The 180,716-nt window shown below is 59.0% G+C and carries 159 protein-coding genes, 9 tRNA genes, 1 other RNA gene and 2 riboswitches; of the genes, 66 read left to right on the top strand and 103 right to left on the bottom strand.

Going from position 1 to position 180,716, the window contains the following annotated elements; genetic code table 11:
- Positions 1-346: 346 nt before the first annotated feature.
- An RNA gene (gene ffs, locus HNR62_RS04790) (signal recognition particle sRNA small type) lies at positions 347-444 on the bottom strand.
- An 80-nt stretch (positions 445-524) separates the two neighbouring features.
- Positions 525-2,252, bottom strand: coding sequence for an SLC13 family permease (locus HNR62_RS04785; RefSeq protein WP_204794933.1), 1,728 nt, complete (start codon positions 2,250-2,252; stop codon positions 525-527).
- 121 nt (positions 2,253-2,373) lie between these two features.
- On the opposite strand from HNR62_RS04785, the gene cysD reads away from it, so the two are divergent.
- Both cysD and cysN read left to right on the top strand, forming a co-directional pair.
- Entirely contained in the window at positions 2,374-3,273 is a 900-nt protein-coding gene (cysD, locus tag HNR62_RS04780) for a sulfate adenylyltransferase subunit CysD (RefSeq protein WP_204794932.1), read from the top strand.
- Positions 3,273-5,195 (top strand): sulfate adenylyltransferase subunit CysN, encoded by a 1,923-nt coding sequence (cysN, locus tag HNR62_RS04775; protein ID WP_204794931.1) that lies wholly within the window; start codon positions 3,273-3,275, stop codon positions 5,193-5,195. Before cysD ends, cysN begins: the two co-directional genes overlap by 1 nt.
- A gap of 241 nt (positions 5,196-5,436) precedes the next feature.
- Here cysN and HNR62_RS04770 read toward each other — a convergent pair whose 3' ends face one another.
- The 5 genes from HNR62_RS04770 to prmB form a co-directional block, all read right to left on the bottom strand.
- Positions 5,437-5,733 carry a YfcL family protein gene (locus HNR62_RS04770; RefSeq protein ID WP_204794930.1) on the bottom strand — a complete coding sequence of 99 codons (297 nt, stop codon included), beginning with the start codon at positions 5,731-5,733 and terminating at the stop codon, positions 5,437-5,439.
- Between the two features lie 3 nt (positions 5,734-5,736).
- Positions 5,737-6,867 (bottom strand): ATP-NAD kinase family protein, encoded by a 1,131-nt coding sequence (locus HNR62_RS04765; RefSeq protein WP_204794929.1) that lies wholly within the window; start codon positions 6,865-6,867, stop codon positions 5,737-5,739.
- A gap of 15 nt (positions 6,868-6,882) precedes the next feature.
- The gene (locus HNR62_RS04760) at positions 6,883-7,407 is read right to left on the bottom strand and encodes an elongation factor P hydroxylase (RefSeq protein ID WP_204794928.1); all 525 of its coding nucleotides are present in this window, start codon (positions 7,405-7,407) and stop codon (positions 6,883-6,885) included.
- Between the two features lie 120 nt (positions 7,408-7,527).
- Positions 7,528-8,613, bottom strand: a complete 1,086-nt coding sequence (aroC, locus tag HNR62_RS04755) for a chorismate synthase (protein ID WP_204794927.1) — start codon at positions 8,611-8,613, stop codon at positions 7,528-7,530.
- A gap of 22 nt (positions 8,614-8,635) precedes the next feature.
- On the bottom strand, positions 8,636-9,556 hold the full coding sequence (prmB, locus tag HNR62_RS04750; RefSeq protein ID WP_204794926.1) for a 50S ribosomal protein L3 N(5)-glutamine methyltransferase: 921 nt from the start codon (positions 9,554-9,556) through the stop codon (positions 8,636-8,638).
- A 49-nt stretch (positions 9,557-9,605) separates the two neighbouring features.
- Here prmB and smrB point away from each other — a divergent pair, with 49 nt between their 5' ends.
- Positions 9,606-10,130: an endonuclease SmrB gene (gene smrB / locus HNR62_RS04745; RefSeq protein WP_204794925.1), complete on the top strand. Its 525-nt coding sequence runs from the start codon at positions 9,606-9,608 to the stop codon at positions 10,128-10,130.
- Between the two features lie 226 nt (positions 10,131-10,356).
- Here smrB and HNR62_RS04740 read toward each other — a convergent pair whose 3' ends face one another.
- The 4 genes from HNR62_RS04740 to HNR62_RS04725 all read right to left on the bottom strand — a co-directional run bounded on the left by HNR62_RS04740 (position 10,357) and on the right by HNR62_RS04725 (position 11,916).
- Positions 10,357-10,569 carry a DUF1107 domain-containing protein gene (locus tag HNR62_RS04740; protein ID WP_204794924.1) on the bottom strand — a complete coding sequence of 71 codons (213 nt, stop codon included), beginning with the start codon at positions 10,567-10,569 and terminating at the stop codon, positions 10,357-10,359.
- Between the two features lie 62 nt (positions 10,570-10,631).
- The gene (gene sixA / locus HNR62_RS04735) at positions 10,632-11,144 is read right to left on the bottom strand and encodes a phosphohistidine phosphatase SixA (protein WP_204794923.1); all 513 of its coding nucleotides are present in this window, start codon (positions 11,142-11,144) and stop codon (positions 10,632-10,634) included.
- A gap of 366 nt (positions 11,145-11,510) precedes the next feature.
- On the bottom strand, positions 11,511-11,645 hold the full coding sequence (locus HNR62_RS04730; protein WP_204794922.1) for a TIGR02808 family protein: 135 nt from the start codon (positions 11,643-11,645) through the stop codon (positions 11,511-11,513).
- Positions 11,646-11,715: 70 nt separating this feature from the next.
- A complete protein-coding gene (locus HNR62_RS04725) occupies positions 11,716-11,916 on the bottom strand; it encodes a hypothetical protein (RefSeq protein ID WP_204794921.1) in 201 nt (66 codons plus the stop codon).
- Positions 11,917-12,122: 206 nt separating this feature from the next.
- Here HNR62_RS04725 and HNR62_RS04720 point away from each other — a divergent pair, with 206 nt between their 5' ends.
- A complete protein-coding gene (locus HNR62_RS04720) occupies positions 12,123-12,560 on the top strand; it encodes a universal stress protein (protein ID WP_204794920.1) in 438 nt (145 codons plus the stop codon).
- 79 nt (positions 12,561-12,639) lie between these two features.
- On the opposite strand, the gene nfsA is transcribed toward HNR62_RS04720, so the two are convergent.
- Positions 12,640-13,365, bottom strand: coding sequence for an oxygen-insensitive NADPH nitroreductase (nfsA, locus tag HNR62_RS04715; protein WP_204794919.1), 726 nt, complete (start codon positions 13,363-13,365; stop codon positions 12,640-12,642).
- Between the two features lie 69 nt (positions 13,366-13,434).
- Here nfsA and HNR62_RS04710 point away from each other — a divergent pair, with 69 nt between their 5' ends.
- Both HNR62_RS04710 and HNR62_RS04705 read left to right on the top strand, forming a co-directional pair.
- The gene (locus tag HNR62_RS04710) at positions 13,435-14,103 is read left to right on the top strand and encodes a DUF2982 domain-containing protein (protein WP_338044072.1); all 669 of its coding nucleotides are present in this window, start codon (positions 13,435-13,437) and stop codon (positions 14,101-14,103) included.
- Positions 14,104-14,255: 152 nt separating this feature from the next.
- Positions 14,256-15,185, top strand: coding sequence for a LysR family transcriptional regulator (locus HNR62_RS04705; protein WP_204794917.1), 930 nt, complete (start codon positions 14,256-14,258; stop codon positions 15,183-15,185).
- A gap of 184 nt (positions 15,186-15,369) precedes the next feature.
- Here HNR62_RS04705 and HNR62_RS04700 read toward each other — a convergent pair whose 3' ends face one another.
- From HNR62_RS04700 to HNR62_RS04685, 4 genes are all read right to left on the bottom strand, one after another.
- A complete protein-coding gene (locus tag HNR62_RS04700) occupies positions 15,370-17,034 on the bottom strand; it encodes an AMP-binding protein (RefSeq protein WP_239552594.1) in 1,665 nt (554 codons plus the stop codon).
- Positions 17,035-17,168: 134 nt separating this feature from the next.
- On the bottom strand, positions 17,169-18,134 hold the full coding sequence (locus HNR62_RS04695) for a diguanylate cyclase domain-containing protein (protein WP_204794916.1): 966 nt from the start codon (positions 18,132-18,134) through the stop codon (positions 17,169-17,171).
- Complete coding sequence (locus tag HNR62_RS04690; protein ID WP_204794915.1) at positions 18,131-21,808, bottom strand: CHASE domain-containing protein; 3,678 nt, start codon at positions 21,806-21,808, stop codon at positions 18,131-18,133. The genes HNR62_RS04695 and HNR62_RS04690 overlap by 4 nt, the downstream gene beginning before the upstream one ends.
- Positions 21,809-22,030: 222 nt before the next feature.
- A tRNA-Ser gene (locus HNR62_RS04685) sits at positions 22,031-22,118 on the bottom strand.
- Between the two features lie 216 nt (positions 22,119-22,334).
- Between HNR62_RS04685 and rnt the strand changes: the two genes are divergently transcribed.
- Positions 22,335-23,072 (top strand): ribonuclease T, encoded by a 738-nt coding sequence (gene rnt / locus HNR62_RS04680; protein WP_204794914.1) that lies wholly within the window; start codon positions 22,335-22,337, stop codon positions 23,070-23,072.
- A gap of 74 nt (positions 23,073-23,146) precedes the next feature.
- Here rnt and HNR62_RS04675 read toward each other — a convergent pair whose 3' ends face one another.
- The gene (locus HNR62_RS04675; RefSeq protein WP_204794913.1) at positions 23,147-23,899 is read right to left on the bottom strand and encodes a cupin domain-containing protein; all 753 of its coding nucleotides are present in this window, start codon (positions 23,897-23,899) and stop codon (positions 23,147-23,149) included.
- A 354-nt stretch (positions 23,900-24,253) separates the two neighbouring features.
- Entirely contained in the window at positions 24,254-25,732 is a 1,479-nt protein-coding gene (gene modF / locus HNR62_RS04670) for a molybdate ABC transporter ATP-binding protein ModF (protein ID WP_204794912.1), read from the bottom strand.
- A 169-nt stretch (positions 25,733-25,901) separates the two neighbouring features.
- Here modF and HNR62_RS04665 point away from each other — a divergent pair, with 169 nt between their 5' ends.
- Positions 25,902-26,147 carry a TIGR02647 family protein gene (locus tag HNR62_RS04665; RefSeq protein WP_204794911.1) on the top strand — a complete coding sequence of 82 codons (246 nt, stop codon included), beginning with the start codon at positions 25,902-25,904 and terminating at the stop codon, positions 26,145-26,147.
- A 144-nt stretch (positions 26,148-26,291) separates the two neighbouring features.
- On the opposite strand, the gene HNR62_RS04660 is transcribed toward HNR62_RS04665, so the two are convergent.
- Positions 26,292-26,897 (bottom strand): peroxiredoxin C, encoded by a 606-nt coding sequence (locus tag HNR62_RS04660; protein WP_204794910.1) that lies wholly within the window; start codon positions 26,895-26,897, stop codon positions 26,292-26,294.
- Positions 26,898-27,152: 255 nt separating this feature from the next.
- Here HNR62_RS04660 and HNR62_RS04655 point away from each other — a divergent pair, with 255 nt between their 5' ends.
- Entirely contained in the window at positions 27,153-28,475 is a 1,323-nt protein-coding gene (locus tag HNR62_RS04655; RefSeq protein ID WP_204794909.1) for a Na+/H+ antiporter family protein, read from the top strand.
- A 224-nt stretch (positions 28,476-28,699) separates the two neighbouring features.
- Here HNR62_RS04655 and HNR62_RS04650 read toward each other — a convergent pair whose 3' ends face one another.
- Positions 28,700-29,602 carry a LysR family transcriptional regulator gene (locus HNR62_RS04650; protein WP_204794908.1) on the bottom strand — a complete coding sequence of 301 codons (903 nt, stop codon included), beginning with the start codon at positions 29,600-29,602 and terminating at the stop codon, positions 28,700-28,702.
- A 304-nt stretch (positions 29,603-29,906) separates the two neighbouring features.
- Between HNR62_RS04650 and aguB the strand changes: the two genes are divergently transcribed.
- Positions 29,907-30,797 (top strand): N-carbamoylputrescine amidase, encoded by an 891-nt coding sequence (aguB, locus tag HNR62_RS04645; protein ID WP_239552593.1) that lies wholly within the window; start codon positions 29,907-29,909, stop codon positions 30,795-30,797.
- Positions 30,797-31,867, top strand: coding sequence for an agmatine deiminase (gene aguA, locus HNR62_RS04640; RefSeq protein ID WP_204794907.1), 1,071 nt, complete (start codon positions 30,797-30,799; stop codon positions 31,865-31,867). Before aguB ends, aguA begins: the two co-directional genes overlap by 1 nt.
- 257 nt (positions 31,868-32,124) lie before the next feature.
- Here aguA and dedD read toward each other — a convergent pair whose 3' ends face one another.
- From dedD to HNR62_RS04610, 6 genes are all read right to left on the bottom strand, one after another.
- Entirely contained in the window at positions 32,125-32,772 is a 648-nt protein-coding gene (dedD, locus tag HNR62_RS04635; protein ID WP_204794906.1) for a cell division protein DedD, read from the bottom strand.
- A 25-nt stretch (positions 32,773-32,797) separates the two neighbouring features.
- Positions 32,798-34,048 (bottom strand): bifunctional tetrahydrofolate synthase/dihydrofolate synthase, encoded by a 1,251-nt coding sequence (gene folC, locus HNR62_RS04630; RefSeq protein ID WP_204794946.1) that lies wholly within the window; start codon positions 34,046-34,048, stop codon positions 32,798-32,800.
- Complete coding sequence (accD, locus tag HNR62_RS04625; RefSeq protein ID WP_204794905.1) at positions 34,045-34,908, bottom strand: acetyl-CoA carboxylase, carboxyltransferase subunit beta; 864 nt, start codon at positions 34,906-34,908, stop codon at positions 34,045-34,047. Before accD ends, folC begins: the two co-directional genes overlap by 4 nt.
- 272 nt (positions 34,909-35,180) lie before the next feature.
- Entirely contained in the window at positions 35,181-35,975 is a 795-nt protein-coding gene (gene truA / locus HNR62_RS04620) for a tRNA pseudouridine(38-40) synthase TruA (protein WP_204794904.1), read from the bottom strand.
- Between the two features lie 92 nt (positions 35,976-36,067).
- A complete protein-coding gene (locus HNR62_RS04615) occupies positions 36,068-38,008 on the bottom strand; it encodes a FimV/HubP family polar landmark protein (RefSeq protein ID WP_204794903.1) in 1,941 nt (646 codons plus the stop codon).
- A gap of 177 nt (positions 38,009-38,185) precedes the next feature.
- Positions 38,186-39,304 carry a 4-phosphoerythronate dehydrogenase gene (locus HNR62_RS04610; protein ID WP_204794902.1) on the bottom strand — a complete coding sequence of 373 codons (1,119 nt, stop codon included), beginning with the start codon at positions 39,302-39,304 and terminating at the stop codon, positions 38,186-38,188.
- Between the two features lie 145 nt (positions 39,305-39,449).
- On the opposite strand from HNR62_RS04610, the gene HNR62_RS04605 reads away from it, so the two are divergent.
- Positions 39,450-40,181: a phosphatase PAP2 family protein gene (locus tag HNR62_RS04605; protein ID WP_204794901.1), complete on the top strand. Its 732-nt coding sequence runs from the start codon at positions 39,450-39,452 to the stop codon at positions 40,179-40,181.
- Positions 40,182-40,273: 92 nt separating this feature from the next.
- Here HNR62_RS04605 and fabB read toward each other — a convergent pair whose 3' ends face one another.
- On the bottom strand, positions 40,274-41,488 hold the full coding sequence (fabB, locus tag HNR62_RS04600) for a beta-ketoacyl-ACP synthase I (RefSeq protein ID WP_204794900.1): 1,215 nt from the start codon (positions 41,486-41,488) through the stop codon (positions 40,274-40,276).
- 105 nt (positions 41,489-41,593) lie between these two features.
- Here fabB and mnmC point away from each other — a divergent pair, with 105 nt between their 5' ends.
- On the top strand, positions 41,594-43,585 hold the full coding sequence (gene mnmC / locus HNR62_RS04595; RefSeq protein WP_204794899.1) for a bifunctional tRNA (5-methylaminomethyl-2-thiouridine)(34)-methyltransferase MnmC2/FAD-dependent 5-carboxymethylaminomethyl-2-thiouridine(34) oxidoreductase MnmC1: 1,992 nt from the start codon (positions 41,594-41,596) through the stop codon (positions 43,583-43,585).
- A gap of 3 nt (positions 43,586-43,588) precedes the next feature.
- Here mnmC and HNR62_RS04590 read toward each other — a convergent pair whose 3' ends face one another.
- Positions 43,589-44,083: a DUF922 domain-containing protein gene (locus HNR62_RS04590; protein ID WP_338044071.1), complete on the bottom strand. Its 495-nt coding sequence runs from the start codon at positions 44,081-44,083 to the stop codon at positions 43,589-43,591.
- A gap of 193 nt (positions 44,084-44,276) precedes the next feature.
- On the opposite strand from HNR62_RS04590, the gene corA reads away from it, so the two are divergent.
- On the top strand, positions 44,277-45,224 hold the full coding sequence (corA, locus tag HNR62_RS04585) for a magnesium/cobalt transporter CorA (protein WP_204794898.1): 948 nt from the start codon (positions 44,277-44,279) through the stop codon (positions 45,222-45,224).
- A 50-nt stretch (positions 45,225-45,274) separates the two neighbouring features.
- On the opposite strand, the gene nrdD is transcribed toward corA, so the two are convergent.
- Both nrdD and nrdG read right to left on the bottom strand, forming a co-directional pair.
- Positions 45,275-47,050: an anaerobic ribonucleoside-triphosphate reductase gene (gene nrdD / locus HNR62_RS04580; protein ID WP_204794897.1), complete on the bottom strand. Its 1,776-nt coding sequence runs from the start codon at positions 47,048-47,050 to the stop codon at positions 45,275-45,277.
- Positions 47,047-47,502, bottom strand: a complete 456-nt coding sequence (nrdG, locus tag HNR62_RS04575) for an anaerobic ribonucleoside-triphosphate reductase activating protein (protein ID WP_204794896.1) — start codon at positions 47,500-47,502, stop codon at positions 47,047-47,049. The genes nrdD and nrdG overlap by 4 nt, the downstream gene beginning before the upstream one ends.
- A 297-nt stretch (positions 47,503-47,799) precedes the next feature.
- Here nrdG and HNR62_RS04570 point away from each other — a divergent pair, with 297 nt between their 5' ends.
- Positions 47,800-48,267 carry a CreA family protein gene (locus HNR62_RS04570; RefSeq protein WP_204794895.1) on the top strand — a complete coding sequence of 156 codons (468 nt, stop codon included), beginning with the start codon at positions 47,800-47,802 and terminating at the stop codon, positions 48,265-48,267.
- Between the two features lie 108 nt (positions 48,268-48,375).
- Here HNR62_RS04570 and uvrB read toward each other — a convergent pair whose 3' ends face one another.
- On the bottom strand, positions 48,376-50,376 hold the full coding sequence (gene uvrB / locus HNR62_RS04565) for an excinuclease ABC subunit UvrB (protein WP_204794894.1): 2,001 nt from the start codon (positions 50,374-50,376) through the stop codon (positions 48,376-48,378).
- Positions 50,377-50,531: 155 nt separating this feature from the next.
- Between uvrB and HNR62_RS04560 the strand changes: the two genes are divergently transcribed.
- Positions 50,532-50,607: transfer RNA gene (locus tag HNR62_RS04560), tRNA-Asn, on the top strand.
- A gap of 604 nt (positions 50,608-51,211) precedes the next feature.
- On the opposite strand, the gene nagE is transcribed toward HNR62_RS04560, so the two are convergent.
- Positions 51,212-52,714, bottom strand: a complete 1,503-nt coding sequence (nagE, locus tag HNR62_RS04555) for an N-acetylglucosamine-specific PTS transporter subunit IIBC (RefSeq protein ID WP_204794893.1) — start codon at positions 52,712-52,714, stop codon at positions 51,212-51,214.
- A 226-nt stretch (positions 52,715-52,940) separates the two neighbouring features.
- On the opposite strand from nagE, the gene nagA reads away from it, so the two are divergent.
- The 6 genes from nagA to HNR62_RS04525 all read left to right on the top strand — a co-directional run bounded on the left by nagA (position 52,941) and on the right by HNR62_RS04525 (position 60,589).
- Positions 52,941-54,083, top strand: a complete 1,143-nt coding sequence (gene nagA / locus HNR62_RS04550; RefSeq protein ID WP_204794892.1) for an N-acetylglucosamine-6-phosphate deacetylase — start codon at positions 52,941-52,943, stop codon at positions 54,081-54,083.
- Between the two features lie 28 nt (positions 54,084-54,111).
- Complete coding sequence (locus HNR62_RS04545; RefSeq protein WP_204794891.1) at positions 54,112-54,432, top strand: translation initiation factor; 321 nt, start codon at positions 54,112-54,114, stop codon at positions 54,430-54,432.
- Between the two features lie 345 nt (positions 54,433-54,777).
- Entirely contained in the window at positions 54,778-55,335 is a 558-nt protein-coding gene (locus tag HNR62_RS04540) for a TMEM165/GDT1 family protein (RefSeq protein WP_204794890.1), read from the top strand.
- Positions 55,336-55,385: 50 nt separating this feature from the next.
- A complete protein-coding gene (locus HNR62_RS04535) occupies positions 55,386-56,633 on the top strand; it encodes a D-amino acid dehydrogenase (RefSeq protein ID WP_204794889.1) in 1,248 nt (415 codons plus the stop codon).
- A gap of 274 nt (positions 56,634-56,907) precedes the next feature.
- On the top strand, positions 56,908-57,876 hold the full coding sequence (locus HNR62_RS04530) for a TAXI family TRAP transporter solute-binding subunit (RefSeq protein ID WP_204794944.1): 969 nt from the start codon (positions 56,908-56,910) through the stop codon (positions 57,874-57,876).
- Between the two features lie 145 nt (positions 57,877-58,021).
- Complete coding sequence (locus HNR62_RS04525) at positions 58,022-60,589, top strand: TRAP transporter permease (RefSeq protein WP_204794888.1); 2,568 nt, start codon at positions 58,022-58,024, stop codon at positions 60,587-60,589.
- Between the two features lie 290 nt (positions 60,590-60,879).
- Here the strand turns inward: HNR62_RS04525 and nhaD are convergent, their stop codons facing one another.
- On the bottom strand, positions 60,880-62,325 hold the full coding sequence (nhaD, locus tag HNR62_RS04520; RefSeq protein WP_204794887.1) for a sodium:proton antiporter NhaD: 1,446 nt from the start codon (positions 62,323-62,325) through the stop codon (positions 60,880-60,882).
- Positions 62,326-62,578: 253 nt separating this feature from the next.
- Between nhaD and argA the strand changes: the two genes are divergently transcribed.
- Positions 62,579-63,907 carry an amino-acid N-acetyltransferase gene (argA, locus tag HNR62_RS04515; protein WP_204794886.1) on the top strand — a complete coding sequence of 443 codons (1,329 nt, stop codon included), beginning with the start codon at positions 62,579-62,581 and terminating at the stop codon, positions 63,905-63,907.
- A 79-nt stretch (positions 63,908-63,986) separates the two neighbouring features.
- Positions 63,987-64,157, top strand: a riboswitch (Lysine riboswitch).
- Between the two features lie 63 nt (positions 64,158-64,220).
- A complete protein-coding gene (gene lysC / locus HNR62_RS04510) occupies positions 64,221-65,558 on the top strand; it encodes a lysine-sensitive aspartokinase 3 (RefSeq protein ID WP_204794885.1) in 1,338 nt (445 codons plus the stop codon).
- A 62-nt stretch (positions 65,559-65,620) separates the two neighbouring features.
- On the opposite strand, the gene HNR62_RS04505 is transcribed toward lysC, so the two are convergent.
- From HNR62_RS04505 to HNR62_RS04460, 10 genes are all read right to left on the bottom strand, one after another.
- The gene (locus tag HNR62_RS04505) at positions 65,621-66,904 is read right to left on the bottom strand and encodes an MgtC/SapB family protein (protein ID WP_204794884.1); all 1,284 of its coding nucleotides are present in this window, start codon (positions 66,902-66,904) and stop codon (positions 65,621-65,623) included.
- Positions 66,897-67,316 carry a YkvA family protein gene (locus HNR62_RS04500; protein WP_204794883.1) on the bottom strand — a complete coding sequence of 140 codons (420 nt, stop codon included), beginning with the start codon at positions 67,314-67,316 and terminating at the stop codon, positions 66,897-66,899. Before HNR62_RS04500 ends, HNR62_RS04505 begins: the two co-directional genes overlap by 8 nt.
- Before the next feature lie 45 nt (positions 67,317-67,361).
- Positions 67,362-68,483 carry an alanine dehydrogenase gene (gene ald, locus HNR62_RS04495; protein ID WP_204794882.1) on the bottom strand — a complete coding sequence of 374 codons (1,122 nt, stop codon included), beginning with the start codon at positions 68,481-68,483 and terminating at the stop codon, positions 67,362-67,364.
- A 162-nt stretch (positions 68,484-68,645) separates the two neighbouring features.
- The gene (locus tag HNR62_RS04490; RefSeq protein ID WP_239552591.1) at positions 68,646-69,191 is read right to left on the bottom strand and encodes a cupin domain-containing protein; all 546 of its coding nucleotides are present in this window, start codon (positions 69,189-69,191) and stop codon (positions 68,646-68,648) included.
- Positions 69,192-69,201: 10 nt separating this feature from the next.
- Entirely contained in the window at positions 69,202-70,053 is an 852-nt protein-coding gene (gene potI, locus HNR62_RS04485; RefSeq protein WP_204794881.1) for a putrescine ABC transporter permease PotI, read from the bottom strand.
- Positions 70,054-70,056: 3 nt separating this feature from the next.
- The gene (gene potH / locus HNR62_RS04480) at positions 70,057-70,944 is read right to left on the bottom strand and encodes a putrescine ABC transporter permease PotH (RefSeq protein WP_204794880.1); all 888 of its coding nucleotides are present in this window, start codon (positions 70,942-70,944) and stop codon (positions 70,057-70,059) included.
- Between the two features lie 10 nt (positions 70,945-70,954).
- Entirely contained in the window at positions 70,955-72,076 is a 1,122-nt protein-coding gene (potG, locus tag HNR62_RS04475; protein ID WP_204794879.1) for a putrescine ABC transporter ATP-binding subunit PotG, read from the bottom strand.
- Positions 72,077-72,120: 44 nt separating this feature from the next.
- Complete coding sequence (locus HNR62_RS04470; RefSeq protein WP_239552590.1) at positions 72,121-73,227, bottom strand: extracellular solute-binding protein; 1,107 nt, start codon at positions 73,225-73,227, stop codon at positions 72,121-72,123.
- Between the two features lie 33 nt (positions 73,228-73,260).
- A complete protein-coding gene (locus HNR62_RS04465; protein ID WP_204794878.1) occupies positions 73,261-74,622 on the bottom strand; it encodes an aspartate aminotransferase family protein in 1,362 nt (453 codons plus the stop codon).
- Positions 74,623-74,665: 43 nt separating this feature from the next.
- Positions 74,666-75,994: a glutamine synthetase family protein gene (locus HNR62_RS04460; RefSeq protein WP_204794877.1), complete on the bottom strand. Its 1,329-nt coding sequence runs from the start codon at positions 75,992-75,994 to the stop codon at positions 74,666-74,668.
- 287 nt (positions 75,995-76,281) lie between these two features.
- Here HNR62_RS04460 and HNR62_RS04455 point away from each other — a divergent pair, with 287 nt between their 5' ends.
- The 4 genes from HNR62_RS04455 to HNR62_RS04440 all read left to right on the top strand — a co-directional run bounded on the left by HNR62_RS04455 (position 76,282) and on the right by HNR62_RS04440 (position 79,765).
- Positions 76,282-77,640 carry a glutamine synthetase family protein gene (locus HNR62_RS04455; protein ID WP_204794876.1) on the top strand — a complete coding sequence of 453 codons (1,359 nt, stop codon included), beginning with the start codon at positions 76,282-76,284 and terminating at the stop codon, positions 77,638-77,640.
- Positions 77,641-77,659: 19 nt separating this feature from the next.
- Positions 77,660-78,934 carry an NAD(P)/FAD-dependent oxidoreductase gene (locus tag HNR62_RS04450; RefSeq protein WP_204794875.1) on the top strand — a complete coding sequence of 425 codons (1,275 nt, stop codon included), beginning with the start codon at positions 77,660-77,662 and terminating at the stop codon, positions 78,932-78,934.
- 191 nt (positions 78,935-79,125) lie between these two features.
- Positions 79,126-79,392, top strand: a complete 267-nt coding sequence (locus HNR62_RS04445) for a PilZ domain-containing protein (RefSeq protein ID WP_204794874.1) — start codon at positions 79,126-79,128, stop codon at positions 79,390-79,392.
- A 109-nt stretch (positions 79,393-79,501) separates the two neighbouring features.
- Positions 79,502-79,765: a DUF1289 domain-containing protein gene (locus HNR62_RS04440; RefSeq protein ID WP_204794873.1), complete on the top strand. Its 264-nt coding sequence runs from the start codon at positions 79,502-79,504 to the stop codon at positions 79,763-79,765.
- On the opposite strand, the gene HNR62_RS04435 is transcribed toward HNR62_RS04440, so the two are convergent.
- The 10 genes from HNR62_RS04435 to HNR62_RS04390 all read right to left on the bottom strand — a co-directional run bounded on the left by HNR62_RS04435 (position 79,762) and on the right by HNR62_RS04390 (position 87,860).
- Positions 79,762-80,604 carry an alpha/beta fold hydrolase gene (locus tag HNR62_RS04435; RefSeq protein ID WP_204794872.1) on the bottom strand — a complete coding sequence of 281 codons (843 nt, stop codon included), beginning with the start codon at positions 80,602-80,604 and terminating at the stop codon, positions 79,762-79,764. The two genes, HNR62_RS04440 and HNR62_RS04435, sit on opposite strands and share 4 nt — an antisense overlap.
- Before the next feature lie 15 nt (positions 80,605-80,619).
- The gene (locus HNR62_RS04430) at positions 80,620-81,426 is read right to left on the bottom strand and encodes a MetQ/NlpA family ABC transporter substrate-binding protein (protein ID WP_204794871.1); all 807 of its coding nucleotides are present in this window, start codon (positions 81,424-81,426) and stop codon (positions 80,620-80,622) included.
- 173 nt (positions 81,427-81,599) lie between these two features.
- Positions 81,600-82,046: a molybdopterin synthase catalytic subunit MoaE gene (moaE, locus tag HNR62_RS04425; protein ID WP_204794870.1), complete on the bottom strand. Its 447-nt coding sequence runs from the start codon at positions 82,044-82,046 to the stop codon at positions 81,600-81,602.
- 1 nt (position 82,047) lies between these two features.
- Positions 82,048-82,296, bottom strand: a complete 249-nt coding sequence (gene moaD, locus HNR62_RS04420) for a molybdopterin synthase sulfur carrier subunit (protein ID WP_204794869.1) — start codon at positions 82,294-82,296, stop codon at positions 82,048-82,050.
- The gene (gene moaC, locus HNR62_RS04415; protein ID WP_204794868.1) at positions 82,293-82,766 is read right to left on the bottom strand and encodes a cyclic pyranopterin monophosphate synthase MoaC; all 474 of its coding nucleotides are present in this window, start codon (positions 82,764-82,766) and stop codon (positions 82,293-82,295) included. The genes moaD and moaC overlap by 4 nt, the downstream gene beginning before the upstream one ends.
- Positions 82,763-83,278 carry a molybdenum cofactor biosynthesis protein B gene (gene moaB, locus HNR62_RS04410; protein WP_204794867.1) on the bottom strand — a complete coding sequence of 172 codons (516 nt, stop codon included), beginning with the start codon at positions 83,276-83,278 and terminating at the stop codon, positions 82,763-82,765. The genes moaC and moaB overlap by 4 nt, the downstream gene beginning before the upstream one ends.
- A gap of 243 nt (positions 83,279-83,521) precedes the next feature.
- On the bottom strand, positions 83,522-84,502 hold the full coding sequence (gene moaA / locus HNR62_RS04405; protein WP_204794866.1) for a GTP 3',8-cyclase MoaA: 981 nt from the start codon (positions 84,500-84,502) through the stop codon (positions 83,522-83,524).
- Positions 84,490-84,631, bottom strand: a riboswitch (molybdenum cofactor riboswitch). Its footprint overlaps the gene before it by 13 nt.
- 366 nt (positions 84,632-84,997) lie before the next feature.
- Entirely contained in the window at positions 84,998-85,387 is a 390-nt protein-coding gene (locus tag HNR62_RS04400; protein ID WP_239552589.1) for an Hpt domain-containing protein, read from the bottom strand.
- Positions 85,372-86,745 (bottom strand): sigma-54-dependent transcriptional regulator, encoded by a 1,374-nt coding sequence (locus HNR62_RS04395; RefSeq protein ID WP_204794865.1) that lies wholly within the window; start codon positions 86,743-86,745, stop codon positions 85,372-85,374. Before HNR62_RS04395 ends, HNR62_RS04400 begins: the two co-directional genes overlap by 16 nt.
- A gap of 356 nt (positions 86,746-87,101) precedes the next feature.
- Complete coding sequence (locus tag HNR62_RS04390) at positions 87,102-87,860, bottom strand: Nif3-like dinuclear metal center hexameric protein (RefSeq protein WP_204794864.1); 759 nt, start codon at positions 87,858-87,860, stop codon at positions 87,102-87,104.
- A gap of 64 nt (positions 87,861-87,924) precedes the next feature.
- On the opposite strand from HNR62_RS04390, the gene HNR62_RS04385 reads away from it, so the two are divergent.
- A complete protein-coding gene (locus tag HNR62_RS04385; protein WP_204794863.1) occupies positions 87,925-88,728 on the top strand; it encodes a DUF1853 family protein in 804 nt (267 codons plus the stop codon).
- A gap of 24 nt (positions 88,729-88,752) precedes the next feature.
- Here the strand turns inward: HNR62_RS04385 and HNR62_RS04380 are convergent.
- Both HNR62_RS04380 and HNR62_RS04375 read right to left on the bottom strand, forming a co-directional pair.
- Positions 88,753-88,826, bottom strand: a tRNA-Cys gene (locus HNR62_RS04380).
- A 10-nt stretch (positions 88,827-88,836) separates the two neighbouring features.
- Positions 88,837-88,912, bottom strand: a tRNA-Gly gene (locus HNR62_RS04375).
- A 209-nt stretch (positions 88,913-89,121) separates the two neighbouring features.
- Between HNR62_RS04375 and ggt the strand changes: the two genes are divergently transcribed.
- From ggt to HNR62_RS04360, 3 genes are all read left to right on the top strand, one after another.
- Entirely contained in the window at positions 89,122-90,894 is a 1,773-nt protein-coding gene (gene ggt, locus HNR62_RS04370) for a gamma-glutamyltransferase (RefSeq protein ID WP_239552588.1), read from the top strand.
- Positions 90,895-91,064: 170 nt separating this feature from the next.
- On the top strand, positions 91,065-92,618 hold the full coding sequence (locus HNR62_RS04365; protein WP_204794862.1) for a methyl-accepting chemotaxis protein: 1,554 nt from the start codon (positions 91,065-91,067) through the stop codon (positions 92,616-92,618).
- Between the two features lie 4 nt (positions 92,619-92,622).
- The gene (locus HNR62_RS04360) at positions 92,623-92,976 is read left to right on the top strand and encodes an MGMT family protein (RefSeq protein ID WP_204794861.1); all 354 of its coding nucleotides are present in this window, start codon (positions 92,623-92,625) and stop codon (positions 92,974-92,976) included.
- Between the two features lie 21 nt (positions 92,977-92,997).
- Here the strand turns inward: HNR62_RS04360 and HNR62_RS04355 are convergent, their stop codons facing one another.
- Positions 92,998-93,162 (bottom strand): hypothetical protein, encoded by a 165-nt coding sequence (locus HNR62_RS04355; protein ID WP_204794860.1) that lies wholly within the window; start codon positions 93,160-93,162, stop codon positions 92,998-93,000.
- Between the two features lie 182 nt (positions 93,163-93,344).
- The gene (topA, locus tag HNR62_RS04350) at positions 93,345-95,993 is read right to left on the bottom strand and encodes a type I DNA topoisomerase (RefSeq protein WP_204794859.1); all 2,649 of its coding nucleotides are present in this window, start codon (positions 95,991-95,993) and stop codon (positions 93,345-93,347) included.
- Positions 95,994-96,328: 335 nt separating this feature from the next.
- On the opposite strand from topA, the gene astB reads away from it, so the two are divergent.
- Positions 96,329-97,666, top strand: a complete 1,338-nt coding sequence (gene astB / locus HNR62_RS04345; protein WP_204794858.1) for an N-succinylarginine dihydrolase — start codon at positions 96,329-96,331, stop codon at positions 97,664-97,666.
- 257 nt (positions 97,667-97,923) lie between these two features.
- Here astB and sohB read toward each other — a convergent pair whose 3' ends face one another.
- A complete protein-coding gene (gene sohB / locus HNR62_RS04340) occupies positions 97,924-98,943 on the bottom strand; it encodes a protease SohB (RefSeq protein ID WP_204794939.1) in 1,020 nt (339 codons plus the stop codon).
- Positions 98,944-99,107: 164 nt separating this feature from the next.
- On the opposite strand from sohB, the gene HNR62_RS04335 reads away from it, so the two are divergent.
- The 3 genes from HNR62_RS04335 (at position 99,108) to HNR62_RS04325 (ending at position 102,131) form a co-directional block, all read left to right on the top strand.
- Positions 99,108-99,875 (top strand): YciK family oxidoreductase, encoded by a 768-nt coding sequence (locus HNR62_RS04335; protein WP_204794857.1) that lies wholly within the window; start codon positions 99,108-99,110, stop codon positions 99,873-99,875.
- A gap of 102 nt (positions 99,876-99,977) precedes the next feature.
- Positions 99,978-100,934 (top strand): LysR family transcriptional regulator, encoded by a 957-nt coding sequence (locus tag HNR62_RS04330; protein ID WP_204794856.1) that lies wholly within the window; start codon positions 99,978-99,980, stop codon positions 100,932-100,934.
- 60 nt (positions 100,935-100,994) lie between these two features.
- Positions 100,995-102,131, top strand: a complete 1,137-nt coding sequence (locus HNR62_RS04325) for a MalY/PatB family protein (protein WP_204794855.1) — start codon at positions 100,995-100,997, stop codon at positions 102,129-102,131.
- A gap of 151 nt (positions 102,132-102,282) precedes the next feature.
- On the opposite strand, the gene HNR62_RS04320 is transcribed toward HNR62_RS04325, so the two are convergent.
- Together HNR62_RS04320 and HNR62_RS04315 are read right to left on the bottom strand one after the other, a co-directional pair.
- Positions 102,283-102,373, bottom strand: a tRNA-Ser gene (locus tag HNR62_RS04320).
- 51 nt (positions 102,374-102,424) lie between these two features.
- Positions 102,425-102,634, bottom strand: a complete 210-nt coding sequence (locus tag HNR62_RS04315) for a hypothetical protein (protein WP_204794854.1) — start codon at positions 102,632-102,634, stop codon at positions 102,425-102,427.
- Positions 102,635-102,797: 163 nt separating this feature from the next.
- Here HNR62_RS04315 and HNR62_RS04310 point away from each other — a divergent pair, with 163 nt between their 5' ends.
- The gene (locus tag HNR62_RS04310; RefSeq protein ID WP_204794853.1) at positions 102,798-103,352 is read left to right on the top strand and encodes an HPP family protein; all 555 of its coding nucleotides are present in this window, start codon (positions 102,798-102,800) and stop codon (positions 103,350-103,352) included.
- A 50-nt stretch (positions 103,353-103,402) separates the two neighbouring features.
- Here the strand turns inward: HNR62_RS04310 and astE are convergent, their stop codons facing one another.
- From astE to seqA, 3 genes are all read right to left on the bottom strand, one after another.
- Positions 103,403-104,428 carry a succinylglutamate desuccinylase gene (gene astE, locus HNR62_RS04305; RefSeq protein ID WP_204794852.1) on the bottom strand — a complete coding sequence of 342 codons (1,026 nt, stop codon included), beginning with the start codon at positions 104,426-104,428 and terminating at the stop codon, positions 103,403-103,405.
- 431 nt (positions 104,429-104,859) lie between these two features.
- Entirely contained in the window at positions 104,860-106,503 is a 1,644-nt protein-coding gene (gene pgm / locus HNR62_RS04300; protein WP_204794851.1) for a phosphoglucomutase (alpha-D-glucose-1,6-bisphosphate-dependent), read from the bottom strand.
- Between the two features lie 81 nt (positions 106,504-106,584).
- Positions 106,585-107,094, bottom strand: a complete 510-nt coding sequence (seqA, locus tag HNR62_RS04295) for a replication initiation negative regulator SeqA (RefSeq protein WP_204794938.1) — start codon at positions 107,092-107,094, stop codon at positions 106,585-106,587.
- Positions 107,095-107,227: 133 nt separating this feature from the next.
- On the opposite strand from seqA, the gene HNR62_RS04290 reads away from it, so the two are divergent.
- From HNR62_RS04290 to HNR62_RS04270, 5 genes are all read left to right on the top strand, one after another.
- Entirely contained in the window at positions 107,228-107,995 is a 768-nt protein-coding gene (locus tag HNR62_RS04290) for an alpha/beta fold hydrolase (RefSeq protein WP_204794850.1), read from the top strand.
- A gap of 56 nt (positions 107,996-108,051) precedes the next feature.
- Positions 108,052-108,273, top strand: coding sequence for a DUF2788 domain-containing protein (locus HNR62_RS04285; RefSeq protein ID WP_204794937.1), 222 nt, complete (start codon positions 108,052-108,054; stop codon positions 108,271-108,273).
- A 3-nt stretch (positions 108,274-108,276) separates the two neighbouring features.
- On the top strand, positions 108,277-108,561 hold the full coding sequence (ybfE, locus tag HNR62_RS04280) for a LexA regulated protein (protein WP_204794849.1): 285 nt from the start codon (positions 108,277-108,279) through the stop codon (positions 108,559-108,561).
- A 46-nt stretch (positions 108,562-108,607) separates the two neighbouring features.
- Entirely contained in the window at positions 108,608-109,135 is a 528-nt protein-coding gene (gene fldA, locus HNR62_RS04275) for a flavodoxin FldA (RefSeq protein ID WP_204794848.1), read from the top strand.
- Positions 109,136-109,241: 106 nt separating this feature from the next.
- Positions 109,242-110,147, top strand: coding sequence for a L,D-transpeptidase family protein (locus HNR62_RS04270; protein WP_204794847.1), 906 nt, complete (start codon positions 109,242-109,244; stop codon positions 110,145-110,147).
- Positions 110,148-110,213: 66 nt separating this feature from the next.
- Here the strand turns inward: HNR62_RS04270 and HNR62_RS04265 are convergent, their stop codons facing one another.
- Positions 110,214-110,456, bottom strand: a complete 243-nt coding sequence (locus HNR62_RS04265) for an LPP leucine zipper domain-containing protein (protein ID WP_104485520.1) — start codon at positions 110,454-110,456, stop codon at positions 110,214-110,216.
- 275 nt (positions 110,457-110,731) lie between these two features.
- Complete coding sequence (locus HNR62_RS04260; RefSeq protein WP_204794846.1) at positions 110,732-111,004, bottom strand: hypothetical protein; 273 nt, start codon at positions 111,002-111,004, stop codon at positions 110,732-110,734.
- Positions 111,005-111,129: 125 nt separating this feature from the next.
- Here HNR62_RS04260 and fur point away from each other — a divergent pair, with 125 nt between their 5' ends.
- Positions 111,130-111,567 carry a ferric iron uptake transcriptional regulator gene (fur, locus tag HNR62_RS04255; protein WP_204794845.1) on the top strand — a complete coding sequence of 146 codons (438 nt, stop codon included), beginning with the start codon at positions 111,130-111,132 and terminating at the stop codon, positions 111,565-111,567.
- A 69-nt stretch (positions 111,568-111,636) separates the two neighbouring features.
- On the opposite strand, the gene glnS is transcribed toward fur, so the two are convergent.
- The 5 genes from glnS to phbB form a co-directional block, all read right to left on the bottom strand.
- Positions 111,637-113,298: a glutamine--tRNA ligase gene (glnS, locus tag HNR62_RS04250; protein WP_204794844.1), complete on the bottom strand. Its 1,662-nt coding sequence runs from the start codon at positions 113,296-113,298 to the stop codon at positions 111,637-111,639.
- 223 nt (positions 113,299-113,521) lie between these two features.
- Entirely contained in the window at positions 113,522-115,243 is a 1,722-nt protein-coding gene (gene phaC, locus HNR62_RS04245; protein ID WP_239552584.1) for a class I poly(R)-hydroxyalkanoic acid synthase, read from the bottom strand.
- 189 nt (positions 115,244-115,432) lie between these two features.
- Positions 115,433-115,768: a phasin family protein gene (locus HNR62_RS04240; protein ID WP_204794842.1), complete on the bottom strand. Its 336-nt coding sequence runs from the start codon at positions 115,766-115,768 to the stop codon at positions 115,433-115,435.
- A gap of 41 nt (positions 115,769-115,809) precedes the next feature.
- Positions 115,810-117,021, bottom strand: coding sequence for an acetyl-CoA C-acetyltransferase (locus HNR62_RS04235; protein WP_204794841.1), 1,212 nt, complete (start codon positions 117,019-117,021; stop codon positions 115,810-115,812).
- A gap of 67 nt (positions 117,022-117,088) precedes the next feature.
- Positions 117,089-117,841 (bottom strand): acetoacetyl-CoA reductase, encoded by a 753-nt coding sequence (gene phbB, locus HNR62_RS04230; RefSeq protein ID WP_204794840.1) that lies wholly within the window; start codon positions 117,839-117,841, stop codon positions 117,089-117,091.
- Between the two features lie 1,203 nt (positions 117,842-119,044).
- Between phbB and HNR62_RS04225 the strand changes: the two genes are divergently transcribed.
- From HNR62_RS04225 to HNR62_RS04205, 5 genes are all read left to right on the top strand, one after another.
- Positions 119,045-119,120, top strand: a tRNA-Asn gene (locus tag HNR62_RS04225).
- A 27-nt stretch (positions 119,121-119,147) separates the two neighbouring features.
- Positions 119,148-119,223: transfer RNA gene (locus HNR62_RS04220), tRNA-Asn, on the top strand.
- Positions 119,224-119,249: 26 nt separating this feature from the next.
- Positions 119,250-119,325, top strand: a tRNA-Asn gene (locus HNR62_RS04215).
- A gap of 28 nt (positions 119,326-119,353) precedes the next feature.
- A tRNA-Asn gene (locus HNR62_RS04210) sits at positions 119,354-119,429 on the top strand.
- A 109-nt stretch (positions 119,430-119,538) separates the two neighbouring features.
- A complete protein-coding gene (locus HNR62_RS04205) occupies positions 119,539-121,359 on the top strand; it encodes an EAL domain-containing protein (RefSeq protein WP_204794839.1) in 1,821 nt (606 codons plus the stop codon).
- Here HNR62_RS04205 and HNR62_RS04200 read toward each other — a convergent pair.
- Positions 121,337-121,834: a hypothetical protein gene (locus HNR62_RS04200; RefSeq protein WP_204794838.1), complete on the bottom strand. Its 498-nt coding sequence runs from the start codon at positions 121,832-121,834 to the stop codon at positions 121,337-121,339. The two genes, HNR62_RS04205 and HNR62_RS04200, sit on opposite strands and share 23 nt — an antisense overlap.
- A 144-nt stretch (positions 121,835-121,978) precedes the next feature.
- Here HNR62_RS04200 and HNR62_RS04195 point away from each other — a divergent pair, with 144 nt between their 5' ends.
- Entirely contained in the window at positions 121,979-122,371 is a 393-nt protein-coding gene (locus HNR62_RS04195) for a MerR family transcriptional regulator (protein WP_204794837.1), read from the top strand.
- 37 nt (positions 122,372-122,408) lie between these two features.
- On the opposite strand, the gene aroA is transcribed toward HNR62_RS04195, so the two are convergent.
- From aroA to gyrA, 4 genes are all read right to left on the bottom strand, one after another.
- On the bottom strand, positions 122,409-123,695 hold the full coding sequence (aroA, locus tag HNR62_RS04190) for a 3-phosphoshikimate 1-carboxyvinyltransferase (RefSeq protein WP_204794836.1): 1,287 nt from the start codon (positions 123,693-123,695) through the stop codon (positions 122,409-122,411).
- Positions 123,696-123,803: 108 nt separating this feature from the next.
- Positions 123,804-124,904: a histidinol-phosphate transaminase gene (gene hisC, locus HNR62_RS04185; protein ID WP_204794835.1), complete on the bottom strand. Its 1,101-nt coding sequence runs from the start codon at positions 124,902-124,904 to the stop codon at positions 123,804-123,806.
- Between the two features lie 402 nt (positions 124,905-125,306).
- On the bottom strand, positions 125,307-126,392 hold the full coding sequence (serC, locus tag HNR62_RS04180) for a 3-phosphoserine/phosphohydroxythreonine transaminase (protein WP_204794834.1): 1,086 nt from the start codon (positions 126,390-126,392) through the stop codon (positions 125,307-125,309).
- 181 nt (positions 126,393-126,573) lie between these two features.
- A complete protein-coding gene (gene gyrA, locus HNR62_RS04175) occupies positions 126,574-129,315 on the bottom strand; it encodes a DNA topoisomerase (ATP-hydrolyzing) subunit A (protein WP_204794833.1) in 2,742 nt (913 codons plus the stop codon).
- A 159-nt stretch (positions 129,316-129,474) separates the two neighbouring features.
- On the opposite strand from gyrA, the gene ubiG reads away from it, so the two are divergent.
- The 5 genes from ubiG to yfaE all read left to right on the top strand — a co-directional run bounded on the left by ubiG (position 129,475) and on the right by yfaE (position 135,083).
- Positions 129,475-130,173 carry a bifunctional 2-polyprenyl-6-hydroxyphenol methylase/3-demethylubiquinol 3-O-methyltransferase UbiG gene (gene ubiG, locus HNR62_RS04170; protein ID WP_204794832.1) on the top strand — a complete coding sequence of 233 codons (699 nt, stop codon included), beginning with the start codon at positions 129,475-129,477 and terminating at the stop codon, positions 130,171-130,173.
- Positions 130,174-130,176: 3 nt separating this feature from the next.
- Positions 130,177-130,854, top strand: coding sequence for an HAD family hydrolase (locus HNR62_RS04165; protein WP_204794831.1), 678 nt, complete (start codon positions 130,177-130,179; stop codon positions 130,852-130,854).
- A gap of 344 nt (positions 130,855-131,198) precedes the next feature.
- Positions 131,199-133,475: a class 1a ribonucleoside-diphosphate reductase subunit alpha gene (nrdA, locus tag HNR62_RS04160; protein WP_204794830.1), complete on the top strand. Its 2,277-nt coding sequence runs from the start codon at positions 131,199-131,201 to the stop codon at positions 133,473-133,475.
- A 205-nt stretch (positions 133,476-133,680) separates the two neighbouring features.
- Entirely contained in the window at positions 133,681-134,814 is a 1,134-nt protein-coding gene (nrdB, locus tag HNR62_RS04155) for a class Ia ribonucleoside-diphosphate reductase subunit beta (RefSeq protein ID WP_204794829.1), read from the top strand.
- Positions 134,811-135,083 carry a class I ribonucleotide reductase maintenance protein YfaE gene (gene yfaE, locus HNR62_RS04150; protein ID WP_204794828.1) on the top strand — a complete coding sequence of 91 codons (273 nt, stop codon included), beginning with the start codon at positions 134,811-134,813 and terminating at the stop codon, positions 135,081-135,083. Before nrdB ends, yfaE begins: the two co-directional genes overlap by 4 nt.
- A 48-nt stretch (positions 135,084-135,131) precedes the next feature.
- Here yfaE and HNR62_RS04145 read toward each other — a convergent pair whose 3' ends face one another.
- From HNR62_RS04145 to HNR62_RS04125, 5 genes are all read right to left on the bottom strand, one after another.
- Entirely contained in the window at positions 135,132-135,485 is a 354-nt protein-coding gene (locus tag HNR62_RS04145) for a DUF4112 domain-containing protein (protein WP_204794827.1), read from the bottom strand.
- On the bottom strand, positions 135,482-135,640 hold the full coding sequence (locus HNR62_RS04140; protein ID WP_104487697.1) for a YqaE/Pmp3 family membrane protein: 159 nt from the start codon (positions 135,638-135,640) through the stop codon (positions 135,482-135,484). Before HNR62_RS04140 ends, HNR62_RS04145 begins: the two co-directional genes overlap by 4 nt.
- 78 nt (positions 135,641-135,718) lie before the next feature.
- On the bottom strand, positions 135,719-135,979 hold the full coding sequence (locus HNR62_RS04135; protein WP_204794826.1) for a DUF1496 domain-containing protein: 261 nt from the start codon (positions 135,977-135,979) through the stop codon (positions 135,719-135,721).
- A gap of 849 nt (positions 135,980-136,828) precedes the next feature.
- Positions 136,829-137,725, bottom strand: coding sequence for an aspartoacylase (locus HNR62_RS04130; protein WP_204794825.1), 897 nt, complete (start codon positions 137,723-137,725; stop codon positions 136,829-136,831).
- 69 nt (positions 137,726-137,794) lie between these two features.
- Positions 137,795-139,261: a YfcC family protein gene (locus tag HNR62_RS04125; RefSeq protein WP_204794824.1), complete on the bottom strand. Its 1,467-nt coding sequence runs from the start codon at positions 139,259-139,261 to the stop codon at positions 137,795-137,797.
- Positions 139,262-139,389: 128 nt separating this feature from the next.
- Between HNR62_RS04125 and HNR62_RS04120 the strand changes: the two genes are divergently transcribed.
- Positions 139,390-140,301 carry a LysR family transcriptional regulator gene (locus HNR62_RS04120; protein WP_204794823.1) on the top strand — a complete coding sequence of 304 codons (912 nt, stop codon included), beginning with the start codon at positions 139,390-139,392 and terminating at the stop codon, positions 140,299-140,301.
- A gap of 109 nt (positions 140,302-140,410) precedes the next feature.
- On the opposite strand, the gene guaA is transcribed toward HNR62_RS04120, so the two are convergent.
- Both guaA and guaB read right to left on the bottom strand, forming a co-directional pair.
- The gene (gene guaA, locus HNR62_RS04115; RefSeq protein WP_204794822.1) at positions 140,411-141,988 is read right to left on the bottom strand and encodes a glutamine-hydrolyzing GMP synthase; all 1,578 of its coding nucleotides are present in this window, start codon (positions 141,986-141,988) and stop codon (positions 140,411-140,413) included.
- A 93-nt stretch (positions 141,989-142,081) separates the two neighbouring features.
- Complete coding sequence (guaB, locus tag HNR62_RS04110; RefSeq protein ID WP_204794821.1) at positions 142,082-143,545, bottom strand: IMP dehydrogenase; 1,464 nt, start codon at positions 143,543-143,545, stop codon at positions 142,082-142,084.
- A 157-nt stretch (positions 143,546-143,702) separates the two neighbouring features.
- Between guaB and xseA the strand changes: the two genes are divergently transcribed.
- Both xseA and HNR62_RS04100 read left to right on the top strand, forming a co-directional pair.
- Positions 143,703-145,055: an exodeoxyribonuclease VII large subunit gene (gene xseA / locus HNR62_RS04105; protein ID WP_204794820.1), complete on the top strand. Its 1,353-nt coding sequence runs from the start codon at positions 143,703-143,705 to the stop codon at positions 145,053-145,055.
- Between the two features lie 114 nt (positions 145,056-145,169).
- Positions 145,170-145,664 (top strand): aminoacyl-tRNA deacylase, encoded by a 495-nt coding sequence (locus HNR62_RS04100; RefSeq protein WP_239552583.1) that lies wholly within the window; start codon positions 145,170-145,172, stop codon positions 145,662-145,664.
- 106 nt (positions 145,665-145,770) lie between these two features.
- Here HNR62_RS04100 and sucD read toward each other — a convergent pair whose 3' ends face one another.
- From sucD to sdhC, 8 genes are all read right to left on the bottom strand, one after another.
- Positions 145,771-146,643: a succinate--CoA ligase subunit alpha gene (gene sucD / locus HNR62_RS04095; protein WP_204794818.1), complete on the bottom strand. Its 873-nt coding sequence runs from the start codon at positions 146,641-146,643 to the stop codon at positions 145,771-145,773.
- Between the two features lie 4 nt (positions 146,644-146,647).
- Positions 146,648-147,814 (bottom strand): ADP-forming succinate--CoA ligase subunit beta, encoded by a 1,167-nt coding sequence (gene sucC, locus HNR62_RS04090; protein ID WP_204794817.1) that lies wholly within the window; start codon positions 147,812-147,814, stop codon positions 146,648-146,650.
- Positions 147,815-147,931: 117 nt separating this feature from the next.
- Positions 147,932-149,146, bottom strand: coding sequence for a 2-oxoglutarate dehydrogenase complex dihydrolipoyllysine-residue succinyltransferase (odhB, locus tag HNR62_RS04085; RefSeq protein ID WP_204794816.1), 1,215 nt, complete (start codon positions 149,144-149,146; stop codon positions 147,932-147,934).
- Between the two features lie 18 nt (positions 149,147-149,164).
- Positions 149,165-151,978, bottom strand: a complete 2,814-nt coding sequence (gene sucA / locus HNR62_RS04080) for a 2-oxoglutarate dehydrogenase E1 component (protein WP_204794815.1) — start codon at positions 151,976-151,978, stop codon at positions 149,165-149,167.
- Between the two features lie 95 nt (positions 151,979-152,073).
- The gene (locus HNR62_RS04075; protein WP_204794936.1) at positions 152,074-152,790 is read right to left on the bottom strand and encodes a succinate dehydrogenase iron-sulfur subunit; all 717 of its coding nucleotides are present in this window, start codon (positions 152,788-152,790) and stop codon (positions 152,074-152,076) included.
- Between the two features lie 12 nt (positions 152,791-152,802).
- Positions 152,803-154,569 (bottom strand): succinate dehydrogenase flavoprotein subunit, encoded by a 1,767-nt coding sequence (sdhA, locus tag HNR62_RS04070; protein ID WP_204794814.1) that lies wholly within the window; start codon positions 154,567-154,569, stop codon positions 152,803-152,805.
- Position 154,570: 1 nt separating this feature from the next.
- Positions 154,571-154,915 (bottom strand): succinate dehydrogenase, hydrophobic membrane anchor protein, encoded by a 345-nt coding sequence (sdhD, locus tag HNR62_RS04065; protein ID WP_204794813.1) that lies wholly within the window; start codon positions 154,913-154,915, stop codon positions 154,571-154,573.
- Positions 154,909-155,298, bottom strand: coding sequence for a succinate dehydrogenase cytochrome b556 subunit (gene sdhC / locus HNR62_RS04060; RefSeq protein WP_420827136.1), 390 nt, complete (start codon positions 155,296-155,298; stop codon positions 154,909-154,911). The genes sdhD and sdhC overlap by 7 nt, the downstream gene beginning before the upstream one ends.
- Before the next feature lie 408 nt (positions 155,299-155,706).
- On the opposite strand from sdhC, the gene HNR62_RS04055 reads away from it, so the two are divergent.
- Positions 155,707-156,993, top strand: coding sequence for a citrate synthase (locus tag HNR62_RS04055; RefSeq protein WP_204794811.1), 1,287 nt, complete (start codon positions 155,707-155,709; stop codon positions 156,991-156,993).
- Positions 156,994-157,428: 435 nt separating this feature from the next.
- Here the strand turns inward: HNR62_RS04055 and fbp are convergent, their stop codons facing one another.
- The 6 genes from fbp to HNR62_RS04025 form a co-directional block, all read right to left on the bottom strand.
- Positions 157,429-158,439: a class 1 fructose-bisphosphatase gene (fbp, locus tag HNR62_RS04050; RefSeq protein ID WP_204794810.1), complete on the bottom strand. Its 1,011-nt coding sequence runs from the start codon at positions 158,437-158,439 to the stop codon at positions 157,429-157,431.
- A 119-nt stretch (positions 158,440-158,558) separates the two neighbouring features.
- The gene (kdsB, locus tag HNR62_RS04045; protein WP_204794809.1) at positions 158,559-159,308 is read right to left on the bottom strand and encodes a 3-deoxy-manno-octulosonate cytidylyltransferase; all 750 of its coding nucleotides are present in this window, start codon (positions 159,306-159,308) and stop codon (positions 158,559-158,561) included.
- On the bottom strand, positions 159,305-159,493 hold the full coding sequence (locus HNR62_RS04040) for a Trm112 family protein (protein WP_204794808.1): 189 nt from the start codon (positions 159,491-159,493) through the stop codon (positions 159,305-159,307). The genes kdsB and HNR62_RS04040 overlap by 4 nt, the downstream gene beginning before the upstream one ends.
- Positions 159,483-160,448: a tetraacyldisaccharide 4'-kinase gene (lpxK, locus tag HNR62_RS04035; RefSeq protein ID WP_204794807.1), complete on the bottom strand. Its 966-nt coding sequence runs from the start codon at positions 160,446-160,448 to the stop codon at positions 159,483-159,485. The genes HNR62_RS04040 and lpxK overlap by 11 nt, the downstream gene beginning before the upstream one ends.
- Complete coding sequence (msbA, locus tag HNR62_RS04030; RefSeq protein ID WP_204794806.1) at positions 160,448-162,199, bottom strand: lipid A ABC transporter ATP-binding protein/permease MsbA; 1,752 nt, start codon at positions 162,197-162,199, stop codon at positions 160,448-160,450. The genes lpxK and msbA overlap by 1 nt, the downstream gene beginning before the upstream one ends.
- Before the next feature lie 27 nt (positions 162,200-162,226).
- Positions 162,227-164,491, bottom strand: a complete 2,265-nt coding sequence (locus HNR62_RS04025; RefSeq protein ID WP_239552597.1) for a DNA internalization-related competence protein ComEC/Rec2 — start codon at positions 164,489-164,491, stop codon at positions 162,227-162,229.
- Between the two features lie 72 nt (positions 164,492-164,563).
- Here HNR62_RS04025 and HNR62_RS04020 point away from each other — a divergent pair, with 72 nt between their 5' ends.
- Positions 164,564-165,076 carry a DUF2062 domain-containing protein gene (locus HNR62_RS04020; RefSeq protein WP_204794804.1) on the top strand — a complete coding sequence of 171 codons (513 nt, stop codon included), beginning with the start codon at positions 164,564-164,566 and terminating at the stop codon, positions 165,074-165,076.
- Positions 165,076-165,582, top strand: coding sequence for a DUF2062 domain-containing protein (locus tag HNR62_RS04015; protein ID WP_239552582.1), 507 nt, complete (start codon positions 165,076-165,078; stop codon positions 165,580-165,582). Before HNR62_RS04020 ends, HNR62_RS04015 begins: the two co-directional genes overlap by 1 nt.
- A gap of 236 nt (positions 165,583-165,818) precedes the next feature.
- Here the strand turns inward: HNR62_RS04015 and lolE are convergent, their stop codons facing one another.
- Genes lolE through HNR62_RS04000 form a run of 3 tightly spaced genes read right to left on the bottom strand, consistent with a single transcriptional unit; the run spans position 165,819 to position 169,037 of the window.
- Positions 165,819-167,060: a lipoprotein-releasing ABC transporter permease subunit LolE gene (lolE, locus tag HNR62_RS04010; RefSeq protein WP_204794803.1), complete on the bottom strand. Its 1,242-nt coding sequence runs from the start codon at positions 167,058-167,060 to the stop codon at positions 165,819-165,821.
- Positions 167,060-167,833 (bottom strand): lipoprotein-releasing ABC transporter ATP-binding protein LolD, encoded by a 774-nt coding sequence (lolD, locus tag HNR62_RS04005; RefSeq protein WP_204794802.1) that lies wholly within the window; start codon positions 167,831-167,833, stop codon positions 167,060-167,062. Before lolD ends, lolE begins: the two co-directional genes overlap by 1 nt.
- Entirely contained in the window at positions 167,826-169,037 is a 1,212-nt protein-coding gene (locus HNR62_RS04000; RefSeq protein ID WP_204794801.1) for a lipoprotein-releasing ABC transporter permease subunit, read from the bottom strand. The genes lolD and HNR62_RS04000 overlap by 8 nt, the downstream gene beginning before the upstream one ends.
- A 68-nt stretch (positions 169,038-169,105) precedes the next feature.
- Between HNR62_RS04000 and HNR62_RS03995 the strand changes: the two genes are divergently transcribed.
- From HNR62_RS03995 to HNR62_RS03985, 3 genes are all read left to right on the top strand, one after another.
- On the top strand, positions 169,106-169,702 hold the full coding sequence (locus HNR62_RS03995) for a PilZ domain-containing protein (RefSeq protein WP_239552581.1): 597 nt from the start codon (positions 169,106-169,108) through the stop codon (positions 169,700-169,702).
- Positions 169,699-173,166 (top strand): transcription-repair coupling factor, encoded by a 3,468-nt coding sequence (gene mfd / locus HNR62_RS03990; protein ID WP_204794800.1) that lies wholly within the window; start codon positions 169,699-169,701, stop codon positions 173,164-173,166. The genes HNR62_RS03995 and mfd overlap by 4 nt, the downstream gene beginning before the upstream one ends.
- Positions 173,167-173,290: 124 nt before the next feature.
- Complete coding sequence (locus HNR62_RS03985) at positions 173,291-174,742, top strand: FAD-dependent oxidoreductase (protein ID WP_204794799.1); 1,452 nt, start codon at positions 173,291-173,293, stop codon at positions 174,740-174,742.
- A 339-nt stretch (positions 174,743-175,081) separates the two neighbouring features.
- On the opposite strand, the gene HNR62_RS03980 is transcribed toward HNR62_RS03985, so the two are convergent.
- The 4 genes from HNR62_RS03980 to HNR62_RS03965 all read right to left on the bottom strand — a co-directional run bounded on the left by HNR62_RS03980 (position 175,082) and on the right by HNR62_RS03965 (position 178,409).
- Positions 175,082-176,008, bottom strand: coding sequence for a polysaccharide lyase (locus HNR62_RS03980; RefSeq protein ID WP_204794798.1), 927 nt, complete (start codon positions 176,006-176,008; stop codon positions 175,082-175,084).
- A 210-nt stretch (positions 176,009-176,218) separates the two neighbouring features.
- Complete coding sequence (locus HNR62_RS03975; protein WP_204794797.1) at positions 176,219-177,079, bottom strand: MBL fold metallo-hydrolase; 861 nt, start codon at positions 177,077-177,079, stop codon at positions 176,219-176,221.
- A gap of 431 nt (positions 177,080-177,510) precedes the next feature.
- Complete coding sequence (locus tag HNR62_RS03970; RefSeq protein ID WP_338044069.1) at positions 177,511-177,774, bottom strand: DUF2798 domain-containing protein; 264 nt, start codon at positions 177,772-177,774, stop codon at positions 177,511-177,513.
- Positions 177,775-177,908: 134 nt separating this feature from the next.
- A complete protein-coding gene (locus HNR62_RS03965) occupies positions 177,909-178,409 on the bottom strand; it encodes a lactoylglutathione lyase family protein (protein ID WP_204794795.1) in 501 nt (166 codons plus the stop codon).
- A gap of 95 nt (positions 178,410-178,504) precedes the next feature.
- Here HNR62_RS03965 and HNR62_RS03960 point away from each other — a divergent pair, with 95 nt between their 5' ends.
- The 3 genes from HNR62_RS03960 to HNR62_RS03950 all read left to right on the top strand — a co-directional run bounded on the left by HNR62_RS03960 (position 178,505) and on the right by HNR62_RS03950 (position 180,625).
- Entirely contained in the window at positions 178,505-179,383 is an 879-nt protein-coding gene (locus HNR62_RS03960) for a LysR family transcriptional regulator (RefSeq protein ID WP_204794794.1), read from the top strand.
- A 188-nt stretch (positions 179,384-179,571) separates the two neighbouring features.
- Positions 179,572-179,964, top strand: a complete 393-nt coding sequence (locus tag HNR62_RS03955; protein WP_204794793.1) for a VOC family protein — start codon at positions 179,572-179,574, stop codon at positions 179,962-179,964.
- Positions 179,965-180,376: 412 nt separating this feature from the next.
- Positions 180,377-180,625: an aspartate-alanine antiporter-like transporter gene (locus HNR62_RS03950; RefSeq protein WP_204794792.1), complete on the top strand. Its 249-nt coding sequence runs from the start codon at positions 180,377-180,379 to the stop codon at positions 180,623-180,625.
- Positions 180,626-180,716 lie beyond the last annotated feature (91 nt).

Here is a 180,716-nt window from a genome sequence, read left to right as displayed (position 1 = left end):
ATGGCGCGGTTCCATGGTGTTGCCACCAAGTACCTAGATAACTATCTGGCTTGGCGGCGATTCTTTGAAACTCACACTAACCCGAATGAAAACAGTATCTTATTGGCACAGACACAGTTAACTCATACATAGCCAATGTAATTGGTATAATCCGATAAACGTCTGATAATTAATATTTTTTAGCAAAGGTGCAGGCGGTTCGCCAGGGTGTTTTGGTGTTCGTCAGGCAGGTGGAGGCTCGTCGGCAATACGCACGAGTCGTCAATCTCAGTCAGAGATAGCAAAGCAGCTAAAAATACTACTGGGGAGGTATTCGAGGAAAAATCTGGAATAAATTGGAGGTGACCGCCGCCAGCCACATCCCGGCACTCAGAGGTTCCTGCCTTGGTTGCTCCCTTCCGGGCCTGGCCTGGTAAACAAGATTCTGATGCGAGAGGACCAACGGGGTCACCATCGAAGAAAAGCCAGTGTAGCAAAGATTTGTTTGATTGCAATAAGTCACTGACTGTTTGCGGGTTTATTGCTCAAAACGGATGCATCAGCGGCACCAGGGTGATGACTCCGGCCGAATACAGCAGGCTGATCGGCAACCCCGTCTTCAGGTAATCCACCATGCGGTAGCGCCCGGGCGAATACACCATCAGGTGGGTCTGGTAGCCGAACGGTATGAGAAAACAGGCACTGGCGCCAAAGGCCACCGCCATGATAAAGGGCATGGGATCGGCACCAAAGGCGCCGGCGGTCGAGAGCCCGATGGGAAACACCAGGGCGGCGGCGGCGTTGTTGGTCACGACTTCGGTCAGGATCAGCGTAATCACAAATACCCCGATAAAGGCGCCGTATACGCCATAACCACTGGACACACTGCGTACCGCATCGGCCACCAGCTGGGCCCCGCCCGAGCTTTCCAGCGCCTTGGCCACGGTGAGCGCCGAGCCGATGATCAGCCACAGCTCGAACGGAAAACGCCGGCGCAGCTCGCTCAGGGTGAGAATACGGGTCACCAGCAGTGCCGCCAGCAATACCAGCAGGCCGTTCAGCAGGGGCACCATGTCCACGGCCGCCAGGGCAAGCACCACACCAAAGCCGCAAAAGGCCAGCAGGCTCTGGCTCTTGCGCAACTTGGGCCGCTGCAGGGTGCCGTTGATCACATGAAAGTTGCGGTCTATGTTGCGTTGATCGGTAAAGTCCGGCCCCACCGCCAGCAACAGGCTGTCGCCCACCCGCAGCGGTATCAGCCCAAGCTTGCCGGTTAAGCGGCGCCGGCCACGGCGAATCCCTACCACACCGGCATTGAACAGGGTTCTGAAGTCCACCTCGCGCAGGGTGCGATTGGCCAGCTCCGACTCATGGCCAATCACCACCTCGACCAGGTTGGAGGCCAGCAGCCTGTCCACACCATTACCGAACAGCTGCAGACCGGGAAAACGCTGCAACGCCTGCACTTTTTCCACTTCACCGGTAAACACCAGCACATCACCCTGTTGCAACACTTCATCCGGCGATACCGGGCTCAGCAGCCGGTCGTGGCGCAATATTTCCAGCAGAAACAGCCCGTTCAGGTTACGCAACTGGTTGTCTTCGATGCTTTTGCCGATCAATGGCGAGTCGGCCATGACCTGGGCTTCGAGAAAATAGGACTGGGGGGCTTCCTGATCCTGCACCCGGTTTTGCGGCAGCAGGCGGGCGCTGAACATCAGCGCCAGAATGCAGAGCAGTGCCACCGGCACACCGACCAGGGTGAACTGAAACATACCCAGCGGCGGCAGGCCGGCGTTGATAACGAAGGAGTTCACCACCAGGTTGGTGGAGGTGCCCACCAGGGTGGTGACGCCGCCCAGAATGGAGGCGTAAGACAACGGGATCAGCAGGCGCGAGGCCGGAATATAGCGCTGGCGGGAAATGACCCCCAGCAGGGAGCCCACCACGGCGGTGTTGTTGAGAAAGGCGGAAAGAAAGGCGGTCAGTCCCATCAGCCGCAGGCTGGCCATCGACTCGCGCCCCCTGAGCAGGGTGTCCGATACCCGGTCGAGCAGCGGCGAACGTTCCAGCGCCAGCGACACCAACATCAGCACCAGCAGGGTGATCAAGGCCGGGTTGGAAAAACTGGTGAGCAGCGCCTGTTGTTCGGTCACTCCCAACAGCACATAACCCACCGCCCAGCTGGTGAACAACACCGCCGGTGGCACTCGCCCCTGGATCAGCAGCGCCAGCAAGGCGCCAATTGATGCTAATACCAAATATGCCGACATATATAACCACTCGCTCTTTAGCAGGGCTATCATTGTAACCATATATCAAATAAACTGAATACATAGATCATCTATAACATTTGGTTATTAGCATAATCCATAATCGAGAGCGGTATCACCTATGAATCTGACGCATCTGCAACGGCTGGAAGCCGAAAGTATCCACATCATGCGGGAAGTAGTGGCAGAGGCCGACAATCCGGTCATGCTCTACTCCATCGGTAAAGACAGCGCCGTGATGCTGCATCTGGCCATGAAAGCCTTTTACCCTTCCCTTCCGCCTTTTCCGCTGCTGCATGTGGACACCCGCTGGAAGTTTCGCGAGATGTACGAATTCCGCGACCAGATGGTAGAAAAACTGGGCATGGACTTGCTGGTACATGTGAACCCCGAGGCCATCGAGAAGGACATCAACCCCTTCACCCATGGCTCGGCCGTGCATACCGACATTACCAAGACCGAGGGCCTGAAACAGGCGCTGGACCAGTACGGTTTCGATGCCGCCTTCGGGGGTGCCCGTCGCGATGAGGAAAAGTCCCGCGCCAAGGAGCGTATTTTCTCGTTCCGTACCGCGCAGCACCGCTGGGATCCCAAAAACCAGCGCCCAGAGCTGTGGAAACTGTATAACGCCCGCAAGCAAAAGGGCGAGTCGATTCGGGTGTTCCCGCTGTCCAACTGGACCGAGCTGGATATCTGGCAGTACATTCACCTGGAAAACATTCCCATCGTGCCGCTGTATTACGCGGCCCAGCGCCCGGTAGTGGAGCGTGACGGCACCCTGATCATGGTGGATGACGAGCGCATGCCGCTGAAAGAAGGCGAAGTGCCGATGATGAAAAACGTGCGCTTCCGTACTCTTGGCTGTTATCCGCTGACCGGTGCGGTGGAGTCGGAGGCCGACACCCTGCCCGCCATTATTCAGGAAATGCTGCTGACCAAGACCTCCGAACGTCAGGGCCGCATGATCGACCACGACTCCGCCGCTTCCATGGAAAAGAAAAAACAAGAGGGCTACTTCTAATGGCGCACGTATCCGACCTCATCTCCTCCGATATCGAGCAATATCTGCAGGCCCACGAGCACAAGAGCCTGCTGCGGTTTATTACCTGCGGCAGCGTGGATGACGGCAAAAGCACCCTGATTGGTCGTTTGTTGTTCGAGTCCAAGATGCTGTTTGAAGATCAGCTGGCCGCCATGGAGGCCGACTCCAAAAAGTGGGGTACCCAGGGCGAAGATATCGACTTTGCGCTGCTGGTCGACGGCCTGGCCGCCGAGCGCGAGCAGGGCATTACCATCGACGTGGCCTACCGCTTCTTCTCCACCGACAAGCGCAAGTTCATCGTGGCCGACACCCCGGGGCACGAGCAGTACACCCGCAACATGGTCACCGGCGCCTCAACCGCCGACGCCGCCATTCTGATGGTCGATGCCCGTAAAGGCATTCTGACCCAGACCCGTCGTCACAGTTACCTGATGTCGCTGCTGGGCATTCGCCAGATTGTGGTGGCCATCAACAAGATGGATCTGGTCGACTATTCCGAGCAGCGTTTCAACGAGATCGTGGAAGAATACAGCCGGTTTGCCGAGCAGCTGGGCCTGACCAACATCACCTACATTCCGATGTCGGCGTTCAAGGGCGACAACATCATCGCCCACAGCGATAAAATGCCCTGGTACCAGACGTCCAACTACAGGGGCACCACCCTGATGGGCTTTCTGGAAACGGTGGAGGTGGACGACACCCGCATGCAACGCGCGCCCTTCCGTCTGCCGGTGCAGTGGGTCAACCGCCCCAACCTGGACTTCCGTGGCTTCTCCGGCTCCATCACCAGCGGTGTGATCAAGCCCGGTGACCGCATTCGCGTGCAGCCCTCGGGCAAGGAAAGCACGGTTGATCGTATCGTCACCTACAGCGGCGATCTGGAGCAGGCGGTGGCCGGCCAGTCGGTCACCCTGACCCTGGCGGATGAAATCGATATCTCCCGCGGTGATGTGATTTCCATCGCCGAGGCCCCGGCCGAAACCGCCGATCAGTTTGAAAGCACCCTGGTGTGGATGCACGACGACGCCCTGCTGCCCGGTCGCCCCTATCTGCTGAAGATCGGCACCCAGACCGTGACCGCCAGCGTCACCGACATCAAGTATCAGGTCAACGTCAACACCCTGGAGCACACCGCCGCCAAGCAGCTGGAGCTGAACGGCATCGGCGTCTGCAACCTGAGTCTGGACCGCGCCATCGCCTTCGATGACTACCAGACCAACAAGGACACCGGCGGCTTTATTCTGATCGACCGCCTCAGCAACACTACGGTGGCGGCCGGCATGCTGCACTTTGCCCTGCGCCGCAGCCAGAACATTCACATGCAGCATGTGGACGTGAACAAGGAAGCCCGCGCCCTGACCAAGGGCCAGCAACCGAGCGTGCTGTGGTTTACCGGCCTGTCCGGTGCCGGCAAGTCGACCATCGCCAACCTGGTGGAGAAGAAGCTGCACGCCCAGGGCCGCCACACCTACCTGCTGGACGGCGACAACGTGCGCCACGGCCTGAACAAGGATCTGGGCTTTACCGACGCCGACCGGGTCGAAAACATTCGCCGGGTAGCGGAAGTGTCGAAGCTGATGGTGGATGCGGGGCTTATCGTGCTCACCGCCTTCATCTCGCCGTTCCGTGCCGAGCGCCGCATGGCGCGTGAATCGCTGGCCGAGGGCGAGTTCATCGAGGTGTTTGTCGATACCCCGCTGGAAATCGCCGAAGAGCGCGATGTGAAGGGGCTGTACAAGAAGGCCCGTCGCGGCGAGCTGAAGAACTTCACCGGCATCGACTCCGCCTACGAGCAGCCGGAAGCGGCAGAAATCCATCTGGATACCACCGCCCTGAGTGCCGACGAGGCCGCCGATGCGGTCATCGCCGAACTGCGCAAGCGCGGCATCATCACCGCCTGAAGGCAGAGCATTACACAATAAGCAAAAAGGAGCCGTGAGGCTCCTTTTTTACACCTACAGCAGCCCCTCCCCGTTGAAATGAGGCCTGTAACAAACCTGTTTTCGTAGGGTCGATTTCAATCGACCAAGGGCCTGCCTCGATAATCCTTCTGGTCCAATAAATTGGACCACGGCATGGTATAACGCGCAAAAAGGCCGGATTGCTCCGGCCTTTGCTATGGAATGTTTGGTTCCACCGTGCTTATTCTGCAGTTGCGGTCGCCTGTTCTACTTTTTTCACCAAATCTGCCCAGAACGACTGCACCAGTTTCTGATCATCATCGTTCAGCTCACCGCTCAAAATGGCCTGGTTGAGGCTGGTGTTGACCCGGGCCTTTACATCTCGCACATGGTTGCGACCGGCGATTTCGCTCTGAGCCACCGACAGGGTGATGTGCCCGCGCAGGTAACCGCCGGCAAACAGCTGGTCGTCGGTGGCGGTGGCGATATTGCCGTCGATTTCTGCCAGCAGCAGCCGTTCAAACTCAAAAATATTCATCAGTTATTGCGCCTCGTCTTCCGGGTTTGCCACCCGCACCAGAACTTCATCATGATAGCCAGTGATCACTCGTATCAGGCCGCCAAGCGCTCGGTCCAGTTCGAAATCATTGGTGTCCACTCGCAACGGGCGGCCTTGCAGCGAATTAAGCTTGGTCTTGGTCGCCAGTAGCCAGATATTGTCGCGCCCCACGGCCTTGATCACCTCGGGGCTCAGCTGTTGATTGCCACGGCCGAAAATATGGCCCTGGCCCCCGATAAGGGTGATCACCAGCTTGCATTTCCTGTCCCTGATTTGTTGATACAGGCCTCTGGCGTCCAGATCCGAAGCCACCAGACGTTTCTGATAAACCAGATCCACGCCCAGCAAGGTATTCTGTAGCCCCAGCCGCTCCATCACCGCCGCCACTGTGCCGCCGGAACCCATGATGAAATAGCTGTCGTCGTCCTCTTCCATCCGCTCTATGATGTCGTCGGCCATGTCGGTCAGCACCAGCTCGTCCGACTCCACGCCGGACACCTTGACCGCCTGCACATAGCTGAGATCACCGGGGATCAGCATTTCGCCGTAACGGCGGGCATGTACCCGTCCTTCACGGAAGGCCGCTTCGTCGATGTCCATCACGTCCGCCGCCAGCAGACTGACCGGCTCGCCGCGCACCAGCCTGGCCAGCAGGCGGCCGGTGCCGGCGGGGGTGACGCCATAGACGCCGGAATGAATTTTCACCCCGGCGGGAATACCCAGCACACAAAGGGTGTCGGGAGCGGCGGCGCACACATCCCGGGCGGTGCCGTCACCACCGGCGAACAGCAGCAGGTCGATACCCTGCTCCACCAGGGCGATCACCGCGTTGCGGGTATCGACGGCGGTGGTGGGGCTGGCGGGCTGATAACAGATCTCGAAGGGCAATGCCTGCTCACGGCACACGGTTTCACCCATGTCGCCGGCTACCGTGTAGAAGGTTAACCTGTCGCTGAGGTCAGCCAGCTCGGCCAGCGCCAGATGAGTACGCTTGAGCGCCCTGGGTTCGGCCCCCAGCGCCAGCGCCTGTTCGGCCATGCCGTCGCTGCCCTTGAGTGCCACGCTACCGCCCAATCCCGCCAGGGGGTTGATAATCAAGCCAATCTTAAACATCTGTGCCCTCTTGTCTCAGCTAAAGTCGGCCGCCGTGAGTGCCGGGCGCCGGTAGTGTCGCCGCAACGCCGCCATCAGCATCTGGGCCCGGGGCGGAAAGCCCTGCTCCAGGTAACGCAGCGCCTGCTCCCTCACCTTCGCCTTGAAGGCGTGCCGGTCCGGTTCTACGCTGCCGTTGAGATTGTCGCAGCTCACATTGAAGTGAAAACCACAGCACAACGACAGTGCCCATTCGATGGCCTGGGGTTTGATTTCCACCGCTTCGAACGCTTGCTGCTGTTCACCATCACGACCATCCGGGCAATACCAGTAGCCGTAGTCTACCTGGGTGCGCCGACCCTCGCCCGCCAGCAGCCAGTGCGCTATTTCATGCAGGGCGCTGGCAAAAAAGCCATGCGCGAAAATAATGCGATGATGGTCTACCTCGGCGTTGGCCGGCAGATAGACGGGTTCGTCATCCCCCCGTTCGAGACGGGTATTGTACGTGGCGGCGAAGCATTGGTTAAACAGGGAAATCAGATCTCGATAGCAAAATGACATAATAAAAAAGCGGCCCTTACCAGGGTGTATCCCCAAGGGCCGCTATTCTACCCGCTGGCAGCAGGCAAGCAAGGGGTCAGCAGATCTACAGCTTACTCCTTACATTTCACACCTCACATTTCAACTCAGCTTCGGCGTTCCGGTATGTACCTCGGCGTTTTGGCCGCGATTGAGCAGCAGATGGTCGAGCAGCACTATGGCCAGCATCGCCTCGGCAATGGGCACGGCCCGTATGCCCACGCACGGGTCGTGACGACCACGGGTCACCAGCTCGGCGGCGTCACCGGTGGTGTCTATGGTGTTGCCCGGCACCATGATGCTGGAGGTCGGCTTGAGCGCTATGCTGGCTACTATGTCCTGACCGCTGGAAATACCGCCCAGAATGCCGCCCGCATGGTTGCTGGTAAAGCCGTCCGGGGTCAGTTCGTCTCTGTGCTCGGAGCCTTTTTGCTCTACCACCGCAAAGCCGTCGCCGATTTCCACACCCTTGACCGCATTGATGCTCATCAGCGCGTGGGCAATGTCGGCGTCCAGACGGTCGAATACCGGCTCGCCCAACCCGACCGGTACGCCCTGAGCAATCACCTGAATTTTGGCGCCGATGGAGTTGCCTTCTTTTTTCAGGTCGCGCATGTATTCATCCAGCGCGTCCAGCTTGCCCGCATCGGCAAAGAAGAAGGGATTGGTTTCAATCAGGCTCTTGTCGAACGCCTCGGCCTTGATGGGGCCCAGCTGGGTCAGGTGGCCAAAGATGGACACGCCGTATTTGGCCAGCACCTTCTTGGCGATGGCGCCCGCCGCCACCCGCATCGCGGTTTCCCGCGCCGAAGAACGGCCGCCACCGCGATAGTCGCGAATGCCGTACTTCTGGTGATAGGTGTAATCCGCATGACCCGGACGAAACAGATCCTTGATGGCGGAATAATCCTTGGATCGCTGATCGGTGTTTTCGATCAGCAGGCCGATGGAGGTGCCTGTGGTCTTGCCTTCAAACACGCCGCTCAGGATCTTGACCTGATCCGCTTCCCGCCGCTGGGTGGTAAAGCGGGAGGTCCCCGGCTTGCGCCGGTCCAGATCCTGCTGCAGGTCTTCTTCGTTCAGTTCTATGCCCGGCGGTACGCCATCGACCACGGCGCCCAGGGCCAGGCCATGGCTCTCACCGAAGGTTGAAACGCGAAAAAGGGTGCCGATACTGTTCCCTGCCATGAGTGATTTCCTTTATTGATATTTAAAACTGGTCCCGAAAGGGTTCAAGATCGCGACGGCCGATCACGAAGACGCCGTGGCCACCCTGTTCGAATTCAACCCACAACAGCGGCAGCTGGGGGTAGGCCTCTTCCATGTGGATCTGGCTGTTGCCCACTTCGACGACCAGCAAGCCGTCTTCGGTCAAAAAGTCGCAGGCCTGGGTCAGCAGACGACGGGTGAAGTCGAGGCCATCGCAGCCAGAGGCCAGCGCCAGCTCGGGCTCGTGCTGAAATTCTTCCGGCAGATCGCTCATGTCTTCGGCGTCTACGTAGGGCGGGTTGGCCACGATCAGATCGTATTTATCACCTTCCGGCAGCGCCGAGAAAAGGTCCGATTCTATCGGGATCACCTGCTGCTCCAGGCCATGGTTCTGGATGTTGATTTCCGCCACGTCGAGCGCGTCACGGCAAATATCCAGGGCGTCCACTTCGGCATCCGGGAAGGCGTGGGCCAGGGCGATGGCGATGCAACCGGAGCCGGTGCACAGGTCCATGATGCGGCGGGGTTCCAGGCTCAGCCAGGGGGCAAAGCGGCCTTCGATCAGCTCGGCGATGGGCGAGCGCGGGATCAAGACCCGCTCGTCCACATGAAACTCGTAACCGGCAAACCAGGCGGTGTGGGTAATATAAGGCGTGGGAATGCGCTGCTCGACCCGCATCTTGAGGGCGTCCAGCAGCACTTGCCGCTCGCTGGTCAGCAAGCGGGCATCCCGCACCTGAGGTGGGCAGTCCTGGGGAAGATGGAGCAACGGCAGTATCAGCTGCACCGCTTCGTCCCAGGCGTTGTCGGTACCGTGGCCATAAAACAGGCCGGCCTGCTGAAAACGGCTGACGGCAAAACGCAACCAATCACCTACAGTGTGCAGCTCGATGAGTGCTTCATCATTAAAAAGCGTGTCCAAAACCCCTCCGCCTCGATAAAATGGCTATTTTTAATAATCGGATACAGACATGTCCCCCACCTCTAACCCCGAAGACGATGAAAAAGCGCTCTTTAAGGCAGCGGTGCAGGGTGTCCGCAAATTGAAGCAGGATACCATAAGTCCGCACCGGGCGCCGGTCAAGGTGAAAGCACAGCGGCAAATGGTACGCAAAGACAAGGCCGAGGCGCATCCTTTTTCCGATGTGTACGAGCCTTATCTGGATCAGGAAGGGCCCACCCGCTATCGTGCGCCCGACACCTCGGCCTATGAGCTGAAAAAGCTGCGCCGGGGAGATTATGTGCCGGAGTTGTTTCTGGACCTGCATGGTCTGACCCAGGAACAGGCAAAAGAAGAATTATCGGCGCTGCTGATAGCGGCCCGGCGCCAGCATGTTAACTGTGTGTCCATCATGCACGGTCACGGCAAGCATATTCTGAAACAACGGCTGCCGATGTGGCTGGTGCAGCACCCTCAGGTACTGGCCTTTCATCAGGCTACCCGCAGCTGGGGTGGCAACGCCGCCCTGCTGGTGTTGTTGAGAATCGAGATTTAGCGGGAAAACCAAGCTGTAATAAGCCGTAAGCTTTAAGGCATAAGCAGCCCGAGTGGTTTGATGAACTATTGAAACGGGAAGATTCCGGAGCTCATGCTGATATTGCCTGAAGGACCGGAGACAATCGTAAGAAAGATCTGAAACGCCACTTGGGTGACTGGGCCAATGCGGTCCCGCAAGCGGCGCTGTTTACTGACAGCTTGTGGCTGAAAGCTGACGGCTGTATTTACATGGCCTCGGCCGGCGCCTGCATCTTGCCGATAAGCCGGTTGACTTCCTGCACCGTGCGCCGGTGGCGGTCATCGGCGTTTTCCGGCATGACCAGGATCCCTCTGGCGTAACTGAAAGCCCCGCGGCCATGAATGTATAACCGTCCACTGAAAAAGGTTTTTACATACTTGGCAATCAACAAAGGCTGATATTTGTTAAATATGCGCATGTTGCACCTCTGCTTTTTTTTATCTGGTAACAGTTTTCTTGTTATCACTCAATTCAAGGTCTTTATCCCAAAGACCCCAGTGCCTGGCAGTGCTGCTGATAATGAGGACGCACGTTATGAGGTCCTTCCAGCCAGTCGAACACCGCCCCCTGCCCTTTTCCGAAGGACACCTTGGCAATACCCGCCGTCACGAAAATCGGCGCCATGGTGGCCGGGCAAAGGCTCTCGACCAGAAAGCCGACCACGGGCATGTGGCTGACCACCAGCAAGTTGCCCCCGGGATGCAGATCGCCGTAGGCCAGCAGCAAGCTGGCCGCAATATCCGCATCGGCATTAGGGGTAAGCTCCTCACAGCTTTCCACCTGGGTGCCGGAAATATATTTGGAGAGCAGCTGCCAGGTTTGTTTGGCACGCAGATAAGGACTCACCAGCACACGATCAAACACCGGTACTTGCGGTGCCAACCACTGCGCCATTAAACAGGTTTCATCTTTCCCCTGTACGGTCAACGGCCGTAATGCATCGCTTGATGCTTCCGGTGCCGCCTGCCCGTGGCGCATGATAAAGATATTCATCTCCACCTCACTTTCAGGCGAACCCGCCTTTTTAAACGGCGGGCATCATACCCCTGCATAATGTTGTGCTCAAGGATCCGGCTCACTCTTTGCTCTCTTTGCGCAAGTGGCTCAAGTGGCTCAAGTGGCAGGAACTCTGTTTTTATTCTTATCCTTACTATAACTAAAGAACACAGTTACACCGGAAATCGTTCGTTTTTTACGCCCCAGGGAAGATTAAGGCGCTTTTTTCGGGCTGAAAACGGAGGAGACTCTAGTGCGGCCGGATGACAATATAATGAAAACAAAGAGAAAAAAACCGGCTTTGAGGCCAGTCTGAAAAATCAGCTACTCACTAACGGCTAACGAGTGACCGGAAAACGGGGGTTAACGCCGACGCTTGTCCAGCCACCTCAGGATCAGACAGGCCCCCACCGAGACGCCGATAAAGCCCAGCAGAAACATCAGCGGCATGGCGCTATAGTCAAGAACACCCCAGATTAGCTGTTCCAACGCACTCATAAATACTCCCCAAAAATCCCCATCGCGATCACCCGACAGACAGCGAAAAACGGCACCTCACCGGCTCGGATCAGGCCCGTAACACACAGTACGCCATGCCTCGGGCACACACCAGCGACCAACGTCGTTTGGCCATAAACAAGGGAAACACCGCCGGCCCGAACAGGCAGCCCAGCAAGGCCCAGCGACGCGGCGGCAAGGCACTTTGCAGTGCGGCAACGTAAAACAGCCCGCCAAACAAGGGAGCTGCGAGTGTAAGAATAAGGATCATAAACCAACCTCCTGAGGGCCAAAGATTAACACAGCTTTTGCCGGCTTGTCAGGCTGGGTGGTGATGAAGCCAGAGGGCTGACAGCCGCAGCGCTGGCCGCGAGACTGTGCTTGCATTTGGTGATGACAAGACCAATAGTGACGAATAAAGCAATATCCTGGTTGTAAGACGGTGGCATTGATGCCGCCGGCTCCAAGGAGGGAACTATGCCTTATCGTAATATTCTGGTTGCTCTGGAGCTGAACCACAGGGAAAAACCCCTGTTGAAACGAGCGGTAGAACTGGCCGAGTGTCATCAGGCTGGGCTGCATATCATTCATGTCGAGCCCGATCTGAGCGGGGTGTATATGGGGAGTCTGAGCCTGGATTTACGCCAGCTCAAAAACAAGCTGCGCCTCGAAAGCGGTCATGAAATCATGCAGATGCTGAAGGAGGAGCAACGCCATGCCAGTAGTGTGTCTTTGCCGCACGGCGATGTTCGCCAGGCAGTCCAGCTGGCGGTAAAAGAAAAACAGGCGGATTTGCTGATTTGCGGTCGCCAGCTTGAACGTCCCTTTCTTGGCCACCTGTTTTCTCATTCGACCGGTTTTCTCGATATCGACGGCTGCGATTTGCTGGTGATCAAGCTACCGGACAGGACATGACGTGTAGATGGTGAGGGGGAATGGTCACCTTTATCTTCACCCCTCGCCCCTCGCCCCTCGCCCCTCGCCCACAAGAGTATCAACGCAGGCAAAAACCCTGCTCACGCAAAAACTCCAGCATGAAAGGACGTGCCTCTTTGGCCAGGGTCTCCCCTATCTGTCCGGTCCAGCTCATGTCCTTGTTACCACCGGTCCGGGTGCGGTAATAGTGCTGAATCTGCTGGTCATAGCTCTGCATCTGCTCCTCGTCGAAACGCGCCGGATACCGGTTTTCACAAAACATCAGGCTGGCCGGCAGCCGGGGCTTGGACTCGGGATCCTGCGCCGGATACCCGAGGCAAAGTCCGAACAGCGGTATCACCCCCTTGGGCAGCGCCAGCAGATCGCAGAGCTCAAAGGGCTGGTTGCGCACCGCGCCGATAAAGACACCGCCCAGCCCCAGTGACTCCGCCGCCGTCAGGGCATTCTGCCCCATCAGTGCGGTGTCGATGGCCCCGATCAGCAACTGCTCGGCAAAGCCGGTTCTGGCCTCGGGCACCCACTGCAAGTGACGGTGAAAATCGGCACAGAATACCCAGAACTCGGCGGCGCTGCCGATGTAAGGCTGGTTACCGCACAGGGGCATCACCCTTGCTCTCAACTCGGGATCCGTTACCCGGATCACCATGGATGCCTGCAAAAAGCTCGAGCTGGACGCCGCCTGGGCCGACGCCATGATCGCCTCAAGCTGTTCGGCATTCAGAGATTGTTCGGTAAATTGACGAATAGAACGGTGATGACGCATCACCTCGATGGCCGCTGACATTGTTACCCCTTGCTGTTGGACTATGTGTATCATCACCTTAAAGGAATCACGCACTAAATGGGAGGCCGGGTGCGGGAAACACAACACATAGAGCCCATGTCGCGCCGCAACGGGCTGGCGCTGACTCTGGCGGGCCTGACCCTGATGCTGACCCTGCTGCTGGTCGGCTACTGGCTGGACGAACGTGGCAGGCTGATGGTGATTTTTCTGTTTATGGCCGGCCTGGTAATGACGGTGCTCGGTATTCTCAAGCTGCGCGAGCCGGTGTACAGTTTTTCGCTGAGTGCCGACAACCTGCACTTTCATCACAAGATTGGTGGCTGGAGCCTGCACTGGAGCAATATCATACGGGTCGATCAGCCCCGGCTGCAGAGCGGGCTGAATCTGGTCGATTTGCCCTACATCGGCATCAAGATCCGCGATTACGACGAGTTTCTGCCACTGATAAGCCCACGGCTGGTGGTGCACCTGCTGACCGAACAAAGGCCCTTGCTGGCCATGGCCCTGCGTCATGGCGCCATCAGCCGCCATCATCTGCAAGACTGGCTGGTGGAGAACAGCCACTATCGCTCGGCCGGCGGTCACGACTACCAGGGGCTGGCCGCCATGCTGGGTAACCGCATGACCCATCTGCGCGAGCTCTATGGCTATGATCTGCTGATACACGAGTCCTGTCTGGACCGGGAAGCGCCCGAGTTTATCACCCTGCTGCGCCGCTATCTGCAGCCCGTTATCTGACCGGCCACCCCGGAAAAAACACAACTATCAGCTATTAACTATTAACTATTAACTATTAACTATTAACTATTAACCAGCAATATCAACCATCTATATCAACCATTTATATCAACCATTTATATCAACCACAGTGACCAACATAGACAAGACCGATGAAACATCTGGATTCCTTTTACCTGTTTATCAAGGTGGTACAGCAAGGTGGCTTTTCCCATGCGGCCAGCCAGCTGGCCATGCCCACCGCCACCCTCAGTCGCCGTATTTCGGCTCTGGAGCAGTCGCTGGGCTGCAAGTTGCTGAGCCGCACCACCCGCAAACTGCAACTGACCGAAGAAGGCCGGCGCTACTATGAACGACTCAACCCGCTGCTGACCGAAATGGAGCAGGTGACAGGCGATATTCAGGGGCAGCGCCAGCGCATGAGCGGGCTTATCAAGGTGGCCGCCCCCATCGCCATTTCCAACACCTTCCTGATCGATGGCATTACCGATTTTTGCCTTGAATATCCGGAAATACGCATCGATTTGCTGCAAAGTAACGACTATACCAGCTTGCTGGATACGGACTTGGACGTGGTATTTTTCAGCGGTGAGCTGCCCGACTCCAGCCTGCGGGCCCGGCGATTGGGCGAGGTACATTACGGCCTTTTCGCCTCGCCCCGCTATCTGGAACTCGAGGGCATGCCGCAGGAACCGGAGGCGCTGGATCAACACCATATCATCCAGTGCTGGCCACACCGCAACTGGCAGCTGACCCATGAAGACGGTCGCCGCTTTCACCTGAAGCCGGTGCCCCGACTGTCGGTCAACCAGATGCAGTCGGCGGTCAAGGTCGCCATTCAGGGGTTGGGTATCGTCAACGTGCCCAAGCATTATGTGGCGCACCATGTGGATGCCGGACTGCTGTACCCTGTGCTGCCCGGCTGGCTGGGCGGCAAGCGACCCTTTCATATGGTGTATCACAACCGGGAACTGGCGCCGGTTCGGCTCAATACCTTTATCGAGTTTATCGATCGGCATATGCGGCGGCGACTGGCGTCAACCTGGGTCAGACATCGGCAGAAGAACAACGAAGAAGAATAAACGAAAAGGTATAAACGAAGAGGTATAAACGGCAGGCAAAAAAAATGGGCAGCTTCCTTCTGCCCGATTCCACTAACAAAAGATATCAATCTGTATTCTGTAAATAACGGTAACACAGCTTTTGCAGGCAAATTAGCCGTTATTACGCAAAACGAAAAACAAGATTATTCCATTTTTGCAATAATCACTTGGCTTCAGACAGATACTGCTCCCATAGAATGACGCGTCCCTTCGGCCAGCGTTGCTCCAGATCCGCATATTGCTGCTCCAGCTGGTGGCGTTTGATCTTGAGCGTGGGGGTCATGATGTTGTTTGCTATGGTCCAGGGTGACGCCATCACCATGATGCCGCCCAGCCGCTGATGCGACTCCAGCCGCTGATTGATCTGGTCGAGCATGACATTCAATTGCTCGGCAATAGGCCCTTTATGCTGCTGATCGGTGCCTTCGGCCAACTGCACCAGGGCTAACGGCTGTGCCTGACCGCTGCCAATGACGCAGGCCTGCTCGATCAGGGCATTCTCGGTCAACATCGTTTCTATCGGTACCGGCAGTACGTATTTTCCCTTGGCGGTCTTGAAAGCATCTTTTATCCGCCCCGTGATGGTGAGATAACCATCATCGTCGAGCCGGCCCTGATCGCCGGTATGCAGCCAGCTATCCTGCAGAGCCTGTCGGGTCGCCTCTTCCTGCTTGTAATAACCGCGCATCATACCCGGACAGCGACAGAGTATTTCGCCATTGTCGGCGATACGAATGTCGACATGAACGCCGGGTTTACCCACGGACCCCACCTTGTCGGAACGATAGGGATAATTCAGGGTGGAATAGGCCAGGTTTTCGGTCATGCCCCAGGCTTCGGTGATGGGCATGTCCAGTCGCTCGTACCAGCGCAGCAGCGACGGCGATACCGGGGCCGAGCCACAACCCAGAATGCGGGCACCGCTCAGGCCCAGGCCGGCCCGAATCCTCTTTTTGACCAGTCCGGAGATAAACGGAATCTTCAGCAGAATATTCAGTTTTTGCTGGGGCAACCTGGCCAGGATGCCACTGCGAAAGTTGCTCCACAGCCGGGGCACCGAGATAAATACCGTGGGCGAGATGGTTTTCACATTATCGATGAAGGTGTCCCGACTCTGGGCGAAGCCGACCTTCCCCCCGCCATAGAGGCTGGCACCCAGCACATAGACGCGCTCGGTAATGTGCGACAGCGGCAGATAGGAAAAGGCGCGATCCCGACTGTTCAGCCCCACGGTTTCCACTATGGCCTGACAGGCCGCCGCATAGGCGCCAAAGTCGATCATCACGCCCTTGGGATGGCCGGTACTGCCCGAGGTATAAACCAGCGTCATCAGCCGATCCGGCGCCGGCGCCGGCGGCCGCGCTATGGGCTCGTGTGCCAGCAGGCTGTCCCAGTGATGCTGGGTGTGCAGGGTGGACGGATACGGCATGGCAATACGGAGCATGCCTTCGGGGATGCCCGGCTCCTGCACCTCGGGCTCGTCCAGCTTGCCGGTAATAATGGCCCGGCTCTCGCTGTGCTCCAGCACATAGCGCACCGTGTCGGCACCGGCAGTGGGATAGATGGGCACACTGACAAAGCCGCCCATCTGCAGGGCAAAGTCGCAGATAAACCACTCGGCACAATTTTTGGACAGCAAGGCCACCTTGTCGCCGGACGCCAGCCCCAGGGCATTCAACCCCGCCACCAGGCGAGAAGCCTGATCCAGTACCCGCGACCAGCTGTAATGATGCCAGTGGCCATCTTTCGGTTGATGCAGATAGACCTCTTCGGGCTGACGTTCGGCCCAGTGATACAGCATTTCCAGCGGAAGCTTGTCGGTATCCATGCGTATAACCATCCTTGTCTGTGGGCACTGTTCTTCACAGTATTGCAAAAAGCGTCGAAAGCACCAGAGGACTCAAAGACAGGTTATTGATATTTCTGGCTTCTGACTCCAGCACCTTCACCGCCGGCGTATCCTCACTTGCCGGCGTCGCGCCCAGCGGCAAGATCGATAAAACAGGCCCTGTTTCGCCCCTTGCGTTTCGCCTGATATAACTGCCGATCGGCCTGCGCCAGCAAGGCTTCGGGGCTGGTATCTGCGCCGGGTATTTGAGTGGCTATACCGAGGCTGATGGAAACGAAGGGACCGGCGGCCGAGTCCTGGTGTTCTATCTGCAGCGCCTTGACCGCTTCTCTCATTACCTCCGCGCATTGGATAGCCCCCTGACTGTCGGTACCGGGAAGGATACAAACAAACTCCTCGCCACCATAACGGGCCAGCAAATCATGGGGCCGTCGCAGGCCGTGACCGAGTGCGCCGGCCACCGCCATCAGACAGTGGTCTCCTTTCTGGTGTCCATATCGGTCGTTGTATTGCTTGAAATAGTCCAGATCGAGCAGTACCAGCGACAACGGTCGTCCTTCTCGCTGGCAGGCGCGCCAGCTGAGTGCCAGCGTTTCGTCAAATTTTCTCCGGTTGGCCACCTTGGTCAGGCCGTCGATCATGGCAAAGGAGCGCAACAGATCGCTTTGCAGCTTCAATGCCAGATGGGTACGTACTCGGGCCAGAACGATCACCGGGTTGATGGGCTTGGTAATAAAGTCCACGGCGCCGATTTCAAAGCCCAGGGCTTCTTCCGCTTCCTCGTTCTGGGAGGTCACGAAAATAACCGGAATGTCCCGGGTGCCCGGGGAGGCCTTCAGCCGGCGACACACCTCATGGCCGCTGAGCCCGGGCATGACGACGTCCAGCAGGATAATATCCGGGCGTTGCTCCCGGCATAGGCTTATCGCCTGCTCCCCGCTCGTGGCCATCAGTACCTCGAACCGGCCCCGGAACACCTCGTACAGCGCCCGAATATTCACCGGTTGGTCGTCTACTACCAGGATCCGCAGCGGACCGACCGGGTGTGGGAAGGCCTCCTGCAACTGCTCCAAATTCATAACGTCTCCAACAGGTCGCGAACCGTATTGCTCGCGACGGTAAAATCAAGATTCTGGATCTCGGTCGCCAGGGTGTCCCGCCGTTCGCTCAATGACGCCAGCACTGCGCCCGGCAGTTGCTCGAAGCAGTCGATGGCGTCCATATTGCCCGCCTCCAGCAGCATCAGCAGGGGTTCGAGTTGTGCTTTGATGCGCTCGCCCGTCGCTTCCCCGGGATCAGGCGTCGCCTCGCGGTTCACCACCGGTTCTGTGGTCACCTCCGGCAGGGGCACGGCGTCCAGCAATGCCGCCCGCTCCTGCGCCAGCCCGGCTTTCAGGACGTCGAAACCGGCGTTATCCAGCAACGCGAATACCGATTCCCCGCTCTGCTCCCCAATCTGCTGCTCCAGCCCCGACAGTCGGGAGGCAAAGGTCGCTGCCCCCATGGTGCCCGCCGCCCCCCTGAAGGTATGCAGCGTCGCCGCCGTCGCCACCCGATTCTGCTTCCGGACATGATGTTCCAGCTCGTCAAACAGCGCCGCGGCTTCTTGCTCGAACCCCGTCAGCAATCGTCGATACAGCCGTGCGTCCCCACCAAAACGGCGAACAATCGCATCGATGGGCTCGGCCGTTCCGGTGTGACGCTCAGGCGGCTTTACCCTCTGTCCCCCCTTGTTGGCGCTAAACGACAACAGCACCGCCACCAGTTGCTCTATCTCCACCGGCTTGGCCATGTGTGCATTCATGCCCGCGGCCAGACAGGCAAGCTGATCCGCCGTGGTCACGTTGGCCGTCATCGCCAGAATCGGCAGATCCCGGCAGGCGTCATGAGCCCGGATACGTCGGGTCGCTTCCAGACCGTCGATGTCGGGCATCTGCATGTCCATCAGCACCATATCGAAGGCCGTCGGCGCCGCCACCACCTTGCCGACCCCTTCCAGCCCGCCTTCGGCCAGTTCGACGCTGGCTCCTTCCCCGCGCAGCAGTTCGGCGGCAACCTCACGGTTGAGGGCATTGTCCTCCACCACCAGCAGACGCAACCCGATAAGCCGTTGCCGTGAGGGGGCCGCGATTGTCTTGTGCTGCGGTGCCACCGTCTCTCCGGCCAGTGCGCGTTTGACCGAGGTGATCAACTGCTGTGGCGTCACGGGTTTGGTGAGGAAGTCGACAAAGGCCGGGCACGACCCTTGCTGGGCCTGGGCCAGTTGCTCGCGACCATAGGCGGTGACCATGATCACGGTCGGCAGTTGCTCCTGCGCCAGCGTCCGGATCTTCGCCGCCGCCTCCAGGCCATTCATGTCCGGCATGGACCAGTCCATCAGCACCATGTCATAACCAGGATTTTGCTCCACTTCCCGCAAGGCTTGTTGCCCGCTGTTGGCGATATTCACCTGCCAGCCCTGCTGACGAGCCACCCGGGCCAGAATGTCGGCCGACACCCTATGGTCGTCCACCACCAGCACCCGCAGTGGCTGTTCGCCCTCCTCGACCGGCACCAATGGCGGTGACGCTTCGTCCAGTTCCAGGGTAAGGTCGAACCAGAAGCAGCTGCCCTCTCCCGGGGTGCTGCGCACGCCGAGCTCGGCCCCCATCAGGCCGAGCAGCCGCTTGCTGATCACCAGGCCAAGGCCGGTCCCGCCGAAGCGCCGGGCGGTTGAGGCTTCAGCCTGATTGAAGCCCTCCAGAATAGATTCGAGCTTGTCTTCGGCAATACCGATGCCGGTATCTATGACCTCTATCCGCAGCCGTATTTTCCCCTGGCCCCGGCTCAGCTCACCGATGCGAATGACCACCTCCCCCTGTTCGGTGAACTTGACGCCATTGCCCGCCAGGTTGATCAGCACCTGCTGCAGTCGCAGGCGATCCCCCACCAGGCTGCCGGGCAGCGAGGGCGAAAAATCGAACATCAGCTCGACCGGCTTGCTGCCCAGGTTGCCGGACAGCACCACCGCCAGCTCCTGCATCAGATCTTCCAGCTCGAATGGATGCGGCTCCAGCTGCAGCTTGCCAGCCTCGATCTTGGCATAGTCGAGAATATCGTTGAGCAGGCCGAGCAGGGAGCGAGCCGCCCTGTGTGCCTTGCCGATATAGTCGCTTTGTCGCGGTTCCAGCGCCGTCTGCTGTACCAGCTGCAACATGCCCAGCACGGCGTTCAGGGGGGTGCGGATTTCATGACTCATGTTGTTGAGAAAGGTCGACTTGGCCGCACTGGCGTCGTCGGCCTCAACCTTGGCCTGACGCAGTTCGGTTTCGAGTTCACGCTGCTTGGTAATATCGACGTTGATCCCCGTGACGCGGATCACCTGCCCACCGGCATCACGCTCGACCCGCGCCCCCGCCTGTATGTAGCGTATGTGGCCATCGGGCAGCAGCAGCCGGAACACCGGATCATAGGTACCGGTTCCCAGTGCTATTTCCTCCATACAAGAGACAGCGTCCTCCGCATCGTCCGGATGCAGGCGGGCGGACCAGTGTTTGTAGCCGAGTCCCTGATCGCGCAAGCTGACCGGATAGCCGTAGAGCTCGAACATCTTGTCATTCCAGTCCAGCGAACAATCCGCCAATGTCCAGGTCCAGATGCCCAGCTCGGCCACGCCCGCCGCCATCAACAGCTGGTCGCGAACCGATGCCAGTTCACCAGTACGCTGATCGATCCGGTCTTCCAGTTCACGCTGGTGCTGCCGCTCTCGCTGCCGGTTATTGCTGATGACCCCAATGAAGGCGGCCAGCAGCAGGCTGAACAGGCCCCCCACCAGAAAAATGGCCAGCGGTGAGTCCAGATTCATCTGTTCCACAAAAGCCGGATGGACACTGAGCCTGGACTCCCAGCGCCGGCCGTTCACCTCGAATTGAAGGGTCTTGGGATGGGCGCCGAGGGCCGCGTCGGTCTCCGGGGCATGACTGTAGAATCTGTGCTTCTCGCCGGGTTCGGTCACATCGAACAGCTCCAGGTGCACGGTATCGGCATCCAGGCGCAGGGTGGACAAGACTTCTTCCATCAACAGGGGCGCATAACTCAGGCCAAGCGCCTCTTGCTCGCGCTTGGCCTCGGTAGCCGGCGTCACTCCGCCACGATAGACCGGCATCAGTATCAGAAAGGATTGCAACGGCTTGCCGCTGGCCTGTACCAGGGTAATAGGCCCGGTCAACCGGATCTCTCCTGTGCGTATTGCCGCCTCTGCCGCGTCACGCCGGGTTTTCTCCGAGCCTATATCGAGGCCGACCGACTCGATATTGCGCTTGACGGGTTCAATATACTGGATGACATAGCGCTCACCCTCATGAACGGCCAGCTCTTTGATTCGAAAATCGGGCCAACCGTCGGCCCGGGCCAGTTCGACAAAAGTCTCGGTCATGAAGCGTGGCACGCGACGGATAAAACCAAACCCGCGGGCGCCGGGAAACTCTTTATCGATATTCCGTGTGAGGCTGTAGCGGTGAAACTGAACACGGCTGATACCATGTTTACCCGCGGCCAACACGGCGCCACGAGCACCATGCAAACCATACTCATAGCGCTTGAGGCGATTCTGGATCGCCAACCTGGTTTCTGTTGCGGTTTCGGCTACCGCCTTCTGCACCCGCTGTTCATTGTTCAGATGCAGTTGCCAGGCCAGCAACGTACTCACCGCCAGTCCGATAACCAGGGCGAGTAGAGACCAGCGATTCCTGATAAAACCCAAATGTAGCTTCAATGTATCAATTCCTTTCTCGGCAGAGCGGGTGAGTAGAACCATGGGTTACAGCGATAGCTCAACCGACAGACTCATAGGAACGGAGTGCTACTGTAGAAAAAAAAGGTTCTAGATGAAACCTTTCATGGTCGAAACTGACGGCATGACAAGTTTGAAACCAGATAGGCTGAGGCGCTGAAACGAAAAAACCCGCTGATTGCTCAGCGGGTTTTTTCTTGAATATGGCGGTGAGGGAGGGATTCGAACCCTCGATACGTTGCCGTATACACACTTTCCAGGCGTGCTCCTTCAGCCACTCGGACACCTCACCATATTGTTGCTGATAACAACGCGCCTTGGCTTGTTCAGCGGGGCGTATAGTAGGCAAGCCGTTGCCGGGGTGCAATCTTTTTTTGCCGATAACACACCGTTCGAGCAATCTTGCATCAGTTCGGGCAAGTCGCGCGCAGCCAGGCCGAGACAGGCGACGACGTCGGGGGATTCTGGCATAATGGCGACCCGGTTTTTCAGGTAAATTAGGACAATAATGACGGCAACAGCAGCTTTAACTCAGCTTAACGAACGCTTTCGGGGCTATTATCCGGTGGTGATCGACGTGGAAACCGGCGGTTTCAATGCCAGAACCGACGCCCTGCTGGAAATTGCCGCCATTACCCTGAAGATGGACAAGAATGGTTGGCTGATGCCGGATCAGACCTTTCATTTTCATGTCTCTCCCTTCGAAGGCGCCAACCTGGAGCCCGCCGCCCTGGCCTTTACCGGTATCGACCCTCACAGCGCCCTGCGCGGGGCCGTGAGCGAGCAGGAAGCCCTAGAGCAGATCTTCAAGGGTATTCGTAAGGGACTCAAGGCCAACAAGTGTCAGCGTGCCATTGTGGTGGCCCACAATGCCTCTTTCGATCACGGCTTTGTGATGGCGGCGGCAGAGCGGGCAGGCATCAAGCGTAACCCCTTTCACCCCTTCGCCACCTTCGACACCGCCACCCTGGCGGGCCTGGCATTAGGGCAAACGGTGCTGGCCAAGGCCTGCAAGGCCGCCGGTATGGACTTCGACAACAAAGAGGCGCACAGCGCCCTCTACGACACCCAGAAAACCACGGATCTGTTCTGCCGCATCGTCAACCGCTGGAAAGAACTGGGCGGCTGGCCCCTGGCTCCCCGGGTCAGCGATACCGATACCGATACCGATACCGACAGCATGCATCAAAGCGACAGCATTGAAGACGAAGGCGATGGCCAGAGCGAGTCTATCCCGCTGGCATAACGCCACCTTTGCCTTTGCCATCGTCATGTCTGCTCCCGGCCCGGGCCGCCATATCGAACCTGGGCCGGGAGTGCCTACTCGGCGCGGTTTGCTCCAAGATGCCCGGTTCTGACCCACAAGCGAGTGCCGGGGCCGGCCTGCAGCCTGGGTCGGCTGCCGGGAGGAAAACGCAGCCAGCTTAGTCCCGGATAATGCGCGGCCTCCCGGCTTGCCTCCCCTGCCTGCTCTTGTGTGACAGGCTCCTGTTTTACCGGCTCTTGTATTACAGAGAGCTCTCTTTCCAGTAGTTCACCTTCCAGCAGCTCACCTTCCAAAACAAGAATCTCCAGGCCCTGTCGATAGCAGCAGAGCGGAAAGGCGCCACCGTCGGGAAAATGCAGCACACTGGTATGCACACCGCCATGGTGATGCAACGGCAGCCGGCGATATCCCTGGCCACCAGTTATCCATAATCTCTGCTCGGGCAGTACCTTCAGCCACACATCATCATCTTCATCAAACTGATTCAATTTGACGAAAATCACGCAGCCCTCGCGGGTAAAGGAGCCGTGGCGGCTACCGGGCGGATTGCGCACATAGCTGCCGGCGGGGTAATCGCCGTGTTCATCGGAAAAAGTGCCTTCCAGTACCCAGAATTCTTCACCCATGGGGTGCAGGTGTTCGGGAAAGTGAGCGTCCGGTTCAAATCGCACCAGGCTGGTGACATGGCCGCTCTCGGCCTGCTGTCGTTCCAGCGGATAGCGCCATACGCCCGCCGCCGGAGACGGCTGCCAGCGGCTGGCGTCGTAGTTAAGCGAAAGGGATTGGGAGAAATTCATGTTCAGCATCGGTTCATGTCCCGACAGACGAGGGTAGGCTCATCCTCGCCTGCCCTCGCGTTCGGGTCAAGCCTGAAAAGCAGCGCCCGGCGTGAGGCGTGAGGCGTGAGGCGTGAGGCGTGAGGCGTGAGGCGTGAGGCAATATTGTAGGCACCTATTTATGCGTTATGCGGCGCAAGCCTGCAAACGACTCGACGCTTGCAGGCGTGCCGTTATCACCTGAATGTCTCGCGTGCTCTGATCTGAACATCGTCATGCCGGGCTTGCCCCGTTATCTTCCTGCAAACTACGCCAAAATTGGGACATTGACACAGCAGTCCGAAAAACAAGATCCTGACGTTCGTCAGGATGACGGCTTATGGCTTATGGCTTATGGCTTACGGCTGTAGTGACATACCGATACCCCTCGCCGTCGGCCACAAAGGTCAGGCGGTGGCTGATGCAAGATGGCGCATCCAGCTGATGATGCGACACAAACAGCAGCTGGGTGCTGCCTTCGGCCACCAGCAGATCGATCCAGCGTTTGACCCAGTGTCGGTTGAAGCTGTCCAGCCCCTGCAGCGGCTCGTCCAGGATCAGAATGGGCGGATGCTTGACCATGGCGCGGGCAATCAGCAGCAGCCGTTGCTGACCATAGGACAGATGGCGGAAGGGCTCGTTGGCAAGCGCCTGCATGCCAAGCAGACTCAGCCATTGATCGACCAGCGCCAGCTGGGCGTCGCCGGGCTGTTGATAGACGCCGATGGAGTCGAAGAAGCCGGACAGGATCACCGCCTTGGGGGTGGCGGTAACACGGTAGTCCTGCTGCATGCTGGTGCTGACATAGCCGATGTGCTGCTTGATGTCCCAGATGGTCTCGCCGCTGCCCCTTCGGTGCCCGAACAGGGTCAGATCATTGCTGTACCCCTGAGGATGATCACCGGTGACCAGGCTCAGCAGGGTCGACTTGCCGGCGCCGTTGGGGCCGATGATCTGCCAGTGCTGGCCCGGATCTACCTGCCAGCTCAGGCCGGTGAGAATACGCTTGTCGCCGTAGCTGATGTTGATGTCACGCATCATGATACGCGGCGTATCGGCATCCAGTGCCCGACGCTGGCCGTCCGGGTCTGCCGGTGGCAGCGCCCGAGTGGCGTTTTCCATCGCCGCCAGGTGGCTCAGCTGCATCAGCTCGGCCGAGGCCGCCACCTCGGCACGCGGACCGGCCAGGCTCAGTTCACACTCGGCCAGAATGCCGAGCCGGTCGGAAAAGTCGGGAATTTCCTCGAAGCGGTTGAGGATCAGCACCAGGGTCTGCCCCGCCGCCACCAGCTCCTGCAACAGCTTCATCAGGCCTTGGTGCGACGCCAGGTCCAGGCCGTCGAAGGGCTCGTCCAGGATCAGCAGTTCCGGCTGTTGCAACAGGGCCCGGCACAGCAGCACCTTGCGGGTTTCACCGGTGGACAGAAAACGAAAGCCCCGATCCAGCAGGGCGGTAATGCCGAAGCGGTCGGCCAGCCATTCCAGCTCGCCCGCATCACCGCCGGCTTCCAGCATGATCTGGCGCGCGCTGTGCCCCTCGTCCTGATAATCGAGCAGGTCGCTTTCGTCTTCTTCCCGCTCCCGGTCGGCCAGCTGCTGCAACTGCTCGAACGACACCCATTCGATACGCTCGAAATCATTGCCGACCTCCCCGCTCAGCAGTGTCAGCTCGCCGGCCAAGGCGCGGGCCAGGGCGGTTTTGCCGCTGCCATTGGCGCCGACAAAACTCCAGCACTGCCCGGCGTCCAGCGCAAGTGCCTGGATGGACAGGCGGTGATGCTCGCTGATGGCGAAGTCGGCGTGGCGGATACGAATGGCAGTCATGGGATCAAAATTCCTTCTCGATGAATGACAAAAAATCACATCATCGACAACCCGGCTCTGTGATGCAAGTAACAATATGCACGACGAAACCCTTAATTGTGAGCCAGCGCGCAACCGAAGACGAGCGAACAGGCTAACGTTTAAGGGTCTCTTTCATCGAGGAATTCCTATGCGCTATCACCCGGACCTGCTCAACGAACTGAATCTGCTGCTGCATTTCAATCTCGATACCACCCAGCAAGGCATCAAGGTCCATCACGATGCCGAGCCGTCGTTGATTGTCGCCGCCAGGCGTCTGCATGAGAAAGGGCTCAGCACCCAGCCGGACGGGGGCTATCTGACCGATCTGGGCCGTGAAGCGAGCGAACACGCCCAGGCCCTGCTGATGCTGTTACGCGAGCCCGCCACCGCCTGATATTGTCTGTCGGCGCTGGCATGACGCCATGTGCATCATCCATAAAAAATGCCGGCAATCAATTGCCGGCATTTTTATTCAATCACACTTTATTCGATCAAACTTTATTCAATCACACTTTGTTCGATCAAACATTGCGAGGGCTTACAGGCCGCTGGCGTGCTCGGTCAGGTACTTGGCCACCCCTTCCGGAGAGTCCTTCATGCCTGCCTTGCCTTTTTCCCACTGGGCCGGGCACACTTCGCCGTTGGTCTCGTGGAATTCCAGGGCATCGACCATGCGCAGCATTTCGTCGATGTTACGACCCAGCGGCAGATCGTTCACTACCTGGTGACGAACAACGCCGTTCTTGTCGATCAGGAAGGAACCGCGGAAAGCCACGCCGGCTTCCGGATGCTCAACGTCATAGGCCTTGCAGATGTCGTGCTTGACGTCGGCAACCAGCGGGTATTTCACCTGGCCGATACCGCCATTTTCCACGGCGGTGTTACGCCAGGCGTTGTGGCTGAACTGGGAGTCGATGGACACGCCGATCACTTCCACGCCACGCTTCTGGAACTCTTCAAAACGGTGATCGAAGGCGATCAGCTCGGAAGGACATACGAAGGTGAAGTCCAGCGGGTAGAAAAACACCACGGCGGCTTTGCCCTTGGTGAATTCCTTGAAGTTGAAGTTATCAACGATTTCGCCATTACCCAGTACAGCAGCAGCGGTAAAGTCGGGGGCCTGACGGCCTACCAATACGCCCATGTCTATCTCCTTGGTGATTATACTAACTTGGTGATTACACTAATGGGTTTCCAGGAAACCACGTCGTTCGACTAGACAGTATATGGGCGCCTACGACCAAACCCAAGGGGCAACATACGGGATATTTTGCCGGTTGAGCAAAGTTGCAGCGGCGATGAATGCAGATTGTCGACAAAAAAGCTCGACATTCCGGGCTGAATTCGCAAACTAACCCTCCTTAATTCTCTTCTGCCTAAAATACTATAAGGATATTCAATGAATCCTGTTGTCGTCGCCGTCTGCCTGATGCTGGCCCTTAGCCTGCTACGCATCAACGTGGTGATTTCTCTTGCGCTCAGCGCCCTGGTGGGCGGCATGGTCGGTGGCCTGTCGCTGACCGAAACCGCCAATATCTTCGCCGATGGTCTCGGCGGCGGGGCCACCATCGCCCTGAGCTACGCCATGCTGGGCGCCTTTGCCGTGGCCATTGCCCGCTCCGGCATTACCGATCTGCTGGCACTCAAGGTGATCAAGGCCCTGGGCCAGGATGCCAGTGCCGGCCGCATGTTGTGGATCAAGGCGATGCTGTTGTGCGCCATTTTGCTGGTGGCCATTTCATCCCAGAACCTGATCCCCATTCATATCGCCTTTATTCCCATCCTGATACCGCCGCTGCTGCATGTCATGGCCAAACTCAAGCTGGACCGCCGCGCCGTGGCCTGTGTGCTGACCTTTGGTCTCACCGCCACCTACATGATGTTGCCGGTCGGCTTTGGCGGCATCTTCCTCAACAATATCCTGTTGGCAAATCTGGTGGAAAATGGCGTGGATGTCAGCAAGTCGATGCTGCCCACCGCCATGGCCATTCCGGTCGGCGGCATGTTTCTGGGTCTGCTGGTGGCGGTGTTTATCAGCTACCGCAAGCCGCGCCTGTACGATGAAAGCAAGATACTGGCGGTCGAGCCCGAACATATTCAGATCAACATCGCCCATATCGCCATCGCCGTGCTGGCCATTCTGAGCGCCCTGAGCCTGCAACTGTACAGCGACTCCATCATTCTCGGCGCCATGGTCGGCTTCGTGATCTTCACCCTGGGTGGCGTCATCAAATACAAGGAAAGTCAGGATGCCTTTACCCAGGGGGTGAAGATGATGTCGCTGATCGGTTTTATCATGATTGCCGCCGCCGGTTTTGCCGCCGTGATCAAGGCCACCGATGGCATTGGCAGCCTGGTGCAGTCGGTGGATTTGTTGCTCGGCGATAACAAGGCGCTGGCCGCCCTGGCCATGCTGGTAGTGGGTTTGCTGATCACCATGGGCATCGGTTCGTCGTTTTCCACCATTCCTATTATCGCGCCCATCTATGTGCCGCTGTGTATCGCGCTGGGCTTTTCGCCGCTGGCCACCCTGGCCATTATCGGTACCGCCGGCGCCCTGGGTGATGCGGGCTCACCGGCCTCCGACTCGACCCTGGGCCCCACCTCGGGCCTAAATGCCGATGGCCAGCACGATCATATCTGGGACTCGGTAGTACCGACCTTTGTGCACTACAACCTGCCGTTAATCGGCTTCGGCTGGCTCGCCGCCATGGTGCTTTAAATCAAGCCGTAACGTAAGTTGTCAGTTCGTGTGCCGGGCCATGCCCGGCACATTTGTTTTACCTCACCCCTCACCCCTCACCCCTCACCCCTTACCCCTTACCCCTCACTCACTACCCTGTCGGTTGCGGATGAGCGCAGCAAACCCCAACATGTCACCGCCGCCTTCCGTGTTGGGATTCGCTGCGCTCATCGCCAACCTACCGCTCATTCCTCAACTTCAACTCATATCAGGGAACGCAACAGCCCCCGTAACCACTGCAATGCCGGCTGCCGGTCGTGCAACGGGTGCCAGACGCAGTTGAGATGATAGGCAGGCAAATCCGCCGGCAGGGTCACCCATTTCAGCGGCAGCGCCTCGGCCAGCATTTCCGCCACCTTGTGGGGCAGCACCAGCAGATGATCACTCTGGCTGACGATGGCCGCCGCCGACATATAGCTCTGGCTGTTGACCGAAATGCTGCGCTTCAGGCCCTGGCTCGCCAGCCAGGTATCGACGATGGAATCCCGGGTACCCAGCGGCGAATGAAACACATGGGGCAAGTCGGTCAGCTGGGCCAGCGTTATCTGTTCGGCAACAAGCGGATGTTCCCGCGCCACCACGCCCGCCAGTGGCTCGGTCAGCCAGGTTTCGGTACAGAGCGAGCCCGGCACCTGCATGTATTCATCGAAGCCCAGCACCAGATCCACCTCGCCGTTGGCCAGCGCCTGCTCGGGCAGCCGGTCGCGCAGTATCTCGATTTCGATGCGCACCCCCGGGGCTGCGGTCTGCAAGCGGCGGATCAGGGGCGGGATCAGCACGCACTCCACGTAATCGGTGGTGCTGAGCACAAAGCGGCGGTTCGACGTGGCCGGCACGAAGCTGTCTTCCCGCCCCAACTCCTGCTCCAGCAGATCCAGGGCCTGGCGCACGGCCTGATGCAGGGCCAGGGCCCGGCCGGTGGGCTGCATGCCGGTGGCGCTGCGCACCAGCAGCGGATCTTCGAAAAACTGACGCAGCCGGTTGAGCGCATGACTCATGGCCGGCTGGCTGATAAAACACTGCTGGGCTGCCCGGGTGACGTTGCGCTGGGTCATGAGGGCGTCGAAGGCCAGCAGCAGATTAAGGTCGAGCTGATGCAGCTTCATCTTTATTCACCAGATAAATAATTAAATTAATACTATTCATTTGATGGATGATAACGCAAGGGGCACACTGCGGTCTGACGATTTGGATGCTTGATAGATGGCAGCTGCTCCGCCGACCGTTGACGCCATGGTCGAAAAATGCTCCTGCATTTTCGACATTTCCGCCATCCATGGCGGTCAGATGGCGTCACTCGAGCCCCCATGGAGGGTTTACGGCGAGTCGGCGGCGCTGACCCTTTGGCTGACCTGTCGCGGTACGCCCTTTCTATCGGCTTCACATCCCCCTGTTACCGAGGAGTACATTATGGCAATGGTTACCGTAGCCGCCACCCAGATGGCCTGCAGCTGGAACAAAGAAGAAAACATCAATCGTGCCGAAAAGCTGGTGCGTGACGCCGCCACTCAGGGCGCCCAGATCATCCTTATTCAGGAACTGTTCGAAACCCCCTACTTCTGCATCGATCAGAGCCCGGAGCACTTTCCCCTGGCCCATAACGTCGACAACAGCCCGCTGATCCGCCATTTTCAGGCGCTGGCCAAGGAGCTGGCCGTCGTGCTGCCGCTGAGCTTCTTCGAGAAAGCGGGTAACGCCTATTACAACTCCCTGGTGGTGATCGACGCCGACGGCAGCATGCTGGATCTGTACCGCAAAACCCACATTCCCAACGGCCCCGGCTATCAGGAAAAACAGTTTTTCACCCCCGGCGACACCGGCTTCAAGGTATGGCAGACCCGCTATGCCAAAATCGGCGTGGGCATCTGCTGGGATCAGTGGTTCCCGGAAACCGCCCGCAGCCTGGCACTAATGGGCGCCGAGCTGATCTTCTTCCCCACCGCCATCGGCACCGAGCCGCAGGATCCCACCATCAACAGCCAGCCGCACTGGACCCGTACCCAGCAGGGCCATGCCGCCGCCAACCTGGTGCCGGTCATCGCCTCCAACCGTATCGGTACCGAGCAGAGCAAATACATAGACGGGCTGGAAACCACCTTTTACGGCTCTTCCTTTATCGCCGATGAGTTCGGTGAGCTGGTGGCGCAGGCCGACAAGACCACCGAAGGCGTACTGGTGCACAGCTTCGATCTGGAAGCCATCGCCAATACCCGCATCAGCTGGGGTCTGTTCCGGGATCGCCGTCCGGCCATGTATCAGACCCTGCTGACCTCAGACGGCAAGCAGCAGGGAGGCCGTTGATGAACGCACTGAAAGGCTTTCACATGCCGGCCGAATGGGCTCCCCAGCAGGCGGTATGGATGATCTGGCCCCACAGGCCCGACAACTGGCGCGAGCAGGGCAAACCGGCGCAGGCCACCTTTGCCCGACTGGCCGAGGCCATCTCCGCCGCCACGCCGGTATATATGGCGGTGCCGGCAGAAGAAATGGACAAGGCAAAGCAGCTGATGCCGCCACAGGTCAAGCTGGTGGTCATCGACAGCGATGACGCCTGGGCCCGGGATACCGGCCCCACCCTGGTCATCAACGGCAAGGGCGAGGCCGCCGGCATCGACTGGATGTTCAATGCCTGGGGTGGCCACGAAGAAGGCCTCTATTACCCCTGGGAAAAGGATCAGGCCATGGCCGGCGCCATGCTGGCCCATCAGCAACTGCCGGTGCACAAGGCACCGCTGGTGCTGGAAGGCGGCTCCATTCATGTGGATGGCGAAGGCACCCTGCTGACCACGGCCGAGTGTCTGCTCAACCCCAATCGCAACCCGGACTACACCCGGGAAGACATAGAGCAGCAGCTGAGAGATTACCTGGGCGTCAGCCATTTTATCTGGCTGCCGCAGGGGGTCTATCTGGACGAAACCAATGGCCACATCGACAACATGGCCTGTTTCGCCCGTCCCGGTGAGGTGATACTGCACTGGACCGATGACAAGAGTGATCCTCAGTATGCCCGCTCGCAGGCGGCCTACAAGGTACTGAGCCAGGCCCGGGATGCCAAAGGCCGCCCGCTGAAGATATGGAAGCTGCCCCAGCCCGGCCCCCTGTTCATCACCAAACAGGAAGCCGCCGGTGTGGCCCCCGGCCCTGGCGTGCCCCGCATCGCCGGTGAGCGGATGGCGGCCTCTTACGTCAACTTCCTGATCACCAATAGCCGGCTGGTGTTTCCGCTGCTGGACGAACGTACCGACGACGAGGCGCGCCAGATACTGGAAAACATATTCCCCGAGCTGGAAGTGGTAGGCGTACCGACCCGGGAAATCCTGCTCGGCGGTGGCAATATCCATTGCATCACCCAGCAGATCCCGGCGGTGTAATAGCCAACATAAGCCGTGAGGCGTGAGGCGTGAGGCGTGTAGGCCTGGCTGAAGCCGTGCCTACACGCCAAACGCCGAATATGTGTGGTTTGATCGTAGGGTCGAATTTATTCGACCAAGGGCGTGACACCCAGGTCTGACGGTCCATTGAAATGGACCCTACTGGTTGCTGTGGCCCCTGATGACGGCAAAATAAAAAGCCCCGTTAACCGACTCGGTTAACGGGGCTTTTTGGTATCGAACTACCGGTTATCGCACTACTGGGGCCGCACGCTGCCCTTGAGCCCGGTCAGCCGCTCCAGCGCCGACAGCTGTTGTTCCAGCCGGGCCTTGCTGTCCGGACCCACCCAGACCCGGTTCAGCTCACCCTGACGGGGTACCGCCGGGGTGGTCTGAGCCCGGTAGCCGGATGCACGCAGTTTTTTGACCAGCGCCTTGACGTTATCCGCATTGCGAAACGCCCCCAGCTGAACGACATGATCCCCCTGCTGCGGGGCCAGCTGTTGCGGCGCTATCTGTTTAATAACGGGCGCTGGCCGCACTATTGGTGCCGGTTTTATTATCGGGGCGGGTTTCACCACCGGGGCCGGCGTGGGCACAGCTACCGGAGCCGGCTTCGGCTCGGGCTTGGAGACAGCTTGGGGAGCCACCGGCGGCGCCTCTTTCGCCTGCTCCAGCGTCCAGGCTTCGGGCCTGGCCTCGGGCTCGGCAACCGGTTGCTGTTCAGCAGCCGGCGGCGCCGTCACCACGGGCCGAGCCGGTTCGAGTTCCGGGCGCAAGGGGATGGTGACCGCCTCATCGGGGGCCAGCTGTTGCTTGCCGTCCAGCAGGTCAGGCAGAAAAATAACACCCAGCGCCACCAGAATGACGGTACCCACTAATCGATGCTGAAATTGTGTCGCCAAAGCGCCCTTCCTCACTTGCTGCCGGTTATGCCGTTGATGATGTTCTGCTCGCCAGCACCTCGGCAACGGTAAAGAAGGAGCCGAAGGCGATGAGGATATCCTGCTCACCCGCCTGTGCTTCTGCCGCCGCCAATGCCGCCGTGACCGAGTCGAAACAGGTGCCCGCTTGCCGTTCGGCCAGCTCGGCCGCACTGGCACCGCGAGGGCCGCCGAGGCTGGCCAGATACCAGTCGTCGACCAGGCCCCGCAAGGGGGCCAGGGTGGCGGCAATGTCCTTGTCTTTAAGCATAGCCACCACGGCCCGGCAGCGACCCTCGCCCTTGAGGCCCGCTAGCCGGCTGGCCAGGTAGCCGGCCGACTCCGGATTATGGGCCACGTCTACCCACAGCCTGGGGGTCAGTTGCTGCAAGCGGCCAGTCAGGCTGGCCTGTTGCAGCCCCGTCTTTATCGCCTCGATATCGAGGGAAAAGGGCGACAGCGCCAGGGTCGCCAGTGCCGTGGCCGCGTTCATCAGCGGCAGACTCGGCAACGGCAGCGAGTCCAGACTCGAACCCAGGCCCTGAAAACACCACTGCTCATCCAGCACCTGCCATTGATAGTCCCGCCCGGTACAGCTCAGCGGGGTTCCCAACTGCGCGGCATGAGCCAGCAGACTGGCCGGAGGATGAGGGTCGCCGCACACCGCCGGCTTGCCGGCGCGAAAAATACCGGCTTTTTCGAAGCCGATGGTTTCCCGGTCACAGCCCAGCCAGTCGGTATGATCGAGCGCCACCGTGGTGACCACAGTCTGATCCGATGCCACCACATTGGTGGCATCCAGCCGCCCCCCCAGTCCCACTTCCAGCAACACCACCTCGGGCGCGGCATCGCGAAACAGCCACAGCGCCGCCAGGGTAGTGAACTCGAAATAGGTCAGCGCCACCTCTGCCCGCGCCGTTTCCACCGCGGCAAAGGCGGCACAAAATGCCGCCGCATCCGGGCTGGCGCCGTCGATCCGCACCCGTTCGCGGTAATCGTTCAGGTGAGGAGACGAATAGACGCCCACGCTGTGACCACCGGCCCGCAGCATGGCCTCCAGCAGGGCACAGGTGGTGCCCTTGCCGTTGGTACCGCCGACGGTGATCACATGGCTTGGCAGGCTGAGCAGGTCCAGACGACCGGCCACCAGCGCCATGCGCTCCAGCCCCAGCTCGATATGCGCCATGTTGAGGCCTTCCAGCACGATCAGCCAGTCGGCAAGCGACCGGTGGTGTGAGTCGACAAGGCTGCTCATCAGAACTCTGCCGGATCCTGATTCATCAGCTTGCCGATGAGCCCTGCCAGTTTGTCGCGCATTTCACGACGGTCGACAATCATGTCGATGGCGCCGTGCTCCAGCAGAAATTCGCTGCGCTGGAAACCTTCGGGCAGTTTTTCCCGTACCGTTTGTTCGATGACGCGCGGACCGGCAAAACCGATCAGTGCCTTGGGCTCGCCAACGTTCACGTCGCCCAGCATCGCCAGGCTGGCGGATACGCCACCCATGGTCGGATCGGTCAGCACCGAAATATACGGCAGACCCGCCTGAGACAAACGGTTGAGCGCGGCACTGGTTTTGGCCATCTGCATCAGGGAAAACAGGGCTTCCTGCATGCGGGCGCCACCGGAGGCGGAGAAACACACCAGGGCCCGGTTTTCTGCGATACAGGCATCGACCGCCTTGATAAAGCGCGCACCCACTACCGAGGCCATGGAGCCGCCCATGAAGGAGAACTCGAAGGCACAGGCCGCTACCGGCAGGCCCTTGAGGGTGCCGGTCATGACGACCATGGCGTCTTTTTCGTTACTGCTTTTCTGGGCGGCACTGATTCTGTCTTTGTATTTCTTGGAGTCTCTGAACTTGAGCACATCCTGCGGCTCCAGCTCAGCACCCAGCTCGACACGACCATCCTGATCGAGGAACTTGTCCAGTCGCAGCCGACCGCCAATGCGCATATGGTGATCGCACTTGGGACAGACTTCCAGATTGCGATCCAGCTCGGCCCGGTATAATACCTGCTCGCAATTGGCGCACTTGGTCCAGACCCCTTCCGGAATGTTATGACGACGAACACCGATGTTCTTATTCTTGGGAAGAATTTTCTCAAGCCAACTCATGGAAATCCTTAGCGTTATTGCATCGTTATTGCAGCGTTGTCACTGCATGGTTATTGCAAGACAATTGCATTGTTATCACGCAGACTGGGCGGCCGATCATCGGTCAACCATCACCGGTGCCCGGTGCTGATCGCCATGAATTCGCCCTCTGCCGGCCCCGTTGCAGCAGGCTCCCCTGCGGGGCGCCCGAGGCGTTATGGCTGGCATTAAACCATATATCTGCATGCGCGTTGATAAAAAACTTAAGCCTGACGGCACTGGCCCTACCCCGGTCAGCGCAACTGTTCCGGTAACCATAGTGGTCCTGGCGGTGCGTCCGGCAAACCATGGTGTTCCGGGTAATCTACCGCCACCAGATACAGTCCCCCCGCCTTGGCGGTGGGGCCGGCCAGGTTACGGTCGCGTCCTTCCAGTACTTGCTGCACCCAGGCCACGCTTTCTTCTCCCATCCCGACCTTCAGCAGGGTGCCGGTGATGTTGCGCACCATATGATGCACAAAGGCGTTGGCCTTGATGTCGAGCACCACATAGTGGCCATAGCGCTGCACCTTCAGGTGAATGATGTTGCGATTGGGGCTGTGCGACTGACACTGCATGGCACGAAAGGAGGTAAAGTCGTGCTCGCCCAGCAGATACTGGCCCGCCTCATGCATTTTCTGCACATCGATATCGCCCACGTAATGGCTGACGCCGCTGCCATGAATGGCAGGCCGCATGTTGTGGTTGAAAATAATGTAGCGATAGCGACGGGCGGTGGCACTGAAGCGTGCGTGAAAGTCGTCACCCATCGTCTTGACCCACCGCACCGCAATGTCGGACGGCAGATTGGCGTTCATGCCCAGGGTCCAGGCGCCGGCCTGCCTGTCGGCATGGGTATCGAAGTGCACTACCTGACCCGTACCATGCACACCGGCGTCGGTACGGCCGGCACACTGTATGCTAATCGGATGATCGGCAATTTTGGACAAGGCTTTCTCGACCTCAGCCTGAACGCTGGGGACTTCTCGTTGCCGCTGCCAGCCATAATAACGGCTGCCGTCATACTCGATGCCAAGGGCAATGCGCATAATCAGTTCCAAGGGTAAAAAAGGACGGCAATTATACCCGTTACCGAGTCAAATTGAAGAACCGGCCTCGGAACCAGGCCGGTGAAAGGAAATCAGCGCCTGGCCAACCGCTGCAACAGCTTCTGTGCGTCGCGCTGCTGCTCTTCATTGCCTCGTTCCAGCGCCTCGTTCAGCAGTTCGCGTGCGCTGTCGATATCGTCGATTTCGATATAGGCGCGGGCCAGATCCAGCTTGGCGCCCATGCCCCCCTCATCGAGATCGATGTCCACATTCTGTCCCTGCCCGAGCACACCGGCATAGTCGTCCAGCGCCAGATCCAGTGGTCGATCGAATTCACGCTCCGCTCCGTCACTCAGGTTCGCTTCGGCCATCAGCTGGTCCACCGAGACATAATCGGTGTCGGCAGCCTGTTGCTGTGATGTCGCCTCGGGTTCCGGTTCCTCGTTCGGCATCGGCGGCGCGGTATTGAACAGCAGCTCATCGATATCGTCGTTTGATACCCGAGTTTCCGACGGATGGTCGTCTGTCGCCATTTCATCCTCGAACAGCAGCTCCACTGCGGCCTGATCGGCGACCTGATCGGTGACCTGATGGCGACGGTCTGCCAACGTGGCTTCGTCATCAAACAGCGTCTCAGACAGCGCCTCGGCTTCTTCCTCTTCCATCCGCTGTTGTTCTTCGAGGAAACGCGCGAAGGCATCTTCGTCGACCTTCTGGGCTGGCAAGACATCATCCGGTTCGGGTGCCGGCTCGGGGGCAACCGTCGGCGCGGGCTCCAGGGCGGCCGAGAACAAGTCGTCAAATTCATTGCGCTCGTCGTCCATCATCGCCGAGGTGCTCTCGGACAACTCCTGCTCCTGATCGGCCAGATCCTGCCGTACTCGCTTATGCCACCACAGGGTAAAGATCGCCAGCAGCAATAACGCCGGCAAGGTCAGTATCAGCGCCAGATTCAGTGCATTGGACCATAACGCATTACCCATGCCTGCCTGGCTGGGCGCAGGCTCGGGTGCTGCCTCGGCGGCCCGGCCCTGTTTCAATTCTTCCACCTCGGCCGTTAATCGGCTCAGACCTTGCCGCAGCAGCTGATTGTTATCCGCCAGGTTCGCCAACTGCTCGTTGGACATGGCAACCTGTTCGCGCAGCTCATCCATCAGTTGCAACTGCAGCCGGGCCAATGCCATCTCTTCGGCCTGCGCGGGATCCGGCATCGTCGCCGCCGCAACAGACGGCGCCGCGGCCGCTTTGGGCTCAGTCAGGCCGATAGCCGCGCTGTCCGTCGGTGCCGCTGGCGAGGTCTCGGCGGGAGGCGCCTGCGGAACCGGCGCCGCGGCCGCTTTGGGCTCGGTCAGGCCGAGAGCCGCACTGTCCGTCGGTGCCGCTGGCGGGGTCTCGGGGGTCGCTTGCGGAGCCGGGGGCGGCGCCGCCACCGGCGATGGCTCCTTCACCGGTAATGGCTCCTTCACCGGGGGCGAGGCCGCGGCGGGGGCGCCGGCCGACCGGGTCGCTACCGGGACGGCCGCCGCCCCGGGTTTGACCGCAGCTTGCTCGGCCGTGGCGGCCCGCGCCACGCTACGGTTGCCCTGCCGACTTAAGCGACGAAATTCGGCCTCGGCATCACGCGGCGCACGCTGGCGAGCCTGCGACTCGGTCGGCAGCCGCAAGCGCACACCACGCTGCAGATAATTGATATTACCGCGCACAAACGCCCGGGGATTGAGGTGGTAGAGCGCCACCATGGTCTGCTGAACCGTCACCGGCGCCCGGGTATGGCGGGCGGCAATGCTCCAGAGGGTATCGGTGCTCTGCACCGGACCGTAACGGCCCGGACCGGTCACCGGCTGAGAAGCCGACGGCGGGACTGGTGCAGCGGCGGGGGTCGGCGACGGCGGGACTGGTGCAGCGGCGGGGGTCGGCGACGCCGATTCCGGCCCCCTGAGTTCGATATAAAATTCACTCTGGGCCATTGCCGGGGCCGTGCAGGCCAGCCACCCGGCCAGACCGAAACCGATATGGGGTCTGAGTCGTTTCATGATGTCTCTTGTGTCCTTTTCCTGACGCAGAACCGGTTCGTCCGGCGGTCGAGGCGTGCTGTGGCACCAGTGTAGAAAAAAACAGTGCCAATAGGAACTTATCTGTCCGCTTTCTCTAGGGAGAGGCCATCGGCATTGACAGGCTATCGGCATTGACAGGCTATCGGCACCCGGCCTTCATACTTTAAAGCCCAATGCTTCGCCGCCGTCGGTCATTCCCGACAGTAGCACGGAGCCCAGCTCGCGACGCTGAGGATATTGCTTGCGCAAACGGTCAAAAAAGCCCGGCTGACCCAGGGCCTGGCGAAAGGCGGCGTCGTCCTGCGCTATGTCATACACCAGCCGTACCAGCCTGGCCGCCAATGCCTGATCCGGCGCCTCGTTCAGGTGCACGGCGCCTATCGGCGGCGGCGGCAACAGCTGTTCCAGCGCAAGACGTCTGTCTAGCTGCTGCTGCTCGCACCAGGCCCGATACAGAGCGAAGGTCCCCCTCGCCTTGCCTTCGAGGCTGTAGCCGGCGATATGAGGAGTGGCCAGCAAGACATGAGGCACCAGCGGCGCCAGCACCTCGGGTTCATGCTCCCACACATCCATCACCAGGGTCAGCGGAGCGGCACCCGCTGAGTAAGCGCCTTGCTGCCGGGCCAGCAGGGCCTGATTGTCCCACACATCGCCCCGACAGGCATTGATCAGTACCTGGTCGTCATTCAGCCCGGCGATGGCCGCCTGATCCAGCAAGTGCCAGGTCGGGTGCTCACCGCCGTGGGTCAGGGGAACATGAAAACTGACGATATCGGCGGCCAGTGCCTGTTCAAAATCGACAAACCCTGTCGTGTCCTTCAAGGCCCTCGGCGGGTCGCACAAGCGCACTGTCATGCCCAGTGCCCGGGCGCGCCGGGCCACTTCGGCACCGGTATTGCCAACCCCCACCACGCCCAGGCTTTTCTCCCGCAGCGACCAGCCCTTGTACTCGGCCACTCGCAACAGGGCCGCCAGCACATAATCGCCCACCGCCACCTTGTTGCAACCCGGGGCACTGGCAAAGGCAATGCCCCGCCGGGCCAGCAGCCCGGTATCGATATGATCGCAACCAATGGTGGCGGTGCCCACGAAGCTCAGCCGTTCTGCCTCGGCCAGCAGGGCTGCATCCACCCGGGTAATGGAACGTACCAGCAGCACATCCACATCATGTAGTTGTTCGGGACGGATCTCCCGCCCGGGGCACGTCACTATCTCGGCCCGGTCACCAAAGAGTTCCTGCACGAAGGGCATGTTTTCATCGGCCAGTAATTTCATCGACTATTTCCTTGAATGACGGGCTCCTTGAATAATGAGCTCCCCGAATGGCGGCTCATTGTACCCCGAGTGGCGACGGGCTTCAGCTTCCATCGGCCTGCCGTTTTGCTAGAATCGGCGCTTTCCTCTCGGACAACTTCTTTTCATGACACCAAGGTTACTGTTCACGGTACTGGCCATACTGGTATTGCCGGTCGCTATCGCCAGCATAGGCTACCAATGGCACTGGCACTGGTTCCCCCTGCTGGATCTGGATGATGCCCCTGCCCTGCTGGCCTATGGTCTGACCCTGTCGGTCGGCAAAGTCGGCATCGCCATCGCCCTTGTCCTCTTGAGCCTGCTGGCTCTGCACCGCTGGCGGCGACGGCCAGGCCAGTGGCTGGTGTTCTTTTTCTGCCTGATGGCCGCCCTGGGCAGCGCCTTTGTCACCAAGACGGTCGCCAAGCAATACTTTAAAGAACCCCGTCCTTATGTGCTGTGGCTGGCCGAAAAAGGACGTCTCGCCGACAGCGACCGTTTTTATGCCCAGTTACCCTCGATACGGGAACAATGGCTGGCCGATGGGCTGCGAGAAATGCCGGAGCGGCAGGTACCGGGCTGGCTCAAGCTGCACTGGCAGGATGAGGTCAGTTACTCCTTCCCCTCGGGCCATTCCATTGCCGCCATGACCATGGCCGGCTTCTATTGCCTGTTGCTGCTCTATCGGCGCCGCTCTCTCTGGCTGGTCGGCGCCCTGGCCACCTGGTCGGTGGCGGTCTGTTATTCGCGCCTGTTGCTGGGCCTGCACTGGCCGGCGGATATTCTGGCCAGCAGCGTGCTGGGGGTCATGTTCGGCGCACTGGGCGCCTGGGCCTTTATTCGCTGGGATCGGCGCTGAGGCGTGAGGCGTGAGGCGTGAGGCGTGAGGCGTGAAAATGAACGCGAAAAGGGCGCCGAGGCGCCCTTTTTTAGTGCTGTATTAACCGGCTATCAGCCTTTGTACTTGCTGAATACCAGGCTGGCGTTGGTGCCGCCGAAACCGAAGCTGTTGGACATGACGGTGTCCAGCTCGGCTTCCTTGTACTCGGTGACGATAGGCAGGTTCTGGGCCTTCTCGTCCAGCTCGGTGATGTTGATGCTCGGGGCAATGAAGCCGTTTTCCAGCATCAGCAGCGAGTACACCGCTTCGTGCACACCGGCGGCCCCCAGCGCATGGCCGGTCATCGCCTTGGTGGCAGAGATGTAGGGGGCATGGTCGCCAAACAGGCTGTTGATGGCTTCCAGCTCTTTCACATCACCGACCGGAGTAGAGGTGCCGTGGGTGTTGATATATTGCACCGGGGCCGGCGCGGTCGCCATGGCCTGCTGCATGCAGCGAACGGCGCCTTCACCGGACGGAGCCACCATGTCGTAGCCGTCGGAGGTGGCACCGTAGCCGGTGATTTCGGCGTAGATCTTGGCGCCGCGCTTGAGGGCGTGCTCCAATTCTTCCACCACCACCATGCCACCGCCACCGGAGATAACGAAGCCGTCACGGCCCGCATCGTAGGTACGAGAGGCCAGCTCGGGGGTCTCGTTGTACTTGCTGGACAGTGCGCCCATGGCGTCGAACTGCAGCGCCAGGGTCCAGTCCACTTCTTCACCGCCACCGGCAAAGACGATGTCCTGTTTGCCGAGCTGGATCTGCTCCAGCGCATGGCCGATACAGTGCGCGGAGGTCGCACAGGCCGAGCTGATGGTGTAGTTGATGCCCTTGATCTTGAAGGGGGTAGCCAGACAAGCGGACACAGTTGAGGACATGGTGCGCGGCACCATGTAAGGTCCTACACGGCGCACGCCTTTTTCCCGCAGGGTATCGCAGGCTTCGATCTGATTCTTGGAAGAGGCGCCACCGGAGCCCGCCACCAGACCGGTGCGCTCGTTGGATACCATGGACTCGTCAAGGCCCGCATCGGCGATCGCCTGCTCCATGGAAAGATAGGCAAAAGCGGCGGCGTCGCCCATAAAGCGCATGACCTTACGATCGATATGCTCGGACGGGTTCAGTTTAATGTTCCCCCATACCTGGCTACGCAGGTTATGATCAGCAAACTGCTGGGAGAAGCTGATACCGGAGCGGCCCGCCTTGAGTGAGGCCAGAACCTCTTCCTGATTGTTACCGATGCTGGATACCACACCGATACCGGTAATGACTGCTCTTCTCATCTATCTTTCCTACTGTCTTGATTTGGCGCCAATTCTACCCATAAAAAATGGTCAAACTGGTCTGCTTTCACATAAAATGACCGTTTTTACGGCCCCGGAGGTTCAGTGTCACCCCACTTCATTACAACCGCGAGTCTGGACTGGAATGACCAGGGTACGCCGGTCGCCGCTGCGTTCGACGACGTCTATTTCTCCAACGACAATGGTCTGGCCGAAACCCGCCATGTGTTTCTGGGCCACAATGGCCTGCCCGAACGCTGGGTTGACCACGACAGGCCGCTGTTCGTGGTGGCCGAAACCGGCTTTGGCACCGGCCTTAACGTACTGGCCACCTGGCAGGCCTTTATCGACTATCGTCGGCAACATCCGCAAGGTAACGCCCGGCGCCTGCACCTGATCAGCGTGGAAAAATTTCCGCTTACGCGCGCCGATCTGCAACAGGCGCTGGGCCAATGGCCAGAGCTTAGCATTTTAAGCGAACGTTTGTTAGCTGAATATCCGCCCGCCGTTAACGGCTGTCACCGGCTCTGGCTGGACGAAAATGTATGCCTGGATTTATGGCTGGGAGACGTGGCTGAGGTACTGCCTCAGATGGAAGCGGGCCTGGCCGGCAAGGTGGACGCCTGGTATCTGGACGGCTTCGCCCCCAGCAAGAATCCGGAGATGTGGACGCCCGAACTGTTCCGGCAACTGGCGCGTCTGGCCCGTAATGGCGCCACCCTGGCCACCTTTACCGCCGCCGGTTTCGTGCGCCGCGGGCTGAACGAGGCCGGCTTCAAGGTGACTCGGGTCAAGGGCTTTGGTCGCAAGCGGGAAATGCTGGCAGGTGTGCGTGGCAGCGATAACCGGGCCCCCTACCCCACGCCCTGGTTCTGGCGCCGACCGGGTCGGTCCGGCCATACCTTAATAGTGGGCGCCGGTATTGCCGGTGCCAGCCTGGCGTATGCCCTCACCCGCCGCGGCCAGCGAGTGACCCTGCTCGAGCAGCATGCAGCCCCGGCAATGGGTGCCTCGGGCAACCGCCAGGCAGCCATTTATCCGCTGCTTAACGGCGAGCATGACTGCCTGAGCCAGTTTTTTCTGCAGGCCTTTCTCTTCGGGCGTCGGGCCCTGCCGGCCCTGGCCGAACGACATGCCTTCAGCCATGACTGGTGCGGTGTGGTCCAGCTGGCCTACAACGACAAAAGCGCCGCCAAAATCGACAAGCTGCTGGCCAGTCGGTTTCCGTCGGCGCTGCTGCAGCCGTTAACCGCCAAGCAGGTCAATGTGCGCACCGGTATTGCCGCCAACCTGCCCGGCATCGAGTACCCGCTGGGGGGCTGGGTCTGCCCCTTCGAGCTGACCGCCGCCCTGCTGGCCGAGGCCCAAAAAAGCGGCCTGCTGGACTGCCACTACCAGATCCGGGTCGAGACGTTAACACCGGAAGAGAACCACTGGCATCTCACCACCGAGGGCCAGAGTTTCCGTGCCGATAATGTGGTGCTGGCCAGCGGCCACGAAGTAACAAGATGGCCACAAACCCGCGCCCTGGCGCTGTCGCCGGTACGGGGCCAGGTGAATTATCAACCTTCAAGCCCCTCGATAACGGCACTGAAAACCGTGGTCTGCTACGAAGGTTATCTCACCCCCGCCTGGCAAGGAACACACTGCGTCGGCGCCAGTTATGGTCGCCGGCAGTCGGCGTTGAATTATCGGGAGCAGGACGAACAGGAAAACCTGCACAAGCTGGTACGTACCCTGCCCGCGCTCGACGATCTGACGCCCGCTGCGGGTGCCGGCCGGGTGAGTGTGCGTGCCGCCTGTCGCGATCATCTGCCGCTGGCCGGTGCCGCGCCGGATAAAGCACGGCAACTGGCGCAATATGACAAGATGCCGCGTCGAAAGTGGGAAGCATTGCCGCTGGCGGATGATCATGCGGGACTCTATGTCATGTCGGGGATGGGCTCGCGGGGCCTGTGCTCGGCCCCCTTGCTGGCCGAGCTGATGGCGGCCCAGCTGCTGGATGAGCCCTATCCGTTGTCACAGGCACAATTGGCGGTGCTTAACCCCAATCGGCATTGGGTGCGCAAGCTGCTGAAAGGAAAACCGGTGGAATAAGGGCTACTCAGGGCGAATAAGTCCCAGGTTGCGGCCGTAGTCGTTCTGCTGCTGAAAGTCCTGTAACAAGGTGCGGGCGATGTCGAGCTGGTGATAGCCGATGTTGTCCGCTACCCGTCGCAATTGCTCGCAATTCGATTGCGGGGCTATCTCGAACAGAGAACGTTCCAGCCATTCGCCCGACAGCAGGGCCCGTTCCCGCACCAGCCGTTCGTAGGCGGTGAGCGCCAGCCGGTAATTCTGCCAGGCGGGCGTCTGCGGCCATTCCAGGGGTTCGGTCACGGTGGCGGTCAACGAGACCATCACCCGGGATGGCAGGCAGCCCGACCCGGTTTGCTCCCCCGACAACTGCCAGGTCAAGCGATAATCCACATCGGCCAGGCGTGGCTCCAGGCCGCGGGAGCCATAAATATCCACCGTTTGCCGCGCCTTCAGCATCATGTCCGCCGCAGCGGGCATCGCCAACAACAATATCAAGGCACAACAGCTTTGTTTCACGAGAGCACTCCGATGGGGGATTCTGATGGAAGGGACCACATCATTATAGACATGGACACAGAGCCAAGTCATTTGAGTCTACTCTTGTTCTGATAAAATAAACGCCAAAAAACCAGGCTGACCAACCGATTACCTGACATCCGACGTTTGCCTATATATAGTGCAGGTCATTGTTTACTGGTTGGAGCGCTGCATGATCACAGCCTATACCCTGAATGGAAAATCTCTCGACATTCAGCCACTCAACCTGGAGGACGCCTTGCCTCCCAACACCCTGTGGCTGGATATCCTCAAACCGGACGAACAGGAACAACGCTGGATGAAGCAGCTGTTCGTGGAAGAAGTACCCGAGCTGGACGAGCTTGACGACATCGAGGCCTCGGCCCGTTTTTACCGGGACAAGGACGGCCTGCACATTCATTCGCTGTTTCCCCAGCGCATGGGCAAGGAAATCGACGGCATCAACGTGCTCTTTACCCTGCGTAAAGACATGCTGATCAGCTTTCGGGAAGACGATCTCGGCCTGATGCGGCTGCTGCGCCACTATATGCGCCAGGACCGGCTGGAAGCGAAAGACGCGCCCGATCTGCTGCTGGAAATTTTTCAGCTCAAAATCGAATATATTTCCGACCTGATCGAAGACGGCTACAAGACCCTGGAAGCCACCGCCAAGCAGGTACTGCACGTCAGCGACTTGCGCACCACCATGTCGGATCTGATGCTGCAGGAAGACGGCAACGGTCATATTCGACTGGCGTTATACGATACCCGGCGGGCGCTGCGTTTCATCAAGCGATCCCTGCGCCAGAGCGGTAGCGACGAGCAGCGCAAGTGGATCGATGAAATGCTCTACGACATAGAATCGCTGCTGCCCCACACCCAGTTTCTGTTCGACAAGATCAACTTTCAGCTGGAAGCGGCCATGGGCTTTACCAGTCTGGAGCAGAGCAAGGTGATCAAGATTTTCTCGGTGGCCGCCGTGGTGTTTCTGCCCCCGACCCTGATCGCCAGCATCTATGGCATGAACTTTGAAATCATGCCCGAGCTTGGTTTCGAGTACGGCTACCCCATGTCGCTGGTGATGATGTTGATGTCTGCCTGCGGCACCTATTATTTCTTCAAACGCAAGGGCTGGCTGTGACTTCAGGGATCAGGGAATAGGGAATAGTTCCCTATTCCCCAGTCCCGATATTACCGGTGGTAGAAACGCCGGCCATGCTCGTTCCGGCGACCGGCGCTGAACGCCGACACCCGCTTCAGATAGCCGATCACCCGGGTGGCATGGTCTATGTCTTCACTACCACAGGCGCCACAGCGCCAGTCGGTATGCTTGCTGATATGGCCACAATCGTTGCAGATGGTGCTGCGTACATTAACGGTAAAATAGTGGCAGCCGGTGGAGGCGGCAACACGGTACAACTGACGGTAACCGGCACGGGTCAGATGCTCGTCCAGGTTCAGGTGCAGCGCCGACCCCCCGTCCAGAAACTGCACCAGCTCACGGCCGTGCAGCACAAACTTGTCGAGCACCTGGGTATCATCCTCGTCTTCCACCACATAGAAGTAGGAGTTATAGCAGTCACGGGGCACCCGATAGCCATCGGCCCTGTCCCACCTGGCGTTTTTCACGCCCAGATTCTCTGCCGGTACAAACTCGGTATTGAACAGATAGCCGTATTGCTGCCGGGCACGCCGGTTGGCATCATAGATAATCTTCAGCCGTTCACTGACAAAGGCCTGGTAGTCGGGGTTATTACCTGGCTGTATGCCTCTGTATTCCGCCGCCTCGACCATGCCGTTGATGCCGATGGTCAAGAACTGCTTGTCCAGGCTGATAAAACCGGCGTCATACACGGTCAGTATACCCTTGGCCAGGAAGTCCTCCATCAAGCGCCGGTAGGCCAGCTGATAACGCTGAATCTTCTCGATTTCGGCCAGCAGATCCCGTCCGTCCTGCTCCAGCCGGTTCATGTTCAGGGTGATCACATTGATGGAGCCGGTGGCCACACCACCCGCCCCCAGGGTGTAGGAAAAAGTGTGATCGGTCACCTCATTGCGCAATCGGCAGCAGGACGCTAGCGAGTCGGGGGTGTCGGACATATAGATGAAGAAACTGTTGCCCCGGCTCATCTGCTCGGCGCACAGCTCGGCAAAGGCATCGTCTGCCGGCGCGCCATCCTTGGTGAGCATGGCGGCGGTCACCACCGGGAAGGTCAATATCGCCTTGCGCCGTTCCTCGTTGAACCATTCCAGAAAGTGTCCCTGCAGCCGACTTACCGAGTCGGCATCGGCCTTGCTGCCGTCGGGAAACACAAAGAATTCGAACATGGTGTTGAAATAGTCCCGGTCGAACAGGGAAATGTTCCAGAACACGCTCTGGTAGCCTCGGGCGGCGGCCGGCTGGTTGATGGCATAGATCACATGCTGCAGATGGTTGTTGATAGCATGGGTATGCTCTGTCAGGTAATTATCGCCATAATCCCGACGGGCAAAATGATCGAAATAGGTGAGAAATTCGACCGTGGCCACCGCACCGGCGAACTGGGAGCTGATGGCAAACACCATATTGACGAAGGCACCGCAGAACGCCTCCAGGTGTTTGGGCGCCTTGCTCTCGCCGCCCAGCCGGGTCAGGCCGTCGAGCAGAAACGGATACATGGTCACCGACACGCAATAGGGCTTGAGGCTGGTCTCGTCGTGTACATAGATCTCATGCTGTTCAATCTGGCGCTCATACTCGTTCGCCAGTGCCTCGTCAAACAGCTCGGCTATCTTGTTTTTCACCAGGCCGCGGTTCACCTGCACAAAAAAATCCTTCATCAGCTCCGCCTCGGCGGTGGCGATGTTTTTCTGGGTAACATTGGCATTGGGATCCATGACAGAACCATCCGCCGCATTGGCGGCATTCAGATAGGCATTGAAGCTGGCGATCTTGGCCTCAAGCTGGTTGGGGTGCAGGTGTATCATGAAGGTCTCCAAAAATGATGATTGAGGGATTCGCCACTGTGCAGGCAAATCAATTGTTGGTTGCTGTGTCTGGCGTCAAGGCCACCCAGGTGCGCGACCCAGGCCCCGGTTTTCAGGTAGTCCAGCTCGGCCATCAGAGTCTGACTTACCCGATCCCGACCGCTGTACAGGCAGGTTTTCAGCCCCTGCTCCCGCGCCAGCCGCAACAAAGGCAGCAAGGCATCCCTATCCCATTCCCCACCGAAAAACAGCACACAGGTGAGCAGCCCCCGATAGCGCGTCAGCCAGCCTTGTAGCCGATCGGGTGTCAGCGGCGTGCCCGCCGCCGGATCCCAGCTGTGCTGGCTGTGACAGCCGGGACACGCCAGCGGACAACCCGTTACCAGCCAGGCCAGGCTGACTTCACCCGGCACCTCCTGTAATACCACCCTGGGTTCAAAGGCATTGAGCATAACGACACCACAAGCACTACATGTTGTGCCAAGAGTAAATATAAACACCATATATGGAAATAGCCGAACAACCGCATTAGCCGTTTCACTGATCTGGATCAGTCTTCGGCATGCAAACCGATGCGGTATTTAAGAGTAATAGATTCGTTTGAAGCAGTCCTCGAGGCCAACCGCTACTGCGGCAAAACGGCAGATAGAGCCGCGCCCCCAAAGGCAGTTAAGTTTGGCGGCACCGGCCGAGTATGGTAAGAACTGGGGTTGTTTTTAATACACTGTTTTGACACAAGGAACCTGCTCATGTTCAAAAGAACGGCCGCCCTGCTTTGCCTGTCCACCCTGCTGCTGGGTTGTGATAACAATGAGGTGGGCGATGTGTCACTGGGTATGTTCACCACCAAGGACATCAAAATAGAAGTGCTGACCGATCCGGGCGTTCCCGGTGTGACTTGCCATATATCAAACATAGTGGCGGATCTGAGCCTGTCGGATCCGTCCGACATGTCGATCAGCTGCCGCCAGACCGGCGAAATCACCGCCGCCATGATCGCCGCCATCGATACCTCCAAGAGCGGCGAAATCGTGTTCAAGAAATCGAAGAGTATTTTTCTCAAGAGCCTGAAGATCCGCCGCATCTATGACGACCAAAGCCAGTCATTGCTATATGTTGCCTACAGCACCAAGGAAACCAGCGGCAGCTTCAAGCATTCCATGTCCACCGTGCCCCTGTGGGGATCCGCCGCCTACCAGACGCCTGTACAGCCGTAAACCCGGGAGCCCCTGGCCCATAGCTTGGGATCAGGCCCGCATACCGACATACCTCATGAAAAAGCCCGGCGTTCAGCCGGGCTTTTCTTCCCCTCTACCCGGCACGGCTCAACTGCGGATCAGTTGCTCGCGCAGTTCGTGAATGCGGTCGCGGGTGGCGGCGGCCTGTTCGAATTCCAGGTTGCGGGCGTGTTCGAGCATGGTTTTTTCCAGTTCGGTGATCTGGCGGTCCAGCTCCTTGGCGGTGGGCAGGTGCTCGGGCAATGGCGTCTTGTCCTTGGCTCGCTTGGAGCCGATACGCCGGGTGCCGTCCAAGTCCATCACGTCGGTCACACCCTTGATCAGTCCTCTGGGCACTATGCCATTGTCTTCGTTGAACTGGCGCTGCACTTCCCGGCGGCGCTCGGTTTCACTCATGGCGGCGGCCATGGATCGCGTCACCCGATCCGCATAGAGAATGGCCTTGCCGTTCAGGTTGCGGGCGGCGCGGCCTATGGTCTGAATAAGCGATCGCTCGGAGCGCAGGAAGCCTTCCTTGTCCGCATCCAGAATGGCCACCAAAGACACTTCCGGCATGTCCAGTCCTTCCCGCAGCAGGTTGATGCCCACCAGCACATCGAACTCGCCGAGCCGCAGATCGCGAATGATTTCCATGCGCTCCACGGTGTCGATATCCGAATGCAGATAACGCACCCGCAGGCCGTGATCGTTCAGGTATTCGGTGAGATCTTCGGCCATGCGTTTGGTCAGGGTGGTCACCAGCACCCGCTCGTGTTGCGCAATGCGCAGCCGCGCCTCGGACAGCACATCGTCCACCTGGGTCGCCACCGGCCGTACTTCCAGCACGGGGTCAAGCAGGCCGGTCGGGCGCACCACCTGCTCGGCCACATCCTCACCGGACTTGTCCAGTTCATAGGGGCCGGGGGTGGCGGACACAAACACCGTCTGAGGCATCAGACTTTCGAATTCCTCGAAGCGCAGGGGCCGGTTGTCCAGTGCCGAGGGCAGACGAAAACCGTATTCGACCAGGGTTTCCTTGCGCGAGCGGTCGCCCTTGTACATGCCGCCAATCTGCGGCACCGTCACGTGGGACTCGTCGATGATCAACAAGCCGTCGCCGGGCAGGTAATCGAACAGGGTGGGTGGCGGCTCGCCTTCGCCCCGGCCCGACAGGTAACGGGAATAGTTCTCGATGCCCGAGCAATAGCCCAGCTCCTGGATCATCTCGATATCGAACTGGGTACGCTGGCTGATGCGTTGTTCTTCCAGCAATTTATTGGACGACAGCAGCTGCGCCTTGCGCGCCTGCAATTCCACCTTGATATGCTCGATGGCGCCGAGCAGTTTTTCTCGCGGGGTCACGTAGTGGGTCTTGGGATAGATGGTAAAGCGCGCCAGCGTGTTGGACACGCCCCCGGTGAGGGGGTCGAACAGGCTGATGCGCTCGATTTCGTCATCGAACAATTCGACCCGCACCGCCTGGTTGTCCGACTCGGCCGGAAAGATATCAACAACTTCCCCCCGCACCCGAAAGGTACCGCGCTGAAAACCGGCATCGTTGCGGCTGTATTGCAGTTCCGCCAGCCGACGCAGCATGTCCCGCTGATTCAGCACATCGCCGGTGCGCAGGTGCAGCATCATGCTCAGGTAGGACTGGGGATCGCCCAGACCGTAGATGGCCGACACCGAGGCAACGATGATCACGTCCCGCCGCTCCATCAGCGCCTTGGTCGCCGACAGCCGCATCTGCTCGATATGATCGTTGATAGAGGCATCCTTCTCGATAAAGGTATCGGTCGTCGGCACATAGGCCTCGGGCTGATAATAGTCGTAGTAGGAAACGAAGTACTCCACCGCGTTATGAGGAAAGAATTCCTTCATCTCGCCATAGAGCTGGGCCGCCAGGGTCTTGTTGGGCGCCAGTATCATGGTGGGCCGGTTCAGCTCGGCAATGACGTTGGCCACGGTAAAGGTTTTGCCCGAGCCGGTGACCCCGAGCAGGGTCTGGTGCGCCAGGCCGGCATCGATCCCCTCCAGCAGTTGCGCAATCGCCGTCGGCTGATCACCTCCGGGCTGATACTCGCTGACCAGTTGGAAATCTTTGCTCATTACCCACTCTCCTCTTGATTCGAGCCCCAGTTTACCTCCTGTGATGTGGTAAATTTAAGCGGAAACTGCCGCTATTGCCTTCAGGGTCAAATTTCTCACTTTGTCCTTGACCCTGGGGGCCGGGCTGCGTATTATCTGCGGCCTCGTCACGAGATTCCCCCTTAGTTCAGTTGGTAGAACGCCGGACTGTTAATCCGTATGTCGCTGGTTCGAGTCCAGCAGGGGGAGCCAAATTTCACTCTGATTTTCTTGAGTTATCCACTACAAGCCCCGCACGTTTTTCAAAAAACCCACATTCTGTATCTTTACTCTAATGTCGCTGCTATCGTTCAGATATCGGGCGATGATTTGTTATGACTTTTTTCAAGTATTTGTTTTTCAATAACTTATTTTTTGGTTACTTTTTTGCCGTCTTATCGGAGAAGCCTGCCCTGACTGGCTTCTCACCGGTTTTGGGTGGGTAATCCACAACCTTATCCACAGAAATGGTGGATAAGTGTGCCTAACCCTGTCGGCACAAGGCTCAGGCCCGTTGTGCATAACATATTGAGCCTCATACTGCGCCGAGCACCCGCTTGACAGCCTGAACATTCCGGCTGCTGCAGCTCCGTCAGTGCCGCCGACTAATTGCAGTTAGCGGGCATATGGCGGCTGGCCTGTGCCGACTTAAACTGTTTTTTCAAGTGGTTTGTCTTGCTTATGCCCTGAAATAATAAAAACGGGGCCAACCATTGTCAGCCCCGCTTGAAATGCCGCTGTCTTCCGCCGTTCCGGTATCAAGCTGTTTCAGTATCAAACCGTTTCGTATCAAACCCTGTGTATCAAACCCTTTGTATCAAACCAGGGTGGTCAGCGCCTTGATGTCGGCGAGCAGCGTGTCCGCCCGAGGGCCGACGATCAACTGCAGGTTCTGCTTGCCGAGCCTCACCACGGCCGTGACCCCCAGTTCCGTCAGCCGGACTTCGTCGACCCGTCCCGGGTCCTTGAGGGTCAACCGCAGCCGGGTGATGCAGGCGTCGATCTGCTCCAGATTGTCCGCCCCCCCCAGGGCCGCCAGATAGGCCGCCGCCAGCTCGTGCGGCGCTATGGCCGCCATGTCACCGTCAATAAGCCGGGGGGCCTCTTCCCGCCCCGGCGTCTTGAGATTAAACACCCGGATGGCGAAGAAGAAGGTGAAAAAATAGAGGATGGCGAACAAGACGCCAATGGCCGGCAACGCCCAGGGCCGGGTGGCCAGCCCCCAGTTCAGCACAAAGTCGAACAGGCCGGCGGAAAAACCAAAGCCGTGCAGTACCCCGAACAGGTTGGCCACCACCAGTGCCAGCCCGGTCAGCAGCGCATGCAGAACATAGAGCAGCGGTGCCAGAAACAGGAAAGAAAACTCCAGTGGTTCGGTAATGCCGGTCAGCACTGAGGTCATCGCCAGTGACAGCAGCAGGCCCCCCACCTGGGCGCGTTTGCCCCTGGGCGCGGCTAATACCATGGCCAGCGCCCCCGCCGGCAAGCCAAACATCATCACCGGATAAAACCCGGCCATAAAGACCCCGGCGGTCGGGTCACCGGCGAAGAAGCGGTGCAGATCGCCCCGGGTCACCTCGGTGGCCAGCGCCTTGATCACGCCGCCGTCCACACCGGGCACGGGCCCCCCCACCGCCAGCGTGCCCACCAGCGCCGGATCCAGACACAACTGTTGCAGCTTGTCCGCCACCTCATAGGTCAGCATGAGGCAGTCCCCCAGACCGAACCAGAACAGGGAGTTCAGCACATGGTGCAGACCAACCGGAATCAGCCCACGGTTGAGCACACCATAAAAGAACTGACCAAGCGCCCCCGAAGTGGAGATGACAGCGCCGAAACTGTCGATGCCCTGCTGCAGGAAGGGCCAGACAAAACCGGCAATAAAGGCCGCCAACAATGCAAAGAGCCCGGTCACCATCGGCACCAGCCGCTTGCCAGCAAAGAAGGCCAGATAGTCGGGCAGCCGCACCCGATGAAAGCGATTATAACTGTGGCCGGCAATGATGCCGGCGATGATGCCACCGAAAAAAGACAGATCGATATCGCTGTCGATGGCGCTGGCGGCGCCGGTCAGCACAAAATAACCGACGGCACCGGCCAGGGCGGCGGAACCGGCGTCGTGTTGAGCCAGCCCCACCGCTATGCCCAGACCAAACAGCAGCGGCAGTTGATTGAAGATGGCCGCCCCCGCCTCGGCAATAAAGACGATACCCAGCAAATCCGGCTGCCCCAAACGCAACAGCAGCGCCGCCACCGGCAGCGTCGCTATGGGCAACATCAACGCCTTGCCCAGTTTCTGTAAATATCCCAATACATTCACGGCTAATCTCCTCAGGCAAGATGACTTGCAACCCAGTCGGTGCCGGCGTGAGCCTGACGGTGACGACAGCGTCTCTGTTTCTCCCCAAACTTGAAAATATGGTAGTCTTTCGACATATGGTTACCTTCAATATGGACGCATACGTCGGCTTACCGCCAGAATATCCACCGCGCTATCACTTCTTTATGTATGAACATCCGTTCCGGCACCAGGAGCCATCGTCGCCATGTTTGCCCTGACCCACTGCACCCTGTTTGACGGCGAGCAATTGCTCGACCATCAGGCGGTGGTGCTAGCACAAGACCGCATTGCCGCCATTCTGCCCGAGCAGGCGCTGGCCGCCGATCTGCCCCGCCACTCGCTGAACTGCGACCTGCTCTGCGCCGGTTTCATCGACCTGCAACTGAATGGCTGTGGCGGCGTCATGTTCAATGACAACATCAGCAGCGCCACCCTGGACACCATGCACAGGACCAACCTGAAGTCCGGTACTACCAGTTTTCTGCCCACGCTGATCACCTCTCCAGACCGGGATATGCAGCAGGCGGTCGCGGTCACCCAGGACTACATGGCACTGCATCAACATCGAGTGCCGGGGCTGCACCTGGAAGGCCCCTACACCAACCTCAAGCGCAAGGGCATTCATCCGGCCGCGCAGATCCGGCCGCTGGACGAGCCCATGCTGGACTTTTTATGCCGCCATGCGGCGGTCATCGCCAAAATCACCCTGGCCCCCGAATGCAACAACCCCGCTCATATTCGTCGCCTGAAAGCGGCCGGTATTCTGGTGGCCATGGGCCATACCGGCGCCAGTTATGACGAGGCCATGGCCGGTTTTGACGCCGGTGTCGGTTTTGCCACCCACCTTTACAATGCCATGACCCCAACCCTCAACGGCCGGGAGCCCGGCGCCGTCGGTGCCGTGTTCGATAACGACAGTATCTATGCCGGCATCATAGTGGACGGTTTTCATGTGCATGAGGCCAATGTGCGACTGGCACACCGGGTGCTGGGCCCGCGTCTGTGCCTGGTGACCGATGCCACCGCCGCCGCCGGGGCCGGCCCCGAGCTGACCCGGTTCGACTTTTGCGGCACCAGGGTCCTGGTGCGCGATGGCCGCTGTGTAGACCGGCATGGTACACTCGGCGGCTCGGCGCTGACCATGATAGCCGGGGTCAAGAACCTGGTTGAACGGGTCGGGTTGCCGCTGGAAGAAGCGCTGCGCATGGCCAGCCTCACTCCGGCCCGGGCCCTGGGGCTCGACCATGAACTTGGCTCCGTTGCCGTCGGCAAGGTGGCCAATCTGGTGGTGCTGAACAAGCAGCTGGACGTCACGGCCACCCTGGTCAACGGCCGCTTCAGCGCCTGACGTTATCACCGAACATCGAGTCTTAAATATGAACAAACTGGTATACAGCACGGATCCCGATTGGCAGGCCAAACAGGCCGATGCCTCGGCTTCCACCGACAGTCCCTTCCCCGACGATGGTGTGGTGCGCCTGCGCCGCGAAACCAAGGGCCGCAAGGGCGCCGGGGTGATTTGCGTGTACGGCGTGCCCACCGATCAGGTCGGCCCCCTGGCCAAGCAGCTGAAAAAACAGCTGGGCACCGGCGGTGCCGTGAAGAAGGGGGTGATCGAAATACAGGGCGACCGACTGGAGCAGGTGAGTACCCTGCTTGCCAAGGCCGGACTGAAAGTGAAAAAGGTTGGCGGTTAAGGCTGTGGGGTGAGGGGTAAGGGGTAAGGGGGAAGGGTGAAAGGTGAAGGGTGAGGGGTGAGGGGTGAGGGGTGAGGGGTGAGACAGGTTAAAGGCCGGTCTTGAAGTTGCCGCCCAAATCGCTAGAATAGCCGCTCCTGCACAAGGGGGAGTAGTCTCTTGCCGAAAGGCGAGACGGTCGTCAACATAATTGGTGAACATCACCATGGTGGCCGTGACCCGCGCCTGTCTTTATCGAGACAGCGGTGGTTTGACGAGACCTTTGACAGGCTGATGCCGATACCGGGGACGGGCGGCATGGCCTGCTCATTGGTTGTTAACACCCCGTCCCCCCGGTAAACTCTCTTGGAAGCACTGACTACCTCGACCCTGGCGGTCGCCATTGCAGAAATCGGCGACAAAACCCAACTGCTCGCCCTGTTGCTGAGCTGTCGTTTCAGAAAACCCCTGCCCATTATTGTCGGTATTCTTGCCGCGACCCTGCTCAACCACGGCCTCGCCGGCTGGGTCGGTGTCGGGGTACAGCACTGGCTGAGCCCGGACTGGCTACGCTACCTGCTGGCCACATCCTTCTTCGCCATGGCGGTCTGGATGCTGATCCCGGACAAGCTGGACGACGAAGACACCCCACTCCACCGTTACGGGCCCTTTATCACCACCTTGGTGCTGTTCTTTCTGGCAGAGATGGGCGACAAGACCCAGCTTGCCACCGTGCTGCTGGCGGCCCGTTTCGTGGACGACTTCTGGCTGGTGGTGGCCGGCACCACCCTCGGCATGATGGCCGCCAACGTGCCTGTGGTGTTACTCGGCAAAAACGGCTCCGAAAGAATACCAATGCGATGGGTTCACGGCGCCAGCGCCCTGCTCTTTCTGGTGCTGGGCATTACCACCCTGTGGTGGTAATAATGTGGCTACGCCTATGCGGAGGCGATTGAGTTTCGAAGGAGTCAGGCATGCGGGTCGCGATTATCGGGGGTGGGGTCATCGGCTTGACCACCGCCGCTGCATTGGTAAAAAAAGGGCACCAGGTCGAGCTGTTCGAGCAGCGGGATGCGGTTGCCATGGAAACCAGCTTCGCCAACGGCGGCCAGCTGAGCTATCGCTATGTGTCACCATTGGCGGATGCAGGGGTGCCGCTGCAGGCGCTGCGCTGGATGATGAAGAAGGATGCGCCGCTGCGTTTTCAACCACGCATGAGTCCGGATCAGTGGCGCTGGTGCCTGCGCTTCCTGCTGGCCTGCCGCCGAGGTGTTAACCGGTCCAATGGCGCACACCTGCTGCGGCTGGCGCTGCACAGCCAGTCGGTATTGCGTGACTGGCGAGAGGGCGATGGCCTGGATGGCTTCGCCTGGCGCGCCAACGGCAAGCTGGTGATTTATCGTGACGGCGCCAGCCTGAAAAAGGCCGCCGCCGGCCTCCCCCCCGACTCACCGCAACAGCTGCTGGACAGCCGGCAATGCATCGCGGCCGAGCCTGCTCTGGCCAGTCTGGCGTCGCAACTGCAGGGCGGTATTTTTTCGCCCGGCGACGAAGTGGGAGATTGCTATCTTTTCTGCCAACAGCTGCTGCTGCGCCTGCAAGAAGATGCCAACTTCAGGCTGCATACGGGGCAAGCCGTCAACAAGCTGCGCCTCGAACGCGGGCAGATCCGCGCCCTGTGTTTGCCGGACGGCGAGGTGGCGGTCGATCATCTGGTGGTGGCCGCCGGCATTGGCAGCGCCGCCCTGCTGCGACCACTGGGACTGAAGCTGCCGTTGTACCCCTTGAAGGGCTACAGCCTGACCCTGCCCGTGACCGATCACGCCACAGTGCCGCAGACCAATGTCACCGACTACGACCGTAAAATCGTCTACGCCCGCCTGGATGATCAACTGCGCGTTGCCGCCATGGTGGATATCGGCGACTGGAATACCGATCTCGACGCCAGCCGCCTTGCTTCGCTGCGCCAGCAGGCTCAGGCCTGTTTTCCGCATGCAGGGAATTACCAAACGGCCAAAGCCTGGGCCGGCCTGCGCCCCGCTACCCCCGAGGGCACCCCCTTGCTGGGACGCAGCGGCATCAAGAACCTGTGGCTTAACACGGGCCATGGCAGCCTGGGCTTTACCCTGGCCTGCGGCAGCGCCGATATCCTGGCCAGTCTGATCAACAGTGAGTCCACGGCTATTTCCCTGGAAGGCCTGGAACTGCTCTCCCGAGCTTGATACCGGCCTGTATTATTCTCGCTGTATCTATTCTCACGTTTTTATTGGCACTACTATTCGCACTACTATTATTCGCACTACTATGCTTACCCACTGTTATCAGACGACACCAATTGTTACAAAATAACAGTAATTGTTATCAACCATGTTTGATTAGCCAAAAGGAAAGTATTACATTAACGTGGCTGCCTCATATGAATACATATGAACAAGTATGTTAATCATAGGGATGAAAATGTTATTTGAAACATAACCCGAGGATATGGATATGGATATGCATAATCGTAATGTCATCAAGCTTGTTACCGGCGCCGTGACCGCCCTCCTGTTCAGCACCCAGGCCGGTGCCGAAGCGCGCTACGTCACCATAGGTACCGGCGGCCAGACCGGTGTTTATTACACCGCCGGCCAATCGGTGTGCCGTTTCCTCAATCGCGGTGCCGAAGAGCATGACATAAAATGTAATGCGCCCTCATCGGCAGGCAGTGTCGGCAATATCGTCTCGCTGCAAAACGGCGACTACGACTTCGGCTTTATCCAGTCCGATCACCAGTACAAGGCGCTGGAAGGTCTGGCTCCCTTCGACAAGAAACCGGTAAACAACCTGCGCGCCGTCTTTTCTCTGCAAAGCGAGATACTCACCATCGTGGTGCGTAACGACAGCAACATCAATGGCGTCGACGATCTCAAGGGCAAGCGGGTCAATATCGGCGTACCCGGCTCCGGTAGCCGCGATACCTTCGATGAGTTGATGCAGGCCAGCGGCTGGAGCAAGGACAGTTTCTCGCTGGCCGCCGAGCTGAAACCGGCAGAAATGGCCGCGGCCCTCGGCGACAACAACCTGGATGCCATTACCTATATGGTTGGTCACCCCAGCGGCGCCATTCAGGAAGCGCTGACCACCGCCGATGCCAAGCTGATCCCGGTTGAAGGCGCCGGGGCCGACAAGCTGCTGGAAAAAGCCAGCTACTTCACCCGCGCCAATATTCCCGCCGGCCTCTACCCGGGCGTTGACCAGCCTATTCCCTCCATCGGTGGCAAGGCGGTGCTGGCCACCACGGAGCAAGCCGACCCGGACGTGGTCTATCAACTGGTCAAGTCCGTGTTCGACAATCTGGAGCGCTTCAAGCGTCTGCACCCCGCCTTTGCCGATCTCAAGGCAGAAGACATGATCAGTGCCGGCATTACGGCGCCGCTGCATGAAGGTGCCGAACGTTTCTACAAGGAAAAAGGCTGGCTGTAACCGCCAACCAGCGACGCTGTAGGCCATGAGGTAACCGCCAGCGGGCATGCCGCCTGACACAGGTATCTTGTCGCCACCAACCTCTCCTGCCACAGCGGGAGGGGTTTTCTCCTTGCTGTTGCACCACCAAGATAGGTATCCCCCTATGTCAGAAAAACACTTGTCCGCAGAGGAGTTGATCGCCCAGGATGTCGGTGCGCGCACACCGGGTGGTATCATGGCCAGGGTGATCTCCGGACTGGCCCTGTTCTGGTCACTGTTCCAGCTCTGGATCGCCTCGCCATTGCCCTTCATCTTTGGTGTCGGCGTACTCAACAATACAGAAACACGCTCCATTCACCTCGCCTTTGCCTTGCTGCTGGCGTTTCTGGTGTTTCCCGCCTTCAGCAAATCGCCGCGACACCGGGTACCCCTGCTCGATATCGTGCTGGGACTGGTGGCTTCCGCGGCTGCCGCCTATCTGTTTATGTTTTATCAGGACTTGTCGCAGCGCCCCGGTAATCTGACCACTGCCGATTTGGTCACCGCCTGTGTCGGTATCACACTGCTGCTCGAAGCCACCCGCCGGGCGCTGGGCCCGCCGCTGGCGATCATCGCCCTGGTCTTTCTCGTCTACAGCCTGGCCGGCCCTTACATGCCGGATCTGCTGGCCCATCGCGGGGTCAGCTTCAACGCCCTGGCCAATCATCAGTGGATCACCACCGAAGGCGTATTCGGTATCGCCCTCGGCGTGTCCACCAGCTTCGTGTTTCTGTTCGTGCTGTTCGGTGCTCTGCTCGAGCGCGCCGGTGCCGGCCATTACTTCATTCAGCTCGCGTTCAGCCTGCTCGGCCATCTGCGTGGTGGCCCGGCCAAGGCGGCGGTGGTCGCCTCCGGGCTGACCGGGATGATCTCCGGTTCTTCCATCGCCAACGTAGTGACCACCGGCACCTTCACCATCCCCATGATGAAGCGCACCGGCTTCTCCGCCGAGAAGGCCGGCGCGGTTGAAGTCGCCTCTTCGGTGAACGGCCAGATCATGCCTCCCGTCATGGGCGCAGCGGCCTTTTTGATGGTCGAATACATCGGCATGCCCTATGTCGACATCATCAAACACGCCTTTTTGCCGGCGGCCATCTCCTATATCGCCCTGCTGTACATAGTGCATCTGGAGTCACTCAAACTCGGTCTGCAGCCGATTGGCGGCCATCAGCCCAGGCCCTGGCTGCGCCGTCTGACCGGCTTTGCCTTTGGTGCGGCGCTGATCAGCGGCCTGTCACTGGCCGTCTATTATGGCCTGGGCTGGCTCAAACCCGTGCTGGGCGATTATGTGCTGGAAGGCGTCGGCCTGCTGCTGGCGCTGGCCTATCTGGGTCTGCTGAAAATTGCCGCCAGCGTCGCTCCGCTGGCGCCGGAAGACCCCAGCGCGCCACTCGACGCCCTGCCGCAAACCCGGGCCGTGCTGCTGTCCGGCCTGCACTTTCTGCTGCCGGTGGTAGTGCTGGTCTGGTGTCTGATGGTCGAGCGTCTGTCACCCGGGCTATCCGCCTTCTGGGGCAGCATGATGCTGGTGGTCATACTGCTGACCCAGCGCCCGCTGCTGAGCTGGATGCGCACCGACGGTCTGCACGAGCACGGCAACTTCATGGACGGCCTCGTCGATCTGCGCGAGGGTCTGCTGGCCGGCGCCCGCAACATGATCGGCATCGGCATCGCGACCGCCGCTGCGGGCCTGATCGTCGGTGCCGTGTCACAGACCGGGGTCGGCCTGGTGCTGGCCGATCTGGTCGAGCTGCTGTCGATGGGCAACCTGCTGCTGATGCTGATATTCATCGCGATATTCAGCCTGATCCTGGGCATGGGGCTACCGACCACCGCCAACTACATAGTGGTGTCCAGCCTGCTGGCACCCGTGGTGGTGACCCTGGGCCAGCAAAACGGCCTGATAGTGCCCCTGATAGCGGTGCACCTGTTCGTGTTCTACTTCGGCATCATGGCCGATGTGACCCCACCGGTGGGGTTGGCCTCGTTTGCCGCCGCCGCCGTGTCCAAGGGTGATCCGATCAAGACCGGCGTCACCGCCTTCTACTACAGTTTGCGCACCGCCGCCCTGCCCTTCCTGTTCATCTTCAACACGGATCTGCTGCTGATTGACGTGAGCTTCTGGCACGGCGTGCTCATCTTCGTGATCTCCACCGCCGCCATGCTGATCTTCGCCGCCGGTACCCAGGGCTTTTTCCTGGTGCGCAGCCGCTGGTACGAAGGGATTTTGCTGCTGCTGGTGGCCTTCACCCTGTTCCGCCCGGGGTTCTGGATGGACATGCTGCATGACCCCTATCGCGAGGTGCCACCGGCGCAACTGGAGCAGGTGATCGGCGAGATTGATACCGAGAGCAAGCTGCGCCTGCGCATACTCGGCGAAGATGCGGTAGGCGACCCGCAGGAATTCAGCCTGTTGCTGCCGGTACCGGCAGGAGACACCGGCGCGGAACGACTGCAGAAGCTCGGCATCCTGCTTTATGAAGATAATGGCAAGGTGCTGATCGACAGCGTGGCCTTCGCCAGCCCGGCCGCCGATGCCGGTCTGGATTTCGATCAGGAAATCCTGCTGGTGCGCGCGCCGACCGAGCGCTGGACCAAGGAGCTGATGTGGATCCCCGGCTTCCTGTTGTTCGGCCTGGTAGTCTGGCTGCAACGCCGCCGCCAAACGCCGTTACCCGGCGTCGCCGGTTGAATTGAGCCGGCAAAAATAAAACAAACGCCCCTGAAAGCCGAGCGCTTTCAGGGGCGTTATTATTGTTATTGTTGTTAAGTAATGCTGCATAACAGCTATGGCTCTGTCGTCATTCCCGCGAAGGCGGGAATCCAGGACTTGTGGCGCAGAACGGTCAGGCTGCTGGTTGCCTGCAAAGGCACTGGACCCCCGCCTTCGCGAGGGTGACGATAAAGGCAAGCCAGCGCCAGAATCCATATCAGTTATAGGGTGTTGCTTATTGTTGTTGGCTCATGGCCGAGGGCCAGGGTTCAGCCAAACACCTTGAAGCTGTCGGCATTCAGCCACAGGTGCGCCAGAATACTCGCCACATAACCGAGGAAGATCACCGGGGCCCACTTGAGATGGCCGAAAAAGGTATACATGCCCCGGGCCTGACCCATCAGCGCCACGCCGGCAGCCGAGCCGATGGACAAGAGGCTGCCGCCCACCCCGGCGGTCAGGGTGATCAGCAGCCAGTTGCCATGGGACATTTCCGGCTGCATGGACAGCACCGCGAACATCACCGGTATGTTATCCACCACCGCCGACACCACGCCCAGCGCAATGTTGGCATACACCGCATCCCAGCCGCCGTAGAGCAGCTCGGACACCAGCGCCAGGTAGCCCATGAACCCCAGACCGCCTACACACATCACCACCCCGTAGAAAAACAGCAGCGTATCCCACTCGGCCCGTGCGATTCGGCTAAACACGTCAAAGGGCACCACACTGCCCAGCCGCTTGAGTGCCTCTTCATCGCCCCGCTTTTCGGCCATCACCCGCTTGCGCGCCAGTGAGCCCGGCAGGGTTCGCCGCAGGTAATAACCGAAGAACTGCAGGTAACCCAAACCGGTCATCATGCCCAGTACCGGCGGCAGGTTCAGCAGACTGTGGCAGGCCACGGCGGTGGCGATGGTCAGCAGAAACAGCAGCACGATGCGAATGGCGCCGCGTTTGACTTCCACTTCTTCGTAGAGGGCGGCGGGTTTGCGGTTTTCGATAAAGAAGCCCATCACCAGTGCCGGCACCAGATAGTTGATCAACGCAGGAATGAACAGGATGAAGAACTCGTTGAACTTGATGATACCGGCCTGCCAGACCATCAGGGTGGTGATGTCGCCGAAGGGACTGAAGGCGCCGCCGGCGTTGGCGGCAATAACAATATTGATGCAGCACAGGTTGATGAAACGCTTGTCCCCTTCCGCCACCTTGATCACCACGGCACACATCAGCAGCGCCGTGGTCAGGTTATCGGCAATGGGAGAAATAAAGAAGGCCAGAAACCCCGTCATCCAGAACAGCGATTTGTAGCTGAACCCCTTGCGTACCATCCAGGCCCGCAGGGCATCGAACAGCCGGCGCTCTTCCATGGCGTTGATATAGGTCATGGCCACCAGCAGGAACAGCAGCAGTTCGGAATACTCCAGCAGGTTATGCCGAAACGAGGCTTCCGTTACACCGGGGATCCCGTTGACCATATAGGTCCAGCCGATGGCAACCCAGATGATACCGGCCGCAATCAGCACCGGCTTGGACTTGCGCAGATGGAGGTATTCTTCGCCCATCACCAGCAGATAGGCGATAATGAAGATGGCAACGGTAAAAATACCGACAGCAGAAGAGGTCAGGTCCAGAGGGCCCGCGGCCGCGAAAACAGAGGAGCTGAACAGTGCTGTCAGCCCTCCCAGAGTGAGTAAGCACAGTTTCCTTTGCATTGTTTTTTTCTCGCTTTTGTTATTTTGGCTATCGCTACCGGGGTGCCTGGTCATCCTAAGGTCAACCCCGTTGAAAAGACTAACATAAAGCACTTGTCAAGGCAGGCCGCTTTATCGGTGCTCGATCGCATTTATCATATCGAAAGGCAGCTCGGTCATCTCGAACCGCCCGCCAAAAAAGTAAATATTTAGTCTTGTTTTTTGCATTATTTTTCACGATCATGCGTTTTTGTTTTCGCTTTAAGGACTGCCCGTGCGCGATAATGATGCCGCCCTGATCAAGGCGTTTCGTCAATCCAGCCCCTATGTCAATCTGCACCGGGGCGCCACCTTCGTGGTCATGCTCGGTGGCGAAGCCATCGAGCAGGACAATTTCCCCAATATCATCACCGATATCGCGCTGCTGACCAGCCTCGGCATCCGGTTGGTCATCGTCTTTGGCGCCCGGCCACAAATCGATCGGGGGCTGGAAGAAGCCGGGCTGGAAAATGTCTTTCACAAGCATACCCGGGTGACCGACGAGCACAGTTTTCGCGTCATCAAGAATGTCTGCGGTGGCTTGCAGATGGACATCATGGCCCGGTTGTCGATGGGGCTTGTCAATACCCCCATGCAGAACGCCCGCATCAACGTGGTGACCGGCAACTTTGTCACCGCGCAGCCGCTGGGGGTGGATGATGGCGTGGATTATCAGCATTCCGGCCGGGTACGCCGCATTCATACCGACACCATTCATCATCAGCTGGCCAATGGCGCCACCGTTCTGATCTCTCCCATCGGTTTCTCGGTGACCGGCGAAAGCTTCAACCTGTCTTCCGAAGAGCTGGCCCGGCGCCTGGCCATCGAACTCAAGGCCGAGAAACTGATTGGCTTCTGCTCCCAGCGCGGCGTGATCGACGACGAGGGCGTGGCCATTCCGGAACTCTTTCCCGAGCAGGCCGAAGAACATCTGCAGCGCCTGCTGTCCGATGGCGAGACCCTGTCCAGCACCGCCCGTTATCTGCGGGCGGCCATTTCCAGCTGTCGCGCCGGGGTTCCCCGCAGCCATCTGGTGAGCTACAAGGAAGACGGGGCCCTGATTCAAGAGCTGTTCACCCGTGACGGTCTGGGCACTCAGCTGGTCAGCCTGAGTGCCGAACAGGCCCGCCAGGCCCGTATCGACGACATCGGCGGCATCCTGGACCTGATCCGCCCGATGGAGGAAGAAGGCATCCTGGTGCGCCGCTCCCGCGAGCAGCTGGAAATGGAAGTCGATCAGTTCACCATCATAGAGAAAGACGGCGCCATCATCGGCTGCGCCGCCCTCTACCCCTTCCCGGAAGAGGCGATGGCGGAAATGGCCTGTGTGGCCATTCACCCGGATTATCGCCGGGGCAGCCGGGGCGACATGCTGTTGCAAAAGGTGGAAGAGCAGGCCAAGAAACGCGGCATGAGCCGGCTGTTTATCCTGACCACCCGTTCCATTCACTGGTTTCGGGAGCGCGGCTTCGAACCGGTGGATGTGAGCGCCCTGCCGATGGGCAAGCAGGCGCTCTACAATTACCAGCGTCGTTCCAAGATCATGATGAAAGATCTGATATAACGCTGAAACAGCATGAATTTTCCCACTTAATGATTGACAGAAACTGTCATAATAAGTACTTATATGACAGCCCGACTATCGGGCAAGAAGAGGCGCGTTATTCAGGCAGCCGGCAGGAGGAGCTCCCACTCCCAGGATCGCCGGTCAGGGGAGATAACGCCGAGAGGATGATACGGGGCAGCGTATCCTCCTCGGCTACGAGGGCTGAATCCTTCGGGTTGTCACCTGTGGGTGGCGTGCTTCTAAGTGACCTTCCCCGTCTCTGCAGCCGTTTCCCCGTTACTTACTATATGCACACATCAAGGAGCTGCACTTGAGTCAGTTAACCGTTGCCAAATTTGGCGGAACCAGCGTCGCCGATGCCGATGCCATGGGCCGCTGCGCCGCCATTCTCGAACAAAACCCCGATACCCGTCTGGCGGTACTGAGCGCCAGCTCCGGCGTGACCAACCTGCTGGTGGCCCTGGCCTCGGGCGAACAAGATCCCGCCTCGCGTGCCACCCTGCTGCAACAGTTGACCGATATTCAGCAAGGTATTCTCGACAGCCTGGACAAGCCCGAGATGCTGACCCGGCATATCGAGGATATTCTGGTCCATATCAAGGAGCTGGCCGACAGTGCCGCCATCAGCCCCACCAAGGCGCTGCACGATGAAATCGTGGCCCAGGGCGAGCTGATGTCTACCCGGCTGTTCGTGGAGCTGCTGCGCCATCGCGGCACCCCGGCGGTATGGTTTGATGTGCGCAAGGTGATGCGCACCGACGATCGTTTCAGCCGCGCCAGCCCCGATCTGGCCACCCTGGGCGCCGAGGTGGAAAAAGAACTCAAGCCCCTGTGTGACAACCAGCTGGTGGTGACCCAGGGCTTTATCGGCGCCGCTCAGGACGGCCGCACCACCACCCTGGGCCGGGGCGGCAGCGATTTTTCCGCCGCCCTGCTGGGCGAGGCGCTGGACGCCGGCGCCGTGCAGATCTGGACCGACGTGCCCGGCATCTACACCACGGATCCGCGGCTGGTAAGCGAGGCCCGCGCCATTCCCGAAATCAGCTTCAGCGAAGCCTCCGAAATGGCCACCTTCGGTGCCAAGGTGCTGCACCCCGCCACCCTGCAACCGGCGGTACGCAAGCAGATTCCGGTGTTTGTGGGCTCCAGCAAGGCGCCGGAAGCCGGTGGCACCTGGATTCGCAACAGCACCCCCAGCCAGCCGCTGTTCCGCGCCCTGGCTCTGCGCCGCAATCAGGTGCTGCTGACCCTGACCAACCAGAGCATGTTTCAGGTACACGGTTTTCTGGCCGAGGTATTCGGTATTCTGGCCAAGCACAAGATTTCGGTCGACCTGATCACCACCTCGGAAATTTGTGTGTCCCTGACCCTGGACGCCGGCGCCGAGCTGCTGACCGACGAGGTGCAGGCCGAGCTCGGCAAACACTGCCACCTCAAGGTCGAACAGGGCCTGGCACTGGTCGCCCTGATCGGCAACCGCATGAGCGAAGTCAACGGTACCGGCACCCGGGTATTTCAGGCGCTGGAAAACGTCAACATCCGCATGATCTGCTACGGTGCCAGTCCGCACAACCTGTGCTTCCTGGTACAGGAAGACAGCGCCAATCAGGTGATCATCGACCTGCACCGGGAGCTGCTGCCGGCATAAGCGCCGTGCGCTTCACCTGCACACGGGTCTGTTGACCCCAGGGCCCGGCTTGCCGGGCCTTTTCAATTCGCTCCCCAGGCCACCAGTAAACCGCCCAGCAGCGACGCCGCCATGGCCAGCGCGACGCGACGCCCCAACGCCCTGTCTCCCAGCGTCAGTGCCATCGCCGTTTTCACCAGATTATTCACCGAGGCCGCCAGCACGATGCCGAGCACGGCGGTGCCGTGATCGATGCCCGTGAGCGACATCCGGCTCAGCGACAGGGTAATGGCATCCACATCGCTCGCCCCCGAGGCCAGCGCCAGCAGCAGGATACCGGCATTCCCCATCAGCGCCTTCAGCCATTCGCCGAGCAGCATGATCACCAGGATCAGCCCCCCGAAGAAAAACGCCGCCTTCAAATCGAGCGGGTTTATGTCGAGGCTGGGCTGATCCACCGCCTCCCCTACCCGGTGCCGATACCAGATCACCGCCGCCGGGCCATACAGCAACAGGGTCATCACCAGCACCGGCCACCACAGCTCGGCCAGCAACGCCGGGTTGATCAGCGCACAATAGACCAGAATACGGGGAAACATGGTGCCACAGGCCAGCAAGATGCCGGCGGCCAGCAGGGGGGCCAGCATCGGCGAGGTGCGTGACAGCCGGGCATAATGCAGGGTCAGGGCCGTGGACGACGTCAGGCCGGCACACAGACTGGTAAAGAGGATGCCCTTCTCGGTACCCCCCAGCCGGATGGCAAAATAGCCGAGAAAGGAAATGGAGGCGATCAGCACCACCATCCACCAGATTTCAAAGGGATTGATGGCGCCGCCCGGTCCCATGGCCCGGTTGGGCAACAAGGGCAGCATCACCACCGAAATCAGCAGCAGCTTGAGCCCCGCATCCAGCTCGTGCTCCTGCAGTTTTTGCAGCAGGCCGTGGATTTCGCGCTTGTTATCGAGAATAAAGGCGGTGATCACCGCCGCGGTGGCGGCGATGGCCGGATCATCGAGCAGTGCCAGGGCGCCGAAGCAGAAGGTGAGCGCCAGCCCTATGCTGCCGGTGATGCTGTAGTCGGCCAGCTCCCGGCTGCGCGCCCGGTAGGACACCAGCGTCAGCGCCACTATGCCCAGCAGGCCCACGCCAGTCAGCCACTGCCCCACATGACTGCCAAGCACCGCCACCAGACCGCCAAACAGACCGACCAGCGCGTGGGTGCGTATCCCGGCCACCCGCTGGCCGGCCTGGCTGTCCCGGCTTTGCCAGCCGCGCTGAATGCCGATAAGGGTACCCAGCAACAAGGCCAGCCCCAGCCGGATCAGGGTGCCATGATCGGCCAGCAGACGGAAACCCGGTTCATTCATGCGGCCGCTGTGCTTTCCACCGCGCGTATTGGGCCAGATCGGCGCGAGCCAGATCCAGCGCCAGCTTGATCACCAGCGCATCATCCAGATAACCGGCCAGCGGCAGAAAATCCGGCACCACGTCCAGCGGCGATACAAAATAGATAACGGCCCCGGTGATGGCGGCGAGCACCTTCCAGGGCACGGCCCGGTAGTCGCCCTTGCGATAGTCGTTGAGCAGGCTGACCATCAGCTGCAGTTCCTGCCACCATTCGGCCAGCGAGCCCGGCGGCCTGTCGCCGAATGTGTTCAGCTTGCGCTCGCCCTGACGGGCCGCCTGCTGCAGCTCGGTATCGCCCACTTCGTCCATGCCATTGATAAATCGCGCCCGGGCCCGCGCTTCCTGTTCTTTGCTCAATTTGCTCAATGCCATTTTCGTCTCCCCCTGCATGAGAAAACCGGCCTGTTCACGCCGTTTTCAGCCCGTTGCCAGCGCCTGTGCCAGCGGGGTATGGTCCAACCCATGGGCTTCGGCCACCGCCTGACAGGTGATGTTGCCCCGATGCACGTTGAGGCCATTCGCCAGGTGTGTATCCTGCTGCAGCGCCTGCTGCCAGCCCTGGCTGGCCAGCGCCTGAATGAAGGGCAAGGTGGCGTTGGTCAGAGCAAAGGTGGAGGTGCGGGCCACCGCCCCCGGCATATTGGCCACACAATAATGCACTATGCCGTCCACTTCGAAGGTCGGCTGCTGATGGGTGGTGGCACGGCTGGTCTCGAAACAACCGCCCTGATCGATGGCCACATCCACCAGCACGGCACCCTGGGGCAGCAGTTTGAGCATGTCGCGGGTCACCAGCCTGGGCGCCGCGGCCCCCGGGATCAGCACGGCGCCGATGACCAGATCGCTGCGCGTCAGTTCAAACTCGATATTGTCGGTGGTGGAATACAGGGTCTTCAACCCCGGACCATAAAGACCGTCCAGCTCTTTCAAGCGGGTCAGCGACTTGTCGAGTATGGTCACATCGGCGCCCAGGCCGAGCGCCATGCGGGCGGCATTGATGCCCACCACGCCGCCGCCCAGCACCAGTACCCGGCCCGGGGCTACGCCCGGTACGCCGCCCAGCAGCACGCCTCGCCCGCCCTGGGCTTTTTCCAGACAGTGGGCGCCGGCCTGTACCGCCATGCGACCGGCCACCTCGCTCATGGGCGCCAGCAACGGCAGACCGCCCCGGGCATCGGTGACGGTCTCGTAGGCGATGGCGGTACAACCGGACGTCAGCAACCCCTGTGTCTGAGCCAGATCCGGCGCCAGATGCAGGTAGGTAAACAGCAACTGGCCGGGCCTCAGCCGTTGGTATTCCTCAGGCTGAGGCTCCTTGACCTTGACCACCATCTCCGCCCGCGCAAAGAGGTCGCTCGCCGCTGGTACCAGCTCGGCGCCGGCGGCGGCGTAATCGTCATCGAGCAGGCCGATGCCGCTGCCGGCGCCGCATTGCACCAGCACTTTGTGGCCATCGCGTACCAGCTCCTTGACGCCACCCGGCGTCATGCCGACCCGATATTCATTGTTCTTTATTTCCCGTGGTACACCGATGTCCATAACCACCTCTTTGTGCAATCTTTTTGTGCAATCTTGTCATTGACACTGTACCGGAGTGACGCCGCAGACGCCTCCGCTAAACAACCGCTTGTCTTCATCTTGCGCGTTTACGTTTTCACATTCAATCCTCCACGGGAGAGAGGAAGCACCGGCGCTCACGCCCTAGAAGGTAGGCGGGGTCGCCGCCGAGATCAGCTCGCACGGATCCTTGCCGATATTGCGGAATCGATGGGGCTGGCGGGTATCGAAATAATAACCATCGCCGGCCCGCAGCACGCAGCACTGTTCCCCCACCGTGACCTCGATTTCGCCACTCAGCACCAGACCGGCTTCCTCCGCCTCGTTGCTCAGCATCTCGGGACCGGTATCGGCACCGGGCGGATACCGTTCCCGTTGCAGCGCCAGCTTGTGGCCCCGGTGCAACGGGCCCAGCAGCCACATCTGCACCTCGCCGCTGGACATGGGCAACATCTCCTGCCGTCGAAAAAAACACCGGCGAACCGGCTCCTGTTCCAGGCTGAAAAAGGCGCCCATGGTGATGGGAAAGCCGTCCAGTATCCGCTTGAGCGTGGCCACCGACGGATTCACCGCCGCCTGCTCGATTTGCGAGATCAGGCTGTTGTTCACCCCGGCCCGGCGGGCCAGCTCACGCTGGGTCAGCCCATATCGGCCCCGCAGCCATTTCAGTCGTTCGGCAAGCTCCATCATGTTATCTCCTTCAGGTGCCGGAGCCGCGACCCGCCGCCGCTTCCCGGGCGCGTCGTCGTTCGGCGCGCGCCATCAGCCACCAGCCGATAAAGGTTACCAGCGACACGATGAGAATAATCACCGTCGCCAGGGCATTGATCTTGGGACTGACCCCCAGCCGCACGCTGGAAAACACCACCATGGGCAAGGTGGTGGCATTGGGTCCGGACACGAAGCTGGCGATCACCAGATCGTCGAGCGACAGGGTAAAGGCCAGCAGCCAGCCGGCCACAATGGCGGGCGCGATAATCGGCAGTGTGATCACGAAGAACACCTTGAGCGGTCGGGCGCCCAGATCCATTGCCGCCTCTTCCACCGAGCGGTCCAGCTCGCGCAGCCGGGAGCTGACCACCACCGCCACATAGGCGGTACAAAAGGTTACATGGGCAATCCAGATGGTGCCCATGCCGCGCTGTTGCGGCCAGCCCAGCCAGTCGCCCATGGCCACAAACAGCAGCAGCAGGGACAGGCCGGTGATCACCTCCGGCATCACCAGCGGCGCCGTGATCAGGAAGGCGAAACCGCTTTCGCCCCGAAAGCGCCCCATGCGGGTCAGCACAAAGCCCGCCACCGTGCCCAGCACCACGGCGGTGCTGGCGGCGAAGAAGGCGATGGTCAGGCTCAGGCCCACCGCCTGCATCATCATCTGATCCTGCCACAGCTCGCCATACCAGCGGGTGGACCAGCCGGCCCACACCGTGACCAGCCGCGAGCTGTTGAAGGAGTAGATGATCAGTAACAGCATGGGCAGGTACAGAAAGCCGAAGCCCAGCAGCAGGACTGTCGTTCGCAGCCGCGAGCGGCTGGCGGGAATCCGGTTCATGGCTCAGCCCTCCATTTCTTTGCGCTGAATGCGGTGGAACCACATGATGGGCACCATCAACAGCAGCAGCATGACGCTGGCCACCGCCGCCGCTATCGGCCAGTCCCGGTTGTTGAAGAACTCCTGCCACAGTACCCGCCCGATCAGCAGGGTGTCGGGGCCGCCCAGCAGTTCGGGGATCACGAACTCCCCCACCGCCGGAATGAACACCAGCATGGCGCCGGCGATAATGCCGCCCCTGGTCAGCGGCACTATCACCGTCAGCAGGCTTTTCCAGGGCCGGGCCCCCAGATCGGCCGCCGCCTCCACCAGCGAATAGTCGAGCCGCATCAGGGCGGTATAGAGCGGCAGTATCATGAAGGGCAGATACGCATAGACGATGCCGATGTAGACGGCGGCGTTGGTGTTGAGGATCTGCAGCGGGGTCTCGATAACCCCGATGGCCAGCAAAAAATGGTTGAGAAAACCGTTATTGCCGAGAATGCCCATCCAGGCGTAGACCCGGATCAGGAAAGAGGTCCAGGACGGCAGTATCACCAGCATCAGCAAGACGTTACGGGTCGAGGGCCGGGAATGCACCATGGCCCAGGCCATGGGGTAGCCGATCAACAGGCAGAGCAGGGTCGAGATGCCGGCCACCTGCAGCGACTGCAGATAAGACCGAACATAGAGGCTGTCGCTCAGCAGAAACAGATAGTTGCCCAGGTTGAGCACCAGTTGCAGCTGTTCGTCGGCGAAGCTCAGTATCTCGCTGTAGGGCGGTATGGCCAGCGCCGCCTCGGACAGGCTGATCTTGAACACAATCAGGAAGGGGATCAGAAAAAACAGCAGCAGCCAGCCGTAAGGCAGGGCAATGACCAAGCTGCGGCCAAGACGGTAGCGGGTATCCATCGGCATCTCCCTAGGTCAGTAACACGGCGCAGCTGTCCGCTTCCCAGCGCAAATGTACCCTATCACCCCAGGTCGGATTGCCCCGCCGGTGCCGGTCCATGTTGGGCAGGGTCGCCAGAATGCGTTTGCCCGAGGCCAGCCGCACATGATAAATCGACAAACTGCCCAGATAGGCAATGTCGTCGACGATGCCACTGAGCCAGTTGCTGTCTGCCGTGGGGACCTCGGCGCAGAGAAACATCTTCTCGGGCCGTACCGCTATCATGATGGGCAGGCCTGCGCCGATGGACACACCGTGATCGATGCGCAGGGGCCGCTCCAGTTCGGGGCAGCGGATCAGGGCGCTGTCTGCCTCGTTGGCCTCAAGCTGCCCCTCGAACACATTGACCGAGCCGATAAACTCGGCGCTGTAACGGCAGTTGGGATATTCATACACATCGAGCGGCTCGCCCACCTGCACCAGCCGCCCCCTGTTCATGATGGCAATGCGCCCGGCCATGGTCATGGCCTCTTGCTGATCGTGGGTCACCATGACGCAGGTCACGCCCACCTGCTCTATGATGTTGACCAGTTCCAGCTGCATCTCTTCGCGCAGCTTCTTGTCCAGGGCGCCCATGGGCTCGTCCAGCAGCAGCAGTTTGGGTCGCTTGGCCAGACTGCGGGCCAGGGCGACCCGTTGTTGCTGACCACCGGACAACTGATGCGGTTTGCGGTTGGCGAAGGTTTCCATGTGTACCAGCTTCAGCATCTGCGCTACCCGCTCGGCCACTTCCGCGCGCGACAGCCGGTCCTGCTTGGGGCCGAAGGCGATATTGGCCTCCACCGTCATGTGCGGAAACAGCGCATAAGACTGAAACATCATGTTGATGGGCCGCTCGAAGGGCGCCACCTCGGCGATATCGACGCCGTCGAGCAGTATCTGGCCCCGGCTCGGCGGTTCGAACCCGGCCAGCATCCGCAGCAGAGTCGACTTGCCGCAACCGGAGGCACCGAGCAGGGCGAAAATCTCCCCCCGCATCACCCCCAGGCTGACGTCATCCACCGCCGGCTGACCGTCGTACAGCTTGGTGAGCCCCCGTATTTCCAGGAAAGGAGCGACATCGCCTGGGGGCTGGATCTCGTTTTCCGGCATGTTACCTCCTTGTATTCACCAGAAGGGGCCAGTGGCCCCTCGTCTCATTTGCCGGTCTTGACCCGGGTCCAGGCGCGGGTGATCACCCGGTTGACCTTCTGCGGCAATACCTTGGCGGTATAGAGTTTTTCCGCCGCTTCCTCGCTGGGATAAATGCCGGGATCGTTGCGAATGTCTTCATCTACCAGGGCCCTGGCGGGGGTATTGGCGTTGGCATAGGCCACGTAATTGGAGACGCCGGCTATCACCTCGGGTCGCAGCAGATAGTCGATAAGCCGGTGTGCGTTATCCGGATGCCGGGCATCCTTCGGGATGGTCAGCATGTCGACCCACATCAGGGCGCCTTCTTTCGGGATCCGGTAGGCAATTTTGACCCCCTGTTCGGCTTCGGCGGCCCGATCCCGCGCCTGCAGTATGTCGCCGGACCAGCCCACCGCCACACAGATGTCGCCGTTGGCCAGATCGTTGATGTACTTGGACGAGTGGAAATAGGTGATATGGGGCCGCAGGCTCATCATCAGCTCGGTGGCCGGCCCCTGGTAATCGGCGGCCCTGGTGCTGTTGGGATCCAGCCCCCGATAATTGAGCGCGGCGGCAAAGATTTCGGTGGGCGCATCGAGAAAGGCCACGCCGCACTGGCCGAGCTTTGCCAGGTTTTCCGGCTTCATCACCAGATCCCAGGAGTCCAGCGGCGCATCCTCGCCCAGGACTTCCCTGACCTTGTCGACGTTATAACCGATGCCGGTGGTGCCCCACAGATAGGGAACGCCATAGGTGTTGCCCGGATCCTTGTCCGCCAGCACCGCCATGATCTTCGGGTCCAGGTTGCCATAATTGCCGAGTTTCGCCTTATCCAGCGGCATGAAGGCGCCGGCCTGGATCTGGCGGGCCATGAAATCGCTGGTGGGCACCACCAGGTCGAAGCCGGTATTGCCCGCCAGCAGCTTGGCTTCCAGCACCTCGTTGGAGTCGAACACATCGTAGGTGACCTCGATGCCGGTCTCTCTGGTAAAACCGGCCAGGGTATCTTCGGCTATATAGTCGGACCAGTTGTAAAAGTTCAGTTGGGGGGGCTCTGCAGCCCGGGCACTCAGGGCCAGTCCCAGGCCGGCGGCCACCATGCTCACACGAAAAGCGGTTGTCTTTACCATCTGCGTTTCTCCGTCCTTGTCAGGTCACCCTTGTCAGTTCATCAGTGTCCGGTACGTCAGATCCAGCGCCTGGCGCGCCTTGGTTATCAACTCGTCGACCTCGGCTCTGCCGATCACCAGCGGCGGCGAAATAATCATGGTGTCGCCCACCGCCCGCATCACCAGGCCGAGATCGAAACAGTGTTCACGACAGGTGACGCCAGCCCCCGCCTCCTCGGCAAAGCGCCGGTTGTCGCCTTTATCGGCCACCAGCTCCAGCGCCGCCAGCAGCCCCAGGCCCCGGGTTTCCCCCACCAAGGGGTGGTTGCCGAGACTGGCCCATGCCCGTTGCAGATAAGGGCCTATGTCGTCATGCACCCGTTCCACCAGCCGTTCCTTTTGCATCACCTCGATATTGGCCAGCGCCACCGCACAGGCCACCGGATGGCCGGAATAGGTGAAACCATGAAAGAATTCGCCGCCCGCGATCAGGCCGGCGGCCACCCGCTCGCCCACCGCCACCGCCCCCAGCGGGATATAGCCGGAGCTGATACCCTTGGCCATGCACAGCAGATCCGGCTGCAGGCCGTAATATTCGCTGGCAAACCAGTGACCGGTGCGACCGAAACCGCAGATCACCTCGTCCATTACCAGCAGAATGTCGTAGCGTTTGCAGATGCGCTGAATTTCGGGCCAGTAAGAGTCGGGCGGAATAATGACGCCACCGGCGCCCTGAATGGGCTCGCCGATAAAGGCCGCCACCCTGTCCGGCCCCAGCTCCAGGATTTTCTGCTCGAGCTGGCGGGCCCGCTCCAGACCAAACGGGTGCGGGCTCTGGCCCCCGCCTTCGCCGAAATGATAAGGCTGGTCGATATGCACTATGCCGGGCAGCGGCAAGCCGCCCTGGGCATGCATGGGCTGCATGCCGCCGAGCGAGGCGCCGGCCAGGGTAGAGCCGTGATAGGCGTTATGGCGGCTGATGATGGTGTTGCGTTCGGGCTGGCCCTGCCCGGCCCAGTAGTGACGCACCATGCGGATAACGGTGTCGTTGCATTCGGAGCCGGAGCCGGTAAAAAAGACATGCTCCATATCACCGGGTAGCAACCCCGCCAGGGTCGCCGCCAGCTCGGTCGCCCTGGGGTGGGTGGTCTGAAAGAACAGATTGTAATAGGGCAATCGGCGCAGCTGTTGTTCGGCGGCCTGTACCAGCTCTTCCCGGCCATAGCCCAGGTTGACGCACCAGAGCCCGGCCATGGCATCGAGAATACGGTTACCATCGGCGTCCCACAGATAAACGCCCTCGCCCCGTTCTATGACCCGGGCGCCTTTGTGATGCAGCGCCCGGCTGTCGGTGAAGGGATGCAGGTGATGGGCCGCATCCAGCTGTTGCAACGGACTCTTCGGTGGCTTTGGCATGCTCGACTCCCTGTTCGTGACACCCGTTCCATTCTTGTACCCGTCACACGTTCAGCAGCAGAAACTCCCGCTCCCAGGCGCTGATCACGGTGAAGAAGGCCTCGTATTCCTTGCGCTTGACCGAAATAAAGGCGTTGACGAAGCGGGGCCCCAGCAGCTGACACAATTCATCGCATTGCTCCAGTTCCAGCAGCGCTTCTTCCAGGCTGCGGGCCACGCCGAAGGGCATGTTATAGGCACTGCCCTGTATCTGCTCTGTGGGGGCAATCTTGTTCATCATGCCCAGATAACCACAGGCCAGGCTGGCGGCCAGCGCCAGATAGGGATTGGCATCGGCGCCGGCGAAGCGGTTTTCGAGACGCCGTGCGGCCGGCTCCGCACGCGGCACCCGCAGGCCGACGGTGCGGTTGTCTTCGCCCCAGGCCATGTTGCGCGGCGCCGAGTCACCGAAGGCCAGCCGGCGATAGGAGTTCACGTTGGGGGCAAACAGCGCCACCGCACTGGGAATATAGCGCTGCATACCGCCGATAAAGTGCAGAAACCGCTCGCTGTGGCTGCCGTCGGGGTTGGCAAACAGGTTGTTGCCATCCGCATCGACCAGACTCTGATGAATGTGCATGGAGCTGCCCGGCTCGTTTTTCATCGGCTTGGCCATGAAGGTGGCGTAAACGTCGTGACGCATCGCCGCTTCGCGCATGGTGCGCTTGAACAGAAACACCTGATCCGCCAGATCCAGGGCATCGCCGTGAATGAAGTTGACTTCCATCTGCGCCGCGCCCGACTCGTGGATCAGGGTGTCTACTTCCAGCCCCTGGGCTTCGCAGAAGTCGTACATGTCCTCGAAGATGGGATCGAATTCATTGACCGCATCGATGCTGAACGACTGACGGGCCGTCTCGGGACGGCCGTTGCGACCGATGGGCGGCTCGAGCGGATAGTCCCAGTCCTCGTTTTTCTTGACCAGGAAGAACTCCAGCTCCGGCGCCACCACAGGACGCCAGCCTTTTGCCTCATAGAGATTCAGCACCCGGCGCAGCACGCTGCGGGGCGCCATGTCGACCGGATTGCCGTCGGCGTCGAAACAATCGTGGATCACCTGAGCGGTGGGCTCGCTGGCCCAGGGCACCAGCCGGGGCGTATTGATATCGGCATGCAACTCCATGTCGCGTTCGGTCCAGTCGATGTTTTCATCGTCCGGCCAGTCACCGTTGACGGTCTGCAGGAATATATTTTCCGGCAGCCGCATGCCCCCTTCCTTGAGGAATTTGCTGGCGGGCAGTATCTTGCCCCGGGCGTTGCCGGTAAAGTCCGGCAGCAGGCATTCCACCTCGGTAATGGCGTGCTTCTGCATCCACAGCCTTAACCATTCCATATCTCGCTTTTCAGGATCTTGAACACTCATCATTCATAGCCATGGTGTGGGAAATAAAGGAAAGCATAGACTACCTTTTCTAAGGTCATGCTATACATGGAAATTATTATCAGACCAATCATTCACCTCCACAATGGTCCGGTATGAAACCGAATTCAGGATTCATCAAAATAACCATATATTAAACACCTGCGCTTATGATTAGCTGACAATCTATTAGCTGAAAATCTATTAGCTGACAATCTAGTGGTTCAACATCAGGGCCAGAGCACGTTAAGGATAACGACATGAACAAGGACCATCGCAAACACCATCACTCGGCGCCCGACAGCCCCTGGGCCGATTATCAGTCCATCGACCTGATGCTGTGCGATATCAACGGGGTGCTCAGGGGAAAGCGTATTCAAAGCAGCGCCATGGAAAAGGCCATGAATGATGGCATCTGCCTGCCCGCCTCTGTCTTTGCCCTCGACATTACCGGCCAGACGGTGGAAGACACCGGCCTGGGACTGGCCCAGGGTGACAGCGACCGCCTGTGCCGCCTGTTGCCCCATACCCTGGCGCCGGTGCCCTGGCACAAGACCCCGTCCGGCCAGATCCTGATGACCATGGAAGACATCGACGGCAGCCCCTTCTTCGCCGATCCGCGCCAGGTGTTACAGAAGGTGGTACAACGGCTGCTGGACAAGGGGTTGCGGCCCTGTGTGGCGGTGGAGCTGGAGTTCTACCTGGTGGATCAGAAGGAAGGCGCCGATGGCCTGCCCCAGCCGCCGATTCTGCCGGGCACCGATGAGCGCATGCACGACACCCAGGTTTATTCCCTCGACGATCTCGACAGCTGGGAAGACTTTCTGGTGCGGGTGGCAGAGGTGTGCAAGCTGCAGCGGATTCCCGCCGACAACGCCGTGGCCGAATATGCGCCGGGCCAGTTCGAGATCAACCTGAGCCACCAGCATAACGCGGTGGATGCCTGCGATCAGGCCGTGCTGCTCAAGCGCGCCATCAAGGCGGTGGCCAACAAGGAAGGCATGTACGCCACCTTCATGGCCAAGCCCTATAACGGCCAGGCCGGCTCCGGCATGCACATTCACGTCAGCCTGCTCGACGAAGACGGCAACAATGTCTTCGCCGAGGATCACGAACTGCTGCGCCAGGCCATTGCCGGCAACTGCAGCATGCTGCCCGAATGCATGGCGCTGTTTGCCCCCAACGCCAACTCCTACCGCCGGCTGCAACCGCACATGTTTGTGCCGCTGCACGCCAGCTGGGGCTTCGACAACCGCACAGTGGCGCTGCGCGTGCCGTCGGGCGACAAGGCCAATACCCGGCTGGAACACAGGGTGGCCGGGGCCGACGCCAACCCCTATCTGGTGGTGGCCGCCATTCTGGCGGCGGTGGATCACGGCATCAGCGAGCAACTGCAGGCCCCCGCGCCGATTCAGGGCGACGCCAACAAGCTGGACTTGCCCTTGCTGCCCTATCGCTGGCAGGATGCGCTGGACCGCTTCGCCCAGTCGCACCGGCTGTCCCAGTATCTGGGCAAGGAATTTCACCGCGCCTACCTTATCAACAAGCGCTTCGAGCTGGCCGAATTCGACCAGCACGTCACCCCGCTGGAATACCAGTGGTATCAACATCTGGTGTAAGCCAACTAACGGAGCCCCTATGCAGCCGCACGCCGATTCCTATTATGCCGCCTCCCTCAATCTGCCCCTGAGCTACCCGACTCTGGAGCAAGACCTGGATGTGGACGTGTGCATCGTCGGCGCCGGCATCACCGGCGCCTCGGCGGCGCTGTCACTGGCAGAAAAAGGCTACCAGGTGGCGGTGCTGGAAGCCCACCGGGTCGGCTGGGGCGCCTCCGGGCGCAGTGGCGGCCAGATGATTTTCGGCTACGCCTGCGATCAGTCCAGACTGACCCAGCTGGTCGGCCAGGACGCCAGCCGGGCCCTGTGGGACATCTCGATCGACGCCATGACTCAGATGCGCCAGCGCATCAAGACCCATCATATCGACTGCGATCTGGCCCACGGCCACCTGCATGCGGCAGTCAAACCCCGACACATGACCGAGCTGGAAGGCTGGGCCGACGATCTGCGTCGTCACTTCGGCTACAACCGCCTGCAATTGTGGAGCAAGGAGCAGGTACAGGAACAGCTGGCCACCGAGTCCTATCTCGGCGGCCTCTATGACCCCGACAGCGGCCATGTGCATCCGCTTAACTACACCCTGGGGCTGGTACAGGCGGCCGAACGGGCAGGTGCACGGTTTTATGAACACACGGCCGTCACCCGCATCGAGCAGGGCGCCACGCCTATAGCCCATAGCGCTCGCGGCCGGGTACGCTGTCGGCATCTGTTGCTGTGCGGCAACGCCTATCTGGAAGGCATAGCCCCCGATATAGAACGCAAAATCATGCCGGTGGGCACCTATATCACCGCCACCGAGCCGCTGGGCAAGGAAAGAGCCGAGGCCCTTATCCGTAACAACATGGCGGTGGCCGACATCAATTTCGTGCTCGACTACTTTCGCCTGAGTGCCGACACCCGCCTGCTGTTCGGCGGCCGGGTCAGCTATTCGCGGCTGGATCCGCTCAATCTGGCCGGTGCCATGGGCCAGCGGCTGCGCCAGGTCTTTCCCCAGCTGGCGGATGTAAAACAGCAATACACCTGGGGCGGCTATGTGGGCATCACCATGAACCGGGCGCCTCACTTCGGCCGCCTTAACGGCAACGTCTATTTTGCCCAGGGCTTTTCCGGCCACGGCATCGCCCTCACCGGCATGGCCGGCAGCCTGATGGCCGATGCCATCGCCGGCAGCGCCGAGCGCTTCGATCTGTTCGGGCGGATACCGCATCATGACTTTCCCGGTGGCCGACTGTTACGCACCCCGGCACTGGTGCTGGCCATGGCCTGGTACCGGATGCGGGATTGGCTGTAAACTTGCGGCATAAAGAGGCAAAAAACGGCTGGCCAGGTTGATCCGCCGCATGAATTGCTGCTTCTTTACCGATATTAGCTTCACCTGCTTTCGGACCCGCCTATACTAGACCTAGAAACCGAAGGGACCCGTTAAGGCCCTTTTCATGCCAACGGAACGCATTAAACCCTGACAATGAGGGGGAACAGGCAATGGAAGATCGCCGCAGTCACCTACGCCGTAACACACTCTGCAGAATATGCCTGAATAACGAATACTTTGGGCCGATCGAGGGTAATATCATCAACATGTCCGAAAGCGGTGTCTTTGTCGCCGCCGCCACCCCTTCGGACTTCTCATTAGGCATGTTGTTTGCCGCCAAGGTCCTGGACCCGGACTGGGACCAGACGCTGCCACCCCTCATGATGAAGGTGGTACGGATAGAGACGGATGGCATTGCGCTGGAGTTTACCGTCTGACGCGCCGGGGCAGTAAGAGGCAACAGTCTGGTCGCCCCATCGCACGGCCTACTTGCCGAATAGAGTGAAATATGCTCCATTTAGGGGAAATGGGGAGGAAAAGACAACGATGGAGCAACTGGAGTTTTTCGAGGTACTCAGCCCCTGTATCGGTGTCTGTCAGGTCAATAACAGGGGCTACTGCAAGGGCTGCTTTCGCAGCCGGGACGAACGCTTCAACTGGCTGAAATTCAGCTCGGGACAAAAGCGCGAGGTGATCCGTCTGTGCCTGGATCGCAAGCGACGGGTGCTGGCCGCCGCCCGCAAGAAACAACTCGAGTTAGCGCTCGAACAGACCCAAACGGACACCCCGCCCCAGAACTCGCTGCTTTAGGCCAGTCGCTCGGCAATCCACTCGGCAATCTGTAACGATGCCGCCGCTTCCAGGTGCAGATGATGGCTGCCGACCAGGGTTTTGAACTCCAGCTCCGGCACCTGCGCCCGCATCGACTCGACCAGGGCCCGCTCTTCGCTCCGCTCCGCCATCACCAGCAGCACCGGCATGGTCAAGCGGCGCACGAAGGCGGCGATTTGCTGCTCGCACAACCGAACGATGGAAGCCTGGGTCAGGGCCAGATCGCTGCGCCACACCCAGCCATCCGACTGCTGTTTCAAGCCACGCTCCAGCAGCCAGCCGGCCGCCTCTCTGCTCACCGGCCAGCGGCCGTTCATCCGCGCCTGCACCGCCTGCTCGAAACTGGCATAAGGCCGCAGGGAACGTCTGCTCAGGCGAGTCCCCCTCAACAGCGCCTCGGCCATCTGCTCCGGCAGCTGGTCGGCGGCATAATCAAGCGGCACCAGACCGTCTATCAGCACCATCCGACCGACCCGCTCGGGAAAGGCGCCGGCAAACAGGGTCGCGACCCCGGCACCGAGAGAATGGCCGAGTAGCACCACCTGCTCCAGCGCCAGCTCGTCAAGCAGGGCCAGCACATCGGCCACATTGTCCCAGATGTAATAAGGCTGGCCGACGGCTCGGTGATCCGACAGGCCGTGCCCGGCCAGGTCGAGGGCGATCAGCCGTACCCGGGGTAAATGACGGGCCAGCAGGGTGAAGCTGGCAGCATTGTCGAGCCAGCCGTGCAATGCCACCACCGGCACTCCTTGCGGGTCGCCCCATTCCATTACCGCCAGCCGACGACCGTGGACTTCAAACTGCCATGAACGATGCATCTGATTTTCCAAGGCTTAGCGGCCCCAGCTTTCGGGGTATTTGTAACCCTCGAAACGCTTCACCGCATAATCCTTGAAGGCGTCCGAGTTATAAGCCGCCACCAGATCCTGCACAAAGGGCTCGTTCTTGTCTTCGCTGCGCACCACCACCCAGTTGATGAAGTCGTAGCTGCGCTCGAGGAACAGGCCCTCGCCGAAGGCGATGCCGCTGGAGGCCGCGTAGTTGCCGTTGATCACCGCGAAGTCCACATCCTGCCGGGCACGAGGCAGCTGTGCCGCTTCCAGCGGGACCAGCCTGATGCCCTTGATATTGTCGGCCACATCGAACTCGCTTGCCCGCAGCGGGTCTATGTCGTCACGCAGGGTGATCCAGCCCAGATCCGCCAGCATCAGCAGGGCCCGGGCCTGATTGGTCGGGTCGTTGGGAATGGCAACGGTACTGCCCTTTTTTACCTCATCCAGCTGAAGCTGCTTGCCCGAATACAGGCCCATGGGACCCGTAGGTACCTGGGTCACCGGGCTCAGCTCCAGACCCCGGTCTTTACTGAAGGTCTCGAGATACGGCTGGTGCTGAAAGCAGTTGACGTCCAGTGCCCCTTCGGCCAGCGCCAGATTGGGCATGACGTAGTCGGTAAACTCCACCAGCTTGACCCGGTAGCCCCGGGCTTCCAGCTGGGGTTTGATCGACTCGGTCACCATGTCGGCGAAGTCGCCCACCGTGGTGCCGATGACAATTTCTTTCTTATATTCATCGACGGCCAGCACCGGGAAGGCACCGAAGGCCAGGGCCAGCAGGGGCAACTTGAGCAGGGTACGACGCATGACAACTCCTTGAGCATGGCAACAACAGCCAGCAGGCTTTTGAACGTTTGGACATTTGGATGGCCATACTAGCAAGGAGGCCGTTTGACGCCAAGTGGAAAAAGAAGGGACAAGATCAACCGGCGGCTCTGGAGCATCGAGGAGGACAGCTGATGGAACAAAAATACGTCACTTCACTCGTGCCACTTTTCTGCCGCCCGGGTGTCGCTGTCTTTTGCCTCTACCCAGCGCTCGCCATCGTCGGTCTGTTCTTTCTTCCAGAACGGCGCCCGGGTCTTGAGGTAGTCCATGATGAAATGACAGGCTTCGAACGCCGCCTCTCTATGCTGGCTGGCCACCCCGACAAAAACGATTTGATCGCCCGGCGCCAGGGAGCCGATCCGGTGGATCACCCGGCATTCCAGCAGCGGCCAACGACCGTGGGCCTGGTCCACTATCTGTTGCAGTGCCTGCTCTGTCATGCCCGGATAGTGTTCCAGGGTCATGCCGCCGACCGCCGCCCCCTGATTCATCTCGCGCACCTTGCCGATAAAGGTGACCACGGCGCCGGTCTGGTGCGACTGACTGAGGGCGGCGTATTCGTCGCCCAGGCTGAAGTCGGCGGTTTGTACCCGAATCATCTCAACCTCCGGTCACCGGCGGGAAGAAGGCGACTTCGTCCCCCGACTTAACAGGAGTGTCGAGCGGCACTATGGTGTGATTGACCGCAGCCAGCAGCTTGTCGTCGGCCAGCGCCAGCGCCCACTTGTCGCCCCGGGTCAGCAGCGCCTGACGCAGCGACTCCACATTGGCGTAATCGGTGGGCAGGCTGAGTTCATCCTGCCCGACCAGCTCCCGTACCTGAGCAAAAAACAACACCTTGATGGTCATACCTTGAAGTCCCCCGATTTGCCGCCCCGCTTTTCCAGCAGGCGGACACCTTCGATGCGCATATCCTTCTGCACCGCCTTGCACATGTCGTAGATGGTCAGCGCCGCCACCGAGGCGGCGGTGAGCGCTTCCATCTCGACCCCGGTCTGGCCGGACAACTTGCAGTAACTGTTGATCTGTACCCCGCCCCGCTCGGCATCCGCTGTCAGCTGTACTTCTACCTTCGACAGTGCCAACGGATGGCACAGGGGGATCAAGTCGGCGGTTTTCTTGGCGGCCATGATGCCGGCGATGCGGGCGGTGGCGAATACGTCCCCCTTGTGATGTTGGCCGCTCAGGATCAACTGCAGGGTCTCGGCCGCCATCAGTACCCAGGCTTCGGCCCGGGCTTCACGCACCGTCACCGCCTTGTCGCTGACGTCGACCATGTTGGCCTCGCCCGAGGCGTTGATGTGGGTCAGCGCGCTCATGCGATCACCAGGTGCTGGACGAAATTGCAGGGCTTGTGACGGGCGTCGAGCTGCTCGGCCAGAATGCCGTTCCAGCCGGTGCGGCAGGCGCCGGTGGAGCCCGGCAGGCAGAACACGGCGGTGTGGTTGGCCAGGCCACCGAGGGCGCGGCTCTGCACGGTAGAGGTGCCCAGTTCCTGATAGGTGATGTGGCGGAACAGCTCGCCGAAACCGTCGATATGAGTGTCGAGCAAGGGCGCAACCGCCTCGGGGGTGGTATCGCGACCGGTAAAGCCGGTGCCACCGGTGATGATCACCACCTGTACTTCCTTGCCGGCGATCCAGCGGGAAACCAGGGCGCGAATGTCGTATTTGTCGTCCTTGAGGATGACTTTTTCCGCCAGCCGGTGGCCGGCGCCGGTCAGGGCCTCGACCAGGTAACGGCCCGAGCTGTCGGTGTCTTCGTTACGGGTGTCGGAGACGGTCAATACCGCTATGTTCAAAGGCACAAAGGCCGTTTCGGCATGGCTCATGAGATCCTCTTTCACAATCAGGAAAATATGAATAAGTAATCTTGCATAACAGACGTGGATAAAAGGATTAGTTTTCCTTTATCGTCACCCTCGCGAAGGCGGGGGTCCAGTGTCTTTGCAGGCGAACTGCACTCTGACCGTTCTGCGCTACAGGTCCTGGATTCCCACCTTCGTGGGAATGACGACTGAACCACTCCTATTATGCGGCATTATTTAGGGTGTTATCAATCAGGGTACCGACGTTCAGCCGCCGATGGAGGCCAGGTGCGGCGTCATGCCGGTATGGCCCTGATGGAGGAAGTGGGTGGCTTTTTTATCGGCCAGCGCATCACGCAGGCGCCGCTGCAAGGCCGCATGCTGATTGTCCTCGGCCAGCAGATCTCGCAAGTCGACGCCATGGTCACCAAACAGACACAGATGCAACTTGCCCAGTGACGACACCCGCAGCCGGTTACAACTGGCACAGAAGTCCTTGGCATAGGGCATGATGAGGCCGATTTCACCGCGATATTCCGGATGCCAGAACACCTCGGCCGGGCCATCGTTATGGGCACGCAGCTTCTGCTGCCATCCCTGTAGCAGCAACTGCTCCTTGATAAGGGCGCCGCGCACATGGTGGCGGTTGAACAGCTCGTCCATTTCACCGGTCTGCATCAGTTCGATAAAGCGCAGCTGAATGGGATTATTTTTTATCCACGCCAGAAAACGACCGAGATCCCCGTCGTTGAGACCCCGCATCAGCACCGCATTGACCTTGACCTGCTCGAAGCCGGCCTCGAAGGCCGCATCGATGCCGGCCATCACCTCATGAAAACGGTTCTGGCCGGTGATCTGGTGAAACAGGCGCGGATCCAGGCTGTCGACGCTGACGTTGATGGCGGTCAGGCCGGCACGGCGCCAGTCGGCCGCCTGCTTCGCCATGCGATAGCCATTGGTGGTCATGGCCACCTTCTGGATACCGGGCGTCGCCGCCACTGTGGCTATGATGTCGGTAAAATCCTTGCGCAACGAGGGCTCGCCACCGGTAATGCGCACCTTGCTGGTGCCCATGGCGGCAAAGGCCCGGGTCAGGCGGCGGATTTCGTCCAGGGTCAGAAATGACTTGCGGCCATCGGGGCGATAGCCGTCCGGCAGACAGTAATTGCACTTGAAGTTGCAGACGTCGGTCACCGACAGCCGCAAATACTGGAACTTGCGCGCAAACGCATCCTGTAATTCAAACATAAACACCTTTCCAAATACGGGAGGCAGGGACATTTCTCTCCCAACCCTTACAGCACCAGGCTGAACGGTCTGGCAACCCTATTGGCCTCAACCAACGTAGGTCCACCAGACTCGGAGTTTTTGACGTTTTCCGATTTTATACTACCACCTTAGGTAAAAACATAACGTCAGAGCAAGAAGAATATGGCCGCGATCCGGATTATCCGGGGGGCTCCCTGTTTTGGCGTGAGGCGTGAGGCGTGAGGCGTGAGGCGTGAGGCGTGAGGCGTGAGGCGTGAGCATTCTCATATTAAGAATACGAAAGTTGCAAAAGAAATATTTTTCGCAATATGAGCCGATTATATTTTAATCATTGAGATGAAAAGGCCCGTCATGACTGCATTTGAAAAGTTGGCACGATTATTTCATATATAACAGCAGTTGTTTTTATCCCGTGCTCTCTTCAGCTTTAGCTGAAGTTCGGCCAACCCTTTGGGTTGGCCATTTTTTTGCCTGCTATTCGGCATTCAGCCGATGTTCGAGTTGCTGCAGTGTGTCTTCCAGCGCTTGCCGCCATGCCCTCATCCGCTGTTCCACCTGCTCTTCATCATGCTCATGACAGGACTGTTCCAGCTTTTCACTCAGAAACTGGCAGCGCTGGGCACCGTAACTGCCACAGGCCGACTTCAGGCTGTGACAACAGCGGGCCATCAGCTCGTGATCTCTCTCGGCAAAGGCCCCTTGCAGGGCCTCCCCCTGCTGTCGGCCATCCTCGACAAAGAGCCGTAGCAGTCGAGTCAGCACCTCGGCCCCCAGCTCTTGCTCCATCCGCTGTAACCGATGCTGATCGAGCAGGGGGAGTCGTGCCTGCAGCCGTTGCCAGTCGGCCATCAGTTGTTGTCCCAACTCTGCAGCTTGCGATAAATGGTGGAAGGGCTGACTTCCAGCAGGGCGGCGGCCCGGGATACATTGCCCTGACAATGGCTGATGGCCCTTTCTATCGCCTGCCGTTCGATCACCGATAATGGCACTATGGGCGCCGGCAGGGCATCGGCTACCGGCTGTGACGGTGTACTGTGCGCCAAGGGGGTATCCAGCGGGGCCGGCAGCATCTCCTGCTCTATCCATTCCCCCTGATGCAGCACCACCGCATTGCGGATCACGTTTTGCAACTGGCGCACGTTACCCGGCCAGTGGTAGCCCTGCAGCCGGTCTTTGGTGGCCTCCGACAAGCCGACAAACGACTTGTTTTCTTCCCGGGATGCCTGGCGCACCAAGGCATTGGCGATGCTGATCACATCGCCTCCCCGTTCCCGCAGCGGTGGCAGATGGATAGGGATCACATGCAGGCGGTAATACAGATCTTCCCGAAAACGCCCCTGCTCCACCTCGACCAGTGGATCCCGGTTGGTGGCACAGACGATACGAACATCAACCTGTATCTGCTGGGAACTGCCCACCGGCTGTATCTGTCCGGTCTGGAGGAAGCGCAGCAGCTTGCTCTGCAGCTCCATATCCATTTCGCAGATTTCATCCATGAACAGGGTACCGCCATCGGCCCGGATCACGGCGCCGTCCCGATCCTGCAGGGCGCCGGTAAATGCCCCCTTGATATGACCAAACAACTCGCTTTCCATCAGATCCTTGGGAATGGCGGCGCAGTTCAGGGCGATAAAGGGACCCTCGCTGCGGCCACTGAGCTGATGCAGTGCCTCGGCGCAGACTTCCTTGCCGGTGCCGCTTTCACCGGTAATAAAAACGGTCGCGGTACTGGGGGCGGCGTTTTCAACCAGGCGATACACCTTCTGCATCGGCAGACTGGCACCGATAAATCCCTGAAAGGGCTCTCGTTCGATTTCGTGACGATAGCGGTCCACCAGCCGATTAAGATGGCGAAACTTCATGGTGTTATGCAGCGTGACCTTGAGCCGCTCGGCCTCGACCGGCTTGTTGATGAAGTCATGGGCTCCCAGACGCATGGCATCCACCGCCACATCCACCGAGCCATGGGCCGTCATCACTATGGTGGTGACATTTGGCTGCTCCCGGTGTAGCCACTGCAGGATCTCCATGCCGGGCATGTCGGGCAAGATCAGATCAAGCAGCAGAATATCAGGTGGTTGCCGCCGGATATGTTCCAGTGCCTGCTGACCAGTGCTGACCACCGTCAGCGACAAGGGTTCATCCTGCAAATAGGCCTGATACAGCGCCGCAAGGGAGGCCGTATCTTCTACCAACAAGACATTCAGTCTCTCATCTACCATCTTTTATCTCTCACCCTTAACCATCCGGTTCATCTTTTCACATTACCTACAAAAAACATTGCCTACGCAAACAATTGCCTACGAAAACAATTACCGACGAAAAAATTGTCTGCAAAACAGGGGCCGTGAAAAAAACACTTGCAGCCAATTAACGCCATGGTAACATCACCACAACACCAGGTGCGACTCATTTGTCACTCACCTCGTTACTGCTCTATTGACTGTTATTCCATTGTGTTCCATTCCCAGTGTTAACAACGACATCCGTTTTAAGCCTGTGTGGCTGCTGCGAAACCAGGGTATTCATATACCCTGGTCTTTTTTTATGTCTCAAACTCGCCATTGACCAGGCCGGATCAGGCCGGATTGTCGATATCCACAAAGCTGACCTGCAGCCCCTGCTCGCGCGCCAGCCAGTCACCGAGTGCCTTGATACCATAGCGCTCGGTGGCATGATGACCCGCCGCAAAAAAGTGTATTCCCCGCTCTCGCGCCACATGCACGGTTTGCTCCGACACCTCGCCACTGATGAAGGCGTCCATACCTTGGTCGGCGGCAAGGTCGATATAACCCTGGCCCCCGCCGGTACACCAGCCTACCCGACGGATCAACGCCGGCCCCTGGTCACCCACATGCAACACCGGCCGGCCCAGCCGTTGTTGCAGCCGCTCACTTAGCTGTTGTCCGCTGAGCGGTTCGTCCAGTTCGCCGCTCATCGACACCGAAAGCGCATTACCCGGTTCAAGTGGGCCCTCTACCCGGATCCCCAGCAAGGCGGCCAGTTGGGCGTTATTGCCAAGCTCGGGGGCAATGTCCAGTGGCAGGTGATAAGCATAAAGATTGATATCATGACCGAGCAGGGCCTTGAGTCGCAGGCGCTTGATGCCACGCACCCGCTCGTCTTCCCCTTTCCAGAAGTAACCATGATGTACCAGCAGCGCGTCTGCACCCACCTCGATGGCGTGATCGATCAGCGCCTGGCTGGCAGTGACGCCGGTCACCAGGTGCTTCACCTCGGTTTTGCCTTCCACTTGCAGGCCATTCGGACAATAATCCTTGATGGCTGCTACGTTGAGCTGCCTGTTCAGCAGCCGTTCGAGTTCCAGATTGTTCATGCTGACTCCATGGCGTGACTTCGGCCCATTGTAAAACAAATTGCAAAACAAAAGGTCCCCTTAGATGAGTGATTCACTCCGCCTTTTCTTAACGAAGCTGACCGATCCTGTGGTGCGGGATCTGGCCTGGGCATTGGCCAGCCCCAATCTGCTGCAAAGTTCACCGCTGGCGCCCGATAATGGCTGGTACCGGCAACTGCTCGCCGAGTACCAACCACGGCTGTTCGAGCTGGATGCCGCTCCCGGGGTGCTGCACGCCCATTGCCGACCTTATCGCCGCCTCGGTCTGTATTTCGAAGCACTCTGGCACTTTTTTCTGCTCGACCATTCCCGCTTTCAACTGTTGGCCCACAACTGGCAACAGGTGATTGACGGCACCACCCTGGGGGCCTTCGACTTTATCGTCTGGGATCAAGCGTCACAGCGTATCGAACATTGGGAACTGGCCGTCAAATTCTACCTGATAAGCAACCCGGATAACGCCTACGATCAGGCCTGTGGTTTAAATACGCGCGACACATTACGACACAAAGTCGAGCATATGCTCCAGCATCAGCTCAGACTCAGCCAACATCCACAGATCCGTGAACGCCTCGGCCGCCAAAAGCTGATGCCACAAGGCACCCGGCTGATCATGAAGGGCCGCCTCTATTATCCGCCCTCCTGCCAGCAGTTTTTATCCGATCAGGGCGAGCGTGGACACTGGGGAGTCGAGTCTCCGGACGCCTCTTTTGAACCACAGCAAAAACTCGGCTGGCTGACCGGTGGACGACACAGTGAACATCGGGACCGAAGACAGAATTTTCAGGACAAACAAGGTAACTGGTATATCAGGGTAGATTCGGAATGGCTTAACGAGAGGAAATAGGAAACGAGGATACAACGAAGAAGATGGAGGCGCGTTCCGGAGTCGAACCGGACTGAACGGATTTGCAATCCGCTGCATAACCGCTTTGCTAACGCGCCTTTGCAGAATTGGAGCGGGAAACGAGATTCGAACTCGCGACCCCAACCTTGGCAAGGTTGTGCTCTACCAGCTGAGCTATTCCCGCTTTTTTACTGGTGCACCGGGATGCAGTTGCTGCCGTCCGATGGCTGCGCATTATAGGGCGGCTGGCAGACAATACAAGCCATTTTTATGTCATCTGGTTTATTCGCTTTAATTTTCAGCGTGTTGAACATTTTTTAACGGCTTCAAGCCTTGGCGGTTCAATCAGAACTGGCTAAGCTTGCTGACACCCTGTCCTGTAGAGTGCACGCCATGCCCCTGATGTTGCTGACGTTCCTATTGCTGGCCCCCCTCACCCTGTTACCTGCCCGGGCCGACACCATCACCAGTACGCCCATGCCCACGCCGGTCGACACACCGGCTCCGGAGGCGGGCACCGGCTGGCGCACCAAGCCACTGGTCACCGCCGACAAGGCCATGGTGGTGACGGCCAACCCCTATGCCAGCCGGGCGGCCAGACAGGTGCTGCAGCAAGGCGGCAGTGCGGTCGATGCCATGATCGCGGCCCAGGCCGTGCTGACCCTGGTGGAACCTCAATCCTCGGGCATCGGCGGCGGTGCCTTTCTGGTGTACTGGCAACAGCAGCAGGCCCGGCTGACCACGCTGGACGGCCGGGAAACCGCCCCCATGGCGGCACCGGAGGATCTGTTTATGGATGAAGGGGGCCAGCCCCTGGCCTTCTTCGACGCCGTGGTCGGTGGTCGCTCGGTGGGCACGCCCGGCACCGTCATGCTGATGTGGCAGGCGCATCAACGCTACGGTACCCTGCCCTGGCGCGAACTGTTCAAACCCGCTATCACCCTGGCCTTGAACGGTTTTACCGTCTCTCCGCGTCTGGCCCGGCTGGTCGAGAAAGATCAGGCTTATCTGGCACGGGATCCCGACAGTCGTCGCTATTTCTTCGATGAGCAGGGCCGACCCTTGCCGGCCGGCAGTACCAAAACCAACCCCTTGCTGGCCGCCGCGCTAAGCCGGATCAGCATTGAAGGTCCCTCGGCGTTTTATCAGGGGGCGCTTGCCGCCGCCATGGTCGACAAGGTACGTCAGGCCAGTCCGGCCGGTCATCTTAGCCTGACCGACCTGGCCGATTACCGGGTCAAGGAACGGGCACCGCTCTGCGCCCCCTATCGTCAATACCGGATTTGCGGCATGGGCCCGCCCAGCTCCGGCACCCTCGCCCTGGGACAGATTCTCGGCATCTTGTCTCATGTCGATCTGGCCACGGCAGGACCCAATTCTCCCGACAGCTGGCGCTGGATCGCCGATGCCTCGCGCCTGGCCTTTGCCGACCGCAACCTTTATGCCGCCGACAGCGATTTTGTCCCGGTACCGGTAACAGAACTGCTTGCCCCCGACTATCTTGCCGGTCGGGCAAAACTTATCGCCGATGACTCCGTCGCCCTGCCACAGGTGAGCCCCGGCACCCCGGTCCCCTCTCTCGGCCGCCGGGCGCCCGACCATTCCCCCGAGTTCCCGTCCACCACCCACATCAGCATCGTCGATGCCGAAGGCAATGCCCTGTCCATGACCTCTACCATAGAAAACGGCTTTGGCTCCCGTCTGATGGTGCAGGGTTTTTTGCTCAACAACGAGCTAACCGATTTTTCCTTCAGCCCCAGCCGGAACGGCCTACCGGTCGCCAACCGACTGGAGCCGGGCAAGCGCCCGCGTTCATCCATGTCACCCACCATAGTGCTGTATCAGGGCAAGCCGCTGCTGGTGATGGGCTCCCCCGGCGGCAGCAGTATCATCGGCTATGTGCTGCACAGCCTGATCAACGTGCTCGACTGGGGCATGAACCTGCAGGAAGCGCTGCATCAACCCCATGTGCTGCATCGCGGCGGCACCCTGGAAATGGAGCCGGCAGGGCGAAACCTGGCGCTGCAAGCGGCCATGGCCGAACTGGGCTACGACACCCGCCTGACCGAGCTCAACTCCGGCCTGCACGGCATCATGCTGCACGAGAACCATCTCAGCGCTGCCGCCGATCCCCGGCGAGAAGGCATGGCACTGGCCGCAGACTGAATTGCATATTGGCGATTAAAAAGACCCTACATAATATGCAGGTAAGGCATGAATTTTAACGCGAATCCTCGTATATTGAGGGTTCTGAAAGACTCCATTCAAGTTTGCACCCCGGGTGCCGATAGCCTGAGCCGGAGTCACCGTAACCCGATAACAAACCCCGGATACCGATGAACACAAAAAACCAGCATCTCATTGACGAGGAAGTCACCTATAGCAACCAGGAACAACTGGTTTCCACCACCGACCTGCGCGGCGTTATTACTTATGCCAACGAGGCATTCTGTCGTGTCGCCGGCTATCAAGCAGAAGAATTAATCGGCAAGCACCACAATATCGTGCGTCACCCGGATATGCCCAAGGCCGCCTTCCAGGATTTGTGGGAACATGCCAAGGCTGGCCAGGCCTGGCGTGGCGCGGTCAAAAACCGCTGTAAGGACGGCCGCTATTACTGGGTGGACGCCTATGTCACGCCTATCTACCAGCAGGGTAAAGTGACCGGCTACCAGTCGGTGCGCACCCAGCTCGACGACCGCATCCGGGATCGAGCCGCTCAAGCCTATCGTCAGCTTCTGAAGCAGGAGCAAAGCCACCGCCGGGCTCATGACTGGCCGAAGCAGACCAAGGCCTGGCTCGTGGCAAGCGGCCTGGCCGCGCTGCTGGCCGGCGCCTTTGTTCAGGGAGGGGGCAGCCAACTGCTCTGGAGCCTGCTGCCTGTAACCTGGTTCGCGCTCGGCTATCGCAAGTCGCTGTTTGGCACTCAACATTATCTGCAGGGCCTGGGCCGCGAATACGACAGTATGTCCCGGCTGGTCTATTCCGGCGATGAACCCCACTCCATCGCCGATTACCATCTGAAGATGTGGCAGGCCCGCACCCGCACCATACTCGGCCGGGTCGATGACGCCACCGACTCACTGAAAAATCTGGCCGGTTCCATGATGCAGGCCATGACCGGTGCCAGGGTCGAATTGAGCCGCCAGGACAGCGATACCCATCAGATCGCCGCCGCCATCAATGAAATGTCGGCCACCGCCAACGAGATCACCCAAAATACCCAGCAGGCCGCCACCAATGCGGGCGAAGCACAACACCAGTGCCAGCTGACCCAGGATCAGCTGGAGCAAACCAGGCTGAAGATCATCGAGCTGGCGCAAGAGGCAGAACAGGCCGCCGAAGCGACCCTGGCCCTGACTCAGGAGTCTGATCGTATCGGCACCCTGATGAGTGAGATCCAGGGCATTGCCGATCAGACCAATCTGCTGGCGCTCAATGCTGCCATCGAGGCTGCCCGTGCCGGCGAGCATGGCCGTGGTTTTGCGGTGGTGGCGGAGGAGGTTCGTGCGCTCTCCACTCGCACTCACGGGGCCACCGAGCAGATTCAGACCAGCATCAGCCAGATCCAGCAGACCCTGGCCCGGTGGCGTTCCATGATGGACACCAATATGGAGCACAGCCAGGAGTGCGTGAGTGCAGCCGAAGCCGGCAGCGCAAACCTGGCCCGGGTAGTGGGTGAAATCGACAACATAGTCGGCATTACCGTGCAAATTTCTTCCGCCGCCGAACAGCAACAACAGGTGGCCGAAGAAATCAGCCACAATGTCCATCAGATTTCCGAAACGTCTTCGGCCAACCTGCAGAAAATTGCCCATGTCGAAGGCGCCAGCAAAGAGCTGTTGGAGCGCTCTCATGGGCTTAACGATCTGACGCGGACCTTTTCCTGAACCCGTGCCCCGCGACAGTAACAAAGCTGATCACAGCCACAAGGTGCTGACTTTGCTTGCCCTGGTTCCGCCGGGGCAGGTGGTCAGTTACGGGCAACTGGCGGATCTGGCCGGCCTGCCGGGGCGAGCGCGGCTGGTCGGGCGTATTCTGCGTACCCAGGATACCTCTATGCTGCCCTGGCACCGGGTGGTGGCGGCCAATGGCCACATCAGTCTGCCCAGGGGCAGTGATGGCTGGCACGAACAACGACAACGATTGCTGGCAGAGGGGATATTATTGAACGGAGACAGGGTGGCGATGGCGCAATATCGATGGCGGCCCGATCTGGCCGCCATCCTGATGTTGATGGATCAGTGAGTTAATGGTCTTGAAATAAACTCAGTTTCTTTCTTCCTGCAGTTCGCTGACGTGCACCTGAAAGGGAATCGTCTCGTCTTCGCGCTGTAACAAGACCAGCTGATTATTGATGTCGACTTCCAGCACATAGCCGGAGCCGTCCGACGTGTGACAGATCATCCCCGGTCTGATGTCATGAATATCCATATTCAGTCTCCATTAGCAGGCTGGCCTGCGGTGAATTAACATCCCTGTTTCATCGTGGTTCACTCGGCGATGCTGGTGCTCTGGCAATAACCAGATCTGTAATAACCCTATCAGCAATAACCAGATCTGCAATAATCCGACCTATCCCGGACCGGCCCTTCTCTGCCGGCCCGTTTCGGCGGTTATTTGCCCTTCTGGCCCGGTGATTTGCCTTTCTGGCTTTGCTGCCATTTGCCGTCAACATAATGTGCCGTCCAGCCGGTCGCTTTCTTATTGACCTCGGTCATCACATATTGTTCCTTGTTTTTACGACTAAAGCGCACCACCGCCTTGTTGCCTTCCGGATCCCGGGTCGGCGCCTCGGCCAGATACAGGAACTTGGGCGGCAGTCGATCCTTGAACTGCACCAGTTCTTCCACCAGCGGGGCCCGGGTTTCTCTCGATTTGGGAAAGTTGCTGGCCGCCATGAAGATACCCGCCGCGCCGTCGCGCAGCACGAAGTAGGCGTCGGACTGGGTACAGGGCAACTCGGGCAGGTGCACCGGATCTTCCTTGGGTGGCGCCACCTCGCCGTTCTTGAGGATCTTGCGGGTATTCTTGCATTCCTCGTTGGTACAGGCCATGTACTTGCCGAAGCGGCCATTTTTCAGCTGCATCTCGGCACCGCAACGATCACAGTCGATCACCGGCCCTTCATAGCCTTTCAGCTTGAATTGCCCCTGCTCCAGCTCGTAGCCGTCACAGTCGGGGTTCTGACCACACACATGCAGTTTGCGCTTGTCATCGATAAGATAGGCGTCCATGGCGGTGCCGCACTTGCCACAGCGGTGCTTGGCACGCAGCGCATCGGTTTCCGCCTCTTCGTCGTTGGCCAGCACGAACTCATCCCCCGGGATCAGGTTGATGGTCTGCTTGCAGCGCTCCTTGGGCGGTAGCGCATAGCCGGAGCAACCGAGAAATACCCCGGTGCTGGCGGTACGAATGCCCATCTTGCGGCCGCAGGTGGGGCAGTCGATGTCGGTCAGCACCATTTCATTGGCGCGCATGCCGCCTTCTTCCGCCGGCAACTCCGCCTTACCCAGCTCTTCGCTGAACTCGGCGTAGAAGGCGTCCAGTACTTGAGTCCAGTTGAGGCTGCCGCCGGCAATTTCGTCCAGCTTGCTTTCCATCTGGGCGGTAAAGTCGTAGTTCATCAGCTCGGCAAAGCTTTCCTGCAACCGATCGGCCACGATTTCGCCCATTTTTTCCGCATAGAAGCGGCGGCTTTCGACCTTGACGTAGCCCCGGTCCTGAATGGTGGAAATGATGGACGCATAGGTGGAAGGCCGGCCGATGCCGCGTTTTTCCAGTTCGCGCACCAGCGCCGCTTCGGTGAAACGCGCCGGTGGCTTGGTAAAGTGCTGTTTGGGATCGAGTTGTTCGAGCGTGAGCACCTCGCCCGCCTGTACCGCAGGCAAGACGGTGTCTTCGCCTTTGCGGCCCTGAGCGGCTGCCTGTACCCTGGTCCAGCCGGCAAAGCGCAGGATGCGGCCACGGGCCTTGAGATCGTAGTCGCCGGCACGCACAGTAATGGTGGTGCTGTCATACTGGGCCGGCACCATCTGGCAGGCCACAAACTGGCGCCAGATGAGGTCGTACAGCCGCTTCGCATCCGCTTCCATGCCATCGAGCTGGTCGGCGGTCAGGGCCACGTCGGAAGGCCGAATCGCTTCGTGTGCTTCCTGGGCATTGGCCTTGGCGCTATGCACATTGGGGTTTTCGGGCAGATAATCCGGGCCGTACTGCTCCTGAATAAACGTGCGTACCCCGGCCACCGCTTCCTGACTCAGGTTGGTCGAGTCGGTTCGCATGTAGGTGATGTAACCCGCCTCGTAGAGGCGCTGGGCCAGCATCATGGTGCGCTTGACGCCGAAACTGAGTCGGGTACTGGCCGCCTGTTGCAGGGTCGAGGTGATAAAGGGGGCCGGCGGCTTGCTCTGGGTCGGCTTGTCATCCCGCGAGACGACCTCGAAGCGGCTCGCCTTGAGCGCCTCCACCGCCGCCATGGTCTGGGCTTCGTTGACCGGGCGGAATTCCTTGCCCTGGTATTTGGCCACCGCCATCGACAGCGCCAGCTTGTCTGCGTTGCTCAGACCGGCCTGTATGTCCCAGTATTCTTCCGGTACAAACGCCTTGATCTCGCGCTCTTTTTCTACCAGCAGACGTACCGCTACCGATTGTACCCGACCGGCAGACAGGCCGCGGGCCACTTTTTTCCACAGCAGGGGCGAGACCATATAGCCCACCACCCTGTCCAGAAAACGGCGTGCCTGCTGGGCATTCACCCGGTTCTGATTCAGCTCGGACGGACGACTGAAGGCATCCTGAATGGCCGTCTTGGTGATTTCGTTGAATACCACCCGCTTGAAGCGCTCATCGTCACCGCCGATAAGCTCCTTGAGGTGCCAGGCAATCGCCTCCCCTTCGCGGTCCAAATCCGTTGCCAGATAAATGGTGTCGGCTTTTTCGGCCAGCGCCTGTAATTCGGTGACCACCTTCTCTTTGCCGGGCAGCACCTGATAGTTCGCCTTCCAGCCATGATTGGGGTCGACGCCCATGCGGGCGATCAGCGCCTTCTGCTCCTTCTGCTGTTTGAGTCGGGCTTTTTCTTCTGGGCTCAGCTGCTTGGTATCGGCTTTTTTCCCCCCGGCTTTCCTGGCGGCAGAGGAGCCGGCGGTGGGCAGATCACGCACATGGCCGACACTGGATTTGACGATGAAGTCTTTACCCAGGTATTTGTTAATGGTTTTTGCCTTGGCGGGCGATTCCACGATAACGAGGGATTTGCTCATAAAGCGCGTATAGGTCCTTAAGGTCTGGCCCCCACTCTGGGGTCCGGCGGCAAGGTAATGACGGCTGTATAAGTGAAAAAGCCGTAAAAAGCAAACTTGCCAGGCTAGGGCCGGAAAAAAGTTAAGTGAATTTATATTTACTTATTAACACCTTCAAACCTGCAGGAATCAACCGCTTTTTTGATTAAGTTGCCTGTTCGACCGCTTTTTATGCATTGTTATGATTAAAGCACAATCTGTTGTTAAATTCCGGTTACATCCCATCCAAAACTCCACATATAATGGCGGAATACGGAATTATCTTGGTCACTTTCACCATTTAAAAGGACAATATAATGGTACAGCTTGAAGCTAACTTTGACGGTCTGGTTGGCCCCACCCATAATTACGCAGGCCTTTCTTACGGCAATGTAGCCTCTCAACGCAATGCGCAGCATGCATCCAGCCCCAAACAGGCGGCCAGACAGGGCCTGCAAAAAATGAAGGCGCTGACCGATTTGGGCCTGGTACAGGGCGTACTGGCACCCCAGGAGCGACCCGACCTTCATACTCTGCGCCGGCTGGGTTTTACCGGCAGCGACGCCCAGGTGCTGGAAAAAGCCTTCCGCGAAGATCCGGTACTGCTGGCCGCCTGTTGCTCCGCGTCCAGCATGTGGACGGCCAACGCTGCGACTGTCTCGCCCGGCGCCGACACCCTCGATGGCCGCATCCACTTTACCCCGGCCAACCTGACCAGCAAGTTTCATCGCTCCATCGAGCACGAAGTGACCGGCCGCATTCTGGGACGGGTCTTTGCCGACGAGCGTTATTTCAGCCACCACGCCGCCCTGCCCGCCAACGAATATTTCGGTGACGAAGGCGCCGCCAACCACACCCGCCTGTGCGCCGACTACGGCCAGGCCGGAGTCGAGCTGTTCGTTTATGGCCGCAGCGCCTTCGATCAAAGCCGGCCGGCGCCGCGCCGTTACCCGGCCCGCCAGACTCTGGAAGCCTCCCGTGCCGTGGCCCGTCTGCACGGTCTGAATGACGATACCGCCATTTTCATTGCCCAGAATCCGGAGGTGATCGATCAAGGGGTATTCCATAACGACGTCATCGCGGTCGGCAACCAGAATGTGCTGTTTTACCATCAGCAGGCCTTTCTCGACACCCAGGCGGCGCTGGACGAGATTCGCCGCAAGCTGCCCGATACCGAGCTGCACTTCATCGAAGTGCCCACCGCCGACGTGCCGGTACGGGACGCGGTGAAAAGCTACCTGTTCAACACCCAGATAGTGACGCTGCGCCCCGGCCACATGGCGATTATCGCGCCCTCGGAATGCGCCGACACGCCCAGCGTCAAGGCCTACCTGGACAAGCTGCTGACCCTGAACACCCCCATACGAGAGATCCACTTCATGGACGTGAAGCAGAGCATGCGCAACGGCGGTGGTCCGGCCTGTCTGCGACTGCGAGTGGCGATGACAGACGCGGAACAGGCGGCCACCAACCCCGCCTGCCTGATGAACGAGGCGCTATTCGACCGGCTCAACCGGTGGGTAGACCGGCATTACCGCGACAGCCTGAGCCTGAACGAGCTGCGTGACCCCGCCCTGCTGCTGGAGTCTCGCGCCGCCCTGGACGAGCTGACCCAAATCCTGCAGCTGGGCTCCGTCTATCCCTTCCAGCGCTGACCCACTCTCATAAAAAGGGCCGCAATCGCGGCCCTTTTTATACCCAGCACATTAAACATACCCATCCCGGACAAAGGGCCCGCTCCGACGGTTGGCACAGTCTGCGGGCAACTCGGTGTTCAAGAAGAGGAACAGTGAACGGCTCCCACGACCGTGACATGCCATGGATGGCATGTCCGAGCTTTACATGGATGTACTCGTAGCGAGTCGTGGGAGTCGGCTCTGTTTCCTCTGACAACGATGACCTTGATATAATCTCACCCGAAGGGTCTTTGTCCCGCTTCCACCAGCTTCATCAGCCCCCGGCTGACACCCGCTTCCACCGCCTTGCCCAGCTTGTCCTTGATCGTCTGCTTCGGTTGGTAATGCAGGCGGATCACCCGCCTGTCGGCACTTTGCGCCAGCAGGTAATCGCTGCTGGTCATCAGCTCGTCCACCAGCCCCAGCTCCCGGGCATCGGTCGCCAGCCAGTGTTCACCGGTCGCCACCTTGTCCAGTGCAAGCGCCGGCCGGTTCTCGGCAATAAAGTCCTTGAATCTATGGTGAATTACCTCCAGCTCTTCCCGGAACTTGGCGCGACCCTCGTCGTCGTTTTCGCCAAACAGGGTCAGGGTGCGCTTGTACTGGCCCGCGGTATGCAGCTCGATGTCGATGTCCTTGTTCTTGAGGAATTTATTGAAGTTGGGCAACTGCGCCACCACGCCGATGGAGCCGACGATGGCGAAGGGCGACGCGATAATACGCTCGGCCACGCAGGCCATCATGTAGCCGCCGCTGGCCGCCACCTTGTCGACCGCCACCGTGAGGTGCAGGCCCTTCGCCTTGAGCCGCGCCAGCTCGGCAGCCCCCAGGCCATAACCGTGCACCACGCCGCCACCGGACTCCAGATTCAGCAGCACCTCATCCCCTTCACGAGCCAGTTGCAGCAGACCGGTGATTTCCCGACTGAGGCCGGCCACTTCATGGGCATCCATGCTGCCCTTGAAATCGAGCACATAAAGCCGGGGGCCCGTGTCTGCCGCTTTTTTCTCGTCCTTGGCCTGCTGCTTGAACTGCTGCTTGAGCGCCTTGCGTTCACTGTCGTTCGCCGCCGTGGCGAGTTGCAGCCGTTGCTGCTGCCGGCGCAAGCCGGCGCCGAGATCCTCGACCTCCAGCCGATCCTCCCCCCGCTTTTGTCGCATGGCGGCACCGGCGACCAGTGCCACCACGACGCCGATGGCCAGCACCCAGGTCAGGCTTTTGGCCATAAACAGGACATATTCGTATAAAAATTCCAGCATGAGATTTCCTTGAGACCTAATTCGACCCCCATTGTAAAAGCCATGGCACCGAACACCAACGGGCTTTTTTGCCTGCAACTTTTTGCGCTCGGCACTGGCATCCCGGCCCAGAGTCTGGTTTGATCGCCCTACCTGATTTATTGCCGAGAGAACACAGGCACATGCTCGACTATCATGCATCCCCCGATTTACTCAACGACAAGGTGATTCTGGTCACCGGGGCCGGCGACGGCATCGGCCGCGAAGCGGCGCTGAGCTATGGCGCTCACGGCGCTACCGTCATTCTGCTGGGCAAGACCGTGAAAAAACTGGAAGCGGTCTACGATGAACTGCTGGCCCAGGGCAGCCCGGAGCCGGCGATTATCCCGCTGGACCTGCAGGGGGCGACCAAACAGCATTATCTGGACATGGCCGAGACCCTGAAGCAGCAATTCGGCCGCCTGGACGGCGTGCTGTTCAATGCCGGCCATCTGGGTGTGCTGGGTCCCTTCGAGATGATCGGAGAAGACGAATGGGACAAGGTGATGCAGATCAACGTCAAGTCCCAGTTCCTGATGACCCAGGCGCTGTTACCGCTGCTGAAGGCGACTCCCAGCGCCTCCATCGTCTACACCAGCTCGGGTGTGGGCAAACAGGGCCGGGCCTACTGGGGCAGCTATGCGGTGTCCAAGTTTGCCACCGAGGGCATGATGGAAGTGCTGGCCGACGAGCTGGACAACACCAGGGTACGGGTAAACTGCATCAATCCCGGCGCCACCCGTACCGACATGCGCGCCCGGGCCTATCCCGGCGAAGATCCGGCCACCCTGCGTACCCCGCGTGACATCATCCCCCTGTATCTGTATCTGATGGGCAGCGACAGTCAGCATGTCAGCGGCCAGTCGCTCGATGCCCAACCGGACAAAATCCGCCCGCGCGCCGGCCAATAAGCTGACAGCCAGCATAACTTCGTCTAGAACTAGGCGTGTGGGTTCGTTAACTCCGGGGTCATAACAACTTGACCCCACTGCCAAAAGGATGAGGCAACAACCATGTATCGTCCCAAGAGCACGGTAGAGCAATGGCGGATTTTTCAGGCGGTCGTCGACTGTGGCGGTTATGCCCAGGCGGCGGACAAACTCAGTAAAAGCCAGTCGTCGCTTAATCACGCCGTGGCCAAGCTGCAACAGGGGCTGGGTGTGCCTCTGTTGGAAGTCAGGGGCCGCAAGGCCTATCTGACACCGGAAGGAGAGGTTTTCTTGCGCCGCTCACGCAAGTTGACCCAGGGAATAGAGGAGCTCGAGCTGCTCGCCGGGGTGCTGGCCAGTGGCTGGGAGCCGATTCTGCGCATCGTGGTAGAAGCGTCTCTGCCCCGTCAGCCTCTGTATCAGGCGCTGGCGGATTTTTCTCCCCGCTCCCGAGGCTGCCGCATTCACCTGGTCGAAGCCCAGCCTTCCGGCTGTCAGGCTGTGGTCGACAAGCAGGCCGCCGATCTGGTGTTTGCCTGCCGCGCCTTTACCGGCATAACCAGCCTGCCGCTGGCCACCACTGTGTATGTGCCGGTCTGCGCCCCCGAACATCCTCTCGCCCGTCTCGAAGACGTCACCGCCCATGAACTGGATCCCGAGCTGGAGCTGATTCTGGCCGATGGCAGCGAGCAGGAAGAAGGCTGGGAACGAGCGGAACAACGCTGGATTATCAACCATCTGCACGACACCCTGTCACTGCTGCGCCGGGGTATCGGCTTTGCCTGGCTGCCGCTGGAAGTGGTGGCGCCGATGATCGACACTGGCCTGCTGCAACGTCTGCCCATGGCAAATCAGGCCCTGCGCAAGCGCTTTACCCATCTGATATTACCTCGGCCCATGCCGCCGGGCCCGGCAGCCAGTTTGCTGCTGAGCCTGATCCGGCATCATTACGGCGATCATGAAGGGGCACTGAACGGCGAATATAGCGACGAGCATAAAGCGGCGCTGAACGAGCATGAAGGGGTCTTGCCCGCACCTTGACTTGCCAGGCCGAGGCAGCTTCCTTATGCTGATGGCCTCGCATTTGACAAGGAACCCCCGATGTTTGATTTTGATCAGTGGATAGACCGCCGCCCCACCCGTGCCCTGAAGTGGCTGAAATACGAAGGCACCGATATTTTACCCATGTGGGTGGCGGATACCGAATTCAAGGCACCGCCCGCCGTTATCGAGGCGCTCAGTGAGCGGGTGGAACACGGTGTTTTCGGCTACAGTCGACCCAGCCCGCAGCTGACCGAACTGATCATACAACGTATGGCCGACCGTTACGGCTGGCAAATCGAAGCCGACTGGCTGGTCTACATGCCCGGTGTCGTCCCGGCCCTGAATCTGGCCTGCCAGACCTTCAGCGAACCGGGCAGTGCCGTGCTCACCCCCAAACCGATTTATTATCCGTTTCTGCATGCACCGGGATTTCATGGCCGCAAGGCCGCCTATGTCGACATGGTCGAAAAAGACGGCCGCTGGCTGCTGGATCTGGAGAAGCTGGAGCACGAGGCCAAAGACAGCGAGCTGCTGCTGTTCTGTAACCCGCACAATCCGGGCGGCACCATCTACACCCGTGAAGAGTTGCTGGCCATCAACGACATTGCCCAACGCCATAACCTGATTGTCTGCTCGGACGAAATTCACTGCGATCTGCTGCTCGACGAAGGCAAGTCTCATATACCTTACGCCGCCCTGAACGAGGATGCGGCCAGCCGCAGTGTTATTCTGATGGCACCCAGTAAAACCTTCAATATCGCCGGTCTGTGCTGCTCCTTTGCCATCGTCCCCAATCCCGAGCTGCGTACCCGCTTTACCCGTGCCGCCCGCGGCATCATGGCCGATGTCAACCTGCTCGGCTTTGTGGCGGCCGAAGCCGCCTACCGGGACGGCGACGACTGGCTGGAAGCCCAGATTGCCTACCTGCGCCAGAACCGGGATCTGCTGGTTGAGCGCCTTAATCAGGTGCCCGGCATCAAGGTGCTGGCACCGGAAGCCACCTACCTGGCCTGGGTTGATATCAGCGCGCTGGAACTGGACGATGCCATCGGCTTTTTCGAACAAGCCGGCGTCGGCCTGTCGCCCGGCGGCCAGTTCGGCGGCAGCGATTTTGTCCGGCTCAATTTCGGTTGCTCCCGCGCCATGCTGGATGAAGCCCTGCACCGCATGATTGCCGCCATCAGCAACCGCTGAGCACTCTCTTGTCGGGCCGGTCATGCCGGCCCGACATGCTGACCGCCACTTATCACCATTCTGCCAGTCCAAAAATCTTTTACGCCGTTTGCGCTTTGCACAACGAAAAACGCCGCCTGACATAAGCCAGGCGGCGTTTTCTTTTTCTGTATGGCGGAGGAGCAGGGATTTGAACCCTGGATGGGCTATAAACCCATGCCGGTTTTCAAGACCGGTGCATTCAACCACTCTGCCACCCCTCCGAACGCGGTGAATAATACTGAACCCGATGGCCCCTGTAAACAGGTGAACATTCAACTGCTGTCTAAATCGTCATTCCGGGTGTTTTTTGACTGAATATCGGCCCGACGTCGCTGTTCCTCGATAAAATAGCGGTGCAGAAACTCCTCATCGACCGGAGACAGGTCGAAATGCCGGCTGGCCTCGGCAATCGCCTCCTGATCCAGCCGGGGCTGTTCCAGCAGCCAGGACAGTGCCTTGCGTAATGACTCATGCTCGCTCATACCACCTCCGACCTCGCTCATACCACCTCAGACTAAGTGATACCTTCAGAATAGCAGCCGTCCCTTTTATTATTCATGCATTTTGAATACACTTTATAGGGTCTGTTGACCCTATCCGCTGTTCGAATGTCGCACACTCCATCTTTTCCAATATCGAGGTTATATGCACTTTAAACATCGACTGCGCGACGCCACCTGCGCCGGACTGGCGGCCTTTGTCGCCGTTATTCTACTGAGCTACCTGAAAAGCTGGGGCCATTTCATGGTGCTGAGCGCCCCGCTGGGCGCCACCCTGGTGTTACTGTTGCTGCTGCCTTCCGCCCCCCTGTCTCGCCCCAAAAACGTGATTCTGGGGCACCTGCTGACCACCGGCGTTGCCGTGATCGGCATGGCGCTGATACACGACCCCATGCTGGGGCTCGCCACCTGCTTCGGCCTTGGCATCACCCTGATGGTGCTGACCGACACCCTGCACCCGCCGGCGGGCGCCAACCCGATACTGATCTATTTGTCCGGTGCCCATCTGCCACCGCTGGATTTTATGGTGTCCACCCTGGTCGGCAGCCTGTTTATGGTCGGCTTTGCCAGCCTGTATCACTATATCTTCACCCATCGCCGCTATCCGTTCGGTCCCAAGGCGTCCAAGGCTGCCGAGCAAGCACCGGCCACTCCATCAACAACAGCCACCGCCGAATGCGCGGCTCGCAAGTCGTCATAGATCCCCAGCCCCTTGGGAGGGCTGGTCGTTGGCGAAGCCCTGGAACGTCATCAATCCAGCATATCGGCACTCAGTTCGGCGGCCGTGACCATCAGCACGGCCCGCTGTCCCTTGGCCACCCCCGCGTTGGGAAAGACCACCGCCTCTTCCCGCTCGCGAACAAACCATTGCTGTGCACCGTCTTCGGCCAGCAGGGTGCCGGCCGGAAAAGTGCTGAAATTGGCCACCGCGTCGGAAAAATGAAAACAGAATTGTTCACTCTGTTTGATAATTTCCTGACACACTCTGAAGACACGAATCCGGTTGAGGTCGAGCACAGGCGGCTGCCAGTCGGGCTCGCTTATCAACTGCTCCAGATTACACTCCATGGCGGCAAAGCGACCGGCCTCGTTCTGACCAAAGGGCATCACCTTGCCCAGTTCCAGGGTAACCGCATGGGCGCCAAGGTTCCGGGCACTGAAATAGCTGAAGGTGGTGGTGGGGCCATGGGCCAGCAGTATGGTGTCGACGCCGGCGCTGCATAAAAAGGCCAGCTGACGGCGATGATAGGGCGCGCCGTGGGTGAAGGGATAGATGGCGAACTTTTCGTATGCCGACGGCCGAATTGCGGTGTGCAGATCGTAATGCAGTCGTTCGACGCCATCCCGGGCCTGAAAGAAACGCGTCACGTACTGCTCCAGCCGGGCCGCCCGCTCACGCTCGTGATTATGCCGGTCTCCCCGGGCATGGGCGCCGGAAAACAGTCGGTTGAGGTTTTCTTCCACTTCACGTACACCCAGGTTCATTGCCGCCGGATTACCGAAGATGAACAGCAGTCGTTGCCGACAAGGTAAACGACCACTCAGGATGGCGTTCAGCAAGCGCTCGCACAGCTCGATAGGCGCGGTTTCATTGCCGTGTATGCCGGAGGACAGCACCAGATCCCGGTTGCCCGGCACCGCCGGCTCGATACACAGGACCCCGCTATCCCATACCTGCACCCGACTGCCATCGGGCAAGGCTTCCTGAAAAGGAGCGAGCTCCCGGGGATGTGCTCTGCTGAGCGCTAAAAAATCATCGAGCCGGCTTCCGTTCACATTTACCTCCAACAATACCGATAAAAGCAAGATATCTGCTTGTGATAAAACACGATTGCAGCACTAAAGTCTAGCGATGGCACAATCCGGGCAGATTCAATCGGAGCGGAAATAACACCGGATCCCGATCAGGATGATGTAAACGGGCATAAATAATGCCGCATCATGCATTCAGGCATGACATCGCCGCATGATTATGCATCTGCACACGCGGCGATAAGCCTGAAAAATAAACACGGAAAGGAGGGCAGTGAGAGGCAAGTCGAGGTCAAGTTAACGCAGACGGCCGACAAGGCACCAGGGTTTTCTGCCGTCGTTCCCGCGAAGGCGGGAATCCAGAGCCCTATGCCCTGGATCTCCGCCTTCGCGGAGATGACCTACCCTGTTTTGTCATCGAGCCGAAAGGGGCAGCGTGGCTGCCCCCTGGTCGCTTAAACGCCGGCCTTGGCAAAGGTGGCGCCGACCAGCTCTTGCGCCTCCCGGATCAACATGTCGAGGTGAGCCTCGCCCCTAAAGCTTTCGGCATAGATCTTGTAGACCTGCTCGGTGCCGCTGGGACGCGCCGCAAACCAGCCCTGCTCGGTCACCACCTTGAGCCCGCCGATGGCGGCGCCGTTACCGGGAGCATGGGTCAAGAGCGCGATAATGGGATCGCCGGCCAGGGTGTCGGCATCAATGGCAGCGGCATCCAGCCTGGCCAGTACCTGCTTCTGGCCCAGGGTCGCAGGTGCATCGACACGGCGATACACAGGCTGGCCCAGTTCGGCCACCAGCTGCGCATAATAGCGGTGCGGCGTCAATCCGGTCACCGCCAGTATTTCCGCCGCCAGTAACGAAGGGATAAAGCCGTCTTTATCGGTACTCCACACATCGCCGTTCATCCTTAAAAAGGAAGCCCCGGCGCTTTCTTCACCCACAAAGCCCAGCCGACCGTCCATCAGCTCCCTGACGTACCACTTGAAACCGACCGGTACCTCCATCAGCCGGCGTCCCAGCTGGTTCGCCACCCGGTCGATCATCGAGGAGGACACCAGGGTCTTGCCCACCGCCAGGCTCGGCGACCAGTCCGGTCTGTGGGTGAACAGATAATGAATACACACCGCCAGATAATGATTGGGGTTCATCAGGCCGTCGGTGTCGACGATGCCATGACGGTCGTAATCGGGATCATTGCCGCAGGCGATATCGAAGTCATCCTTCATCGCCAGCAGATTGGCCATGGAATAAGGGCTGGAGCAGTCCATGCGGATCTTGCCGTCATGATCCAGGGTCATGAAGGAAAAGGTCGGCTCTTGGCATGGATTGACCACTGTGATATCCAGACCGTAGCGTTCGGCGATATGCGGCCAGTAGGCCAGACCCGCACCGCCCAGGGGATCGATGCCGATGCGAATGCCGGCATCGCGAATCGCGGCCATGTTCACCACTTCACCCAGCTCGGCTACGTAGTTCGCAATATAATCAAAGGGCACCGCCTGGACCAATGCCGTCGTCAGTGGCTGGGTACGAATACCGTCACCATGAGCGGCAATCAGTGCGTTGGCTCTGTCCTGAATCCATCCGGTTGCCTCGCTTGATGCCGGGCCACCGTCGGGACCATTGTATTTGATGCCGCCATCCCGGGGGGGATTATGGGAGGGGGTGATCACGATGCCGTCGGCCAGCGCATCGGGATGGGCTCGGTTGTGATTGAGAATGGCATGAGAGATCACCGGTGTCGGCGTATAACCCCGCTCCGGCTGAATGCGAACTTCCACTTCATTGGCCGTCAGTACTTCGAGCGCCGACCCCCAGGCCGCTTCCGACAGCGCATGGGTGTCCATGCCCAGAAACAGCGGGCCACTCAGCCCTTGCTGCCGACGGTAATCGGCAATGGCCTGGCAGATGGCATGGATATGCCGCTCATTAAAGCTGAGATCCAGGGCACAGCCCCTATGCCCGGAGGTACCGAAGGCAACCCGCTGCGCCGCCTGGCCGACGTCCGGCTGCAGCTGGTAATAAGCCGACATCAGCCGGGGAATATTCACCAGTTCGGTGGCGATGGCCGGCATCCCGGCTCTGGGATGCGTGCTCATAACAGATCTGTGCTCATATCTATGCCCATATCTATGCCCATATCTATGTCCATAACAATGGTCCTTTTACCTACGCTGGTTTTAGATGCTGTGGCACACGCGCTCGATCAATCCATGGGGATAGCCCATGGCCGCCATCAGCTGGGCCACAATATTGCGTTTGCGACCGGTATTGGTGTTGGTAATCACCCAGTAGGGGCTGCCTTCGATGGCTTTGGGTTTGGTGGTATTACCACTGGCCAGCAGTGCCGCTTCGTCGTCGGCAAAATAAATGCGTTTGCGTCCCTTGATATCGCTGGCCTGAGCAAACGCCATCGGATTTTCTCGATACAGCACCGACAGAATATGCATGAAGCGATCGATGGCAGACTCCTGTGACGACAGCTCCCCCCCCTCCAGCATCTGCACCACGCCCGCACCCGGTTGGCCCGCGGGTGCCGCAGCCGGCGTCGGTGCCGATACCGGCTCGTCGGCCGCTATCGCGTCCAGTTTCAGCAGGCGCCGTAATATATCCGAGGCACTTTCACCGATATGCCGGGTGTTGCTGGCAATATAACGATAAAGATCTTCATCCACCTCTATGGTTTTCATCATGTTTTCTGACATGTCCACTCCCAATGACGGAGCCTGATTATACATGGCGTTGACCACAGGCCCAAGCGGGTTGCGCCGCCGGCATCGACAGGCAACAATATCGACCTTGATTCCTCGTCTGGAAATGCACATGCAACTGAATTTTCGCCGCCAGGGGCAAGGCCGACCGGTGATCGTGATCCACGGTCTCTTCGGCAGCCTGGATAACCTGAACGGACTCAGCAAGTCACTGTCCGAGCACGCCGACGTTATTGCCGTGGATGTTCGCAATCACGGTTTGTCACCGCGTAGTGAGCAGATGCATTATCACGACATGGCCGACGACATTCTGGGCCTGAGCGAGCAGCTGCAACTCGAGCGCCCTGTCCTGATCGGGCATTCCATGGGGGGCAAGATTGCCATGATGGCCGCCGGTCTGGCCCCCGACTCCATAGGGGGCCTTGTGGTGGCCGACATGGCGCCGGTCGCCTATACCCAGGCCCGCCATGATGAGGTATTCAAGGGGTTGCAGGCCGTGACCGAGGCCGGCTGCCGTGACCGAAAAGCCGCCGACGAGATCCTGAGCCGCCATGTGAAGATCGCCGGTGTCCGTCAGTTTCTGTTGAAATCCTTTATCCCCGACAGCGCCGATCCCTGGCGCTTCAACCTGCCGGTGTTGTTCAACCATTATCGCAACATCATGAGCTGGCCCGGGGTCAGTCAGCCTTACTCGGGGCCGGTTCTGTTTATTAAAGGAGGCGAGTCCGACTATCTGCTGCCCGAGCACCAGCCCCGGGTAGCACAACAGTTCCCCCGGGCCAGGGCCAAGGTGATCCCGGGAACCGGCCACTGGCTGCATGCGGAAAAGCCCCAGCTGTTCAATCGACTGGTGCTGGATTTCCTGACCGCGGCCAGTTAACAGGCTTAAATCCTTTGTGATATAGTGGCGCTCAATTTACGGGGTCGGACAACATGATGTCATTGGAACAAATCGAGCTACTGGAGAGCCTCGGTCTCAAGCTGTTTTTCGTTGCGATATTCCTGTTGATCGGACTGGCCATTCAGGATGTACTCAAACGGGGCAAGGTACCCAAATTTGGTCGTTACATCGTCTGGGCCGTCCTGTTTCTGGGCTGTGCCGGCTTTCTGGCCAAGGGCGTTATCGAGGCCGTCTGGGAAGGAGGCGGTGTCGGTTAATTCATGGCCAAACAAGATACAGACAGAACCACGCTGGACTTGTTCGCCGACGAACGCCGGCGCGGCAGGCCCAAGACCAATCCCCTGCCCCGGGAAGCCCAACTCAAACTCAACAAGCGCAATCAGCTCAAGCGTGATCGCGAGCGCGGTCTTAGGCGCATAGAGCTGAAAGTAGACGAACAATTGTTGAGCAGATTGAACTTACTGGCCGCGGAGCAACAGCTCAGCCGGGCCGAATTGATCCAGGCCTTGCTGTTGCAACAGCTTGAACAGCAGGGCAACAATTAGGCCGGGCGGCCTGACCACCCACATTTTCGACAGGTACAGCATTATTATGGCAAGTGTAGGTCTGTTTTTTGGAAGCGATACCGGCAACACCGAAGCCGTGGCCAAGATGATCCAGAAAGAGCTGGGCAAGCATCTGATCGAGGTGCACGACATCGCCAAGAGCACCAAAGAGGATATCGCCGGTTTCGATCTGCTGCTGCTGGGTATTCCGACCTGGTACTATGGTGAATCCCAGGCTGACTGGGACGACTTCTTCCCGGAACTGGAGAACATCGACTTCAACGACAAGCTGGTGGCGCTGTTCGGTTGTGGCGATCAGGAAGACTACGCCGAATATTTTCTCGATGCCATGGGCACACTGCGTGAAATCATCGAGCCCAAAGGGGCCATTATCGTGGGCCACTGGCCGACCGAAGGCTACGACTTTGAAGCCTCGCGCGCGCTGGTGGACGACGCCAACTTCATTGGCCTGGGCATCGACGAAGATCGCCAGCCCGAGCTGACTCAGAGCCGGGTAAAAGACTGGTGCAAACAGGTATATGAAGAAATGTGCCTGAAGGAGCTGGAAGCATAAGCCGGCTATTCAGGTCTACTAGGGGACGCGGCAGGCGCGTCCCTTTTTTGTATCCCGGATGCGATGATCGTGCTTCAATCATCCAGACACACTCAAGAGAACACAGATGAAAAGGTTAAGTGTTTTACTGTTGATACTGTGGTTGCCGGCCGCACTGGCTCAGGCCAACATCAATCCACTCCCCCTGCCGGAAGACCGGGGACAGCCGGTCGGGCAGATATTGCTGCACACCGCACAGGAAGGTGACACCCTGGCCAGTCTGGCCCGCTATTACGGGGTCAGCCCGATATTAGTGCTGGCTGCCAATCCGGAGCAGGATCTGTTTCTGCTGCAACCGGGTCAAGAGGTGGTGATCCCCAACCAACTGTTGCTGCCCCGGGCAGACACCAAAGGCATCGTCATCAATCTCGCCGAGCTGAGACTCTACTACTACCCGGAGCAGGGTGACGAAGTCTACGTGTTTCCCATCGGCATCGGCCGGGTCGGCCGGGCCACCCCGGAGATGATCACCCGTATCAGCCAGATGCGCAAGAATCCGACCTGGACGCCCACCGCTACCACTCGGCGCGAATACGAGGCAAAAGGCCTGCCATTACCGGCAGTGGTTCCGGCCGGACCCGACAATCCATTGGGTGAGTATGCCATGCGTCTGGCCTACGGCCGCGGTGAGTATTTGATCCACGGCACCAATGACCCGCTGGATGTGGGTCTGCGCGCCAGCGCCGGTTGTATTCGCATGTATCCCGAGCATGTGGAATGGCTGTTTGCCCAGGTCGACAGCGGCACCCAGGTGCAGATTGTTAATCAGGCACTCAAGGTCAGTACCGATCAATACGGCCAGACCTTTGTTGAAGCCCACGAGCCACTGACGCCTGAAGGGCTGGCCGATGAGCGGCCGCTGGATATGACGGCACTGGCGCCGCTGCTGGAGCAGGGAGCCAACCGACAACTGATTGAACAGGTCATCCAGAACCAGCAAGGCATGCCGCAACTGGTAGGGCAGTTACCCTAGGGCCCGCCACGGATGACAGACATAAAAAAGCCTGGCTCATGCCAGGCTTTTTTCCGTACCACCAAATTACTTGGTGTAACGGCCCATCTGATCCAGACGAGAGTTGGCGCGATCGGCAGAAGCGCGGGCTTCGGCAACGTCGGCAGCCAGACGATCGATCTTGGCAGAGTTCATTTGCTGGCCTTGTTGAACGGCTTGTACGTCCTGGGCCAGGCTGTCCATTTTGGTTTCCAGCGCATCGGTAGAGCTACAGCCTGCCAGCAGCAGAGTACCCACAACACCACCAACCAACATCATTTTATTACGCATTACAAGCTCCTTGTTTTTATGGGAGTCAAAAAGACCACTTAGGCACGCTAAGTATGGACGAAGTTCCTTGCTTACGGCAAATTATTTTACAAATCATGACAGTAGGAAATTTTGCTTAAGGTCCTGATATATCATCTCTTTGTATGTTTTTTGAACACGTACAAGATGCGTTCGACTTCGGCGACCAGGTTTCCCTGCTTATCCACGATATGGATGCAAAAGCGAGGAAAATATTTATCGCCGCCTTCCGTCGCATCAAGTATGTCATCCAGCTATTATCGACTCAAATGAATATCAGCATAAACCCGTCCCCTGCCCGGCTTGAGAAAGGTAATACTGGCGGATCTGTCCCACACCCGATAATCCCGCCCCAATAACACCATCAATAACGCCATCAATAACGCCATCAATAACGCCATCAATAACGCCATCAATAACGCCATCAATAACATAGAGTAGGCAGGATCCGTCATCGAGGACGGGCAAATATCAGCTTCATTAATCTCATCCGACCAGTTTGACTGGTGCAGGATATCAACAAAAACCAACGGCAATGGGCCGGTTTTCTACCCGAACGCATGACATTGGGGCCAGGCCAGATTGCGGTTGCCTTTAGGGGCGGGAACAAGCACAATGAAAGCAATAACCAAACGAAATGCGAAACACTATTCTTATGGCTGACAACAATCAAGCTCTGAAAAAAGCAGGCCTCAAGGTCACGCTTCCCCGCGTGAAGATTCTTGAGTTGCTGCAACAACCCGAAACCCAGCACGTCAGTGCAGAAGATCTGTACAAACTACTGATCGATCAGGGTGAAGAGATTGGCCTGGCCACCGTTTATCGAGTATTGAATCAGTTCGATGACGCCGGCATTGTAGCCCGCCACCATTTCGAAGGCGGAAAATCGGTCTTTGAACTGGCCACCCAGGAACATCATGATCATCTGGTGTGCCTCGACTGCGGCAAGGTCATCGAGTTCCACGACGAGACCATAGAGCAACGCCAGCGTGATATTGCCGCCCAGTACAATATCAAACTCACCAATCATAGCCTCTATCTGTATGGGCACTGCCTGAACGATGAGTGCAGCCATAATGACGAACCCAAGTAATGGGTAACCATCACGATTAAAAAAGCCGCAGTCAACTGCGGCTTTTTTTATGCCTGAAATGAGAGCAGCTTAGCCCGCTTCCTTGCCCCAGGAATCACGCAGTGCCACCGTCAGGTTGAACACCATGCCTTCTGCCTTGCTGTCCCGGCAGAAATAGCCTTCCCGCTCAAACTGGAACGCATGTTCAGGTTCGGCCTGGCACAATGACGGCTCAACCACGGCGCCGCTCAGCACCTGCAACGAACCCGGATTCAATGCCTGTTCAAACGACTCGGCAGCACCCGGGTTGGGCACATTGAACAAGCGGTCATACAGACGCACCTCGGCAGGCACCCCATGACGAGCCGACACCCAGTGGATCACCCCTTTGACCTTGCGGCCATCGGCCGGATCCTTGCCCAGGGTATCGGGATCGTAGCTGCAGAAAATGGTGGTGATGTTACCGTCAGCGTCTTTTTCTACCCGCTCGGCCTTGATCACATACGCATTACGCAAGCGAACTTCCTTGCCCAGCACCAACCGCTTGTACTTCTTGTTGGCTTCTTCACGGAAGTCTGCTTCATCTATAAAGATGTCACGGGTAAAGGGCAGCGATCGGGTGCCCATTTCCGGCTTGTTGGGATGATTCGGCGCCGTCAGCGTTTCTTCATGATCGTCGGCCAGGTTCTCGATCACCAGCCGCACCGGCCGCAATACCGCCATGGCACGCGGCGCATTTTCATTCAGATCGTCCCGAATGCAGGCTTCCAGCATGCCCATTTCCACCGTGTTGTCCTGCTTGGTCACACCGATGCGCAAACAGAATTCACGAATGGACGCCGGGGTATAGCCGCGGCGGCGCAAGCCGGAGATGGTCGGCATGCGCGGATCATCCCAGCCTGAGACATGCCCTTCGCTCACCAGCTGGCTGAGCTTGCGCTTGGACATCACAGTGTATTCCAGATTGAGCCGGGAAAACTCGTACTGGCGCGGGTGACATTCGATGCTGATGTTGTCCAGCACCCAGTCATAGAGGCGACGATTATCCTGGAACTCCAGGGTACACAGCGAATGGCTGATGCCTTCAATGGCGTCCGAAATACAGTGGGTGAAGTCATACATCGGGTAGATGCACCACTTGTCACCGGTCTGGTGGTGGTGAACGAAACGCACCCGGTACAGCACGGGGTCGCGCAGCACCATAAAGGGTGATGCCATGTCGATTTTGGCCCGCAGACAGGCGGTGCCTTCCGCAAACTCACCGTTGCGCATGCGGGTAAACAGGCTCAGGTTGTCCTCAACCGGCCGATCCCGATAAGGGCTACTGCGGCCCGGTGAAGTCAGGGTACCTCGATACTCGCGGATCTGCTCCGGGGTCAGCTCGTCGACATAGGCCAGCCCCTTTTCGATCAACTCGACGGCATAGCCGTACAGTCGGTCGAAATAGTCGGAGGAATAGCGAATGTCACCACTCCATTCAAAGCCTAACCACTGCACATCGCGTTGAATAGACTCGATGTATTCGACGCTTTCTTTTTCCGGGTTGGTGTCATCAAAACGCAGATTACAGTGTCCCTGATAATCCTGTGCGATACCGAAATTCAGACAGATGGATTTGGCGTGGCCAATATGCAGATATCCATTCGGCTCGGGTGGAAAGCGGGTCTGCACCGACTGATGTTTGCCACTGGCTAAATCTTCATCAATGATTTGACGAATAAAATTGCTGGGACGATGGTCCGCCTGACTCATTCATGCACCTCGAACGTGGGAATGACATAATCAAACCCCCATGATCCATGATCTCCGCCTGCTGCTCAATAGCCAGAGCAGGAATAACCGGTTTTGCCAACCAAAAAACCGGAGGCAGGTGAAATGACCGCCAGTTGAATGCAAAACGGGATGGGCCTGAGCTCATCCCGTTCACTACATTATTGCCAATGACCTTTAGTCACTTCTGGTCATGTCGTCTGTCCTAGTTTTCAACCGGTAACGTCTGCTGCACATACTGACCCGGGGCCGGCATCAGGCCCGGGCACTCTTCAGAGCCCACAGCGCGAGCCGGTACCTGTTTGTCGCCCAGATGGGGCGTGACCCACTGTTGCCAGTGTGTCCACCAGGAGCCCGCTTCCCGCCTGGCCGAAGCCAGCCACTGATCCGGATTCTCGAAGGCGGCGTCACTGAGCCAATAGCCATATTTGTTCTTGTGCGGAGGATTGACCACACCGGCCACATGACCGGACTCCCCCAGTACCAGGGTCGAGTCACCCCCCAGCAAACGAGAGCCACCGAAGGTCGAATCCCACAGGGCGATATGATCTTCCTTGGTAGACAGGAAGTAACTCGGCGTCTTGATCTTGCCCAGATCGATACCAAAGTTACCGATCTTGACCTCGCCGGACTGACTCAGGCGGTTGTTGAGATACAGTTCGCGCAGCAGGAAGCTGGCACAGGTGGCGCTCAGGTTGGTGCTGTCGCTGTTCCAGTACAGAATATCGAAGTCCGCAGGCTCTTCACCTTTGAGGTAATTATCGATGTAGTAGTTCCAGTACAGGCTGTTTTCCCGCAACAGGCTGAAGGTCACCGCCATCTGCCGACCATCGAAGAAGCCCTGGGCATCGCTCATCTGCTCGATGGCGCTGATCACGGGATCGTTGATAAAGACCCCTACTTCACCGGGCTGGGTAAAGTCCAGTATCGTGGTCAGAAAAGTGGCACTCTTCACGCGTGACTTCATCCGCCGCGCCGCATACAAGGCCATGGTGGTCGCCAGCAAGGTACCACCGATGCAATAACCAATGGCGTTGACTTCTTTCTCGCCGGTGATTTGCTCGATGACACGAATCGCTTCCATGGTGCCGGAATGGATCAAATCCGGAAAACCGATACCGGCCTGATCTTTGCCCGGGTTGCGCCAGGACATGATAAATACGGTGTGTCCCTGATCACGCAGCCAGCCGACCATCGAATTCTGTTCTTTCAGATCCAGAATATAGAACTTGTTGATAAAGGGCGGGATCACCAGCAAGGGGGTCTGATGCACGGTCTCGGTACTGGCACCGTATTGGATCAGCTCGAACACCTCGTTTCTGAACACCACTTCACCCGGCGTTGTCGCCAGATCTTTACCCAGTGTGAAGGCACCCTGGCGGGTCATCCGAATTTTCAGCATATCGGCACTGGCCGCCATGTCTTCCTGAAACAGCTCTATCCCCTTGAGCAGGTTGGCGCCCTTCTCTTCCAGGGTTCGCTGTAACAGCTCAGGGTTACTCCAGATGAAGTTGGTCGGTGCCAGCGCGTTGATGGTCTGACGAAAGGTAAACGCCAGGCGTTGTCGTACCGGTTCCGGTACGCCCTCTACCACATCCAGCATATCGACCAGGGATTTGGCGAAGTGCAGGTACGACTGACGCATAAAATCGAAATGAGGGTCGTCTTTCCAGGACTGATGCAGGAAGCGACGTTCGCCAGGAGGATTCGGCACCAGGCTTTCGGTACTGTTATCCAGAGCCTTGATCATGCTGTTCTGGCAGATAGCCAACTGACCCTGCCACCATTGCATCTGCATATCGAGCAGGCGCATCGGATTGGTTGAAACCGCCTGATAAAAGACCTTCAAATCCTCGCCGTTGAGCTGTGATAACGCCTGGCTGACCGGGTTATCACCCAGCCGGGAGCATTGAAGGTCGGACCACATGGTTGCATTCCAGTTGAAAAACTGCCCTATGGGATCATTATCGCTAAATGTATTTTGTTGCATTGTCTTTTCCTGATAGTGATTGCACCTACCCAACAGTAACGACAACGGGAAGGAGCCGCCAAGCCCCTTCCCTGCAATCTGTACTAGCTGAAGTGTACTAGCTGAAGGGGTAACCCTTAACAGACGTTATTTTTTCTTTGCGTCTGCCGCCAGTGTTTCCAGGCTGGACTGGAATTCCTGCGCCAGCGCTGCCAGTTTTTTGCCGTCTTCTACCATCTGCTGGCTGACTCGGGTCATGGTTTCCAGCTGTTGGGAACCACAGCTCACCAGATCCTGCACATCTTTCACCTGCAGGCCGACCTGCAGCTGAGACAGACCGATATCCGCATACTGACGGGCGGCGTCCAGCTGAAGATTGGTCAGATCGGTGAAGTTCTTGGCGACCAGCTGATTGAACTTCAGCAAGGGGGCAAAGGTTTTTTCCGACTGCTCGTTAAAGTTCTGAAAAATATTCGTGTACATAACTTGTTCCTTAATATAGGGAAGCCACTAGCAAGAGCCATTTAAATCCGCTTCAGCACCACAGCCGTACCCATGCCGCCACCGACGCACAATGAGGCCAGACCCAGCGAGCTGTTGCTGCGTTGCAGTTCATACAGCAAGGTCACCAGAATACGGTTACCGGAGGCACCCAGCGGGTGACCCAGGGCGATGGCGCCGCCATTGATATTGGTTTTTTCCAGCAGCGCCTGCTCGGCGATGTCGTGTTTGCCAGACAATTGTCTGACCACGCCCAGTGCCTGACCGGCAAAGGCTTCGTTAAGCTCCAGTCGCTCCATTTGTGCCAGAGTGAGACCGGCACGCGTCAGCGCCTGCTCAATCGCCGGCACCGGACCCAGCCCCATGATTTCAGGGTTAATGCCGCCCTGACCGTAGCTGACCACTTCCGCCAGCGGTGTCAGGCCATATTTTTCTACCGCCGCCTTGCTGGCCACGATAATGGCGCTACCGCCATCGTTGATACCGGAGGCGTTACCGGCGGTAACAGAGCCACCATCACGATTGAACGCCGGACGCAGTTTGGCCAGGCCCTCGAGCGTGGTACCCGCTTTCGGATACTCATCGGTATCAACCGTCAGGGTTTCCTTGCGGCTTTTCACTTCTACCGGCACGATTTCGGCCTTGAAGTGGCCGGCTTCGATGGCGGCAACCGCCTTCTCCTGGCTGGCAACGGCCAGTGCATCCTGCTGTTCGCGGCTGATATTTTCCTGCGCTACCACGTTTTCGGCGGTCACGCCCATGTGATATTTATTGAAGGCATCGGTCAGACCGTCGTTGATCAACAGATCGGACAGCCCCATATCACCCATTTTGTGGCCGTTGCGCACATCACCTTTCACCACAAAAGGAATTTGCGACATGTTTTCACAACCGGCGGCCACCACCACATCGGCATCACCGGCCTTGATGTGGGCACAGGCATCCATCAGTGTCTTCATGCCACTGCCGCAGACCATATTCAGACTGTACGCAGGAACGCCAACCGGAATACCGGCGGCCAGGGAAGCCTGACGGCCAATGCCCATGCCCTGGCCGGCGCTGATCACGTTACCGACAATCACTTCGTTCACATGCTCGGCCGCAAGTCCGGCCTGCTCCAGGGCGCCTTTAATGGCAATACCGGCCAGTTCGGCCGCAGGAATAGTTTTCAGTGCACCACAGAAACTACCAATCGGGGTACGTTTTGCCGCGACAATGTATACAGACTCAGCCATAATTTATATTCACTCTTTAAAAAATCGGATTCTGGGAACTTTGACTTATTTACGATTTTTACATGCCTTAGTGCATATAAAGGCCGCCATTGACCGACAGCGTTTCACCCGTTACGTAACCACCGTGCTCTCCGGCCAGATACAGAACGGCACCGGCAACTTCTTCTGTGGTGGCCAGTCGCTTCATGGGAATGGTGGCTTTAATAGAGTCCAGTACATCTTCACGAATGGCAGTAACCATGGGTGTTGCGGTATAACCGGGGGCGACGGCGTTAACGCACACGCCAAAACGAGCACCTTCTGCAGCCAGCGCCTTGGTAAAGCCAATCATGCCTGCCTTGGCGGCAGAATAGTTTACCTGGCCATACTGACCTTTCAGTCCGTTGACTGAAGAAATATTGATGATACGGCCGCTGCCCTGTTCACACATCAGGTTGAATATTGGCTGCGTCACGCTGAACAGGCTATTGAGGTTGGTTTCCATGACTTGCTGCCACTGATCCCAGGACATCTTTTTAAAGGTGGCATCACGGGTAACACCGGCATTGTTGACCAGTACGTCGATACGGCCCAGTTCGCGCAGGGTCTCCGGCAGCACTTCACTGACGTTCTTGTGGTTACTGACATCAAGGGCCAACAGCTGAATGTCACCGCCGTCCAGCTTTTCTTCCTTCAGCCATGTTTTGGCCTGCTCTTCTTTTTCCTTACCCGGACGATGTGTCGCTACAACCTTGTATCCATTATTCAAGAATAAGCGACACACTTCTGTACCAATTCCGCCTGCAGCACCGGTAACCAGCACAATCTTTTTATCCGACATCAAAGCACTCCTTTGTTTTTTTGTTTGTTTTTACCGTTAAAAAGCCAACATCATACTGAACTAAAGAATAGATGGCGCGGGGGTTTATTATCCATTAAATAACCCCCATAAAAACCGATTTTATAGAAGTCGGCACTTGCGCCAACCTTGTGGCACCACTATAAGCTTCTTTTTATGACAAATGAATTAACTCGCGCACATTTTTTATTAAAATTGCAAAAAAAATTTAGACACTAAAAAACGAGGTTAAACCGGAATAAAAAGCCACAAGAAGCCAAAACGAAGATTAAAAAACTCCCATACAGTTAACGGTGCCGGCACGGCAAGGAAAGGCACACACCATTGTATATACCTTTTATGTGACCATGATATACAAATGAAACCACACTCTATGCGACCGTTTGCTAAAATACATCCTTTGTTGTTCGCTGTTATATAGATGACGTCACTAGAGAACGCCTTTAAATGTAATAGATATTACAAGGTTAATGTAATAACACTATTCTGACTCGATCTATGATCAAATATTAGAATGGGCGCCAGAGGCAACACAGCCGCCCTCCGCGCCATCCCATAGTTAGGTTATCGGGTTAGGTTAAGTAATCTTGCGTAACAGGTGTGGATGCAAGGGTTGGTTTGCCTTTATCGTCACCCTCGCGAAGGCGGGGGTCCAGTGTCTTTACAGGTGAACCGCAATCTGAAAATTCTGCGCTACAGGCCCTGGATTCCCACCTTCGTGGGAATGACGACTGAATCACTTCTGTTATGCGGTATTACTTATCGGGTCAGGTCATCGGTGCCTGGCAATGATGGCCAACATTCACCGGGGTTTGGCCCATCAGCAGACGGGTTGCAGGCAGCAAGCTGCTCCTCGGGCCCGAAAGTGCCATCTGGCCGCCAGAGATGACCGTCAGACCACATATGCTGAACGTCATCCGGTGCTGAACGTCATCCGGATGTGCTTGAAATCGGCCCGTACAACAGACTCGTCGTCCGACCTTGACACAGATAATGAAATAAATGCGGAAACCGATGCACCCGCACCGAGCACACTGTCCCTTTTTTACCCTTCCTGGCGCAGATTTAACCCGACATTGGATACTCTTAAAGCAAACAAACTGATTTCACTGACAAAGTCGCTTTGAGTGTTGACAGCCTTCAGGGCAGCCATTAACATGCGCCTCGCATTCAAGCAATGCCTATTCCCCCTTAGTTCAGTCGGTAGAACGGCGGACTGTTAATCCGTATGTCGCTGGTTCAAGTCCAGCAGGGGGAGCCAGTTTCTCAGGTAAAAAGTTAACATTGTTCCCCCTTAGTTCAGTCGGTAGAACGGCGGACTGTTAATCCGTATGTCGCTGGTTCAAGTCCAGCAGGGGGAGCCAGTTTTTCGGGTAAAAGTTAATATTGTTCCCCCTTAGTTCAGTCGGTAGAACGGCGGACTGTTAATCCGTATGTCGCTGGTTCAAGTCCAGCAGGGGGAGCCACTTTCTCGGGTAAAAAGTTAAAATCTGTTCCCCCTTAGTTCAGTCGGTAGAACGGCGGACTGTTAATCCGTATGTCGCTGGTTCAAGTCCAGCAGGGGGAGCCATTTTTCTTGTTATTTCAACAACGCTGGCTCATGATACGCTCTTGAGTGTCAGCACCTCGGCTGTACCTTATCTAAATCTGCTCCCCCCGTTTTTATAAGGATAATGGCTATGCGGGAAACTCGACCCTTCGGTCAGGCTCTGCTGCTGTCAGGATTTATTATTACCTTGTTAAGCATACTACTCCCCTGGTGGATTAGTTATAGTGCCCTGCAGTATCAAGAACAACAGATAGATGATCGCCTGACGCAGCTAACTGCGGTTGAATCCCCTGCTATCTTACTGCCCGGCATGGCAGAACTGTCTACAGAACAACCTCTTGCCGCCGATAACCCGGCCTGGTGGTTTGGCCAGATGGCCGGCAATCACCAACGGATCATGGGTCAGACCACAGTGTTTTATCGCCTCGATACCAGGCCGGCCACCATGCGGTGGCTGCAGCTGTCAGCGCCCCTGACACTGACTACCCTGCTTATTTTTACCGCTTTGTATCGACGCAACCGTAAAGAGGATGAAACGAAGACACATTATTTCAAATCGCTGCTGCTCGACCCCGATGTGGGCCATATTGGCAGTAGCGACCCAATCGAACTGGGAATTATCGGCCTGCATCGGAGTTACGGCAGCCAGATAGAGGATCTGCAACAACAACTGGATGTCGCACAACAGCAAAGTTATCAAGACAGTCTGACCAACCTCGGCAACCGCCATGCCTTTCGCCGTGATCTCGATCTGATACTGAACGATGAAAACAAGCTGGCCATCGCCTCCCTGATGATGGTTCGCGCCAGCACCTTGCAGAATATTAATATTCAGCGTGGATTTCAGGCTGGTGATCAATACCTGCAGGACATCGTCAGACTGGTGCGTAAAGCCATATTGCCGGTGCTGGGTGCCAGAGCCTACCGTATCAGTGGTACCGATATTGCAGTGCTGGCCAAAGGACAATGTGAACCGCTGGCCGAGCGCCTCGGCACCCAATTGAACCAGGAGCTGTATCACTATCAGCATATACACGAGCTGGATTGTGCCGGCTATATCGGTTTCACCCAACTGCTGCCGGGACAAGCTGCGGAGCAGGTATTGAGCAGAGCCGACCTGGCGCTGGCCCAGTCTCAGACCAACGAGCCCAATAGCTGGAGCCTGGTACTGAAGAACAATGACGATGAAGATATGGGTGAAAGCCAGTGGCGTCAGCGGCTGCACAGCATGCTTTCCGAAGACAAGATTCTGCTACAGGCACAACCCGCCCAGATCCGCAGATCGAACATGCCCGGCTATAACGAAATCTTCACCCGCTTCCCTAATGAACAGGGCGGTACCTACCCGGCCACCACCGTGTTTGCCATGCTGCAGCGGCTGAATATGTCGATGCTGTTTGAGCAGAAAATTATCGAAATGATCCTGCAACAGATTGAACGCAAGGCCCTGCCCGGCCAACGCTGGGCCATCAACCTGACGCCTGCAAGCCTGCAGCAGAATTCGTTTTTCATCTGGTTGGAACGGGTACTGTTACGCAACCGAGAAACGAGTGCCAGCCTGGTATTCGAGCTGGATGAACAGGTACTGCAACACCAACGGGTTACCGGTAAACGATTGATGGAGCTGATCCGCCGTTGCGGCGCCCGCTCGGCCGTCAGCCGGTTTGGCCATGGCTATGGCTCTTTTCGCCTGTTGAAAGAACTGAAACCCGATTATATCAAGCTGGACGGCGACCTGGTAAGACAGCTGGAAGAAGACAGCACCAACCAGCAGTTTGTGCGCATGGTTGTCGACCTGGCGCAGCGCCTGGGATGCCATGTCATTGCCGAAGGGGTAGAAACAGTAGAGCAAAAGCAATTACTGGAGTCCATGCATATAGATGGTATCCAGGGCTACCTGGTAGCGAAACCGGCTGATTTTCACACCTTCAAGGTGCGGGCGGCGATTTAAAGCGGATCAGTTGATTGATGAGCTCGCCCAGATGACGATAGCGCTTTATCTCCTCCGGATTGTAGCGCGTCGACATGGTCGCCGGGCTGTGGCGGTGTTTAAGATAACGCATGATCTGCAGACGACTGAAACCACCCACCTGATAAACCAGATCCAGTAGCGTTTTCACTTGTTCCGAGTTTAGCCCGCAGAGCTCGGCATATCCGGATTCGAGCGGGCTGTGAATGCTCACCTCAACCAGACTAAGGCTCCCCTCCTCCTGCAGATATTCCAGCCATTGCTCCACATACATCGGCTTGGTACCCGCCAGCAGCTCGAAGAAGCCCTTGCCGGAGCGACAGCCCGATAACAGCAATACCGCAAGCGAGTCGCTATTGCAGCTAAAATCGACCTCGCCCTGCTCACTCCAGTCGAGTGCCTGAATGCGAATTTCAGCCTGGCCGCCCCGTGCATCTTGCGCCTTGAAAATAAACACACTGCCTCCACTGTTATTGCAAACCTTCATCTTGGCGTAATCTCCACCATGAGTCAAAAGTCGGGCTTCACAGCCCCTGCGTATGAGTGTAAGGTCTGCTCCTCAGCTGTATCCCCGTTACTAGTAAAGCAAGGAGTCATCGTCATGCCCAATAAGGAAGTGACCTATAATATTTCTGAATTGGCCGACGAGTTCGATATTACGCCCCGTACCCTGCGCCACTATGAAGATCTCGGGCTACTGGCCCCAAGGCGCAAAGGCAACTCGCGCATATACAGCCACAAGGACAGGATCAGGCTGGCACTCACCATTCGCGGTAGACGACTGGGTTTCAGTCTGGCTGAAATGCACGAACTGTTCGAACTTTACGATGCCGAGCATCGCTCCCGCCCTCAGTTACACTCCATGGTCGCCATGATCGCAGAAAAACGTGCCAGTCTGCGGCAACAACAGGAAGACATAGAGAAGGTGCTCGCCGAGCTGGACGCCGCCGATATCAAGGCCCGCGAAACCCTGGAAAACATGAAGCACCACTAAACGATAAAAGGCCCGCACTTGGCGGGCCTTTTTGATGTTATTCGCTCAGGCTGATGCTGGCCAGCTTGTCGAAGTAATCGGGAAAGGTCTTGGAGGTACAATTGGGGTCAAGGATCACCACGGCGGTATCGCTCAGCGCCACCAGCGAGAAACACATGGCAATACGGTGATCGTTATAGGTGGCAATCTCGGCCTCCTGCAACCGGTCCGCCGGCGTCACCACCAGATAGTCTTCCCCTTCTTCCACTTCTACCCCAAGCTTGGCCAGCTCGGTCGCCATGGCGTAAAGCCGGTCGGTTTCCTTCACCCGCCAGTTATAGATATTGCTGATACGGGTGGTCCCCTTGGCAAACAGCGCCGTGGTGGCGATGGTCATGGCCGCATCGGGAATATGGTTCATGTCCATGTCCACCGCCTGTAGCGGCCCCACATGCTCGGCTTCGATAAAATCGTCACCCCAGGTGATTTTCGCGCCCATGGCTTCCAGTACATCGGCAAAACGAATATCGCCCTGAATGCTGTCACGACCGATACCGGTCACCCGCACCTTGCCCTTGATGGCACCGGCGGCCAGAAAGTAGGAGGCAGATGACGCATCCCCTTCCACCAGAAAGTCGCCCGGCGACACATAGGTCTGATTGCCCTTGATATAGAAGATCTGGTAATCGTCATGCTCCAGCTCGACGCCGAACTGGCGCATGATATGCAGCGTAATGTCGATATAGGGTTTGGATACCAGCTCGCCCTTGATATGGATGCGGGTATCGCCGGATGCCATGGGCGCGGCCATCAAGAAGGCGGTCAGAAACTGGCTGGAGACCGAGCCGTCGATGTGTACATCGCCGCCCCACAGGCCCTTGCCATTGATAAACACCGGCGGATAACCGTCGGTCTTGAGATAGCTGATATCCGCCCCCGCTTCCCGCAGGGCCTCGACCAGATGACCGATGGGCCGCTCCCACATCCGTGGTTCGCCGGTCAGGGTAAATTCACCGGTGCCCAGACAGAGGGCGGCGCACAGCGGTCGCATGGCGGTACCGGCATTCCCCAGAAACAGCGAGGCCGGCTCATTGGCACTGAAGGCACGGCCCAGGCCGTGCACCACACACTCGGTCTTGTCTTCCGACAGCTCGTACTGCACTCCGAGGGTCTTGAGTGCGTCCAGCATGTAACGGATGTCGTCACTGTCGAGCAGATTGGTCAGGCGAGTCGTGCCCTGGGCCTGAGCGGCAAGCAGCAGCGCCCGGTTGGAGACGGACTTGGAGCCGGGCAGATTCACGGTGCCCTCCACCCGGGCAATAGGAGATAATTTAAGGCTTTCCATATGATTCCTGGAGATACGGGGTAAACAAAAACTGAGGCTGTCTAGACGTTAACAGGGCTGATGCATCAGGGCAAGTAAACAAAAAGGCCGGCTTGCGCCAGCCTCTTCTCAGCCCAGCACCTTGGCCAGTGCGTCCATACAGCGCTGATTTTCCTGCTCCAGCCCGATACTGATCCGCAGGCAGGTCGGCAGGCCATAGCCGGCGATGGGGCGCACTATCACCCCTTCACGTAGAAGCGCCTCATACACGGGTGCCGCATCACGCTGCAAGTCCAGAGTTATGAAGTTACCGCGAGACGGCACATAGCGCAGACCCTGCTGCTGGAAGAAGGCTTGGTACCGGGCCATCTCACGGCGGTTAAGCGCCACCGCCTCGGATAGATAAGCCTCGTCATCCAGCGCCGCTTCTGCCGCCGCCAATGCCAGGCTGTTGCAGTTGAAGGGTTCGCGTACCCGATTCAGCACACCGATCAGCTCGGAATGCGCCACCATGTAACCCACCCGCAGACCCGCCAGACCATAGGCCTTGGAGAAGGTACGTGACACGATCAGGTTGGGGTACTGCGCCAGCCAGTCGATGGACGGATGCCGTTCATCCTCGGCCACATACTCGGTATAGGCCTCGTCCAGCACCACCAGTACCTGCTCCGGCACCCGGGCCAAAAAGGCGACCAGTTCGGCCTTGGTCAAAAAGGTGCCGGTCGGGTTGTTGGGATTGGTAATGCACACCAGCCTGGTCTGGTCGGTAATGGCCGCCGCCATGGCGTCCAGATCATGACCGAAGTCTTTGGCCGGCACCTCTACCGCTTCGGCACCATGAGCCTGAGTGGCCAGGGCGTACACGATAAAGGTGTACTGGGAAAACACCACCTGCTGGCCGGGCGAAACGAAGGTGTGATAAATCAGGTCGATCAGCTCGTTGGAGCCGTTGCCCAGGATCAGCTGGTCGGTATTGACCCCCAGCTTTTCGGACAGCCTGGTCTTCAGGGCAAAACCGTTGGCATCCGGGTAACGCGCCAGATCGGGCAGAGCCCGCTCGATGGCCGCTTTGGCCTTGGGGCCCAGTCCCATGGGGTTTTCGTTGGACGCCAGCTTGACGCTGTTGCTGATGCCAAGCTCCCGCTCCAGCTCTTCCACCGGTTTACCTGGCTGATATGGATGCAACTTTTCTACCCCGGCATTGGCCAGGGCCAGATAATCAATACTCACATTGGCTCCTTAAAATTTTTCTATCAGACATATCGGCAGATTGCACTCACATACGAAGAGGCAGCAGGGTTACCAACGCCGACACGCTAACCCACTTCCCTGTGACGCTCGGCAAATGCCATCCCTGGCATTTGACGGTCGGCTACGGTAATCCCCGCCCCCTCTTCTCAATCACCGAGTCGTCGGTTAACAGCATCCGCTGGCAACTCCGATACATCAAGGAGGACAAAGGGAACAACTCCGCCGACCCTCCGCGCCAAGGATGGCGCGGCGGAGCCTACATGGATGTATCTACGGCGAGTCGGAGGAGTTGGCCCTTGGTCCGATTGCTTTGCTCGTTTTCAGCAATCGCATATTTATTTACAACGAACGACAAGCTGACAGACTTATGGCCTACCTCACTCAGCCGTGCTGCTTGGCGAACTTGTCCATGAAGGCCACCAGCGCCTGTACCCCTTCGATAGGCATGGCGTTATACAGGCTGGCACGCATGCCGCCGACGATGCGGTGGCCCTTCAGCGCCAGCAGTCCTTCCGCCTTGGCTTCCTCGAGGAAGGCCGCGTTCAGGCTGTCGTCTTTCAGCTGGAACGGAATGTTCATCCAGGAGCGTGCCTGTGGGTGCACATTGTTGCTGTAAAAATCGCTGGCATCCACATAGCCGTACAACAGCTCGGCCTTGGCCTTGTTGCACTCGCCCATGGCGTCAAGGCCGCCCTGGCGCTTCAGCCACTGGAACACCAGGCCGGCCAGATACCAGCCATAGGTAGGCGGGGTGTTGAGCATGGAGTCGGCCTCGGCCATGGCCGCATAGTCCATGATGGCCGGGGTATGCGGACAGGCCTGCTGAAGCAGATCTTCACGCACTATCACCACCGCCAGACCGGACGGGCCTATGTTTTTCTGGGCGCCGGCATAGATGAGGCCGAATTTACTGACATCGATGGGGCGAGACAGAATGGTCGAAGACATGTCCGCAATCAGCGGCACCTCGCCGGTGTCGGGCACGAAGTGATACTCGATGCCTTCCACGGTTTCATTCGGGCAATAGTGAACGTAGGCGGCATTCGGGTCCAGATCCCAGCTGTCAGCCAGTGCACGGGGACCGTTTTCCGTGGCTTCAAAACCGTCCAGCACCCGCACCTTGCCCACTTTTTCCGCTTCCGCCACCGCAGACTTGGACCACTGACCGGTGACGATGTAATCGGCCCTGGCATTTTTTCCCATCAGGTTCAGCGCCACGGCGGCAAACTGACCGCGGCCACCGCCCTGCAGAAACAGCACCTTGTAATTGTCCGGCACCTGCAGCAGGTCGCGCAGATCCTGCTCGGCCCGGGCCGCCACCGCCATATAGTCGGCGCCACGGTGACTGAGTTCCATCACCGACACACCCAGACCGTTAAAATCGCGAAACTCGGCCTGAGCCTGTTGCATGACCTCAACCGGCAACATGGCCGGACCCGCGCTGAAGTTATAAACCATCTTCTCCATTTTCCCTGAGTTACCTATACGCTGAATAATCGATAACACGGCCGCATGACACCGGCACCCCTTGTTATCACCACGACCCTATCTTTTTACACGTCCAGACGGCCAAATCAAAGTGATTTTACATATTGAATCGCAGTCGAACAAAAGGGGCCGCTGGGGCCCCTTGTTTTCAATACCTGTTTTATTCTTCGATGACAGGGTCTTGCTGCTCGTCGTCCCCGTTCTCTTCGGCTTGAACGTCGGTCCGGGTTTCGATATCGCCCTCGCCGTCCATCAGCTCGTCGTCGTCTTCGGGCTCTTCGATACGTTGCAGACCTACCACCTGCTCGTCTTCTCCGGTACGGATCAAACGCACGCCGGCGGTGTTACGGCTGATCAGGCTCACTTCCAGTACCCGGGTGCGTACCAGAATACCGCCATTGGTGATCAGCATGATCTCGTTGCTGTCCTCCACCTGAATGGCGCCCACTACCGGGCCATTGCGGTCGCTGACCTTGATCGAGACCACACCCAAAGTGCCACGACTCTTGGTCGGGTACTCTTCCAGTGCGGTACGCTTGCCGTAACCATTGGCCGTCACGGTCAGAATCGGGCCTTCACCACGCGGAATGATCAGTGATACCACCTTGTCATCCCCCGCCAGGCGAATGCCGCGCACACCGGAGGCGGTACGGCCCATGGGACGTACGCCCTTGAAGGTGCCCTTGCTTTCGACCACTTCGGTCTCCAACCCTTCGCCTTCTTCCAGACCGGACTCGCCCTGTTCGTCGTGGCTTTCCACGTCGGCATGACCGCTACCTTCGGCGAAACGCACTACCTTGCCCGCATCGGAGAACAGCATGATCTCGTTGCTGCCATCGGTGATATCGACCCCGATCAACTCGTCGCCTTCGCGCAGGTTGATGGCACGAATACCGGAGGCCAGCGGACGACTGAAGGCCGACAGGCTGGTTTTCTTCACGGTACCGTCGGCGGTGGCGAAGAACACGTATTTGTCGTCGCTGTATTCCTGTACCGGCAGAATGGCGGTAATGCGCTCGTCTTCACCCAGCGGCAACAGGTTGACGATGGGTCGGCCGCGGGCGGCACGACTGGCCTCCGGCAGCTGATAGACCTTGAGCCAGTACACCTTGCCGGCGGTCGAGAAGCACAGAATGGTGTCGTGGGTATTGGCCACCAGCAGACGCTCGACGAAGTCTTCCTGCTTCATCTTGGTCGCCGACTTGCCGCGGCCACCGCGACGCTGGGCTTCATAATCGGTCAGCGGCTGATATTTCACATAGCCCTGATGGGACAGGGTCACCACCACGTCTTCCTGGGTGATCAGGTCTTCGATGTTGATCTCGGCGCTGGAGGCGGTGATCTCGGTACGACGGGCGTCGCCGAACTGCACCTTGACCGCTTCCAGTTCCTCCCGGATCACTTCCATCAAGCGCTCGGGGTTATTCAGGATATAGAGCAGCTCGGCGATCAGGGTGAGCAGATTCTGATATTCCTCGAGAATTTTCTCGTGCTCGAGCCCGGTCAGGCGGTGCAGACGCAGATCCAGAATGGCCTGGGCCTGTTGCTCGGTCAGGTAATAGTGACCCTCGCGAATGCCGAATTCCGGCTCCAGCCACTCGGGGCGAGCCGCATCGTCACCGGCACGCTCCAGCATGCTGGCCACATTACCCAGCTGCCAGCCCTGACTAACCAGGCCAGCCTTGGCTTCGGCCGGGGTCGGCGAGCGGCGGATCAACTCGATGATGGGGTCGATATTGGCCAGGGCAATGGCCAGACCTTCCAGGATATGGGCCCGATCCCGCGCCTTGCGCAGTTCGAACACGGTACGGCGGGTCACCACCTCGCGACGGTGCTGAATAAAGCAGTTCAGCATGTCCTTCAGGTTGAAGATGCGCGGCTGGTTGTTGTCCAGCGCCACCATGTTGATGCCGAACACGTTCTGCATCTGGGTCTGTGAATAGAGGTTGTTCAGTATCACCTCACCCACTTCGCCCCGGCGTACTTCAATCACGATGCGCATGCCGTCCTTGTCGGACTCGTCGCGCAGGGCACTGATGCCTTCGATGCGTTTTTCCTTGACCAGCTCGGCGATTTTCTCGATCAGCCGGGCCTTGTTCACCTGATACGGCAGCTCGGACACGATAATGGTTTCGCGACCGGTCTTCTCGTCGGTCTGTACCTCGGCCAGGGCACGCACATAAATCTTGCCACGACCGGTACGGTACGCATCGATGATGCCGGATTTGCCGTTGATGATGCCGCCGGTAGGAAAGTCCGGCCCCGGGATCAGCTCGATCAGCTGATCGATGCTGATGTGTTCGTCTTCAATCAGCGCCAGACAACCGTCCACCACCTCATTGAGGTTGTGCGGCGGAATATTGGTGGCCATGCCCACGGCAATACCGGAAGAGCCGTTCACCAGCAGGTTCGGTACCTTGGTCGGCATCACCGCCGGTATCATCTCGGTGCCATCGTAGTTGGGCACCCAGTCGACGGTTTCTTTATCCAGATCGGCCAGCAGTTCGTGGGCGATCTTGTCCATGCGCACTTCGGTATAACGCATGGCGGCGGCGGAGTCGCCGTCCACCGAACCGAAGTTGCCCTGGCCATCGACCAGGGTATAACGCATGGAAAAATCCTGTGCCATACGCACTATGGTGTCGTATACGGCACTGTCGCCGTGCGGGTGATATTTACCTATTACATCACCTACCACACGGGCCGATTTCTTGTAGGGCTTGTTCCAGTCGTTGCCGAGCTCGTTCATGGCGAACAGCACGCGGCGATGCACCGGTTTCAAACCATCTCGAACATCGGGAAGCGCCCGCCCCACGATCACGCTCATGGCGTAATCCAGGTAGGAGCGTTTCAGCTCTTCCTCGATGTTTATCGGCATGATTTCTCGGGCCAGATCGGTCATAGCAAGCCTTGTCCCCAGTTTATTGTTGATATCGCAATAAAAAACGCATCATTCTACCATACAAATGCGTGCAGGGAGCAGTCATGCTGGCAGCGAAAACCGTCTGGGCTATAATGGCCGCTCTGCACATTAATCTGACCATCGTTTAAGGCGTTGCCCGTGAATGTAGACCAACAGGAAATCGACAAATTCGAGGCCATGGCCTCTCAGTGGTGGGATCTGGAAGGCGACTTCAAGCCCCTGCACCGGCTTAACCCGCTGCGCCTGAACTGGATTGCCGACAAGGCCGGGGGGCTGTTCGGCAAACAGATCATCGATATCGGCTGTGGCGGCGGCATTCTCAGCGAAAGCATGGCGCGGGAAGGTGCCGAGGTGACCGGCGTCGACATGGGGCGGGAGCCACTGGCCGTAGCCCGGCTGCACGCGCTGGAAACGGGCGTCAGCCTCAATTACCGTCAGAGTACCGCCGAACAGATAGCCGCCGAGCAAGCGGACCAATTTGATGTGGTGACCTGCATGGAGATGCTGGAGCACGTGCCCGCGCCCGCCTCCGTGGTGCAGGCCTGCGCCGACCTGGCCAAGCCCGGCGCCACCCTGGTGTTTTCCACCATCAACCGCAATCCCAAGGCCTGGCTGATGATGATAGCGGCGGCCGAGCACCTGTTCAAAATGGTGCCCAGGGGCACCCACGATCACCGCAAGTTCATCACTCCCGCCGAGTTGTGCCACTACATAGAGCAGGCCGGTCTGGTGGTCAGGGACATCAGCGGCGTCGTCTATCAGCCGCTGTCCGGCACCTTCAAGCTGAGCCGGGATGCGGACGTCAACTACATGGTGCATGCCATCAAACCGGAGTAAGTCATGACCTTTCACGCTGTGCTGTTCGATCTGGATGGAACCCTGCTGGACACGGCCGGCGACATGGGGGCCGCCGCCAACCATGTGATAGAGAGTCTGGACCTGCCGGCCCTGACCGAGGCGATATTGCAATGCACCACCTCGGACGGCTCCTATGCCCTGCTCAGGGCCGGTATTCACCCGGCGTTGATCGAGCATCACGGTCTGGAACCACTGCGTCGGCAGATGCTGCGCTTTTATGGTGACAACCTCTGCCATCACACCCGCCCCTACGAGGGGGTGCCGGCCCTGCTTGACTGGCTGAACGCCTGCCGCATTCCCTGGGGCGTGGTCACCAACAAGCCCGCCGCCCTCACCGAGCCGCTGCTGGCCGGACTGCCGCTGTTTCGCCACTGTGGCGTCACCGTCAGCGCCGATACCCTGCCCCAGAAAAAGCCCCATCCGGCCCCCCTGCTGTTTGCCGCCGAGCAACTGTCGGTGGCGCCGGAACGCTGCATCTACATCGGCGATCACAGACGCGATATAGAGGCGGGACGCGCCGCCGGCATGACCACGGTGGCGGCCGCCTGGGGGTATATTTCCGCCGGCGAAGACCCGAACAGCTGGCAGGCAGATCACCAGCACGGCACCGTTTTCGCGCTGGCCGACTGGCTGAAAGACACATTCGAAACCAAGCGATGAAAGATCCGGCGGGATCTCCAATACCCCTTTTTTGCAAGCCAAATATTTTTAAAAATGTTTCCTGCCGGGTATAAAATAACCAGGGGTTTGTAAGCGCCAGACTCCCAAAGGGATAGACGTTAGTAAGTACAAACCTTTGCCGCCAGATCACAGATTATCCACATGATTTACCGGTTTCCGCCCGCTTGAGAATTGTCAGCTAACCCACTATATTGTGCCCATCACCACACAAGACAACTAGATGTTGTGCTTCTTCCGGCCATCACCCACACTATGTAGGGTACTGATGACACGGGATGTTTTTGCCGAAGTAGACGCAACACCACTGGGAGAAGGTCCGTTTCATGAATAAACATCTGCTGGTTACCAAACGTTCTGGCGCCAAGGAGCACCTCGATCTGGACAAGATCCATCGGGTGATCACCTGGGCCGCCGAAGGGCTGGACAATGTCTCCGTCTCCCAGGTGGAGCTGCGGTCACACATCCAGTTCTATGATGGTATCCGCACCGAAGATATTCACGAGACCATCATCAAGGCCGCCGCCGATCTGATCTCCGAGCAGACCCCGGATTACCAGTATCTGGCCGCCCGCCTGGCCGTGTTCCATCTGCGCAAGAGGGCCTATGGCCAGTTCGAGCCGCCCCATTTTTATGACCACATTGCCCGTCTTACCGAGATGGACAAGTACGACCAGCACATTCTGGCCGATTACAGCCGCGACGAACTCGACGCCCTCAACACCCATCTGGATCACGACCGCGACCTGACCTTCTCCTATGCGGCTGTCAAGCAGCTCGAAGGCAAATACCTGGTGCAGAACCGGGTGACCGGCGAGATTTACGAAAGCCCCCAGTTCCTCTATATGCTGGTGGCCGCCTGTCTGTTCTCCAAGTATCCCAAAGATACCCGGCTGAGCTATGTCACTCGCTTCTATGATGCGGTGTCCCAATTCAAGGTGTCTTTGCCCACGCCCATCATGTCCGGCGTGCGCACCCCGACCCGTCAGTTCAGCTCCTGCGTACTGATCGAGTGCGGCGACAGCCTGGACTCCATCAACGCCACTTCCGGCGCCATCGTACGTTATGTGTCCCAGCGGGCCGGCATCGGCATCAACGCCGGTCGCATTCGCGCCCTGGGCAGCCCCATTCGTGGTGGTGAAGCCTTCCACACCGGCTGTATTCCGTTCTACAAGCACTTCCAGACCGCGGTTAAATGCTGCTCTCAGGGCGGTGTGCGGGGTGGTGCCGCCACCCTCTTCTACCCCATGTGGCACCTGGAAGTGGAATCGCTGCTGGTACTGAAGAACAACCGCGGCGTAGAAGAAAACCGGGTGCGGCACATGGACTATGGCGTGCAGATCAACCGCCTCATGTACCAGCGCCTGATTCAGGGCGGCAACATTACCCTGTTCAGCCCGTCCGACGTGCCCGGCCTGTACGACGCCTTCTTCGAAGATCAGGCGAAGTTCGAGGAACTGTACCTCAAGTACGAGCAGGACAGCAGCATCCGCAAGCGTACCCTCAAGGCGTTGGAGCTGTTCTCGCTGATGATGCAGGAACGGGCCGGTACCGGTCGTATCTACATTCAGAACGTGGATCACTGCAATACCCACAGCCCGTTCGACCCGGCGGTGGCCCCGGTGCGCCAGAGCAACCTGTGCCTGGAAATCGCCCTGCCCACCAAGCCGATGATGGACATCAACGACGAAAACGGCGAAATCGCACTCTGCACCCTGTCGGCCTTCAACCTCGGCGCCATCAGCGATTTGAGCGAGCTGGAAGAGCTGGCCGAACTGGCGGTACGTGCACTGGACGCCCTGCTCGACTACCAGGACTACCCGCTGCTGGCCGCTCAGAAAGGGTCCATGAACCGCCGTACCCTCGGCATTGGCGTCATCAACTACGCCTATTACCTGGCCAAGAACGGCGTCAAGTATTCCGACGGCAGCGCCATCGGCCTGACCCACAAGACCTTTGAAGCCATTCAGTACTACCTGCTGAAGGCCTCGGTCAAATTGGCGAAGGAATTCGGCCCCTGCCCGGCCTTTAACGAGACCACCTATTCCCAGGGCGTGCTGCCGATCGATACCTATAAAAAGGATCTGGACAAACTCTGCCAGGAGCCGCTGCACCTGGACTGGGAAAGCCTGCGTGAAGAGATCAAGACCACGGGTCTGCGTAACAGCACCCTGACCGCGCTGATGCCATCAGAGACTTCCAGCCAGATCTCCAACGCCACCAACGGCATAGAGCCGCCCCGTGGTCTGGTATCGGTCAAGGCGTCCAAAGACGGTATCCTCAAGCAGGTGGTACCCGAGTACGCCGAGCTGAAGAACCAGTACGAGCTGCTGTGGCAGATGCCGTCCAATGACGGTTACCTGCAACTGGTGGGCGTGATGCAGAAGTTTGTGGATCAGGCCATTTCCGCCAACACCAACTACGACCCTGCCCGTTTCGAGGGTGGCCGGGTGCCGATGAAGCAGCTGCTGAAAGACCTGCTCACCGCCTATAAATTCGGTCTCAAGACCCTGTATTACCATAACACCCGTGACGGCGCGGCAGACGCCCAGAACGACATGCAGGAAGATGACGGCTGTGCCGGCGGCGCCTGCAAAATATAGTTCATGATGGCGGGGTCAAATCCCCGCCTTGATGCGTAATGCCCGTTAATTAAGCGTTATCGGGATAAGAAAACCCCATGCCAACACGCAGCCAGTACATCTATGTATGCTCGACGATGGCATCCCTGCCGTCGACGGTTGGCCTGGGAACCTTCTTATCCCTCTTACCTGGCCGGCATTACGCCTTATGTGCGGAATAATAGAAATGTCTTATACCACTTTCAGTCAAGTTCAGAACGATCATATGAAAGAGCCCATGTTCCTCGGCAATCCGGTGAACGTGGCCCGTTATGATCTGCAAAAATACGATATCTTCGAAAAGCTGATCGAGAAGCAGCTGTCTTTCTTCTGGCGTCCGGAAGAAGTGGACGTGTCCCAGGACAGAATCGACTACCAGGCCCTGCCGGATCACGAAAAGCACATCTTCATCAGCAACCTGAAATATCAGACCCTGCTCGACTCAATTCAGGGTCGCAGCCCCAACGTGGCGCTGCTGCCGCTGGTGTCCATCCCCGAGCTGGAAACCTGGATTGAAACCTGGGCCTTTTCCGAGACCATTCACTCGCGTTCCTACACCCATATCATCCGCAACATCGTCAATAATCCGGCGACCGTGTTCGACGATATCGTGGCCAACGAACAGATCCTCAAACGGGCCGGCGACATTGCCGGTTACTACGACCAGTTGATTGAGTACACCAACCTCTATCATCTGTTTGGCGAAGGCGAGCACGAGCTCAAGGGGCAAGCGGTCAGCATCAGCCGTTACGAGCTGAAGAAAAAGCTCTATCTGTGCCTGATGAGCGTGAATGCGCTGGAAGCCATTCGCTTCTACGTCAGCTTCGCCTGCTCCTTCGCCTTTGCCGAGCGCGAGCTGATGGAAGGCAACGCCAAAATCATCAAGCTGATTGCCCGCGACGAAGCCCTGCACCTGACCGGCACCCAGCACATGCTCAATATACTGCGCGCCGGCGAAGACGATCCGGAAATGGCGCACATCGCCAAAGAGTGCGAGCAGCAGTGCTTCGAGCTGTTCCGTGACGCCGCGATTCAGGAAAAGGAGTGGGCCGAATACCTGTTCAAGGACGGCTCCATGATCGGCCTGAACAAGGATATTCTGTGTCAGTATGTGGAATACATCACCAACCTGCGCATGCAGGCGGTGGGCCTGGCCCCGGCATTTGACGGTGCCAAGCAGAACCCTATTCCCTGGATCAACGCCTGGCTGTCGTCCGACAATGTGCAGGTGGCCCCGCAGGAAGTGGAAGTCAGCTCCTATCTGGTCGGCCAGATCGATTCTCAGATGAACCACGACGATCTGGGTGACTTCGAGCTGTGAGCCGCATCTGCACCCGCGCGCTTAACTTTGAACTTCGGGCAGATGAAACCCTGCTCGAAGGGCTGGAGCGCACCGGTCATGCGGTGGAATATCAGTGCCGCAGTGGTTACTGCGGCGCTTGCCGAACCCCTCTGCTCGAGGGGGCGGTCAGCTACCCGCACCCCCCGCTGGCCTTCGTCACCGCCGGTGACATACTGCCCTGCTGCTGCCGGCCACAAGGTGACATCACCCTGGATATCGACGCCGAACCGGTCAAGAAACAGGCTTAACCCTGTGAGGGGTAAGGGGTGAGGAGTGAGGGGTGAGGAGTGAGCGATTCACCTGCCTTGACCTAAATACTCGTTCAACAGCCGAACGTTGCGCCGGTTGGCCTTGAAGGCGAAATCGAACAGATCGCCGAACAGGGGGATGATACCGATACTCAGCTCCAGCAACACATTCAGCCCCATACGGGCCAGCACCCCGGCCGGCAATTTCATGCGCGCGGCTTCCAGTATGATATAGGATGACAGGCCGGCGCCGGCCAGATCGCCGATACCCGGCACCAGCCCGATAATGCCGTCCAGCCCCACCCTGAAGCCACCAGGCAGCCGAATGGCGCTGTCCAGCAGCCACGACAGTCGCTCCAGCCGCCGAACGGTGGCCTCATGGTCTGTAGAGCCGCCACTCATTTTTTGGCAATCACCCATACCGCATGCACTATGCCGGGAATATAACCCAGCAGGGTCAGCAGAATGTTGATCCAGAAATGCTTGCCGATACCGACCTGCAGAAACACCCCCAGCGGTGGCAACAGGATGGCGATGATAATGCGAATAAAATCCATAATTGACTCCTGATGATAACGAACATGACAACGTTAGCAGACAGCCGAACCGGCAGCTATCTGGTGGCAAGGACTGCGTCAGCGCTTGTCATTTGACTCCAATGGAAACGGGTGCCAGCTTAAACGACCATTCTGCTCGAACGACTGCTCCCGCTCACAGACAAACAACTGCTTGCCCATTTCAATCACGGACCCCTTCGAATAACGCTGGTCCGCATAAAAACACACCGGCTCCAGACCCGATGCAATATTCAGCTCCACCGGTGGCCGGGTGCTGATGGTATTGGCGGTCGTCATGGCCGACAGACAAAGCAAGCCCCAAACCAGACTCTTCAACATGACACATTTCCTCTTTAACCCGAGATAAGCTCATGGTAACACCCTGTTACGCACCCAAGATAAGGCCTCATAATGAAAACACGATACTGGTTGCTGCTCGTACTGACATTGCTTTCCTTCGGAGCTTGGGCTAGGGTATTGATACTGCTTTTTATCTATTTTTTAGTCACTTGGAATCGTCACTACTTACATAAGTACGCACTCACAGAGGGTTTTATGTATAAGTATCAAAACAATTTTCCGAGCCCTACCCCCTTCTGCCCGGTGTAAGCCGGATGCTGCTTGTCGCATCCGGCCTGTTCCCTCTTTATTTGATATTGCCTGACCAGAACATCATAAGGAGATGCAGCCTTGAAGTATTCAACCTGCCGTGACCACCTTTAAATTGGTGTAGCTCGAGTCTATGCAACTTGAGCGTGTGAAAAAGTCGATTTTGTCAGCCGGCGAGAAAAGAAAGCGGCACTTTTCCGGCGGCCCGTCATCAAGGAGCTTGATCATGAGTAAGGAAAAAGTAAAAAAGAAAGCGGAAAAATCCCTGAAAGAAAAACGTCAGGAAAAGCGCGACAAGCGCAAGAATCAGGAATAATTCCGGCGTTGTCGGTGCGCAGGCAAGAAGCCGTGTCTGCAGGCTGACGGTTGAATAAGTAGCATGAATAACAAGCACGATCCAATTGGGCGCCTCTCGGCGCCCTTTTTATCCGGAGTGGATACTAGAGCGAGTCCGGATCCCACCAGCCAGCACCGGCGGCCATTGAACGACTCGGTATCGGTGACCCGCTCCGACGCATCCGGGGGCAAGGCTGCGAGCAGGCGCTGGATGTCCGTCACCCCTGTGGTCAAAGCCGGGACTCAGAGATAATCGGCGCAGCGGATCATGACGCGCCGCGACAGGGTCATGGCTGCGTGGCTCTTGTGATAGGCGGCTTCATTGATAAACAGGGGATAGGCGGTATAGTTCCCCTGCCAGGTGATCGGCGTGCCATCAAAGGTTTCCATCACCACCTCGCCCGGCTCAATCGGCTGAAAATCACGCTGTTCGAGCCGCTTTGCCACCATGCCGAGCCGCTGTCCCTGCTCATCGGTAGGCAACACCAGATCTTCCGTATACTGGAAGGCCTCAAAATCGGCGGGAAGCGAGGTCAGTGACCCCTCGTTGTAGCACACCACAAAATCGAGGATATGCTGGGTCATCCGCTCCATCAGCTCCAGCGTTTCCTGCTGCAAGACCGAGTTGGGCTGAGGGCCCACTTCCACGGTCACCCCCTGCTGGGCGACCGAAATCAGAAACCGCTTCTTCTCTTCCGGCAGTTCGTCCTGGAAGAAGACCACGGCTTCCGGCATGTTGGCCTTGACGTAGGCGCCGAGCCCGATATTGAAGGCATCCTTGCGCAGCAGCATCAGGCAGGCCCCCATGTTGGAGGTGGTATTGTGCAGGTCAATCATCAGCTCAATCGGCGACTTGCCCCTCGGGCCGAACTGCCGGTTCAGTTTTTTGGCCAGCAGCTGTTCATATCCCACCCGTTCATCGTCCTGCAAGGCATCGAGGGCGAATTCCCGGTTGAGATCGGTTTCGATATAACGCACCGACTGCTCGCAGGCCCTGGGGTTGGCGATGGTCTGGCTTAACTCGAGCTGGGGCCAACGCTGAAACTGGTTGTGGTCACGCCACTTCTTGAGCAGATAGATACCGGAAAGCTCATTGCCGTGAGTGCCGCCGACCAGTGCAACACGCGTGATTTTTTTCATGTGGTTCTCCCTTGGCCGGCCCCCATGGCGAAGCGCCATGGGGACCGGAACGGTTTTTTTAACGGCGAATCAAGACCAGTGCGTCATTTGGGCAAAGATAATGAATCCCCAGCTCAGCACGTAGATCAAGGCTATCAGCGGAAAGATGACCTTTATCCAGTCGGAGTATCCCACCCGGGCCAGGGCCAGCATGGCCAGGGTGCCGCCGGAGGTGGGCACTATCATGTTGGTGAGACCGTCGCCCACCTGGAACGCGAGGATCATGACCTGGTAGCTGATACCCACCAGATCGGCCAGCGGGATCAGCACCGGCATGGTGACCAGCGCCTGGCCGGAGCCACTCGGAATAAACAGGTTGATGATGCCCTGAATCACACTGATACCAACCGCAATCAGCGACTCGGGCATAAAGTCGAGGGCCCGGTTCAGGGTATCGACAATGGTGTAGATGATCTGGCCGTCTTCCAGCACCACCTTGATGGACGCCGCCAGGCCAATGACCAGGGCGCCACCGGTGACCTTTGAGGCACCTTCAACCATATCGGCCACATAGCGATTGGGGTTGATACGGCAGATGGCGGCAATCACTATCGACATGACGATAAAGACGGCGGTGATTTCCTTGATATACCAGCTTCGGCCCAGGGCGCCGGTGCCGGCCAGATAGGAACAGCCGGCAATCACCAGGATCCCGAGAAAGAACACCGAGATGATGCTCAGATCCCGGGCACTAAGGCGATAGTCCTCGATCTTTTTTGAAAGTGCGCCGGTGCCGCCCTCGTCTTCGCCCGCCCGGTGTTTGGGCGCCACAAAGGTGGTGATGTACCAGGCCAGCAGGCTCAGAGCCATGAAAGCCATTCCAAAACGCAGCAGGGCGCCGGAGAAAATGGGCAGGCCGGCGATGCTTTGTGCCACACCCACCGTGTAGGGGTTAATCGGTGACAGGGTAAAGCCGATACCGATGCCCCCAATGGCAATACAGGCGCCCACCAGATTGGTGTATCCCAGCGCGCTGGACACCAGCAGGGCAACGGGGACCAGGGCGATGTTGTTTTCATAGCCGACCGACATCCCGAAGATGCCGTACAGATAGGTGGCCAGCCAGATGAGTAGATGGCCTTTATCCAGCCCGATGCGCCTGACCGTGGTGCCGACCAGGTTTTCCAGCGCATGGCTACGATACAGGATATTGAACAGGCCACCGGCAATGAACACGATAAACAGGTACTGGGCAGACTGGATCAGCCCCTGGGGGATCGCGACAAAGATGTTGAACAGCTGGTTTACCGCCCCGGCAACGGAAAGCGGGGTGGTGTCATCGGCCAGGTAATGAAACGAATCGGCGATGACTCGCTGCCGGCCATCCACCGTTTCCACCTCGTAGGCCCCTTTCGGTACCACCCAGGCAAGGAAGCTGGCCAGGAGCAGGATATAAAAAATCAGTACCATGGGGTCGGGGAATTTCTGATACCAGGGCTTGTCCCCCAGGCCATCAAGGGTGCCCGTTCGATTTTCTTGTTCCGTATTTCCCTGCATAACAAATCTCCATGTGTGCGTGCTTTACATTCAATCGAAAAGATGGCCGCGAAATATTCCACAGGCTATCCATTTGCACAATGCCTTTTTTTGTGTAGCATTATTCGAAATTGTTATGTGGTAACCGTATGCAATACCGACAACTGCAGGCGTTTGTCGCCACCATCCAGAAGGGCAGCTTTTCTCGGGCCGCCACCAGCCTGTCCATGTCTCAGCCATCAATAAGCAGACTTATCAAGGATTTACAGGATGGCGTGGGTTTTGATCTGTTCAAAAAACAGAAGGGAAGAATGGTGCCTACGCCCGAAGCCATGGCGTTTTATGACGAAGTCAGCACCATCATTCACGGTATCCATCATCTGGAAAATTTTGCCGACAAGCTGAAACAATCGTCCCATGGCAGCCTGACGATTGGCTCCACACCGGCCCTGGCGACCCAGCTGACCCCAACGCTGATCAAGTCATTTGTTGATGAATACCCACAGGTGCACATCAACTTGCTGGTCGACAGTGTGGATCAGTTGGTAAAGGGCCTGGGCGAGAAGAAATACGACCTGATCCTGACCAATCAGACGGAATCCCACGCCGGCTTTATCGAAGAGCCGCTGACCGAAGTTTCCTGGGTCTGTGTCATGCCCGCGAGTCATCCTCTGGCCGAGAAAGAGATCATTACCCCTGAAGATCTGCAGGGCGAAAACCTGCTGAAACTGGTGGACGAAGATGGCATTGAATGGAGCAGCCATAAAAACCTGCTGAAGGAACACAATATAAGGGTACGGGATCAGTTCTCGACCCAGCGTTCACTGTCCGGTTACGGCATGGTGGCCGCCGGCCTGTGTATTGCGCTGCTGGAGCCCTTCAACGCCGACTTGTGGCAAGGCCTGAATGTGGTGACCCGCCCCTTCCTGCCACAGCTGACATATCGCTATTCCCTGTATTACTCCGTCGATCAGGTTCGCAGCGAGCTGTCCCGGGCCTTTTCCATCAGTGCCCGACGCTCGATGAACACGCTGCCGGACAAGCAGCCGGAATCGCGGTAGTCGCCCCTGGGCCCCCCCGACAGCCATCAGGAACATTAAAAAAGCCCCTGATATTCAGGGGCTTAAGTGGTATTTCACGACCTTATCGAAGGGTAAAATCGCTAGCGGATTATTCCCACTCTATGGTGGCGGGCGGCTTGCCGGAGATGTCATAGACTACTCGGCTGATGCCATCGATTTCGTTGATGATGCGGTTGGACACATGACCCAGGAAATCATAAGGCAGGTGCGCCCAATGAGCGGTCATGAAGTCGACGGTTTCTACCGCCCGCAACGAGACCACCCAGTCGTACTTACGGGCATCACCCATCACGCCCACGGAGCGTACCGGCAGGAAGACGGTGAAGGCCTGGCTGACCTTGTTGTACAGATCGTGCTTGTGCAGCTCTTCGATGAAGATGGCATCGGCCCGGCGCAGCAGGTCACAATATTCCTTCTTCACTTCGCCCAGCACGCGCACACCCAGACCCGGCCCCGGGAACGGATGGCGATAGAGCATGTCATAGGGCAGACCCAGCTCCAGGCCGACCCGACGCACTTCATCCTTGAACAGCTCTTTCAGCGGTTCAACCAGCTTCATTTCCATGTCGTCCGGCAGGCCACCCACGTTGTGGTGCGACTTGATCACATGGGCCTTGCCGGTGGCTGAACCGGCAGACTCGATCACGTCCGGATAGATGGTGCCCTGGGCCAGCCATTTCACGTCCTGGATCTTGCCCGCTTCTTCATCGAACACTTCGATGAAGACGCGTCCGATGATCTTGCGCTTGGCTTCCGGGTCGTTTTCACCGGCCATGGCGGCCAGAAAACGGTGTTCGGCATTCACGTGCACTATGTTCAGGCCGAAGTGATCGCCAAACATGTCCATCACCTGCTCGGCTTCGTTCAACCGCAGCAGGCCGTTGTCCACGAACACACAGGTCAGCTGCGGGCCGATGGCGCGGTGCAGCAGCATGGCGGTCACGGAAGAGTCCACACCACCGGACAGGCCCAGCAGCACCTTGTCGCTGCCCACCTGTTCGCGGATACGGGCAACCGCATCATCGATGATGGTCGCCGGCGTCCACAGCGCGTCACAGCCGCAGATGGTGCGCACAAAGTGCTCCAGCATACGCGCGCCCTGGCGAGTGTGGGTCACTTCCGGGTGGAACTGAACGCCGTAGAAATGACGGGTCTCGTCCGCCATGGCGGCAAAGGGGCAGCTGCCGGTCTGGGCCACCTTGTGGAACCCCTCGGGCAGCGCTACGACCTTGTCGCCGTGACTCATCCATACGTCCAGCAGGGCGTTACCTTGCTCGTCAACCGCATCTTCGATATTGGCGAACAGGGCACAGTCGGCCACCCGCTGTACCTGGGCATAACCGAATTCCCGCTCGTTGGAGCCGGATACGGCGCCGCCCAGTTGCTGAGCCATGGTCTGCATGCCGTAACAGATGCCAAACACCGGCACGCCGGCGTTGAACACGTATTCCGGTGCACGTGGGCTGCCGGCTTCGGTGACCGACTCCGGTCCCCCGGACAAGATAATGCCATCCGGATTGAAGTCACGGATCTGGGCTTCGGTCACATCCCAGGCCCACAGCTCGCAGTACACGCCCAGCTCCCGAACCCGGCGGGCAATCAGCTGAGTGTACTGAGAGCCGAAATCCAGAATCAGGATCCGGTTATCATGAATATTTTTGGTCATCGTCTTCCTACTCGTTACAAAGACCGCCTGTGGGGGGCCAGACGGCAATAGAAAAACGGGGGGAACCAGCCCCCCGTCTACTGCGTTTCGGGATCAACCCAACCGGTAGTTGGGTGCTTCCTTGGTAATGGTGACATCGTGCACGTGCGATTCCTGGATGCCCGCGCCGGATATCTTAACAAATTCCGCCTTGGTGCGCAGGTCATCAATGGTGGCACTGCCGGTCAGGCCCATGGCACTGCGCAGACCGCCCATCTGCTGGTGAATGATTTCCTTCACCTTGCCCTTGTAGGGTACCCGGCCTTCGATGCCTTCGGGTACCAGCTTGTCGGCGGCGTTGTCGCTCTGGAAGTAACGGTCACTCGAGCCCTTGGTCATGGCGCCCAGAGAGCCCATGCCGCGGTAAGACTTGAAGGAGCGGCCCTGATACAGTTCGATTTCACCGGGAGATTCTTCGGTACCGGCAAACATGGAGCCCATCATCACGCAGTTGGCGCCGGCGGCCAGCGCCTTGGCGATGTCACCGGAGAAGCGGATACCGCCATCGGCGATCACCGGAATATCCAGCGCCTTGAGCGCTTCAACCGCATTGGCCACGGCGGTGATCTGAGGCACACCACAACCGGTCACGATACGGGTGGTACAGATGGAGCCCGGGCCGATACCGACCTTGACCGCACTCGCGCCCGCTTCCGCCAGGGCCAGGGCGCCGGCGGCGGTGGCCACGTTACCGCCGATAATCGGCAGATTCGGGAATGCCTTGCGGGTTTCACGAATGCGTTGCAGCACGCCTTCGGAATGACCGTGTGAGGAGTCGATCAGCAGTACGTCCAGGCCGGCATCAACCAGTGCCTGAATGCGCTCTTCATTGCCCGGAGCGGCACCCACGGCGGCGCCTACGCGCAGGCGGCCGCGCTCGTCTTTACAGGCGTTGGGCTTGCTTTCGGCTTTCTGGAAGTCTTTGGCACTGATCATGCCGGTCAGCTGGCCATTGGTACCCACCATCAGTACTTTTTCGATACGATGCTGCTGCATCAGGGCTTCAACCTGGTCGCGGGATGCACCGGCCTTGACGGTGACCAGGCGGGACTTTTCGGTCATCACCTCGTTGACCAGTTTGCTCATGTCCTGCACGAAACGAACATCGCGACCCGTGATGATGCCCACCAACTCCCCCTCGGCACTCACCACGGGATAACCGGCAAAACCATTCTGGAGGGTCTGTTCTCGCACCTCGGCAATGGTCATGTCGGGCCGTACCGTCACCGGATCGGATACCACACCGCTTTCGAATTTCTTGACCTTGCGAACCTGGGCGGCCTGGGCTTCAATCGACATGTTTTTATGAATGAAGCCGATTCCCCCTTCCTGGGCCAGCGCGATCGCAAAATCGGCTTCGGTCACGGTGTCCATGGCGGCGGAAACAATGGGAATGTTAAGATGGATGTCCCGGGTCAGGCGGGTACGAAGATCCGCGGTGTTGGGAAGCACGGTGGAATGAGCTGGGACCAGCAGTACATCATCAAAGGTCAGGGCGTCTTGGGCAATCCTAAGCATCGCAATATTCACCATCAGTTGGGGGAAAAATATTGCCGAAGAATTTTAGGCATCCGACCCCCTTCGGTAAAGCGATTTTTGTGATTTTGGCAAATTAAGCGCAAAATAGCCGGAAAACCGGCTTATTTTAATATAAAGATACTCACCAGGGGCCATTTTGCATCAGGATAAATTAACAGAGATTTATACGGTCACCCGCCTTAATCGGCATGCTCGCATGCTGCTGGAAGGCGAGATGGGCGCGGTTACCCTGAGCGGGGAAATATCCAACCTCGCCACCCCCGGATCGGGCCACTGGTATTTTTCGCTGAAGGACAATCAGTCCCAGTTGCGCTGCGCCATGTTTCGCGGCAACAACCGCAGCGTCGGCTTTAGGCCTAAAAACGGCGATCAGGTGCTTATTTTCGGCAAAGTCACGCTCTACGAGCCGAGAGGCGATTACCAGCTGGTGGCGCAAACCATGGCCCCCGCCGGTGAAGGTCTGCTCAAGCAGCAATTCGAGGCCCTCAAGCGCAGCCTGGGGGATGAAGGGTTGTTCGATCAGGATCGCAAGCGTCCGCTGCCCGAGCATCCGACCCGCATCGGCATCATCAGCTCCCCCACCGGGGCGGCGTTGCACGACATTCTGACCGTGTTAGCCCGTCGGGCGCCTCATTTGCAACTTGTGGTCTACCCCAGCCAGGTACAGGGCGAGCCCGCCGCCATGCAACTGGTGTCCGCCCTGGCCACCGCCAACCGCCGGGCCGAAACCGACGTGCTGATCCTGGCCCGTGGCGGCGGCTCGCTGGAAGACCTCTGGTGCTTCAACGACGAACGGCTGATACGCGCCATCGCTGCATCTCGCCTGCCGGTGGTCAGCGCCGTGGGCCACGAGGTGGACATCACCCTGAGCGATCTGGTCGCGGACCTGCGGGCCCCTACCCCTTCCGCCGCCGCCGAGCTGGTAAGCCAGGACGGCACCGCCCAGCAGCAACAATATCAACAGTGGCAGCAGCGCTTGCAACAGGCGCAGCGTCGCTATCTGTTGCAAAGCAGCAACCGGCTAACCCGCCTGAATGCTCGCCTGCAATTACAGCATCCCCGACAACAGCTGCAGCAGCAGGCCCAGCGGCTGGACCAACTGCAGGCCCGCCTGCAACGTGCCCTGCGGCAACGACTGGAGCAGGCCAAGCAGCGCCTGAGCAATGCCCGGCTGCGTTTGCAACACCAGCACCCGGCCCAACGTCTACAGAGCCGTCAGGCGCTGCTCAGCGGCCTTCAGCTACGCCTGAACAGCCAGGTGAAAGTCCGCCTCGAGCACAGCGCCCACCGGCTGGCCCTGGCCGGCTCGCGACTCAATGCCATCAGTCCGCTGGCCACGCTTGCTCGTGGCTACAGCATCACCCAGCTGAACGCACGGGTGATCACCGATGCCGGCCAGCTGCAACCGGGAGACGAGATACGCACCCGCCTGGCTCGGGGGGAAGTCATCAGTCAGGTGCTGGAAAGCCGTGAGGCGTCAGGGATCTGAAGCAAAGCCCCAAATGAGGCATTTCAAAGTCAACTTTACACGGGCGAGCTATACTGAAGGGGCAGCTAGAGAAGGCGGCCGATATGGCCTTGCCTTCGGGAGGTAGCTATGGGTATGTCAACAAGACTGAAACAGTATCTGGATCAACACCATATCCCCTATGAAAAGGTGCACCACGCCTATTCTGAAGGCGCGACCCAAAGCGCCATTGCCAGCCATGTTCCGCTCGCGCAAATGGCCAAGGCGGTCATTCTGGAGCGGGATGACGGTAAATCCATCATGGCGGTGCTGCCTGCCGCCGACAAGGTCGACCTGCAACGGCTGAATTATCTGACACACAGCGAAGTACAGCTGACACCGGAACACACCCTAGGTAAGTGGTTCGATGACTGCGATCCCGGCGCCATTCCTGCCCTGGGTGAAGCCTATGCGCTGGACACCCTGGTGGACGATGAAGTGCTCGGCCTGGCCGATGTCTATATGGAAAGTGGTGATCACCGGGATTTGATCCATCTGAAAGGCGACGACTTCCGCCGTCTGGCCAGCCGCTGGCAACACGGTCAGTTCAGCGTCAAGCCCGATCCCTGGAGCCGCGTCGAGCGGATGTAATGTAAAACGTGAGGGGTGAGGGGTGAGGCGTAAGACAAAAAGGAGCCTTACGGCTCCTTATTTCTTTCTTACAGCTTAACGCTTATGGCTTGCGACTAAGGTGCTGTTACCAGCCGGTGACTTCCCGCAGCGCCTTGCCGATATCGGCCAGAGAACGTACGGTTTTCACACCGGCATCCTGCAGGGCGGCAAACTTCTCGTCTGCGGTGCCCTTGCCACCGGAGATGATGGCGCCCGCATGGCCCATGCGCTTGCCCGGAGGGGCGGTCACACCGGCGATGTAGGACACCACCGGCTTGGTGACATGCTGCTTGATGTAGGCGGCGGCTTCTTCTTCGGCGGTGCCGCCGATTTCACCGATCATCACGATGGCTTCGGTTTCCGGATCTTTCTCGAACAACGCGAGAATGTCGATAAAGCTGGAGCCCGGAATGGGGTCACCACCGATGCCCACGCAACTGGACTGGCCGAAACCTTCGTCTGTGGTCTGCTTGACCGCTTCGTAGGTCAGGGTACCGGAGCGGGATACGATGCCCACCTTGCCCTTCTTGTGGATGTGGCCGGGCATGATGCCGATCTTGCACTCGTCCGGAGTGATCACACCCGGGCAGTTGGGGCCTATCATGCGCACGCCGGTTTGTTCCAGCTTCACTTTCACGTCCAGCATGTCCAGGGTAGGGACGCCTTCGGTAATGGTGACAATCAGCTCTATGCCCGCGTCGATGGCTTCCAGAATCGCATCCTTGCAGAAGGCCGCCGGCACATAGATAACGCTGGCGGTAGCACCGGTCACTTCAACCGCCTCACGCACGGTATTGAACACCGGCAGGCCCAGATGCGTGGTACCGCCCTTGCCGGGAGACACGCCACCCACCATGCGGGTGCCATATTCGAGGGCCTGTTCGGAATGGAAGGTACCCTGGCCACCGGTGAAACCCTGACAAATCACCTTGGTGTTTTTGTTGATCAGAATGCTCATGCTGTTATTTCCCCTGTGCGGCGTTGACGACCTGCTCGGCGGCGTCGGTCAGGCTGGTGGCGGCGATGATGTTCAGGCCGGATTCTGCGAGCCTGGCGGTGCCGGCGTCGGCATTGTTGCCTTCCAGTCGCACCACTACCGGGACTTTGACGCCCACCTCTTTCACCGCACCGATAATGCCGTCGGCAATCATGTCGCAACGCACTATGCCGCCGAAGATGTTCACCAGCACCGCTTTCACATTGCTGTCGGAGAGAATAATCTTGAATGCCTCGGTCACCCGTTCCTTGGTGGCACCACCACCTACGTCCAGGAAGTTGGCGGGTGAACCGCCGTGCAGGTTGACGATATCCATGGTACCCATGGCCAGGCCGGCGCCGTTCACCATGCAACCTATGTTGCCATCCAGCGCCACATAGTTCAGCTCCCATTTGGCGGCATGGGCTTCACGGGCATCGTCCTGGGACGGATCGTGCATGTCACGCAGCTTGGGCTGACGGTAGAGGGCGTTGGAGTCGATGTTGATCTTGCCGTCCAGGCAATGCAGATCGCCGGCGGCGGTGATCACCAGGGGATTGATTTCGAGCAGGGCGAAATCATAGTCCAGGAACATCTGTCCCAGACCGAGGAAAATCTTGGTGAACTGCTTGATCTGGTTGCCCTTGAGGCCCAGTTTGAATGCCAGCTCACGGCCTTGATAGGGCTGGGGGCCGACCAGGGGATCGATGGCGGCCTTGTGGATCAGGTCGGGGGTCTCTTCGGCCACCTTCTCGATTTCCACACCGCCTTCGGTGGAGGCCATAAACACCACCCGACGGGTACCCCGGTCGACCACGGCCCCCAGGTACAGTTCTTTTGCGATATCGGTACAGGACTCAACCAGGATCTTGGCAACCGGCTGACCTTTGGCATCGGTCTGATAGGTCACCAGGTTTTTACCCAGCCAGTGTTCTGCAAATTCTCGTATCTCTTCTTTGGTGTTAGCCAGTTTGACGCCACCGGCCTTACCGCGGCCTCCGGCGTGAACCTGACATTTCACCACCCACATACTACCGCCGATCTTGCTGGCGGCTTCCACTGCTTCCTGTGGATTGTCACATGCATAGCCTTCTGAAACGGGGAGACCGTATTCAGCAAACAATTTCTTTGCCTGATATTCATGCAAATTCATGTTGTGTTTCCGTTGTTGTGTAGGGATTCAGAGTATATTTGTATTTCCGTTATCTCATTATTCTTCATGTCTAAAAGGCCGGGCCGACGCCCGACCTCAATATCGCTGTATCTGGGTTTACACGTCCAGCAACAAGCGGGTCGGATCTTCCAGCAGTTCCTTGATGGAAACCAGATAGCCGACCGACTCGCGTCCGTCGATAAGACGGTGATCGTAAGACAGGGCCAGATACATCATCGGCTGTATTGCGACTGTACCGTCAACGGCCATGGGGCGGTCCTGGATCTTGTGCATACCCAGAATGGCGCTTTGCGGCGGGTTGATGATGGGGGTCGACATCAGGGAGCCGAATACACCACCGTTGGTGATGGTAAAGTTACCGCCGGTCATGTCGTCCACGGTCAGTTTGCCGTCACGACCCTTGATGGCCAGTTCCTTGATGCTCTTTTCGATGTCGGCCAGGCTCAGACGATCACAGTCACGCAGCACCGGGGTGACCAGACCACGAGGGGTGGATACCGCTATGCTGACGTCGAAGTAGTTGTGATACACGATATCTTCACCGTCGATGGAGGCATTCACTTCCGGGTAGCGCTTGAGCGACTCGACCACGGCTTTCACATAGAAAGACATAAAGCCCAGACGAATACCGTGACGCTTCTCGAACACCTCCTGATACTGCTTGCGCAGGCTCATGATGGGGCCCATGTTGACCTCGTTGAAGGTGGTCAGCATGGCGGTGGTGTTCTTGGCTTCGAGCAGACGCTCGGCGACACGCTTGCGCAGACGGGTCATGGGCACCCGCTTCTCGGTACGCTCACCCAGCGGAACCACAGGGGCTTCGGCCTTGGCAGCAGGTGCTGCGGCAGGCTTGTTGCCGCCCTTGATGAAGGCTTCCACATCTTCCTTGGTGATGCGACCGCCCTTGCCGGAGCCGGACAGCTTGGCCACGTCGATGCCGTGCTCGGCCACCAGACGACGAACCGCCGGGCTCAGGCTGTCCTCGTCGGACTTGGCGTCGGCTTTGCTTTCTTCCTTCGCTTCACCATTGGTGGCAGAAGCGGTCTTTTCTGTGGTCGCTTCACCGGCCACGGCACCCTGCTTGAGCTTGCCGATCAGCTGCTGACCCAGCACGGTGGCGCCGGCGTCTTCGATGATGGCTTCCAGAACACCGGCTTCGGGTGCCGGTACTTCCAGTACCACCTTGTCGGTTTCGATGTCGACGATCACTTCGTCGCGCTCAACCCGGTCACCCGGTTGTTTGTGCCAGGTGGCGATAGTGGCATCGGCGACGGACTCGGGTAAGTCGGGAACCTTGATTTCGATGGTCATCAATATGTCCTTTGTGCGTTATGCTTCAGTCAGCGTCAGTGCGTCTTCGACCAGCGCTTTTTGTTGTTGTAAATGAACCGAGGTGTAGCCCACCGCCGGCGATGCCGAGGCTTCGCGACCTGTATAACGCAGGTTCGCTCCCGCCGGAATCGCCGCCCGGAAGTGATGCTGGCTGCAATACCAGGCCCCCTGGTTCTGCGGCTCTTCCTGACACCAGACGAAATCGGTTACGTGCTGGTAGTCGGCCAGAATCGCGGCAACCTCTTCCTGAGGGAACGGATACAATTGCTCGATCCGAATAATGGCCACATCCGTTTGTTCCTGCTTGCGCCGCGTTTCCAGCAAATCGTAATACACCTTGCCGGAACAAAGCACTACACGCTTGACGCCTTTGGGATCCAGGGAGTCAATTTCACCGATGGCATTCTGGAAGGTGCCGCTGGCCAGGCTTTCCAGCTCGGACACCGCCAGCGGATGACGCAGCAGCGACTTGGGCGTCATCACCACCAGTGGGCGACGCATGGGGCGCAGTACCTGACGACGCAGCATGTGGAACACCTGCGCCGGCGTGGTGGGCGCACACACCTGCATGTTGTGCTCGGCGCACAGCTGCAGATAACGCTCCAGACGGGCACTGGAATGCTCCGGTCCCTGACCTTCGTAGCCATGAGGCAACAGCAGGGTCAAACCGCACATCCGACCCCACTTCTGCTCACCGGAGCTCAGGAACTGGTCGATCACCACCTGGGCACCGTTGGCGAAGTCGCCAAACTGGGCTTCCCACACGGTCAGGCCTTCCGGCTCGGCGGTGGCATAGCCGTATTCGAAGGCCATCACCGCTTCTTCGCTCAGCACAGAGTCATAGACCTGAAACTGACCCTGGCTCTCGGACAGGTGACACAGGGGGGTGTAGGTGCTGGCATCGTTCTGATTGTGCAGCACCGCATGGCGGTGGAAGAAGGTACCGCGGCCCGAATCCTGGCCGGTGAGGCGAACCTCATAACCGTTGTCACACAGGGTGGCATAGGCCAGCACTTCGGCAAAACCCCAGTCGGCCAGCTTTTCGCCCTTGGCCATCAGCTTGCGATCGGTGTAGATCTTGCCCACCTGACGCTGCAGGGTATGGCTCTCCGGGTAGTCGGTCACCCGTTCGGCCAGGTTTTTCAACTTGTCCAGCGGATAGGCCGAATCGTAGGCCATGTCCCACTCGTGGCCCAGATAGGGAGACCAGTCGACGGAGTGCTTCTCCATCGGGCGCCATTCCTTGACCACACACTCGCCGTGATCCAGGGAGTCACGATACTCGTTGATCATGGCGGTGGCGTCTTCCGCAGAGACGGTGCCCTTGTCGAGCAGCTTGTCTGCATAAATCTTGCGCGGTGTCGGGTGTTTCTTGATCTTCTGATACATCAGCGGCTGGGTCGCACTTGGCTCATCGGCCTCGTTGTGACCGTGACGGCGATAGCAGACCAGATCGATCACCACATCGCGACCGAACTCGTTACGGTAGTCCAGCGCCAGCTGAGTGACCTGTATCACGGCTTCCGGATCGTCCGCATTGACGTGGAAAATCGGTGCCTGCACCATCTTGGCGATATCGGTACAGTATTCGGTAGAACGGGTATCGCGCGGGTTGGAAGTGGTAAAGCCAACCTGGTTGTTGATCACGATCCGGATGGTGCCGCCCACACCATAGCCGCGGGTCAGCGACATGTTGAAGGTTTCGGCCACCACACCCTGACCGGCGAAGGCCGAGTCGCCGTGAATGGTGATCGGCAGCACCTGACGACCATCCGGGTTGTCCAGTCGGTCCATGCGCGCCCGTACCGAGCCGATAACCACCGGGTTGACGATTTCAAGATGCGAGGGGTTGAACGCCAGCGCCAGGTGCACCGGGCCGCCGGGGGTATCGAAGTCGGAACTGAAGCCCATGTGATATTTAACGTCACCGGAGCTCTGTACTTCGTACTTGCCGGCAAAGGCATCGAACAGATCCTGAGGACGCTTGCCCAGCACGTTGACCAGCATGTTCAGACGACCACGATGCGCCATGCCGATGACCACTTCCCGGCCCCCCTTCTCACCGAAGCGACGGATCAGCTCCTTGGTCATGGGAACCATGGCATCGCCGCCCTCGAGAGAGAAGCGCTTGGCACCGGGGAACTTGGCACCCAGGTACTTTTCCAGGCCTTCGGCGGCGGTCAGGTTGTCCAGGAAACGAAGCTTGTCTTCGTCAGTGTATTTGGGTTCACCCACCACAGGTTCGAGCTGGCTCTGGATCCAGCGTTTTTCCCGGGTGCTGGTGATATGCATGTACTCGGCACCGACGGGGCCGCAGTAGGTCTTCTTCAGCGCCGCCACCAGATCCTTCAGCTTCATGGTTTCCTGGCCGATGGCATAGGATCCCACGTTGAAGGTCGCATCCAGATCGGCACCGGTCAGGTTGTGGTAGGCCGGATCCAGCTCGGCCACCAGATCACGATTCCACAGCCCGAGCGGATCCAGGTTCGCATTCTGATGGCCACGAAAACGATAGGCGTTGATCAGCTGCAGAACTTTGACTTGCTTGGCGTCGGTGTGGGGATCACTGACCGGAGTGGCATAACGGGAGGTGTCTTTGGCGAGGCGGCGGAAATAATCTCTTACTTGCGAATGAGGTTGCTCCTGCACGTTCTCTTCTTGCACCGGCAGGCCGTTGAATACGGTCTGCCATTGCTCGGGAACCGAGTCAGGGTCGGCAAGATATGCCTCGTAAAGGTCTTCTACATAGGTCGCATTGGCACCGGCCAGGTAAGAGGATTCCAGCCAGGCTTGCATTACGCCATTGTGCATCTTTATCCCTTTATAACGTCTCGACAGGGCTACTGTCGTTCTGGTCATCGAGTCAAAGCCGCCCTTGCGGGCGGCTGATTATCTAGCTGGGACGATTAAACTGCCCGCTTCAACAGCATGGATTTGATATGACCAATGGCCTTGGTGGGATTCAAACCCTTGGGACATACATTCACACAGTTCATGATGCCATGACAGCGGAATACGCTGAAAGCATCATCCAGTTCGGACAGTCGCTCATCGGCGGCGGTATCGCGGCTGTCGGCCAGCCAGCGGTAGGCAGCCAGCAAGCCGGCCGGACCGATAAACTTCTCTGGATTCCACCAGAAGGAGGGGCAGGAGGTCGAACAACAGGCGCACAGGATGCACTCGTACAGTCCGTCCAACTGGGCACGCTCTTCCGGTGACTGCAGATGCTCGCGAGCCGGCGGCAGCTTGTCATCGGCAATCAGGAAGGGCTTGACCTTTTCCCACTGGGTATAGAACTGGCTCATGTCAATCACCAGATCGCGCACCACCGGCAGGCCGGGCAGCGGACGAAGCACCACCTTGTTATCCTTGCCCAGCAGGTCGGACAGCGGCGTAATACAGGCCAGGCCGTTCTTGCCGTTCATGTTCACGCCATCGGAGCCACAGACGCCTTCGCGGCAGGAGCGACGGAAAGACAAGGTCGGCTCCTGTTCCTTGAGCGCAATGAGGGCATCCAGCACCATCATGTCGGAACCTTCGGCTACTTCCAGCCGATAGTCTTTCATATAGGGCTTGGCATCGGTTTCCGGATTGTAGCGATAGACAGAAATAGTAACTTGCATCATCCCCTCCCCTTAGTAGGTACGCGCTTTCGGCGGGAATGCATCACGGGTATTCGGTGACATATTCACGGACCGTCTGGTCATGGACTCGGTTTCCGGGCTGTACAAGGAATGGCACAGCCAGTTTTCGTCGTCACGCTCCGGATAATCGAAACGAGAGTGGGCACCCCGGCTTTCGGTACGGAAATTCGCGGCCACGGCAGTGGCGTAGGCGGTTTCCATCAGGTTGTCCAGCTCCAGACATTCGATCCGCTGGGTATTGAAATCGCTGCTGGTATCGTCCAGACGGGCGTTTTTGAGGCGCTCGCGGATGGTTTTCAGCTCGGCCAGGCCGGCAGCCATGGCATCACCTTCCCGGAATACCGAGAAGTTGTTTTGCATGCACTGCTGCAGATCTTTCTTGATCTGTACCGGGTCTTCGCCGTCGCGGTTGTTTTCCCAACGGTTATAGCGCGCCATGGCGGCGTCTATATCCGCCTCGGTCGCGTCTTTGATGTCGGTCAACTCGTTCAGCGCTTCGGTCAGGTGACGACCCACAGCGCGACCGAACACCACCAGATCCAGCAGTGAATTACCACCCAGACGGTTGGCACCGTGTACCGATACGCAGGCAATTTCGCCGACGGCGAACAGGCCTTTCACCGGTACGTCCTTGCCATCGGCATCGGTTTTCAGAGCCTGGCCATTCACGTTGGTCGGAACGCCGCCCATCATGTAGTGACAGGTAGGAATAATCGGAATCGGCTCTTTGACCGGATCCACGTGGGCGAAGGTACGGGACAGCTCGCAGATGCCGGGCAGACGGGATTCGAGTACATCCTTGCCCAGATGATCCAGCTTCAGCTTGATATGCGGACCCCAGGGACCATCACAACCACGGCCTTCACGGATTTCGATCATGATGGAACGGGCGACCACGTCACGACCGGCCAGATCCTTGGCGTTGGGTGCATAACGCTCCATGAAGCGCTCGCCGTCCTTGTTCAGCAGGTAACCGCCTTCACCCCGGCAACCTTCGGTCACCAGTACGCCGGCACCGGCGATACCGGTGGGATGGAACTGCCACATTTCCATGTCCTGTACCGGCACGCCGGCACGCAGAGCCATACCCACGCCGTCACCGGTGTTGATGTGAGCATTGGTGGTGGACTGGAAGATGCGACCGGCGCCGCCGGTAGCCAGAATGGTGGCCTTGGCCTTGAAGTACACCAGCTCACCGGTTTCGATATCGATGGCGGTACAACCCACCACGTCGCCATCCTGGTTTTTCACCAGATCCAGCGCATACCATTCGGAGAAGACGGTGGTCTTGTGCTTGACGTTTTGCTGATACAGGGTGTGCAGCAGGGCATGACCGGTACGGTCGGACGCCGCTGCGGTACGGGCCGCCTGCTCGCCACCAAAGGCCTTGGACTGGCCGCCGAAGGGACGCTGATACACCTTGCCGTTGTCGAAGCGGGAGAAGGGCAGGCCCATTTTTTCCAGCTCGAGAATGGCTTCGGGGCCGGTCTGACACATAAATTCGATGGCGTCCTGGTCACCGATATAATCGGAACCCTTGACGGTATCGTACATGTGCCATTCCCAGTTGTCCTCATGAGCATTGCCCAAGGCTACCGTAATACCCCCCTGAGCGGACACGGTATGTGAACGAGTCGGAAATACCTTGGACAAGAGCGCGCAGCTCTTGCCGGACTCGGCAATTTGTAGCGCGGCACGCATGCCCGCACCGCCGGCGCCGATAACCACGGCGTCGAATTCGCGAATTGTAATAGTCACCTTATACACCCCACAGTACGACGATACCGGTCAGTACATAAACCAGCAGTAACACTACTATCCCGAACTGGGCCAGACCGCGCCAGAAGGCCGGTTTGACGTAGTCGGACAGCACCTGCCAGGCACCAATCCAGGCATGCATCAGCATGCTGAACAGCGCCAGTAGCGTAAACACCTTGGTAAAGGTCTTGTCGAAGAAGCCCGTCCAGACATCAAAAGTAATGTCGTTGAAGGCGATAAAACCCACCAGGTAGAGGGTATATAAGGTCAGAATAACGGCCGATGCGCGCATCAACATAAAGTCATGTACGCCGCTGCGACCAAAGGTTGCAGAATTGGTTACCATACCATTACCCCCGCCAACAGTGACAACACGATAGTCACACCGAACGCCACCTTGGCACTCAGCGCACCCGATTCCAGCTCTTCACAGTAGCCCAGGTCCATAATGAGGTGACGAATGCCACCCACTATGTGATAGGCCAGCGCAGTCAACACACCCCAGAGGATAAAACCGACGAAGAAACCGTCGAGAATATCCACAACTGCCTGAAACCCGGTTTCGGAAGAAAGCGAGTAACTGAGCAGCCACAGCAGGATGGCGAGTGCGAACAGCGTGATGACACCGGAAACCCGGTGCAGGATAGATGCGATTGCAGCGACAGGTTGGCGAATAGTCCGTAGGTCGAGGTTTACAGGTCTCTGTTTTTTAGTCACGGTCTTGCCCACTAGCTCCATTGAGCACGTTAGTTATTGTTTTCACAGATAAATCCCGGATATATGAAATAAGGGCATGAGAGAAAATGCGTGCTGAAATCCGAATGCCCGAGGACGTTCCGAACACCAGCGAGTGCACTTGCAACAGACCCCTAACTGCACCATATACCCTCGGGGCACCAGTATATGGAGGAGAAAAATAATTACAACGTAGGGTCTGCAGCAATTGCCAAATGTGTAAAGCCGATCGCACAACGACGTCAACCCGTGGCCGGCGACACCGAGTAAAATTGACATTAGCCTCCTGTTCTGTTTTCAATATGCTCGCACCATGGGAGGCAATAGTAGTTAGAGATTTATTTGAACTATGTAAAAATACCTACCCGTGGACCTATTATAAGAACGCGAAGGAGACGTGCTATGGCTGACCAAAAGGCCACTCTACACTTGCCCGGCAAGGAGCCCATTGAGCTTCCCATCGCCTCGGGTACTGCCGGTTATGATGTGATCGACATTAGTTCCTTGGGCTCACATGGGTATTTTACCTATGATCCCGGTTTTATGGCCACTGCGTCCTGCCAGTCCGAAATCACCTATATCGACGGTGACAAGGGCATACTGCTGCACCGCGGCTACCCCATCGACCAGCTGGCGCAAAACGCCACCTACCTCGAAGTCTGCTACCTGCTGCTGTACGGCGAGGCACCCACCGCCAAGCAGTTCGACCAGTTCCAGCGTCTTATCATGCGTCATACCATGGTACACGAGCAGCTGTCCTCCTTCTTCAAGGGCTATCGCCGTGATGCTCACCCCATGGCCATCGTCTGCGGTGTTATCGCCGGCCTGTCGGCCTTCTACCACGAGCCGATGGACATCAACAATCAGCAACACCGGGAAATTGCCGCCCACCGCCTGATTGCCAAGCTGCCGACCATCGCCGCCATGGCGTACAAGTATTCCATGGGCCAGCCGTTCATTTACCCGCGCAACGACCTGAGCTATGCGGCCAACTTCCTGCAGATGATGTTTGCCGTGCCCAGTGAAGACTACAAGGTCAACCCCATTGTCGAACGCGCCATGGACCGCATCTTCACCCTGCATGCGGATCACGAGCAGAACGCCTCTACCTCGACCGTGCGTCTGGCCGGCTCCAGTGGTGCCAACCCCTTCGCCTGTATCGCCGCCGGCATTGCCTCGCTGTGGGGCCCCGCTCACGGGGGCGCCAACGAAGCCTGCCTGATGATGCTGGAAGAAATCGGCTCCGTGGATCGTATTCCCGAATTTGTCGCGCGTGCCAAGGACAAGGATGACCCCTTCCGTCTGATGGGCTTCGGTCACCGGGTCTACAAGAACTTCGATCCGCGCGCCACCGTGATGCGCGACACCTGCCACGAAGTGCTGGACGATCTGAAGATCGAAGATCCGCTGCTGGACGTGGCCATGGAGCTGGAACGCATTGCGCTGTCGGACCCCTACTTCGTCGAGCGCCAGCTGTATCCGAACGTCGATTTCTATTCAGGCATCATCCTGAAGGCCATCGGCATTCCGACCTCCATGTTCACCGTGATCTTCGCCCTGGCGCGCACCGTGGGCTGGATGTCACACTGGAACGAGATGATGTCCGATCCCAAGCAGAAAATCGGTCGTCCTCGTCAGCTGTACACCGGTGCCCCCGAGCGCGAGTTCAAGACGCAGGTAGAGAAGTAACCGCCGTTAAGCATCACAGCTCAACAGCAAAAGGCCGGCATAACATGCCGGCCTTTTTTGTTTATGTGAAGAATCGTGAAGAGAAAGTACAGCGCCTCCGATGTATGCATATTGCACGAATGTAGTCGCGCGCTTTAGCCGCGAAAACCTGCGCAGCAGGTTCTGGTGCACACGTTCTCATGCCACCGAATGGGTCTGCGGGTTCAACATTTACAGCGGTACAGGAAAAATCTGAGTTGGGATATCGCTGCGCGATATTGCACAGCTAAAGCAGTGCCTACATCCGTGCAGCATGTTGGTACCGGCGCCGTCGATATTTTCATACAGCACAAACAAAAAACCCGAGCCTGTCAGACTCGGGGTTTTGTAGGGTCCAATTCATTGGACCACATACTATTGCACGGCTTGATACGGTCGAATAAATTCGACCCTACATTACTCGGCGGAGTACTGCGCCATCAGCTCGCCGGCCTTGTCGACCATCTTGCTCGACCCCACAAAGTAGGGGGTGCGCTGATGCAGCTCGGTGGGCTTGATTTCCATGATGCGGCGGAAACCATCGGTGGCCTTGCCACCGGCCTGTTCGGCCATGAATGCCAGCGGATTACACTCATACAGCAACCGCAGCTTGCCGTTGGGGTTGCTGGTGCCGGACGGATAGATGTAGATGCCGCCCTTGAGCATATTCCGATGGAAATCGGATACCAGAGAGCCGATATAGCGAGAGCTGTAGGGACGCTTGGTGGCTTCGTCCTTCTCCTGGCAGAACTTCAGGTACTTCTTCACCCCTTCCGGAAACTTGATGTAGTTGCCTTCGTTGATGGAGTAGATGGCACCCTGCTCGGGAATGCGAATGTTCTCGTGAGACAGGCAGAAGGAACCCAGGGTGGGATCGTAGGTAAAGCCGTGCACCCCGTTGCCGGTGGTGTATACCAGCATGGTGGATGAACCGTAGACCACGTAGCCGGCGGCCACCTGATTCACGCCCGGCTGCAGGAAGTCTTCGATGTTCACCGGCTCGCCGGGCTCGCTGACCCGGCGATAGATGGAGAAAATGGTGCCGATAGACACATTCACGTCGATGTTCGAGGAGCCGTCCAGCGGATCCATCAACACCACGTATTTGGCGTTGCTCTGGCGCTTGTCGTCGAAGGCCACGAAATGGTCTTCTTCTTCGGACGCGATGCCACAGACTTCGCCCCGCGCTTCCAGTGCCGCCTTGAACATGTCGTTGGCGAACACATCCAGCTTCTGCTGTGTTTCACCCTGCACGTTTTCGCTGCCGTTGCTGCCACCGATGATGTCGGTCACCAGCCCGGCCCGGTTGATTTCCCGGTTAACCACCTTGGCGGCACGACGGATGGAAGACAACAGTGACGTCAACTCGCCGCTGGCGCTGGGGTATTCGGACTGTGTCTTTACGATGTATTCACCCAGGGTAATCATATAGTTCCTCGAACGTTTCCTTGTGACGCTTAGCCGCCATAACTGCGGGGCAATGTACCCCGTTAACTCTTTTATTGCATTTATTGCAGAATTTTTTGCTCATCGGCCCGGATCCCGCTTCAACGGGAAGCCAGCTGGCGACGAACTGCTTCCAAATCTTCCGGGGTATCGACCCCCGGCAGCGGTATTTCACAGGCATCGGCCAGTGCTATCGACTCGCCATGCCAGAGCACCCGCAGCTGCTCCAGTTTTTCCAATTGCTCCAGCGGGCTGACCGGCAATGCCAGGTAACGGCGGATAAAGCCGGCCCGATAGGCGTAGATGCCGATATGCCGGCGGCAGTGGCGCAGATCCGGTGCGCCGCCGGCCGTGCCGTCCCGGTCGAAGGGAATGGCGGAGCGGCTGAAATACAGCGCGCGTCCGGCCCGACTCTGCACCACCTTGACCACATTGGGGTCGGTCAGCTGGGCCGCCTGATCCAGCGGGGTGGCCAGGGTCGCCATGGGCGCATCGCTGTCGGCCAGCAGACCCGCCACCTGATCCACCAGGGCCGGCGGCAGCAGCGGCTCGTCACCCTGCACATTCACCACTATGTCGTCCGGCGCCAGCCCCAGCAGCTCGACCACCTCGGCCAGGCGTTCGGTGCCGGACTCGTGATGGGCGCCAGTCATGCAGACCTCGACGCCGCTGTGTGCCAGTGCGTCGCGAATGCGGACATCGTCGGTGGCCACCACCACCCGGGCCGCGCCACTCTGCTGCGCCTGCTCCGCCACCCGCAGTATCATCGGCTTGCCGTGAATATCGGCCAGCGGCTTGCCGGGCAGACGAGTCGAACTGAAGCGGGCGGGGATCACCACCACGAAGCTCATGCGGGCAGCTCGTCCAGGCTCAGTTTGCGGGCCCGGTTTTCCAGCAGTACCGGAATGTTTTCGGTAATGGGATAGGCCAGCCGATCGAAGCGGCACACCAGTTCGTTATGGGTCCGGTCCAGTTGTAACTTGCCCTTGCATACCGGGCAGGCAATGATTTCCACCAGTTTGGCGTCAATCGCCATGATCTAGCTCCTTGAGTCGAGTTAAAAGCAGTTGTTCGAATGCGGCGGGCAATCGGGCATCCACCGGCACAAACCAGGTATTGTCATGCCCCCCCGGCCATTTGACCGCGTCTTTTTCGGTGATCAGCAGCGGTGCCGACTGCAAGCCGGTAAGTTGCTCGGGGACTACCGCCTGGTGATCGGCCAGCGCCAGCCGCTGTTCCAGTATAAAGCCCAACTGTTCCAGGGTCGCAAAAAAACGCGGCGGATGACCGATGCCCGCCAGGGCATGAACACGGGCGCCCGGCTCGGGGGCAGCCTGTTTGCCGCCGACCGCTTGCAGGGCACCGGGTTCGAGCGTCATCATATATTCTCCGGCGTCGGCCGGTCCGCCGTTATTGATGATGGCATCCACCCGGTCCAGCCGCCACAAGCCCTCGCGCAGGGGGCCCATCGGCAGCAGATGACCGTTGCCGAAGCGCCGTTTGCCATCCACCACCACCAGCTCTATATCCCGGGCCAGGGCGTAATGCTGCAAACCGTCGTCGCTGATGATGATGTCCACTCCCCGGGTTGCCAGCAGCGCCGCCGCCTCCCCCCGTTTGGGGCCAACGACCACCGGGCAACCGGTGCGCCGATAAATGAGCACCGGCTCGTCACCGGCCTGTCCGGGCTCTGTGTCCGCCGTCAGCAACAGCGGATACCGCTCGGCGTTGCCGCCATAGCCACGGCTGATCACGCCCGGGGTATATCCCTGTCGGCGCAGCCAGGTGACCAGCCAGACCACCAAGGGGGTCTTGCCATTGCCACCCACGGTCAGGTTGCCGACCACCACCACCGGCACCGGCGCCCGGTACACCGCCTTGCTCCCTCGCCGGAACAGCCAGCGACGCAGGCCGCTGACCAGCGCAAACAGGCCGCTCAGGGGGGCCAGCCCCCACAGCCAGCCGGTGTGCTTACGGTACCAGGCCTGCATCAGCCCTCGCCGTACTGAATGCTTCTGAGCTGGGCATACACCCCCTGGCGCTCGAGCAGCTCGAGGTGAGAGCCCCGCTCCACTACCCGGCCTTCGTCGATCACCAGGATCTCGTCGGCGTTTTCGATGGTCGACAGACGATGGGCTATCACCAGCGCGGTTCTGTCCTTGCGCAGGGCATCCAATGCCGCCTGAATATGGCGTTCCGACTCGGTATCCAGTGCCGAGGTCGCCTCGTCCAGGATCAGCAGCGGCGCATTGCGCAGCAGGGCCCGGGCAATGGCGATACGCTGACGCTGGCCACCGGACAGGCTGGCGCCGTTTTCACCGATGATGGTGTCGTAGCCCTGCTCCAGCTTGTTGATGAATTCATCCGCATAGGCCACCTTTGCCGCCGCGATAACCTGCTCCCGGCTGTATTCGCCTTCGGCCGCATAGGCGATGTTGTTGGCGATGGTGTCGTTGAACAGATGCACCTGCTGGGATACCAGCGCAAACTGGCGGCGCAGATCGCTCAACTTGTATTCGCGCAGATCCACGCCGTCGAGGCGGATTTCGCCGTCATCGATATCGTAGAAACGGGTCAGCAGGCTGGCGATGGTGCTCTTGCCGGAGCCGGAGCGGCCGACCAGTGCTATGGTCTTGCCGGGCTCAAGCCGGAAGCTGACGTCTTTCAGCGCCGCATTTTCCTTGGTGGGGTAGGTAAAACCGACCCGGTCAAACTCGATAAGACCCCGGGCACGAGCCAGGGGCCGGGTGCCGGTATCCTGCTCGCCTTCGCTGTCGAGCAGACCGAACAGGCTCTGACAGGCGGCGATGCCGCGCTGGTAAGAGGCGTTGACCTGGGTCAGGCTCTTGAGCGGCCGCATCAGCATCATCATGGAGGTGACGATAACGGTAAAGGTACCGGGGGTCAGCTGGTCCTGAATATCGTCGAAGGTAGACACATACAGGAGGATGGCCAGGGCGCTGGAGGCAATCACCTGCACCAGCGGCGTGCCGATGGAATCTGCCGCCACCATCTTCATGTTCTGCTGACGCACCGCATTGCTGACCCGGTGAAAGCGACCCGACTCCACCCGCTGGCCGTTGAACATCAGCACTTCCTTGTGGCCCTTCAGCATCTGCTCCGTGCTGCTGGTGATGTTGCCCATGGCATCCTGCATGCCGCGACTGAGGCGACGGAAACGACGGCTGATCACCGCTATCATGACCCCGACCACGGGGCCGACCACAAAGAAAATCAGCGACAGCTGCCAAGAATGATAAAGCATCAGCCCCAGCAGACCCATCACGGTGGCGCCTTCCCGTACCAGAGTCACCAGGGTCGAGCTGGCCGCCGACGATACCTGGGAGGCATCGTAGGTCACCTTGGACAGCAGGTTGCCGCTGTTATGGCGGTCAAAAAACGCCACCGGCATCGCCATCAGCTTGCCGAATACCTGCTGCTGCAGCGACATCACCACATGGTTGCCGACCCAGGCCATGCAATAGCCGGACAGAAAGGTACAGACGCCGCGCAGAAATACGATGCCGATAACAAACAGCGGCATCCATTTCAGCACATTGGGATCCTGACCTGTGAGTCCCTCATCGATCAACGGCTTGATGGAATAGACAAAGGTGGTATCGACGGCCGCATAGCCCGCCATGCCGACAATGGCGGCCACCAGACCGAGTTTGCGCTCCTTCACATAACCCAGTAACCGCTTGAGCACGGGCCAGGAAGAAGTGTGGTCATCTTGGGACATAAGGTCTCTGTCTTGAAAAACGAGCCGCTATTCTAACGGCTTAGGGGGTCTGCCGCCAGTCGTCAACCAGGCATTGAGCCGCTGATACCAGGGCCCGGGGCGCCGGGGCTGCAGCAGTCGCCAGCGATGGCCGTCCGCCACCAGGTGCACCATGCCATGCTCCCCCGTGATCAACTGGGTTACCCCCTGGCGGTTGAAGCGGGCCACCACCTCGGCAGACGGAAAGCCCCAGCGATTGGCAAAACCGGCGGTATGCACCACCCAGTCGGGCGCCACCGCCCGGTTGAACGCCTCGGAGGAGGAGCTGCGACTGCCGTGATGCGGGCTCAGCAACAACTGGGCCGCCACCGGCTGCCCCGTTGCCAGCAGGCCCCGCTCGGCCTCGGCTTCTATGTCACCGGTCAGCAGCAGGGACAGGGTGCCATCCCCGATATGCAGCACACAGGAGTCGTTGTTGCGATGGCCGCTCGGGGTAACCGGCCACAGCATCCGCAGCGTCAGCGGCCCCCAGGCTTCCGTTTGCCCCGCACGACAATGCAACCCGTCCGGCCAGACTCCCCGTCGAAAGCGTATCGGCAGGGTGGCGGCCAGATACTCCCGGTTGCCGCTGTGATCCCGGTCGTCGTGACTGATCACCAGATAATCCAGCTCGTCGATGCCCAGCCGGGTCAGCAGCGGCAGTATCACCCCATCGGCCATGTTGAAACCCGAGTCGAACCGATCACCGGTGTCATAAAGCAGCGCCCGCCGACCCTGGGTCACCAGCACCGAGAGCCCCTGGCCCACATCCAGTATCCGTACCTCCCAGCGGGGTTCGGGCCCTGGTTCATGGACAAACGGTTCATGGGCAATCGGTTTATGGACAATCGGTTTATGGACAAGCGGCTCATGGGCAAACGGCTCATGGACAACCGGTTTCAGTACCCCGGGTTGCAGCAATAGCAGATACATGGCCAGCGCCAGCAGCCAGCGCGCCCTGGGCAACAGCAGGGCCAGCGGCTGCATAAACAATAACAACCAAAGCCCCTGGGCCCTGCCCGACAACGCCTGCCAGGGAGACAGGCTGTCATTCAGCCAGTGCAGGCCGGCCATCAGCGGCTCGAACAGGCCGTTGAGCAACACCAGCACCGCCATGGCCAGCCCGGGCGCCGGTAACAGCAACAGACAGGCCAGCAGCAACAGCGGGATCAGCAACAGCGAAAACAGGGGGATCAACAACAGGTTGACCGGCAGCGACAGCCAGCTGATGCCGCCGAAGAGCAGGATGATCAACGGCAGCAACAGCAGGCTCAGCCCCAACTGCAATCGCCACAGGCCGTGTCCCCCCAGCCAGCCGGCACTGGCCAGCAGGGCGGCCACCGCCAGCACCGACAACCAGAACCCCAGATCCAGTGCCAGCCAGGGCATGACCGCCAGCAGCAGTGTCATGGTCAGCAATAACAAACGGCGACCGCTCCAGAAGCGTGCCCAGCAAAACAGCCCCAGCCACAACAGCAACATCAGCAGAGCCCGCTGGGTGGGCAACGAAAAACCGGCCAGCCAGGCATACCCCAGTGCCAGCCCTCCCGCCAGCATCACCGCCAGCAGCCGACTGCCACTCAGACGGCCGGCCAGCAGGCCCAGCCCTGCCACCAGCCCGATATGCAGGCCCGAAATGGCAAACAGGTGGCTCACCCCCAAACCCCGCAGCATGACCCAGTCTGCTTGCTGCAGCCCGCTGCGGTCTCCCACACTCAGGGCCAGCAGCCAGCGCCGGGCGGGCAAGTCGGCGGTCATGGCGTCGATGTGCCGTGCCAGCCGGGTACGATGCGAAGCGTCGGCAGCCTGGTGTCCCAGGGTGCCGGTCAGATAGCCCCGGGCCGTGATCCCCTGCCCCAGCAGCCAGCGCGCGCTGTTGAAACTGCCCGGATTAAGCAGGCTGTGGGGGGGCTGTAACCGACTGATCGACTGAATATTATCGCCGACGGCCGGAGCGTCATCCTGCCCATACCAGCTCAGCAGCACCCTTGGGTGGGGGGAAAGTACTTGACCATTCAGGCTTTTCAGACTGACAATCAGCCTGCTTGCACCCATCTCCCGGTGCTGAACACGCTCTACCGTACCGGCAACAAGCTGGCTGCGCTGAAACAGATCGGGAGCTTGCAGCCAACCCAGTTGCCAGTGGCTGTAACACAGCGCCCAGACCAACCCGAACAACAGACAGGCCATCATTGGCCTTGGCCGCCAACACAGGCAGCCCAGACAGACCAGTGGTAACCACCAGTCCCAGGCGGGAAGCCAGGGCCAGATCATGACGGTTGAGATGCCGAAGCAGAAAAAGAACAGCCGCTTATCCATCCGATAAGTATTGCGGACCTGGAACAGATGCCAAAAAAGACGTTAAAACGCCTGATGCCCGATCCGGGCACCATAAAAAACCATAAGTACCTGAGCCTGCTTGGCAGCAGACTGCACGACAACAACCTGTGGCATCTCAACCGTCACTCGGCCGCCGGTGCCTTTGCCGTCGGCCTCTGCTGTGCCTGGCTGCCCATTCCCTTTCAGATGGTGCTGGCCGCCGTGCTGGCCATGACCTTCAGGGTCAACCTGCCCCTGTCGGCGGTGCTGGTCTGGGTGACCAATCCGCTGACCATGCCGCCGATGTTCTATTTTGCCTACCGACTGGGCTCTTTTCTGCTCGACCGGCCCCAGCACTACCAACACTTCGAACTGAGCCTCAGCTGGCTCAGCGCCGCCATGACCACAGCGGGCCCTCCCTTCCTGCTGGGGTGTGGTGTCATGGCCCTGGTCAGTTCGGCCACCGGCTTCATGGTGATCCACGGGCTCTGGCGCTGGACGGTGTCGCGCCGGTGGAAGCTGCGCCGGCGGAATCGCTGATGTTGCGCCAATGGCTGCGAGACCGGATGCCAAGCCAGGAAACCCTGCGCCAGCATCGCATCCTGGCCCTGTTCGGCGAACGCCTGCTCGATCCCGATTACTGGTGCTGCAACCGCCACTCCGCCGCCGTGGCGGTCGCCGCCGGGCTTTTTGCCGCCTGGCTGCCGCTGCCCATGCATACCCTGGTCGCCATCGGCCTGGCGGTGCTGTTTCGCGGTTATCTGCCGCTGGCCATCGCCATGGTGTGGGTCAACAACCCGCTCACCCTGGCCCCGATGTTTTACTTCGCCTACCGACTCGGCGCCTGGCTGCTGGGCACGCCCGAACTCGTGTTCAACGGCTCACTGGAAGAGGAAGCCCTGGCCATGGCGGTCCCCTTGCTGACCGGCACCCTGCTGATGGGGCTGAGCAGCGCCCTGCTCGGCTGGGTCATCACCCGCCTGGGCTGGCGCTGGAAGGTACAGCTGGCATGGAAGTTAAGGCGAAAAAGACGGCGGGAACAGTAAACAGCAACACCCCCACCCCGCCTCCCCCTGGCGAATATCCGCTGTTATCCCTGTAATGCCGCTGCCAAGGGGGAGGAGCAATTCGGCTCTGGTGATAAGCCTGACTCTGTGTGCTCCCTCCCCTTAACCCCGATCTGTCAGAACGACAGCGGGGTGCAACGCAAGGGGAGGGTCGGGGTGGGGTTACTGCATATCACTCATTTCTTACCGCTGATCGCTTACAGCTTAAAGCTGTTTTACGCTTCTCCCAGCAACTGCCTCGGCAGCAGCCTGCCGGCGCGCCAGGCCGGGTAAAGGGTGGCGATAAAAATCAGCACCAATGCCGAGCCGGTCACCAGCCACAAATCCGCCCAGTGAAACTCGGTGGGAATGAAGTCGATGAAATACACCTCCGGGTTCAGAAACTGATGCCCGGTCAGGCGTTCCAGTCCCGCCACCAGATCGGACAGCCGGGTCGCCAGCAGCAGCCCGAGGGCGCCGCCGATCAGCACGCCGGTCACGCCGTTGAGCAGGCCCTGCACCATAAAGGCACCGCGGATCTGCCAGGGCCCCGCCCCCATAGTCTTGAGGATGGCAATGTCGCCTTTTTTCTCGTTCACCGCCATCACCAGGGTCGACACTATGTTGAAGCTGGCCACCGCCATCACCAGCAGCAGCACCACTATCATCAGGGTGCGCACCAGCTGTATGTCTCTGTAGACATTGCCCTGGCTTTCCATCCAGCTGCTGACATAAAAAGGCGCCGGCAACCCCATGCCCGCGTTCAGGGTCAGGCGGTCGGCGGCCAGTACCTGATTCACCCGCAGGTGAAAACCGGAGACGGCATCCCCCAGCGCTTTCAGCTCCTGGGCATCCTGCAGATGGGTATAGCCCAGCACGGTGTCGAGCTGACCGCCGATGCTCACCACCCCCGCCAGGGTAAAACTGTGTCGCCGGGGCGAACCGAAGCCCTGACTGCCCGGTGACGGCAACAGCAAGGACACCCGGTCGCCGACCTCAAGCTCCAGCTGCTCGGCGATGGCCTTGCCGAGGATCAAGCCCCGTTCGCCGGGCACCAGCACCTTCAGGCTGGCACCATCAAGATACGGCGTCAGCGCGGATACCCTGCCCTCCAGCTCCGGCACCACCCCCTGCAGTTGTACCGCCTTCAGCTTGTCGCCCTTGCTGAGCAGCCCTTCCAGCGGCACATAGGGCGATACCGCCAGTATGCCGGGGGCGGCCTCCATGTCATTGACCATGTCGCGCCAGCCTTCAACCGGCCCCTCGGCGGTATGCAGCCGACCATGGGGCAGCACCGACAGGATGCGGTTTTCCAGCTCGCGCTCGAAGCCGTTCATCGCCGACAACCCCAGGATCAGCGCGCCGACCCCGATGGCGATGCCCAGAATAGAGGCCACCGAAATAAAGGAAATAAAACGATTGCGCCGCCGGGCCCGGCTGAAGCGCCAGCCCAGAAAGACACTCAGGGGACGAAACATCAGCCTTGCTCCTGTAGTCGGCTGTCCAACTGTCGATTATCAACCAGGCGATCATCAACCTGTCGATCATCAACCAGGCGACTGTCCAACTGTCGATCATCAACCAGGCGACCGTCGACCAGCCGGCACTGCCGGTCGAGCCGGGCGGCCAGCGCCAGATCGTGGGTCACCACCACCAGGCCGGTGCCCAGCTCGCTCTGCAACTCGGCCAGCAGCGCAAACACCTCGGCGGCGCTGTGGGCGTCCAGGTTGCCGGTCGGCTCGTCGGCCAGCACCAGCCGGGGCTTGTTGACCAGGGCCCGGGCGATGGCCACCCGCTGGCGCTCACCGCCGGACAGGGCCGAGGGTCTGTGCTCCAGACGGTGACCCAGCCCCACCCGGGTGAGCAGGGCCTCGGCCTGCTCTTTGGCCTCTTTCACCGGCCGGCCGGCAATCAGCAAGGGCATGGCGGCATTTTCGAGGGCGCTGAACTCGCCCAGCAGATGATGAAACTGATACACGAAGCCCAGCTTCTGGTTGCGAAAACGGGCCTGGCTGCGGGCCGACATATGGTGCAGATCTTCCCCTTCCACCAGCACCCGGCCATGGGTCGGGGCATCCAGGCTGCCGAGCAGATGCAGCAGGGTGCTCTTGCCCGAGCCGGAACTGCCCACCACCGCCAGGCTTTCGCCGGCGGCAAGCGTGAGGCTGACGCCATCCAGTATGGTGACCGGCTGCGCTCCGTCCTGATGGGTTTTACCCAGATTCTCGACCACTAACAGGGGGTTATTCATAACGCAAAGCCTCGGCTGGATGAACTCGTGACGCCCGCCAGGCCGGATAAAGGCTGGCCAGCACGCACAGTAATAAAGTGAAAAACAACACCATGAGCAATTGCCCGGGCAACAGCAGTACCGGCAACTGACTGCCCCCGGCGGCGGAATAGAAGTTGATGCCCAGCAGGTTGAGCACCCCGTCTAGGTTCAGGCTCAGCAGCAGGCCGAGCGCAAAGCCCAGCACACAGCCCAGCACACCGCTGAAACCGCCCTGGATCATGAACACCGCCATCACCCGGTTGCGACTCAGGCCCAGGGTTTGCAGCATGGCGATTTCGGCTTCCTTGTCGGTCACCACCATCACCATGGCCGAGAGAATATTGAAGGCCGCCACCAGGATGATCAGCGCCAGCATCAGGCTCATCAGCCGTTTTTCCATCGCCACCGCCTGAAACAGCTCGCCCCGGCTCTGCTGCCAGGTCTCGTATTTCAGCCCCGCCGGCAGGGCCGGCAGCCGGTCGAGTTCGAAAGGATCGCTCAGCCACAGGCGCAGGCCGGAGGCCTGATCCTGCCCATAGCGCAGCAGGCGGGCCGCATCGTCCAGCCGGGCCAGCACCAGTTGCCGGTCTACGTCGTTGCCGGTGCTGAAGGTGCCCACCAGGGTAAAGAGTCGCTGGCTCGGCACCCGCCCCAGGGGCGTGAAACGGCTGCCCTCGGTGACCGTCACCCGCACCTGATCGCCGGGCACCACCCCCAGGCTGCGGGCCACACCGGCGCCCATCACCAGGCCATAGGGCAGATATTCGAAATATTCCCGGGTGCGCGGATCCAGCCCCTGCAGCAATTTGTCCTGGCTGTTGGCCGGATCCAGGCCATAAAGCTCGACCCCGGTCAGGTGACCCGGGCCCTGCACCATGGCCTCGGCGCTGATGAAGGGCGTGGTGGCGGTCACCACCGAGTCCGGTGCAAACAGGTCGCGGTACCGAGCCGGGTTGTCCAGCCGACGCTGGTCGTTGGTCACCAGCGCCTGGGGAATGACGCCGAGCATCTGATCTTTCATCTGTTGCTCGAAGCCGTTCATCACCGCCGACACCAGAATAAGGGCGGCCACCCCCAGCAGAATACCGATGGTGGAAAAACCGGAAACAAAGGACGCGAAGCTGCGTCGCCCCCGCGCCCCGGCATAGCGTAAACCCAACATCAGCGTCAGGGGTTGAAACATGGTGTAATCATCCGTTTTTTAAAGGGTTTTACGTCACCCGCAAGTTGCGGAATAATAAAGGCATGTGAATGGCGCAACAAGAGCAGCGAATGATGGCAGACCCTTATTTCAGCATCGACTATCAGGCGCAGGTTAACCTGATCCCCCTGACTGATGGCGAAACGGTGCCCGACGCTGATGCCTTGGAGGCCGAAATACCCGCGCCGTTCAAGCTTATCAGTGAAGTGACCCGCATCGATACCAATAATGCCCGGCTGCTGCGCAACCTGGACGAACACGCCACCGAGCTGGTGGAGATCATCAACCAGCAGTCGCGCAAAATCGATCTGGTGCTCAGCTACGTGCTGGCGGGTCAGGACAACCCCGCTCAACGCTACCAGACCCGAAGCCTGGGCGGCGGCGGTTTTACCTTCACCTCATCACAGCCCCTGGCCGAGGCCGGCCGGGTTCGCTGCAAACTCTTTCTGCCGGAACTGTCGGTGGCGGTGTACGGTTATGGTGAAGTGCATGCCGAGGCCGAGCCGGCACAGTACCGCTGCGACTTCATTGCCCTGCGCGAACAAGACAGAGACGCCCTGATCCGCGCCAGCCTGCAGCTGCAGGCCAAACAACTCAAGGCCCGTGCCGAACGCCGCGCCCAACAGGACGACGCATCACGCTCATGATACAGATTTCCAGCCCCACTCCCCGCCCCAGAGCCAGCCTGGGCCAGCTGATTGGCAGCAGCCTGGCGCTGGCCATCGCCGAACAGGTCAGACAGCAGCAACAACTGGTACTGCTGGTGGTGCCCGACACCCCCACCGCCCTGCGCCTGGAGCAGGAGGTGCGCCACCTGCTGGACAACGGTACCGATGACAGGGGGACGCATGCCGACAACAGGCTGCCGGTGGCGCTGTTTCCCGACTGGGAAACCCTGCCCTACGACCGGTTTTCGCCCCATCAGGACATCATCTCCCAGCGACTCGAAACCCTGTATGGCCTGCCGGCACTCACGCGCGGCCTGCTAATTGCCCCCATCACCACCCTGATGCTGCGCACCCCGCCGCGCGACTGGCTGGAGCAGAACAGCCTGCTGCTGAACACCGGCGACAAACTGGACCTGCACGCCCTGCGCGGTCGGCTGGAGCGCGCCGGATACCGGGCGGTGGAGCAGGTGCTGGAGCATGGCGAATTTGCCGCCCGCGGCGCCCTGCTGGACCTGTACCCCATGGGCGCCAGCGAGCCGGTGCGTATCGACTTCTTCGATGACGAAATCGACACCCTGCGCCCCTTCGACCCCGACACCCAGCGTTCCCGCGACCAGGTCAAGCAGGTGCGGCTGCTGCCGGCCCGGGAATTCCCCACCGACGAGGCCGCCATCGAGCGGTTTCGCGGCCAGTACCGGGAACGCTTCACCCTGCGCAACGAGCCGGAGTCGCTCTATCACCGCGTCAGTCAGAGCCAGTTTCCTCCCGGCATAGAGCACTATTTTCCGCTGTTCTTCGAACAGACCCAGACCCTGTTCGACTCATTGCCCGAGCACTTGCTGGTACTGGGTGTCGGCGAGCTGAACGACGCCGCCGACGGCTTCTGGCAGGATGTACAGAGCCGCTATGAAGACCGCCGCCACGATCAGCTGCGCCCCTTGCTGGCGCCGGACCAGCTCTACCTCAGGCCCGATGCCCTGCTGCAACGGCTCAATCACTGGCCCCGGCTGCAACTGAGCCAGACGCCGGTGCTGGAAAAGGGCGATCGGCAGAACGCGCCTATCCAGCCCCTGCCTACCCTTGAAGTGGAGCACCAGAAAACCGAGCCCCTGGCCCGGCTGCTGAGTTTCTGCGAACAGTTCGAGGGGCGCATCCTGTTCTCGGTCGAAAGTGCCGGTCGGCGCGAGGCGCTGAACGAACTGCTGGCGGGCAGCCCCATCAAGCCCCTGCCCTGCGATAACTTCGCACATTTTCTGGCCGGAAAAGACCCGGTGGGTCTGCTGGTTGGCCCCCTGTCCCAGGGCTTTATTCTCGACGACCAGCTGGCGCTTGTCTGCGAAGGCGACCTGCTCGGCGGCCGGGTAATACAGCGCCGGCGGCGGGAAAAATCCGCCAGCCTGAGCCCCGACACCCTGATCCGCAACCTGGCCGAGCTGTCCATCGGTCAGCCGGTGGTGCATCTGGATCACGGCGTGGGCCGCTACACAGGGCTGCAAACCCTGGACGCGGGCGGACTCAAGTCCGAATACCTGACCCTGGAATACGCCGGCGGCGACAAACTCTATGTGCCGGTCACCGCCCTGCATCTGGTGGGCCGCTACAGCGGCGCCGACGACCCCAGTCTCAACAAACTGGGCAACGACAGCTGGGCCAAGGCCAAAAGCAAGGCGGCGGAAAAGGTGCGCGACGTGGCCGCCGAGCTGCTGGACGTGTACGCCCGCCGGGCCGCCCAGCCGGGACAGGCCATTGCTCACGACAAGCTGGCCTATCGCCAGTTTGCCGACGCCTTTCCGTTCGAGGAAACCGACGATCAGCTCACCGCCATCAATGCCGTGCTCACCGACATGACCCAGCCCAAGGCCATGGACCGGCTGGTGTGCGGCGACGTGGGTTTCGGCAAGACGGAAGTGGCCATGCGCGCCGCCTTTGTGGCGGTGCACGGCGGCAAACAGGTGGCGGTACTGGTGCCCACCACCCTGCTGGCCCAGCAGCATTACGACAACTTTCGCGACCGCTTCGCCAATTGGCCGGTGCGGGTAGACATCATCAGCCGCTTCAAGACCGGCAAAGAGCAGGACAAGGTGCTCACCGGCCTGACGGACGGCAGCATCGATATTGTGATCGGGACTCATAAATTGCTGAGCCAGGATGTGAAGTTCAAGGATCTGGGCCTGCTGATCGTGGACGAAGAGCACAGATTCGGCGTGCGCCAGAAGGATCAGATCAAGGCGCTGCGCGCCGATGTGGACATTCTGACCCTGACCGCCACCCCCATACCCCGCACCCTGAACATGGCCATGGGCGGCATGCGCGATCTCTCCATCATCGCCACCCCGCCCGCCAAACGGCTGGCGGTCAAGACCTTTGTGCGCGAGTCGGATCCGGCCACCATTCGCGAGGCCATACTGCGCGAGCTCAAACGCGGCGGTCAGGTCTATTACCTGCACAACGAGGTGCAGACCATAGAGAACAGCGCCGACGCCCTGCGCACCCTGGTACCCGAGGCCCGCATCGGCATCGCCCACGGCCAGATGCGCGAGCGGGAGCTGGAACGGGTGATGTCCGACTTCTATCATCAGCGCTTCAATGTGCTGCTGTGCTCCACCATCATAGAGACCGGCATCGACGTACCCAGCGCCAACACCATCATCATGGACCGCGCCGACAAGCTGGGCCTGGCCCAATTGCACCAGTTGCGCGGCCGAGTGGGGCGTTCCCACCACCAGGCCTATGCCTATCTGCTGACGCCCCATCCCAAGCGCATGACTACGGACGCCAGAAAGCGGCTGGAAGCCATTGCCGCATTGGAAGATCTGGGCGCCGGCTTCGCGCTGGCCACCCACGATCTGGAAATTCGCGGTGCCGGCGAGCTGCTGGGCGACGAGCAGAGCGGCCAGATCACCGCCATCGGTTTCAGCCTCTATATGGAGATGCTGGAGCAGGCGGTGAAGGCGCTGCAGTCGGGCAAGGAGCCGGCGCTGGATCAGTTGTTGCGCGCGCAGACCGAAATAGAGCTGCGCCTGCCGGCCCTGCTGCCGGACGACTATATTCCCGACGTGAACATGCGGCTGTCCATGTACAAACGCATCGCCACCGCCGAAAACGAAACCGCCCTGCGCGAACTGCAGGTGGAGCTGATTGACCGCTTCGGCCTGCTGCCGGAGCCGGGCAAGCACCTGGTGGCGCTGGCCGGGCTAAAGCTCAAGGCCAGCGAGATCGGCATCGACAAGATTGACGCCGGCCCCAATGGCGGCACCATCGCCTTTGCGCAGGATGCCAGGGTAGACCCCATGTATCTGGTGAGCCTGTTGCAGAGTCAGCCGCGCATCTACAAGATGGAGGGGCCCACCAAGCTGCGCTTCGCCATTCCCAGTGCGGATGCCAAGAGCCGACTGGCGCTGATTGGCGACATGCTGACCGAGCTGCATGCGCATCAGGCCTAGCCCGCGACATCACGACATCACGACATCATGATTTACCCCCACGAAAGGGTTAAGATAGCGGCGCAGCCGGCCCCGGGGCCGGCTGCGCCATGCCATGAACCATCAGCATCCTGACCGAGAAACCATGAACGCGAATATTTGCCATACCCCCGCCCAGCGGCCGCTTAACGTCGGCATTCTGGGCGGCGGTATTGCCGGTGCCACAGTGGCGTTGCGACTGGCGGACATGGGCATTCAGACCCTGCTTATCGAGGCCAGCAGCGGCCTGGTAAACGGCCCGCCCATCTGCCACCTGCACGCGGGCGGCAACCTGTATCGGGACATCGGCGACGACCAGTGTCTGACCCTGTTGCGCCAGTCCATCGCCTCGGTGCGCGCCTACCCCCACAGCATCAACCGCCGCCCCACGGTGATCGCCACCCCGGTCACCGACTCGGGCGATGCCGAGGCCTTGTTGCCCCGCCTGAAACAGGTGGCGCAGGAATATCGACGGCTGGTAGAGGAAGACCCGGCCAACCAGGTACTGGGCGAACCGGACCAGTATTATCGCTGCTACAGCCGCGAGCAGTTCGAGGCGCTGGCCACTCGCCCCCTGCCGGCGCAGGCCCGGTGTCAGGACGACTGGCTGATCCCCCTGGCCCATCATCTGGACCCGGAGACCCTGAAGTTTCCGCTTATTCTGGTGCAGGAATACGGCTGGAGCCTGTTTCGCATGGCCGCCACCGCCACCCTGGCGCTGAAGGCGGCGCCGAACTGCGCGCTGCATTTTCATACCCGCGCCACCAGACTGGAGCCATGCCCGGACGGCTGGACCATTCACGGCACTAACCAGGATGGGCAGGAACAGCCGTTCAAGGTGGACTTTCTGGTCAATGCCTGCGGTTTTCGTACCGGCCTGGTAGACGACATGGCCGGTTACCGCCGTGAGCGGCTGGTGGAATACAAGGCCGCCTACGTGGCCCGCTGGCAGACGAGCGGCGACTGGCCGGAGGTGATTTTTCACGGCCAGCGCGGCACGCCCAACGGCATGGCCCAGCTGACGCCCTACCCGAACGGCGTGTTTCAGCTGCACGGCATGACCGACGGCATCACCCTGTTCAAGAACGGGCTGGCCGCCAGTTGCGACCTTAGCGCCCAGCCCCGGCTGCCCGAGCAATACCGCCAGCAGCTGGACAAGGGCTGGCAACAGGGCGATACCGAAGCCCGTACCCGGCGGGCCATCGCTCACCTGGCCCGCCTGCTGCCCGCCTTCGGTGACGCCGAAGTCGGCGGCAAACCGCTGTTCGGCGCCCAGCAGATACCGGGCAGCGACCCCTCGTTGCGGGCGGCGGACGTGTCGTTCGAGGGCAATCACTATGCCCGGGTAGAAATCGTCAAGGCCAGCTCGGCGCTGACCGCCGCCGACCGCATTGTGGACCGACTCGCCGAACTCGGCTGGCTGGAGGTGGACGAGCAGCCGCTGTCACCCAGCCTCGCCCTCACCGAAGGCCAGAATGCCGCCGAGGTAGAGCAGGAAGCGGTACGCCTGGCCCGGCAACGCGGCTACCCCAGCGAGCTGGCCGAAAACGGCTGGTGAGGGTGTACTACCAATTCCATTAAAGACGTGATCAGTTGCTGATAACAATACCGTGTTTAAAGTCCGGTCATACCGGGCTTGACCCGGTATCTTTCTGCAGAGAGATCCTGACGTTCGTCAGGATGACGGCCTGAACACATGATGAATCCGATTGGTAAGCAACACCCTATAACTGATATGGATTCTGGCGCTGGTTTGCCTTTATCGTCACCCTCGCGAAGGCGGGGGTCCAGTGCCTTTGCAGGCAACCAGCAGCCTGACCGTTCTGCGCCACAAGTCCTGGATTCCCGCCTTCGCGGGAATGACGACAGAGCCACAGCTGTTATGCAGCATTACTTATCATTGCCATTTGATATTATCTATTCTTATATAGCCATCTCCGGTCATTCTCCAATCATCAGTTCCGCCGCCCGGGAATACAGAGATATGAGCCGTGTCGATTTTACTTTCGTCATTTTTAAATCTTATGTCTCTTTTTTCAAACTTAAGAACATTGTCGATAAAAATCTTTAACACTCCATCTTTTTTATTTCCGTTATTCAGCCGCACCCAATATCTGACATTAAAGGTTTTCTTGCTGTTCAGGTATCCTATTGTCGCCCCAAAAGTATCTCCGTATCTACCCGGCTGATCCATATGGTACACATAAGGAATTAACCGCCCCCCCTCTCTCCACATTATTCGTATACTAAAGCCGTCACCACTCCATGCGGGGATACCACCGGTATAGCCCTTTCCACCACTCAAGCCTGGAATTTTTCCACCCTTGCTCCACGGAAACCCTGAGTTAAATCCAATATCATAAGAGAAGCTGTAGCTGCTTTTTTTTACAATGGAAGACTTTATGATGCCCCCGCCCTGCGAGCTACCGAGAGAACCTTTAGGTAAATAAAATCTCAATCCTTTATGCTTGTCTATTCTTAATCGATTACCACCCTGCAGGACGTTATAATTGCCAAAATCTTTTTGCACTTGTGTTTTTCCATAAATACTATAAGCAGGCCAGCGATCAAATGATATAAGATTGGCGCCGTACACTGTCGCATTAACCGGGTTGCTCAATAAAAGAAAAACAATAAAAAATACTGTCTGAGACAAGAACTGAAACAAGAACTGAAACAAGAACTGAAACAAGCATTGGCTTTTATTCACGGACATCAGCCGCTCTCTCACTCCAATCGGCATCGATGGCTTGCGATCCACCCCGAAAGGCGCCTCCGGCGGGATCACCCCGAACCGCTTTTTGCCATCGTCATGCTCTTTCATTACCCTGCTCCTCACCTTGTGCCTGGCTTCAGTTTAGCCATGAAGGGAAGCCGAGGGTCATGGGGAATCGGAGAATCGGAGAATCGGGAATAGGGAGTGGGAAGTGAGGAGTGAAGGCCCCACACCTGATGCGCGGGCACGCTTCACCCTGGGTATCACCCCCGCCGGTACCGATTGAGTGCTGAGTGGGACCGGCGGGGGTGCAGTCGGTTACGGCTTGTAAACGTCGATGTCCTCGGCGGTGATCAGGAAGCTCATCAGATCCTGGCCAACGAGCAGCGGGCCGCTATAGTTCTCCCGGGTGCGACGCAGCAGTTCTTCGTCGCTGATGCCGGGAGCGACGCTCGAGGTGCCGTTGACGATGTGGCTGTAAACGGCCAGGCGCGGCGCTGTGGTGGTGAAGATCTCGCCGGCCTGCCGGGGATTGGTGTGGTGGGCGTAAACCTCGGGCAGCGCGGTGATGTCTTCAAACTCGGCCACTTCGTGGATCAGCAGATCCACCCCGGTGCCGTATTTGATCACGTTCTCGTGCGGAATGGTGTCGCCACTGATGAGTACGGAGCGCTCGTTATAGTCCACGCGGTAACCCATGGCGGGCTCGATGGCGTGATCCGGATCGTGCTGGACCTCGAACATGGTGACGGTGACGCCGTCCTGCTCGAAGATGACTCCGGGCTCGGCAAACTCGTGGGCGATAAGGCCGGTGGTGTGACGTTCCAGTTCGCCATCCGCCACCCGGACCTCGATATCGTCGGCGTGAGCGTGACGCAGGCCGGCGGCCAGCTCTTCCAGGCCGGTGGGGCCGTAGAGGTGCAGATCGCCCGGACGGCCGCCGAATGCCGGAACATAGCCTGTCATCCAGATGTCGCTGAGCCCGTTGACGTGGTCGGAGTGGAAGTGAGTGATAAACACCCCGTCAATGTCGCCAAGGGGAATGCCCGCTTGGGTCATGCGTACCGGGGCGCCGCGTCCGGCGTCGAAAACAAGGTTGAGACCACCGGCCTGAACCAGCGTTGACATGCCGTAGCGGGTGCTGCTGGGTACCGGGCTGCCGGTGCCCAGAAGGGTCACTCGCAGCTCATCCTCGGCCAGTGCGGTGGTGGCGGGGTGCGTGCTGGGTGGGAACAGGTACTCGGCGTTTGCCGCATCCGGGGAGGTTCCTGCGTGCTGCGTGAAGTTGGCTCCCGTGCAGCCCGCGAGCAACAGCGTCGATCCTGCCAGCAGGCTGGCCAGTCCCAGGTTCCGTCCGATTGAAGTAGACATGGTTTCTTGATTTTCCTATTACATAAAAAAGCCGTGAACAATACCAACGAATGGGTGAAAGCGCTATATCCGGAATGAACGCCTGCGCGTTTTACAACCAGATATCGAACAAAGTTAAAGAGCGATTCAGGAAAACGCCCTACGGGCTGCTCCCGCCTTCCCCGGTGCCGGCCCCTGCCAACAGCGTCTCTGCCATCACCGGCAAGGGGCCCGGACTGGGCCAGAAACGCGCTTCCCGCTCAGCGACCATCCGGCTTCCGAACCGTCATCTCAACCAGTTTGGACACTATCGGCCGTACCGCCAGTACACAGAGAAACGCCACCGGCATCGCCACCTTGTAGGCATTGAGCACGTCCGCTACAAAGTGCTCCGTTATTCCCTGGTTCATCGCCGTGATCACAAAACTCATCAGGAAGGCCATGATCGCCGCCATGTAGAACGCGAACACGACCCCAACAAACCGGTGTGGCAGTTTACGGCTTGATTTTACTGCTTGTTGCACAACAAGACTCCGCAGATTTAAGGTGACTGGCATCACTTTACCAGTAATTATTCCGTCTATCCCCGAATTCTTTGCCGTGGCAAGGGGTCGCCGCTTCCGGCAACACCGGCTCGGTTCATGTCGGCCTGCTCGGGTTAATAGGCCCCCTCGCTGTAGATCAGCTCGTAGCTGTGGCTGTAGATCTCCACAATATTGCCGAACGGGTCTTCCATATAGATCATGCGGTAGGGCTTTTCACCGGGGTAGTAGTAACGCGGCTTTTTCATGCGCGCCTTGCCGCCAGCGGCCACAATGCGCTCGGCCAGGCCTTCCACGTCCGGATCCTGCACGCAGAAGTGAAACACACCGGTTTTCCAGTATTCAAAGTTGTTGTCGGGGTTTTGCTGGTCGCGAAACTGGAACAGCTCCACGCCCACCCGGTCGCCGGTAGACAGGTGGGCAATGCGAAAACTGCCCCAGCCCGGGCCGAACACATCGCTGCACATTTCGCCAATGGCGCTGTCGTCTTCCACTATCTCGGTGGGCTGCATGATCAGGTACCAGCCCATCACCTGGGTGTAGAACGCCACCGCCTTGTCGAGATCCGGCACCGAAATGCCAATATGGGAAAAGTTTCTCGGATAGACCTTGCTCATTACGCTCACCTCTTTCGTTGGGATTGAGATAAGCTTACGCCGGTGTTTTAATCATTAAAAATTATCGTCTTTTATCATTATGAGTACATATTGAAATGGTTAATCCGGTGTGGTTGCGCAGTTTTTGCACCCTGGTGGAGGTGGGTCATTTCACCCGCACCGCCGAGCGGCTGCACATGACCCAGTCGGGGGTCAGCCAGCATGTGCGCAAACTGGAAGCGCACTTTGGCGTGACGCTGCTGGTGCGCCAAGGCAAGGGCTTTACCCTGACCGATGCGGGCGAACGGCTTTATACCCGGGCCGGAGACATTTTGCAGTCGCTGTCGGGGCTGGAGCAGCATGTGGGGCAGGATCCCGCCTTTGAGGGGCTGGTGCGGGTGATGTCGCCGGGCAGCGTGGGGCTCAAGCTCTATCCCCAGTTGCTGGGGTTGCAACGCCGGCACCCGGGGCTGGTCATCGACTACCGTTTTGCCCCCAACGCCAGCGTGGAGCAGGCGGTGGCGAACAACAGCACCGACATGGGGCTGATGACCCAGCCTTCCGCGCTGGAAGCCGTGCGCTGCCGGGCCATTGCTCGGGAGGCACTGCTGCTGGTCACCCCGGCTGCCGTCAGCAAGCCGGACTGGCCCGCGTTGCTGGCGCTGGGCTTTATTAATCACCCCGACTGCGCCCACCACGCCGGCCTGCTGCTCAGCGCCAACTTTGCCGAGTTCGAACATGTGGGCCAGTTTCAACACAGCGGTTTTTCCAACCAGATTGGCCTTATTCTGGCACCGGTGAGCCTGGGGCTGGGCTTTACCGTGCTGCCGGCCCATGCGGTGGCGGCCTTTCCGCAGCCGGAGTCCATTCGCGCCCATGCCCTGCCCCGGCCGGTGAGCGAAACCATTTACGTCGCCACCCATCGCCACCGGCCGGTGGCCAACCGGGTGGGCACAGTGATGAAGATGGCCAAGGCGCAGCTTGATAGCGGCTAACGGTGTCGCCCTGTCCCGCCCTGATCTGGCTTCGGTATGGGCACTGCAGAGCCGTTAACTTGCAGTGCCCATACCGAAGCCAGAGCAGTTTCTTTGCACTTTGCCGGTTTGCATCTGGATAAGCGAAAACGTATATAGCACAATGCTGTTTCATCAGGCCATATTCGTTCAATCACAAGGAAAAAAGCATGTTCAGTCATATTATGCTGGGTGCCAACAGCATTGAGGAATCAAAACGTTTTTACGATGCCACCATGGCCGTGCTGGACTACCAGCCCGGTGTGGTGAATGAAACCGGCAATCGTTGCATGTATCTGAGCTCCAGGGGCGTGCTGGCCCTGACCCTGCCGATCAATGGCGAGGCCGCCACCCATGGTAACGGCTCCACCATCGGCCTGAGCGTCACCAGCCCGGCGCTGGTGGATGCCTGGCATGCCGCCGGCGTAGAAAGCGGTGGCATTCCCTGCGAAGATGCGCCCGGTGTGCGCGTGGTGGGAGGCAACAAAATGTACCTGGCCTACCTGCGTGATCCGGCCGGCAACAAACTGTGCGCCACGCACTTTATGCCGGCGGAAGGCTAACCCCGTCATTACCTCATAAAGCAACAGGCACCGGCCGCACTGCCGGTGCCTGCGTGACCCGCCCCGCTCCGGTCTTGCATCGCATTTATTCATTCTTGCAATTGCCCTTCCCCACCCCAGCGACCAGATCTGCCCCCCAGATTTTTCAACTATTTTTAAAAAAATAAGCTCAGAATCCCAACAAAAAGGGTCGGGTGTCCCATTCTTCCGTTGGTTGCTCTCAATTCATAAAATAGTCAGGAACGATTTTGAACTGCCACATGCAAACTTTATACTCAACCTGAATTATCTGCACTGACTGAAAATTTAATTAGCATTGCCAGCACTTTATTTGACATTAATCATATAACCTAATTATGCAAACGTATATCCTTACTGGCTTAAATGAAACTTTCAAGAATAGGTATTATTTATGGAGCTGATTACAGAATTACTCACCAAAGACTACTTCGTATTATTTCTAGTAATTGGCCTTGGAACAGCAATTGGTAATGTGCGAGTAAAAGGGATTAGTTTTGACACGTCAGCGGTTATATTTGTCGCTATTTTTTTTGGGTATCTCTACAACTTATACGGCGTAAACTTTAGTATTCCTCCCATCATACAAAGTGTTGGATTGGTGTTATTTATTTACACTATAGGGATGCAGGCTGGGCCCTGAAGCATCCCCACAATTATTTGATAAAATTCATGAGGTTATAAATAAAAAGGTAGGAGCACCCATGAAAATCGGCGATCATTGAAGTCGCCAA

Source organism: Oceanisphaera litoralis (assembly GCF_016907015.1).
Classification (GTDB): domain Bacteria; phylum Pseudomonadota; class Gammaproteobacteria; order Enterobacterales; family Aeromonadaceae; genus Oceanimonas; species Oceanimonas litoralis.
Note: the sequence above shows the minus strand (reverse complement) of the source record. Positions and strands in the feature narration are given on the sequence as shown.

Bases quoted from the DNA above. Each gene is read 5' to 3' on its own strand.
- HNR62_RS04665 (WP_204794911.1), top strand. From the start codon at position 25,902: ATGCGCTATCACCCGGACCTGCTCAACGAACTGAATCTGCTGCTGCAT.
- potG (WP_204794879.1), bottom strand. From the start codon at position 72,076: ATGCCGGAAAACGAGATCCAGCCCCCAGGCGATGTCGCTCCTTTCCTG.
- nrdG (WP_204794896.1), bottom strand. From the start codon at position 47,502: ATGCTCAATGCCTTTGAACCCAGGGTGGTATTACAGGAGGTGCCGGGT.
- nrdB (WP_204794829.1), top strand. From the start codon at position 133,681: ATGTCTTATACCACTTTCAGTCAAGTTCAGAACGATCATATGAAAGAG.
- potI (WP_204794881.1), bottom strand. From the start codon at position 70,053: ATGAACCGGATTCCCGCCAGCCGCTCGCGGCTGCGAACGACAGTCCTG.
- potH (WP_204794880.1), bottom strand. From the start codon at position 70,944: ATGGATACCCGCTACCGTCTTGGCCGCAGCTTGGTCATTGCCCTGCCT.
- HNR62_RS04365 (WP_204794862.1), top strand. From the start codon at position 91,065: ATGAACACAAAAAACCAGCATCTCATTGACGAGGAAGTCACCTATAGC.
- smrB (WP_204794925.1), top strand. From the start codon at position 9,606: ATGTCCCCCACCTCTAACCCCGAAGACGATGAAAAAGCGCTCTTTAAG.
- HNR62_RS04020 (WP_204794804.1), top strand. From the start codon at position 164,564: ATGCCAAAAAAGACGTTAAAACGCCTGATGCCCGATCCGGGCACCATA.
- truA (WP_204794904.1), bottom strand. From the start codon at position 35,975: ATGCGCATTGCCCTTGGCATCGAGTATGACGGCAGCCGTTATTATGGC.
- HNR62_RS04145 (WP_204794827.1), bottom strand. From the start codon at position 135,485: ATGAGTGGCGGCTCTACAGACCATGAGGCCACCGTTCGGCGGCTGGAG.
- HNR62_RS03955 (WP_204794793.1), top strand. From the start codon at position 179,572: ATGTTCAGTCATATTATGCTGGGTGCCAACAGCATTGAGGAATCAAAA.
- HNR62_RS04325 (WP_204794855.1), top strand. From the start codon at position 100,995: ATGTTTGATTTTGATCAGTGGATAGACCGCCGCCCCACCCGTGCCCTG.
- mfd (WP_204794800.1), top strand. From the start codon at position 169,699: ATGATACAGATTTCCAGCCCCACTCCCCGCCCCAGAGCCAGCCTGGGC.
- aguA (WP_204794907.1), top strand. From the start codon at position 30,797: ATGAACGCACTGAAAGGCTTTCACATGCCGGCCGAATGGGCTCCCCAG.
- sucD (WP_204794818.1), bottom strand. From the start codon at position 146,643: ATGAGCATTCTGATCAACAAAAACACCAAGGTGATTTGTCAGGGTTTC.
- HNR62_RS04545 (WP_204794891.1), top strand. From the start codon at position 54,112: ATGAACAAACTGGTATACAGCACGGATCCCGATTGGCAGGCCAAACAG.
- moaC (WP_204794868.1), bottom strand. From the start codon at position 82,766: ATGAGCGCGCTGACCCACATCAACGCCTCGGGCGAGGCCAACATGGTC.
- sucC (WP_204794817.1), bottom strand. From the start codon at position 147,814: ATGAATTTGCATGAATATCAGGCAAAGAAATTGTTTGCTGAATACGGT.
- sucA (WP_204794815.1), bottom strand. From the start codon at position 151,978: ATGCACAATGGCGTAATGCAAGCCTGGCTGGAATCCTCTTACCTGGCC.
- moaE (WP_204794870.1), bottom strand. From the start codon at position 82,046: ATGATTCGGGTACAAACCGCCGACTTCAGCCTGGGCGACGAATACGCC.
- HNR62_RS04025 (WP_239552597.1), bottom strand. From the start codon at position 164,491: ATGATCTGGCCCTGGCTTCCCGCCTGGGACTGGTGGTTACCACTGGTC.
- HNR62_RS04135 (WP_204794826.1), bottom strand. From the start codon at position 135,979: ATGTTGAAGAGTCTGGTTTGGGGCTTGCTTTGTCTGTCGGCCATGACG.
- phaC (WP_239552584.1), bottom strand. From the start codon at position 115,243: ATGTGGTCCGACCTTCAATGCTCCCGGCTGGGTGATAACCCGGTCAGC.
- odhB (WP_204794816.1), bottom strand. From the start codon at position 149,146: ATGACCATCGAAATCAAGGTTCCCGACTTACCCGAGTCCGTCGCCGAT.
- HNR62_RS04000 (WP_204794801.1), bottom strand. From the start codon at position 169,037: ATGTTTCAACCCCTGACGCTGATGTTGGGTTTACGCTATGCCGGGGCG.
- ybfE (WP_204794849.1), top strand. From the start codon at position 108,277: ATGGCCAAACAAGATACAGACAGAACCACGCTGGACTTGTTCGCCGAC.
- guaA (WP_204794822.1), bottom strand. From the start codon at position 141,988: ATGACCAAAAATATTCATGATAACCGGATCCTGATTCTGGATTTCGGC.
- fur (WP_204794845.1), top strand. From the start codon at position 111,130: ATGGCTGACAACAATCAAGCTCTGAAAAAAGCAGGCCTCAAGGTCACG.
- HNR62_RS04740 (WP_204794924.1), bottom strand. From the start codon at position 10,569: ATGCGCATATTTAACAAATATCAGCCTTTGTTGATTGCCAAGTATGTA.
- HNR62_RS03950 (WP_204794792.1), top strand. From the start codon at position 180,377: ATGGAGCTGATTACAGAATTACTCACCAAAGACTACTTCGTATTATTT.
- HNR62_RS04040 (WP_204794808.1), bottom strand. From the start codon at position 159,493: ATGGCGATTGACGCCAAACTGGTGGAAATCATTGCCTGCCCGGTATGC.
- HNR62_RS04430 (WP_204794871.1), bottom strand. From the start codon at position 81,426: ATGCGTCGTACCCTGCTCAAGTTGCCCCTGCTGGCCCTGGCCTTCGGT.
- HNR62_RS04450 (WP_204794875.1), top strand. From the start codon at position 77,660: ATGCAGCCGCACGCCGATTCCTATTATGCCGCCTCCCTCAATCTGCCC.
- aguB (WP_239552593.1), top strand. From the start codon at position 29,907: ATGGCAATGGTTACCGTAGCCGCCACCCAGATGGCCTGCAGCTGGAAC.
- HNR62_RS03980 (WP_204794798.1), bottom strand. From the start codon at position 176,008: ATGAAAGAGCATGACGATGGCAAAAAGCGGTTCGGGGTGATCCCGCCG.
- HNR62_RS04655 (WP_204794909.1), top strand. From the start codon at position 27,153: ATGAATCCTGTTGTCGTCGCCGTCTGCCTGATGCTGGCCCTTAGCCTG.
- HNR62_RS04465 (WP_204794878.1), bottom strand. From the start codon at position 74,622: ATGCCAAAGCCACCGAAGAGTCCGTTGCAACAGCTGGATGCGGCCCAT.
- HNR62_RS04695 (WP_204794916.1), bottom strand. From the start codon at position 18,134: ATGAATTTGGAGCAGTTGCAGGAGGCCTTCCCACACCCGGTCGGTCCG.
- gyrA (WP_204794833.1), bottom strand. From the start codon at position 129,315: ATGACCGATCTGGCCCGAGAAATCATGCCGATAAACATCGAGGAAGAG.
- HNR62_RS04285 (WP_204794937.1), top strand. From the start codon at position 108,052: ATGTCATTGGAACAAATCGAGCTACTGGAGAGCCTCGGTCTCAAGCTG.
- HNR62_RS04610 (WP_204794902.1), bottom strand. From the start codon at position 39,304: ATGAAATTACTGGCCGATGAAAACATGCCCTTCGTGCAGGAACTCTTT.
- moaD (WP_204794869.1), bottom strand. From the start codon at position 82,296: ATGACCATCAAGGTGTTGTTTTTTGCTCAGGTACGGGAGCTGGTCGGG.
- HNR62_RS04235 (WP_204794841.1), bottom strand. From the start codon at position 117,021: ATGGCTGAGTCTGTATACATTGTCGCGGCAAAACGTACCCCGATTGGT.
- HNR62_RS04760 (WP_204794928.1), bottom strand. From the start codon at position 7,407: ATGTCATTTTGCTATCGAGATCTGATTTCCCTGTTTAACCAATGCTTC.
- uvrB (WP_204794894.1), bottom strand. From the start codon at position 50,376: ATGAGCAAAGATTTCCAACTGGTCAGCGAGTATCAGCCCGGAGGTGAT.
- HNR62_RS04330 (WP_204794856.1), top strand. From the start codon at position 99,978: ATGTATCGTCCCAAGAGCACGGTAGAGCAATGGCGGATTTTTCAGGCG.
- HNR62_RS03960 (WP_204794794.1), top strand. From the start codon at position 178,505: ATGGTTAATCCGGTGTGGTTGCGCAGTTTTTGCACCCTGGTGGAGGTG.
- cysD (WP_204794932.1), top strand. From the start codon at position 2,374: ATGAATCTGACGCATCTGCAACGGCTGGAAGCCGAAAGTATCCACATC.
- rnt (WP_204794914.1), top strand. From the start codon at position 22,335: ATGACGGCAACAGCAGCTTTAACTCAGCTTAACGAACGCTTTCGGGGC.
- HNR62_RS04435 (WP_204794872.1), bottom strand. From the start codon at position 80,604: ATGCATCGTTCATGGCAGTTTGAAGTCCACGGTCGTCGGCTGGCGGTA.
- HNR62_RS04015 (WP_239552582.1), top strand. From the start codon at position 165,076: ATGTTGCGCCAATGGCTGCGAGACCGGATGCCAAGCCAGGAAACCCTG.
- moaA (WP_204794866.1), bottom strand. From the start codon at position 84,502: ATGTTTGAATTACAGGATGCGTTTGCGCGCAAGTTCCAGTATTTGCGG.
- HNR62_RS04310 (WP_204794853.1), top strand. From the start codon at position 102,798: ATGCACTTTAAACATCGACTGCGCGACGCCACCTGCGCCGGACTGGCG.
- ald (WP_204794882.1), bottom strand. From the start codon at position 68,483: ATGGACATCGGTGTACCACGGGAAATAAAGAACAATGAATATCGGGTC.
- HNR62_RS04570 (WP_204794895.1), top strand. From the start codon at position 47,800: ATGTTCAAAAGAACGGCCGCCCTGCTTTGCCTGTCCACCCTGCTGCTG.
- HNR62_RS04765 (WP_204794929.1), bottom strand. From the start codon at position 6,867: ATGTTTAAGATTGGCTTGATTATCAACCCCCTGGCGGGATTGGGCGGT.
- HNR62_RS04470 (WP_239552590.1), bottom strand. From the start codon at position 73,227: ATGGTAAAGACAACCGCTTTTCGTGTGAGCATGGTGGCCGCCGGCCTG.
- accD (WP_204794905.1), bottom strand. From the start codon at position 34,908: ATGAGTTGGCTTGAGAAAATTCTTCCCAAGAATAAGAACATCGGTGTT.
- HNR62_RS04240 (WP_204794842.1), bottom strand. From the start codon at position 115,768: ATGTACACGAATATTTTTCAGAACTTTAACGAGCAGTCGGAAAAAACC.
- nfsA (WP_204794919.1), bottom strand. From the start codon at position 13,365: ATGTCAGCGGCCATCGAGGTGATGCGTCATCACCGTTCTATTCGTCAA.
- fabB (WP_204794900.1), bottom strand. From the start codon at position 41,488: ATGAGAAGAGCAGTCATTACCGGTATCGGTGTGGTATCCAGCATCGGT.
- HNR62_RS04205 (WP_204794839.1), top strand. From the start codon at position 119,539: ATGCGGGAAACTCGACCCTTCGGTCAGGCTCTGCTGCTGTCAGGATTT.
- HNR62_RS04720 (WP_204794920.1), top strand. From the start codon at position 12,123: ATGCCTTATCGTAATATTCTGGTTGCTCTGGAGCTGAACCACAGGGAA.
- lolE (WP_204794803.1), bottom strand. From the start codon at position 167,060: ATGTTTCGTCCCCTGAGTGTCTTTCTGGGCTGGCGCTTCAGCCGGGCC.
- HNR62_RS04785 (WP_204794933.1), bottom strand. From the start codon at position 2,252: ATGTCGGCATATTTGGTATTAGCATCAATTGGCGCCTTGCTGGCGCTG.
- HNR62_RS04385 (WP_204794863.1), top strand. From the start codon at position 87,925: ATGAGTGATTCACTCCGCCTTTTCTTAACGAAGCTGACCGATCCTGTG.
- HNR62_RS04770 (WP_204794930.1), bottom strand. From the start codon at position 5,733: ATGAATATTTTTGAGTTTGAACGGCTGCTGCTGGCAGAAATCGACGGC.
- HNR62_RS04100 (WP_239552583.1), top strand. From the start codon at position 145,170: ATGTCAACAAGACTGAAACAGTATCTGGATCAACACCATATCCCCTAT.
- HNR62_RS04490 (WP_239552591.1), bottom strand. From the start codon at position 69,191: ATGATGGAGCTTGCCGAACGACTGAAATGGCTGCGGGGCCGATATGGG.
- moaB (WP_204794867.1), bottom strand. From the start codon at position 83,278: ATGAGCCATGCCGAAACGGCCTTTGTGCCTTTGAACATAGCGGTATTG.
- HNR62_RS04660 (WP_204794910.1), bottom strand. From the start codon at position 26,897: ATGGGCGTATTGGTAGGCCGTCAGGCCCCCGACTTTACCGCTGCTGCT.
- HNR62_RS04125 (WP_204794824.1), bottom strand. From the start codon at position 139,261: ATGCAGGGAAATACGGAACAAGAAAATCGAACGGGCACCCTTGATGGC.
- nrdA (WP_204794830.1), top strand. From the start codon at position 131,199: ATGAATAAACATCTGCTGGTTACCAAACGTTCTGGCGCCAAGGAGCAC.
- HNR62_RS04335 (WP_204794857.1), top strand. From the start codon at position 99,108: ATGCTCGACTATCATGCATCCCCCGATTTACTCAACGACAAGGTGATT.
- HNR62_RS04270 (WP_204794847.1), top strand. From the start codon at position 109,242: ATGAAAAGGTTAAGTGTTTTACTGTTGATACTGTGGTTGCCGGCCGCA.
- HNR62_RS04395 (WP_204794865.1), bottom strand. From the start codon at position 86,745: ATGGTAGATGAGAGACTGAATGTCTTGTTGGTAGAAGATACGGCCTCC.
- kdsB (WP_204794809.1), bottom strand. From the start codon at position 159,308: ATGAGCTTCGTGGTGGTGATCCCCGCCCGCTTCAGTTCGACTCGTCTG.
- HNR62_RS04525 (WP_204794888.1), top strand. From the start codon at position 58,022: ATGTCAGAAAAACACTTGTCCGCAGAGGAGTTGATCGCCCAGGATGTC.
- HNR62_RS03995 (WP_239552581.1), top strand. From the start codon at position 169,106: ATGGCGCAACAAGAGCAGCGAATGATGGCAGACCCTTATTTCAGCATC.
- HNR62_RS04140 (WP_104487697.1), bottom strand. From the start codon at position 135,640: ATGGATTTTATTCGCATTATCATCGCCATCCTGTTGCCACCGCTGGGG.
- HNR62_RS04725 (WP_204794921.1), bottom strand. From the start codon at position 11,916: ATGATCCTTATTCTTACACTCGCAGCTCCCTTGTTTGGCGGGCTGTTT.
- seqA (WP_204794938.1), bottom strand. From the start codon at position 107,094: ATGAAAACCATAGAGGTGGATGAAGATCTTTATCGTTATATTGCCAGC.
- HNR62_RS04195 (WP_204794837.1), top strand. From the start codon at position 121,979: ATGCCCAATAAGGAAGTGACCTATAATATTTCTGAATTGGCCGACGAG.
- glnS (WP_204794844.1), bottom strand. From the start codon at position 113,298: ATGAGTCAGGCGGACCATCGTCCCAGCAATTTTATTCGTCAAATCATT.
- fldA (WP_204794848.1), top strand. From the start codon at position 108,608: ATGGCAAGTGTAGGTCTGTTTTTTGGAAGCGATACCGGCAACACCGAA.
- HNR62_RS04615 (WP_204794903.1), bottom strand. From the start codon at position 38,008: ATGAAACGACTCAGACCCCATATCGGTTTCGGTCTGGCCGGGTGGCTG.
- HNR62_RS04440 (WP_204794873.1), top strand. From the start codon at position 79,502: ATGGAGCAACTGGAGTTTTTCGAGGTACTCAGCCCCTGTATCGGTGTC.
- pgm (WP_204794851.1), bottom strand. From the start codon at position 106,503: ATGAGCACGCATCCCAGAGCCGGGATGCCGGCCATCGCCACCGAACTG.
- HNR62_RS04705 (WP_204794917.1), top strand. From the start codon at position 14,256: ATGAAACATCTGGATTCCTTTTACCTGTTTATCAAGGTGGTACAGCAA.
- HNR62_RS04265 (WP_104485520.1), bottom strand. From the start codon at position 110,456: ATGCGTAATAAAATGATGTTGGTTGGTGGTGTTGTGGGTACTCTGCTG.
- sixA (WP_204794923.1), bottom strand. From the start codon at position 11,144: ATGAATATCTTTATCATGCGCCACGGGCAGGCGGCACCGGAAGCATCA.
- HNR62_RS04130 (WP_204794825.1), bottom strand. From the start codon at position 137,725: ATGAAAAAAATCACGCGTGTTGCACTGGTCGGCGGCACTCACGGCAAT.
- HNR62_RS04290 (WP_204794850.1), top strand. From the start codon at position 107,228: ATGCAACTGAATTTTCGCCGCCAGGGGCAAGGCCGACCGGTGATCGTG.
- ggt (WP_239552588.1), top strand. From the start codon at position 89,122: ATGCCCCTGATGTTGCTGACGTTCCTATTGCTGGCCCCCCTCACCCTG.
- modF (WP_204794912.1), bottom strand. From the start codon at position 25,732: ATGACTGCCATTCGTATCCGCCACGCCGACTTCGCCATCAGCGAGCAT.
- fbp (WP_204794810.1), bottom strand. From the start codon at position 158,439: ATGATTACCCTGGGTGAATACATCGTAAAGACACAGTCCGAATACCCC.
- HNR62_RS04460 (WP_204794877.1), bottom strand. From the start codon at position 75,994: ATGGAATGGTTAAGGCTGTGGATGCAGAAGCACGCCATTACCGAGGTG.
- HNR62_RS03965 (WP_204794795.1), bottom strand. From the start codon at position 178,409: ATGAGCAAGGTCTATCCGAGAAACTTTTCCCATATTGGCATTTCGGTG.
- astB (WP_204794858.1), top strand. From the start codon at position 96,329: ATGGTACAGCTTGAAGCTAACTTTGACGGTCTGGTTGGCCCCACCCAT.
- topA (WP_204794859.1), bottom strand. From the start codon at position 95,993: ATGAGCAAATCCCTCGTTATCGTGGAATCGCCCGCCAAGGCAAAAACC.
- HNR62_RS04530 (WP_204794944.1), top strand. From the start codon at position 56,908: ATGCATAATCGTAATGTCATCAAGCTTGTTACCGGCGCCGTGACCGCC.
- HNR62_RS04700 (WP_239552594.1), bottom strand. From the start codon at position 17,034: ATGGATACCGACAAGCTTCCGCTGGAAATGCTGTATCACTGGGCCGAA.
- HNR62_RS04355 (WP_204794860.1), bottom strand. From the start codon at position 93,162: ATGGATATTCATGACATCAGACCGGGGATGATCTGTCACACGTCGGAC.
- aroC (WP_204794927.1), bottom strand. From the start codon at position 8,613: ATGGCAGGGAACAGTATCGGCACCCTTTTTCGCGTTTCAACCTTCGGT.
- HNR62_RS04315 (WP_204794854.1), bottom strand. From the start codon at position 102,634: ATGAGCGAGCATGAGTCATTACGCAAGGCACTGTCCTGGCTGCTGGAA.
- HNR62_RS04120 (WP_204794823.1), top strand. From the start codon at position 139,390: ATGCAATACCGACAACTGCAGGCGTTTGTCGCCACCATCCAGAAGGGC.
- HNR62_RS04445 (WP_204794874.1), top strand. From the start codon at position 79,126: ATGGAAGATCGCCGCAGTCACCTACGCCGTAACACACTCTGCAGAATA.
- guaB (WP_204794821.1), bottom strand. From the start codon at position 143,545: ATGCTTAGGATTGCCCAAGACGCCCTGACCTTTGATGATGTACTGCTG.
- HNR62_RS04075 (WP_204794936.1), bottom strand. From the start codon at position 152,790: ATGCAAGTTACTATTTCTGTCTATCGCTACAATCCGGAAACCGATGCC.
- nrdD (WP_204794897.1), bottom strand. From the start codon at position 47,050: ATGATACACCTGCACCCCAACCAGCTTGAGGCCAAGATCGCCAGCTTC.
- HNR62_RS04505 (WP_204794884.1), bottom strand. From the start codon at position 66,904: ATGAATGAACCGGGTTTCCGTCTGCTGGCCGATCATGGCACCCTGATC.
- HNR62_RS04055 (WP_204794811.1), top strand. From the start codon at position 155,707: ATGGCTGACCAAAAGGCCACTCTACACTTGCCCGGCAAGGAGCCCATT.
- nhaD (WP_204794887.1), bottom strand. From the start codon at position 62,325: ATGCAAAGGAAACTGTGCTTACTCACTCTGGGAGGGCTGACAGCACTG.
- HNR62_RS04535 (WP_204794889.1), top strand. From the start codon at position 55,386: ATGCGGGTCGCGATTATCGGGGGTGGGGTCATCGGCTTGACCACCGCC.
- lpxK (WP_204794807.1), bottom strand. From the start codon at position 160,448: ATGCAGGCCTGGTACCGTAAGCACACCGGCTGGCTGTGGGGGCTGGCC.
- HNR62_RS04455 (WP_204794876.1), top strand. From the start codon at position 76,282: ATGAACAAGGACCATCGCAAACACCATCACTCGGCGCCCGACAGCCCC.
- HNR62_RS04730 (WP_204794922.1), bottom strand. From the start codon at position 11,645: ATGAGTGCGTTGGAACAGCTAATCTGGGGTGTTCTTGACTATAGCGCC.
- phbB (WP_204794840.1), bottom strand. From the start codon at position 117,841: ATGTCGGATAAAAAGATTGTGCTGGTTACCGGTGCTGCAGGCGGAATT.
- serC (WP_204794834.1), bottom strand. From the start codon at position 126,392: ATGGAGAAGATGGTTTATAACTTCAGCGCGGGTCCGGCCATGTTGCCG.
- HNR62_RS04675 (WP_204794913.1), bottom strand. From the start codon at position 23,899: ATGCTGAACATGAATTTCTCCCAATCCCTTTCGCTTAACTACGACGCC.
- cysN (WP_204794931.1), top strand. From the start codon at position 3,273: ATGGCGCACGTATCCGACCTCATCTCCTCCGATATCGAGCAATATCTG.
- sdhD (WP_204794813.1), bottom strand. From the start codon at position 154,915: ATGGTAACCAATTCTGCAACCTTTGGTCGCAGCGGCGTACATGACTTT.
- HNR62_RS04500 (WP_204794883.1), bottom strand. From the start codon at position 67,316: ATGGCATTGAGCAAATTGAGCAAAGAACAGGAAGCGCGGGCCCGGGCG.
- HNR62_RS03985 (WP_204794799.1), top strand. From the start codon at position 173,291: ATGAACGCGAATATTTGCCATACCCCCGCCCAGCGGCCGCTTAACGTC.
- aroA (WP_204794836.1), bottom strand. From the start codon at position 123,695: ATGGAAAGCCTTAAATTATCTCCTATTGCCCGGGTGGAGGGCACCGTG.
- corA (WP_204794898.1), top strand. From the start codon at position 44,277: ATGATCACAGCCTATACCCTGAATGGAAAATCTCTCGACATTCAGCCA.
- lolD (WP_204794802.1), bottom strand. From the start codon at position 167,833: ATGAATAACCCCCTGTTAGTGGTCGAGAATCTGGGTAAAACCCATCAG.
- HNR62_RS04650 (WP_204794908.1), bottom strand. From the start codon at position 29,602: ATGAAGCTGCATCAGCTCGACCTTAATCTGCTGCTGGCCTTCGACGCC.
- HNR62_RS04605 (WP_204794901.1), top strand. From the start codon at position 39,450: ATGACACCAAGGTTACTGTTCACGGTACTGGCCATACTGGTATTGCCG.
- nagA (WP_204794892.1), top strand. From the start codon at position 52,941: ATGTTTGCCCTGACCCACTGCACCCTGTTTGACGGCGAGCAATTGCTC.
- msbA (WP_204794806.1), bottom strand. From the start codon at position 162,199: ATGTCCCAAGATGACCACACTTCTTCCTGGCCCGTGCTCAAGCGGTTA.
- HNR62_RS04390 (WP_204794864.1), bottom strand. From the start codon at position 87,860: ATGAACAATCTGGAACTCGAACGGCTGCTGAACAGGCAGCTCAACGTA.
- HNR62_RS04165 (WP_204794831.1), top strand. From the start codon at position 130,177: ATGACCTTTCACGCTGTGCTGTTCGATCTGGATGGAACCCTGCTGGAC.